This window comes from Nocardia amikacinitolerans (genome assembly GCF_900215415.1).
GTDB lineage: Bacteria > Actinomycetota > Actinomycetes > Mycobacteriales > Mycobacteriaceae > Nocardia > Nocardia amikacinitolerans.
This window is the reverse complement of record NZ_OBEG01000005.1, coordinates 57060-287745: the sequence shown is the minus strand read 5'-3', so window position 1 is coordinate 287745 and position 230686 is coordinate 57060. Positions and strand designations below refer to the sequence as shown.

The 230686-nt window shown below is 69.0% G+C and carries 152 protein-coding genes and 2 tRNA genes (2 of these 154 only partly in view); 58 read left to right on the top strand and 96 right to left on the bottom strand.

The features are described from left to right. The 4 genes from CRP45_RS23065 to CRP45_RS23050 form a co-directional block, all read right to left on the bottom strand. Positions 1 to 6027, bottom strand: the start of a protein-coding gene (locus CRP45_RS23065) for a LuxR C-terminal-related transcriptional regulator (RefSeq protein WP_097246904.1). It extends 27429 nt beyond the left edge of the window; 6027 of the gene's 33456 nt are visible here — the first part of the coding sequence; the start codon lies at positions 6025 to 6027; the stop codon falls past the left edge of the window. A gap of 16 nt (positions 6028 to 6043) precedes the next feature. Beyond that, entirely contained in the window at positions 6044 to 6538 is a 495-nt protein-coding gene (locus CRP45_RS23060; RefSeq protein WP_097246902.1) for a YbaB/EbfC family nucleoid-associated protein, read from the bottom strand. 76 nt (positions 6539 to 6614) lie between these two features. After that, a complete protein-coding gene (locus CRP45_RS23055; RefSeq protein WP_143861526.1) occupies positions 6615 to 6932 on the bottom strand; it encodes a hypothetical protein in 318 nt (105 codons plus the stop codon). Between the two features lie 186 nt (positions 6933 to 7118). Then, positions 7119 to 8717 carry a hypothetical protein gene (locus CRP45_RS23050; RefSeq protein ID WP_245910356.1) on the bottom strand — a complete coding sequence of 533 codons (1599 nt, stop codon included), beginning with the start codon at positions 8715 to 8717 and terminating at the stop codon, positions 7119 to 7121. A gap of 403 nt (positions 8718 to 9120) precedes the next feature. Here CRP45_RS23050 and CRP45_RS23045 point away from each other — a divergent pair, with 403 nt between their 5' ends. Then, complete coding sequence (locus CRP45_RS23045; protein ID WP_097246901.1) at positions 9121 to 9795, top strand: response regulator transcription factor; 675 nt, start codon at positions 9121 to 9123, stop codon at positions 9793 to 9795. A 27-nt stretch (positions 9796 to 9822) separates the two neighbouring features. Here the strand turns inward: CRP45_RS23045 and CRP45_RS23040 are convergent, their stop codons facing one another. Genes CRP45_RS23040 through CRP45_RS23030 form a run of 3 tightly spaced genes read right to left on the bottom strand, consistent with a single transcriptional unit; the run spans position 9823 to position 47286 of the window. Further along, entirely contained in the window at positions 9823 to 46377 is a 36555-nt protein-coding gene (locus CRP45_RS23040) for an alpha/beta hydrolase (RefSeq protein WP_097246900.1), read from the bottom strand. Between the two features lie 17 nt (positions 46378 to 46394). Next, positions 46395 to 46907 (bottom strand): YbaB/EbfC family nucleoid-associated protein, encoded by a 513-nt coding sequence (locus CRP45_RS23035; RefSeq protein ID WP_179830977.1) that lies wholly within the window; start codon positions 46905 to 46907, stop codon positions 46395 to 46397. A 58-nt stretch (positions 46908 to 46965) separates the two neighbouring features. Then, entirely contained in the window at positions 46966 to 47286 is a 321-nt protein-coding gene (locus CRP45_RS23030) for a hypothetical protein (RefSeq protein WP_067785176.1), read from the bottom strand. A 320-nt stretch (positions 47287 to 47606) separates the two neighbouring features. Between CRP45_RS23030 and dtd the strand changes: the two genes are divergently transcribed. Both dtd and CRP45_RS23020 read left to right on the top strand, forming a co-directional pair. Further along, entirely contained in the window at positions 47607 to 48038 is a 432-nt protein-coding gene (dtd, locus tag CRP45_RS23025) for a D-aminoacyl-tRNA deacylase (RefSeq protein WP_067785181.1), read from the top strand. 151 nt (positions 48039 to 48189) lie between these two features. Continuing rightward, the gene (locus tag CRP45_RS23020; RefSeq protein WP_067785184.1) at positions 48190 to 49695 is read left to right on the top strand and encodes a hypothetical protein; all 1506 of its coding nucleotides are present in this window, start codon (positions 48190 to 48192) and stop codon (positions 49693 to 49695) included. A gap of 819 nt (positions 49696 to 50514) precedes the next feature. Here CRP45_RS23020 and map read toward each other — a convergent pair. From map to CRP45_RS22960, 13 genes are all read right to left on the bottom strand, one after another. Then, a complete protein-coding gene (gene map, locus CRP45_RS23015; RefSeq protein WP_067785192.1) occupies positions 50515 to 51318 on the bottom strand; it encodes a type I methionyl aminopeptidase in 804 nt (267 codons plus the stop codon). 29 nt (positions 51319 to 51347) lie between these two features. After that, positions 51348 to 51893: an adenylate kinase gene (locus CRP45_RS23010; RefSeq protein ID WP_097246897.1), complete on the bottom strand. Its 546-nt coding sequence runs from the start codon at positions 51891 to 51893 to the stop codon at positions 51348 to 51350. Beyond that, positions 51890 to 53212, bottom strand: a complete 1323-nt coding sequence (gene secY / locus CRP45_RS23005; RefSeq protein ID WP_097246895.1) for a preprotein translocase subunit SecY — start codon at positions 53210 to 53212, stop codon at positions 51890 to 51892. Before secY ends, CRP45_RS23010 begins: the two co-directional genes overlap by 4 nt. Positions 53213 to 53390: 178 nt before the next feature. Further along, entirely contained in the window at positions 53391 to 53834 is a 444-nt protein-coding gene (gene rplO, locus CRP45_RS23000; RefSeq protein WP_067785201.1) for a 50S ribosomal protein L15, read from the bottom strand. 1 nt (position 53835) lies between these two features. Next, positions 53836 to 54015 (bottom strand): 50S ribosomal protein L30, encoded by a 180-nt coding sequence (gene rpmD, locus CRP45_RS22995; protein ID WP_014349110.1) that lies wholly within the window; start codon positions 54013 to 54015, stop codon positions 53836 to 53838. A gap of 2 nt (positions 54016 to 54017) precedes the next feature. Beyond that, the gene (rpsE, locus tag CRP45_RS22990; RefSeq protein ID WP_067785204.1) at positions 54018 to 54665 is read right to left on the bottom strand and encodes a 30S ribosomal protein S5; all 648 of its coding nucleotides are present in this window, start codon (positions 54663 to 54665) and stop codon (positions 54018 to 54020) included. A 31-nt stretch (positions 54666 to 54696) separates the two neighbouring features. Continuing rightward, positions 54697 to 55104, bottom strand: a complete 408-nt coding sequence (gene rplR / locus CRP45_RS22985; RefSeq protein WP_067785206.1) for a 50S ribosomal protein L18 — start codon at positions 55102 to 55104, stop codon at positions 54697 to 54699. A gap of 2 nt (positions 55105 to 55106) precedes the next feature. Then, positions 55107 to 55646, bottom strand: a complete 540-nt coding sequence (rplF, locus tag CRP45_RS22980; protein WP_097246894.1) for a 50S ribosomal protein L6 — start codon at positions 55644 to 55646, stop codon at positions 55107 to 55109. Positions 55647 to 55660: 14 nt separating this feature from the next. Beyond that, positions 55661 to 56059, bottom strand: a complete 399-nt coding sequence (gene rpsH / locus CRP45_RS22975; protein ID WP_067785212.1) for a 30S ribosomal protein S8 — start codon at positions 56057 to 56059, stop codon at positions 55661 to 55663. Between the two features lie 271 nt (positions 56060 to 56330). Then, positions 56331 to 56495, bottom strand: a complete 165-nt coding sequence (locus tag CRP45_RS33975) for a hypothetical protein (RefSeq protein WP_179830976.1) — start codon at positions 56493 to 56495, stop codon at positions 56331 to 56333. Between the two features lie 722 nt (positions 56496 to 57217). Next, a complete protein-coding gene (locus CRP45_RS22970; protein WP_097246892.1) occupies positions 57218 to 58126 on the bottom strand; it encodes a hypothetical protein in 909 nt (302 codons plus the stop codon). 25 nt (positions 58127 to 58151) lie between these two features. Further along, positions 58152 to 59234 (bottom strand): DUF3696 domain-containing protein, encoded by a 1083-nt coding sequence (locus CRP45_RS22965; protein ID WP_097246891.1) that lies wholly within the window; start codon positions 59232 to 59234, stop codon positions 58152 to 58154. Continuing rightward, entirely contained in the window at positions 59231 to 60406 is a 1176-nt protein-coding gene (locus CRP45_RS22960; protein WP_097246889.1) for a DUF262 domain-containing protein, read from the bottom strand. Before CRP45_RS22960 ends, CRP45_RS22965 begins: the two co-directional genes overlap by 4 nt. A 227-nt stretch (positions 60407 to 60633) precedes the next feature. On the opposite strand from CRP45_RS22960, the gene CRP45_RS34980 reads away from it, so the two are divergent. Then, positions 60634 to 60756: a hypothetical protein gene (locus CRP45_RS34980; protein WP_281256210.1), complete on the top strand. Its 123-nt coding sequence runs from the start codon at positions 60634 to 60636 to the stop codon at positions 60754 to 60756. 27 nt (positions 60757 to 60783) lie between these two features. After that, positions 60784 to 61437, top strand: a complete 654-nt coding sequence (locus CRP45_RS22955; RefSeq protein ID WP_245910354.1) for a Uma2 family endonuclease — start codon at positions 60784 to 60786, stop codon at positions 61435 to 61437. A 93-nt stretch (positions 61438 to 61530) separates the two neighbouring features. Here CRP45_RS22955 and CRP45_RS22950 read toward each other — a convergent pair whose 3' ends face one another. Genes CRP45_RS22950 through rplN form a run of 4 tightly spaced genes read right to left on the bottom strand, consistent with a single transcriptional unit; the run spans position 61531 to position 62969 of the window. Continuing rightward, positions 61531 to 61716 carry a type Z 30S ribosomal protein S14 gene (locus CRP45_RS22950; RefSeq protein WP_014981705.1) on the bottom strand — a complete coding sequence of 62 codons (186 nt, stop codon included), beginning with the start codon at positions 61714 to 61716 and terminating at the stop codon, positions 61531 to 61533. A gap of 3 nt (positions 61717 to 61719) precedes the next feature. Further along, positions 61720 to 62283: a 50S ribosomal protein L5 gene (gene rplE, locus CRP45_RS22945; RefSeq protein WP_067785237.1), complete on the bottom strand. Its 564-nt coding sequence runs from the start codon at positions 62281 to 62283 to the stop codon at positions 61720 to 61722. A 1-nt stretch (position 62284) separates the two neighbouring features. Next, positions 62285 to 62599 (bottom strand): 50S ribosomal protein L24, encoded by a 315-nt coding sequence (gene rplX / locus CRP45_RS22940; protein WP_097246888.1) that lies wholly within the window; start codon positions 62597 to 62599, stop codon positions 62285 to 62287. A 1-nt stretch (position 62600) separates the two neighbouring features. Further along, positions 62601 to 62969 (bottom strand): 50S ribosomal protein L14, encoded by a 369-nt coding sequence (gene rplN / locus CRP45_RS22935; protein ID WP_014981702.1) that lies wholly within the window; start codon positions 62967 to 62969, stop codon positions 62601 to 62603. Between the two features lie 330 nt (positions 62970 to 63299). Here rplN and CRP45_RS22930 point away from each other — a divergent pair, with 330 nt between their 5' ends. Continuing rightward, the gene (locus CRP45_RS22930; protein ID WP_245910352.1) at positions 63300 to 65345 is read left to right on the top strand and encodes a M13 family metallopeptidase; all 2046 of its coding nucleotides are present in this window, start codon (positions 63300 to 63302) and stop codon (positions 65343 to 65345) included. A 49-nt stretch (positions 65346 to 65394) separates the two neighbouring features. Here the strand turns inward: CRP45_RS22930 and CRP45_RS22925 are convergent, their stop codons facing one another. After that, positions 65395 to 66390: a TetR/AcrR family transcriptional regulator gene (locus tag CRP45_RS22925; protein WP_097247187.1), complete on the bottom strand. Its 996-nt coding sequence runs from the start codon at positions 66388 to 66390 to the stop codon at positions 65395 to 65397. Between the two features lie 138 nt (positions 66391 to 66528). Here CRP45_RS22925 and CRP45_RS22920 point away from each other — a divergent pair, with 138 nt between their 5' ends. Both CRP45_RS22920 and CRP45_RS22915 read left to right on the top strand, forming a co-directional pair. Continuing rightward, complete coding sequence (locus tag CRP45_RS22920; protein WP_097246887.1) at positions 66529 to 67989, top strand: MFS transporter; 1461 nt, start codon at positions 66529 to 66531, stop codon at positions 67987 to 67989. A gap of 48 nt (positions 67990 to 68037) precedes the next feature. After that, positions 68038 to 68418, top strand: a complete 381-nt coding sequence (locus tag CRP45_RS22915) for a cupin domain-containing protein (protein WP_097246885.1) — start codon at positions 68038 to 68040, stop codon at positions 68416 to 68418. On the opposite strand, the gene CRP45_RS22910 is transcribed toward CRP45_RS22915, so the two are convergent. After that, positions 68408 to 69496 carry a DUF6545 domain-containing protein gene (locus tag CRP45_RS22910; protein ID WP_143861524.1) on the bottom strand — a complete coding sequence of 363 codons (1089 nt, stop codon included), beginning with the start codon at positions 69494 to 69496 and terminating at the stop codon, positions 68408 to 68410. The two genes, CRP45_RS22915 and CRP45_RS22910, sit on opposite strands and share 11 nt — an antisense overlap. A 47-nt stretch (positions 69497 to 69543) precedes the next feature. After that, entirely contained in the window at positions 69544 to 69696 is a 153-nt protein-coding gene (locus tag CRP45_RS33970; protein WP_179830975.1) for a hypothetical protein, read from the bottom strand. A 113-nt stretch (positions 69697 to 69809) separates the two neighbouring features. Here CRP45_RS33970 and CRP45_RS22905 point away from each other — a divergent pair, with 113 nt between their 5' ends. Together CRP45_RS22905 and CRP45_RS22900 are read left to right on the top strand one after the other, a co-directional pair. Beyond that, on the top strand, positions 69810 to 70790 hold the full coding sequence (locus CRP45_RS22905; protein WP_097246882.1) for an ABC transporter substrate-binding protein: 981 nt from the start codon (positions 69810 to 69812) through the stop codon (positions 70788 to 70790). Between the two features lie 32 nt (positions 70791 to 70822). Beyond that, on the top strand, positions 70823 to 72205 hold the full coding sequence (locus tag CRP45_RS22900; protein WP_097246881.1) for a SagB family peptide dehydrogenase: 1383 nt from the start codon (positions 70823 to 70825) through the stop codon (positions 72203 to 72205). Here the strand turns inward: CRP45_RS22900 and CRP45_RS22895 are convergent. The 7 genes from CRP45_RS22895 to CRP45_RS22865 form a co-directional block, all read right to left on the bottom strand. Beyond that, a complete protein-coding gene (locus tag CRP45_RS22895) occupies positions 72174 to 73244 on the bottom strand; it encodes an MAB_1171c family putative transporter (protein WP_097246879.1) in 1071 nt (356 codons plus the stop codon). The genes CRP45_RS22900 and CRP45_RS22895 overlap by 32 nt on opposite strands. A gap of 58 nt (positions 73245 to 73302) precedes the next feature. Then, complete coding sequence (locus tag CRP45_RS22890) at positions 73303 to 74358, bottom strand: DUF6545 domain-containing protein (RefSeq protein ID WP_097246878.1); 1056 nt, start codon at positions 74356 to 74358, stop codon at positions 73303 to 73305. A 92-nt stretch (positions 74359 to 74450) separates the two neighbouring features. Next, positions 74451 to 79484, bottom strand: coding sequence for a non-ribosomal peptide synthetase (locus CRP45_RS22885; RefSeq protein ID WP_097246876.1), 5034 nt, complete (start codon positions 79482 to 79484; stop codon positions 74451 to 74453). A 41-nt stretch (positions 79485 to 79525) separates the two neighbouring features. Beyond that, positions 79526 to 84103 (bottom strand): non-ribosomal peptide synthetase, encoded by a 4578-nt coding sequence (locus CRP45_RS22880; RefSeq protein ID WP_097246875.1) that lies wholly within the window; start codon positions 84101 to 84103, stop codon positions 79526 to 79528. A gap of 13 nt (positions 84104 to 84116) precedes the next feature. Next, complete coding sequence (nbtC, locus tag CRP45_RS22875) at positions 84117 to 87212, bottom strand: nocobactin polyketide synthase NbtC (RefSeq protein WP_097246874.1); 3096 nt, start codon at positions 87210 to 87212, stop codon at positions 84117 to 84119. Beyond that, positions 87205 to 88527, bottom strand: a complete 1323-nt coding sequence (locus CRP45_RS22870) for a beta-ketoacyl [acyl carrier protein] synthase domain-containing protein (RefSeq protein ID WP_097246873.1) — start codon at positions 88525 to 88527, stop codon at positions 87205 to 87207. Before CRP45_RS22870 ends, nbtC begins: the two co-directional genes overlap by 8 nt. 27 nt (positions 88528 to 88554) lie before the next feature. Further along, on the bottom strand, positions 88555 to 89310 hold the full coding sequence (locus CRP45_RS22865) for a thioesterase II family protein (RefSeq protein ID WP_097246872.1): 756 nt from the start codon (positions 89308 to 89310) through the stop codon (positions 88555 to 88557). A 172-nt stretch (positions 89311 to 89482) separates the two neighbouring features. On the opposite strand from CRP45_RS22865, the gene CRP45_RS22860 reads away from it, so the two are divergent. Beyond that, positions 89483 to 90148, top strand: a complete 666-nt coding sequence (locus tag CRP45_RS22860) for a GNAT family N-acetyltransferase (RefSeq protein ID WP_097246870.1) — start codon at positions 89483 to 89485, stop codon at positions 90146 to 90148. Positions 90149 to 90151: 3 nt separating this feature from the next. On the opposite strand, the gene CRP45_RS22855 is transcribed toward CRP45_RS22860, so the two are convergent. After that, on the bottom strand, positions 90152 to 91438 hold the full coding sequence (locus tag CRP45_RS22855) for a SidA/IucD/PvdA family monooxygenase (RefSeq protein ID WP_245910350.1): 1287 nt from the start codon (positions 91436 to 91438) through the stop codon (positions 90152 to 90154). Between the two features lie 157 nt (positions 91439 to 91595). Between CRP45_RS22855 and CRP45_RS22850 the strand changes: the two genes are divergently transcribed. From CRP45_RS22850 to CRP45_RS22835, 4 genes are all read left to right on the top strand, one after another. Further along, on the top strand, positions 91596 to 92063 hold the full coding sequence (locus CRP45_RS22850; protein ID WP_097246869.1) for an MTB12 C-terminal domain-containing protein: 468 nt from the start codon (positions 91596 to 91598) through the stop codon (positions 92061 to 92063). Between the two features lie 94 nt (positions 92064 to 92157). After that, positions 92158 to 92865, top strand: a complete 708-nt coding sequence (locus CRP45_RS22845) for a siderophore-interacting protein (protein WP_097246868.1) — start codon at positions 92158 to 92160, stop codon at positions 92863 to 92865. A gap of 918 nt (positions 92866 to 93783) precedes the next feature. After that, complete coding sequence (locus tag CRP45_RS22840) at positions 93784 to 95166, top strand: alpha/beta hydrolase family protein (protein WP_097246866.1); 1383 nt, start codon at positions 93784 to 93786, stop codon at positions 95164 to 95166. Between the two features lie 970 nt (positions 95167 to 96136). Next, positions 96137 to 96844 carry a siderophore-interacting protein gene (locus tag CRP45_RS22835; RefSeq protein WP_097246865.1) on the top strand — a complete coding sequence of 236 codons (708 nt, stop codon included), beginning with the start codon at positions 96137 to 96139 and terminating at the stop codon, positions 96842 to 96844. Between the two features lie 233 nt (positions 96845 to 97077). On the opposite strand, the gene CRP45_RS22830 is transcribed toward CRP45_RS22835, so the two are convergent. Both CRP45_RS22830 and CRP45_RS22825 read right to left on the bottom strand, forming a co-directional pair. Then, a complete protein-coding gene (locus CRP45_RS22830; protein WP_097246864.1) occupies positions 97078 to 98817 on the bottom strand; it encodes an ABC transporter ATP-binding protein in 1740 nt (579 codons plus the stop codon). Further along, positions 98814 to 100664 (bottom strand): ABC transporter ATP-binding protein, encoded by a 1851-nt coding sequence (locus tag CRP45_RS22825; protein ID WP_097246863.1) that lies wholly within the window; start codon positions 100662 to 100664, stop codon positions 98814 to 98816. The genes CRP45_RS22830 and CRP45_RS22825 overlap by 4 nt, the downstream gene beginning before the upstream one ends. A 207-nt stretch (positions 100665 to 100871) precedes the next feature. Between CRP45_RS22825 and CRP45_RS22820 the strand changes: the two genes are divergently transcribed. Together CRP45_RS22820 and CRP45_RS22815 are read left to right on the top strand one after the other, a co-directional pair. Next, positions 100872 to 101315 (top strand): TIGR03667 family PPOX class F420-dependent oxidoreductase, encoded by a 444-nt coding sequence (locus CRP45_RS22820; RefSeq protein ID WP_097246861.1) that lies wholly within the window; start codon positions 100872 to 100874, stop codon positions 101313 to 101315. A 249-nt stretch (positions 101316 to 101564) separates the two neighbouring features. Continuing rightward, a complete protein-coding gene (locus CRP45_RS22815; RefSeq protein WP_067785303.1) occupies positions 101565 to 102494 on the top strand; it encodes an RluA family pseudouridine synthase in 930 nt (309 codons plus the stop codon). 87 nt (positions 102495 to 102581) lie between these two features. Here the strand turns inward: CRP45_RS22815 and CRP45_RS22810 are convergent, their stop codons facing one another. Continuing rightward, complete coding sequence (locus CRP45_RS22810) at positions 102582 to 102989, bottom strand: hypothetical protein (RefSeq protein ID WP_097246859.1); 408 nt, start codon at positions 102987 to 102989, stop codon at positions 102582 to 102584. 215 nt (positions 102990 to 103204) lie between these two features. On the opposite strand from CRP45_RS22810, the gene CRP45_RS22805 reads away from it, so the two are divergent. The 3 genes from CRP45_RS22805 (at position 103205) to CRP45_RS22795 (ending at position 107853) form a co-directional block, all read left to right on the top strand. Continuing rightward, complete coding sequence (locus CRP45_RS22805; RefSeq protein ID WP_097246858.1) at positions 103205 to 103948, top strand: CPBP family intramembrane glutamic endopeptidase; 744 nt, start codon at positions 103205 to 103207, stop codon at positions 103946 to 103948. Positions 103949 to 104071: 123 nt separating this feature from the next. After that, on the top strand, positions 104072 to 105292 hold the full coding sequence (locus CRP45_RS22800) for an NAD(P)/FAD-dependent oxidoreductase (RefSeq protein WP_097246856.1): 1221 nt from the start codon (positions 104072 to 104074) through the stop codon (positions 105290 to 105292). 152 nt (positions 105293 to 105444) lie between these two features. After that, a complete protein-coding gene (locus CRP45_RS22795) occupies positions 105445 to 107853 on the top strand; it encodes a hypothetical protein (RefSeq protein ID WP_097246855.1) in 2409 nt (802 codons plus the stop codon). Between the two features lie 64 nt (positions 107854 to 107917). Here the strand turns inward: CRP45_RS22795 and CRP45_RS22790 are convergent, their stop codons facing one another. Both CRP45_RS22790 and CRP45_RS22785 read right to left on the bottom strand, forming a co-directional pair. After that, entirely contained in the window at positions 107918 to 110107 is a 2190-nt protein-coding gene (locus tag CRP45_RS22790; protein ID WP_097246853.1) for an MMPL family transporter, read from the bottom strand. A 31-nt stretch (positions 110108 to 110138) separates the two neighbouring features. After that, entirely contained in the window at positions 110139 to 110570 is a 432-nt protein-coding gene (locus CRP45_RS22785) for an EXLDI protein (protein ID WP_067785322.1), read from the bottom strand. 271 nt (positions 110571 to 110841) lie between these two features. Between CRP45_RS22785 and CRP45_RS22780 the strand changes: the two genes are divergently transcribed. Continuing rightward, positions 110842 to 111399 carry a YcxB family protein gene (locus CRP45_RS22780; protein WP_143861523.1) on the top strand — a complete coding sequence of 186 codons (558 nt, stop codon included), beginning with the start codon at positions 110842 to 110844 and terminating at the stop codon, positions 111397 to 111399. Here CRP45_RS22780 and CRP45_RS22775 read toward each other — a convergent pair. The 12 genes from CRP45_RS22775 to rpsJ all read right to left on the bottom strand — a co-directional run bounded on the left by CRP45_RS22775 (position 111396) and on the right by rpsJ (position 117656). Next, entirely contained in the window at positions 111396 to 112190 is a 795-nt protein-coding gene (locus CRP45_RS22775) for a phosphatase (RefSeq protein WP_067785328.1), read from the bottom strand. The genes CRP45_RS22780 and CRP45_RS22775 overlap by 4 nt on opposite strands. 216 nt (positions 112191 to 112406) lie before the next feature. Further along, positions 112407 to 112676 (bottom strand): 30S ribosomal protein S17, encoded by a 270-nt coding sequence (gene rpsQ / locus CRP45_RS22770; RefSeq protein ID WP_067785331.1) that lies wholly within the window; start codon positions 112674 to 112676, stop codon positions 112407 to 112409. Continuing rightward, on the bottom strand, positions 112673 to 112912 hold the full coding sequence (gene rpmC, locus CRP45_RS22765) for a 50S ribosomal protein L29 (protein ID WP_011207272.1): 240 nt from the start codon (positions 112910 to 112912) through the stop codon (positions 112673 to 112675). Before rpmC ends, rpsQ begins: the two co-directional genes overlap by 4 nt. Next, the gene (gene rplP, locus CRP45_RS22760; RefSeq protein WP_067785334.1) at positions 112912 to 113328 is read right to left on the bottom strand and encodes a 50S ribosomal protein L16; all 417 of its coding nucleotides are present in this window, start codon (positions 113326 to 113328) and stop codon (positions 112912 to 112914) included. Before rplP ends, rpmC begins: the two co-directional genes overlap by 1 nt. Positions 113329 to 113331: 3 nt before the next feature. Beyond that, on the bottom strand, positions 113332 to 114135 hold the full coding sequence (rpsC, locus tag CRP45_RS22755) for a 30S ribosomal protein S3 (protein WP_067785337.1): 804 nt from the start codon (positions 114133 to 114135) through the stop codon (positions 113332 to 113334). Then, on the bottom strand, positions 114136 to 114534 hold the full coding sequence (rplV, locus tag CRP45_RS22750) for a 50S ribosomal protein L22 (protein WP_062983231.1): 399 nt from the start codon (positions 114532 to 114534) through the stop codon (positions 114136 to 114138). After that, positions 114531 to 114812: a 30S ribosomal protein S19 gene (gene rpsS / locus CRP45_RS22745; protein ID WP_067785343.1), complete on the bottom strand. Its 282-nt coding sequence runs from the start codon at positions 114810 to 114812 to the stop codon at positions 114531 to 114533. Before rpsS ends, rplV begins: the two co-directional genes overlap by 4 nt. Positions 114813 to 114827: 15 nt before the next feature. Then, a complete protein-coding gene (gene rplB, locus CRP45_RS22740) occupies positions 114828 to 115664 on the bottom strand; it encodes a 50S ribosomal protein L2 (protein ID WP_067785345.1) in 837 nt (278 codons plus the stop codon). Positions 115665 to 115697: 33 nt separating this feature from the next. After that, positions 115698 to 116003: a 50S ribosomal protein L23 gene (rplW, locus tag CRP45_RS22735; protein WP_011207266.1), complete on the bottom strand. Its 306-nt coding sequence runs from the start codon at positions 116001 to 116003 to the stop codon at positions 115698 to 115700. Further along, entirely contained in the window at positions 116000 to 116674 is a 675-nt protein-coding gene (gene rplD / locus CRP45_RS22730) for a 50S ribosomal protein L4 (protein WP_067785348.1), read from the bottom strand. Before rplD ends, rplW begins: the two co-directional genes overlap by 4 nt. After that, positions 116671 to 117336 (bottom strand): 50S ribosomal protein L3, encoded by a 666-nt coding sequence (gene rplC, locus CRP45_RS22725; RefSeq protein WP_067785350.1) that lies wholly within the window; start codon positions 117334 to 117336, stop codon positions 116671 to 116673. The genes rplD and rplC overlap by 4 nt, the downstream gene beginning before the upstream one ends. Positions 117337 to 117350: 14 nt before the next feature. Continuing rightward, entirely contained in the window at positions 117351 to 117656 is a 306-nt protein-coding gene (rpsJ, locus tag CRP45_RS22720) for a 30S ribosomal protein S10 (RefSeq protein WP_003938093.1), read from the bottom strand. Positions 117657 to 118191: 535 nt separating this feature from the next. Here rpsJ and CRP45_RS22715 point away from each other — a divergent pair. Continuing rightward, a complete protein-coding gene (locus CRP45_RS22715) occupies positions 118192 to 118668 on the top strand; it encodes a hotdog fold domain-containing protein (RefSeq protein WP_097246849.1) in 477 nt (158 codons plus the stop codon). A 172-nt stretch (positions 118669 to 118840) separates the two neighbouring features. After that, complete coding sequence (locus CRP45_RS22710; protein ID WP_097246847.1) at positions 118841 to 120037, top strand: lycopene cyclase family protein; 1197 nt, start codon at positions 118841 to 118843, stop codon at positions 120035 to 120037. A gap of 168 nt (positions 120038 to 120205) precedes the next feature. Here CRP45_RS22710 and CRP45_RS22705 read toward each other — a convergent pair whose 3' ends face one another. Genes CRP45_RS22705 through CRP45_RS22695 form a run of 3 tightly spaced genes read right to left on the bottom strand, consistent with a single transcriptional unit; the run spans position 120206 to position 122870 of the window. Next, on the bottom strand, positions 120206 to 121054 hold the full coding sequence (locus CRP45_RS22705; RefSeq protein WP_097247185.1) for an ABC transporter permease: 849 nt from the start codon (positions 121052 to 121054) through the stop codon (positions 120206 to 120208). Beyond that, entirely contained in the window at positions 121051 to 121863 is an 813-nt protein-coding gene (locus tag CRP45_RS22700) for an ABC transporter permease (RefSeq protein WP_372509804.1), read from the bottom strand. Before CRP45_RS22700 ends, CRP45_RS22705 begins: the two co-directional genes overlap by 4 nt. Before the next feature lie 2 nt (positions 121864 to 121865). Further along, the gene (locus tag CRP45_RS22695) at positions 121866 to 122870 is read right to left on the bottom strand and encodes an ATP-binding cassette domain-containing protein (RefSeq protein ID WP_097246844.1); all 1005 of its coding nucleotides are present in this window, start codon (positions 122868 to 122870) and stop codon (positions 121866 to 121868) included. Between the two features lie 400 nt (positions 122871 to 123270). On the opposite strand from CRP45_RS22695, the gene CRP45_RS22690 reads away from it, so the two are divergent. Beyond that, on the top strand, positions 123271 to 124797 hold the full coding sequence (locus CRP45_RS22690) for an aldehyde dehydrogenase family protein (protein WP_097246842.1): 1527 nt from the start codon (positions 123271 to 123273) through the stop codon (positions 124795 to 124797). A gap of 141 nt (positions 124798 to 124938) precedes the next feature. Here CRP45_RS22690 and CRP45_RS22685 read toward each other — a convergent pair whose 3' ends face one another. Beyond that, a complete protein-coding gene (locus tag CRP45_RS22685) occupies positions 124939 to 126177 on the bottom strand; it encodes a TetR/AcrR family transcriptional regulator (RefSeq protein WP_067785371.1) in 1239 nt (412 codons plus the stop codon). A gap of 132 nt (positions 126178 to 126309) precedes the next feature. Here CRP45_RS22685 and CRP45_RS22680 point away from each other — a divergent pair, with 132 nt between their 5' ends. Together CRP45_RS22680 and CRP45_RS22675 are read left to right on the top strand one after the other, a co-directional pair. Then, complete coding sequence (locus CRP45_RS22680) at positions 126310 to 127122, top strand: enoyl-CoA hydratase-related protein (RefSeq protein WP_097246840.1); 813 nt, start codon at positions 126310 to 126312, stop codon at positions 127120 to 127122. A 289-nt stretch (positions 127123 to 127411) separates the two neighbouring features. After that, positions 127412 to 128437, top strand: a complete 1026-nt coding sequence (locus tag CRP45_RS22675; RefSeq protein WP_097246839.1) for an SDR family oxidoreductase — start codon at positions 127412 to 127414, stop codon at positions 128435 to 128437. 73 nt (positions 128438 to 128510) lie between these two features. Here the strand turns inward: CRP45_RS22675 and CRP45_RS22670 are convergent, their stop codons facing one another. The 4 genes from CRP45_RS22670 to CRP45_RS22655 form a co-directional block, all read right to left on the bottom strand. Further along, on the bottom strand, positions 128511 to 129533 hold the full coding sequence (locus CRP45_RS22670) for an alpha/beta hydrolase (RefSeq protein ID WP_067785380.1): 1023 nt from the start codon (positions 129531 to 129533) through the stop codon (positions 128511 to 128513). Positions 129534 to 129716: 183 nt separating this feature from the next. After that, on the bottom strand, positions 129717 to 146471 hold the full coding sequence (locus tag CRP45_RS22665; protein ID WP_097246838.1) for an amino acid adenylation domain-containing protein: 16755 nt from the start codon (positions 146469 to 146471) through the stop codon (positions 129717 to 129719). Between the two features lie 229 nt (positions 146472 to 146700). Further along, positions 146701 to 147684 carry a LuxR C-terminal-related transcriptional regulator gene (locus CRP45_RS22660; protein ID WP_097246836.1) on the bottom strand — a complete coding sequence of 328 codons (984 nt, stop codon included), beginning with the start codon at positions 147682 to 147684 and terminating at the stop codon, positions 146701 to 146703. Between the two features lie 222 nt (positions 147685 to 147906). Continuing rightward, complete coding sequence (locus CRP45_RS22655) at positions 147907 to 148710, bottom strand: M23 family metallopeptidase (protein ID WP_245910344.1); 804 nt, start codon at positions 148708 to 148710, stop codon at positions 147907 to 147909. A gap of 281 nt (positions 148711 to 148991) precedes the next feature. On the opposite strand from CRP45_RS22655, the gene CRP45_RS22650 reads away from it, so the two are divergent. Together CRP45_RS22650 and CRP45_RS22645 are read left to right on the top strand one after the other, a co-directional pair. Further along, a complete protein-coding gene (locus tag CRP45_RS22650) occupies positions 148992 to 150056 on the top strand; it encodes a nitronate monooxygenase (protein ID WP_097246833.1) in 1065 nt (354 codons plus the stop codon). A gap of 68 nt (positions 150057 to 150124) precedes the next feature. After that, complete coding sequence (locus tag CRP45_RS22645; RefSeq protein WP_097246832.1) at positions 150125 to 150517, top strand: SCO5389 family protein; 393 nt, start codon at positions 150125 to 150127, stop codon at positions 150515 to 150517. A gap of 167 nt (positions 150518 to 150684) precedes the next feature. Here CRP45_RS22645 and CRP45_RS22640 read toward each other — a convergent pair whose 3' ends face one another. Further along, positions 150685 to 152148 (bottom strand): flavin-containing monooxygenase, encoded by a 1464-nt coding sequence (locus tag CRP45_RS22640; protein ID WP_097246830.1) that lies wholly within the window; start codon positions 152146 to 152148, stop codon positions 150685 to 150687. A gap of 114 nt (positions 152149 to 152262) precedes the next feature. On the opposite strand from CRP45_RS22640, the gene CRP45_RS22635 reads away from it, so the two are divergent. The 3 genes from CRP45_RS22635 (at position 152263) to CRP45_RS22625 (ending at position 155673) form a co-directional block, all read left to right on the top strand. Next, the gene (locus CRP45_RS22635; RefSeq protein ID WP_067785484.1) at positions 152263 to 152655 is read left to right on the top strand and encodes an ArsR/SmtB family transcription factor; all 393 of its coding nucleotides are present in this window, start codon (positions 152263 to 152265) and stop codon (positions 152653 to 152655) included. 287 nt (positions 152656 to 152942) lie between these two features. Further along, the gene (locus CRP45_RS22630; RefSeq protein WP_097247184.1) at positions 152943 to 153878 is read left to right on the top strand and encodes a cation diffusion facilitator family transporter; all 936 of its coding nucleotides are present in this window, start codon (positions 152943 to 152945) and stop codon (positions 153876 to 153878) included. Positions 153879 to 154035: 157 nt separating this feature from the next. Further along, a complete protein-coding gene (locus tag CRP45_RS22625; protein ID WP_097247183.1) occupies positions 154036 to 155673 on the top strand; it encodes a long-chain fatty acid--CoA ligase in 1638 nt (545 codons plus the stop codon). Between the two features lie 338 nt (positions 155674 to 156011). On the opposite strand, the gene CRP45_RS22620 is transcribed toward CRP45_RS22625, so the two are convergent. Then, positions 156012 to 157235, bottom strand: coding sequence for an AI-2E family transporter (locus CRP45_RS22620; protein WP_245910343.1), 1224 nt, complete (start codon positions 157233 to 157235; stop codon positions 156012 to 156014). Between the two features lie 229 nt (positions 157236 to 157464). Then, the gene (locus CRP45_RS22615) at positions 157465 to 158310 is read right to left on the bottom strand and encodes an alpha/beta fold hydrolase (protein WP_097246829.1); all 846 of its coding nucleotides are present in this window, start codon (positions 158308 to 158310) and stop codon (positions 157465 to 157467) included. 53 nt (positions 158311 to 158363) lie between these two features. Between CRP45_RS22615 and CRP45_RS22610 the strand changes: the two genes are divergently transcribed. The 3 genes from CRP45_RS22610 to CRP45_RS22600 all read left to right on the top strand — a co-directional run bounded on the left by CRP45_RS22610 (position 158364) and on the right by CRP45_RS22600 (position 160255). Next, positions 158364 to 158972 (top strand): TetR/AcrR family transcriptional regulator, encoded by a 609-nt coding sequence (locus tag CRP45_RS22610; RefSeq protein WP_245910342.1) that lies wholly within the window; start codon positions 158364 to 158366, stop codon positions 158970 to 158972. 188 nt (positions 158973 to 159160) lie between these two features. Beyond that, positions 159161 to 159544 carry a hypothetical protein gene (locus CRP45_RS22605; RefSeq protein WP_245910340.1) on the top strand — a complete coding sequence of 128 codons (384 nt, stop codon included), beginning with the start codon at positions 159161 to 159163 and terminating at the stop codon, positions 159542 to 159544. 126 nt (positions 159545 to 159670) lie between these two features. After that, positions 159671 to 160255 carry a hypothetical protein gene (locus tag CRP45_RS22600; protein ID WP_097246827.1) on the top strand — a complete coding sequence of 195 codons (585 nt, stop codon included), beginning with the start codon at positions 159671 to 159673 and terminating at the stop codon, positions 160253 to 160255. A gap of 539 nt (positions 160256 to 160794) precedes the next feature. On the opposite strand, the gene CRP45_RS22595 is transcribed toward CRP45_RS22600, so the two are convergent. Next, positions 160795 to 161133, bottom strand: coding sequence for a hypothetical protein (locus tag CRP45_RS22595; RefSeq protein WP_097246826.1), 339 nt, complete (start codon positions 161131 to 161133; stop codon positions 160795 to 160797). 182 nt (positions 161134 to 161315) lie between these two features. Between CRP45_RS22595 and CRP45_RS22590 the strand changes: the two genes are divergently transcribed. After that, entirely contained in the window at positions 161316 to 161504 is a 189-nt protein-coding gene (locus CRP45_RS22590) for a hypothetical protein (RefSeq protein WP_097246825.1), read from the top strand. Between the two features lie 16 nt (positions 161505 to 161520). Further along, positions 161521 to 161694 carry a site-specific integrase gene (locus CRP45_RS22585; RefSeq protein ID WP_218841184.1) on the top strand — a complete coding sequence of 58 codons (174 nt, stop codon included), beginning with the start codon at positions 161521 to 161523 and terminating at the stop codon, positions 161692 to 161694. A gap of 33 nt (positions 161695 to 161727) precedes the next feature. On the opposite strand, the gene CRP45_RS22580 is transcribed toward CRP45_RS22585, so the two are convergent. Beyond that, on the bottom strand, positions 161728 to 162126 hold the full coding sequence (locus CRP45_RS22580; RefSeq protein ID WP_097246823.1) for a VOC family protein: 399 nt from the start codon (positions 162124 to 162126) through the stop codon (positions 161728 to 161730). A gap of 102 nt (positions 162127 to 162228) precedes the next feature. Between CRP45_RS22580 and CRP45_RS22575 the strand changes: the two genes are divergently transcribed. After that, positions 162229 to 163224 (top strand): helix-turn-helix transcriptional regulator, encoded by a 996-nt coding sequence (locus tag CRP45_RS22575; RefSeq protein WP_097246821.1) that lies wholly within the window; start codon positions 162229 to 162231, stop codon positions 163222 to 163224. A 102-nt stretch (positions 163225 to 163326) separates the two neighbouring features. Here the strand turns inward: CRP45_RS22575 and CRP45_RS22570 are convergent, their stop codons facing one another. From CRP45_RS22570 to CRP45_RS22565, 3 genes are all read right to left on the bottom strand, one after another. After that, entirely contained in the window at positions 163327 to 163770 is a 444-nt protein-coding gene (locus tag CRP45_RS22570) for an SRPBCC family protein (protein ID WP_097246820.1), read from the bottom strand. Further along, positions 163767 to 163907: a hypothetical protein gene (locus CRP45_RS33965; protein ID WP_179830974.1), complete on the bottom strand. Its 141-nt coding sequence runs from the start codon at positions 163905 to 163907 to the stop codon at positions 163767 to 163769. The genes CRP45_RS22570 and CRP45_RS33965 overlap by 4 nt, the downstream gene beginning before the upstream one ends. A gap of 227 nt (positions 163908 to 164134) precedes the next feature. Next, positions 164135 to 164860: an SDR family NAD(P)-dependent oxidoreductase gene (locus CRP45_RS22565; protein ID WP_097246818.1), complete on the bottom strand. Its 726-nt coding sequence runs from the start codon at positions 164858 to 164860 to the stop codon at positions 164135 to 164137. A gap of 105 nt (positions 164861 to 164965) precedes the next feature. On the opposite strand from CRP45_RS22565, the gene CRP45_RS22560 reads away from it, so the two are divergent. After that, positions 164966 to 165805 carry a LysR family transcriptional regulator gene (locus CRP45_RS22560; RefSeq protein ID WP_097246817.1) on the top strand — a complete coding sequence of 280 codons (840 nt, stop codon included), beginning with the start codon at positions 164966 to 164968 and terminating at the stop codon, positions 165803 to 165805. A gap of 764 nt (positions 165806 to 166569) precedes the next feature. Here CRP45_RS22560 and CRP45_RS22555 read toward each other — a convergent pair. Then, positions 166570 to 167049 carry a DUF5994 family protein gene (locus CRP45_RS22555; protein ID WP_097246815.1) on the bottom strand — a complete coding sequence of 160 codons (480 nt, stop codon included), beginning with the start codon at positions 167047 to 167049 and terminating at the stop codon, positions 166570 to 166572. Beyond that, a complete protein-coding gene (locus CRP45_RS22550) occupies positions 167046 to 167576 on the bottom strand; it encodes a DUF5994 family protein (protein WP_245910389.1) in 531 nt (176 codons plus the stop codon). The genes CRP45_RS22555 and CRP45_RS22550 overlap by 4 nt, the downstream gene beginning before the upstream one ends. 274 nt (positions 167577 to 167850) lie before the next feature. On the opposite strand from CRP45_RS22550, the gene CRP45_RS34725 reads away from it, so the two are divergent. Both CRP45_RS34725 and CRP45_RS22540 read left to right on the top strand, forming a co-directional pair. After that, entirely contained in the window at positions 167851 to 168222 is a 372-nt protein-coding gene (locus tag CRP45_RS34725) for a hypothetical protein (RefSeq protein ID WP_097246813.1), read from the top strand. A gap of 149 nt (positions 168223 to 168371) precedes the next feature. Then, positions 168372 to 169490 (top strand): alpha/beta hydrolase, encoded by a 1119-nt coding sequence (locus CRP45_RS22540; RefSeq protein ID WP_097246812.1) that lies wholly within the window; start codon positions 168372 to 168374, stop codon positions 169488 to 169490. A 41-nt stretch (positions 169491 to 169531) separates the two neighbouring features. Here the strand turns inward: CRP45_RS22540 and CRP45_RS22535 are convergent, their stop codons facing one another. The 8 genes from CRP45_RS22535 to CRP45_RS22495 all read right to left on the bottom strand — a co-directional run bounded on the left by CRP45_RS22535 (position 169532) and on the right by CRP45_RS22495 (position 190811). Further along, positions 169532 to 170092 carry a TetR/AcrR family transcriptional regulator gene (locus CRP45_RS22535; RefSeq protein WP_097246811.1) on the bottom strand — a complete coding sequence of 187 codons (561 nt, stop codon included), beginning with the start codon at positions 170090 to 170092 and terminating at the stop codon, positions 169532 to 169534. A 477-nt stretch (positions 170093 to 170569) separates the two neighbouring features. Then, positions 170570 to 170645, bottom strand: a tRNA-Arg gene (locus tag CRP45_RS22530). A 266-nt stretch (positions 170646 to 170911) separates the two neighbouring features. After that, positions 170912 to 186337: a non-ribosomal peptide synthetase gene (locus CRP45_RS22525; RefSeq protein WP_097246809.1), complete on the bottom strand. Its 15426-nt coding sequence runs from the start codon at positions 186335 to 186337 to the stop codon at positions 170912 to 170914. Between the two features lie 469 nt (positions 186338 to 186806). Then, positions 186807 to 186879, bottom strand: a tRNA-Arg gene (locus CRP45_RS22520). Between the two features lie 69 nt (positions 186880 to 186948). Continuing rightward, a complete protein-coding gene (locus CRP45_RS22515; protein ID WP_097246807.1) occupies positions 186949 to 187737 on the bottom strand; it encodes a hypothetical protein in 789 nt (262 codons plus the stop codon). 117 nt (positions 187738 to 187854) lie between these two features. Continuing rightward, positions 187855 to 188472: a C40 family peptidase gene (locus CRP45_RS22510; RefSeq protein ID WP_097247179.1), complete on the bottom strand. Its 618-nt coding sequence runs from the start codon at positions 188470 to 188472 to the stop codon at positions 187855 to 187857. Between the two features lie 609 nt (positions 188473 to 189081). Further along, a complete protein-coding gene (locus CRP45_RS22500; RefSeq protein WP_067785414.1) occupies positions 189082 to 190089 on the bottom strand; it encodes a hypothetical protein in 1008 nt (335 codons plus the stop codon). Next, complete coding sequence (locus CRP45_RS22495; protein ID WP_067785417.1) at positions 190089 to 190811, bottom strand: ParA family protein; 723 nt, start codon at positions 190809 to 190811, stop codon at positions 190089 to 190091. Before CRP45_RS22495 ends, CRP45_RS22500 begins: the two co-directional genes overlap by 1 nt. A gap of 267 nt (positions 190812 to 191078) precedes the next feature. On the opposite strand from CRP45_RS22495, the gene CRP45_RS22490 reads away from it, so the two are divergent. From CRP45_RS22490 to CRP45_RS22480, 3 genes are all read left to right on the top strand, one after another. Then, the gene (locus CRP45_RS22490) at positions 191079 to 192539 is read left to right on the top strand and encodes an aminotransferase class I/II-fold pyridoxal phosphate-dependent enzyme (protein ID WP_097246806.1); all 1461 of its coding nucleotides are present in this window, start codon (positions 191079 to 191081) and stop codon (positions 192537 to 192539) included. A 95-nt stretch (positions 192540 to 192634) separates the two neighbouring features. After that, complete coding sequence (locus CRP45_RS22485; protein ID WP_179830999.1) at positions 192635 to 193636, top strand: adenylate/guanylate cyclase domain-containing protein; 1002 nt, start codon at positions 192635 to 192637, stop codon at positions 193634 to 193636. Between the two features lie 153 nt (positions 193637 to 193789). After that, positions 193790 to 194557 carry an RluA family pseudouridine synthase gene (locus CRP45_RS22480; protein WP_097246805.1) on the top strand — a complete coding sequence of 256 codons (768 nt, stop codon included), beginning with the start codon at positions 193790 to 193792 and terminating at the stop codon, positions 194555 to 194557. 202 nt (positions 194558 to 194759) lie between these two features. On the opposite strand, the gene CRP45_RS22475 is transcribed toward CRP45_RS22480, so the two are convergent. Continuing rightward, positions 194760 to 195395, bottom strand: a complete 636-nt coding sequence (locus CRP45_RS22475) for a TIGR03086 family metal-binding protein (protein WP_097246803.1) — start codon at positions 195393 to 195395, stop codon at positions 194760 to 194762. A gap of 51 nt (positions 195396 to 195446) precedes the next feature. Here CRP45_RS22475 and CRP45_RS22470 point away from each other — a divergent pair, with 51 nt between their 5' ends. Together CRP45_RS22470 and CRP45_RS22465 are read left to right on the top strand one after the other, a co-directional pair. Further along, positions 195447 to 195887 carry a MarR family winged helix-turn-helix transcriptional regulator gene (locus CRP45_RS22470; protein ID WP_097246802.1) on the top strand — a complete coding sequence of 147 codons (441 nt, stop codon included), beginning with the start codon at positions 195447 to 195449 and terminating at the stop codon, positions 195885 to 195887. Positions 195888 to 196054: 167 nt separating this feature from the next. Beyond that, on the top strand, positions 196055 to 196834 hold the full coding sequence (locus CRP45_RS22465) for a metallophosphoesterase (RefSeq protein WP_097246801.1): 780 nt from the start codon (positions 196055 to 196057) through the stop codon (positions 196832 to 196834). Here CRP45_RS22465 and CRP45_RS22460 read toward each other — a convergent pair whose 3' ends face one another. Then, positions 196835 to 197890: an AraC family transcriptional regulator gene (locus CRP45_RS22460; RefSeq protein ID WP_253782614.1), complete on the bottom strand. Its 1056-nt coding sequence runs from the start codon at positions 197888 to 197890 to the stop codon at positions 196835 to 196837. Between the two features lie 85 nt (positions 197891 to 197975). Here CRP45_RS22460 and CRP45_RS22455 point away from each other — a divergent pair, with 85 nt between their 5' ends. The 6 genes from CRP45_RS22455 (at position 197976) to CRP45_RS22430 (ending at position 204411) form a co-directional block, all read left to right on the top strand. Then, positions 197976 to 199442 carry a flavin-containing monooxygenase gene (locus CRP45_RS22455; RefSeq protein WP_097246797.1) on the top strand — a complete coding sequence of 489 codons (1467 nt, stop codon included), beginning with the start codon at positions 197976 to 197978 and terminating at the stop codon, positions 199440 to 199442. A gap of 45 nt (positions 199443 to 199487) precedes the next feature. Next, the gene (locus CRP45_RS22450) at positions 199488 to 201626 is read left to right on the top strand and encodes an ABC transporter ATP-binding protein (RefSeq protein ID WP_097246796.1); all 2139 of its coding nucleotides are present in this window, start codon (positions 199488 to 199490) and stop codon (positions 201624 to 201626) included. After that, entirely contained in the window at positions 201623 to 202360 is a 738-nt protein-coding gene (locus CRP45_RS22445) for an energy-coupling factor transporter transmembrane component T family protein (protein WP_067785441.1), read from the top strand. Before CRP45_RS22450 ends, CRP45_RS22445 begins: the two co-directional genes overlap by 4 nt. 270 nt (positions 202361 to 202630) lie before the next feature. Beyond that, positions 202631 to 203143: a YbaB/EbfC family nucleoid-associated protein gene (locus CRP45_RS22440; protein WP_097247177.1), complete on the top strand. Its 513-nt coding sequence runs from the start codon at positions 202631 to 202633 to the stop codon at positions 203141 to 203143. After that, positions 203140 to 203463 (top strand): WXG100 family type VII secretion target, encoded by a 324-nt coding sequence (locus tag CRP45_RS22435; protein WP_097246794.1) that lies wholly within the window; start codon positions 203140 to 203142, stop codon positions 203461 to 203463. The genes CRP45_RS22440 and CRP45_RS22435 overlap by 4 nt, the downstream gene beginning before the upstream one ends. A gap of 312 nt (positions 203464 to 203775) precedes the next feature. Then, positions 203776 to 204411 (top strand): DUF8020 domain-containing protein, encoded by a 636-nt coding sequence (locus CRP45_RS22430; protein WP_067785450.1) that lies wholly within the window; start codon positions 203776 to 203778, stop codon positions 204409 to 204411. 310 nt (positions 204412 to 204721) lie between these two features. Here CRP45_RS22430 and CRP45_RS22425 read toward each other — a convergent pair whose 3' ends face one another. Beyond that, complete coding sequence (locus tag CRP45_RS22425) at positions 204722 to 205966, bottom strand: lipase family protein (RefSeq protein ID WP_179830973.1); 1245 nt, start codon at positions 205964 to 205966, stop codon at positions 204722 to 204724. A gap of 183 nt (positions 205967 to 206149) precedes the next feature. Here CRP45_RS22425 and CRP45_RS22420 point away from each other — a divergent pair, with 183 nt between their 5' ends. Further along, positions 206150 to 206797: a cysteine hydrolase family protein gene (locus CRP45_RS22420; protein WP_097246792.1), complete on the top strand. Its 648-nt coding sequence runs from the start codon at positions 206150 to 206152 to the stop codon at positions 206795 to 206797. Between the two features lie 43 nt (positions 206798 to 206840). On the opposite strand, the gene CRP45_RS22415 is transcribed toward CRP45_RS22420, so the two are convergent. The 5 genes from CRP45_RS22415 to CRP45_RS22395 form a co-directional block, all read right to left on the bottom strand. Further along, complete coding sequence (locus CRP45_RS22415; protein WP_245910338.1) at positions 206841 to 207020, bottom strand: antitoxin; 180 nt, start codon at positions 207018 to 207020, stop codon at positions 206841 to 206843. Between the two features lie 105 nt (positions 207021 to 207125). Continuing rightward, positions 207126 to 209492, bottom strand: coding sequence for an ATP-dependent DNA ligase (locus CRP45_RS22410; RefSeq protein ID WP_097246790.1), 2367 nt, complete (start codon positions 209490 to 209492; stop codon positions 207126 to 207128). Between the two features lie 54 nt (positions 209493 to 209546). Next, on the bottom strand, positions 209547 to 209792 hold the full coding sequence (locus CRP45_RS22405; RefSeq protein WP_067785460.1) for an antitoxin: 246 nt from the start codon (positions 209790 to 209792) through the stop codon (positions 209547 to 209549). Positions 209793 to 209843: 51 nt separating this feature from the next. Then, complete coding sequence (locus CRP45_RS22400; RefSeq protein WP_097247175.1) at positions 209844 to 210986, bottom strand: MBL fold metallo-hydrolase; 1143 nt, start codon at positions 210984 to 210986, stop codon at positions 209844 to 209846. Further along, on the bottom strand, positions 210986 to 211714 hold the full coding sequence (locus CRP45_RS22395; protein ID WP_067785463.1) for an enoyl-CoA hydratase: 729 nt from the start codon (positions 211712 to 211714) through the stop codon (positions 210986 to 210988). The genes CRP45_RS22400 and CRP45_RS22395 overlap by 1 nt, the downstream gene beginning before the upstream one ends. 90 nt (positions 211715 to 211804) lie before the next feature. Between CRP45_RS22395 and CRP45_RS22390 the strand changes: the two genes are divergently transcribed. Next, positions 211805 to 212920, top strand: coding sequence for an NAD(P)-binding domain-containing protein (locus CRP45_RS22390; protein ID WP_097246789.1), 1116 nt, complete (start codon positions 211805 to 211807; stop codon positions 212918 to 212920). 156 nt (positions 212921 to 213076) lie between these two features. Here CRP45_RS22390 and CRP45_RS22385 read toward each other — a convergent pair whose 3' ends face one another. The 6 genes from CRP45_RS22385 to CRP45_RS22360 form a co-directional block, all read right to left on the bottom strand. Continuing rightward, complete coding sequence (locus CRP45_RS22385; RefSeq protein ID WP_097246787.1) at positions 213077 to 213928, bottom strand: aldo/keto reductase; 852 nt, start codon at positions 213926 to 213928, stop codon at positions 213077 to 213079. 137 nt (positions 213929 to 214065) lie between these two features. Continuing rightward, on the bottom strand, positions 214066 to 215715 hold the full coding sequence (locus CRP45_RS22380) for an acetyl-coenzyme A carboxylase carboxyl transferase subunits beta/alpha (protein ID WP_097246786.1): 1650 nt from the start codon (positions 215713 to 215715) through the stop codon (positions 214066 to 214068). Positions 215716 to 215803: 88 nt separating this feature from the next. Further along, positions 215804 to 216406 carry a GTP-binding protein gene (locus CRP45_RS22375; protein ID WP_174414979.1) on the bottom strand — a complete coding sequence of 201 codons (603 nt, stop codon included), beginning with the start codon at positions 216404 to 216406 and terminating at the stop codon, positions 215804 to 215806. Then, a complete protein-coding gene (locus CRP45_RS22370) occupies positions 216387 to 216761 on the bottom strand; it encodes a DUF742 domain-containing protein (RefSeq protein ID WP_067785475.1) in 375 nt (124 codons plus the stop codon). Before CRP45_RS22370 ends, CRP45_RS22375 begins: the two co-directional genes overlap by 20 nt. Before the next feature lie 7 nt (positions 216762 to 216768). Next, a complete protein-coding gene (locus CRP45_RS22365; protein WP_011207200.1) occupies positions 216769 to 217182 on the bottom strand; it encodes a roadblock/LC7 domain-containing protein in 414 nt (137 codons plus the stop codon). Next, positions 217179 to 221003: a sensor histidine kinase gene (locus CRP45_RS22360; RefSeq protein ID WP_097246784.1), complete on the bottom strand. Its 3825-nt coding sequence runs from the start codon at positions 221001 to 221003 to the stop codon at positions 217179 to 217181. The genes CRP45_RS22365 and CRP45_RS22360 overlap by 4 nt, the downstream gene beginning before the upstream one ends. A gap of 344 nt (positions 221004 to 221347) precedes the next feature. On the opposite strand from CRP45_RS22360, the gene CRP45_RS22355 reads away from it, so the two are divergent. The 5 genes from CRP45_RS22355 to CRP45_RS22335 all read left to right on the top strand — a co-directional run bounded on the left by CRP45_RS22355 (position 221348) and on the right by CRP45_RS22335 (position 227362). Next, a complete protein-coding gene (locus tag CRP45_RS22355; RefSeq protein ID WP_097246783.1) occupies positions 221348 to 223423 on the top strand; it encodes an AMP-binding protein in 2076 nt (691 codons plus the stop codon). A 122-nt stretch (positions 223424 to 223545) separates the two neighbouring features. Further along, positions 223546 to 223932, top strand: coding sequence for a hemophore-related protein (locus tag CRP45_RS22350; RefSeq protein WP_067785520.1), 387 nt, complete (start codon positions 223546 to 223548; stop codon positions 223930 to 223932). Positions 223933 to 223970: 38 nt separating this feature from the next. Next, positions 223971 to 224681, top strand: coding sequence for a response regulator transcription factor (locus CRP45_RS22345; RefSeq protein WP_067785523.1), 711 nt, complete (start codon positions 223971 to 223973; stop codon positions 224679 to 224681). A 13-nt stretch (positions 224682 to 224694) separates the two neighbouring features. Beyond that, complete coding sequence (locus CRP45_RS22340) at positions 224695 to 226083, top strand: sensor histidine kinase (protein ID WP_245910336.1); 1389 nt, start codon at positions 224695 to 224697, stop codon at positions 226081 to 226083. A gap of 106 nt (positions 226084 to 226189) precedes the next feature. Continuing rightward, positions 226190 to 227362 (top strand): YhgE/Pip domain-containing protein, encoded by a 1173-nt coding sequence (locus tag CRP45_RS22335; protein ID WP_097247174.1) that lies wholly within the window; start codon positions 226190 to 226192, stop codon positions 227360 to 227362. A 65-nt stretch (positions 227363 to 227427) separates the two neighbouring features. On the opposite strand, the gene CRP45_RS22330 is transcribed toward CRP45_RS22335, so the two are convergent. From CRP45_RS22330 to pdxH, 4 genes are all read right to left on the bottom strand, one after another. After that, positions 227428 to 227787, bottom strand: coding sequence for an FKBP-type peptidyl-prolyl cis-trans isomerase (locus tag CRP45_RS22330; RefSeq protein WP_097246780.1), 360 nt, complete (start codon positions 227785 to 227787; stop codon positions 227428 to 227430). A 33-nt stretch (positions 227788 to 227820) separates the two neighbouring features. Continuing rightward, positions 227821 to 229122 (bottom strand): citrate synthase, encoded by a 1302-nt coding sequence (locus CRP45_RS22325; RefSeq protein WP_084482962.1) that lies wholly within the window; start codon positions 229120 to 229122, stop codon positions 227821 to 227823. 157 nt (positions 229123 to 229279) lie between these two features. Further along, entirely contained in the window at positions 229280 to 230563 is a 1284-nt protein-coding gene (locus CRP45_RS22320; protein WP_097246778.1) for an MFS transporter, read from the bottom strand. Between the two features lie 65 nt (positions 230564 to 230628). Next, a protein-coding gene (pdxH, locus tag CRP45_RS22315) for a pyridoxamine 5'-phosphate oxidase (RefSeq protein WP_425436956.1) crosses the window boundary here: on the bottom strand, positions 230629 to 230686 show its 3' portion. 698 nt of this gene lie beyond the right edge of the window; the window shows 58 of its 756 coding nt (coding positions 699-756); its start codon lies beyond the right edge, outside the window; its stop codon occupies positions 230629 to 230631.

Genomic DNA, 230686 nt, shown 5'->3' with positions numbered 1-230686 from the left:
GGTGTCGACGGTGTCGGCCTCGAGCTGCGCGATTCCGGCACGCAGCTTGTGCCGCAACGCTTTACCGCGTTCGATCTGCTCTTCCAGCGTCCGCTGGACCCGCTCGGCGGTCTCGATGCGGTCCCGCAGCTGGAACGCGGCCTCGAGGTTGTCGACGAGGTCGATATCGGAGCGGAATCGCGCAATCTCGGCGTCGCCGCCCAGCTGAGCGGCCAGCTGGGCCTCGAGTGCGTCGATCCGGGCTTGCAGATCGCTGCCCTGCTGCGTGATCGAGCTCTGCCACACCTCGACCGCCGCGGCGCGCGCGGCCTCCGCCGCACCGGTTTCCGCGACGCGCTGCTCGATCTCGGCCGCCAAGCTCCGCGCCAGATCGAGATCTCCGGCAGCCTGCGCCGCCTGGGCCTGCACCCGCAACTCCAGGATCTCGGAGCGCAAGTCCGCTTCCCGCGCCACGGCCGCGGCCATCTCGGCCCGCAACCGGGCCACCTCGGCGGCCGGGGTGGGCGGCGTGTTGGCCGGAGGCCGGGCCGCCGGCGAGTTCTGATCCGGGGTCTGGCCGATGGCGGGATCGGCGGGGGCCGGAGCCGCCTTGGCCGCATCGGCCAGATCGTTCAGCGCGACGGCGCGGGCGAGCACGTTGTCGCGCAGCCGCTCCAGCGTCGTGTCGACCTGCCCCTCAACCAGGTCGCTTTCCGAGAGCTGGAGCAGATTCGCCCACCGGTCGACGATCTTGGTGAGATCCGCCCGCTGGTCCGGATCGACGGCGGTATCCAGCCGGGCCTTGGCGTACGCGAGCGACTCGACAGCGCCCGCCAGCAACATGGTCCGATACCGCTGCTCCGCAATGGTTTCCGCGAGATTCGCCTGGGTCACCTGATCGGCGTTCAGGCCGAGCCGACGCAGCAGCTGCGCCTGCGCCGACTCCGGCGCGGCCGGATGCGGGGCCCGGGAATCGGGCTGGGCCGGCGCAGGCCCCAGCGCGGGTGCGATCGCCTCCGGCACCGCGATCGGCATGGTGGGAGCCGGGGAGTTGGGATCGACAACCGGCACGCTCAGTGGAGCGAAATCGGCCGAGCCCATGAGCTCGTTCATGCGCCCGATGACCGGGGTCGGATCGAGGAATCCTCGGGCCCAAGCCATTTGGACCAGATTCGCGAGGACCCGACGCGGGTCCGCGAAGCTCGACAGCGAGTCGCCGAGGCCGAGTGCCTGCGACAGGCGAGTCAGGCGGTCGCGGTCGGCGTCGGTCAGCGGGGGCAGGTCGCCGGTGGGCGCCGGGCTGGTCGCGCGGGCCGGGACGGTCTGCGGGTCGGGCGCCGGTTCGGAGGTCTGCTGCGCCTCGGGGTCGGGCTGCGCACCCGGGTCGGGAGCCTGCTGCGCCTCCGGGTCCGGGGTGGGCTGCGCCTCGGGGTCCGGAGTCTGCTGCGAATCCGGCTCCGGCGCAGGCTGGTTGGCGCCGCGCTCTTCGTCGCGCCTGCGCTGCTCCTCCTGCTGCCGCTGTTCGTCCAGGAAGCGCCGGAGGTCGCGCATCGGATCCCGTCGACCCTGGCCGTCGCCGACCCGCGGCAGGTTCCGATCGTCGTCGTCGTGGTCCTGGGTGGCGGCGCCCAACGCGTGCGGGCGCACCGCCAGCGGGCGCACGGAGTCGCCGTTCGCGTCGTAGACCATGACCCAGGTCTTCTTCGCGTCGGGCAGGTTGTCGGGGTCGAACTCGACCGGGCCGTCCGGATACTTGTACGGGTCGTCGACCATGATCTTGCCGGTCGCGGCGTCGTAGTACATGACGTACGCGTGCGCCCCGACACCGTGCTCATCGACCGTGTGGTTCTGGTCGATGACGATGGCCGTCGCCTTGCCCTCCATGAAGCCGAGTGCCTCGGCGATCGCCTTGTGCGGCGACTTACGCTTGCCGACCTTGACCTCGGTCACCTGGGAATCGGCGTGCTCTTCGAGCCGGCGCATGGACACACCGTCCAAGCCGACATCGGTCGGCACGGTGATGTCCGGGTTACCGGTACGCTGGCGCGCCCGGTACAGCGCCTGCTCGGAGCACCCGTTCTCGCGCAGCGGGGGCCGATCGGTGTCCAGGAACGACTCGTTGTCGGGCGCTTGGAATTCGGTGCTGCCCGCCGCGATGTTCTCCAGCCGGTACATGCGGTCGACCGGCACGCCGTTGTTCGGCGGCTTCGGACCGTCCGGGCCGTTGAACTGGTGGAACAGGCCGTTGGCGCGATCCTGGATGTGCACTCGGACGCCGTCGCCGAAGTGCTTCTTCCGGATCATCGGGTCTTCTGCTTGGCCGGAGAAGCCGATCAGCACGACATCGTCGACCAAACGAGCCAAACGCCCCTTGTGGCCGGACGATTCGACGACGTCGACGCCGTAGCCGCGCGCGATGATCTTGTTCGAGACCGCGATCTCGTGTTGCCCCTGCGCCACCCGCCCCGCGTTGAGCGCTGCTCGAGTCGCGCTGAAGGCGGCCAGATCCTGGGCGAGCAGCTTGCCACCCTGGCGGGCATGCCAGGTGGTCATGGACTGGGCCTTGTTCGGTGTGCCATAACCGACCCACGCGATCGACGCCGCCGACTCGCCCGGGCTCAGTCGACCGGCGGTCGCCCGGTACTGGGCGGCCATCTCGTTCACGGTGCCGCCGATGTTGGCCAGCGACGCGTCACGGCCGGGGACGTGCCAGGACAACCGGGTCGCGGTGTCGACGTCGCCCATGGCGATGGCCGCCCGGCCGCTGCCGTTGAACGCGGTGGAGTCGAAGGCCATGACGTAGACCGGCGTATTCGGCGCGACGGTTCGGGCCACCGCCTGTGCCACGGCGATCGCCTCTCGGGTGCGCAGCAGGTTCACCAGCTGCTTGTGCGAGGCGGAGTCCAGCTTGCTCTGCCGAACCAGACTGTCGAGCTCGTTCTGGACGCGTTTGACGGTCTTCGCGGCCTCGGTGCGCGCCTGGTCGATCCGCTGTCTGGCTTCGGCCCGTTCTCGCGCGGCCTGACGGCGTGCCGCCGCCCTCTCCGCCCAGCGGCTGTCCGGATCCACCTGGGTACGGGCCCGCGGCTGCTCGGCTTTCGCCTTCGCCAAGGCAGCCGCGGCCTGCTCTTGCTCGGCGAGCAGACTCGCCAACCGCGCCTGTTGGATTTCGGTCAACCCGCTGCGGGCGATCAGTTCCTGCGTCTCCCGGGCGATCTGTATCCGGTTGGCGATGTCGACATCCGGGGCGGGAATGCCCGGCACGTTGTTGCCGAAGCCGGCCGGATGCACCCGGAGCAGGACCAGCTGCTGCTCCGGCGTGATCGAGTTCCACCGCTCGGAGTTCTTGCGTGCCAACGCATCCGCCTCGGCACGGGTGGCCTTGGGGTCGAGCTGGAAATCGGCGAGCTTCGGCTTGCCCGCCATGCTGTCGAGGATGTCGGCGGCCTGCTGCTTCTCCGCGTCCGTCGCTGGACTGGCGTCGGCCACCCGGCGCGGGCGAGCGTTCTCGTCGGTGTCGGGGTTCGGCTCGGACGAATCGTCCGGCTGGTTCTGGGTTTCCGGATCGGTATCGGTGTCGGGGTCCGTGCTGGCGTCCGGATCGGTGCTGGGGCGTGCCGGAGCCGGGGCCGCGGGGGTCGGCGGCGGAGGCGGCAGGACCAGCGCGGAATCGTCGTCGACATCCGGGCGTGCCGCCGGATCCTCGTCGCTGTCCGGCCGCGCGGGCGCATCCTCGTCACTGTCGGGACGCGCCGCGGCGTCCTCGTCGCTGTCCGGTCGCGCCGCCGGGTCCTGATCGCCGTCGGGACGCGCCGGGGCATCCTCGTCGCTGTCGTCTTGTGTCGTCGGATCCAGGGTGCTGTCGGTCCGCGCTTGGACCTGCGGGTCGCTCTCCGGTGTGACCTGCACCTGGCTGTCGGCGTCGCTGTCCGAGTCCGCGGTGGTGTTCCGTTGCGGCGCTTCGGTATCCGAGATCTGCGTCTGCACCGGACTGGCCGGGGCGGCGCCGGGGGTCGCGGCCTGAGCGGACGAGCCCGCGCGCGCCGCGGGTGTCGGCTGGGCGTCGGTGCTCGGGGCGACGCTGGACGTGCCGTCGTTGAAACCGGCAACGGAGGTGTCCCCGGCGCGCGGCACACCGGGCAGGTTGGGCGTCGACGGCCGACCGGCGCCCGGCGTGCCGGTCGCGGTGTTCGATTGGCCGGTGGCGGTGCTCGACTGGCCCGTTGCGGTGCTCGACTGGCCCGTTGTCGGAGACGTGGAGGTGGACCCCGGCGCGGACGACGAGCTGCCCGGCGCCGCACTGGACGCACCCGTGCTCATGCTCGCACCCGGCGCCGTCGACCCCGGCGCGGCCGCTCCCGGCGCCGTCGATCCCGGCGCGGCCGCCCCCGGCGCCGTCGTTCCTGCCCCGTTGGTGGCGGCGTTCGTGTTCAGGCTCGAGTTGGGATCGCCCGAAATGCCCGCGCCGGCACCGAAAGAGTCGCCCAGCGGCGAACCGGTGAGGTTGTCGACCGCGCCGGGATCGGTGACCGGGCTGACCTGCGCGGCCCCCGCACCGGGATCCGTAGCACCCGCACCTGGGTCAGAAGCGCCTGCTCCAGCACCGGGATCCGACACCGCCGAGTTGGGATTGCTTGCCGCCGAGCTCGAGTCGCCCGCCTGCGGAGCCGCATTGCTCTGGCTTCCGCCAGCATTCGACGAATTGCCGTCGCCCGCACCGGTTCCCGCGCTCTGCTGACCCGTCTGCTGACCCGCCTGCGGTGCGGCGCCGGCCTGCTGCTGGTTGCCCGCGCCCGAGTCGGCGGCCCCGGCCTGCGGCGCGTTCGCGCCTTGCCCGGCCGGCGGTGCGGAGGTATTGCCCGCACTGGCGGCGTTCGTGCCGGGGCTGTTGTCCCCGGCACCGTTCTGGTTCCCGGTGCCATTCTGATTCCCGGCGCCATTCTGATTCCCGGCGCCATTCTGGTTTCCCGCACCCGAATTGCCGTTGGCACCAGTGGAATTGGCGGGATCTGTCCCGTTGGTGGGTTCCCCCGGCGGCGCGGTACCGTCCGGCATGGTCACGTTGAAGTTTCCGCCGCCGATGTTGGGCCCACCCGCGTACTGCCGGTTTCCACGGAAACTCGACGCACCGGAGGGAATCGCGCCCGACAGGCCGCCACCGACGAACGCCTCCGGAGTCCACTGGCCGGTCAGCAGGCCTGCGGTCGTCGCACCGACAACACCCGCGCCGATACCGACCAGCCCGCCGCCCATGGCCCGGGCCCACCGGTTGTCGCTCGACATCATCCGGTTGAGCGCCGGAATATGGCCCAGGCCATAACCGGCGCCGCCGCCCGCCGCACCCGCCGCGAACGAGACACCCACGTTCTTCAGGTAGCCGCCCCAGTCGAAGGGCTGCGACTTCAGGCCCTCTGCCTTGAGGATGTTGTGGATAGCGGCTTCCTCGATGGTCGTCTGGACGACCTCGACCAAGCCCTCCTGAATCATCTCGTAGACGACTTTGGCGATGACGGTCCGCGCCGCCTCGGAGAGGAAGCGCTGACCGATGATTCGGGCGATCGCGCTCTCCAGAATCCGGCCGATCACCCCGAAGGCGGCACGGGTGGCCGCGATCGCACCGGCCTGGAGGCCGGGCGCGGCCGGGCCCGCGGCCAGCGACCAGGCCAGCTCGATGACCAGCCAGCCGAGCGCGAAGATCGCGCTCAAATGGTTGGCGTGAACCTCACCGGTGAAGTCGTCGACCGCGGTGGCCAACTGGTCGAAGGACTCGCCCATCAGCTCGATGGAGCCGTGCTTCGGGTCTTGGCCGTGGATTACGCTCTGGAGCGAATCGAAGATCTTCTCGCCGCCGCTGCCCTGCGGGTAGGACACGCGGACGGATCGGCTGGCGGTATCAGCCTCGGCGATGGCCTGCTCGAGGATCTCCCGCCCGATCTCGCGCAGCACATCCGAGATCCCGTCCAGGTCATTGGGATCGATGTGGGTGATCTCCGCACCCGCCACCCACCCGACCCAGGCGAACTCCTCGGGAATATGCCAGTAACCCATCTAAACCGCGCGCACGTCACCAAACCGAGTCGGTGACGCCCTTTCCGGTTTCGGGCTTGTCCTCGATGGTCTCCACATCGGTGAACACCAGTTCCGCGTCCGCGCGCTCGGCGGCGCCCGGCGGCGCGACGGAAACCGGTGGCTCCATGGGGATCTCGCTCTGGAAGTCGGGCATACCCGGGATCACGTCGGAGAGCTTGGGCAGCCGCGCCCGCTCTTCCGCCACGGGCGCCATGACTTGCTTGCTCTGATCGAACACGTCCTGGGCAGCCTGCTGGGCAAGCCGCGTGATGGCTTTGGCGATGTCCTCGTAGCTGTATTCGTCGATGCCGCTGCCGAATTTGGTTTGGATGACCACCCCGTTGGCGTTCACCGTCACCGAGATCTGCCGGTCCCTTGTGCTCGCGGTGGCGGTGAGCTTGACCCGCCGCTGCTGCATCTCGGCGATCTCGCGGATACGGCTGCGGAATTCGTCCATCACATCGGCGATCTCGGCATCGCGTCTGGCCATCTAGTTCTCACCAACTCCACAAACTCTCACGGCGGTCCGTGTGGACCGCCCGCCAACCATCAGCAACCGTTCCGGCTCAGATGTTCTCGAACTGCTCTCGACGCTTCTGCTCCTCGCGTTCGGCATTCGTCGCGTTCTGGAACTGGCCGTCGGAGAGCTTGCCCCAGGACTTGGCCATGGTCCGTGTGCCCTCGACAGCGCCCTCGAGCTGGTACTTGAGGCCCTTCGGGTCATCCATGAACTTCTTGCCGAAGACCGGGTCGGAGCTGACGATCGAGATCAGCGAATCCAACTGCGCCTGCACGCGATCGGCGAGGGCGTCCATGCGGTCGCGCACCTTGCCGGTGTCGGTGCCCGCGATGCGCTGCTTTTCCACAAAACTCTCGACGTCCACGGGGCACCTCTCTTCTCACAAGGCCCGTACCAGCCACAAAGCGGCTGGTACGCAGATCTTTCCGACCATTCTGGCACCTCGGCCGACACGGCGGGCCGATTCACCGGGGTGAGAAGCTAAAGAACCCGTTAGGAATTCGCCATCGATCCGTTCCCTGCTGTTAACCCGCAAAGGGCAGGCAACAGGTCAGGCGTCGACCATCCCGTTGCGCTCCTGGAAGCGCTGCTCGAACTCCGCGATGTAGCGCGAGGGTGCGATCGAGGACGAGGACTGCTCCAGCACACCGTCATCGGCGATGTAGAACAGCGCACGGCCGATGGCGATCTCCCCCGGCGCGGTCGGCACGTAGACCATCCAGCCGCAGCTGATGCGGTCGGCGCGCAGCTGGTCCAGCGGATAGCCGGTGGTGTCGAGATCGCGCTCGAGAATGTAGCGGCGGACCTGATCGATGGCCTCGTCCTCGGGCATCGGATCCGGCAGCGTTGTGGCCACGCCTGCCATGGTGAGCTGGTAGAAGGCGCTGTCGATATCGAAGTCGCCCTCGTCACCGAAGACGCTGATCAGCGTATCCCTGGTCACCACACCGGCTTCCGCGGCCGAGACCAGCGTGGCGACGGCGGCGACCTGGCCGTCGGTGGGCTCGGCGGCGACCAGGCCCGCGATCACGTTGGTCACCGTCTGCGCGGTCCAGATACCGGGCACGGCCTCGGCGAGCTGATCGGCCGTCGGCGACTCGCCGCGGTACCAGCGACCGCCCTCCCACCAGTAGCAGAACGACAGCAAACCGCTGGCGGCCCGGGGATTCAGTACCGGGTTCGCCACCCAGGACGGAGCACCGGCGTAGTACGCGGGCAGCTGCGCGCCCTGGTTGTACGCCGCGTCCAAGGCGGGCGCGTTCCAGACACCACCGGAGAGCACGGCCCGGCCACCGGGCAGCATGTACAGCGTCGAGCCGCCCCGCTTGGCGCCTTCGAACCAGCCGAGCGCGGGCAGAATACGCGGCCCCCACTCGGAACCGACGGCGACGAACGCGGCCGCCAGCACCGCCCAGCGGGCCCACAGCGTGGGCAGCGCCGGGAAATCGCGCTCCGAGATCGTCCCGCGCACACCGGCTTCCCGATCCGCGCGCGCCAAGGCGGCGGCCTGCGCCGGGGTACGGGACTGGCGGTCGCCGTGACTCACATACGCGGCCAGCCACACCGGCAGCCGCTCCCGCGGATTGGCTTCCAGGTCGGCCTGATACACCGCGGCCGGGAACAGGTGATCGTCCGGGAACGGCTCGTCACCGTAGTCGTAGTCGATATCCAGCCGGCCCGCGGGCGTCAGCTGCAACAGCAGCCGCCACCACGGGCCGTCGCCCATGGCGGCGGAAACCTCGCGGTGCCTGCGCACCAGCTCCAGCACCGCCTCCGACGGCTGGATACGGACCGAACGCTCCTGATCGTCGCTGAACACGATCTGCGCGACCTCGGCGACCGCGGTGAAAGCGAACACCGCGTCCAGCTTGGACCAGCCCTGCGGGCCGCTCGTGGCCAGTTCGCGAGCCAGATTGTGGCCGATCTCGCGGGCCTGCTCGGCCGGGTCCACAGTTTCGGGCTCCGGCTCCGGCGCGGGATCACCCAGCGAGAACTCCACATCGGGTTCGTCGCTGCTCTCCTCGAACGCCCGCTGGAACTCCTGGCCGAACTCTTCGTCGGCGCGCTGCTCGGGTGTGCGATTCGGCTGCTGATCGCCGGGGACCTGGTTGTCGCCGACCTCGTCGTTCGGGCCTTCTTGGCTGGTCACGGTGCAGCTATCTCCTCATCCACGCACCCGTAACCGGAATCCCGACGAGCGTCCGGTCACAGGCTAGAGCCGAATTGCTGTCCTTCATCCTGGCACAGGATGCCGAAGGGCGACCCGGCAAGCCGAAACCCTCACCCCTCGACAGGATTCGCGGACCCGCCGTGGCGGACCTCGGCCGACCTTCGTAGGGCAGGACGAGGCCGCGGGGCTGCCTGGGGACCGGGGTGCCGGTCATCGGTTCCTTCGAAGGAAGCAGCTGGGAATGAATTTTCGCGCACCTGGCGGTCGTTCGTCTCGCTCATGAGCGGTGACTTCCCTAAGAATCTGTCAAGGTCTCGGGTGTGCCAGTCCCCCACACCCGATACCCCTGCGGACGGAACCTCCGATTTGCGAGGATCTGGACGTGAGACTTGCGATAGTCGAAGACGACCCCGGAGTCGGCGACGCCCTCGTCGCGGCGCTGCGTGCCAAGGACTATCAGGCCGATCACCTCCGGCGCGGCGCCGATCTCCTGCTCACCCACGACCGCTACGACGCCGTCATCCTCGATCTCGGCCTCCCCGACATGGACGGCCTGGAGGTGCTGCGCAAACTCCGCGAGGTCAGCTCGGTGCCGGTGCTGATCCTCACCGCGCGCAGCGGCGAACGCGCCGTCATCCGCGGTCTGCGCGCCGGAGCCGACGACTACCTGACGAAGCCGCCGCGCGTCGGCGAGCTGGTGGCGCGCCTGGAAACCGTCACCCGCCGCGCCGGTACCCCCACCGCCCCCGCCCCGCTGGTGGTGGTGACCGGCGACGTCCGCGTCGACTTGCAAGCACGCACCGTCGAGGTCGCGGGCGCCCCGATCACGCTCACCCACAAGGAATTCGAACTGGTACGCGTTCTCTTGGAGCGTCCGGGGTCCGCCGTCAGCCGTCAGCAACTCATGGACCGCATCTGGGGCGACGCCTTCGCCGCCATCTCCCGCGCCCTCGACGTCCACATGGCCGCGCTGCGCGCCAAACTCCAGCGCCCCCACCTCATCACCACCATTCGCGGCTACGGGTACCGATGGGAAACGGAGCCCCCTGATCCCTGACGGCTCGTTCTCGGCGGAACGTGCGGGTCAGGCGGCGAAGATGCGGGAACGCCGGTCGGGATCGCCGAGGACATCCCGGATCAGCAGCCCGAAGTCGAGGTCAGGAACGACCGCGCGGTAGTGCACGTCGCAGGCGACGACACCGGAGTCGACGAGGACGAAGCGGTTCGTCCGGTCGTCGACCCGCTGCCAATAGACGGCGATCGGCTGGGCGTCCAGATCGATCACGCGGTCGCCGGCCCGCAGCAGTAGCCGACCGGCTTCCCGGTAGAAGACCACCGACAGGTCACCGACAAAGCCGTACAGTCCGGACACCGAACCGCCTCCCGACGCCCCACCGCGCAGCGCGCCGCTCCGCGGATCGAAGTCCGCGAACTCACCGACACCCGCATGCGAGCGCACCACAAGACCTGTCGCCGCACGCTGACCGCCCTCGGCAGGCCCACGGCCGTTGCCGAAACCGGCTCGCGGAAACGCCCGCGAGGACCGTGACCGGCCCCCCGACGCGGGCGGGACCGCAGGCGGCATCATCGGCGCCGCAGGCGAATACCCGTTCGCCCCACCCGACAGCCCATTCCCACCCGGTTCCCCGACCGATGGTGGATCGGGCAACGTCGGCACACCGGGTTCGCCAGACGGCGGCACCCAGCCCGGCGACGGATCAGGCAACGTCGGCATACCGGGCACCGAGGGATCGTTAGGCGACGACACCCCACCCTGCGACGGATCAGGCAACGTCGGCATACCCGGTATGCCAGGACCACCAGGCGGCCGCATCCAACCCTGCGACGGATCGGGCGATATCGGCATACCCGGCACCGGCGGATCACCGGGCCTCGTCGGCGGCTCGGGCAACGCCGGATCACCCGGCGGCGTCGGCCAACCCGACGCAGGCGGGAACTGCGGAGCTGTCGGCAAATCCGGCAACTCCGGCGGGTTCGGAAGCCTTGGCGGTTGCGGCGACACCGGAGACTCCGGCGGCACAGGCGGTACCGACGGCGTGCCCGGTACCGGCGGACCACCGGGCCTGGTAGGCGGCTCAGGCAACCCCGGATCACCCGGCGGCGTCGGCCAACCCGACGCAGGCGGGAACCGCGGAGCTGTCGGCAAATCCGGCCCCTCCGGCCGGTCCGGAAGCCTCGGCGGTTGCGGCGACACCGGAGACTCCGGCGGCACCGGCGACTGTGGCGGACCCGGCGGCTGCGGCGGCGCAGACGGCATGCCCGGCACCGACGGATCGGCGGGCATGGTCGGCGGCGCGGGCAACCCCGGATCACCCGGCGGCGTCGGCCAACCGGGCGCAGGCGGGAACTGCGGAGCTGTCGGCAAATCCGGCAATTCCGGCCGGTCCGGGAGCCTCGGCGGTTGCGGCGACACCGGAGACTCCGGCGGCACCGGCACCGGCACCTGCGGCGGCACCGGCGACTGTGGCGGACCCGGCGGCTGCGGCGGCGCAGACGGCATTCCCGGCACCGACGGACCACCGGGCCCGGGCGGCGGCGCGGGCAACGCCGGACCATCCGGGGGCGTCGGCCAACCCGGCGCAGGCGGGAACTCAGGAGCCCTCGGCCAATCCGGCGCAGGCGGAAGTTGCGGAGGCTTTGGCGGTTGCGGCGAAGCCGGAGGCTCCGGCGGAACCGGTGGGACCGGAGGCTGCGGCGCAGGAGGCACCGGTGGCCGCGGCGGCACCGGCGGCTGCGGCCGAGCAGGCGGCTCTGGCGGCTTCGGAGGAACCGATGGCTGCGGTGGCACAGGAGGTGCCGGCGGCTTCGGCGGCACCGGTGGTTGCGGCGGCACAGGAGGCACCGGAGGCTGCGGCGCCGGTGGTTGCGGCAACGGCGGTACGGGTGGGAACGGCGCTACGGGCGTTGGCTTCCGGGGGTCGCGCTCCTCCTCCGCGCCACTTCCTGCCGCGAGACCGGCTGCCGCACCACCGTCGAGCCGCGGACGCCGCTCGTCTCCCGTCGACCGCCGCTCCCCCTCAACCCGCCGACCTTCGCCGCTCTCCGAACGAACGTCGCCCGGAGCCTGCGCCCCACCCTCGGACCGCGACTGCCCCTCATCGACCCCCGAATTCGCTCCTTCGTCCGGCCGCGGCTGGTCTTCGCCGACTCCCGAATCGGTCCCTTCCTCGGGCCGCGCCTGGTCTTCGCCACCCTCCGGCCGCTCGCCATCTTCGGCCCGCGCCCCAGCCTCAGGCCGCGACTGCTCGCCCTCGCTTTCCGGTCGAACCAATCCCGCCGACCGCGACAGGCCGCTCTCGCTCTCCGGCCGGGCCGAACCCTCCGAACGCGACTGCCCCTCGCCGACTTCCGGCCGCTCGCCACCTTCGGTCATCGCATCACCGTCGAGCCGCGAACGACCCTCGTCTTCCTTCGAACGCCGCTCCCCCTCGACCCGCCGATCTTCACCGATTTCCGACGACGCCACGTCGCCCGGAGCCTGCGCCCCGCCCTCGGACCGCGACTGCTCCCCGCCGACTTCCGAATCGACCCGCTCCTCGGGCCGCGACTGGACTTCGCTACTCCCCGATCGCTCGCCACCTTCGGCCCGCGCCACACCCTCCGGCCGCGACTGTCCGCGCTCGCTATTCGGCCGAGCCGAACCCTCAGGCCGCGACAGGTCTTCACCGGCGTCCGCCTCGGCCCTGGCCTCCGGCTGCGCTTGGCCCTCGCTGCCCTCCGGCCGCACCAAGCCATCGCCGCCCTCGGGTCCAGCGCTCCGCTCACCATCCATAGACGGCGGCGCACCCGCATCCGCCGATTCGGCATCTGGTGCTGTAGGCGGCTGTCCGCCGACGCGGTTGTGGTCGCGCACCTCCGAATGCGCCTGGCCCTCACCGGCTTCCGAGTCGGACCGACTCTCAGGTCGCGACTTTGCCCGTGGATCGGTCGGCCCGACCTCCGACGACGCAACGTCTTTCGGCATCGACCCGCCGCTGCCCTGATCGGACTCCGGCGCGCGACCACCGGGCCAATGCGCCGTCCGCGGATCAACCGGTCGGACCTCCGACGCTTCCGGTGACCGCTCGTCGACAACCACGTCCGCGTTCGTATCCGGCCCGCCCGGCCAGTGGACGGTCCGGGAATCGACAGCGCCACGGGAGTTTTCGCCGTCGCCTTGCGAACGCGTAGTTCCGGGATCGACCGGCCCAGAATTCGGCGACGCCTCCGGTGAATGCTCGCCTGTGCCGAGTTCGGAACCCGACGCCGACTCCGGTGCGGTCCCACCGGGCCAGTGCACGGTGCGCGGGTCGACGGCGTGCGGCTGCTCTCCACCGGGCTGGTTCGACGGTGCGGCCTCGGTCGGCTGGGCGGGTGCCGAGTCGCCGCCGTCGGTGCGGCGCGGTGGGAGGGCGTACCGGGAATATTCCGGTTCGCGGGATGGCGGAGCGTACTTGGCGCCTTTCGCCCACTCGGTGAACGGTGGACGGTTCGAGTTCCAGTCGAAGCCGATGCGGACGGCGTGTTCGTTGGCCAGGTTCCAGAACGCGGTCGGGTTTCGGATCAGGAAGTTCGATTCCGCCAGCGCGTCCTGCAACATCAGGATGTCGGCGTCGTTCGGGTCGCCGTCGATCAGGCGCTGCCACGCCAGCGCCACGTCGACGACCGCGTCGAGCCGCTGTCGCACGACCACGCCGGTGCGCCAATCGGTGCGCAGGTACTCGGCGTTCATCAGGTGATGCTTGATCTGCGCGATCTCCGCACGCGTGAACGCGGGCGCCGAATCGTCAAGGCGGTCGGCGACCTTGCCCGCCAGCTCCTTTCGGTCCACATCGGTGCCGCGTGTCAGCTCTTCGTAGACGAAATGCACCAGTCGCTCTGCGTCACCGGCCTTTTCGTCGCGAAGGTGCCCGGTGATCTCGTCGACCGCCGCGCTGAGGTCCGGCCCTGGATCTCGCGGACGACGCGTGGTCGGCAGGCCCTCGATGTGGTCCTCGATGAGTCCGTCGACCAGCGCGACGAGTTCGGCCGCCCGCACCGCGCGCCCGGCCCCTTCGGCGGCGGGGTTGCGCGCGAGCCGGTCGGTGATCCTGTCGATATCGCTGTCGTCGCCGCGGAACCGCTCGTATTCCAGTTCGGCGCGTCGCTGCACCAGCGCCCACGCCCGCTGCTCGGCGGTCTGGCTCGCCTGATACCAGCGCTCGTTCTCCGGTAGCGCGAACAGGTCCCGGACGTTCCACTCCCGCGCCATCGGCTGCACTTCGGCGGACTTCTTCCGGAAGAACGGGTGTCCCTTGAAGCCTGGGCGGATCCGACCTAGGTTGTTCTTGTCGGCGTACCAGGTGAATCCGGACAGCTTCGCCGTCTCCAGGATCAACCGCATCGTGTGATAGAAGAGGCCGGAGAACGGCACCTCGTACGTCGGCCCGGTCTCGATCGGCTGGCCACCGGGAATCGCGGGCAGCAGGTCCTTGTTGACGCCGGGTCCGTTGTCGGTGAACGGGTCTTCCAGCGCCGCCTGGAACGGATTCACCGCCCAACCGCTGACCCCCTCGGGGAGGTCGCGCGGGTGGAAGGTCTTGGGCACGGTGCCGCCGTCGCGGTTGGTCCGCCAGGTCGGACGGTCGGGGCGCACCTCGTGCGGCCTGCCCGCGGCGTCGAACCAGCGGACCAGCAGCACACCGGCGTCGAGCGGCCGGGGCCCGGTGATCTCGAGGAACTCGCGTCGCGGTCCGGCCATGCGTCGATACCGGACCGGTTCGCCGCGGTCGGCGATGATCTCGTGGAACTCGACCGTCGCGTCGCGGCGTGTCATCGCGTGCGCGACCGACGCGTTCTCCCGCAGCGCGCGGGCCAGCGCCGCGTCGTGCAGTGCGCGCGGATTGTCGAGTCCGCCGCGGGGGGCGACGACGATGATCCGCGGTTGGTCACCCTCGACGAGACCGACGCGGGGCACGATCGGCCTTGCACCGGCCGCATCGAGGAATTCCCGTCCCGCACCGGCCAATTCGGCGATCCTGGCCTGGATGCGATCGATCGCGTCTTCTGCGGCATTGACCCGTTCCGCGGCCTCCCGCAGCAGATTCAGGTTGCGCGCCTGTTCGGGAACCCGGCTCGCCTCGATCGTCCTGCCCGCGGCTTCCGCGAGGGTCTCGTCGAGTTGCCCATGGCCGAGCTCGTTCTCGTTCACCCGCAACCTGCGCGCCAGATCGTCGCGCATCCCGCGCCACGGTTCGACCGCGAGCACCTGGCGCGCGCGTTCACGGGCCAGCCGATCGATCTCGGTGCGCGCCTCGTGCGACAGCGTCGGCTCGACGTCGGTGCCGGATCTGCCGAGTTCGCCGAGGCGACGATCGATCTCGGCGACCCGCGCCGCCGCGCGTTCGTATTCCTCGGCCGCGCGCTGCAACTTGAACACCTGTGCGCGGCGGCGGGACAGTTCGGCTTCGCCCACCAATTCCGGTGTCTGCGTGGACAAGTCCTCGCCGACGCCAGGGATGGTGCGCTCGCCGACCAGGGCGTTGCGCAGATGCTCCAGGGTTGGCGCCAGGTCGGCGCCGAGCGAATCGTCCGCTCCGCGCAGGGTCGGCAGGATGTCGGCGAACCGCGAGGCGCGGTCATTGCGCTTGGCGCGCCAGAACTCTCGCTCGGCGACGGCGGCGGCGCGTTCACGGACCAGGGCTTCGTATTCGTCCTGCGACGTTCCGTCGCGCAGGGCGGCGATCGCGTCGTCGAGTCTGGCGATGTCGCTCTCGGCGTCGGCGAACTGCTCGGCGGCCCGTTCCAGCGCGTCGATGGCGGCAAGCCGGGCGTGCATCTCGTCGACGCGCATGGTTTTGCCGCGCAGCTCGTCCATCGTCGAGACCAGCGCGTCTCGCGTGAGATCGACGTCGACGTCCACCGGCATGTTCTGCGCCCGCATCCGCCGGATGTCGCGCCACTCCTCCCGCCGCGAGACCGCCTCGGCACGCTCGGCCAGCAGTCGGTCGAGCTCGGCCTGTTCCCTGGCGGTCAACGACCGAGGGGCCGTCGGCGCCGAATCCGGCTGCGACGACTCATTTTCCGCGTCGTCACCACTGGGTTCGTCCGGACCGGGCGAGGTGGTGGGCGGTTCCTGCGGCGGCTTCGTCCCGCCGCCACCGCCCGCGGCGGCCTCCGGCTCGCGCGCCTCGCCGGAATCCGACTCACCCTCGGGCGCGACCCTGGCGCGGTTGGATTCGGCCGTCGCCTCGGCGGGTCCTTCGCTATTCGCACCTGGCTCGGACCGCCGCGATTCCCGCGGCACCGAACGCGCCGAACCCGCGGGGCCGGTACCGGGCCGAGGACCCGGCCGCGACGGCGCACCCGCCGCCCCGGAGTCGTCTCCGTCGTCAGGTCCCGGCGCGGATCCACCGGGCCAGTGGACCGTTCGCGGGTCGATACGGGTTGTGCCGGGTGTCTGCCGCTCGGCGGTCGGGTCGTAGCGGACCTCGTGCAGACCGGCGCGGGCGAGTTCCAGTCGGCGCTTGGCCGCGGCGAATTCGGTCTGCGCAGCGATCAATTCGGCGCGGCGCTGCTCGACATCGTTTGCGGCCGCGTGCAGCCGGTCGACGCTCTGCTGGGGCACGCCCTCGGCGAGCAGTCGGCGCAGCATCGCCCGCAGCGTCTGGCTGGTCAGCTCGCCAGGGGCGATCGGCAGCTGTGCGACCTCGTTTCTGAGGTTCATCACGGCGTCGAAGTGCGCGTCGCCTGCCGCGTCGCGGCGGGTCCTCGCACGGTCGAGCTCCGCGCGAGCCCGGCTGACCGGAGTGTCGCCGTCGATCGCCGAGCCGATCGAGACCGAGCCGACGGCGGCCGATACTTCGGTACGGAAGTCGGTGCGGTGCAGAATGATTCCACCGTCGGCGCCGTCCGCGATCCGGATGTGCCGGACGATCACGTCCGCCCGGGCGAGCGGCAATCGCAGGTGCGGATAGTCGGTGGCGAGCCGGGCACGCACGTCGGTCGGCGCGTCCCTGCCGACGACCACGATCACCGACGGATCCGAGGCGACGATGCCAACGTGGTCGTCGAGCCGGCGCGCCCCCTCTTCGGCGAGCACCCGACGTTGCACGGCGCGGTCGAGCGCCCGATCCACCGCGGTCAACCGCTGCTCGGCCGCGTGGAAGCGCTCCGCAGCCTCCCGCAGCGCCCGGGTCCGCGCCGACTGTTCCGCGAGTTCGGAGACCGGCAGGGTCCGGCTTTCCAGCCGTTCGACCGTGGCGTCCAGGGCGGCCTCGTCGATCAGATCCGTCTCGGCCACCGGCAGCCCGCGCATGGCTTCGGCCCGCCCCGCTCGGGCGTCGTCCAAGTCCCGCCGCGCGATATCCCGTTGCGCCTCGATTCGCGCCACCACGCGACGCGACCGCTCGGCCTGCGTCATCGCCGACCTGCCCGCACCGTCGCCGTCCTCCTCGGGGCCCGAGTCGTCGCCGGTGCTCGAATCGGACTGCTGTGCAGACTTTTCCGATCCCTCGTCGTTCGGCTCACCCGGATCTGGCATTCCCACCGGAGGCTGCTGCGGCGGTTCCTTCCCGCCGCCACCGGCATCGGGCTCGGACGGGAGCTGGGAGGGCGGCTGCGGGATGGCTCCCTCGGCGAGGGCGCGGCGCGCGTTCACCACCAGGGTCTCGTGGATGACACGCGCCGGTTCGCTCGCGGCGTCGCCGTTCAGCTCGACCTCGGCGAAGCCCTCCGGGATCGCCTCACCCGGGTTGAACGCACCGTCGTCGTGGAAGCTGTAGCCGCTGAGCTGGCGAATCCAGGTGTGGTAGCCCTCGCCACCCGCGGCGAGGTGCGCGGCCGCGAACTCCTCTTCGTAGCGGCGACGCAGCACATCCTCGATCGTCGGGCGGGTCTCTTCGGACGACAGATAGTCGAGCACATGGCCGAACTCGTGGACGACCGCGCCGTACACCGGTCGGCGTTCCATGCTCGGATGCTTGAACCCGGCGGCCACATCCATGCTCATCACAGACCAGAACAGTGGGGCGCTGGTGGCGAGTTGATAGTCGAGAACGACTCGGGCGCCGCCGTTCTCGTGCTCCCACTGCGTCGCCGCGAAGGCGCTGCGGTGGTTTTGCACCGTGAGGATGTCGAGGATCGCCACCGGCGTCCCCGGGTACTTCGTGAGCAGGTCGTCGATCGCCCTGGCGTACTCCCGGAGCACCTCGGGATCGAGGTGGGGCAGATCGAACCGGAGCACCCGCATGGCACGTCGCTCGCCCAACAGATCGACGTCGTGCCGTTCGCTCAGTACCCGGACGATCTCAGCGACATCGCGCTGCGACCACTCGTCCCGTGGCGGCTGGTCCGGCGGCTGGATCGCGCGAGGCGCAGGCTCGGAGTAGGGGTCGGGGTCCTGATCAGGGGGTGTCAGCCGCAGTGGAGGTACGCCCGGGTCCTCGCCCACCGGCTCCGGCGGGCTCAATCGCAGCGGCTGGGACTCCGAATCATCCGCGGGATCATTCGGCTCGGGCGCCGTCAGCGGCGGCACCTGTGGCGGCTTCTTCCCGCCGCCACCCGCGCCGGGCTCGGGCGGCGAGACGGCCGCGGCCTCGTCGGCGGTCCGGGAATCGGGTTGGTGTACAGCGGATTCGGGTGCGCTGCCGGACACCGGTGCGTTGCCCGGAGAGCGATCACCGGCGGCCTCGGCCGGTGCGTCCGCTTCCGGGACGACGGTGGCGCGGATCAACCAGTGGCCGTCGTTGCCGAGGCTGCGGACGGTGTCGACGCGCATGTGCAGGCCGCGGCCGAGCATCATGACCGGGACCGGCATGCCCGACGGCAGGAAGCGATTCATGAACATGGCAGGTGTGCCCGCGGGGACGGTCAGTTCGAGGTGGAAGCGGCCGCCGTAGATCGGGGGTGTCTCGCCAAGAGCTAGCTGCGGGAACTCCGTGAGCTGGTGCAGGGAGCCGATCACGTCGCCGGACATGTCCAGCGGGTTCTCGGGACGGACGTAGGTCATCACCGCGGTGTCAGGTAGGCGGAAGCGGGTGAGGACGTCATCGAGAATGTCCACGGCCTCGGCCAATTCGGGCGTGAGCTCCGCGTCGCCGCGCAACGCGGCATCGATCGCGGCGCGGAACCCGCTGCCGTCGGCGTTCAGCGACGCGATGCGCTCCAGCACGGCGCGCTCGTGTGGGGCGAGCGCGTCGACCACCGCGTCCCAGTTCTCGAACCCGTACCGCAGGCGCGCGCCGAACTGCGGGTTGTCGATCTCGTAGCGGTCCCGCGCGGTTTCAGGCCGACCGTCCTGCTCGGAGCCCTCGGCGCCACGCCGCAGATCGATGGTCGGGTCGTCGCCGATGGAGGTGGCCGGATCCTGGTTCGTGCCGCGCTCTTCGGCACTTTCCGGGTTCGGTAGCGGGACCGTCGGATCGTCGGCACCAATCGCACCCGACAACGAAACCGTCGGATCATCCGCACCGTCCGGACCGGCCAACGGAACGGTCGGATCGTCGGCACCAATCGCACCCGACAACGGCACCGTCGGATCGTCGGCACCGTCCGGACCCGGCAACGGAATCGTCGAATCATCGGCGCCGATCGCACCCGACAACGAAACCGTCGGATCATCGACATCATCCGGACCCGGCAACGGAATCGTGGGGCCGTCCGCACCGATCGGACTGCCGAGCGGCACCGTCGCCACGTCGTCCGGTGACGGTGCCTGCGGTAGCTGTCCGGGCGACTGGCCCGGTGGCAGCGAGGGCGGGCTGCTCGGACCGGGGCCGGGCGGCAGCGGGTCGGGGCCGTCGTCGTCGGTGTCCGGGCGTGGCGGCAGCGGCGCGTCGGTGGGCAACGGGGCGGGCGCGTACCTGATGCCCTTGCGCCAGCCGGTCAGCGGCGGACGCACCGAATCCCAGTCGAAGCCGATCCGGATGGCGTACTGGTTGGCGTCGCGCCAGGACGCATAGTCGTTGGCGCGCAAGAAGTTCGACTCGGCCAAGGCGTCCTGCAACATCAGCACGTCTTCCGGCCGTGCCTCGTCACCGATCAACCGCAGCCAGGCCTCCGCGACATCCGCGACCTCGTCGAGCCGCACGTGCGCTGGCGACCCGTCGACGGGCAGCGCCCGCCGATACACGGCCTCCATGTAGTGATGCTTGATCTGCGCGATCTGCTCGCGGCTGAACGCCTTGACGGAGTTGTCCAGCCGCACCGCGACCTCGGCCGAGATCGCGGCCCTGTCCGGCTTCAGGCCGAGCAGCGCCTCGCGGATGTCGTCGACCAATCGGGCCGCGTCGCCGGGCTGTTCGCTGCGCAGGGTGCCGGTCAGGTCCGCGACTACGGCGCTGAGATCCGGGCCGGGATCGTCGGAGGTGCGCGTCGTCACCTCGATGCGCGCCGACATGTAGTCCTCGACGACGCTCGCGATCCGATCCACGATCTCCGCCGCGCGCACCTCGCGCGCGGCGCCCTCGAACTCGGGCCGGGCGGCGAGATTGGCGGTGATGCGGTCGATATCACCATCGGACTTACGGAACAGGCGGTACTGCTCGCTGGCCCAGTCCTGCACCCGCTGCCACGCGCGCTGCTCGTCCGCCTGCTTCCGCTCGTACCCCACCAGCTCACCGGGGGCGTGCTCCCGCTCGGCGCGCTCGGGTTCGCGCGCCATCGGCTGGACGTCAGCGCCCTTCTTCCGGAACCAGGGGTGCCCCTTGAACCCGGGCGAGATCCGGCCGGGATGCGCGGAGTCGTTGTACCAGGTGAAACCGAACAACTTCGCCGGCTCCAAGGTCAACCGCATGAAGTGGTAGAAGACGTCCGCGAAGGGCAGCTCGTAGGTCGGGCCGGGGTAGGTCGGTGCTCCGCCGGGGATGGCGGGCAGCAGGCCCTTGTTGATGCCGGAGCCGTTGTCCACGAACGGATCCACCACCGCCGCCTGAAACGGATTCGTCGCCCAGCCGCTCACGCCCTCGGGCAGATCGCGCTCCTTGAACTCCTTCGGCGTCGTCGGACCCTTGCGGTTCGTCGTCCATTCCGGCCGCTCCGGGTTCACCTCGTGCCACGTCGACGAATCGCGCTCACCGGACTGCCAGCGCACCCGGCGCAGGACCGGGGCGTCCTCGGGGCCGAGTGTCATGTACTCGCGCGAGGGCGAACGCAGTCGCCTGGTCGTCACCGGCTGATCGAGTTCGGCGACGAGTTCGCGGTACTCGATCGTCGTCTCCCGCGACAGCATCGCCCGCGCCACCCGCGAATCGCGCTGGATGGCGTCGAGCAGCGCGGCATCGTGATCGGCCCGTGGCGCGTCGAGCGTTCCGCGCGGCGCGATCACGATGATCCGCTGCGGGTCGCCGTCGACGAAGCCGACCCGATCGGTGACCTGGCGCGCGCCCTCGGCGGCGAGGAAATCCCGTCCGGCACCGGCCAATTCGGCGATTCTGCCCTGGATGCGGGCGATGCGGTGGTCCGCCTCGTTCACGCGCGTCGCGGCTTCGCGCAGCAGATCGAGATTGCGGACGCGCTCGGCCAGCTGGTCTGCCCGGACCGTCCGGCCCGCCACTTCCTCCAGCGCGCTGTCCAGTGCGGCGGCGTCCGGGCCGAGGTCGGATTCGTTCACCCGCAGGCGCGCGGCGATATCGGCGCGCATCTGCCGCCACGGCTTGGACTCGAGCACCTCACGGGCGCGTTCCCCGGCCAGGCGGTCGACCTCGGCGCGCACCTGCCGCGACAGCGGTTGCGGCTCCCCGATGCCGACCCGGCCGAGCGCGGCGATCCGGCGATCCACTTCCGCGAGCGCCGCCTGTACCCGGTTGTACCGCAACGCGGCATCGTGCAGCTTGAAGATCTGCTCGCGGCGACGCGCGATTTCGCCGGGGTCGAGTTCCTCGCGGGCCACATACCCGGCCTCGTCGCCGGTGCCCGCGATGTTCCTTGTCCCGGCGACGCTCGCTTCCAGATGTTCCAGGGTGCGAGCCAGATTGGACTGGTTCAGCGCCTGCGCGGCATCGCCGAACGGCAGCGGAAGGTCGCTGAAACGCGAATACCTGTCGTCGCGCTTGGCGCGCCAGAATTCGCGTTCCCTTGCCAGCACGGCGCGTTCGCGCATCAGCTGCCGGTACACGCCCTCCGGTGTGTTCGCCAGCTCGAGCTCGGCGATCTCCGCGTCGAGCTCCGCCACCGCCGAATCCGCGTCATCGAACTGTCGCGCCGCCCGCGCGAGAGCATCGACGGTCGACGCGTCCGCGGGGTCGAGCGCCTCCGCGCGCATCCGCCGAATGTCGTCCCACTCCGCCCGCCGAGCCACGGCCTCGGCCCGCTCCGCCCGCAGCCGATCCAGAGCCTCCCGCGCCTCCGCAGGCATCGGATCCGTCTCGGGCTCCCCGGCAGGCAACTGCCCACCGGTCTCGGGCTGTGAGTGCTCCCCCTGCTGAGCCTGTGGCTGCCCGCTCGGTTGCCCGGTCTGCGGCTGCTCGCCTGGGTGTCCACCCTGCGCCTGCCCGTTCGCGGGCGCAGCCTGCGCCTGCCCGCTCGGGTCCGCAGCCTGCGGCTGCCCGCCTGGCTGTTCCGCCTGCGATTGCTCACCCAGCCGAGCCTCTGGCTGCCCACCAGGTTGCGTGGCCTGCGGCTGCCCACCGGGACGCCCACCTTCTCGCTGCCCACCGGGCTGCGCACCCTGCGGGGGCCCGCCCGCCTGTTCCGCCTGCGATTGCTCACCCAGCCGAGCCTCTTGTTGCCCACCAGGTTGCGTGGCCTTCGGCTGCCCACCGGGACGCCCACCCTGCGGCTGCCCGCCAGGCTGCGCACCCTGCGGGGGCCCGCCCGCCTGTTCTTCCAGCGATTGCTCACCGAGCTCGGCCTGTGGCTGCTCGCTCGGCGGACCACCCTGCGGCTGCTTGCCTGACACTTCAGCATTCGATTGCGCATCGGACTGCTCCGACTCGGGAACCGACGTGTCGAGGAGCGCCGACTCTCCCTCGGCCTGCCGCGACTGTTCCGCAGAATCCCCGCGGTGTCTCGCTCGGTAATCGGGCTGCACACCCGACTCGTCCGCAGGCGCACCACGATGCCGCCCTGAACCGTCGCTCGACTCCGAGGTCCGAGACTGCGCGCCTTCGAATTCCGCCGCATCAGGCTGCGCCACCCGATGCTTCGGCTCGTACCCACCGGGCTCTGCGCCGGACTCGTCGGCCGGCTGACCGCGATGCTTCCCCGTGCCCTCGCTCGACTCCGGCATCCCAGGCTGCGCACCTTCGGACTCCGCCACACCAGGCTGCGCCACCCGATGCTTCGGCTCGTACGTCTGCTCCTGCGGCCCCGACTCATCCGCAGGCTCACCACGATGCCGCCCCGTGCCCTCGCTCGGATCCAGCCCAGACTGCGCCTCTTCGGACTGCGGCGCGCGATGTCTGGGCTCGTAAGGCTGCGGCTGCGGCTGAGACTCGTCCGCAGGCACGCCGCGATGCTTCGGCTGGTGGGGGTCGGGTTCGGCAGCGGACTCGTCCGCCGGACGGCCGCGGTGCTTCGGCTCGTAGGTTTCCGCTTGGTGCTGTGCCTCGTCCGCTGGGCGACCCCGGTGCTTCGGCCGGTAGGGCTCGGGCTGCGACCCAGCGCCGTCGGAACCGCCGGAGGGGTCGTTGCCCGAACTACCGGAGGGGTCGTGACCCGGCTCCCCACCGCCAGGCCACACCCGCGTCCGTGGATCCTCGCGCTGTCCGAGATCGACCGTCGGATCCTCGCTTTCGGCGACAGGATCAGACGACGCCTCCGGCTGCGCACCACCCGGCCACACCGTGGTCCGCGGGTCCTCCCGACCGAGATCGACTGTCGGATCATCATTTCCGGCTACAGGATCAGACGACGCCTCCGGCTGCGCACCACCCGGCCACACCGCGCTCCGCGGGTCGCCCTGCGGGGGGTGGCCGATCTGGCGATGGGCGTCGCGGAGGGCGCGCTGGTAGCGCTCCTCGGCGCGTTGGCGCGGCGACTGGCGTTCGCCGGCGTCGCGCGGTTCAGGGGCGGGCGGGCGGTCGGGGGTGAAGTCGGTGCGCCGGTGGGTGATTCGGCCGTCGTCGAGGACGGCGATCTCGATGTGGGTGACCACCACTCCCGGCCGCGCGAGCAGCGGGCGCAGCAGCGGACGCTCGGTCTCGAGCTGGGCGCGCACGTCCCCGGGCGACTGCCAGCCAACCACGACGATGCGCGGCGGCTCACCGGCCACGACACCGACCGTGTCATCGATGCGTCCCGCACCCTCCTCGGCCAGCGCTTCGCGCTGCATGGCGCGGGCAAGCGCCTCGTCGAGCACCGCGACCTCGGACTCGGCGGCGAGGTAGCGCAGCGCGGCTTCGCGCAGGTCCGCGATGCGCGCGGCCTGCTCGGGATGCGCCCTCGTCAACCGGTCGACGGTGTTCGCGACCTGCTCCGGGGCCGGACCCAGCTGGTCCGGCGTGACCGGCAGGCCTACCATCGCCGCGTTCCTTGCGGCGTCCGCCGCAGCCAATTCCCGGACGGCAGCGGCATTCTCGGCCGCGAGCCGCTGGGTCACGCGACGGGCGATCTCGAGATCGGGCCTGCGCCCCGGTTCCTCGGGATCGGGCGTCGGCGGCGCGAGCGGCCCCCGCGGTGGTTTCCGGCCGCCACCGTCGGCGGCTGGTTCCGGCCGGGTTGGCGCGCTCGAGCCCTCGCCCTGGTTCGCGACCGCACCGTGCGCGGCGGGCGGCAGCGCGGGCGGTTCGGTGGGACGGGTCGCGGCCAGCGCCGCGTCCACCCGCGCCAGCTCGGCGGCGGCGGCCTGCTGCCTGCGCGCGGCCGCGGCCAGATCGTCGAGCGCGGCGGCGCGCTCCTGCGGTTCGGCGGTGCGGGAGTGAGCCGTGGCCGCCTCGACTTCGGCACGCGCCGTGTCGAGCTGAGCGACCGCGGCGCCGCGCTCGCCGAGCAGCCGCGCGATCTCCAGCGGCCGACGCGCCTGCCGATCCAGTTCCGCCGCCCTATCGTTGAGCGCGGCCAGCATGTCGAGATCGACTGCCCGCCCGTGCACCTCGGCGCGCAGTTCGGCCTGCACCTTCGCCAGTTGCCGCGGGGTGAGCCGTTCCTTCTGGTCGATCTTGCCGTCGCGATAGATCTCGTAGACCTTTTCGAAACGCTTGGCCTTGGCCGCCTTTTCGGCATCGGTATCGGTCGGCTGAATCGGTTCGGGCAGATCGACGCCGACGGTCCTGGTGAAGTCCGGGTTCGGGGTCGGCCGGGGATCGGGCGCGGAGTTGTTCGCGCCGAGCATGCCGAATCCGTCGAGCACCCGAGCGCCGCGCAGCGCCTCGGCCAGCGATTCGAGATCGCCGATCATGTCCAGCAGATGCGCGACGGCCTTGGGGTGCACCGGGAATTCGACATCGGCCAGGCGGGGGTCCACCGCGTCCGCGCCGCGCGACACCGGGTCGAACGGGTCGAGCCGATTGATGGTGCGGTAGTACTCGGCGAGGGCATCGATCAGGTTCTCGCGCTCCGCGGGCCTGCGGGCGAGCTTGGCGATCGCCTTGTTCAGCCGCTTCGGATCGGTGCCGGTGCGGTCGGGGCGGTACTTCTTCTCGTCGTTGTTGTAATTGCGCGGGAAGAGGTCCCTCGGGAAACGCCCGCGCCGCCTGCCGACCCCGAGCCGATCGGCGAGCCGATCCCGCGCGGCGTCGACCACATCGGCATCGATGCCGCGCATGAGCGCCGCGTACTCGACGAGGTCCTCGACGGCCTGATGCCTACGGGCCGAGCCGATCTTGTCCAGCACGAAGGCCTTGGCGAGCCGCTCCGGTGTCAACTCACCAGGCTCGAGCTTCAGCCGATCGGCCAGCTGCGCGCGAGCGTCGCCGATGGTGTGGAAGTCATCGATATCCCATGCGGTGCGGCCGTAGTCGATGAGCGCTTCGATCTGGCTGGCCCTGATCTTGTTCTCCGCGCGGATCTGTTCCATCCGATCGGACAGGCGCCGCGGGTCGTCGAGATCGGACTCGGGCACACCGAGCCGGTGCGCGAGTTCCTTGCGCGCGGCCTCGATCTCGTTGCGGGACAACCTCTCCAAGTCAGGTTTCGGCCTCGGGCTTTCGCTTTCGGTCGTCGGCGCGATCTCGGCGACCGGGCGCCACTGTCCGTCCTCGTCGAGCAGGAAGGTCATGTCGAGTCTGCGACCGTCCACCAGCTCGTCTACGTGCCGCACCCGCATGGGCTCGCTGTCGCTGACCAGAATGGTGCCGTCGGTGGCGATCTCGGCCACCCGGAACACCACGTCGACCTGGCCGTCGTTGACGACCTCGGCGATATTCGGGTGTGCGCGCAGCGCCGAGGCGAGCACATGGGCGTGGTCGAGGTGGCCGTCGACCACCATCAGCCGCAGCGGTCCGCCGTCGATGCCGGGCAGCAGCCCGAGGCCGTCGGCATCCGGAATCAGGAAACCGCCGTCGGAGACGATCGAGGAGCGCAGCGCCAGATCGGTCACGAGCCTGGTTAGTTCGTCGGCGTTGCCGTCGACGCGCACGAATTCGTTTGCCAGTTCGGCGAATCGGGCGATTTCGGCGGTGCGCGCGTGCACATTGGCGAGCGCGTCGGCGAGCGCGCCGCGCGGATGCGAGTCGAGATAGTGGAGGTCGACCTGCAGGAGCTGGGCCCAGACGGCGCGCTCGTCCTTGATCTGATCGCGGCGCAGCGCGTTGACGAAGTAGCCCGGTTTGCCCTGGTCGATGCCGGGCTGATCGGTGTAGCTGAGATCGCCCCAGTCGCGACCGGGCTCACCACCGTTGTTGACCCCCTGCCAGTCCAGCATCGTGGTCGGCCGGTCGTCGGCGTGCACGATCTCGCGCAGGAACCGCGTCATCGGGTCGTTGTCGAAGAAGCTGACTTCCTGACTGAACGGGATGTGCCGGTTCTCCGCGTCGTAGCGCACGGCGGACTCGGCGAGTCCGGCGAGCGCACCGATCCGCCTGGCCTGCTGGTATTGCAGTACCCGCACAGCTTGCAGCGCGGCCTCGCCGTCCAGGCCGGGATCGAGGCGAAGGCCCATGGCGCGGGCTGCGGCGTCGAGGCGGTCCGCCAGTTCGCGACGCTGATCGACGGCCCCGGCCAGCTCGTTCAGCAGGTCGGCGAAGGCGCCGGTGGCTTCGGCGCCCGCGGTGGGAAGCTGCGGCTCGGGCTGCGGAAGTTCGTTGCGAACCTCCTGCGACTCAGGCGAATTCGTCGGCTGCGCCGCGTCGTCGCGACGACGCATCTCGTCGATGTCGACGCCGTGTTCCTTACGCACCGCCTCCGGACTGGCATCGTCGACCCAGGGCCGGTATTCGGTGCCGTCCATATTGCGGATCGGCTGGAATTCGGCGGCGCGGTCGGGAACGCGGCTGGTCAGACGGTTGAGGATCGGGACGTACTCGCGCGCCTTCCACATCGTCACGCCCTCTTTGAGGATGCGCGCCGGGTTGAACTTGATCTGGAGGACCTCGCCCTGCGGGCTGTCCTTGGTGAGCGGCAGGCCCGCCGAGTATCCGAGCACCGACTGACCGGCGCCGTCCACGCTGGAGCCGGAGGGGTACTTCGGGTTGTAGCCCTGAAAGCCCCTGCGGTAGGCGGTGTTCGCGAGGAACTTCGACTTGGGCTTGTCGATGGAGCCGGGCGGCTTCTGCGCCGCGTGCGGAGCCTCGACCTCCTTCGGGTTCGTCGCCTGCGGCGCGGTCTCCGATTCCTGCGCTGGCGAATTCTCCTGGCGCAGCACTGGATTCCAGGCGCCCGCGCCATCGGCGGTCAGGTCGAGGCGGAAGGTCAGTCCCTCGAATTCGAACAGATGCTCGCGCCGGGCCGCCGGACGTCGCTCGCCCTCGTTCGGCTCATCCGGCGACGGCGCGGGTACGGGCGGCTTGTTCGGCGGCTTCCCCTGTCCGCCAGCGGCATTCGGTTCCATCGGGAACTCGGGCGCCTCGAATCCCGCGGGTCCACGGCGGTCGGGCCTGCCGTCGGGTCCGAGCTCGATGTCGGCGGCCTCGGTGCCGTCCCGCTCGGCCCGGTTCAGTGCCGATTCGACTCCGGCGCTCGCCTTGCGACCGAACGGCAGCCAGCGCTTCACGCGGCCGAGCATGCCCTTGGGCGGCGAAGTCTCGCCGGGAGCGATCGGATTCGGATCCGCGCCCGACTGGGCGTCGGCATCCGCCCGGGCGATCCGGTTCGAGTCGGTATCCGGCTGAGTATCGGCGACGGACTGCGCGGGCGGGATCGGATCCGCATCCGGCTGGGTATCGGCGGGACGCGCGATCGGACCCGAAACCCCATCCGCCTCGGCATCGGCCGGCTGCGCGATCGGACTCGAAACCCCATCCGGCTCGGCATCGGCGACGGACTGCGCGCCCGGACTCGGATCCGCATCCGGCTGGGTATCGGCGGGACGCGCAACCGGACCCGAAACCCCATCCGCCTCGGCATCGGCCGGCTGCACAACCGGACCCGAAACCCCATCCGCCTCGGCATCGGCCGGCTGCGCGATCGGACTCGAAACCGAATTCGACTGGGCGTCGGCCGCGGTGTCGGACCTGAAAACCGGCGATCCCCAATGGAGTCTGCCTCGTTCGCTGCGATCGGCCGAGCGCGCGATGTCGAAGGTGACCTCGGCGTGCTCCGCGCCCACCTTGTCGACGTATTTGCGGACGGCGGCGAGCCCGGCTTCCTCGGCGACCCGCGCGGGCGGGCGGGCCTCGGGATCGCGTGACCGCCTGCGCTCGGCTTTGCGATACGCCTTGTCGTAGGCGTCGGTGTAGGCGGTTTCGGCTGCGCCGCGCGGGATGAATCGGCCTTCGGCTCGCAGCGCGGGGAACCGCCGGATCTCGTCGGCGAGAGTGCGGCTGAGTCGGTCCCGCGCCTCCGGGCTTTCCGGATCGGCCGGAGCCACACCGTCTTCGGCGGAGGCGAGGTCGGCGTTCAGACCGTGGGCGCGATCCCACTCCGCACCGGCGTACTGGCTCGGCGACAGACCGTCGATGCGGCCGCCCAGCGCATCGAGATTCGCACGGACCGCCCGCAACCCGGCACGATACGAGGCCGCCCACAGCATGTCGTAGGTGATCGCGTCGTCCTTGTAGAGGATCGGCGCGACGATCTTCGCCGCGGCCGAGTACGCCTCCTCGAACGCCCATTCCAGATCGTCGACCAATCGCCCGCCCTCGCGCGATTGCTTCGCACCCGGACGGATAGGCCGCGTGCCATCGTCGAGATCCTTGAAGCCGCGATAGTTGTATTCCACCGCGTACGCTTCGGCCAGCCGGTCCAGGGTCGCGGCGATGTACTCGTCGCGATTCATTGTCAGCAGTTCCTGTCGCACGGCGACACCGAGCGCGCGCTGTTCGGCCGCGACCGCCGCGCGGATCAGCGCACCGATCTGCGTGTGCTGCGAATCGCCGACCTGGATCACCGCGGTGTTGGTGAGCGGCTCGTAACCGAGCGACAACGGTGCGTCGTCGTTGTTCGGGCGACGAACCGAAAGCGCCGGATCGTCGGTGAATCGAATGCCCACACCGTGGCGCACCAGCGTCCGATGGACCCAAGGCCCGATTCGATTCCTGTGGCCGACAAGCTTTTCGATGAGCGAATCGAGGCGGCTGCGCGTCAACTGATCGAGACCGGATCCGTCGGAGTCGACGGGATCCGATGACGTGGCGGGTCGATGCGCGTCGACCTCCGACTCGGGAGCATCCGCGCGCTCGGACAGCACGAACACCGAACCCGAGTCGTCGACCCGAATGCTCGGCGTCGTCGTGCCGTCGACGGTCTCCGGCCGCGAGAGATCGCGGCCGACCGCAGCGGCGATCTCGTTTTCGAGCCGTGCCAGCTCCTCGTCCAACCGCGCGTGCCACCGCGACAGGTCGACGAGCACGGCTTCGGCGAGTTCTCGGTCGCCGAGGCCGAGTCGTCGGCTCCCGACGCGGCGCAATTCGGCGACGATCGCTTCCAGATCGGACCCGAGATCGACGGTGTCGGGAATCCGCAACCTCTGCCGAAGCCGCCCGGCGGCTCGATCGAAATCGAACCGAATCCGTGCCTGTTCCCGCCGAATGTCCGCGTGCTCGCGGAGCAGGCCCTCGACCCGACGCGCCGCGTCCGGAGTGGACGGCACATACTCGTCCATACCGTCTGGAATGACGTTGCGCTGCAAATCATCCCATTCCAGACCGGCGCTGTCCCGGATACTCGTGCCGCCGGGCGCGAAGTCCGGCGAGTCGAACAGATCGGTCGCCAGCAATCTCGCGATGCCCGCCTCGCGGCCGATCTCACGCAGCCGATCCTCGCTCAGGCCGCCGTCACCGCGCCGGGCCGCGTCGATGGCGGCATCGTGCGCGGAAAGATACTGCTGCTCCAGCGCCATCCGATAGTCGTGGGCGGGCAACGACTCGGACGGATCCGCTTCCGGGGTACCGAGATCCTGGTGGAAGAGGGCCTGCCTGCCGAGCGCGTCCGCCTCGGCGCGCAGCCGAGCCTGGACATGGGCCTCGCGGTCGATTCCCCGGATACGCGACGGCAGCACCTCGAGCCGACCCGCACGCACCGCATCCGCCAACGCCGCCGCCCGCACCACCGCGGCCGCCTGCGCTTGCAGACCACGATCGCGCGCGCCGACGACGACATCCATCGTCAGTCCGTCGAAGGCGTCGATACCGCCCGACTCACTACTGTCGAAACGCACGCCCGCACGCATGTCCGCCAACAGTTCGATTGCCGCACGGCCGGTTTCGCTCCCGCCGAGCACACTCCACACCTCGGCGAACCCACGATCCGGCGACCCGACGAGCCACCGGCTCAGCCCGTCGGGTGCGGGGCGCGTGGCGACCGAAACCGGGGGCTGGGAATCAGCGGCACTCGCGGATGCGTCGTCTTCGATTCCGGGCGGGCCGTCGATTTCGCTGCCGAGCGCGTCCGCAGGCAGCGAGCCGTCGCCGATCTCGGCGGTTCCATCGGCGAGCTTCTTGGCGATCCTTTCCGCCAACCGGTCCGGATCGGTATCGGTCATGGCGTGGAAGTACCTGGCCAACGCGTCGATGGCGGCGTCGCGCCCGGTCGGCGCCGGCAACCGCCAGGTGCCCTTGCCGTCGTTCTCCAGATAGATGTTCACCCGGACCGGGCCGACCTTCACCTGGGCGTTGGTGTACTGCGGGCTCGGCCACGGTTCGCGCACCCCATCGAGCGGCTGCGGAATCTGCCGCGTGTGCAGGCGGTAGGCCACTGCGGCGGGATCGGTCTCCGACAATCGCGGATTGTTCCGCGCCGCACGGAATCCCACCGCGACCGCATCGGGTTGCAGGTCGACCGGCTTGGATACCCACCGATTCTCCATCCGGAAGGCGAACCTGGCCTCGTCCCTGAGGTAGAACGCCTCATCCCCGAGCCGGGTGATCCAGTCGTCGAATCCCTCGCGGACTTTGCCCTCGGCCCGGAACCGCAGGTACTCCGACAGGAAGGTGGCGACGGCGTCGGACAGCGAAGGCTTGCGGCGCGGCCCCTCGGCCACATCGCGGGAGAGTTCGACCGTGGACGGGTTGCCGCCGGGTCCCGGCTCGACCGCCACGTAACGAATGCGATGCCCGTCCCACAGGGCGTCGCGCAGCGCGGGATCGTTGCGTGCCACCTGGTCCAGCGCGTCGAGGTGCTCGCCCTTCGGCGCGATCACCAGCAACTCGGGCGTGCTCGACTCCGGCTGGAACCGCAGCACATTCGGGCTCAGCCGCTCACCGTCGGGACGCGCTCGCAGTTCGTCGTCGACGACGCGGCGCACCAACTCGTGACTCACCGATTCGGTGGACGGCGCCGAATCCATCTCGGGGACAGCGACATTGCGTGGCGAACCCCAGTGCACACCGTCCTGTTCGGTCGAGTCGGCGAAACGGAGGACGTCGAAGGCGATCTCGGCGCGCTGGGCGCCCACCTTCTCCACGTACTTGCGAACGGCGGCGCGCCCCGCCTCTTCGGCGACCTTCTGCGGCGACGGCGCCGCGGGATCGCCGGCGAGCGCCCGCTCGGCCTTGCGGTACGCCTCGTCGTAAGCCGCGGTGTACGCCGCCTCGGCCGGACCGAACGGAATGTAGCGGCCCTCGGCCCGCTTCTCCGGGAACCGCCGGATCTCGTCGGTGTAGGTGCGGGCCTGCCGGTCGAGCGCCTGCGGGCTGTCGTCGGAGACCGGCGCGCGCTCGGCCGCACCCTCCGGCGCGAGATCGGGTCGAAGGCCGTGCGCGCGGTCCCACTCCGCCCCGGCGTACTGCGCCGGAGTAAGCCCGTCGATGCGCGCTCCCGAGGCGTCGATGATCGCGCGGACTGCCCGCAGACCAGCGCGGTAGGCGCCGGCGTTCCGCATGTCCCGACCCACCCCGCTGTTCTTGCCGTACACCTGCTCGACGGTCTTCGTCGCCTCGGTGTACGCGTCGAGAAAGGCCCGTTCCAGCGGGTCGTCGATGCGCCGCTTGCCCTTGACCCGCCCCGAGCCGAAGTGGTACCCCTCGATTCCGGCATTGGTCGCCGCGATGCGGCGGTACTGGAAGTCAATCGCGTACGCTTCGGCCCTGCGGTCCAGCCGGTCCGCGATATAGGCGTCTCGGTGCAGCGACAGCCTGTCCGGAACCCGGTCCGCGCCAAGGGCATCCAATTCGGCCACGACCGCGGCGCGAACCAGCGCAGCCACTTGGGTCTGCGCGCCCCCGTAGTACGGGAGCACGACGGTGTTCGTCGCCCGGTCGTAGCCCGGCGTCCGCCCGACGCCTTCCTGCCGTTCGATGACGGCGGCCGGGTCATCGGTGAAGCGGATCCGCACACCGTGACGGTCGAGGGCGGCGGCCGCCCACTCACCGATCTGCCTGGCCCCCTTCGTCAGATCCGCGAGGAGCCTTTGGTTGCGGGAGGCGGCGAGGTTCGCCAGCCTGCCCGTCTCGGCGGCGTCGGGACCGACCGGCGCGGTGCGCTGTCCGGACTCGGCGGTTTCCGGTGTGCTCGCGTCCGGTCGGCGCACGAACACCGCACCCGATTCGCCGAGCTGGATACCGGGACGTCGCATTTCATGGCCGCCGTCCCGGGTGGGTTGCGGCAGGTCGCGACCGACGGCGTCGGCGATCTCGCCCTCGAGCCGGGCCCGCTCCCCGTCCAGTCGGGCATGCCAGTCGGACAGCTCGGTGAGCAACGCGTCGGCGAGGGAACCGTCATCGACGACCGCTCGCTTGCGCGTGATGCTCCGCAGTTCGGCGATGATCGACGCCGGATCGGATCCGAGATCGAAGTCGTCGGGAATCCGCATGCGCCGCCTGCGCTGCTCGACCGTCTGATCGAAGGCGAACTGGACGAGTGCCTGCGCCCGCCGGACGTCCGCGTGCTCGCGGAGCAGGCTCTCGACCCGGCGCGCCGCCTCCGGGGTGGACGGCACATACTCGTCCGTCCCTTCGGGAACGACCTTGCGCTGCACGGCATCCCACTCGCCACCGGCGATGTCACCGAGACTCGCGCCGCCGTCGGTGAAGAACGGCGAGTCGAACAGGTCGGTCGCCAACAGCGCCGCGACGCCCGCCTCGCGAGCGATCGCCCGGAGTCGCTCCGCGTCCGTATCTCCGCCGGTCCGCCGGGCGGCGGCGAGAGCGGATTCGTACGCGGCCAGGTATCGCTGCTCCAACGCCTTCCGGTAGTCGCGGTCCGTCAGCGATTCGGACGGCGCGACTTCCGGAGTGCCGAAATCCCGGTGGAACAGGGCTTGTTCGCCGAATGCGTCGGCCTCGGCGCGCAGCCGGGAGGCGATATAGGCGTCACGGTCCATCGCCCGGATACGCGACGGCGTCACCTCGAGCCGCCCGGTGCGCACCGCGTCCGCCAACGCCGCCGCGCGCACGATCGCGGCGGCCTGCACCTGCTGGTCGCGATCGCGCGCACCGACGACGATGTCCATCGTCGCCCCGTCGAAGCTGTCGGCATCGGCCGACCGTCCGCCGTCGAAGCGCACGCCCGCACGCACGTCGGCGAGCACTTCCATTGCCGCACGGCCGGTTTCGCTGCTGCGGAGCACTTCCAAGACCTCGGCATACCGAGGATCCGGCGCGGCGGCGCGCCACGAGCTCAGTCCATCCGGCTCGGAGTGCGCGGCGACGGGGACCGAGGGAGAAGCGTCGGCAGCATCGTCCGCGTCGGGGTCGGCGGGGTTCGCGCCGTCCTGGACGGGCTCGTTGCCGAGCGGCTCGGGTGTCCTGCTCGCACGCGCGTCACCCCAGTAGGCGCCGTCGGACTCGTCCGCGCGAGCCGCCCGCACCACGTCGACGATCAGTTCGGCGTTGTCGATTCCCACCTTGTCGACGTGGCGGCGGACCGCGAGTTCTCCGGCCTCCCTGGCGACCAACTCCGGTGGCCGCGAAGACTTCTCGCGTGCCAGTGCCCGTTCCGCCTTGCGGTACGCGCGGTCGTAGGCGTCGGAGTACGCCTCTTCCACCGGGCTGCGCGGTATGCCCGAGCCCTCGCCGTCGGCGCGCAATTCACGCACCAGTTCGACCTCTGCCACCAAGGCGTGGACGCGCCGCACCGACGAGGCGGATGCCTCCGTGTCGGCGAGCGGCACGGCCGCACCCGGGGTGATGCCGTGCGCGCGATACCACTGGTCGGAGAACCGCTGGGTGAAGTTCCGCCCGTCGACCTCGGGCACCAGCTCGTCGAGGTTGTCGCGCACCGCCAGGACGGCGGCCCGATGGGAGGCGGCGTCGAGCAGCCGGTCCGTGATCGCCGGGTCGTCGCGGTAGGCCCTGGCGAGAACATCGCCTGCCCGATCGAACGCCCGGAGGTAGGTCTTCGCCAACGATCCGGCCATGGACCCGATCATGTTGTCATCGGTGAACTGGTGGTTCGCCGCGAATCCCAGCGCCGCGGCATCGGCCTGGTGATCCAGCATCAGGTCGATGTACTCCGTGCGCGACATGCCGAGCTGCGGTAGCGGTCCGTGCGGCGACGTGGCATGCAGCTCGGCGAGGCGGGCGGCGCGGATCAGCGCGATGGCCCGCTGGCGCGGATTGTCGCCTTCGCGCAGAACCACCGTGTTCGTCGACGGGTCGTAGGACTCCTCCAGCCCCACCTCCACGTGGTCGCGGCTGGCTTGGTACGAACGCGGTTCGGAGGTGTAGAGCACCCGCACACCGTGGCGCCGCAGCGTCTGGGCCGCCCATCGACCGATGTCGTGGCGGTGATCACCGAGCAGCTCGGCGACCCGACCCGAGGCCTTCGCCACCAGATCCGCCAATTCCGTTCGCGCGGAGTCGTCTTCGGGACGAACCGCGGGCGCATCCGAATCGGCAGGTCGCGGCGGCAGACCCACGTCCGTGTGATCATCGCCGACGAACACGACGCCGTCCGCCGCGACGTGGACCGTGATCGGCTCCCTGGCACCGAGATCGCGCCGCACCGCCGCGGCGAGCTCGTCGCCGAGCGCGCGACGCCGCTCGGTCAGTTCGCCGTGGCGTGCGGTCAGTTCGGCGAGGACGGCCGAGTCGGCCCTGGCGCCGAGCCCACGCGGACCGTCGGGGCCGCGCAGCCGCGCCGACACGTCCTTCCGATCGAGCGGGCCTGAATTATCTCGCAGTCGAGCGACATCGCCCAGTCGCGCGGCCACGCGGTCCCAATCCGCCTCGACCCGTGCGAGTTCGCGTTCGACGGCCGAGCGCTTCCTGCCGATGTCCTCCAGTGTCCGCGCCGCGTCCCGCGTGGTCGGAGCGTATTCGCGCAGCCCGTCTGGCGCGGTGATGCGGTGCTGGGCGTCCCAGAACTCGGCCGCGGCCCTCCGGTGCGCGTGCGCGGGTCCGTCCGGTGCGTCGAATTCGCCACCCGCCAGCAGTGCGTCGACGCCCGCCTGCCGCGCTCGCTCGAGCAGTGCGGGATCGACCTCCGAATCCGGCTGTCGCGCGGCGATTTCGGCATCGAAGGCGGCCAGGTAGGTCGCCTCCAGCCGCTGCCGCGCGGCGGGGTCGGCGACCGGATTCGCTGCGGTGTCGTATCCGGCCGACTCGAGTTCGCGATGGAACTCGGCCTGCCTGCCCAGTGCCAGCGCCTCGGCGCGGACGCGCGCGGCGATGAAATCGGGCCGGTCCTGGGCGCGGACGCGCGAGGGCGTTACCTCCACCAGACCGGTCCGCACGGCCTCGGCGAGCGTCGCTGCGCGAACGAGGGCGGCGGCCTGGGCGGGATGGCTGCGTTCCCGCGTCCCGACCGACACCTCCATCGTTCTGCCGTCGAACACATCGACGGATCCGTTCGCGTCGAAACTCACATCGACGTTCAGGTCGCGCAGCACTGCCGCCGCCGCACGACCGACGGCACTGAACTCGAGCACCCCTTGTACGTCGTTCGCTCCGGGGAGGCTTGGCCGCATCGTCCACGACTCCCCCAGTGTCCCAGTGGTTTCGGTCCGCGCATCGGAGTCGTGGCGGAATTCCGGGCTGCCCGAGGCCGGGGTGGCAGGCTGGTCGGCGGCGGCGATCTCGCCGTGCGATTCCCGCCACGCCCGCTCGTAGAACTCGGCGTTGGTCGTATCGGAGCCCGTTGGGCGGTGCGCCGCCACGTGCGGACGCAGCGCGTCGAAACCGGCCTGGTTCGCGATCCGGTCCAATTCGGCTGCGGGGCCACCGATCTCGTTCGCGGCTGCCTCGCGCGCCGCACGGTAGGCATCGAGGTAGACGCGATCGACGGCGGTGAGCTCCGCCGCGCCGCCCAACTGCACGGCCGCGACGATCTCCCAGATGCGGGCCGAGGTCTCCTCGTCGATCTTGCGGTCGACGTAATCCGTCAGCTCCGAACGCATCCGGTCACGGGCATCGACCGCGGCATCCTGGCGGCCCGCGAACTCGGCGTGTATCGCGCCGCTCACGATGGCGCGCATATGCTCGCCGTCGGTGGCGCCCGCGTCGATGACCAGCACCTGCCGCGCGGGATAGAACCGCGTCGCGCCGCTGGAACTGTGCTCGATCGTGACACCGTGCCGCCGAAGGGTTTCCAGCGCCCACGCGCCGACCGCGCTGTCCGGCAATGCCGCCAGGATGGGCTCGAGCCGCTCTCTGGTCGCATCACCTGCCAGATCCGACTCGGCGACGACGGGGCCGGAGGACTCGAACACCCGCGGATCGATCGCATCGACCCGGCGCGCTCGGACCTGGCCGAAGTCGTCGATGCCGAGCGACAGGTGCTCGAATTCGACGGGACCGCCGCGCAAGAGTTCACGCACGCGCGGATCAGCCGCCGCGGCATCGCGCAGGGCCTGATGCTGGTAGGGCTCCCCGGCTATGACGATCCGGTTCGGACTGCCCGGAAGGTGGACGTAGTGGTCGCCGAGCGGACGCGCGTCTGGAGCGTAGGTGGCGAGCACCTCGCGGGCGGCCAAGGCGGTCAGCATGTCGACCTGCCGGTCGTAGGCCGCCTGCGCGTTCTCGCGCCGCGGGGCCAGATCGGCCAGGGACAGCAGATCGTGTTCGGTGCGGCGCAGGTCCGCCAGCCGCTCGGGGGTCGTCGCCGGATCGGCCATCTCGTCACGAACCGGACCGAGGCGATCGGCGATCTCCCGTGCCAACGAGTTCGCTGTCAGATGCGGGCGGATGCCGTATCTTGCTGTACCGCTGTTGATTTCGTCGGTCACCTCGACCAGATCGCGGTGCGCGCGGGCACGATCGGCCGCGGCGGTCCGCAGTGCCGCGGCCGCGGGCTGTGCCGGTTGCGGTGCGATCTCGGCGTCGTAGAACTGACCGTGGTCGGTACGGGAACGATCCCACTCGGCCCCGTAGTAGTCGGAGTAGTTCCTGCCGTTCGGCCAGACGTGGGTCTCGATTTCCGCGATCAGGGCCTCGGTCGCCCGTTCGTGGGCCCGGCGCGCGAACTCGGCCTCGCTCAGCGGCGTTCCGTCTTCCCCGAGCTGCGGCTGCGCGGCGTACGCGGCGTCGTAGGTGTCCTCGAGGTAGTGCCGGTCACCGAAATAGTCGCCAAGCCGCGGGTCGGCGCGGAACTGTCCGGCAAGCCTGATCCACTGCGCGACCGCCGCCGCCTCCTCGGCGATCATGGTGCGGATGAACGTCGCACGGTCCATACCGAGATGGCCCGACTCCCCGCGGATGTACCGCTCGGCGTGGACCGACTCGTGCGCCAGCGACAACGCTTGGCGCACATGGTCGTTGCGGCCGGTGTACACGGTGGCCGTCAACGACTCGGCGGCGAACCCACCGCTGCGCCGGTCCGCTGCCGCCCGTTCGTATCGCACCCGTACCGACGCGTCGTCCAGCACCCGCAGCACATCGGCGCCCGTCTCGGTGCCCAGCAGCAACGCGCGCACCTGATCGGAATGCGAATCGAGCGAACGGCCGATGCGGACAGCCAAGTCGGCGGCGGGGCTCGCGTCGGAGTCGGATCCGATGGGGTGCACCGGGTTTCCCTGCGGATCGAGCAGGATCGCATAGGTGCCGCGCACTTCCCGCGACGCGATGGGCGGGAACCGCTTCGTATAGTCCGCGCCAGGGTCCCGGACCATGACGATGCCGTCCGCGCCGTCCGGGTCGCTCTCGTGTCTGAGGACGTAGGCGTGCGCGCCCACGCCGTACTCGTCGACCGGGGCCGCGTACTCGTCGACCACCAGTGCGATCGAGCCCTCCGGCATGTCGAGGAGCTGCCGTTGGATCGCCTCGTGGTCGGCGAACTGGCGCAGCTGCCCGCCTGTCGCCTCCTGTACCTGGGCGGGCGACATGCCGGCGAGTCCGACCGGACCGTTCGGCGGCTTGATCGTCGTGCTGCCGGTCAGCCGCTTGATCAGGCGCAGCGCGAGTTCGGCGCAGCGGCCGCGGTTCGCCTCGTGCGCGGTGACAGCGTCGGGAGTCTGCGCGTCATCGGCGTCCTGAGGTCCGTCGATGGCATCCGGCGAGTCGTCGTCGGAGTGCTCGACGAACTCCGCGTCGTCGACATGCTGGTGGACATCGGCATCGGGAAGGGCGCCGTCGACGGGAGCCGTGCCGTCGGCCACCACGCCGTTCGCTTCGTTCCAGTCCCTGGTGTAGACGCCGACATAGTCGGTGACTCCACCGTCGGAGGTCTGGAGGTAGGCACGGATGCCCGCCGCACCGAAGTCGAGTGCCGGGTCCCGCATGGGGTCGTCGAGGCGCCGCTGCCGCGAGAACCCGGTCATCCGATTCAGTGCCCGACGCGACATCCCGGGGCGTGCCGCGTCGCTCGCCCCTTCCAGATCGCCGATCGGAACGACGTGTCCGCGGGCCCGCAACTGCTTGACGAACTCGGCTTCCAGCGCGTGCGCGCGGCTCTCCTGCCGGAACATCGCGTCGACGTAGTCGCCGCGTGCCGTCGTCAACGGATGCGGTGACAATCCCTCCGCGGCATCGCGCAGGTGGGCGGCGGCATGCACCATGTCGATGGCCTGCCGCACCTCCGACGTCCGGTAATCGAGAACGAGCGTCCTGCGCTCCGGGTAGTAGCGCGGCTCCGCGTCCAGTTCGTGCAGCACGCGAACGTTGTTGCGTCGCAACATGTCCTCGGCCCATACGCCGATATCGGTGCTCTCCAGCAGCTGCCGGACCCGCGTGATCCGATCCGCCGACTCCTCGCCGGCGGTATCACCCGGCATCCCCACCGGTACGGCGGGCTCGTCCTCGGAAGTCCCATTCAACGCTTCGTCGACGACGTCCGCCACGGCGTCGTGACCGAGCGGTGTCACCTCGACGTTCGCGTCCGGCCCCGCCTCGGTGACCTCGATCAACCGCAGGTCCAGATCGGGACGACCCAGCACGGACGCGAGTTCCTGGCGGCTCGCCATGGCCTCGGCGAGCGCTGCGGCGTGCTCCCGTTCGAGCGCGACGACGACCACCCGCGGCGGCTCTCCGGCGACCAGCGCGACGTGCGGGGTGATCGTCTCGGCCCCGTCGAGTCCGACCTCCTCGAGTTCGGACGCGAGCACATCCGCGGCCACGGCGGCATTCGCGGCGGTGTCGGCACGGTTGATCAACTCGCCTTGCAGGTGATACTGATCGCCGAGATCGGACAACAGCCGCAGCTTCAGTGCCCGCCCGAGCAGGTCGGCGCGCTGTCGCTCCAGCGCCGCGTCGGGCAGCATGTCCCGGCCGACATCGGCCCGATCCACACCGAGCCGTTCGGCAAGGGCGGCCAATTCCCGCTCGTTCGCCTCGCGCAGCCTCGGCAGCGTCTCCGCGCGCAGTTCCTGGTCGATGGCATCGATGGTGTCGATGCCGAGACTGCTTGCGGGATCGTTGATCTGGCCTGCCAAGTCCATCCGGCGTCGTTGGGCGACGACCCGCCGCGTCGCGTTCTCGGAGACCTCCGCCTCGACCTCGAGCGAACTCCACGCGTGGACATCGGAACCGCCGAGCATGACGGTGTCCCACCCGGCGCCGTAGTACTCGAGGTAGTTGTTGCCGTCCGCCCACCGATAGGTGGCGATGTAGTCCGCGATGGCGGCCGCGCCCGCTTCCCGTGCGCGGGTGCGGATCTCCTCGTCGGTGAGGCCGAGGTCGTCGCGCGCCGCCTGCGCGGCTCTGGCGTCGTAGGCCGCGAGGTAGCGCTCGGCGGGCCGGTAGTCCTCGTCGACCGTGTAACCGAGCCCGCGTAGCTCGCGGGCGAACTCGAACTCGCGTCCGGCCGCGAGGGCTTCCTCGCGGACCATCGACGCGACGTACTCCTCCCTGCCCAGCAGACGAATCCGGTTGGTCCGGTTGCTGGTTTCGCCTTCCCACGCCATCTGCGCGTGCACGCCCTCGTGCACCAGCGTCAACGCCTGGCTGATGAGATCCCGTTCAGTGATGCGGATTTCGGCGACGACAGCTTCCGAGTCGTAGGTGCCATCGGCGAATTCGCTGGTCATCTGGTGCATGAAGTCGACAGAGATCTCGCCGTCGCCGAGAATCGCGAGGATCTCCCTGCCCACGCTGGTCAGCTCCAGCAGCGAGGTGACCCGATCGGAGTGTTCGCCGAGCGAAAGACCGATGCGCATCGGCAGATCCACGGTCGGAAGCTGTCCGGAACCGTCGCTCGCGAGCGGGTGCACCGGAACGCCGCGGTCGTCGAACAGGATCATGTGGGTCGAGCCGATATCGGAAGGCAAGCGCGGCGGGAAACCGCGCACGGCGCCCGTCCCCGCGTCGTACACCACGACGCCGTTCCTCTCACGCCTGAGCACGTAGGCATGAGCACCGACACCGTGTTCATCCACCGGACGGGTATAGGCATCGACCACCAAGGCCGAAGACCCCTCCGGCATGTCGAGCAGCGCCCGCTCGATCTCCGCGTGATCGGTCACCGCGCGCAACTGTCCACCGGCCGCGTCCTGCACCTCGGCCGCGGTCATTCCGCCGAGCCCGACGGCCTCGGACGGCAGCCTGATCACCGAACTGCCGGTCAACGCCTTGATCAACCGCAACGACAGCTCCGCGCACCGACCACGATTGCGCTCGGCCGCCGCACGCGACACGGACTCCGGCGAGCGAGCGGCGGCATCCGCGTCATCTCGCTGCGGCGGCGCCTCGGCCAGCTGGGCGATGGTGGCCGCGAGATCACGGGTTTCCGTGCGCAGCCTGGCCAGCGTGTCCGCGACGCCGCGATCGGTGGCGAGATCGACCGCGGGCACCTCGAGCGCACCGGCCCAGTGGGCGAGTTCCGCGGCGCTCAGGTCCAGGTCGGCGGAGTCGATCGGGGATTGGATCGCGCGGGCGAGAGCCTCGATCGCGCCCGCGCGCAACAGTGTTCGGACCCGCTGCTCGGCAATCGCTTCCGTGAGCCGCGCTTCGAGCGATGCGTCGAGAGGCACGTTCATCTGACGGAGCAGCCACGCCTGCGCCATCTCGGGCGACAAAGGTTGCGGGACAAACATATCCGGCGGCGGTGGTGCGAGATCAGGTCGCAGTCCCGGATCCGCATCCATTTGCGGCGACGGCGCGGCCCGCCGAGCCAGATCGGCGAGCGCTCGCAACGGATCCGAGTGGTCCGACAGCGAATCACCCAGTCCGAGACTGCCGGACAGCTCGTCGATGTAGGCGCGCTCGGGGTCGGTCAGCGGATCCGGGCTCGGTCGCTCGGGTGTCCGCGATTCGTCGAGGTGGCGTCGCAGTGCGGCCATCGGATCGGCCGGATCGCTCGTGCCCGCTCGCGGCGGCATCCGCCGGTCGAGATCGTCGTTCCGCGCGCCGCTTCCGGCCGCGAGTCCAGGCCCGCGCCCGTCGCCGAGCGGACGCGTGGCGATGCCGTTCTTGTCGTAGAAGATGCCCCAGGTGGCCTTCGCGTTCGGAACGTCAGCGGGATCGAACTCGAACGGATCCGGTTGCCGCAGCGGGTCGTAAACCATGACCTTCTCGGCGTCGGCGTCCCAGTACATGGTGAACGCGTGCGCGCCCGGTGCGCCGTTGGGGACGCTGCCCCGCTGCTGATTGATGACGATCACAGCGGACCTGCCGCGCATGTAGCGCAGCGCATCGGCGATCGCGTGCTGCCCCGTCCGCCTGCGTCCGGTCCCCAGCAGGTTCAACGAGGCGAGACGCCCGCGCCGCCACAACGGCGTCAGCTGAGCATCGGCATTGCGCTCGATGTCGCGCCAGTCCATGCCTTCCGGGCCGACGCTGTCCGGCGCAGGAACGGTGATGGCGGGGTTGCCGGTGACCTCGGCCGCCTTCCACAGCGCCTGCACACCACAGCCGCCCTCGGTCAGCTCGGGGCGCGGTGAATCCGGTTGGGACGGACCGATATCCGGCTGATGCGGAGCGGTTCCGGCCTGACCGGCCTCGATGTCGGACACCCGGTACATGGCGTCGACCGGCACTCCCGCAGGCGGCCGCGCCCCCTCCGGATCAGGCGCGTTCCACCGCTGGTGGAGCCCGTTGGTCTCATGGGGCACGAACACCCGCACGCCGTCGCCGAAGTGCTTCGACGGAAGAATCGGACCGCCAGGCGTGCCGACCAGCGCGATATCGCCGACCAGCCCCGACAACCCGCCCTTGCGGCCCGCGGCCGCCGCGACGTCGACGCCGTAGCCTTCCGCGATGATCCGGACGGCCGGCTTGTTCCCGGTCACCGCCCTTGTCGCGTCGAAGATCGCGAGATCGCGCCGCAGCAGCTCCGCCGCCTTCTTCGCCCGCCAGTTCACCATGGCCGATGCCCGACCCGGTGTGTTGTAACCGAGCCAGGCGATGGATGCCAGCGAGTCGCCCGCGCGCAGGCGGCCCGCGGCCGCGGCGTGGCTGGCGGCCGTCTCCTCGAGGACCGCGCCGAGATCCGCCACGCTCGCGTCCCTGCCCGGCACATGCACCGACACCTGCGTCGCCGCGTCCGGATTGCCGAACGCGACCAGCGCCCTGCCCTTTCCACCGAAAGCATCCGGATCGTAGGCGAGCACGCGCACCGGCAGGTTCGGATCGATTCGAGCGGCTCGCACCTGCGCCCGCCGCAAGTCCGCGACCGTGCGCCGCAACTCGCGCAGCCGCTGACGTTCCTGGCGGTCGAGGGTGTCGCGTGCGCTGAGATCCGCGAGGTCCCTGGCGATTCGCAACCGGTTGGCGGTGTCGGCCGAATGCGAATCGATGCCGGGCGCGTTGCCGATCACGTCCGGGTACGCACGGATCAGCGCGGCCCGTTCGGCGTCGGTCAGCGCGTTCCACCGCCGGGCGTTCTCGTCCGCCCGTGCCGCGGCAACGTCGTCGGCGGCGGGATTGGCGTCGGAATCGCCGAGCAGCAGATCCTGAGCGCGCAGACCCGGCTCCATCCGGTTCAGGATGGCGTCGGCCTCGTCGATCTCGGCGCGGGTCGCCTCGCTGCTGTCCTCGGGGAGGACACGGCGTGGGTCGCGGGTGCCGGGATCCGCGTCGGAGTCGGGGGCTGCGGCGGGATCCGCGTCGGCGTCGGGATTCGCGGCGGGGCCCGTGTCGGCGTCGGGGTTCGCGGCGGGGCCCGTGTCGGCGTCGGGGTTCGCGGCGGGACCCGCGTCCGCATCGGGATTCGCGGCGGGACCCGCGTCCGCATCGGGGTCGGAGGTCCTGGCGTCGGGGTCGAGATCCGGATCCAGGTCCGGATCGGGGTCGCGGTCGGGGTCCGGTCGAGAAGCCGGGTCGGTATTCGAACTCGTGTCGGGCGCGAGCGCCGCCCGATCACCGTCGGCGGCCGGGCGTGAACTGCTCGAGGCGGGTCGGCTAGGCGGCGCCGGTGGCGGCGGGGACAGCGCGAGAGCTGCCGCGGCCGGGTCCACCGCGAGAGCGCCGTCCTGATCGGATCGGTCGTCCGTATCCGGCTGTCGGGCAGTCGAATCCGTTCCGGCGCGGGAATCCGCCCCGGCGTCCGAATCCGACCTGCCGCCCGAATCCGCCGCGCTATCCGAATCCGCCCCGCGGTTCGAATCCGCTTCGCCGTCCGGCCGCGTCGTCACCGGGTCGGGCGAAGCCAGGTCGGCAGGGTCCACCTGCACCTGCCGCTGATCGCTCGCTTCGGCGTCGTCCTCGGCCCGCGAGCGGGCTTGCGGCGCTTCGGACTCCGCGATTCGCGCCTGAACCGGTCCGGCTTGGTCCGACAAGCCGCCGGGGACATCGACCGCACGTGCGGAGCCAGCGTTCGCCCTCGACGAGCTGTCGCCGGTCGACACGGCACCGGCCCCGTCGGGCGGGACAGCGCGCGTCGTACCGTCCAGCACGGCGGAACTCCCCTGCGCACCGACGGGACGGGAAGCACTCGACCCGGCGGCGCTACCGGCCTGCTGCGCCGAAGCAGCGGACGAGGTGGGCGACGAGGACGCGGGCGACGACGCACCGGGGGCGACGCCCGAGGCCGCGGCGCCTGCGACCGCGGGCGTCGAACCGGAAACGGCCGCACCGGGGGCGGCGGCACCCGTCGGCGCGCCGGGCATGCCCGCCCCGACCGGTCCGGCGTTCACCGCAGCGGCGCCAGGCGCCTGCGCCGCGGGCGACGCTCCGCCGACAGCGGCCCCGGTCGTACCGGTACCGGACAGGGGTGTCCCCGAATCGGTGACTCCGGCGGCCGACGTTCCCGGCGTCGAGCCGTCGGCGACGCGGTGGTCGCTCGCAGCGGAACTGCCCTCCGGCGCAGCCGAATCCGAAGCAGACGTCGCGGAATGACCAGCATGTGCGCTGGAATCCGCACCCGTTTGCGCCGAGCCCCCGCCCGCTTGCGCGGAATCGGCGCCAACTTGACCCGAATCTCCGGTCGGCGCAACGGAATGCGCGCCCGTGGCGGGCGCGCCGCCGTTCTGTGCGGCGGAATCACCGGCCGGGGAGTTCGAAGAGCCCTCGTCGGCATCGGAATTCGTAGCGGTTTGACCGGCAGGGGCCGCACTCTGCTGGCTTGCCGAGTCACCGCCGGTGTCGTTCGAGTTCGCCGCACCGGTATCGGAAGTACCTGCTGTTCCGCCGTATTGGCCGGTGTCCGCCGCCCCGGATGGCCCCGAGGACGCTGCTGTGGTGCTCGGCGAACCAGCGTCACTACCGCCGTTGGCATTCGCTCCGGCACCATTCGTTCCGGCACCGGTGGTCCCCGCTCCGTTGGTCCCGCCGCCGTTGGCTCCACCATCGTTGGTGCCCGTACCGTCGGCAGCGTTCGGTGCGGGAACCGGGGACGTGCCGTCGGCGGCCGGTCCGGATCCAGGCAGCGTGCCGACCCGGACGGGTTCCCTGTTGAAGTTCATCGGCCCGTTGTGCTGGGTCTGGCCCCGTGCCCCGTAGACACCGCTCGGCCCCGCGCCGGAGATCGCGCCACCGACGAAGGAACGCGGATCCCAGTTCCCTGTCGCCCATGCCGCGACGAAAGCACCGGCCAAACCGGCACCCGCACCAACGATCGCCCCGCCTGTGAAGCCGCGGACACCGCGGTTGTTCATCAGACTGGGCGCGATCCGGCCCATCGCCCGGTTCAATCCGAAGCCCGCACCACCACCGGCGCCACCCGCAAGCGCGGAGACCCAAGCGTTCTCCCAGATCGCTCCCGTATCCCAGCCCTGGCTGTTCAGGCCCTCGGCGATGACGATGCCCTGCACCGCCACTTCTTGTGCCGTGCCCTGGAAGACTTCGACGATCGCTTCCTGGACGATCTCGTAGACGAGCTTCGAGACCACCTGCTTCGCCGCGTCCGACAGGAAGGTTCTGGCGAGCATGGCGGCGATCCGGCCCTCCAACCACCGCGCCATGGCTCGAAACACGGCTCGCGTCGCCGCGATGGCGCCGGCCTGCACGGCGCCCGCCCCCGGCCCCGCGAAGAAGGACAGGGCAAGCTCCGCCGCCAACCAGCTCAGCGAGAAGATCGCGTTCAGGTGATTCGCGTGAACCGCACCCGCGAAATCATCGACCGAGACGGCCAGATCGTTGAACGAGTTGCCCATCAACTCGATCGAACCGTGCTGCGGCGTCCCGCCTTTGGGCGTGTCGTCGTGAATCATCGACCGCAGCGAATCGACGATCTGCTGCCCGCCCTCACCCTGCGGATACGCGTGGACCACCGCAGCGGCGGCGACGTCCGCCTCCGCTATCGCCTCGGACAGGATCTCTTCGGCGATCTCCCGCAGCACAGCGGAAACCTTGACCACATCGTCGGGATCGATGCGCGTGATCTCCGCGCCCGCCACCCATTCGAGCCACGCGAGCTCCGGCGGAATCGCCCAATAACCCATCGAGAGGCCGATTCACGTCACCAGGCTTGGCCTGCGACGCTCTCCGTTGGCCCCCTGCCACCGCCGTGGTCGTAGCTCTCGACATCGGTGAACGTCATCACCTCGTCGCTCTCGGCGCGTTCCGACGAACCGGGGGGCGACAGCGAAACCGGCGGCTCCAGGGGAATTTCGGCCTCGATATCCGGCATTCCTGGGATCACATCGGACAGTTTCGGCAGCCGTGCGCGCTCGTCGAACAGCGGCGCCGCGAGCGCCTTGCTCTTGGCGAACACCTCGTCGGCCGCCTGCTGCGCCATCCGGGTGACCGCCTTGGCGATCTGGTCGTAGCTCAGTTCATCGACGCGGTCGGAGAAGCGAGTCTCGATGACAACACCGTTGGCGTTCACCGTCACCGACACCGTCTTGTCGCGCGTGGTCGCGGTCGCCGTCAGCTTGACGCGCTCCCGCTGCGCTTCCGCGATATCCCGCATGCGGCCGCGGAAGTCCTCCAGCAGCCCGGCGATCTCCCCCTCCATACGCCCAGATGTCATTTCGCCCACTCCGAACTCCATGGCGGCGCCCAGAAGGCCCGCCTGCCACCACCGCCGCTCAGACCTGCTCGATTGCCTGCCGAGCTGCCTCCTCGTTCCGGTCGGCGGCGACCGCCGCCTCGTACTGGCCCTTCGACAGGTTCGCCCAAGACTCCGCCATGGTGCTGGTGCCGTCCACCGCACCTTGCAGCCGCTCCGTCAGGCCGGGACTACCGTTGCCCTTGACGTATTGGCTGCCGAAGTTGTCGCTGCCGATCACGGAAAGCAAGGTGCTCAGCTGGTCCTGAACCCGCCCGGAGATGTTCTCCAACCGAGCCCGGACCTTGTCGGTCTCGTACCCGGCGGTCCTCAGCTTCTCGGAGTAAGTCTCAGTCGTCATCTCGCACCTCTACCCCCGGGGTGGCAGGCCCACCGCTCGACTACGGTTCGAACTCCTGCGACGATGGCAGTCCAGTGCAACTCGTCAGTAACCTTTACATGAACTTAGGACAGCGTGGGAGTGACGCACAGATGCGCGACCACGTGCGGGCCGATAGCCTGACGAACGCCTGATGACCTGCGGCACAATCACATTGGCAGGTGCCCGAATGCCCCGACGCAACCGTTCACACCCTGTTCACCCGAGGCACGGGAACGTCCTCGCAACCACCGTGAGCGCGCGTGCTCGAGTGTGCGTGCCGCGGGTGCGATGATCACCCGATGCGAGTTCTTGTACAGCGAGTGACCGCCGCGCAGGTGACCGTCGACGGCGAACTCGTCGGACGGATCGATCCCGACCCCCAGGGCTTGGTCGCGCTCGTCGGCGTGACCCACGACGACACCGAGGCGACCGCGAAAGCGTTGGCGGACAAGCTGTGGCGGCTGCGCATCCTGGACGGCGAGCGTTCCGCCGCGGACCTGAACGCGCCCGTGCTCGTCGTCAGCCAGTTCACCCTCTACGCCGACACCGCGAAGGGCCGCCGCCCGTCCTGGTCGGCGGCCGCGCCGGGCTCGGTCGCCGAACCGCTCGTCGACACCTTCGCCGAGGCGCTGCGTGCCCTCGGGGCGACCGTCGCGACGGGTCGTTTCGGCGCGCACATGCACATCGATCTCACCAACGACGGCCCCGTCACGCTCCTACTGGAGGCCTGAGCACGCGGTTCGCGCCGAGTTAGCTGACAGCTAGCAGCAAGCCCTGTCGTTCCCGGGCGACGGCACCCGATTTGTGGCAGACTTTTCGCGAGAACAGGTGCGGCCGAAGGAACGACCGTCTGTGGAAGGTGATGCGGGAGTTGGGTTCGCGATGGATCTGAGTGCTGTCGAACGACAGGTTGCGGTCGATCGCAGTGCGGCCCGAGACCGAACGGTCGATTCCGAACTCCGCCTGGCCACTTCGCTCGTCGAACTGGCCAAGGCGCTGGTCGCCACGAAGAACGATCCCACCGCGCGCCGGGACCGCACCCTGGAGGCGCCCGCGCCCGCGCAGGAAGCGGTCGGCATCCGGTTGCACTGGCTGGCCGCCGGAATGGTCGAGGCGCGGTTCGCCGGTGAATTGCAAGAGTCCCTACGGGTCTTCGAACAGGTGACAAGGGCGGCCGGTCGCCGCGACCTGGCCACGACCACCATCCGTGGCGCCTGCGCCACGTATCGCCAAGTGGCACAAACCCATCCGCACGTGGCGGGTATGTGTGCAGACGGCCTCGGCAAGTGCGGCGTGTGGCTCGGCAGGCTGGACCAGGACGCGGCCGTCGCCGCCGTCGAGGACGCCGCCCGCATCCGCGCCGAGCTGGCCGCCGCCAACCCCGAACTGGCGGGCAAGTACCTGGCCAGCTTGAGCACGCTGCTGCGCACCCTGATGGTCGGCCGCTCTCGCAAGCAGGCGATAGCGATGTATCGCGAACGGTACGCCGCGTTCACCTCGACGAGCATGTCGATCCGTTTGCGCGCGTGCGGGATTCGTGATCTGGACCTCACGCCGAAGTCCTACAACGCGCTCGTCGAACTGGAGTGCCGCACCCTGGAGCAGGCCGGGCGGCTGACCCAGCAGCAGATCGTGCGCAAGTCCTCCGGCGACCTGTCCACGGTGGAGGAGATCAACTGGCGGCTCGCGCTGGTCGGGCTGCGGCCGCTCGCGCCGGGCGAGGATCCCGAACCGCCGTCGACGCCGGTCGAGATCGGCCCCACCTTCGGCGCGCTCGGCGTGCGCTGCCCGGATCGTGACGCGATGACGCAACTGCGCGCCGCCATCATCGAGGCCTACGCCCAAGACGACATCCAGCTCGTGGACAGCGCCACCTATCACAACTCCGACGACGAGGACTGGGTGCTCGGCGAGGCCGAACTCAACACGGCGAGCACGCTCGGCGACGACGTGGTGCTGATCGAGATGTCCTACGGCGGTTGGGTGACCGTGATGAGCCTGAACTGGGAGCTGGCTCCCGTCGGCAAACACCCGCTGGCCCTGCGGCTTTCCCAGCGCTGGCCGGTGGTCGGCGTGACGGCCACCGCGAACATGTCCTACGAGCTGTGCCGCTACGAGCACGGCAAGGCGACGCAATACGCGGCGCTCGGCCGCCCGGCCGGACCCGCCACGCTCGACGAGCCGCTCGCGCCGTTGGACTTCGGTGTGCTCGCCGCCTACGGCGCCAGCCACGCCACCGAGAACAAACTCCGCTCGGCGTTCGGCAACACGCAATCCTTCGCGAACCTGACCTACCTGCCCGGCGCGGGCATCCGGCAGTTGCGCAAGTCGATGACGCTCATCGACCATGATCACGTGCTGTTCTTCCGCAAAACCGGCCAGAGCTGAAACCGTCTCGGCGGCAGGTCATTCCGGGTAGCATGCCGCACCGCGCGCGTTGCTCGGACGTCAACTGCGGTCCGCTCCAGCGAGATTCGAGTAGTTCGCTACTCGGGAGCCGACCCCCGCGCGGAACCTAATCTGACTGCATCGTCAGAGTCCACCGCGGAACAAGGTCACCGCGGGGTTCACCGCGGAGCGAACGTCACCGCGGAACAAGATCCACCGCGGAGCGAAAGTAGCCGCGGGACAAGGTCCACCGCGGAGCGAAAGTAACCGCGGGGTTCGCCGCGGAACAAACGTCACCGCGGGGTTCACCGCGGAACAAACGTCACCGCGGCACCAGATCCACCGCGGAACAAACGTCACCGCGGGGTTCACCGCGGAGCAAACGTCACCGCGGGGCCCACCGCGGAACAGAAGTCACCGCGGGACAGAGTCGTCCGCGGAGCGAAAGTCACGCGGAGCGAGGGAGGTACAGAAACGCGAAACCGCCGAATCCGCAGCACCGCCGAACGAAGGTTTCGGTCAGGCGCGCAAGGCGCGGGTGCAAGGAACGACGTCACCGATCCAGCGGCGAGCTGGGTATCGTCGGGCGACCGAGGACGGTCACCGCGGCGAGATCGACCGAGACGGGCCCGGCCCGCGGCGTCGGTGCGAATCGAGTCCTCGCCGCGCGAGCGTACGTCCGAACCGGGGAGCGTCGGTAATCGTTCCGACCAGTCGTGCCATGCGGGCGATGTCCGCTGGGAAACGTCCGGCGTCGACGCCGGTAACCGAAACAGCGACCCCCGATCCGATCGGGAGCCGCCGTGCCAAACCTTCGCCCTACTCCGGGCGGGGGGTGAGGATGCGCGGTCCGTCCTCGGTGACCGCGACGGTGTGTTCCCAGTGCGCGGCGCGGCTGCCGTCGAGGGTGACGACTGTCCAGTCGTCGTCGAGCACCTTGGTCTGGGTGGTGCCGAGCGTGAGCATGGGTTCGATGGCAAGCACCGAGCCGACCACGAGCTTCGGGCCCTTGCCCGGCGCGCCCTCGTTCGCGAGGAACGGGTCCATGTGCATCTCGCGGCCGATCGCGTGGCCGCCGTATCCGTCGACGATGCCGTAGGCGCGGCCGTGCAGTTCCTCGACGGCGCGGGTGCCCATCTCGATCGCGTGCGACACATCGGTCAGCCGATTGCCAGGCACCATGGCGGCGATTCCCGCCTCCATGGACAGGCGGGTCGCCTCGCTCAACAGTCGATCGGCCTCGATGATCTCGCCGACACCGAAGGTCCACGCGGAGTCGCCGTGCCAGCCGTCCAGGATTGCGCCGCAGTCGATCGAGATCAGGTCGCCCTCGACCAGGATCTCTTCCGCGGTCGGAATCCCGTGCACCACACGGTCGTTCACCGACGCGCAGATCGAGGCGGGGAAACCGTGGTAGCCCTTGAAGGACGGCACGGCGCCCGCGTCGCGGATCGTCTGCTCGGCGACCTCGTCCAGTTCCAGGGTCGAGACCCCTGGCTTGGCGGCCGCACGCACGGCGACGAGAGTGCGGCCGACCACCGCGCCCGCCGCCGCCATGGCGTCCAGCTCACCGGCGGTGCGGAACGGCACCACCTTCTTGCTCTTCTTGCGGCCGAAGACCATGACGGCTCAGCGCTCCCGAGACAGGGACATCAGTGACCCAGTGCGCGCAGCGCGCGGGCGTTGACCTCGTCCACCTCGCCGACGCCGTCCACCGTGACGACCAGACCGTCGTAGTGCTGGAGCAGCGGCTCGGTCTCCTCGCGGTACACCCGGAGCCGGTTGCGGATCACGTCCTCGTTGTCGTCGGCGCGGCCACGCGCCAGCATCCGCTCGACCACGGTGTCCTCGGCAACGACGAAGCACAGGACGGCGTCCAGCTTCTTGTCCATGTCGCCGAGGATCTTCTCCAGGGCCTCGGCCTGGTCGATGGTGCGCGGGTAGCCGTCGAGCACGAAGCCGTTGGCGGCGTCGGGCTCGTTGACCCGCTGCTCGACCATGCGGTTGGTCACGTCGCTGGGCACCAGATCGCCGGCGTCCATGTACTTCTGCGCCTCGCGCCCAAGCGGCGTCTGCTGGCCGATGTTCGCGCGGAAGAGATCCCCGGTCGAGATGTGCGGGACGCCCAGCTTCTCCGACAGCAGGACGGCCTGGGTGCCTTTGCCGGCACCCGGCGGACCGAGCAATACAACTCTCACTTGAGGAACCCTTCGTAATTTCGATTCATCAGCTGGCTTTCGATCTGCTTCACGGTGTCCAGGCCGACGCTCACCATGATCAGCACCGCGGTACCGCCGAACGGGAGGTTCTGGACGCCACCGGTGTTGCCGATATCGAGGAAGAGGTTCGGCAGGACTGCCACCAGACCGAGGTAGATGGAGCCGGGCAGGGTGATGCGGCTCAGGACGAAGTTCAGATAGTCGGCCGTCGGCTTACCGGGACGATACCCCGGGATGAAGCCACCGAACTTCTTCATCTCGTCGGCGCGTTCCTCCGGGTTGAAGGTGATCGCGACATAGAAGTAGGTGAAGAACACGATCAGGCCGAAGTAGATGGCGATGTACACCGGGTTGCTCGGGTTCACCAGGTACTTCTGAATGATCTCCTGCCACCAACTGGGGTCAGGGTTGTTCTGCGACGAGGTCAGCTGCGCGATCAGGTTGGGCAGATACAGCAGCGACGAAGCGAAGATGACCGGGATGACACCGGCCTGGTTGACCTTCAGCGGCAGGTAGGTCGAGGAGCCACCGTACATCTTGCGGCCGACCACCCGCTTGGCGTACTGCACCGGGATGCGGCGCTGGCCCTGCTCGACGAAGATCACCGCGACGATGATGGCGAAGGCGGCGGCGCACACCAGGCCGAAGACGAGACCGCCACGGCTGTCCAGAATGGCCTTGCCCTCGGCGGGGATGCGCGCGGCGATGCCCGCGAAGATCAGCAGGGACATACCGTTGCCGACGCCGCGCTCGGTGATCTGCTCACCGAACCACATGACGAGCGCCGCACCGGCGGTCATCACGAGCACGATGATGATCATGCCGAAGATGCTTGTGTCGGCGAGGATGTCCTGCTGGCAGCCCTGGAGCAGCTGGCCACGCGCGGCGAGGGCGACCAGACCGGTCGCTTGCAGCACGGCCAACGCGATCGACAGGTACCGCGTGTACTGCGTCATCTTCGTCTGGCCGGCTTGGCCTTCCTTGCGCAGTTCTTCGAACCGCGGGATGACGACGGTGAGCAGCTGAATGATGATGCTGGCGGTGATGTACGGCATGATGCCGATCGCGAAGACCGACAACTGCAGCAGCGCACCACCGGAGAACAGATTGATGAGCTGGTAGATGCCTGCGTTCTCACCGCCGGAGACCAGGTCGACACATTCCTGGACGGCCTTGTAGTCCACGCCGGGCGACGGCAACGCGGCACCGGCACGGTACAGCGCGACCAACCCCAGCGTGAAGAGAATCTTCCGCCGTAAGTCCGGAGTCCGGAAGGCCGATACGAAGGCGGAAAGCACAGATCCTCCTGGCGCGAACGACATGGTCATGACATGGATGTTTCAGCTTGTCCGAGTTCCACGCGGAACAGGAGGACGCCGAAAACCATGACGAGGCTTGGCAGACAACAATTGAACTCTAACAGTGGCACCGGACGAGCTCGTCACTCGTCCGGTGCCACTGCTTGTCAGAGTACCGTCAGCCCAGCTCGGTGACAGTGCCACCGGCGGCGGTGATCTTCTCCTTGGCGGCGCCGGTCACCTTGTCGACGGTCACCTGGACCGCGACGCCGATCTCGCCGTCACCGAGAACCTTGACCAGCTGGTTCTTGCGGACCGCGCCCGCGGCGACCAGCTCGGCCTTGCCGATCTGCCCGCCCTCGGGGAACAGCTCGGCGATCTTGCCGACGTTCACGACCTGGTACTCGGTACGGAACCGGTTCGTGAAGCCCTTGAGCTTGGGCAGCCGCATGTGCAGCGGCATCTGCCCACCCTCGAAGGCGGCGGGGACGTTCTTGCGAGCCTTGGTGCCCTTGGTACCGCGGCCCGCGGTCTTGCCCTTGGAGCCCTCACCGCGACCCACACGGGTCTTCTCGGTCTTGGCGCCGGGAGCCGGACGCAGGTGGTGCAACTTGATGGTCATGTCAGACCTCCTCAACTGTCACGAGGTGGCGCACGACGTTGATCAGCCCGCGGTTCTGGGCGTTGTCCTCACGCACGACGGACTTGCGGATGCCGCGCAGACCGAGGGTCCGCAGGCTGTCGCGCTGATTCTGCTTGGCGCCGATCGAACTCTTGATCTGGGTCACCTTGAGATCTGCCATGGTCAGGCTCCCTGTCCCGCACGCGCACGCAGCATGCCCGCCGGAGCGACGTCCTCGAGGGGCAGGCCACGACGGGCCGCGACCTCTTCCGGACGCTGCAGCTGCTTGAGCGCGGCCACCGTCGCGTGCACGACGTTGATCGCGTTGTCGCTACCGAGCGACTTGGCCAGAATGTCGTGAATGCCAGCGCATTCCAGCACGGCACGAGCCGCGCCACCGGCGATCACACCGGTACCGGGGGAAGCCGGGCGCAGCATGACCACGCCGGCCGCCGCCTCACCCTGAACCGGGTGGGTGATGGTCGAGCCGATCATCGGGACGCGGAAGAAGCCCTTGCGAGCCTCCTCGACGCCCTTCTGGATGGCCGCGGGAACTTCCTTGGCCTTGCCGTAGCCGACGCCGACCAGACCGTTGCCGTCGCCGACGATCACGAGGGCGGTGAAGCTGAAGCGACGACCACCCTTCACGACCTTGGAGACGCGGTTGATCGCGACGACGCGCTCGAGCTGGTTCTTCTCGGCCGCGTTGTCCCGACGGTCGCCGCCACCGCGACGATCGCCACCGCGACGATCGCCGCGGCCGCCCTCGGGGTTGCTGCCATTCTGTCCGGCGGGTCCGTTTCCGCCGTCACGCCGCTGACGTCCCGGCATCAGACGTTCCTTCCGTTCGCAATCTTCATCATCAGAACTTCAACCCGCCTTCGCGAGCGGCATCGGCCAGAGCGGCGATGCGGCCGTGGTAGTCGTGGCCACCACGGTCGAACACGACGGCCTCGACACCGGCAGCCTTGGCGCGGGCGGCGATCAGCTCGCCGACCTTCTTGCCCTTGGCGGTCTTGTCGCCCTCCACCGCGCGCACGTCGGCCTCGATCGAGGACGCGGCGGCGATGGTCTTGCCGAGCGAGTCGTCGACCAGCTGCGCGTGCAGGTGCCGCGAGGAGCGGTTGACCACCAGGCGCGGACGCTCGGTGGTACCGGCGACCTTCTTGCGCAGGCGGAAGTGACGACGCGTCTTGGACAGACGACGCTGGGTCGAGGAGTCCTTGCCCAGCGGGATGCGCTTGGCCTTCTGGTTTTCGGTTTGCGCCATGATCACTTACCCGTCTTTCCGACCTTGCGGCGAACGACCTCGCCTGCGTAGCGGATGCCCTTGCCCTTGTACGGGTCGGGCTTGCGCAGGCCGTGGATGACCGCCGAAATCTGGCCGACCTTCTGCTTGTCGATTCCGGACACGGAGAACTTGGTGGGCGATTCCACCGCGAAGGTGATGCCCTCGGGAGCCTCGACGGGCACCGGGTGGCTGTAGCCGAGCGCGAACTCGAGGTTCGAGCCCTTGGCCTGCACGCGGTAACCGACGCCGAAGATTTCCATCTTCTTCTCGTAGCCCTTGGTCACGCCCTCGATCATGTTCGAGATCAGCGTGCGGGTCAGGCCGTGCAGCGAGCGGTTGCGGCGCTCGTCGTTCGGGCGGACGACCTCGAGCTGGCCGTCTTCGCCGCGGGCGACGGTGATCGGCTCGGCGACCACGTGCGACAGGGTGCCCTTGGGACCCTTCACCGACACGCTCTGGCCGTCGATGGTCACCTCGACACCGGACGGAACTGCGATGGGCTTCTTACCAATACGCGACATTGTCCTGACCTCCCTTACCAGACGTAAGCGAGGACTTCGCCGCCCACGCCGCTCTGTGCCGCCTGCTTGTCGGTCAGCAGACCCTGCGACGTGGAGATGATGGCCACGCCGAGGCCGCCCAGGACCTTGGGCAGGTTGGTGGATTTCGCGTACACACGCAGACCGGGCTTGGAGACGCGGCGCACGCCTGCGAGGCTGCGCTCACGGCTCGGGCCGTACTTGAGGTCGACGATGAGCGTCTTGCCCACCTGCGCGTCCTCGGTCCGGTAGTCGGCGATGTAGCCCTCGCGCTTGAGGATCTCGGCGATGTTCGCCTTGAGCTTCGAGTGCGGAGCCTTCACCTGATCGTGGTACGCCGAGTTGGCGTTGCGCAGACGGGTCAGGAAGTCTGCGATCGGATCAGTCATGGTCATAGTTCGACCTCGACACCTTTCTCGCTGCGGTTCCCATACAGCACCCGCGCGCCCGGGAGCGCGCCGATGGTGGGCCTACAACAATTCGGCTGGTCCGGTCGGCAACTGCCGACCGGCGGGGTACGTATCGCCCGGATCGGTACACATGCGGACATGGAGGTGCCCAGGCAACCGCTCTAGTGTAGGCAATGGGCTGACCAGGACAAAATCGGGGTCGGAGGGTCGGGTCACAGCAGTAGCCGTACCGCCCTTCGTGCGCCGGGGTTACAGGTCAGCCGAGCAGCTGCCCGATGGCCGTGATCCTCCAGGGCCGCCGCATCCAAGTGTCCGGGGTGTGCCGGTCGCGGCACGCGGCAATCCGCGCGGCGACGTCGGCCGGTACGCGGACACCGCAGTAGCGCAGGATGAACAGCACGTCATTCGCGCACGTCCTCATGCCCCTCCTCCCGGAGCGCCTGCGCGAGCGGCCACTGGAAGGAAGTACGACAGATCGGTACCCATCGGTTCCTTCCCGCAGTTTGCCCGCCTTCGTCCGAACGGGGTAATGCTTCCTGATGCGACGTCCCGACTTGTGACCGAAGGAAAGTTTCTGCAACTCTGCGCGCCATCTGCGTCAACTCGGACACCGGCCGAAGCACATCATCGAGCAGATTTGCACCACGGCGCCCTCCTCGACAGCCGTATTGGGAATTTCAGAACTCCAGTTCTCAATAGCCTGATCGAGGCCCCTACGCCACGGACACGATTCGCCGGGCATGCCTCGCCGCCCTGTTCGCCGCCGCCGACGCCGTCGAGCGCTCGCCGCGTTGCCCCGCGGACAGCCGAGTCGCCTGCCTGGTGAACACGCCGTACTTGTTTCAGTCCCGAGGTAGCGATCGTCCTGTCGGACGACTACTTCCCACGGTTCCTTCCGGCATCGACCGTGCAGCGCACCAGTCAGCCGGGCGGATGGATAGAGTCCGCACCCGCCGATCGGCGCTGCTCCGACCGTGTCGCTCACCGGAACCGAGCGATCTGAGGTCCTGGGTGGAACCCGAATCGTCGACTTCAACGAGGAACGGCCGGAGCACCCGATCTACCTCATCCATTGGATCTGGACGTTTCCCTGTATATGAGGGCGGCCACGCCGACCGTCGTACGTTACAACCGCCGCACGAACTACACAGGGAGGTGTTCGTCGAAGATACCGACGAACAGCTGACCCTCACGCACCGCGAAGTGGATGCGATTACACGTGGGTGAAAGCTTCGCGTGCCATTCGCAGCTGATCTGCTCGCCGTCGAAATCGACGAGGCGCTGGCGCATCGCTTTCGCATTCTTGTGGGTGTTCGGACTTTCCGGCGAACAGATCACATCGGCCTCGATCTGCATGAGCTTCACTCGCTGCACCGATTGCTTTTCTGTCGACCAGATCCGCGGCGCATGGTCATTTAGGCCTGCCAAGTTCGCGATGACCTGCCGCCGCACCACCAGCGGAGGACCGCTGAACCTACCCAGCTGATCCCAGATCTCCTCGGCAAAAACGATGTCGGGAAAGGGCAGGTGTTGATGCTCGGCCAGGTTGTCCAGCAAATCGGGATCCGAATCCAGAATGGACCGCCAGAACGGTGGCGCGTCGGTCTCGTCGGCGAGAAAATGCACTTGCGCGCCCGGGCCGCCAGTCCTCGACACAACTCGCTCAGCGCCACGCCGCCCTGCGGTTGACGTTGTCAGACAAGCGATCAGAACTTGCTTCGCCGCCATCATGACGCAGATTCCGATGCTGGGCGCTATTGGAAGCACCTTCGCACCTATCGCGAACTCCCACTCACCGGGATCTTCTTCATACCGCGCGATCTTGTCCAAACGGCCATGCAGTTCCTGACGGATGTCACGGTCGATGCGTGAGTCGAGTAGATGATCGACCAACGTGCGACCAGACCCCGATTCGATATCGAACAGTTCGTCTGACCGCTTCACCGTGCCTGGCGTCGACCGCGCATAGTCGAGCAATTCCAGGAAGACGGCAAACGCCTCTTCCAGTTCGGCAGGCTCCTCTGATTCGAACGCGAACCCTGCTTCGTCCACAACGAACCGCCACCCCCGCATGCCGTTACCTCCGCCGTGCCCGGTTGATGAACCCCAAGTCTGTGTCCATTTGATCGAAAAAGCCTGCTGGCCAATCACTCATCGATCCAGTCGGCCCGATGGTCAGTTCGTAGGGGTCGGGATCCACGCCGAAGTAGTGCACCACCGCGTCCGAATGGTCCAACGACTCGTTGGCCGCCACCGCTCGCCGCATTCCGTTGAGTACGTGGTCGCTGTGTGTCTCGACCACCACCTGAACTCCAGCGGCCGCGATTTGGGCGAAGAACCGCCCCATCATCGACTGTGCCGCCGGGTGCAGATGCGCCTCCGGGCTGTCGACGATCAACATCCCACCGGTCGGGACGACGAGCCCGGCCACGATGATCGGCAGGCTGTAGCTGATTCCGAAGCCCGTGTTAGTCAACAAGATCCACTCGTCTTGCGAGCCAGCCCGAACATTCAGGGTCGCGACCCCGGTGCGCGGTACCACCTGGGCCTCTATTTGTAGTGGGCCGACAAGGCGGCTCATCCAGGCCTCGACTTGCGGGCGCAGCAGTGGAGACGCCGAGTCCACATGCTGCCGGGGGGAATCCACCTCCGCCCGGTCAGCGAGCGCCAGGACATGCGCGGCAAATCGGCCGTCTTCACCTAGCACACGGCCATCTTCGGTCGGCGAGGTAGGCAGCGCGATCCGGGGTCCGATGCGCTCGGCAGCCAGATAGGTGAACGCCCCGGCACGGTCCCCGAAGGGATAGACCGGGCGCCCGGGCCGGTCGATGATCGACAATCGGGACGATTCCGGGTTCTGCGCACCCGAGAACTCCCAGTTCGCCGTGCCACCGTCTGCACATGTCACTGAGATCGCGATCGCGTCCGAGGTGGCTTCCGCGGAAAGTACATCCGCAGCCTGGCCGAGATCGAGGCCTGGGTAGCCGTTGAGAGCGACGAAGCCATCGGTGTCCAGCTGGCCTTGGTGCACTAGATGCAGCGCCTGCACTACCGTGCTCTTGCCCGCACCGTTGAGGCCCGTCAGCACCGTAAGCACGTTGAGGCGCAACGAGAGCTGTTGAAATCGTTTGAAGTTGGCGATCTCAAGGGCTTCGATCACAAACCGACATCCTTCATGATGTTGCGCGGCTTAGCAAAACGCGTTCTGACGCGTTGCGGGTCGGAGGTCGAGGCGCTGATCGATGCGATGTAAGCCTGGTCTTCAGTCATCGCCGAGCGCGCCCGTTTGACGATTTTGGTTCGAACACTTTCGAGCTGCGCTGGCTCGTAGTCCGCAAGGACCACTGCCCAGCTTTCGAACAATGCCCGGTTGATCGGCGAGAGCCGGTCGCTCGAGCGTGGCCACTTGCGGAAGGCGTGCGGACCGAAGACAAGGCGGGCGTTGTCCATAGCGCGCACGAACTCTTCGAACCATTCTCCGACCTGAGCATCGGAAACTTCGCCCTTCGTGTCGATCAGCTCAACGGTCCTGTCGAGCAGATTCTCCAGGCTGCCGTAGCGGTCGTAGTCGCCGATGTCGGTCAGCCGACGAAACGCGATGAATCGGAGGACCGCCTCGCGGTCGTTCATGCGTACGTGGTCGCGAAGCACGCCGCCGGTCGCCGCATGAAAGGACGGGTTCGATGCACACAATTTGAGCAGTTTCCGGCTGCGATCGCGGCTCATGCAGTGCCGGATCTCCATCGCGTTCAGTGGTTCGCCACCGGTGTTGATGCGCTTGAAGATGTTGTACTTCACGTCATTGGGCGTCGACGGATCGATGACATGGACAACGATCTGGGTGTTGAGCAGGCGACGACGCAGCGGCGGCGTCAGACTGTCGAACTTCTTCCCGTCCTCGTCGAGGTACTCCAGATCATCGAGGGCGAAGGAAAGCTTCCGAACGAAGTCGTGGATCGTCGAAAGACGTTGCAAGCCATCGACGACGCGCAGAAGCCCCGCCTCATCCTCGGCGAAGTAGAAAGCGGGTAGCGGAATCTGCAGCAGCAGGCTTTCGATCAACCTGGACTTCTGCCTGGGCTTCCAAACCCGATTGCGCTGAAAGTCCGGTGCGAGCTCCAAGTCCTCGTCGTCGATCATGTCCAGAACATTGCGCAGCGCGAACTGACGGGTCGTCACCCGTATCTTCTCCGGATCCCAGGGTCTGATCTCGCCCTCGTGCGGAGGGGGCTGATCAGGTTCTACCTCGACGCCGGTAGCCTCACCCTCGAAAACTTCCTCGACGATGTGCTCGGGTTCGAACGAAGCATCGGGCGCATCTACTGCCGACATATGTCGAATCCTAGATGAAGCCTGCCCCACTCCGGGAAAATCAGGTCGGGGTCGTCGGACCAAGCGCGCCGACACCTGACAGCGATAGGACGGACAAATGACCGCCATGACCACGTCCAAACCGGCGGCACGGTCCTCCGCTCCGCCGACTTGCATCGCCGCGGATCCAACCGCAGTGGTCGTCGACAAGGCGGCATATCCCCACACACGGCCAGCTTCCCTCGGGGGTGCGACCGCTGTATCCGTCCAACAATCTGCTCGCGGGCAAGTGGCAGCCGACAGACTCCGAAGCCATCGTCTCGGACTTCCCCTCCCTGATACGCATTCCGGCGGCCGTGCTCGAGTTCTGAACTAAGGCTCGACAGTACGATGATGGCATGTCGAGTGCGCGGATGAACCGCCCCGATCTCCCCGAGTACATGACATGGGAAGAGCTCGAACAACTTCCAGAGGAGATCGCCGACCAGATCGAGCTATGGGAGGGTCGTGCCGTCTGGTCGCATCGCGAGCCCGCAGAGCACCAGGAGTTCACGAATCTCCTGTGGAGCGGACTGCGTCGTTGCGCTCGCGAAGATGCGACCGGCGGGCCGCGGCGTTGCTGGCATGTCTACGCCCGGACCGACGTATTCCTCTGCCGCACAGGCAAATCCGACTTCGTGACACCTGACTTCCTGGTTCACCGTTGTCTGCCGAAGCCCTACCGGGATGTCCGTGCCCACGACGTTCTGTTGGCCGGAGAAGTCCTCTCACCGTCGAACACGCAGACCGATATGGAAGCCAAAAAGGCCCGCTACGCGCGGGCCGGGATTCCTTGGTACTGGGAAGTCACCCTGGAGCGTGAGAAGAGCGCGATCTCGGTGGTGCACGCGTATGCGCTCGAGACCGCGCACGGCGAACTCCCCGCCGGTGTGCATCCGCTCCACCCGGCCAACTACCTGCTGACCGGCTCGTGGACCCCGAAGGATTCCGACGCGATCACGACGGAGTTCCCGTTCCCTATCCACATCCCCTGGTCCGAACTCGAATTCTGAATCAGCGCAGGGCGATCGAACGCACGAGGGCACGGACTCTCGGAGTCCGTGCCCTCGTGGGGTATTCGTCAGGCGCTCACGAGGAGCGCGAGCTCACCAGGAGCTCTTGTGCACGCCCGGCAGCTCACCGCGGTGCGCCATTTCGCGCAGGCACACGCGGCACAGGCCGAACTTGCGGTAGACAGCGTGCGGGCGGCCGCAGCGCTGGCAGCGGGTGTAGGCGCGCACCGCGAACTTCGGCTTGGCGTTGGCCTTGTTGACCAGTGCTTTCTTAGCCATGGCTCAGTTCTCCTTGAACGGGAAGCCGAGGTGCTTCAGCAGGGCACGGCCTTCTTCGTTGTTGGTCGCCGTGGTGACCACGGTGATGTCCATACCGCGCGGGCGGTCGATCTTGTCCACGTCGATCTCGTGGAACATCGACTGCTCGCTCAGACCGAACGTGTAGTTGCCGTTGCCGTCGAACTGCTTCGGCGACAGGCCGCGGAAGTCGCGGATACGGGGCAGCGCGATGGAGACCAGGCGGTCAAGGAACTCCCACATGCGGTCGCCACGCAGGGTGACCTTCGCGCCGATCGGCATGCCCTCACGCAGCTTGAACTGCGCGATGGACTTGGTCGCCTTGCGGATCTGCGGCTTCTGACCGGTGATCAGGGCCAGGTCCTCGACGGCGCCGTTGATCAGCTTGGCGTCGCGAGCGGCGTCGCCGACACCCATGTTCACGACGACCTTCACCACGCCGGGGATCTGCATCACGTTGGCGTAGTTGAACTCGCTGTTCAGCGCGTCCTTGATCTCGGCGCGGTAGCGCTGCTTGAGGCGCGGCTGGGTCTTCTCAGAGGTGGTCATGTCAGATGTCCTTCCCGTTCTTACGGGAGATCCGGACCCGCTTGCCGTTCTCGTCGGTCCGGTAGCCGACACGGGTCGGCTTGCCGTCGGAGTCGACGACCATCACGTTCGACACGTGGATGGGGGCTTCCTGGGTCACGATGCCGCCCGAGGAGGCGCCGCGCTGGGTGGCGGAGTTCGCGACGTGCTTCTTGATCCGGTTCACGCCCTCGACGAGGACCTTGTTGGTCGCCGGGTAGGCCTGGATGACCTTGCCCTTGGCGCCCTTGTCCTTACCCGAGACGACGAGCACGGTGTCGCCCTTGTGCACCTTCATGTCAGAGCACCTCCGGAGCCAGCGAGACGATCTTCATGAACTTCTTGTCGCGCAGCTCGCGGCCGACCGGGCCGAAGATACGGGTGCCGCGCGGATCGTTGTCCGCCTTGATGAGCACGGCGGCGTTCTCGTCGAACTTGATGTAGGAACCGTCCGGACGACGACGCTCCTTGACGGTGCGCACGACGACGGCCTTCACCACGTCACCACGCTTGACGTTGCCGCCGGGGATGGCGTCCTTCACGGTGGCGACGATGATGTCGCCGATACCGGCATAGCGACGCGACGAACCACCGAGAACGCGGATGCAGAGGATTTCCTTCGCACCCGTGTTGTCGGCGACGCGCAGTCGCGACTCCTGCTGAATCACTTCAGCCTCCTTGACCTGGACGTATACGCACGCCGGATTGCCGACCCGACGGGCATGGTCGTGTTACCACCCGAACGCGCGCCTACCAGCGGTTTCGTACGGTCTGAGCAAGAACTCGAGAGCCGACCACTGGGGGTTCGCGGCCAGGATGCGGGCACAGCTCCCGCAGGCAACCGGTCTAGTGTATGGGAATCCCCAGGTCGTTCCCAAATCGGGGGCGCGGGGCGAGGAATCCGTGCCCGCGACCCGCCGCGCCGGTAGCCTCGGCCGAACGAACGTCGCCATCGATCACAACGTGCGGGCGTGGACCGCATCGGGGAGAGGATTCACGTGACATCAACCGGTCGTCGGGTCCAGCTGGACCGTCGCGCCTTCCTGGTCGCGCTCGGCGTCGCCGCTCCCGCCACGGCGCTGCTGGCGTCCTGCTCGAACGACGGCAACGCGAACACCGTACAGCTGACCGGCGTCGACATGGGCGGCGCCGACCAACTGATCCGTCCGCAGGACGACCTGTACCGGCACGTCAACGGCGCGTGGTTGCGCGACTACCAGCTGCCGCCGGACAAGTCCGAGGTCGGCGCGATCAGCGAGGCGATCGACCGCACCAACGAACAGCTGCGCGCCATCATCGAGGGCATCGAGAACCCGGAGCCCGGTTCCGAGGCTCAGCAGATCCGGGATCTGTACGACGCGCGACTCGACCTGGAGGAGATCGAGCGGCTCGGCATGAGCCCGCTGGCTGACCTGTTCGCGAAGATCGACGGCGCGACCACCAAGGCCGACTTGGCCAAGGTGATGGCCGAACTGCCGATCGGCGGCCTGATCGGCCTCGGCATCAATATCGACCGCAAGAACTCCAACGCCTACATCCCCTCCATCAGCCAGTCCGGCCTCATCCTCGGCGAGCAGTACTACCGCAAGCCGGAGTACGCCACCCAGCTCGCGGGCTACAAGGTCTACCTGGAGAAGATGGCCGCTGGGGCGGGCTTCCCCGATCCGGTGGGACTGGCGCAGCGGGTGCTCGACCTGGAGACGAGGATCGCCGCCGCGCACTGGGACAACGTGCGCGTACGCGACACCGACGCCACCTACAACCTGATGAGCTGGACCGAGATGACGGCTCTGGCACCGCAATTCGACTGGGACCAGTGGATGGCGGGCAACACCGACCGGCCGAGGTCGCTGTTCGACAAGATGGTGGTCGGACAGCCGTCGTTCGTCACCGCGGCCGGTCAGCTGTGGGCCGAGGTGGACATCGCGCAGTGGCGGGAGTACCTGCGCGTGCACGTCACCAACGCATACGCCCGCTTCCTGCCCAAGGCCATCGCCGACGCGCGGTTCGACTTCGTCGGCAAGGTGCTCGGCGGGCTCGAGGAGCGGCCGGAGCTGTGGAAGTCGGCGGTCGGCGTTGTCGACGACAACCTCGGCGAACAGCTCGGGAAGTTGTATGTCGCCGAGCACTTCCCGCCGGAGGCGAAGAAGCGCGCGCAGGAGATGATCGACGACCTGATGGCCGCGTACCGGGACAACTTCACCAATTCGTCCTGGATGTCGCAGCCGACCAGGGAGGCCTCCCTCGCCAAGCTGGCCAAGATCAACACCAAGATCGGCTACCCGGACAAGTGGGTCGACTACTCGGAGCTGAAGATCACCAGGGGCAGGCTGATCGAGTCGCTGCGCGCGGTCAACGCCTTCGAGGTGAAGCGGGCGTTCAACCGGCTCGGCACTCCGGTCGACAAGGAAGAATGGGCGATGTCGCCGCAGACGGTGAACGCCTACTACTCCCCCACCAACAACGAGATCGCCTTCCCCGCAGCGTATTTGCAGCCGCCGTTCTTCGACAAGGACGCGACCACCGCGGTCAACTACGGCGCGGTCGGCGCCACCATCGGCCACGAGATCGGCCACGGTTTCGACGACCAGGGTTCCAAGTACGACGGTGACGGCAACCGCCGCGACTGGTGGACGCCCGAGGATCTGGCCGCGTTCAAGGCGAAGACCGATCAGGTGATCGCGCAGTTCGACGGGCTGGTGCCCGAGGGTCTCGATCCCAAGTACAAGGTGGACGGCAAGCTGACCGTCGGCGAGAACCTGGCCGACCTGCGCGGCCTGCAGATCGCGCTGGCGGCCTACCGGATCGCCGCCGAACGCGAGGGCATCGAGCCCGACTACCGCGAGATGTTCTTCTCGCACGCGCGCACCTGGCGGGAGAAGCAGACCGAGGAGTCCACCATCTCCCGACTGCAGGACACCCACTCCCCCAACGAGTTCCGCTGCAACCAGGTGGTGCGCAATATCGCCGAGTTCTACACGACGTTCGAGGTGAAGGAAGGCGACGAGCTGTTCCTGCCGCCGGAGCAGCGGGTCAGCCTGTAAACGGACAACCGACCGAAGGTGACCGTCACGTGCCCTGGCGCGGTGACGGTCACCTTCGGTCGATCAAGCCGTCGACGAGGGCGCGCAGACCGTCCGCGTAGGTGTCGGCGGCGCTGAGGTCGGCCCACCGCGGGCCGAGTTCGGCTAGACGCGGCAGCGTTTCGGGGTCGAGGTCGGCGAAGACTTGGTCGCGGAAGGTGGGCCGCTCCACGTCGGCGCGCCGAACGGCGTTGCCGCGGATGAGGATTTCGCCCGCGGTGTAGTGCCAGATGGCGCGGTAGGCGTGCGCCGCGCGGTCGAGGGACAGGCCCGCGTCGACGGCGGCGTCGATGATGTTCTCGCTGACCCACAGCGCGGACAGACCGAACAGATCGCCCTCGGTGAGCACCTCGACGATCCACGGCCGCGCGGCTAGCACGTCGTGCATCGCGGTGGCGGCGACCAGGATTCGCTGTTTCGGATCGTCCGGAAGGTCGGGCCAGGTGACCTGGTCGGCGTAGTCATTCAGCAGCACGCGCAGCAGGTCGTCCTTGTCGCGCACGTGGTGGTAGAGCGCCATCGGCGTGCAGCCGAGTTCGGTCGCGAGCCTGCGCATCGTCAGCTTCTCGACGCCCTCCGCGTCGAGCACCTTGTGCGCGGCGGCCACGATTTCCGCACGGGAGATGCGTGGGGGTCGGCCGGTTCGGCGGTCCGAGGGGGCACGCTCGCCGGAGCGCGGACGCTCGCCCGACGGTTCGATATCGCCCGCCTGCCTCCGCCTGCCCGACGGCTCGTTGCCGGTCGCCCGCGCACGCTCACCCGACGACTCGCTTCCGGTCGCCCGCGCACGCTCACCCGACGACTCGCTTCCGGTCGCCCGCACACGCTCACCCGACGACTCGCTTCCGGTCGCCCGCACACGCTCACCCGACGACTCGCTTCCGGTCGCCCGCACACGCTCACCCGAGGGCTCGTTATCGGTCGCCCGCGCACGCTCACCGGACGGCTTGCGTCGGGCTGCGGCGCGCTCACCGGACGGTTCGCGCTGCGAAGGCGAAGGGGGCATGGGTTCCATCTTCGCCGACCGTGGCAGAACTCGGGGCTCGGGTGCGCCGGGGCGACGAAGGCGTCGGCACGGTGCGCCGTTCGCTCACGACATCACGAAGGTGTGGACAGCGACGTGCCGTGCGGTTAGTTTTTATACATGTATAAAAACTCGACTCAGCGGCCGGGCGTGGTGTTGACGGCGGTGGCTGTCGCGCAGTTCATGGTCGCGTTGGACATGGCGGTGGTGAATGTGGCCCTGCCCGCGATCCGGGCCGATCTCGGGTTCGCGCCGCTCGATCTGGCGTGGGTGGTGCACGTCTACGCGCTGACGTTCGGCGGCTTCCTGCTGCTGGGCGGCAAGTCCGCCGATGTGTTCGGGCGGCGCAGGCTCTTCCTCGGCGGGCTCGTCGTCTTCGGAATCGCCTCGCTGGCAGGCGGTTTCGCGCAGGCACCGTGGGAACTGGTCGCGGCGCGGGCGATTCAGGGCGTCGCGGCAGCGGCCGTCGCACCCGCCGCACTCGCGACACTCACCACCACCTTCGCCGAAGGGCCCGCCAGGGTTCGGGCGCTCGGCGTGTGGGGTGCGGTGAACGCGGCGGGCGGCGCGATGGGTGTGCTGGTCGGCGGGCTGCTCACCGAGTACCTGAGCTGGCGCTGGGTGATGTTGATCAACGTGCCGATCGTGGCGGTCGCGGTGGGCGCGGTGCTGGCGAGCGTCGCGGCCGACGCGGCAGGTGGTGCGGCGAAACGCCTGGACATGGTCGGTGCCGTGCTGGCCACCGGCGGTGTCGGTCTGCTGGTGCTCGGCGTGATCGGCACCGAGCGCCACAGCTGGCTCTCGGCGACCACCGGTGTGACGCTGGTGGCAGCGGCGGTGGCGCTCGCCGCTTTCCTCGGCTGGGAGGCACGGGCCGCGGACCCGCTGCTGCGCGTCGGGTTGTTCGCCAACCGCTGGGTGACCGGCGCGAATCTGTTCGTATTCCTCGCCGCGGCAGGGCAATTCGCGTCCTTCTACCTGATGTCGCTGTACCTCCAGCAGGTGCTCGGGATGAGCGCGGGCGTGGCGGGCGCGTCGTTCGTGCCGTTCTCGCTGGCGGTGATCGCGGGCACCGTCACGGCGACCAGGCTCGGGAGGAATCGTTCCCCGCGCGGCGCGCTCATCGCGGGTGGCGCGACCGCGGCGGTCGGCATCGGGTGGTTCGCGCTGATCAGTCCGGACGGCAGTTTCCTCGCCGACGTGCTCGGCCCGTCGCTGATCGGCGGCTTCGGGCTCGGCTTGTGCCTCGCGCCGGTGGCCGCCGCCGCCACGATGGGGGTCGCGGGGACCGAGGCCGGGATGGCCTCCGGCGCGTTCAACAGTGCGCGACAGCTCGGCGGCAGCATCGGCGTCGCCGCGCTGGCGACTCTTGCCGCCACCCACACCGGCGAGCGGGTGGACCCGGTCGGCCTCAACGACGGCTACGCGCTCGCCCTGAGCGTCGCGGCACTCCTGTTCGTCGCGGCGGCGGTCGTCGCCGCCTTCGTGCTACCCGCGGGCCGCGCCACGAACAGCTTGGTGGTGCGCGCCACCCCGGCCGATGCCGCTCGCGCATCGCATGTGAAAAGCGGCATCGAATAGCTCGCTCTCAGAAGAGTTTTCCGCAACGAACCGAGGAAAGGAAACACCATGACACCGATCGACCTCTTCTCCCGCGCCCTCCAGTTCCGCCCCGACGGCAACGTCGGCGTCGGCCCCCGCCGGATGGCCGACGACTCCGGCGGCTGGCAACTGGCCGCCTTCCACGTGGAAACCGATGCCGACGTGCACGCCGACCATTGGGAGATGCACCCGTCCAGCGAGGAAGCCGTCTGCTGCCTCTCCGGTGGATTCCGCCTCTACCTGCGCCCCGAGCATCCGGGCGATCCCGAAACCGTGGTTCCCTTGCGCGCGGGTGCCGTCTTCGTCGTTCCTCGAAACCGTTGGCACCGTATCGAACTCGACGAACCCTCGCGCATCATGTCCATCGGCCTACGTGGCGGAACCCGTCAGGAGCGGGTCACCCCGTGACGCCGACACCCCGCTTCGGCCACTCCTTCGCGAGCCGGAGCAGATCGCGCAGACCCGTGGAGCGGTCGTCGGTCCTGATCAATTCCGCGGCAGCGGTGTGCATGCCGCCGCGCGGGCGTGGCGGCAGGCCGGAAGCCTTCGCCCGGACGGCGTGCGCGATCCGCCTGGCGTAGTCCTCCATGCCCGGATCCGCCGACGGTTCCGGCTCGTACGGCCGCAGGTGCATCAGCGCGTCCTGGATCTCGACCGTCATCCGATACAACCGCGACATCGGCTCGTCGCGATGCGAATCATCGGGCAGCAAAACGATTTCCGGGACGGCCGCGGTGAGATCGCGCCACAGCGGACGCAACCGCCTGCACGCGCGGCCGTCGGGATCGAGCCCGCTGCGCACCAGGACCGCGCTGAGCAGCGGGATCGCGATCAGCGCGGTCACCACAGCCAGCATTACGAAAGTTGCTACAGCCCACGGCAACCCGGGTTCGATGGTTCGCATGCCCGCGATGATGCGGAGAGCCCCGACGGCCGAGGCGAAGCAGCAGTACAGGCCGAAGAAAAGCAATGCGAAGTACGCCCAACGCTCCCGCGTCGTCGGATCCGGCGTGCGCAGTTCCCGTACGCACGCCCTGGCGATCAGCGCTCCGCAACTGATCGCGACGAAGCTTCCCGCCGTCCAGATCACCCTGTTCTGGGCGGCGGGTGTGCCGATCGGCCAGCCGAGCAGGTCGACCAGCGCCGGACCCAACAGGATGACCGCTCCCGTCGCCACGCCGACCCTGTTGTACTGGCGCTGCCTGGATCGCAGCGTCTCGGCGTCCATACCGTCGAGCAGCCTGGCGAACCCGTACGCGTAGGCCAGCGTCATGGCGCCGATGCCGAGGAACAACCGCTCCCCCAGATCGCGCATGCCGAGCATGCTCGCGATCTCGTACAGCACGATCGCCGCCAGGTCCCAGCTCAACGTCGCGTTGATCAACCGGTCGATCAGCAACTCGTTCACCAACAACCATCGCCCCACGACAATCGCGGCGAGAAAGACGGTCACCGCCCCCACGACCGCGAGCGGCACAGTACTCACGCCAGCACCCTACGCCGCCACCGACCAGCAACAACCCCGCCGGTCTGCTATCGAACCAGGTCCGCGAAACCGATCTCCCCGACCACGACGTGCTCCAACTCGAGGAATCCTTCCCGGTGCAGCCGGTGCAGGCGGTACTCCCCCGCGTGCGCGTCCAGACGGAATTCGCGCACCTCTTCGATCTCGTACTTTCGGCACATCGCTATCCAACCTGGGGCGGAGGTGAGATATGGATAGGTTAGGCTTGGCTGACTTATTCTGGTGGCTCGGTAGAGCCGGTCGAGGGAGTTCCTCGATGAAGGAGGGTTCAACGATGAGGTCTGTTCGGGCGTCCCGCGGGTGGGCGCGGGCGGCGGTGGCCGTGTTGGCCGGCGCCATGGCCCTCGGCGTCACCGCGTGTGGATCGTCGGGCGACGCGGCGGGCGGCGACGGCGAGTCGATCACCGTCAGCCACGTCAGGGGCGAGACCACCATCACCGGCGTCCCGGAGAAGATCGTGGTGCTTGGCAACCAGTGGCTCGACACCAGCCTCGCGCTCGGCGTGACGCCCGCCGCCTACATCGACAACGTCGCCGTGCTGGGCAAGGCAGCCCCGCCGTGGCAGCCGAAGATGGCCGAGTCCGCGAAGCCGCTGAACACCACCGGCAACCTGGCCGAACAGGTCGCGGCGCTGGAACCGGACTTGATCTTGGCCGACTCCTTCATCGCCGATCAGAAGAACTACGACGAGTTCTCCAAGGTCGCCCCGACTTTGCCCGGCCTGAGCAAGGAAATCATCACGCCCTGGCAGGATCTGGTGACCACGCTCGGCAAGGTGCTGCACAAGCAGGACGAGGCGACCAAGCTGGTCGCGGGCGTCAACGACAAGATCGCGGGCATCACCACCGCCAACCCGGGCCTGAAGGGCAAGACCTTCGCCAGCACCTGGCTGGCCAGCATGACCCAGCTGATGGTGCTCAACGATCCGAACGACGGATCGGCCAAGGTGTTCGCCCAGCTCGGCCTCGGCATCCCGAAGAACCTCGCCGACCTGCCCGCCAACCAGGGCCGCGTCGCGCTGTCGCCGGAGCGCATCAACGAACTGACCGCCGACCTGCTGCTCGCGGGCTACTCGGCCGGTATGGACGAAAAGTGGCGCCAGCTGCCCGGTTACGCGGAGTTGCCCGCGGTGAAAAAGGACTCGGTCGTCTTCCTGACCACGCAGGAGATCACCGCGGTCAACCAGCCGACCGTGCTGTCCATCCCGTTCATCCTGGACAAGCTGTCGCCCGCGCTGGCCAACGCCGCGAAGTAAGCGAAATCGCGAGAAGTAAGAGGAGTTACCCGGTGTCCGCCGTCACCTATCCCGACCAGACCCGGTTCGCCCTGCGCGACGGCGTCACCTGCGTCACCGTGCCGACGGGCGCGGTGCTACTGAACCCGCCCAACAACCAGAAGCTCACCAACCTCGGCGCGGCCCAGGTGCAGGCGCTGAAGACGCTGAACCAGGGCCCGTCAACGCTCGGTGAGATGGCGGGTAACGGCGGCGGCGCCGATGTCGGCGAGCTGGTCGAGCGGCTGACCGACGGCGGCTGGCTGTCGGTCACGGTGCGCGACGGCGGCCGGGATCTCTACACGATCCGGCCGTTCGCCAACCCGCCCGCCCGGCCGAAGACGGCGCTGCCGTGGTCGGCGACCCTGTCGAAATTCGCGGTGCTGCACCGCGATTCGGAAGGCTTCGTGCTCGAGCATCCGCTGGCCTGGTGCGATCTGCGCATCCACGACCCGCGTCTGCTCGCCCTGCTGGACGGTCCCGGCGCGGCCGATTCCACGCTGCCCGTCGCGATCAAGTCCCAGCTCGCCGACGACCTGCACTGGTGCGGTTTCCTGGTGGCCGATCCGATGGCCGAAGAGCGCGAGTTCACCACCCGCAGCTGGAGCGCGCCGGACCTGTGGTTCCACCGCCGCAGCACGCTCGGCCCGCGCACCATCACCTGGGAGCACTTCGGTCCGACCAAGTGGGGCAAGCCGTCCTTCCCGCAGCCGCCCGCACGCAAGCCGAACTACCCCGGTGAGCCGGTCCAGCTCGCGAAGCCCGACCTGGACAAGCTGCGCATCGCCGACCCCAGCCTCACCGACGTGCTCGAAGACCGGGTCTCCTGCCGCGATTTCGACGACACAGCGCCGATGACGATCGACCAGCTGGCCGAACTGCTCTACCGCACCGCACGCACCCGCTCGGTCCGCCAGGTCGCCGAGGGCGAGGAGCTCACCTCGCGCCCGTACCCGTCGGGCGGCAGCGTGTACGAGCTGGAGCTGTACCCGATCGTGCGCAACGTCGCGGGCCTGGAACCCGGGATGTACCACTACGATTCGTTCGACCACGTGCTGCGTCCCGTGGCTCCCGCCGACTCGCCCGCCGTGCAGAAGCTGATCCGCTCCACCTCGGCCACGCTGGTCGACGGCGGCGAACCGCAGCTGGTGCTGGCGATGGCCGCGCGATCCGGGCGGGTCATGTGGACCTACGAGCAGGTCGCCTACGCCAGCATCCTCAAGCACGTCGGCGTGCTCATGCAGACGGTGTATCTCGCGGCCACCGCGATGGGACTCGGCGCGTGCGCACAGGGCTTCAGCGACACCGCCGCGTTCGTGTCCGCCGCGGGCGTGAACGAGCTGGAGGAATGCAACGTCGGCAGCATCATCGTCGGTTCGCCCGCGCGGGCTCGCTGACCACGCCGGGCCAGGCCCTGGCCAGTTCGAGCAGGTGGCCGAGTTCGGCGGCCAAATCCTGGCCCGCGTAGGGATTCTCCCGCGCCGCCCGTTCCACGGACGGCACGGCCCCGGCCGCCTTGGCGTCGACGGCTTGCGCGATCCGGCGCGCGTAGGCCGCGATGCCGAGCTCACTGGAATCGCTGCCCGGCATGTACATCCGCAGATGTTGGAGCGCGTCCCTGGTCTCGACGACCATGCGATAGAGCCGTGAGTCCGGTTCGGCGCTCTGTCCGGCCGCAGGGCGCAGCACGACTTCCGGGACGGCGGTCGTGAGGTCCCGCCAGAGCGGGTGCAAGGTGCGTAGTTCCCGCCCGGTGCGGTCCAGTCCGCTGCGCGCACCGAAGGCCCGGACCAGCGGAATGGCCGTGAGCATGGCGACGAACAGATAGACAAGACACGAGGTCACGGTCCACCTGGTCGGGTAGGCGACACCATCGAGCACCGACGTCGCGGCGGCGAAAAGTGCTGCGGCGCACCAGTAGGCGGCGGTCACCAGCAGCGCCGAGTAGGCGATCCGCTCCAGACGCGAACGGGTGCGCGGCATTTCGCGTAGACACGCCCGCACGGTGCGCACCCCGGCCGCGGCCATCGGCAGTTGGAAGATCGCGATCCAGAGCAAGGTCCGCCACCACGTCACGGGCGCGGCCAGGCCGTCGCCGAGCAACAGCGGCACCGCACCGCTCACCGCGAGCCCGTCGTAGGCCCACTGCCTGCGGCGCACCGCCGCCGGATCGGCGCCATCGAACAGCTCGGCCAAGCCGTACACACTGGACAAGGCCAACGCGCCGCAGACCAGGAAGACCTTGCTCGGGTAGCCGTCGGCGTCGAGATCGGTGTCGACCAGCGCCGAGAACACGCACACCGCACTGAAACTCAACGCCCGATTGATGAGTTCGTCCGCGCGCGTGTCGTTCACCAGCAGCCAGCGGCCGATGGTGACCGTTGCCTGTATCAGGAACACCGGCACCATCAGCCACATCGGCGCCGCACCGCTCACGCCGGGAGCCCCGTGGTACGGGGCATCGGCGGGACGCCCCTGTCGAGCCGACGCCCGTTCACCGTGCGGACGACCGGACGATATCCGCGCGGAGGACAGGCCATTCGCGGGCCAGCTCGAGCAGCATCCGGAGTTCCCCGGCACGCTGCCCTTCGCCCATACCGGTATCGGAGAACGCCCGCGTCATCGCGGCGGTGTTTCGGGCGGGCGCCCCGTGCTCGTCGGTGGCGTTCGGCGGCGACTCGCGGTCCAGCTTTCTGAGGTGCAGCAGCGCGTCCGAGATCTCGACCATCATGCGGTAACGCCGCGCGATCGAATCCGCCTGCGGGAGTTCGCGATCCAGGACCACGCCCGGCACCGCGGTCGTGAGGTCGAGCCACATCGGACGCAACCGGCGGCAGTCGCGACCGGCCCTGTCCAACCCCAGTCGTTCGAGGACCACGATGACCAGCGGCACGGCCAGGAGTACGGCGTAGAGGAGCAGACAGACGAAAGCCCCGACACCGCCTCCCGCACGCGGCTCGGCGGGCGGCCTGCCCGCGACGATGTCGATCACCGCGACGACGGTCAGTACACCGGAGGTACAGGCGAGCAGCAGCAGACTGGTGTAAGTCAGTCTTTCCCGCACGGTGCCGACGAATCCGCGCAGCTCGCGCAGGCACGCCTTGGCGATCAACACCACGGATATCGCGATCATGACGTCGGATCCAACCCAGAGCACCGCGGACCAATCGACGATCCGATCGATGGACAGCGCGCTGCCGATCGGCGACACCGCGACGAACGCGGCGCTGGATACCGCCACGGCGACCACGTGGTAAGTCCGCAGCCGACGCGGCGCGTTCTCGGTGTCGCCGCTGTCGAGCAGCCGGGCCAGCGCGTAGACGTTGGCCATCGCGAGCAACCCGCTGGTGATGAACATCAGCGGCGCGAAGTCGGCGAACCCCAGCCATACCGCACCGCCGTACGCGAAGACTCCGCCGACGCTCCAGGTCAACGCGCGGTTGAGCAGCCGATCGATCATGCTGTCGCGGAGCAGAACCCACCGTGCGCCGATGATCACGGTCGTGACCACGAGGATCGGAACGAGGATCGAGGTGGAGGTCGAGGTCATCGCCACCGACCGTACAGCCCGGTCCGAGGCGCGCCAACCGGCGATCGCGGGCGCACGGTCGGCCGATCGAAGACCGGCCGACCGGTGGCGCGTCAGTTCTGCGCCGCCCAGGAGCTCTGGAGCGCGGCGAGGGCGTCCTGATCGAGGCCGGAGACCGACATCGCCTCGTGCCGGTGCTCGTCCTCGTTCTCGGCGGGCGGGTTCGCCGCGGCCTCGTCCACCGCGGCGGCCAGTTCGGCGATGGTGAAGTACTCGAACACCAGCTGCGGGGTCAGCGGCAAGCCCGCCTCGCCCGCGCGGGCCGCCCACTGGATGGCGATGACGCTGTCGCCGCCGAGGCCGAAGAAGCCGTCGTCGCGGCCGACATCGGTGATCTCCAGCAGTTCCTCCAGGATGGCGATCAGGGTGCGCTCGGTATCGGTCTGCGGCGCTTCGCTTTCGCCGCCGGTGGAGCGGGCGGACGCGGGCGTCATGTGCACGACCGACCGGGCCTTGTCCCATTCGGCGGGCAGCACGTCCAGCTCGGTGAGCGCCCGGTCCGGCTGCTCGGCGAAGGCCTCGAACACCTTGGCCAGCACATCGGCGAAGATCTCGCCGGTCGCGGCCTCGTACAGGTCGGGGTTGACCACGACGCGCGCGATCAGGTCGCCGGTGGTGTCCACGGTGTAGTCGAAATGGAAGTCCATGAACGACACGTCGTAGAACTTGGCGATGCCCTTCAGCGTCGTCGCGCCGTCCTCGCTGAATGCGACCGGCGCCTGCCGGTGCCGGAAGTGCATCATCACCTGGAACAGCGGGTTGCGGGCCAGCGAGCGCGCCGGGTTGATGGTCTCGACGAGTCGCTCGAAGGGCACACCCTGCTTGCTGATCGCGTCCAGCGCCGAATCGCGCACCCGGTCGAGGACGACCCGAGGGGTCGGGTCACCCGAGACGTCGTTGCGCAGCACGACGACGTTGGCGAACAGGCCGATCAGGTCGTCGGTCGCCTCGCCGATGCGGTTGGCGACCGCGGCGCCGATGGCCAGATCGTCGCCCGCGCCGAGCGCGTTCAGTACCACCGCGCTGACGGCCTGGCACAGCATGAACTCGGTGGCACCGGCCTCCTCGGCTCGTGCCCTCGCCTTCTCCCAGATCGCGGCGGGTACGGTGCGCGCGGTGCCGATACCGTTGCGGCCCAGCGCTTGTGGACGCGGGCGGTCGTGTCCTACAGCTATCTCGTCCGGCAGCCCGGCCAGCGCCTCTCGCCAGTAGTCCAGCTGCGCCTGGCCGACAGCGCTGACCTCACGATCCGGTCCTCGGTCGAACATCTCCCGCTGCCACATCGCGAAATCCGCGAATTGAATGGGCAATTCGGACCACTCGGGGGCGGCGCCGCGCACGCGGGCGCGGTAGGCCGCAGTGAGATCGTCGACGAAGATCTGGCAGGACCTGCGGTCGGCGATGATGTGGTGCATCAGGATCGACAGCACGGTGGTCCGCTCGTCCAGCACGAGCAGCCGCAGTCGCAGCAGCGGCTCGGCTTGGAGGTCGAACACGTAGTCGGCGTCGGTGGTGAGTTCCTCGTCGAGCTTCGCCTCGTCACCGTTCAGGTCCAGGACAGGGACCTCGACGTGCGCGATGGGATGCACGAGCTGGTACGGCGTGCCCTCGTGCTCGGGGAACGTGGTGCGCAGCGACTCGTGCCTGGCCACCACGTCGTCGATCGCGGCGAACAGCGCGGCGCGGTCGATCGGTCCGTCGAACCGGATCGGATAGGTGACGTTCTCGCCGTCGATCGAACCCTCCATGCGCCGCTGCAACCAGTACGCGCGCTGCGAGTACGACAGCGGGATGTGCTCGGGCCGCTCCCTGCGCACCAGTTCCGGCCGCGAGCCGCGCGCCTCGGCGACGGCCTGGTCGGCGTCCGACGCCTCGGTCTCGCCGAGTTCGTCCAGGTCGATACCGAATTCGTCGAGGAACGAGGCGACCAGGTGCGCCGCGAGCCCGGCGACGGTCGGCTTGTCGAACGGCACGCGCATGTCGATCTCGATGCCGAACTCGGCGCGGATCATGGTGATCAGGCGGGCCGCGAGCAGCGAGTGGCCGCCGAGTTCGAAGAACGAGTCGTCGGCGCCGATGCGGTCCCGGTCGAACAGGGTGGCGTACAGCGCGGCGACGCGAATCTCGGTGGGCGTCTTCGGTTCCCGGTAACTGCGCGCCACCGCGAGCTCGGGCTTCGGCAGCGCGCGCTTGTCCAGCTTGCCGTGCGCGGTCAGCGGCACCTCGTCGATGACGGTGAGCGCCGCGGGCACCATGTACTCCGGCAGGCGGGCGCCGACGAACGCGCGCACCACGTTCAGGTCCAGCTCGACGCCCGGCTTGGGCACCACGTATCCGGCCAGGATCGGGCCGAGCGACTCGTGCTCGGTGACGATCACGACGCAGTGCGCGACACCCGGGTGATCGGTGACGGTGGCCTCGACCTCGCCGAGCTCGATGCGGTGTCCGCGCACCTTGACCTGCTCGTCGGCACGGCCGACGAACTCGATCTCGCCGTGCGCGTTGCGCCGCGCGAGATCGCCGGTGCGGTAGAGCCTTTCGCCGGGCAGGAAGGGATCCGCGACGAAACGCTCGGCGCTCAGGCCGGGTCGGTGCAGGTAACCGCGCGCCAGCTGGCGGCCGCCGAGGTAGATCTCGCCGACGACGCCGTTGGGCACCAGTTGCAGCGCCTCGTCCAGCAGGTAGAGGTACACGTTCTGGTTGGGAACGCCGATCGGCACGATGCCGGTGCCCTGCGGGCCTTCGACCGGCATGTGGGTCGAGCAGACCACGGCCTCGGTCGGGCCGTAGTGGTTGCGCAGCTCCGCGTCGAATTGGGTGGCGAACCGGTCGGCGACCTCGCCGGGCAGCGCCTCGCCGCCGACGGGCACGTGGCGCAGCGTGCGCCAGTCGTTGACCTCGGGAAGCACGAGGAAGGTCGCCAGCATCGACGGCACCATGTGCAGCACCGAAATGCCATGTCGGGTAACGAGATCCGCGACGTACGGAATGTCGCGGTAGGCGTTGGGCTTGGGCACCACGACTCGCGCGCCCGCCGCGAGCGTGACGAAGATGTCCATCAGCGAGGCGTCGAAGCTCACCGAGGTGGACTGCAACACCCGGTCCTGCGGTGTCAGGTCCCATTCGGCGTTGAAGCAGGCCAGGTGCTCGGCGATGGCGTCGTGCGGCACCGGCACGCCCTTGGGCTTGCCCGTGGAGCCCGAGGTGTAGATGACGTAGGCGGTGTTCGACGGGCGCAGCGGCGCGCGGCGTTCGGCGTCGGACGGGTCGGTCTCGGGGCGATCGGCGGCCTTGGCCTCGGCGGCGGCGAGCGCGTCGGCGTCGAGCACGAGCGCGGGCTCGGCATCCGAGAGCAGGTACTCGATGCGCTCGGCGGGGTAGGCCGGGTCGATCGGCAGGTAGGCCGCACCCGCCTTGAGCACCGCGATGGACGCGACGATGAACTCGACGGAGGTCGCCATGCGCAGCGCGACGATGTCCTCGGGCCCGACTCCGAAGCCGATCAGCCAGTGCGCCAAGCGGTTCGCGCGCCGGTTCAGCGCGTCGAAGGTCAGCTCGACGTCGTCGGACGCCACCGCGACGTGCTCGGGCGCCGCCGCGACGCGCTCCTCGAGCACGGCGACCAGGGTCGTCGCGGGCGTCTCGACGAGCGGGCCGTGCGAGGCGGCGAGCAGTTCGGCGCGGTCGGTGTCGCCGAGAATATCGATGTCGCGCAGGCGAAGCCGGGGGTCGCGCAGCGCGCTGTCGAGCAATTGCACGTAGTGGTCGAGGAATTGGGTGACCAGGTGCTCGTCCAGCGCGTCGACCAGGTAGGTCGCCTCGACCCGCGCACCGGCGCTGTCGAGCACCACCATTAGGCCCAGTTCCTCTTGGGCCACGCCGCTGCCCAGCGGCAGTTCGGCGGATTCGACGCCCGCGAGGTCGAAGCCGTTGGCCTCGCCGCGCACACTGAAGCTGAGCTGCACCAGCTGCGCCATCGCGTCGCGACCGGCGACGCGCTCCGGGCCGACCTCGCGGACCACGCGGTCGATGCCGACGCCCTGGTGGCCGAACGCGCCGACGCACGCGGTGCGGGTCTGCTCGAGCAGGGCGGCGAAATCGGCGGAGCTGTCCAGGTCCGCGCGGACGAGCACCGCGTTGCCGAAGTAGCCGATGAGGCCTTCCGCGCCCGCGCGCCGGTTGACGACCGGAACCGAGACGAGGAAATCCGTTGCGGCGGTGTACCGGTGGATCAGCGCTTCGAACGCGGCGAGCAGCACCGTGAACGGCGTCGCCGAGTGCTCGCGGGCGAGATCGGTGACGCGGGCCATCAGCTCCGCCGACAGCGGCCGCGTCCGCTTGTCGGCATTCTTCGACGGGGTGCCGACCGCCGCCTTGCTCGGCAGCTCGAGGCGTTCGGGCAGCGGCGTCAGGTTCTCGCGCCACCAGGCCAGATCCGCGTCCGAGCCGCTGTCCGCGCCGACCTCCACGTCGACGTACTGGGCGCGCAGTTCCGGCAGGTCCTCCCCGCGGTAGGCGGCGTTGACCTCGGCGAAGAACACCGGCCACGAGTCGTCGTCCCAGCCCACGTGGTGCACGACCAGGATCAGCACGTGCTCGTCGGAGGCGGTGCGGGCCAGGGTCGCTCGCAGCGGCAGGTCGGTGGTCAGATCGAAGGGGCGCGCGAACTCGCGGCGGGCGAGCACCTCGACCCGCAGGTTCCTGCTCGCCTCCGGGAGCGCGCTGAGATCGTGCTCCTGCCAAGGCAATTCGACGTCGTCGCGGGACACCTGGAACGGCTCGCCATCCGCGTCCACGCCGTAGGTGGTGCGCAGCACCTCGTGCCGGGCCAGAACGGTGGCGCAGGCCGCGCGCAGCCGCTCGGCGTCCAGCGCCCCGGTCAGCCGGTAGGCGACGCAGACGTTCAGTGTGGTGTCGGCCGGATCGAGACGCTGCACGAACCACATGCGCCGCTGAGCCTCCGACAGCGGGCTCGGCTCGCCGCTGATGCGGGTGCGCACCGGCTCCGGCGCGGCCGCCTTCACGGCGTTTTCGCGCAATCGGCTCTGTAGCAACTGCTTACGACGCTCGAGAATGTCGTCTGACATGGTGGTCCTTCGATTCGGCTTACGGTCTTGGGGTTCCGGGTTCACGCGGGCGTCGCGGGCGGCCCGCCGACGGCGACGGGCGCGATGGCGCGGGCCAGCGCCGCGACGGCGGCGTGCCAGATCTCGGCGAGCCGCGCCACCTCGGCGGCGGTGAACAGGGCGTCGCTCCACCGCAGAAGGGTGACCAGCTGCGGCCCGGCGTCGGTGGGCTGCACGCCCGCGATGACGTCCATGGCGTACCGGAGCGGGAAATCGGGTTCGGGTGCGGTCGGCAACTGGGTGAACAGCTCGACCTCGTGGACCGGCGACCACGGCTTGCGGGTGACGGCCAGATCCATCCGACCGAGGTAGTCGAACAGCACCTGCGGCTCGGGTGCCGCGGCGAGTTCGGCGTCTGCCTGGAGATAGCGCAGCACGCCGTAGTCGACGCCGTTGTTCGGCACCGCGGCGAGCGTCGCGGCGACCGAGGCGAGCAGCGCCCGCGCCGCGGCCGGATCCTGCTCGGCGGCAGCCACATCCACCGCGTCCGCGCCCGCGCCGAAGCGCGCGGGGAAGACGCTGGTGAACCAGCCGACCGTCTGCGCGGTGTCGATATCGTCGCCGAGCACCTGATCCTCGCGGCCGTGGCCCTCCATCGCGAGGTACGCGCCGCCGCTGGCGTCTTCGCCGCGTTCCCGGCGCCAAGTGACCAAGGTTGCGGTCAACGCGGCGAGCAGGAATTCGCGCACGCCGAGCTCGCCGGTGAGTCCGTCGAGAACCGCGGCGGTCGTCTCGGGCGCGGTGAACAGTGGCTGCACATGGTAGGAGGACCAGGTGTCAGTGCTCGGGTCCGGCCGGCGGGCCGCCAGCACCGGGTCCGGCGCGGTCGTCTGCGCGACCCAGTAGTCGCGCTGCGCCGCGACCTCCGCGCTGCCCGCGCGGGCGCGGGTCCGCTCGGCCCAGGTGCGGTAGGACGTGTACTCCACCGGCGGATCGAGTTCCGGCGTGCCGGCCGACACCTGTTCCCAGGCCGCCGCCAGGTCCGCGCAGATGATGTGCCAGGAGACCGGGTCCACCGCGAGGTGGTGGATGTTGAGCAGCAGCAGGCCGGGGCCGTCGGCGCGGGTGAACCAGACCGCGCGCACCAGATCGCCGGTGAGCGGGTCGATCTCGTCGGCGACCGCTTGGGCATGGGCGCCGAGTTCCGTCGGGAAGTTCTGGCCCGCTTCGATTTTCGTCAAGATGTCCGCAGCGCGCACGACGCCCGGCTCGCGGGTGACGACGTCGTAGCCCGCCGCGGTCTCGACGAAGCGGGCACGGAGCATGTCGTGACCGTCCAGCAGGGACTGGAGGACCGCTTCCAGGCGCGGGCCGTCCACGTCGGCGGGCAGCTCCAGCAGGGTGTTCAGCGCTAGCCTGCGGTAGTTGCCGTGCTCGTGCATCCACGACAGGATCGGCACCTGACCCACCGAGCCGTATTCGGCCACAGCACCGGCCCTTTCGGAGCCCGCGCCCGCGTCGATGGCCGCCGCGAGTTCGCGGATCGATCCCGCGGTCAGCACCGCGCGCGGGCTCGTCGCGATGCCCTTGCGGCGCAACGCGTTCACCAGCGAGATGGCGACAATGCTGTCCAGACCGAGCTCGACCAGATGCTCGTCGATACCGGGCTCCGCGCCGCCGGTGAGTTCGGCGACGGTCGCGCACAGCGTGCGTTCGGTATCGGTGGTCGGCGCGGTGCTCACCGCCGCGCTGTCCAGCGCCGCCGTCGCCAGCGCCTCTAGCTGCCGCGCGTCGAGCTTGCCGTTGCTGGTCACCGGCAGGCCGTCGACTGTCAGGATGCGGTGCGGCACCATGTAGCCGGGCAGCCGCTCGGCGAGTTCGGCTCGGAGCCGCGCGGATTCGAGTTCCGCGCCCACCGCGAAGCCGAGGAGCACCGGTCCGCTCGGGCGGCGCAGTACCAAGACCGCGGCCTCACGGACGCCGGGCAGCGCGTGCAGCGCGGCCTCGATGTCGCCGATCTCGATGCGGTAGCCGCGGATCTTCACCTGGTCGTCGGCGCGGCCCAGGTAGGCGAAATCACCGGAGGGCAAGCGCCGCACCAGGTCTCCGGTGCGGTACATGCGCTGACCCGGCCGGAACGGGTCCGCGACGAAGCGCTCGGCGGTGATGCCCGGCTTGCCCGCATAACCGCGCGCCAGCTGCGCGCCGGAGAGGTAGAGCTCGCCGATGACACCGTGCGGCGTCGGACGCAACCGCGAATCGAAGACGTAGCCCGTCATTCCGGTGGTGGGCGAGCCGATGGTCGGCGTCGCCTTCGGGTCGGAGACGGACGCGACCACCGCTTCGACCGTGGTCTCCGTGGGTCCGTAGCAGTTGTGCACGGCGGTATTCGGCAAGGCGCACAGCTGTTTCCACAGCGGTACGCCGATGGCCTCGCCGCCGAGGGCGAGGACCGCGAGGTCCGAACCGCGTTCGTGCACCAGGCCCGCGGCGGCCAGCTGGGCGAACATCGACGGCGTTGTGTCGATCATGTCGATGCCGTGCCTGCCGATTCCGTCGACCAGACGCTGCGCGTCGCGCATCTCCTCGGCGTCGAACAGGTGGATCGACTGGCCGTCGAGCAGGCCGATCATCGGCTGCCAGGACGCGTCGAAGCTCAACGACCAGGCGTGTGCGATACGCAGCGGCCTGCCGAGCCGAGCCGTCGCGGGCCGGTACACCCGGTCGCGGTGGTCGGCGAAGTAGGAGGCCAGTGCGGCGTGGGTGCCCATGACGCCCTTGGGTTCTCCGGTCGATCCGGAGGTGAATATGAGGTACGCGCACTGTTCCGAATGCCCGGCAACGGGGGCCGTGAGCGCCGCGGAGTCGGTCACGACCGCGCCGAACGCCTCGACCGGCGGCAGCGACTCGATCTCGTCGAGCGCGGGCACACCCGCGCCGTCCACCAGGATCAGACGCGGATTCGACTGACGCACAATCGATTCGATCCGCGCCGCGGGCAGCGTGATGTCGACCGGCACGTACGCCGCGCCCGCGGCGAGCACACCGAGAATCGCCACGATGGACTCGGCCGAACGCGGCATCGCCAGAGCGACAACATCTTCCGAACCGATACCGCGCGCCGCCAGACCACCGGCCAGACGCAGCGCGGCGTCGGAGAGCTCCCGATAGGTGTAGCGCTCGCCCTCGGTGCTCAACGCCAACGCGTCCGGCGTCGCGGCCACCTGGCGGGCGAACAGCTCCGGCACCGTCACGCCAAGCACGTCGGTGGCGGGCGACGCGGGCGGTTGCGGCCGCTCCCCCGGCAGCAGCACGTCGAGCGAATCCTGTCCCGCCTCACCGATATCGGGCAGCTGGCGCAGCACCTCCACCAGGCGCGCGCCCAGGTCGGCGGGCGAGATCTCGCCGAGCACCGCTTCGACGGCCTCCACCACCACGGCCAGTTCGCCGTTGAGCAGATACGACACGACCGCGAGCGGGTAGTGGGTCAGGCTCTCCGACGCGGTCGGCCGGAACGTGGTGCCGTCCGCGGTGGTTATCGCCTGGAGCACGTCGGCGACCGGCGCGTTCTCGTACACGAAGAGCGTGTCGAACAGCGCGCCGCGCCCGGTGGCCCGCTGAATCGCGGACAGGCTCAGATATCCGTTGTCGCGCATGGTCGCCGACGCGCGCTGCAACTGGGCGCAGCCTTGCGCAACCCCGCCCGCGGCGGCCAGCTCGTCGAGCCGGATGCGCACCGGGATGGTGTTGATGAACAGGCCGATCATGGTCTCGACACCGGCCAGCTCGTCCGGCCTGCCGGAGACGGTGGTGCCGAAGACGACGTCGCCGCGGTCGGTCAGCCTGCCGAGCAGGATCGCCCACGCGAACTGGACGACCGTGTTCATGGTCAGCCCGTTCGCGCGGGCCCAGCGCTGCACCCGGTCGGTATCGGCGCCGTCGAGGACCACCTTGTGAATGGTCGGCACGATCGTGTTCACCGCCGCGTCGGCGCGGTCGGCGAGAATCAGCGGGTCGACGTCGGCGAGGTAGTCGGCCCATTCGCGCAGGGTGGCGTCGTTGTCGCGGGCGGCCAGCCAGCCGATGTAGTCGCGGTAGGGGCGCGGCGCGGGCAGCGCGGCCGCCGAGCCGCCCGCCTGGTAGACCGCGAACAGCTCGCGGAAGAACACGCCGAGCGACCAGCCGTCCATCAGGATGTGGTGGGCGGTCACGATCATCCGGTGCGACCCGTCGGGGAGGGCGACCATCGCGACGCGCAGCGCCGGACCGCGCGACAGGTCGAAGCCGTGGCGCGCCTCGGAGGCCACGATCGCTTCGAGTTCCCGTTCGTCGGCGGCCCTTTCGAACCACGGCAGCTCCACCGAGCTGGGCACGATCTGCACCGGCTTGGGCACGTCGCGGTCCCAGAACGCGGCGCGCAGGTTGGCGTGCCTGCGCAGGATCGCCTCGACGCTGCGGCGCAGCAGCGCCACGTCGACCGGGCCCGCGACCTCGATCACGAACTGCATGTTGTACAGGTCGTCGTCACCGGCCAGCTTGGCGAGCGAGAACAGGCCCTCCTGCAACGGGCTGAGGGCGAGCACGTCCTCGATCTGCGGCGGCGCCGCCTTGCGCTCGGGCGCCTGCGTGGTCTCCGACATTCCAGCGGACTCCTCAGCCTTTGTTCTCGGACATCAGCGACACGACGTCATCCAGGGACGCGCCGCCGAGAATGGCGGCGACGGGGAGGTCGCGGTTCAGTTCGGCCTTGAGCCGTTTGCGCAGATCCAGCGCCTGCAACGAGTCCATGCCGAGCGAGACGAGCGGGACCGAGCCGTCGATGGTCTCGCTGCCGTCGGAGAGCATGACGCGGTCCAGCTCCCTGCGGATGCGTTCGGCGAAGCCCGCTTCGGGGACCGACGGCACGGAAATCACCGGGGCAGCGGTCGTCTCGGCGCGCACCGGCTCGGCGGCCGGTGCGGGCGTCGGCGCGGGAGCCTGTTCGGCGAGCGCGTCGAGTGCGGGGGCGAAAACCGGTTCGAGCCCGACGGTTTCGGTGACGTCGCGCAGCTTCGACCAGTCGGCCGCGAGCACCAGGCTGTTGGCGGAGGTGTCGGCCAGCCCGGCCGCCACCGCCTCGGCGGCCGCCATCGGCAGCAGACCGGAGCCCTCGATCCTGGCCTCGACCGCCGCGTCGGCCTCGGCGGGCAGCACCCACAGACCCCACTGCACCGACGCGCACGCGCGACCCTCGGCGCGCAGCCGCAAGGCCATGGCGTCGAGCATGCGGTTGGCGCCCGCGTAGAGCGCCTGGCCCCAGCCGCCGAGGGTGGCGGCGAAGGACGAGCACAGCAGCACGGTGGCTGCTGGCGTCGTCGGCAGGGCGCGCAGCACCTCGCCGAAGCCGACCACCTTGGCGGCGCCCGCCTGTGCCACGGCCGCGGCGTCGGCGTCCGTCGCGGCGGAGTAGACGTAGTCGACGGCCGCGTGCGCGAGCAGGCTCACCGGGCGTTCCGCGTACCGGGCGGCCAGTCCGGCGACCGCGGCGGGATCGCTGATGTCGCAAGCCAATACATCGATCTCGGCGTTGCCGAGTGCGCGGACGGCGCGGAGTTTTTCGGTCAGCGCGGCGGTCTCCCCGCTGCGGTTCACCAGGGTGATCCGGCGCGCGCCGTCGCGGACGAACTGCGCGCAGAACTCCAGGCCGACGTGCCCGGTGCCGCCGAGGATCAGCACCTCGGCGAGATCGGGAGCGGCGGTAGTCGGGGCCTGCTCGGCCACGACGAGTCGCTTGGCGTGCAGCTTGCCGTCACGCATCGCGAGTTCGGGCTCACCCGCGAGTTGCACGGCTTCCAGAATTTTGTCGGCGGGCAGCTTCTGCCCCAGCGCCGGGTAGTCCGCGGGCAGGTCGAGGCGGCGGAAGGTGACGCCGATGCGTTCCAGCGCGACGCAGCGGAAGGCCGCACCGGCCGCCGCAGCGGCGAGCGCGGGAATCTCGTTCTCGCCCACCGCTTCCGCACCCGCCGTCACCAGCCAGCACTCGGTGACACGAGGGCCGAGCGCCGCGAGCCAGCCCTGATCGGTCGCGAAATCGGCGAACTCGGCGACCGCCGCCGCTTCGTCGGCGGCGCTGCTGGGCGGCAGCAGCACCACGACGGTGTCGGCCTGTTCGACGGGCGAACCGTCGAACATCGTCACCGAGGCGACGTGCCGTTCGGCACGCTCGCGCAGCGCGGCGGACAGTTCGGCGCAGCGACCATCGCGGTCCACGACGACCACCGAGCGCGGCGGCGACATCGTGCGGCGCGAGAGCCGAGTCCAGTTCTCCACCAATCGAACCGGCGCGACTTCGGTCGTCGCCACCGTCTCGGCGGCGGACCCGTAGTGCGCCCACAACCGCTTCGGCGACATCTGAGTGTGCGGGAAGTTCGGCAGCGGAAGGCGGACCGCGGAGCCTGCCACTTTCAGGCTCTGCCAGTCGTAGTTCAGGTCGTGCACGGCGAGAGTCGCGAGGTTGCGCGTGAAATCCTCCAGCCCGACCGCGGTGCGCCGCGAGGTGCCGAGCACCTGGAAGTCGCGCGGTCCGGTGGCCGGGTCCTCCGGCACCGTCGCCAGGTTCTCCTGCAACGCCAGTTGCAGCGTGGGGTGTTCGGCGACCTCGATGAAGGTGTCGACCTCGGCGGTGGAGGCAACGACAGCGCGATCGAAGCGGACGCGGTTGCGCAGGTTCCAGTACCAGTACTGCCGGTGCGTGATGTCCGGGGTGATCGGCCCGCCGAGAGTGCCGCCGTAGCAGGTGATCTCGGTGGGCGAGAAGGTCGGCGCGCTCATCTCGTCGCCGAGCACCCCCTCCATCTCCTTGCGAATCCTGATCAGGAACGTGGTGTGCGCCGGATAGGCGACCTTGATCTCCTTGGCGAACTTCCCGTCGGCGTTGGCCATCGCCACCATGTCGGCGACGGTGTCCTGGTCGCCGGAAATGGCGAGGATGTGCGGCGCGTTCACGACGGCGAGCTCGGCCCAGCCGGAATGCCTGGCCAGCAACGCCTCGCACGCCTCGCGGTCCATGCCGAGCACGGCCATCGAGTACTGCTCGGGGTAGACGATCTCGTCGACGAAGCGCGCGCGGTGGGTTACGGCCAGCACCGCGTCGCGCCGGGTCATGATGCCCGACACCCAGCCCGCGGCGAGTTCGCCTTGGCTGTGGCCGATCGTCGCGACCGGGCGCACCCCGTACGCCTGCCACATGGCGGCCAAGCCGGACATGTGGAACATCAAGGCGGGCTGCACTTCCCAGACCGTGTCCTGGTACTCGCCCTCGTTTCCGAGCAAGTAGTGGAACGGCGCGATGTGGCCGTAGCGCTGTTGATGGATCTCGACGCAGGCGTCGACCTCGGCGCGGTACTCCGGTGAGTTCTCGTAGAAGGAGCGGCCCATGCCAGGCCGCTGGCTGCCCTGGCCGGGGAACACGAAGCCGACGCGACGTGGCGCGGCGAGGCCGACAGTGCTCACCACCGCGGAATGCGGCGCGTCCGCGACGACGGCGCGCAGCGCGTCGATCAGGTCGTCGCGGGTGCGCACCATCGCGAGTGCTCGGCGGCGACGCGCGATCCTGGTGCGGAACAGCATGTCCGCCACGGCATCCGGCGTCACACGCTCGTGGCGCTCCAGGTAGGAGAGCACGGCGGCGGCTTCGGCGCGCAGCCCGTCGGCGGTGTCGGAGGACAGCAGCACCGGAACGGCGCCGTCCGGGAGACGGTAATCAGGCATCGATATCCTCCAGAACCGGCATGGCCAGGATGGCGTGCGCGTTCGTGCCCGCGACGCCGAACGACGAGACCGCGCCGTAGCGGAAGCCCTCGTGCGCGTCCCACGGCTCGAGCTCGGTGGCCAAGCGCAGGCCGGTCGCGCTCCAGTCGACCGCGGTGGCGGGGTCGTCCGCGTGCAGTGTCGGCGCGATCTGGCCGTTGGCGCCGCACAGCAGCACCTTGATCAGCCCGAGCATGCCCGCGGCGGCTTGGGCGTGGCCGACATTGGTCTTCACCGAGCCGAGCCGGGGCCCGCGCTCGACGTCGGCGCCGTAGGTGTTGCACAGGGCGGTGAGTTCGAGCGGGTCGCCCACCGGTGTTCCGGTGCCGTGCCCCTCGACGAGGCCGATCAGGCTCGGGTCGATGCCCGCCGCGTCGATCGTCTTGCGCACCAGCGCTTCCTGCGCCTGCGCGCTGGGCACGGTGATCGGCGCGCCCTTGCCGTTGTGGTTGACCCTGGTGGCGAGCACCCTGGCGTACACGCGGTGGCCGAGCTCGCGCGCCCGCGACTCGCGTTCCAGCACGACGACGCCCGCACCCTCGCCCCACACGGTCCCCGTGGCGTTCGCGGAGTAGGCGCGCAGGTGACCGTCCACGGCCAGCGCGTTATTGATGGCGAATTCGTAGAACGCGGCGGGCGAACCCATCACGCACACGCCGCCGGCCAGCGCCCAGTCGCATTCGCCGTTCCGGATCGCGGCGGCGGCCTGGTGCACCGCGGTCAGCGATGACGCGCACGCGGTGTCCACGGTGACCGACGGCCCGACCAGACCGAGCCCGTGCGAGATGCGCCCGGCCACCGCGCCGAGCGCGGTGCCGACGACTCGGTACCCCGTGTACTCGTTGACTTCCGCTGCGCGCGGACCATATTCGATGAACGAGGCGCCCATGAAACAGCCCACCTCGTCACCTGCCAGCGCGCCGGGGTTGATGCCCGCGTGCTCGAGTGCGCGCCAGGCCACGCGCAGCGCGACCCGCTGCTGCGGATCCATGGCGACCGCTTCGCGCGGCGTGATGCCGAAGAATTGCGGATCGAATTCCGTCGCCCCGGTAAGGAACCCACCGGCGTCGGGAACCGCGCCCCACCCTTCGTTGCGTTGCAGGGAGAAAACTTCCCGCAGCGGCCATTCCCGGTCGCGCGGAAAAGGTCCGATCAATTCTCGTGATTCGGCGAGCGCCGACCAGAAATCGTCCAGATTGTCGACGCCCCCCGGCGCCTCCACCGCCATACCGGCGATGACAATGTGATCTTCTTCCCCCGAAACAGCGCGTGCCATGCCAAACCTAACGTGCGAATTCGCGAACTATCTCGCGGAAAGAACTTCGGACGTCAGCAATTCCGCGATGCCGTCCACGTGGTCGTTCAGGTAGAAATGTCCGCCGTCGAAAAGGGTGACGGTGATGTCCTGCTCGCTGTGCGTCGCCCACTCCTGCAGGTGCCGCGCGGTGACGTGCTCGTCGTCGGAGCCGCCCATGACGTGCAGCCTGGCGCGCAGCTTGACCTCGGGCCCGCACACGTAGCGGTCGAAGGCGGCGTAGTCGGCCTTGAGCGCGGGCAGCGTCATGCGCATGATCTCGCGGCTGCCGAGCACATCCGCGCCGGTGCCGTTGAGCGCGGCGAGGTGATCGAGCAGCTCTTCATCCTCGGTCGGGTGTTGCGGCATATCGACGACGCGGTACGGAGCCACTGCGCCCGAGGCGCCGAACAGGTTCACCTCGACGCCGGCGGCCTCGGCCTGGCGGACGAATTCGAACCCGACCATCGAACCCATGCTGTGCCCGAAGACGGTAACCGGCTCGCCGCGGTGGTATTCCGACTCGAGGAACGCGCTCAGCGCTCCCGCCGCCACCTCGGGCAGGGTCGCCGGCATCGGCTCGGCGGCCCGGTCTTGGCGGCCCGGGTATTGGAAGATCACGACGTCGAAATTCTCGCTGAGCGCCTTGGAGAAGGTGCGGTAGGCGGAGGCGCCGCTGCCCGCGTGCGGGAAAATCAGCAACGTCGGGCTCGAGTCCGAGCTCGGCTTGTGGAATTTGCGAATCCACCCAAGGGTTTTCGGCATAACGGCTCCTGCATCACGGTTTCGCTGCGCTAGCCGCTCGACGCCGCCGTCGAACTGGCGACGGGCCGGGCAACGCTAACTCAGCGACGTTAGCATAGGGTAACCTTACCGATGTAAGCCTAGGGTAACCTTACGGCGACTGTGCAGCCGAGCGAACGGGAGCCCTAGCACGATGAACCAGACCGGGACGCCGTACGTCCTCAAGCGCGAATTGACCGATGTCGCAGAGGAGGTCCGCAGCGCACCGGCCCCGGTGGTTCCCGAGTTCGACGAACCGTTCGGCCTACGACTGGCCGATCCGGAGGGCGGCGATCCGGACATGCTCGCCGAGTGGATGGCGCTGCCGCACCTGCTGGAGACCTGGGAACAGGACTGGCCAGCGGACCGCCGCAGGCTCGACTTCCTCGCGCAGTTGGCCGGAACCTATTCGCGGCCGTGCATTCTCAGCTACGACTTCGCCGCGATCGATCGCCCCGAGCTCGGCCGTCGCGATATCGCCTACGTCGAGATCTACCGTGCGGCCAAGGACGAGAACGGCCGACTCTACGACGCCGACCCACTCGACATGGGATTCCACATCGCCACCGCGGATTCGAACCTGATCGGCCGCGGCGTCATGTCGGGATGGATGGACCGGCTGGCCGCCGCGCTGTTCGCTGCCGAGCCGGCGTGCAGGCGTCTGATCTGCGATCCGGACTACCGCAACGCACCGATGCGCAAGGCGCTGCTGAAGAACGGCTGGGTCGAACTCGGCGAGTTCGACGTGCGGCCGGACCGCCGGATCGCGCTGCACATCATGCCGCGCACGGCGGCGGACATGCCCGCGATCCGGCTCTGAACCTCAGCCGAAGGCCCTGTCCCGGTTTCTCGTCGCCGCGGACCGGGCCTTCGCCGATTCGGTGCGCAGCACGCGATCCGAAAGCTCGCCAAGGCAGCTGAGATTCGGGAAACCGGGTCCCTGCGCCAGCGCGGCGAGGTTCGGCAGATACAGCTTCGCGTCCAGACCCTGCACGGCGAGGTCGTAACCGATCGACGCTTCGATCCTGGCCTGCGTCAGCTGCCCGCCGACCGCGAGCTCCAACAGGTCGGCGGCGTTGGCGTCGAACATCTCCAGGAACCACAGCGGCTGTCCGCCGGTCGCGTCGATCACCAGATCGAAGTTGTGGATCTGGTCGGGGCGCATCTCGTTGCGCAGCGTCAGCGCGACGCCGTCGCCATTGTCGGCGACCCGCACGACCCGGCCCTGCATGTGGTGCACGCGGTTGTCGGCGAGCAGGCTTTCCTGCACCCGCACGGAGAACACGCCGCGGTCGGTGCGCCGGATGACGTCTCTGCGCTCCTCGGTGCTCAGCGATCCCCACTTGATCGGATCGCTGAACAGCGAGTTCTCGAAATAGCTTTCGCCGCGCGTGTAGATGGTGGCCATCGGGGAGATCACCGAGATGGAAAGCATGCCGTGGCGGACCAGCTCGTCCAGCGCCGAACCGGCCGTCTCGCCGCCGCCGATCACGGCCGCGCGCGAGGAGACCGGCAGCTTGCGCTTGCCCGCGAGGTCCCAGAATTCCGCGACACTGAGCACCCTGGGGTGCTTGGCGAGGGCCTTCTCGCTGCGGCCCGGACCGGTGATCATCAGTGCGTCGGCGTCGATTTCGGTCGGAATGCCGTCGGCGTCGACCGCGGTGATCAGCCAGCCGTCGGCCGCGGCGGCGATGGTACGCACGGTGCCGAGCACGAGCTCGAAATCGGTTCGCGCGGCGACCCACTGGAGGTACTTGGCCCAGACGTGGTGCTGCGGACTGGGACGTCCACGGTCGATCCACTCGGCGTAGGTGCCCTGGTCCACCAGGAAGGAGGTCCAGCTGAACGCCGTCATGGCCTCGTTGATCGCGCGGTTGTGGCCGCGCGCCCAGGTGGAGTGGTAGGGGAAGCCCACGTCCTTCTCCGGGCTGGTACCGAGCCGGTGCTGGCCGTCGGTCCAGCCGCCGCTCGGCAGCCAATTGCCGCCCACCGTCTGCGCTTCCACCACGACGACCCGCGGCGCGGGCAGCCCCAGTTCGCGCAGTACGTGCGCCTTGGCGGCGACGGCCATCGCCTTCGGACCCGCGCCGATCACCACAAGTGTTTCCACCGGTTCTCCCACTCTCACATCGCGCGTATCCGTGTTCGCGCCCACATCGACGAGCCCCCGCCTTCATGTTTGCATAGGCTTACCTTACAGTGAACCGCAGTGTCGATCCCCACAGCGGGGAAAGCACTCCGGCACGAGAACGATGGGAAGTACTTTCATGATCAGCACCCGAAAGAAGCTGGGCGCGGCGGCCTTTGCCGCCGCCACCCTGGTCGGCGCGTTCGGCACCGTCACCACCGCCGCGATCGCCGAGGCCGCGCCGATCACCGCTCCGCTGCAGACCAAGGCGCCGAGCACCGGCGAACTGCGGGCGAAGATGGCGCTGCTGTTCAACGCGGGTGCGCCGCGCACCGCGCGCGCCGCCGAGCTGGAGACCGGCGCCGCGGGCCTCGGTGTCTTCGACACCGCGGCCACGCTGATCGCCATCGCCCCGCCGAGCTGGCGCTGGGACATCACCGGCCCGGTGACCGTCAACGGCGACACCCTTTCGGCCGTGCTGTACACCGCCACCGAGGGCTACGAGCCGTGGACCTTCGACCTGACCTGGAAGCAGATCGACGGCACCTGGAAGCTGAGCCGCGAATCCGTCTGCACCATCGGCAACTTCGTCGGCCAGGGTTGCTGAGCGGCCTCCGCGCGATCGGCCCCCGCTTCGGCGGGGGCCGATGTCGTTTCGCCGGAGCCGTGACATTAAACTCAGCTTAGGCTAACCTCACCTCATGGGCAGAGGTTTCAACGGCGTCATTGTGAAAGCGTGGGGCGGTCAGGACTACCGGCTCACCGTCACCGCGACGGAATACGTCACCGACAAGTACATTCGACTGGGCTTCGACGCGGGCGGCCTGCTCGCCGACCACCCGGTGCACCCGACCCAGTGGATCCGCCTGTGGATCCCCGACCTCGAGACCGAGAAGCGGCACCACCGCGGCTACACGCTGGTCGACCCCGATCCCGAGGGTGACAAGTTCGCCATCGAGTTCGCCGTGCACGACGGCCCCGCAGCGCGCTGGGCCATCAACGCGGCGGTCGGCGACGTGCTGGACGCGACGGTGCTCGGCTCCAATTTCGAACTCCCAGAAACAGCGCCGAGCGAATATCTGATGTTCGGCGACACCGCCTCGCTGCCCGCGATCAACTCGCTGCTCGACGCGATCGGCGACGTTCCGGCCCGGGTGTGGCTGGAATGGCAGTACGAATCCGACCAGACGCTGCCCGTGCGCAACAAGCCGCACCACCAGGTCACCTGGTTGCAGCGCGTCGATGACGGTCGGCTGCTGCGCGAGCAGTCGCAGGAGATCTCCTGCCCGGCGGACGCTTTCGCGTGGGTGGCGTGCGATGGCCACACCACGCGATCGATCGTCAAGACGCTGAAGCAAACCCACAACCTGCCGAAGACCGCGATCAAGTCGCAGGCGTACTGGAAGTAGATCTCCGCGTTCGCTCCGGCCGCGCGCTGTGCGCACACTCCACATTCGCTCCGGCCATGCGGGCCGGGCGCACACTCCGCGTTCACTCCGGCCATGCGGGCCGGGCGCACACTCCGCGTTCACTCCGGCCATGCGGGCGGGCGCACCTCCGCATCCGCGGCGGCCATACGGGCCGGGCGCACCTCCGCGTTCGCTGCGGCCGCGCCGGCTGTAGCGGCAGATTTGATCTGCGGCTTGGTTTTTGGGCTGGCCCCGGCTCGGGTGCTGTGTTGGGGTGGCTGTTTCCAAGGTTGCGGGTGCCCAGAGGTTGGGCCTGCGGCTGGGGCGCTCGGTTTGGTTCGGACGTTGCGGTTGGGTTGACGGTTCCCGGTGTCGCGGGTTCCCAAGGGGGTGCGCCTACCGATGTTCCATCCCAATGTTTCGGGTGCCCAGTCGGTCTGCCTACCCGGTTTTCCTCTGAGCGGTGCTGGGCGCGTCGGGTGCCGTACCCGGCTTACCTCTCGCAGTCGGGTGCGCGGGGTTCGGCTTCCGGTGTGGTCGACCGGCTGTGGTTGCGTCCAGAGAGCGGGCAGTCGGGGGGCAGTCCCTGAGAAGTGCTCTGCCTGTCAAGGCCCCAACCACCATTTGACTACCGTCGATAGAGAAATGGATCCGACGGTAGGCAAATGGCGGCTTTCGAAGATCAAATAGCAACCATTTGACTACCGTCGATTCTCGGCGCTCCTGTTGTTCCCACATATTGGACGGGTAGGCCCGCTACCAGTAGCGCCACAACACTTGTCGTCCCGGGCGTAATACTCGGAGCTTCCGCGCATCATCCCTCCGGACGACCACGTCGCGACCTGCCGCCGACGCGCGATGCCCGGATTCCGCGTCAGGCTTGACTGCGAATCCGTTGCCGAGTGGAAGCGAGCAGGTATGTCGCTCATCGATGCGCTGATCGCGATTGTGGCGATCGGGTGCGCGGTTGCCGTGTTGTGCACCAGTCGGATCGGGCGCGCGCCCGCGTTCGCCGTGTTGGGTGCGCTGGCGATCGGGGCGGCGATCCAGTGGTTGCTCGAAGGGTTCTATTGGCAGTTCGTTCCGACCTATCTGCTGGTGGGCGCGACCGCGTGGTTCGTCGCGGCGCGGCCGAGCGGGCGGGGCGGCCGAATCGCGGCTCGCACTGGGATCGGATTGCTCGTGGTCGCAGCGGCATTCGCGTGGGTTCCGGTGCCGGTGCCGACACTGCCCGCGCCGAGCGGGCCGTATCCCGTTGGCACCGAGACCTTTCGCTGGGTCGATCCGGATCGGCCGGAAACAGCGACCGACGACCCGGTCGATCGCCGCAACGTCATCGCGCAGGCCTGGTATCCGGCGGCCGAGCCGACCGGGAACGGCTCGCAGTATCTCGATGGGCTCGGCAGGCTGCCGCGGCGGGTCAGCCTGATCCCCAGTTTCCTCATGCGCGGCTACGACCGCATCGACACGCACGGCGATCACCGCGCGTCGCTCGGGCGGGACCGCGATCGCTGGCCGGTGGTGCTGTTCTCGCCGGGATACGGTGCGCCGCGCGCGTTCTACACCGGGCTGGTCACCGAACTGGCCAGCCGAGGGTTCGTGGTGCTCGCCGTCGATCATCCGTACGAGGCGGACGTGACCGAGCTCGCCGACGGACGGATCGCGACGCCTCTTCAAGACTTCCCTGTCGATGAGGCCGAGGGCGAACGGGTCATGATCGAGCAGCAGGCTTTACGGGCTGCCGACCTGCGGTTCGTCATCGATCAACTCGACCGGCCCGGCGCGCTCGGCCCTCGCCTCTCCGGTCATCTCGACACCGAACACATCGCGGCCATCGGACATTCGTTCGGCGGCGCCGCCGCGGCCGCAGCAGCCGCCGACGACGAGCGCATCCGCGCCGCCGCGAACGTCGACGGCACCCTGTACGGCGACCTGCCCGAACGCCCGCTGCGCCAACCGTTCCTGCTGGTGCAGAGCGAGTACGCCGAGACAGACCACTCCCCGAAGTTCCTGGATCGCAATGCCGCGCTGCTCGGCGGGTTGCGTTCTGGCGGCTTTCGTTTCGAGATCGGCGACGCCAATCACTACAGCTTCACCGACGTGCCACTGTTCCTCTCCGGACCAGGTCGGTTCGCTTTGGCGCAGATGATCGGCGGATCGCGGGGACCGGTGGCGACGCAGCGGGCGACCGTGGACATCTTGGTCGCGTTTCTGAGCGGACCGCTCGGCGGACCGAGCGAGGAGGTCGCCGCGGCGGCCGCAGCACACCGCGACATTCGCGGCGGGCCCGTCGGGCGGTGATCGACGGATCGCGGCGGGCCTGTCGGGACGCAGCGGGTGGCGGCCGCAATCGTGGTCGCGACTCCGAGCAGCCGCTAGGTGGATCAGGCATGACGTTGTGGCGGACCTCGCCAGCTGCAATCCGCGGATCGAACGAGGACATCGTCGCGGCGGCCACGACGCACCGGGACATTCAGGCGGCCCGTTGGGCGGTGATCGCTGGATCGCGGGCCCGCGGGGGACGCAGCGGGTGGCGGTCGACATCGTGGTCGCGTTTCCGAGCGGGCCACTCGGTGGATCACGCCAAGAGGACGCCGCAGCGGCCGCGGCGCACCGCGACACTCGCGGCGGGCCGGTCGGGCGGAGATCACCCGGGATGGCGACGCAGCGGATGTGCATCGCGGCGCCCCGTCTGAGCGGGGCGCTCGGTGGATCGGACGCGGACTCGCGGCGGTACGTCGAGATTCACGGCGGGAGGCGCCGACCGGGGTCGCTGTTGAAGTGGCGATCCGGCGCGCCCCGCGTTCCGCACCGGACTGGGCGCCGACCTGGCCAGCTGCAATCCGCAGATCGAACAAGCACATCGCTGCGGCGGCGCGGCGCACCGGGACATTCGCGGCGGACCGTCGGGCGGTGATCGATAGATCACCCGGACTGATGACGACTACAGCGGATGTCCGTGGCCATCACGGCGCCCCGTGGGAGCGGGCGTTCGGTGGATCAGCCGCGGACTCGCGGCGGCACGTCGAGATTCACGGCGGGAGGCGCCGACCGGGGGCGCTGTTCAGGTGGCGATTCGGCGGGCCGCGCGTTCCGCACCGGACTGGTCGCCGACCTGGCCGACTGGGCCGGCGGATCGTGCCAGTCGGTGGCGAGGCAGCTGGCGACTGCGCCCGTCGCGGCGACGTCTCTACCCGGGAGTTCGGCCGGCGTGGGCAATTCCGCAACCAGCGGGCGACAACCGAGTTTCGTTAGGCTAACCTCATGTCTCATGGGAAGAGGGGCGAACGGCGTCATCCTGAAGGTTTGGCGTGCCGATGACTACCGACTGCGTGTGACGTCGACCGAGGCGATCACCGACAAATACCAGCGGATCGGGTTCACTGCGGGCGGGCTGCTGGCCGACCACCCGGTGCATCCGACGCAGTTCATCCGGCTGTGGATCCCGGACGCCGAGACCGACAAGCTGCATCACCGCGGCTACACGATCGTCGACCAGGATCCCGAGGGCGACCACTTCTACATCGAGTTCGCCGTGCACAGCGGCCCGGCCAGCGCGTGGGCGCAGCGGGCGAAGGTCGGCGACGAGATCGAGGCGTCGGTGCTCGGGTCGAAGTTCGAGCTGCCCGAGACCGCGCCGAGCGAATACCTGATGTTCGGCGACACCGCCTCGCTGCCCGCGATCAACTCGCTGCTCGACGCGATCGGCGATGCGCCCGCACGCGTTTGGCTGGAATGGCAGTACGAGTCCGACCAGTCGTTGCCCGTGCGCAACAAGCCGCACCACCAAGTCAACTGGTTGCAGCGCGTCGACGACGGTCGCCTGCTGCGCGAACAAGCCCAGCAGATCTCCTGCCCCGCCGACGCTTTCGCGTGGGTGGCGTGCGACGGCCACACCACCCGCTCGATCGTCAAGACCCTCAAGCAGACTCATGATCTGCCGAAGTCCCAGCTGAAGTACCAGGCGTACTGGAAGTAGGCGTACCTCCGCCTTCGCTCCGGCCATGCGCGCTGTGCGTACCTCCGCCTTCGCTCCGGCCATGCGCGCTGTGCGTACCTCCGCCTTCGCTCCGGCCATGCGCTCCCTGCGTATCTCCGCCTTCGCTCCGGCATGCGCGCGCAAGGTCGGACTCCGGTCGAACCCTGCCTGAGGATGGAATCTGAACGGGCCGCCGCGGAACACTTCGCGGCGGCCCGTTCGTTGTCGCAGGGTTAGCGGGCGGCGGCCGGCTCCAACCGCCAACCCGACGCGCGACTCCGCTCGTTCCAGAAGTCGGCGTAGCGACCGCCCTGCGCGAGCAGTTCGTCGTGCGTGCCGCGTTCGACGATGCGGCCACCGTCGACGAACAGGATCTGGTCGGCGTGGGCGATGGTCGCCAGGCGGTGCGCCACCACGATCACCGTCTTGCCCCTGGTGAGCTCGTGCACGCCGCGCACCACGACCGCCTCGCTGTGCGGGTCGAGCGCGCTGGTCGCCTCGTCGAGCAGCACGATCGGCGCGTCCTTGAGCAGGGCGCGGGCGATCGAGACCCGTTGCCGCTCACCGCCGGACAGCGCCGCGCCGCCCTCGCCGACCGCGGTGTCGTACCCGTCGGGCAGACGCTGGGCGATCTCGTCCACCCGCGCGGCCTCGGCCGCCCGCAGCACCTCGGCGTCGGTGGCGTCGGGGCGGCCGATCCGGATGTTGTCCGACACCGACCGGTCGAACAGGTAGACGTTCTGGAAGACCAGTGACAGCTGGTTCAGCAGCGTCTCCGAAGGCTGTTCCCGCACATCGTGTTCGCCGACGGCCACCCGCCCGGAGTCCACGTCGTAGAACCGCGCGGCCAGCCGCAGCAGCGTCGTCTTGCCCGCGCCGCTCGGGCCGACGATCGCGGTGGTCGTCCCGGCCGGAACGCTGAAGGTGATGTCGGAGAGCACCGGCTCGCCGGGCCGATAGCCGAAACTCACGTTGTCGAAGACCACGGTCGGCACGCCAGGAGTCACAGGCGAATTCGCCTCGGGCAGCGTCTTTTCCGCGAGCAATCCGGTGACGCGGTCGACGGCGGCGGCTGCCGAACGCAGACCGTTGCCCAGTTGCGCCGCCTGATTCAGCGGCTCGATGAACCGTGAGCCCACGGCGATCAGCGCGATCGCGACGGCCGTCGAGACGGCGCCGTCGGTCACCCTCGCGATCACCACGTAGACCAGGACCAGGAACACCGCCTGCACGAACAGCGCGAAGACGATCAGGCTCGGCACCGAGGTGAAGACCATCCTGGTGTTCGCCGAACGCTGCTGCCGCAGCGCACCTTCCAGCGCCTTGTTACCCGCGCCGACCGCGCCGAACGCGCGCAGCACCGGCTGGGCCTGCGCGAATTCCACTACGCGCGAATCTGCTTCGGTAGCGGCCGCGTGCATGCCCTCATCGGCGCGCTGGTACGCGCGGTGGGCCAGACCGTTGACGAGGAAGAGCACCGGAGCCGCGAGCAGCATGGCCAGCGCGATCCGCCAGTCGATGAACAGCATGCCGACCGCGACGCCGAGCGGGACCACGATGCCGGTGACCACCTTGGCGAGCAGATAGGCGACGGCGCCCTGGATCTCGCGCACGTTCTCCACCGTGATCCGCGAGAGCGGTCCGGCGCTCCGTGTCTCGAACCAGCCGAGCGGCAACGCGTTCAGATGGTCGCCGAGCCGGGTTTGCAGACCGCGCTGCATGCCCACCGCGATGCGCAGCCCCAGCGCGACCTGGAGATATCCGAACACCGCGACACCGCCGACGGCCACGAGCATCAGCAGCGCCCAGAACCAGGCGCGCCCGAGGTCGTCGTCGAAGAGCGCCTCGAGCACCGGAACCAACAGCAGATACGCGACCGCCTGGCTGATCGCCTGGCCGAGGATGGCGACGAGCAATCGCGGTGTCAGCGGGGCGAATTCGGTGGGCACCAGGCCGAGCAGTTTGCGAATCATCGGGCCGCCTCACTTTCCACGAGCGAGACCGCGCCGAGGGCCGCCTCGTTGATCTCCCAGAGCCGCTGGTAGGTGCCGCCCGCCGTGTGCAGGCTGCGGTGATCGCCCTGCTCGACCAGGGTTCCGTTCTCCAGCACCAGAATCCGGTCCACGCCGGTGATGGTGTGCAGCCGGTGCGCGATGACCAGCACGGTGCGTCCGGCCACCAGTGCGGCCAGCGCGTCCTGCACCGCCGCCTCCGACTCCGGGTCGGCGAAGGCCGTCGCCTCGTCGAGCACCAGAACGGGTGTGTCGGCGAGCAACGCGCGCGCCACCGAAAGGCGTTGCGCCTCACCGCCGGACAGTGTCGCGTCGACGCCGATCTCGGAGTCGTAGCCGCGTGGCAACGCGAGGATGCGGTCGTGGATCTGCGCGGCGCGGGCGGCCCGCTCCAGCGCGGCGTCGTCCGCGTCCGGTGCGGCAAGCAGCAGGTTCTCGCGGATGCTGCCGCGAATCAGCCGGACGTCCTGGAAGACGAAACCGACGGTGCGATAGAGCTCGTCGCTCGGGAAATCGCGAATATCGCGGCCGCCGATCATGATTCGGCCCGACCCGACGTCGTAGAAGCGCGGCAGCAGCTTGGCCAGCGTCGACTTGCCGGAACCGCTCGGCCCGACGAGCGCGGTGATCGTGCCCGGCCGCAGCTCCAGATCGATGTCGCGCAGCACATCGTGCCCCTCGCGGTAACCGAACCCGACGGATTCGAAGCGAACGAGCCCCGGCTCGGCTTCGCCGCCGTCTCCGGAATTCGGTGCGCCGGAGGCGAGTTCGGGAGTCTGCTGCACCTCGTACAGTCGCTCGGCCGCCGCAGCCGCGGCACGCAAGGCCTGGCCACCGTAGCCGAGACCCATCAGCGCACTGCCCAAGCCGAGACCGACCAGCAGGAACGGCAGCACGTCGAGCGGGGCCAGCCAGCCCCAGCCGACGCCTGCCAAACCGGCGGCCACGATCACCAGCATGACGCAGACCGGCGAGATCACGATGTCGGCGACCGCCTGGAGCCGGATCATCGGCGTCTTCCAGCGCCCGAAACTGGAAGCTTGGCCGTCCACCGCGTCCTGGAACTCGCGGTGCGCCTTGCCCGCCTGGCCGAAGGCCCGTACCACCTGGATGCCGTCGACGAACTCGATGGTCGCCTGTTGGACCCGCCGTTCCCAGCGGGTGTAGACCACGAGGCGGTCCATGTTCTCGCGATCCATCATCTTGCGAAATGCCAAGGCGTAGGCGATGAGCGGCAGCAGCAGGACCAGCGTCAGCCGCCAGTCCACGGTGAACAGGTAGCCGAGCGAGACCAGCGGCACCAGCAGCGCGCCGACGAACTCCAGCCGCGCGTGTGCCACCAGGTAGTGCAGCGCCTCGACGTCGTCCTGGAGGTACTTCTTCACCTCGCCGGAGCCGTGCTCGCCGAACCAGCCGAGCGGCACCCTGGTGAGTTTGGCCGCCAGCGCGCTGCGCACGGTGAGCTGGTAGCCGCCGTCCACCAGGTGCGTCCAGGTCAAGGCCGCCGCCTGCAACAGCGCGCGCACCAGCAGCACCAGCATCGCGAGGCCGAACAGCCGCCACACCCGATCGGTGTCCACCGGATCGTCGAGCAGTTCCCGACACGCCTCGACGATCAGCACGAACGGCACGACGGTGCAGACCGAGGCGATCGCCATCACCACGGTGGCGAGCGTCAGCGCGCCTTGCACGGGCGCGAGAATCTCCTTGCGCGCCTTGGCCTGTTGTTGCTTGCGCTGTTTCGCCACTGCCCGCGGCGGCCGGTTCCCCGTCTCCGCCGCTGCGTGCGGCGTGACCTCCACCGTCATATGTCCTCGCCTTTCGACATCCCTGGCGCATCTCGCCGGAAATCCGCCCCATCATCACACAGGAAGATAGGTAAGGCTAACTTTCCCCGCCTTCGGATGGCCGGACTCCAGGCACGGCGCATGGTGCTCGGCGAACGTGCCGAGGCCTGATGGTGGCCGGATCCCGCCGACCGGAATCGTGCCCGGTTCGGCGGCGTTGTGCAGGGCATGACCGCACAGACTTCCGATCATTCCGTCGTCGACACCGGCACCGAGTTCGGCGCAAAGGTCGCCGAACGCCTCGGCCGCGAATCCGTCATCTGGCTCACCACCGTCGGCCCGTCCGGCACGCCGCAGCCCAACCCCGTCTGGTTCCAGTGGCGCGACGGCGAGTTCCTGCTGTTCAGCCAGCGGGACAAGGCGAAGGTGCGCAATATCGCCCGCAATCCGCGCGTCTCGCTGAACCTCAACAGCACCGAGTCCGGCGGCGACGTCGTGGTGCTCACCGGGACCGCGCGGATCGTCGAGGAGTGGCCGTCCGACGACGAGATCGCCGCGTACAACGAGAAGTACGCCGGGGGATACGTCGAAATCGGAATGACGGCCGAGGAGTTCTACGCGGAATACTCGGTGCCCGTCCGGATTACGCCGGATCGGCTGCGCGGGTTCTGAGTGGCGCCCGGCCCGCCATCGCAGGCCGGGCCGGGACGCACTCCCGTCGACCGGGGAATCGACCGGGAGTCAAATGGCGGCATCACAAGATCGACTTGCCGCCATATCACTACCGTCGAATCCATTCGACTATCGACGGGAGAGAAATGGCGGTAGCCGGGTTGACGGGCGAGCGGGCGTGCCACGGACCGAATATCCCGACCAGGGCGCGCGAGGCCCGCTGAGCAGCGGCGATTAGAGTGGTCGCCGATGAGACGAAGGCAGCAGCCGCCGCTGCCCAAGCGGTACGGCTTGGATCCGGCCCGGCTGCGACTGCCGGAGACGGGCGAGTGGGCGACGATCCGCGACCACCTGGTCGAGCGACTGCCCCGCGTCGCGCCGGAACGCATCGATGAGCTGCTGCACGCGGGCGGCATCGTTGACCTCGAAGGCCCCATCGCGCCGGACGCGCCTTACGTTCCCGGCGGCGCCGTGTGGTTCCACCGCGACCTCCCCGACGAGACCGACGTCCCGTTCGACATCACCGTCGTGCACCGCGACGAGGACCTGCTCGTGGTGGACAAGCCGCACTTCCTCGCCACCATTCCGCGCGGACAGCACATTCGGCAGACGGCGCTCGTCCGGCTGCGCGAGGAGTTGGGCCTGCCCGATCTCGTGCCCGCGCATCGGCTCGATCGGGTGACCGCGGGGCTGCTGCTGTTCGTCGTCAACCCGGCGCGACGCGGGGCGTACCAGACCATGTTCCACCGGCGCGCGGTGCGCAAGGAGTACGAGGCGATCGCCCCCTACCGGCCCGACCTCGAGCTGCCGCGCACGGTGCGCAGCCGCATCGTCAAGGAGAAGCAGGTGCTCGCGGCGCAGGAGGTCGAGGGCGAGCCCAATGCGGAGACCCGCGTCGACCTGCTCGAACACCGCGCCGGACTCGGCCGCTACCGGCTGCGGCCGCTGACCGGGCGAACCCACCAGCTGCGCCTGCACATGAACGGCCTCGGCGTGCCGATTCTCGGCGACGATTTCTATCCGGTCCTCACCGACAAGCCGGTGCACGATTTCACCAGGCCGCTGCAACTGCTCGCCGCGTCGCTCGAGTTCACCGATCCGGTCAGCGGGAAGCCGCGGCGGTTCGAGACGACCCGAAGCCTGCAAGCGTGGACCGACCACGCCGGATGGGCGGGCTGAGAAAGAAAGGGGGCCGGTCGACGGAACAGGGGATGTCGACCGGCCCGAGCGCCCGCGATGGTGGCTACGTCATCGCGAGCGCGGCTCTCATGACCCCATCCAGGCCAGCGGTCCGGCGCCGCAGGTGGCGCTGCCGGTGAGGGTCGGCTCGGCCACGTTCACCTTGATCTCGTAGGCGAGGCCCTGGAGCGCGGCGAGGGTGTGGGTGCCCGACTTCTTCGGCTTCCACTGGATGGTCGCCTCGCCGTTCACCGGCTTGACCGGGCTGCCCGCGATGACCAGCGCGTTGTCGTAGAACCAGACCTCGAACCAGTGGTTCACCTTGGCGGTGACCTGGTAGGTGCATCCCGCCTGGAGGTTGTTGGACGAGACGGTGAGGTTGTCGACCGTCGCGGACGCGTAGGGCGCGGTCAGTACCGCCGCGCAGCCCGCCGCGGCCAGCGTCGTGAGGCCGACGCCCAGCCGGCGACCGGCCCGCTTCTGGGTTCTAGTCATTCGGATAACTCCTCTTCGAAACGCACAACGGGTGCGAATGAGCGGACTGTATCGACCGTCCAGTTCCCTACGGGCCAGTTTCCGGAAAAAACTGAAACATGTGTCATTCAGATGCAGGATAGCGCCGCCGAGTCGATCTCCGACGGAGATTCGGCGGCTGTGATCAGGCGCTCAACCGGCGGCGAGCCGCATGACCCGCCCCTACACTGGGCCGGGTGTTTCGAACGGACCTCGAGGAAGCGGCCAAGGCCCGCGGCAAACTGCATGCCTATATCGATGTCGCGGTCGTCATCGTCGTCCTGGCGGGCACCAACCTGATCGCGCACTTCACCACCGCATGGGCCAACCTCGTCAGCGTTCCGATCGCCGCGATCGCGCTGCTCGTCCTGGTCCGCAGGCGCGGGCTCGGGTGGGCCGAACTCGGGCTCTCGCCCAGGCATTGGCGACGCGGATCGCTGTACGCGCTGGCCGCCGTCGGGATCGTCCTCACGGCCGTGGCCATCGGTGCGCTGCTGCCGGTGACGCGCCCGTTCTTCCTCGCCGATCGGTACGCCACCATCTCCGGCGCGCTCATCGCGTCGATGATCGTCATCCCGCTCCAGACCGTCATCCCCGAGGAACTGGCCTTCCGCGGCGTGTTGCACGGCACCCTCGATCGCGTCTACGGGGCGCGCGGAGTGTTCGCGGCGGGTTCGCTGCTCTTCGGCCTCTGGCACATCGCCTCGTCCTTCGGCCTCACCACCAGCAACCGCGGACTCACCGGATTCCTCGGCGGCGGCCTCATCGGCCAGATCGCGGGCATCCTGCTCGCCGTCGCGGCCACCGCCGCAGCGGGCGTCGTCTTCACCTGGCTGCGCCGCCGCAGCGGCAGCCTCCTCGCCCCCATCGCCCTGCACTGGTCCGTCAACGGCGCGGGCGCCCTCGCCGCCGCCCTCGTCTGGCACACGACCCTGGCCTGACCGGGCCCGTCGGCCAGGAGTGGGATTTCCCAACCCTTGGGTGGGTATCGGCGCTTTCGGCGAGCGCACAGTATCGACGCAGCGGATCAGGAACGAGCGCCACGGCACGAGAGCGAGGCGATCATGGCTCACCACCGCTACGACGTGATCGTCGTCGGCGCCAGGTGCGCCGGATCTCCGACCGCGATGCTGCTGGCCCGCAAGGGATATCGGGTATTGCTGGTCGATCGGGCGAGGTTCCCCAGCGATACGATCTCGACGCACCTGGTGCATCCGCCCGGCGTTGCGGCACTGCGCAACTGGGGCCTGCTCGATCGGCTGATCGGGACCGGGTGCCCGCCGATCGACGAATACACCTTCGATTTCGGTGTCTTGACCATCACGGGGGCGCCGGGGACGGCCGACTCCCCGGTCTCCTACGCGCCGCGGCGGACCGTGCTCGACGGGCTTCTTGTCGAAGCCGCCGCCGAGTCCGGCGCGGAGATCCGGGAAGCATTCACCGTCACCGAGCTGGTCTTCGAGGGCGAACACGTGGCAGGTATCCGTGGCCACACCCGCGAGGGCAGTACGGTGACCGAGCGGGCGCCGGTTGTTGTCGGCGCCGACGGTCTGCGCTCGCTGGTAGCGAGTACTGTGCGGCCCGACCGATACCGCGACAAGCCCCGGCTGCTGTGCGGGTACTACTCGTACTGGAGCGGACTCCCGATGGACGGGGGCTTCGAGACCTACGTTCGGCCGGACCGGGCATTTGCGGCCTGGCCCACGAATGACGATCTGACCCTCGTGGTCGGCGGTTGGCCGTTCGCGGAGTTCGAGACGAACAAACGAGATCTGGAAGCCAACTTCCTGGCCATGTTCGACTTGGCCCCACCTTTCGCGGAGCGAATTCGTGCGGCCACGAGAGTGGAGCGGATCTTCGGCGCCGCCGTGCCGAACTACTTCCGCAAACCGTACGGGCCGGGCTGGGCATTGGTCGGAGACGCCGGCTACAACAAGGATTTCATCACCGCCCAGGGCATCCAGGACGCGTTTCGCGACGCCGAACGATGCAGCGCGGCACTGGACGAATCGTTGTCCGGCACCCGTTCTTTCGACGACGCGATGGCGGATTACCAGGCCGCCCGCGACGGCGAGGCTCTACCGATGTACGAGTTCACTACGCAGCTGGCAACCCTCGAGCCCCCGCCGCCGGACCTGGAACGCCTCCTCGGCGCGATTCACGGCGACCAGGAGGCGATGAATTGGTTTGCGCGAATCAATTCCGGAGTCGATTCGGCGGCCGAGCTCTTCGCGGAGGCGAACGCGCTCGCCGCCGCCGAAGGAGCATCGGGCAGGTGCGACTGACACATTCGCGCGGCCGGTCGACCTCGGCGGGTGACGGTTCGCGTTGACCGCGCGCGGTCGTCGGTTTAGTCTCATCGCGTTCACACATATGTTCGAGCACACTTGTCGACGCCGAGTGATCGGCCCGATATCGGCTCCAGGGAAGGCTCGCGATGCCCGACGAACCGTCGACCGGCAATTCCGAGATAGCGGCACTGGCACAACGAGTCGCGACGGCGCGCGGGAAATTGCCGTTACAGCACGACACCGCATTGGTCGAGGTGCTTTCCGATGCCGAGATCGCGGCGGAACGCGAACTCGCCGAATGGATCCGGGCCCAGCGGCGCGCACAGCGACGCCGCGCCGTGGAGGACGAGCTCGCCGCCGAGAAGCTCGACCGGCGCACCGCGGCCGCCATCCGTCGCGCCGACGAGGACGACGCGCGCTGGCACCGCCGCGCACTGGCGGCCCGCCGCCGCGTCGCCAACCAGGACGCGCGACTCGCCCAGCTCTACCGCCGCGCCGAATGGTCCTCCCGGGCGTTGATCGGCGTCGTCATCCTCGGCATGGTGTGGGCGGGCGTCAATGTGCAGCACAACCTGGTGCCGAGCGGCGACATGTCGGATCCGCTGTACTGGCTCAGCTACGGCATCGAGGCGATGATCTCGATTCCGATCATCACCATCATGGTGGTCGCGACGACCGCCGCTCGCTGGGGACGGGAACTGCCGCGCGGCAAGGTGATCGTCTTCGAGGCGGCACTGCTCGGCACCACCATCGCGCTGAACACTGGGCCACACTTGGCTTCCGGCGATCTCGGCCGGGCCGCGGAGTACGCGATCGCGCCCGCGATGGTGGGCGTGGTGATCTGGTTGCACGCGTGGGTCGCGGCCCGATACGCGCAGCTCATCGACAGCGTGCCGATCGTCGACGACACCGCGGTGCCGAAGTTGCGCGGGTCTTATCAGGCCGAGGAGCATCGGCGAGCTGTCGCGGAGCGGGATGGGTTTGCGCTCGGCTCCAATGGGTTCGGTGCGGGTGCCCTTTTCGAGGCGGGTGACTCTTTCGGGTCAGCCGAAACTCGTACGGCGCGAGGTGTAACCGATCCGCTCCGGGTCGGCGGTGAGGCCCGGCCGGAATCAGCGAGCGGTGATACCGCACCGTCCGCGGGCAGCGCATCCGTACGCGGTCGAACCGATCGGCCTGCGGATGGCGAGGAGATCGCACCGGCCTCGCCGGACAGCAACGGATGGTCGAGCCACCGAACCCGTCAACCGGCCGAAAACGACGCGACTGCACCGACCTCGGCGGACCGCAACGCCGAACTCCCCAGCCGCCGAACCGGCCAGTCTGCCGAGAGCGACGAGACCGTACGATCCTCGGTGGACAGCGACATGAATCTGCCGAGCCGCCGAAGGGGCCGACCCGCAGAGGTCGACGCGACCATACCGACCCCGGCGGACGGTCACACAGATCTGCCGAGCCGCCGAACCGACGCAGCGATACCGACCTCGCCGGACAGCAACGTCGAGCTGCCGCACGGGACCCGCCGAGCCGATTCCGCGAGCAACGCAACCGATCCGATGCCCGAGGCCGACCGCGAGTCCGTGAACAACACTCCCCGATCTTCCGCAGCCGATGCCGAGTCGGATGCCGACGAGGACGAGATCCCCACCGGGAGCGAAGAATCCGACACTCGGATGCGGAGCATCTCGTACGCCGTCCCGCTGTCCCTGCTGACCGGCGGACTCACCGACGAGGACTCCGACGCCGCCCCACCGTCCCCCCGCCGGAACGGTTCGGGCAACGGACGCGCCAATCACGCTGCCGCCCACGCGGTCCCGCACCCGCAACCACGGCTGCGACCGATCAATGGCACCGCGAACGGGAACGGCAGGGCCAGCGGCAGCGGTCAAACGATGCCCTCGATGTGGGCCGGGTCGCACGCCCTCCAAGCCATTTCGTATCCCGACGCGGACGCTACGGAAGCAATGGACTCCGTGAGCACCACGGACACTGTCGATCTCGCCGAATTTCAGGCCACCCGCAGTGGCCGCCCGACAACCGAGCTCGACGAGTACCGAGCGATGGCGGACGACACACCCGCCCTCACCGCCTCGACCGACACCGACGAATCGGGATACACCGAACCCGAGGAGCGCCGCACTCCGCGGGCGCGCAACGGTTCCGGCACGAAGGCGAACAACACCGACGCGCCACGACGAGAAATGGCCTCTCCCGCCGAACAACTCACTTTGGAACCCGAGCCGGAACCCCTGCGCCCCCGCAGCACCGAGATCATCCTCGCCACCCAACGCGCCATCGCCGAGGAGGACGCCGAGGACGACTTCGACCAGGAACCGGACAGCGCCGAAGACGAGGTCCGCATGGTCGCCCGCAGCATCGCCGAGCAGGGACTGTCCAAGCTGCCGATCGAGCAGATCGCCGACATCCTCACCCTCGCCGACCAATCCTGGTCCGGCACCGGCATCGCCAAAGAGGTGGGCGTCTCCAGCTCCGCGGTGGCCCGCGTCATCGACTCCGCCCACAAGGTCCGCCGCCCCTACGCCACCAACAGCTAGCCAACGCTGAAGGGCTGTTCGCCGAATACTTTCGACGAACAGCCCTCGGGGTCACGGATCGGGACTACCGATCGAAGACCGCTTCCACCCGCGTGGCATCGGCGGATGTCGTGTAGTACGAGCCGCTTCCGCGATCCACGCTCTCCGAGCCGCCTGACTTCCCGTTGCGGTCACCGTGTCCCGGCCACCAGGCGCGGTGTCCGAGCAGGGCGGTGACCGCGGGCGTGAAGAACATCGCCATGACGAACGCGGCGATGGCGATGCCGACCGAGATCGCGAAGCCCATCTGCGAGAGCGTGCTGTTGCCCGCCAACATCATCGCGGCGAAAGTGCCCGCCAGGATGACGCCCGCCGCCGCGACCGTCGGACCCGTATGCCGCAGGCTCAGCGCCGCTGCCTCGCGCGGATCGCGACCCTCGCGGGTCTCCTCGCGGAGCCGCGCGATCATCAGGATGTTGTAGTCGGTGCCGAGCGCGACGACGAACAGGTACATGATCACCGGCAGCGTGAAGATCAACCCCGAATCGCCCTGGATGTTCTGGAAGACCAGCACCGTGGCGCCGAGCGTCGCGGCGAAACCGAGGAAGACCGAGGCCATCAGGTACCACGGCGCGACCAGGCTGCGCAGCAAGAGCGCGAGCACGATCATGATCAGGATCGCCGCCACGGGGAACACGATCGCGTAGTCGCGGTTCATCGCGTCCTGGAAGTCCACGAACACCGCGGAGATTCCACCGACCGCTGCCGTCGTGCCCGCGGGTGCCGCGTCGTGCGCCGCCGTGCGCAACGGTCCGCGGACAGTGTCGAGCGCGGCATCGGATTCCGGCGCGTCCGCCAGGGTCACCTGGAAGTTCGCGATGGTGCCGTCGGCCGACAGCAGCGGCTCACCTACCGCTCCGACGCCGGGCACCTGCGCCAGCGCCGACCGATAACCCAGTAGCTCATCCTGATTCAGCTGCCCGTCCGGCGCGTGCAGCAGCACATCCGACGGCTGGGTCGCGCCGGCGGGCATGCCCTTCAGCAATTCCTTGTTGTAGACGACGGATTCGGACGCGTCCGAGGTCGAGCCCGAGCCGAGGTCGAAGGTCGGGTTGAACCCGATGGCGAAGACGCTCAGCGCCACCAGCACGCCGCCGGAGACGACGGCGAACACGCCGGGCCGCCGCCCCATGGCCGCGCCGATCGCGGTGAACCGCGCGCCCTTCGGCTCGACCTGCCACGCCTTCGACGGCCAGAACACCTTCGTCCCGAGCAGCGACACGATCGCGGGCACCAGGGTGAGTCCGGCAACCAGCGCCACCGCGACCGCGATCGCCAGCGCGGGCCCGAGCGAACGGAACATGCCGAGGGTGGAGAGCGTCAGCGCCATGAAGGCGATGATCACCGCACCCGCCGCCGAGGTGATGGCCTCGCCGACCCTGGCCACCGCGCTGACCATCGCGGTCTTGGGATCCTCGCCGGCGCGCAGCCGCTCCCGGTACCGGAACATCAGGAAGAGGATGTAGTCGGTGCCGACGCCGAACAGGACGACCACGAGCATGGAGTTGACCGAGGTGTCCATCTCCAGGTCGAATGCCTTGCTCACCATGGCGATCAGGCTGCCGACCATGCTGGAGACGCCGCCGATCACGATCACCGGAAGCAGCGCGATCACCGGGCTGCGGAAGATGATCAGCAGCAACACCAGGATCAGCACGATCGTCGCCACGCCGATGATGGCCATGCCCTTTTCACCGGACTCGGTCTGATCGAGTGTCTGCGCCGCGGCGCCGGTGATGCCCGCCTTCAGATCGGTGTCACGCACCTGCTCCTTCAGGCTGTCGCGCAGGCTCTTCACCGCGTCGCCCTGGGTCTTGTCGGAGGGGTTGGTGACCTTCGTCATCTGCACGGCGATGACCTGGATCAGCCGATTCTCCGAGGGCGGCGTCGCCTGAATCCCGGTGACGCCCTTGATGTTCGCGCCGCTGAGCTCGGTCGCCGCAGCCGCCACCGCCGCCGAGTTCTCCTCGGTGAGGGGCGCGCCGTCCTCGCGGGCGAAGACGATCAGCGCCGCGGGCGCCGCGTTCTGCGGAAATGCTCTCTCCTGCAATTCCATCGCCTTGATGGACTCGTAATGCGAAGGAAGAAAGCTGGATTGGTCGGTGGTCGAGGTGAATTCGGGAGCGGAAGCCACCACCGCGATGGCGGCGATCAGCCACAAGCCGATCACCTTCCACGGGTGATGGACGACGAGTCGCCCGAGACGGCCGAACATTAGGTGTTCCTTTCGTAGGCCGGGATCCGGCTCAGATGTCGAGATCTTGGAGACGGCCGTGCTGGGCGATATCGGTGACGGTGCGATAGACCTTGTCGGGCACCAGTTCTCGCAATTCCGCCACCGAATCCACCACGGTGACGGTGAAATCGCCCCAGTCCTGGCTACCGATGCCGAACATGGAGCGCCACTTCTTCCAGTCCCTGGTCCAGTCGGTGAACATCGCGAAGGCCGACCAGTCCGTGAACTGGCGCTGCACAACGTATTTGCCCTTGCGGCTGCGATAGACCCGCACCACCTCGGCGCCGTCCTTGGTGATCTGCCGCGCCTCGGCGAGCCGCCGGCCGTGGAAGCGCTGGAGGCGCCCGCCACCCGGCCCGACCTTCAGCACGATCTCCTCCAGATCATCGGACTTGTCCATGTCGATGGGGGCAGGCTCGGCGGATTGCTGATCGTTGGTCATGATGTCCCCGTTCTCATTCGTGAATGCGCATACAGGCATGGCTCAACTAGCGACGGACCCCTCACTCGCTCCGTCGTAGTCCCATGCTGTGCGGTTGTGGATGATGTCGTGCGCGTTCCTCGGCACTCGGTACCGACACACTATAAGTAGATGTATACGTATAACGCAAGTGGTCCGCGACGCTCGAAGCCGGTCTTAACCACTCCACAAGCCCGCCGGTCGATGGTGATGGCCGATGGATGTCGCGGCGGCGAGAAATACGGAGGACCAGATGATTTCGACACACCACCCCTACGCGACTTCGACCGGCAGTCCCTGTCTGGTCGCCGCCGACCACGTCGCGGACGTGACGACCGCGCAACGACTCGGCCGCGCCAACACCCTCACGGTGTGGCGCACCAAGCTCTGGATCGTCCTCGTCTCCGGCCTATCGATCGGCACGTACGTCATCGGCAGGTACGCCGACACCTTCTGGTCCGACCCCGGCACCTACCCGATCGGCTGGTTCGGCGTGCTCCTCGCCTGCACCGTGCCCACTCTCATCGTCGCGGCCTGCACCCTCGGTCTGCGCACGACCATCCCGTCCTCCATGGAAAAGCGCTACAGCTTCCCCGGCGCCTATCTCGTTGCCCACTACCACGGCGAGTTCCTCGAGCTGTGGACCCCGATCGAACACAGCACTGTGCCCTACACCCGAATCAAGAAGGTCATCGTCTTCAGCGACGCCATCGTGCTCTACTTCGGCCTCGGTATGCGCTACGCGATGCCGCGCCAACTCGTCCCCGACCCCGCCCTGACGATCCTCCTTGCCGCGACGAAACGAGACTAAGCGAGGCGAGCGCGCTGCAAGAGATACGCCGTAAGCGGCTGGTAGACAAGGGGATCGAGACCGTCGTCGAGCGGGACGGTGACCGCGATCTTGCCTTCGTCGTGACCGGCGAAGAGCGCCGGATCGTTGCAGTCCGCGAAGCCGACGGTCTCGATGCCCGCCTCCCCCGCGGCTCCCGCCCAGCCGTGATCGGCGACGACCAGCCGCGGCAGTTCGCCGTCGAGTTCGGCGAGCGCCGCGCGCATCGGGTCGGGATCGTGCGTGTGCCGCCATCGGCCGTCCGCGCCGACCAGTGCGGCGACGCCCGAAGCGTAGGCGATTTCGCGATACCGGGAGGGCTCCCAGAGCGGCGGCTCGTACGACCATCCGGCCGCGGGTGTGAGCACGGTGCATCCGGCGGCGCGCAGCGCATCCTCGATCGCTCGGTACACGCCGAGCAGTGTGTCTGGATGACCGGTCGCCAGCAGCACGGTCGCGCGCTCGGCGGCCGCGGCGCCGATGCGCTCCCCCATCGCGTCCAACGCGTCGAGCGTGAGATCAGGATCGATGGTGTCGACGCCCCAGGTGTATCCGGGGTTCGGATTCACCCCGCACAGCCGCGCCATCATGGCCAACGTCTCGTCGAACGACCAATCCCGCAACCGCAACCCGAACTGAAACCCCGGATCCTTGGCCACCATCCGCCCGTAATGCCGCAGGTTCCCCTCCCGCGGCGTCGCCACCTCCCCCGCAATCCCACTGCGCACCACATGCTCCCGCAGCTCCCCCCGAGACACCCGCTCGAATCCCATTACACCCCTTCGAACCAGCGCAGCCCACGAAAGCACCACCGCCCTGAACGGCCCGGCACCCATCTCGGCCGACCACGAAATCTCCGCCCCCGACGCTACCGCCCCACCCCCGCCACCGCACGACCCCAGCATTTCGCGCCGCACCCCGAATACGGCGAAGGCCCGCTTCCCTGGTGGGAAGCGGGCCTTCGAGACTCGAGCCGCGGGAGGGGCGAATTACTTCGCCTTCTCCAGGACCTCGACCAGACGCCAGCGCTTGGTGGCCGACAGCGGGCGGGTCTCCATCAGCTGAACGCGGTCGCCGATGCCGGCGATCTCGTTCTCGTCGTGGGCCTTGACCTTCGACGTGGTGCGGATGATCTTGCCGTAGAGCGGGTGCTTCACCCGGTCCTCGAGCTCCACCACGATGGTCTTGTTCATCTTGTCCGAAACGACGTAGCCGATCCGAACCTTACGACGGTTGCGCTGCACAGTGTTTTCGCTCATGCCGCATCTCCCTTACCTGCGGGTCCGGTGGCCAGACCGAGCTCGCGCTCACGCATGACCGTGTAGATGCGCGCGATCTCGTGACGGACGACGCGCAGACGACGGTTGTTGTCCAGCTGACCCGTCGCCATCTGGAAGCGCAGGTTGAACAGCTCTTCCTTCGACTCACGCAGGCGGGAGACGAGTTCCTCTTCGGTGAGCTCGCGGAGCTCTGCGGCCGGTGTACCGGTAGCCATCAGAACTGCTCCTCCCTTGTCACGATCCTGCACTTCATCGGGAGCTTGTGCATCGCGCGGCGCAGCGCCTCGCGAGCGATCTCCTCGTTCGGGTAAGACATTTCGAACATCACGCGGCCGGGCTTGACGTTCGCGACCCACCACTCCGGCGAACCCTTACCGGAACCCATGCGGGTCTCGGCCGGCTTCTTGGTCAGCGGGCGATCCGGGTAGATGTTGATCCAGATCTTGCCGCCACGGCGGATGTGGCGAGTCATCGCGATACGCGCCGACTCGATCTGCCGGTTGGTGACGTAGGCAGGCTCGAGCGCCTGAATACCGAAGTCACCGAAGGCCACCGACGTGCCGCCCTTGGCCATGCCCGAACGGCTCGGGTGGTGCTGCTTGCGGTGCTTGACCTTGCGAGGCATCAGCATGCGTCAGCCCTCCTGATTCTCTGCCGGGGCGTCCGCCACCGCGGTGGCGGCGCGCCCGACCTCAGTGCTGGTCGCGGTGGTGCCGGTGGAACCGGAACGACGCGGGCGGCTCGGCCGCTCCCGGCGCGGACGATCGCGATCGCCTGCCGGAGCACTCGCGGCGGTCAGCTCACGCTTGCCACCGACGATGTCGCCCTTGTAGATCCAGACCTTCACGCCGATGCGACCGAAGGTGGTCTTGGCCTCGTAGAGGCCGTAGTCGATGTCGGCGCGCAGCGTGTGCAGCGGCACCCGACCCTCACGGTAGAACTCCGAGCGCGACATTTCGGCGCCGCCGAGGCGGCCCGAGCACTGCACACGGATGCCCTTGACGTTCGGCGAACGCATGGCCGACTGGATGGCCTTGCGCATCGCGCGACGGAACGCCACACGGTTGGACAGCTGCTCGGCCACACCCTGGGCAACCAGCTGCGCGTCCGACTCGGGGTTCTTGACCTCGAGGATGTTCAGCTGAACCTGCTTCTTGGTGAGCTTCTCCAGCTCGGCGCGGATGCGATCGGCTTCCGCACCGCGGCGGCCGATCACGATGCCGGGACGCGCGGTGTGAATGTCCACCCGCACGCGGTCACGGGTGCGCTCGATCTCGACCTTCGAGATGCCCGCCCGCTCCATGCCGTTGGCCAGCAGCCGACGGATGGCGACGTCTTCCTTCACGTAGTCCGCGTACTGCTTGTCCGCGTACCAACGCGACTTCCAGTCGGTGGTGATACCGAGGCGGAAGCCATGGGGGTTGATCTTCTGTCCCATTTACTTTGCCCCTCCCTTCCGGCGGCTGCGAGCAGCACCGGCGGTGGGCACGCTCTCGACCTCGATGGTGATGTGGCTGGTGCGCTTGCGGATCCGGAACGCGCGGCCCTGGGCCCGCGGCTGGAAACGCTTCATGGTGGCGCCCTCGTCGACGTAGGCCGTCGAGATCACCAGCGTGGCCGGGTTCAGACCGAGGTTGTTCTCGGCGTTGGCCGCGGCGCTGGCGACGACCTTGGCGACCGGCTCGCTCGCGGCCTGCGGCGCGAACTTCAGAATCGCGAGAGCGTCCTCGACCCGCTTGCCGCGGACCAGGTCCACGACGCGGCGAGCCTTCATCGGGGTGACGCGCACGTGCTTGGCGGTCGCCCGGGCAGTGGGGTTCTGAGTCTCAGTCGTCATCGCCGCTTGCTCTTCCGGTCTTCCTTGACGTGGCTCTTGAACGTCCTGGTCGGCGCGAACTCACCGAGCTTGTGTCCGACCATGGACTCCGAGACGAACACCGGGACGTGCTTGCGGCCGTCGTGCACCGCGAAGGTGTGTCCGATGAAATCCGGGATGATGGTCGAACGACGCGACCAGGTCTTGATGACCTGCTTCGTGCCCTTCTCGTTCTGCACGTCCACCTTCGCGAGGAGGTGGTCGTCGACGAACGGGCCCTTCTTGAGGCTGCGTGGCATTTCTTACCTCCTCCTTCAGCGCTTCTTGCCGGTCTTGCGACGGCGGACGATGAGCTTGTCGCTCGGACGGTTGGGCTTACGGGTGCGGCCTTCCGGCTGACCCCACGGCGAGACCGGGTGGCGACCACCGGAGGTCTTGCCCTCACCACCACCGTGCGGGTGGTCGACGGGGTTCATGACGACACCACGGACCGTGGGACGACGACCCTTCCAGCGCATGCGGCCGGCCTTGCCCCAGTTGATGTTCGACTGCTCGGCGTTGCCGACCTCGCCGACGGTGGCGCGGCAGCGCACGTCGACGCGACGGATTTCACCGGAGGGCATACGCAGCGTGGCGTAGGGGCCTTCCTTACCGAGCAGCTGGATGCTCATGCCCGCGGAACGGGCCAGCTTGGCGCCGCCGCCAGGACGCAGCTCCACCGCGTGGATGGTGGTACCGGTCGGGATGTTGCGCAGCGGCAGGTTGTTGCCCGGCTTGATGTCGGCCGTCGGGCCGGACTCGATCGGGGTGCCCTGCTGGATACCCTTCGGCGCGATGATGTAGCGCTTCTCGCCGTCCACGTAGTGGAGCAGCGCGATGTTGGCGGTCCGGTTCGGGTCGTACTCGATGTGCGCGACCTTGGCGGGGATGCCGTCCTTGTCCAGGCGACGGAAGTCGATCAGACGGTAGGCACGCTTGTGACCGCCACCGCGGTGGCGAGTCGTGATGCGGCCGTGCGCGTTACGACCACCGGTCTTGGTCAGCGGACGAAGCAGCGACTTCTCCGGGGTGGACCGGGTGATCTCGGCGAAGTCCGAGACGCTGGAGCCACGACGGCCCGGCGTTGTCGGCTTGTACTTGCGAATTGCCATGAGTTCTTCTCTGCTTTCTGGATTCCCGCTCGCTTACGCGACCGGGCCTCCGAAGATCTCGATGGGCTTGCTGTCGGCCGAGATGGTCACGAGCGCGCGCTTGGTGTTCTTGCGCTTGCCGTAACCGAAGCGGGTCCGCTTGCGCTTGCCCTGACGGTTGGCGGTGTTGACGCTGGTGACCTTCACACCGAAGACCTTCTCGACGGCGATCTTGATCTGCGTCTTGTTGGAGTCCGGGTGCACCAGGAAGGTGTAGGTGCCTTCCTCGATCAGTCCGTAGGACTTCTCCGAGATGACCGGCGCCAGCAGGATGTCGCGGGGGTCGGCGATGGTGGTCACTTGCTCTCCTCCTGTGCCGCCTCGGCGGGACCGTGAACGAAGGCGTTCAGGGCCTCGACGCTGAACACCACGTCGTCGCTGTTGAGGACGTCGTAGGTGTTGAGCTGATCCGGGGCGATCGGCTGCACGTTCTGCAGGTTCGCCACGCTCTTCCACGCGGCGATGTCCTCGCGGCCGACGACGACCAGGAACTTCTTGCGGTCCGACAGCTCGGCCAGGAAGGTCTTGGCGGTCTTGGTCGACGGGGTCTGACCCGCGACCAGTTCGGTGATCACGTGGATGCGCTCGTTGCGAGCCCGGTCCGACAGGGCGCCACGCAGGGCGGCGGCCTTCATCTTCTTCGGGGTGCGCTGGCTGTAGTCGCGCGGCTGCGGGCCGTGCACGGTGCCACCGCCCGCGAACTGCGGCGCGCGGGTCGAACCCTGGCGGGCGCGACCGGTGCCCTTCTGGCGGTACGGCTTCTTGCCACCACCGGAGACCTCGCCGCGAGTCTTGGTCGCGTGGGTGCCCTGGCGGGCCGCGGCCAGCTGCGCGACGACGACCTGGTGCATCAGCGCGATGTTGGCGGTCACGTCGAAGATCTCCGCGGGGAGGTCGACGGTGCCGTTGGTCTTGCCACCGATCTCCTTGACCGGCAGCGTCAGGTTGGCCTTCTTTTCGAGGCTGGTCATGCGTGCGCACCACCCTTCACGGCGCTCTTGACGATCACGACGCCGCCCTTGCGACCCGGGATCGCACCCTTGATCAGGAGCAGGCCGTTCTCGGCGTCCACCTTGTGAACCGAGAGGTTCTGGGTGGTGACGCGGTCGTTACCCATCCGACCCGACATGCGCATGCCCTTGAACACGCGGCCGGGGGTGGCGCAGCCACCGATGGAACCCGGGCGGCGGTGCACGGCCTGCGCACCGTGCGAGGCACCCTGACCACGGAAACCGTGGCGCTTCATGGTGCCCGCGAAGCCCTTGCCCTTGCTGGTGCCGGTGACGTCGACGTAGGCGCCCTCTTCGAACACGTCGGCGTTGATCTCCTGGCCGACCTCGAAGGTGGAGGCGTCCGCGACCCGGATCTCGGCGACGTGGCGGCGCGGGGTGACGCCGGCCTTGGCGAACTGGCCGGAGGTCGGCTTGTTCACCTTGCGCGGGTCGATCGCGCCGAAGGCGACCTGGACGGCGCTGTAGCCGTCGCGCTCCACCGTGCGGATCTGGGTGACCACGTTCGGGCCCGCCTTGACGACGGTGACCGGAACGACGCGGTTCTTCTCGTCGAAGACCTGGGTCATGCCGAGCTTGGTGCCCAGGATGCCGGCCGCGGGCCGGTTCTTGTTGTCAGTCATGTCTCGAGTCCCCGTCACTGAATGTTGACGTCGACGCTGGCCGGCAGGTCGATGCGCATGAGCGCGTCGACCGTCTTCGGCGTCGGGTCGAGGATGTCGATGAGGCGCTTGTGCGTACGCATCTCGAAGTGTTCGCGCGAGTCCTTGTACTTGTGCGGCGAACGGATGACGCAGTACACGTTCTTCTCGGTCGGCAACGGCACCGGGCCGACCACGCGGGCCCCAGTGCGGGTCACCGTCTCCACGATCTTGCGCGCAGACGCATCGATCGCCTCGTGGTCATAGGCCTTGAGCCTGATGCGGATCTTTTGTCCCGCCACGCTAAGTGTCCTTTTCTCCGCTTTCCTTCGTGATCCGGAAGCCGGGCTTCCGCACCACCCTCAATTTGCACAGCCCGAACACACGAAGACGTCTCAGTGGAGACCACGACCGGGCACGCCCGATCCTCGCCGCTGTTCATCTGTCATGGTTCTCCGGTCCACGCGGTCGGGCGTGTCGCCTTCCCGCTTATTCCTCGGCCCGGATCGAAAACTTCATCTCAGGCTCGGAACAACGTCCCGGACGTACTCACACCGGGAACCGGTGAAGCACACGATTGGGTACTGCTCGCCTCGCCGATCACGCCCCATTTCAACCGAAACAGGCACGACCCCGTGCAAGGCAACCCGAACAGTATGCCCGAGACCCCCAACCCACTTCAAATCGCCCCCACTGTCACCCCGATCACCCCCGCGCGGCCCCCGACTTCGCAGGTCTTTCGCACGCTTCGCAGAGCGTTACAGGGCCTGCGAGGCGTGTGGAGACTCTGCGAAGAACGCCTGTGACGGGAACTTACTTTTGAGTAAGGTAGCGGGCATGAGTAAAGAGACCGCGACGCTGCGCGGGTGGAAGAAGCTGCCGGACAACCGGCTGGGGCACGCGCTGTTCTCGCTGGGGATGGTGGCCAGGGTGCCGTACTTCGGCACGGTGCTGCCCAGCGTGGTGCGGCTGGAGCCTGGGCTGTGCGAGGTGACCTCGCCGAAGTGGTTCGGCATCCACAATCACCTGGGCACCTTCCACGCCATCGCGGCGTGCAACCTGGCCGAGGTGGCGATGGGCATGCTGAGCGAGGCCACGGTGCCGACCACGCACCGCTGGATTCCCAAGGCGATGAACGTGCAGTACCTGGCCAAGGCCGAGACAGGACTGCGCGCGGTGGCGAAGCTGCCCGAGATCCCGGACTTCGCGGCGATCACCGAGGGGCGGGACCTGGTGGTGCCGGTGTCGATCTACGACAAGCACGGGCGCGAGGTCGTGCACGCCGACATCACGACCTGGGTCACGCCGTGTTGATCGGCGCGCTGGCGCGCGCGTGTTCGCGGCGCTCGTAAGACTCGCCCCGAGGTGGTCGGCAGTGCGGGCCGGGCGGTTCGCATCAATGCTCGCGGCGCCCACTGGACAGTGCCGGGCGGCGCGTAACCCGGGCGTGTTGCACTGCGGCGGCGGCAGCGGATTGAATGCGGATATGAGTGGCGGTGCGGTCCGAGCGGCCGATCTGTGCGTAGTCGGGCTCGGTCCGACCGGACGGGCGCTTGCCCACCGGGCGATGCGGGCCGGGCTGCGGGTGATCGCGATCGACCCGCGGCCGGAACGCCTCTGGCCGCCCACCTACTCCTGCTGGGTCGACGAACTCCCGGAGTGGTTGCCGCCCAGTGCGATCGGGGCCCGCATCGAAGCGCCGACGGTGTGGACCAAGACCGAGCACCGCATCCCGCGGCCGTACTGCGTGCTGTCCAAGCAGGGTCTGTACGACGCGCTTTCGCTCGACGACGCGGAGGTGATCGCCGCCCGCGCCACTCGCGTCGACGCGCACGAAGTGGAACTGGCCGACGGCAGGGTGCTGCGGGCCGACACGGTGTTCGACACCCGCGGCCTGCCCGCGCTCGGGCAGCGCAGGGCGGCCAGCGCGCACGGCATCTTCGTCGACGCGGAGACGGCGGCGCCGATGGTCGGCGAGGGCGAGGGGCTGCTGCTGGACTGGCGTCCGGAGAACGGCGCGGGCCAGGACGCGCCGCCGTCGTTCCTCTACGCGGTGCCGATCGGCGACGGCACGGTGATCTTCGAGGAGACCAGCCTCGGCCTGCGCGGCGGCATGCCGCAGCACGTGCTCCGCGAGCGGACGCTGAACCGGCTTGCCGCCCACGGCATTCGGCTCACCGGGACGGAACCGAGCGAGGCCGCGCACTACCCGCTCGATCAGCCGCCGCCGAAAAAGGGCGTCGCGCGGGCGATTCCGTTCGGATCGCGCGGCGGCATGATGCATCCGTGCACCGGCTACAGCGTCGCCGATTCGCTCGCCCTGGTCGACACCGCGGTCACGGCGCTGACCGAGGGCCGCGACCCTGTCGAGGCGCTGTGGCCGTGGCGGGCGCGACTGGTCTACTGGATGCGCATGCGCGGACTGTGGGGGCTCGGCAGGCTGACCACCGACCAGTCGATCGCCATGTTCGAGGCGTTCTTCACCGAGTCCGCACGCGGCCAGCGCGCGCTGCTCACCGCGCACGACGACTACGCCGCGCTCGGCGCGGTGCTGTTCAACACCGTCGCGCACACCTGGCCGTTCCGCTGGCGCTACGACCTGGTCGGCTGGACGAACCGCAACCGCTGGGTGGGTTACGACTTCACAAGGCCGCGCGAGCCGATGATCACCGAAGTCGACTAGCGGCGGGATCGGACCCGAGTTCCGTGCGCCGCTTGTCCTCGCGCCCGCCCCGGACCCAGTGCAGCGCGCCGATCACCGCTCGCTCTCGCCGCACGCCGCACGCCGCACGCCGGGTGCCCGCGCACCACGGGCACGCCGCATCGATCGGTCGAACGAACCCGTTCTCCGTCAAGCGGTCTCGGCTGCCCGCCGGTAACCGCGAATCGCGGGCAGCGCGAACACGACGACCATCCCGACCGTCCACGCGATCGTCTTCAACAGCGGCTCCGCGACCGGCCCGCCGGCCGACAGCCCGCGCATGGCATCGATGGCGGTGCTCATCGGCTGATTGCCGACCACGTCCTGCAACCAGGTCGGGTAGGCGAACACCGGGACGAAACCGGTGTTGAAGAACATCAGCAGCGTGTTGACGATCGTGATCAGGCTGACCAGCAGCACGCCCTCGGTGAGCGTCGCGAGCGCCGTGCACAGCACCGCGAAGCCGATGCCGAACAGCACCGGGATGCAGATCAGCGCCACCGCGGCGAGCGGCCCCTGGCCGAAACGGAAGCCGAGCGTCATGCCCACCGCGATCACGAACAGCGTGGTGATCAGGACGCGCACCGCCTCGGCGAGCAGCCGTCCGGTCAGGCTCGCCGCCCGGTTCATCGGCATGGTCCAGAACCGGCTCAGTAGTCCGGTTGCTTTTTCCACCTTGAAACCGAGCGCGCTCACCACCGCGCCGGACATGGCCGCCACCAGGGTGATCAGCGGGACCTGGCCGTAGATGGCGTCCATTCCGGTGTTCCTGGTGATGGTCCCGCCGAGCACGACGTCGAACATCAGCAGGGTGAGCGCCGGGTAGATCAGCGTCTGAATGGTGGTCGCTGGATCGCGCATCCACCCCATCAGCAGTCGCTTGCACTGCAACAGGCTGTGCTGCGCCCAGGTGCCGATCGCCCGCTCCGAGCGTGGCGTCACCGTCGGCAGCGGCGCGAACTCCGTGCCCTTCTCGTCGGACTCCGTCGTCACCGTCATGACCGCCTCACACTCGCCCACACCGCGAACGGGGTGAACACCACCGTCAACCCGATCAGCCACAGCAGCGGCACCCACAGCACGCCCCAGCTCACCCCGTCGCCCGCCATGTCGCGCAGCGCGAAGGAGAACTGCGAGATGGGCTGGTTGCGCACGAACGGCTGGATCCACTCAGGGAAGCTGTTCTCCGGCACGAAGCCGCAGGACAGCATGCCGAAGATCAGCGTCGGCAGGGTCAGCGCCTGACTGAGTTGCTCCGGACTCTTGGTGAGGCTGCCGAGACCGTCGGCGCCGATGGCGAGCACGGTCCCGATGGCCAGGGAGAACGCGCAGAACAGCACGGCCTGGCCGAATCCGGCGCTGAATTCGAAGCCGATCAGGTACCCGAACAGAATGGCGCCGGTCAGCGAGGTGACCGAGCGGACGAGGCCCGCGCAGATCCGTGAGGTGAACGGAACGAGGGTGCCGATCGGCATGGTCTGTAGGCGGCTGCTGAGGCCGGTCCTCGCCTCGAACGCGGCGAGCTGCGCGTTGGAGAGCATGGTGAACGCCATGGTCTGCAACACGATAATCGGCATCACGAACTGCGCGTAGTCGATGCCCTGGAGCTTCATCACGAAGCGCAGCGGCAGGTAGAAGCCGAGGGTGAACACCAGCGGCGTCACGAAGGCGACGATCAGCTCGCCCTTGGTAGCCATGGTCTTCACCACGCGACCGGTCAGCGCCCGCCACTGCGCGAAGGACGACGGCCGGGCAACGGGTAGCTCGGCGAAGAGTTCGGCCTCGGCGGCCGGGTCGGTGGCGCTCACGGTCACGAGTGACCGCCCGAATGGCCGGTGAGGGAGAGGAAGACGTCATCGAGCGAGGGCCTGCGCAACGCGATGTCGGCCAGCGTGACCCCCGCGCTGTCGAGCCTGCGCAGCGCCTCCGACAGGGTGGTCGCGCCGTGCGGGGCCGGGAACGAGAGCCGGTCGCTGCCGTCGAGTTCGGCCATGACGGCGGGGGGCACCAGGTCGCCGAGCGCGTACGCGGCGGTCAGCACCTGCTTCGGGTCGAGCGGGACCACCTCGCAGTAGCTTCCGCCGGTCTTCTCCTTGAGTTCCTCGGCGGTGCCCTCGGCGATCACCGTGCCCTTGTCGATGACGATGATGTTGTCGCTGAGCACGTCGGCTTCCTCGAGGTACTGCGTGGTCAGCAGCACCGTGATGCCCTGGTCCTTGAGCACGTTCACCAGGTCCCAGACGCCTTGGCGGCTGCGCGGATCCAGGCCGGTGGTCGGCTCGTCGAGGAACACCACCTCCGGACGCACGACGAGACCGCAGGCGATGTCCACCCGGCGCCGCATGCCGCCGGAGTACTGGCGCACCGCGCGCTTGCCCGCGCTCACCAGGTCGAACTCCTCGAGCAGGGTGTCGGCGCGCTTGCGGGCGGCGGACCTGCCCAGGCCCATCAGCCTGCCGAACAGTTCGAGGTTCTCGCGGCCGGAGAGGTTCTCGTCCAGCGCGGCGTACTGCCCGGTCATCATGATCGAGCGCCGCACGGCCGCCGGGTCCTCGCGCACATCGTGGCCCGCGACGACGGCGGTGCCCGAGTCGGGACGCAGCAGCGTGGAGAGGATCTTGACCGTGGTGGTCTTGCCCGCGCCGTTGGGGCCGAGGATGCCGAGCACACTCGCCTTCTCGGCGGTGAAGCTGATGCCTTGCAGTGCGTGCACGTCGCCGAACGACTTGCGGACGTCCTCGACGCGAACGGAAGGCTCCTGCTCCGTCGCTTTCGATGGACGTGCCGGCGATTCTGCTTGGTTCAAGCTCGGCATCAACTCTCCACTATCGGCCGGGGGCGGCGATCCGATCGCCGGACGCACACGAATGCGTCGGGGTGGTGATCCCTGCCGCCTGGCGTGATGTTACCGGCATCGCGCATCCCGGAACGACTACCGCGCAGTACCCACTCGCGGACCCGGATAAGTGTGTCCTTCATCACATTTGACGCCTCGCGCGCACGCCACGCCGGATCGACGCTGGTCGAGGCGTGGCAAGGGCAGCGAAGGGGCGGTGCCGCAGCCTTGTCGGCCGGGGCCGCCCGACCATAGTCTGCTGAACGGGGGCATACACGCACTCACTCGTCTGTGGCGGGACCGCGCTGGGAGCCGGTCCGTCAGGGGTCGGCTCGATTCGGGTGGGAGCAACGCGGGTCGAGACTGCGAAGAGGTGACCATGGCCGAGTCCGCGCAGCCACGTTTGGCAGCGCATCCGGGAGGAACGGGCCGATCGAACGTGCTGATTTCCCATGATCCGCGCACCGGGGAGGTAGTCGGGAACTACGCGGTGATGGGCGGCGGCGAGCTCCATCGCACCGTGCGCGCCGCACGCGCCGCCGAAAAATGGTGGGCCGATTTGGGTTTCAGTGGCCGCAAACGCTGGCTGCTCGACTGGAAACGCAGCATCGCAAGGCGGGCAAGCGAATTGGTGGAACTGGTCTCCCAGGAGACCGGAAAACCCGAGGCGGACGCCGCGATCGAGGTGATGCTGGCGATCGAGAATCTGGATTGGGCCGCGCGCAACGCTTCTCGCGCGCTGCGGCGGCGCAGGATCGGTTCGAGTTGGCTCAGCCGCAATCAACAGGGTTCGGTGGGTTATCTGCCGCTCGGCGTCGTCGGGGTGCTCGGACCGTGGAACAACCCGGTCTTCACGCCGATGAGCTCGATCGCCTACGCCATGGCGGCGGGCAACGCGGTGGTGTTCAAGCCGCACGAGCTGACCACCGGCGTCGGGGTGTGGCTGGCCGAGAGCTGGGCCGACCTGGCCCCGAGCCAGCCGGTGCTCCAGGTGGTGACCGGGGACGGCGGCACGTCGGCCGCGCTGTGCCGGGCCAAGCTGGACAAGATCGCCTACGCGGGCTCGGAAGCGGGTGCGCGGGAAGTGATCTCGCTGTGCGCCCAGACCATGACGCCGGTCGTGGTCGAGCGCGGCGGCAAGGGCGCGATGGTGGTGCACGTCGACGCCAAGCTCGACGAGGCCGCCGAGGCCGCGGTGTTCGGGGCGATGGCCAACGCTGGTCAGAATCCCTCCGGCTTGCAGCGGGCCTACGTGGCCGATTCGGTGTACGACAACTTCCTCGAGCTGGTGGTCGAGCAGGCCCGGCGGCTGCGCCCTGGCGCGGACAAGCGCGCGTCCTACGGTCCGATGATCCTGGAAGCCCAGGTCGACGTGGTGCGCAAGCAGGTGCGCGACGCGCTCGCCAGGGGTGGTCGCGCGGTGGTCGGCGGACTGGATTCGATCCGCGAGCCGTACGTCGAGCCGATCGTGCTCGCCGAGGTGCCGGAGGAGAGCATCGCGGTCACCGGTGAGGCGATCGGACCGGTGCTCATCGTGAACCGGGTGCCGAACATCGAGGAGGCAGCCAAGCGGATCAACGCCACCGGCAACGGTGTCGCGGTCTCGATGTTCACCAGGGACGTGCACAGCGTGGAGTCCTTCGCGGAGACGCTGCGCGTCGGCGTGGTGACGATCAATTCGACCACCGCCCACCTCGGCATCCCCGCGCTGCCCGTCGGCGGCGTCGGCGAATACGGCCAGGGCCACAGCCACGGCGACCACGGGCTGCGCGAGTTCAGCAGAACGCTGGCCGTCGCGCGCAAGCGCTACCGCGCGCCGATGAACCTGGCCACCTTCGACCGGCACCCACGCCACCTACGGATGGCCAAGGCGATGTTCCGGCTACGCCACGGCCACCGGGTCTAGCGCCGACTGGACGGTCCCGCCGCCGATCGGTGGCGGGACACCGGTGTCGCGACGGCGGCCAGCCTCAGCCGAGTGGAACCGCTTCCATCAGCGCCGCCACGACGCCGCGGTCGTTCCGGGTCTACCCCGAGCGCCGCGGCCTCAGCCGAGCAGGACCGCTTCCATCAGCGCCGTCACCCTGGCCAGCTGGGCCGGGCGGGCGTCGAAGCGGATGAGCCTGCCGATGTCGATGACCTGGCCGATGGCGGCGTGCACGCGGAAGCGGGCCTCGACCGGGTCGCCGTCGAGCAGATTCGCCCACTCGAGGACGTTCTGGCGTTGGATGGCGCGCAGCTTGTGCTGCTCGGCCTGCGGCAGGTTGCTGAACTCCGCGTAGTAGACCGGCATGATCTCCGGGGTGGAGAAGGTCAGCTTGGCGTAGCGGGCGGCGATCAGGCGCACCGCTTCCGGCCTGCTTGTCGCCTCGGCCAGCGCCTCGGTCATGGCGACCGAGACACGGTCGCCGGTCCGGTGGAACGCGGCGGCCAGCAGGTCGGACTTGCTGCTGAAGTACCGATAGACGCTGGACGCGTTGATCCCGACCGCGGCGCCGATCTCCTCGATGCTCGCCTCGTGATAGCCCTGGCGACCGAAGATCCGGATGGCCTCGGCGAGCAGCTGTTCGCGCTTGGAGGTGACCGGCAGGCCGCGCGCGACGGGTCCCTGATCCGGTTGCGTCGGTGCGGGCGGCAGCTCGGCGCGCAGGACCGACCAGCACATGTCGCGCAACAGCGGAAGCAGCCGCGCGCCGGACAGCGCAGAGCGGTGCGCGGAGATGCTCGCCACCACGCTGAGCACCGAGGCGGCGAGCATCCGCAGGTCGGCCTCGGGAGCGTCCGGCCGGAGCTCGGCGATGGGCGCGGCGATGGTGTCGTTCAGATCGTCGTAGATCTTGCGGATCCTGATCCGATCTTCACGCTCCAGGTAGCGGCGCTCCCACCGGTACAGGCCTGCCTCGCGCCGGATGTCGATGGTGTGCTCGGCGATCGCCTTGATCAGGCCGTCGAGCCGCGGTTCCGGGTCCAGCTCGGGATCGTCGGCGTTGCGCGCGACGGTGAGCAGATGCCGCGCGCCCTCCTCGGCGGCGGCGACGAGCAGCGCGTACTTGTTCGCGAAATGCCGGTACAGGGCGGGGCCGGAAATGCCCACGTCGGCGGCGATCTCGTCGACGCCGACCGGGTAGTACCCGCGCTCGCTGAAGGCGCGCGCGGCGGCCCTGATGATCTGCGCCTTGCGGTCCTTGGGGCGGCGGCGAACACCGGCGTTCTCCGCTCCGGCCCTTCCCCCGTTTGGTTCGGGCCGCGCGGGCGCGAGGTCTACCTCGCCGTGTTCCGCGACCATGCACCTCTCCGTTCTGGGACGGCGCCGCCTGGTTGACAGCGCCGGACAAGTCCACATAAGTTAACCACAATTCGCAAAGTTAACCACCATTCACTGCCCGGCGTCCGCCGAATCGCAGACCAGGAGCGAAAAATGAGCAATACCGATTCCGCACCCGCCGCGACGGCTCCCGCCGGCTTCACGGCGGTGCAGGACGGCAAGGTACTGCGTATCACCATCACCAAGCCCAAGCGCAAGAACGCCATCGACTACGACACGATGGTCGCGCTCGGCGACACCTTCCTGGCCGCGTCCGAGAACCGATCGGTGCGCGCGATCGTGCTGACCGGCGCGGGCGACGACTTCTGCACCGGCGCGGATCTGGCCGCCAGCCCCGGCGAGGCGCAGCGCGGCATCACCGCCGACATGGTGATGGACGCGGCCAACCGGCTGGTGCGGGCCATCGTGGACGCGCCGGTTCCGGTGGTCGCGCGGATCAAGGGCGCTGCCGCCGGTGTCGGCGTCGGCATCGCGCTGGCCGCCGACCTGGTCTACGCGAGCGAGGACTCCTACCTGCTGCTCGCGTTCATCAACATCGGCCTGATGCCCGACGGCGGCGCGGCCGCGCTGGTCGCGGCGGCCGCGGGACGCCCGCTTGCCGCGGAGATGGCGCTGCTCGGCGAGCGCTTGCCCGCGCCCGCCGCGAAGCGAGCCGGACTGTTCACCGCCGTGCTGCCCGGCGACGAGCTCGACGCCGCGGTGGAGGCCGCAGTCGCCAAGCTCGCCACGGGCCCGCGCCGCGCGCTCGAACTCACCAAGAAGGCGCTCAACCAGGCCACGCTGACCGCGCTCGACGCGGCGCTCGCGGCCGAGAAGACCGGCCAGAGCGAGCTGCTCGCCTCCCCCGACTTCCGCGAGGGCGCCACCGCGATGCTGACCAAGCGCAAGCCGGTCTTCGCCGACTGAGCGTCGCGCATCACCTCGAGCGCGAGCCCTTCCTCGCAGATCGAAGAACGCGCACCAGCGCCTTCGCTCCGGCCAACGTGCGGGCCGACGTACGACGTACAGCTGCGCCCACCACCTCGGCGCGGCAGACAGCACGCCGCGCCGCCACAGTCCCGCGCACCAAGGGGTGCGCCGGATCGGTCGTTCGCGGGTCGCCACCCGGTAGCTCGGGACCCGCGAACACCTCCGGTCCACAGGAGTGTGATCCCGGACACTTCGCACGTACGCCGGGCGACTATGTTGATTCGCTATGGCTTACCTGGTTACCGGAGCAACTGGGTTCATCGGTCGTTTCTTGATCCCACAGCTGCTCGAGCGCGATGCGGACATCCACGTGCTGGTCCGGCCCGGTCAGCAATCGGCCGACCGGTTCGCCTGCTGCGCCAGGGAATGGGACGCGGGCGACCGGGTGCGTCCGGTTCGCGGTGACCTCGGCGCGCCGAGTCTCGGCATCGACAGCGACTGGCTGGCACAACATCGCGGCGCCATCGACCACGTCTTCCACCTGGCGGCGAGCTACGACCTGACCGAGCACGGCGCGGGCACCCGCAACGTGGTCGACGCCGCCGAGGAACTGGGAGCCGGTCTGCTGCACCATGTTTCGACCGTCGAGGTGGCCGGCTCCTACGAGGGCCTGTTCACCGAGGACATGTTCGACAAGGGCCAGGCGCTGACAACGCCGTTGCAGCAGGCCAAGTTCGAGGCCGAACGCATCGTGCGGGACTCGGGTCTCGCCTGGCGGATCTACCGGCCCTCGATCGTCATCGGCCACTCCAGAACCGGCGAGATCGACCGCATCGACGGTCCCTACTACTTCTTCCGCCTGCTGCGAATGGCGGCCCAGCTGCCGCGCATTCTCCCGGTGCTGGTGCCCAAACTCGGCGAAACCAACATGGTCCCGGTGGATTTCGTGGCGCGGGCGCTCGACCACATCGCGCACCAGCCTGGCCCGGCGTCGAGCACCTACCATCTCGTCGACCCGCGCCGGATGAGCGCGGTCGAGGCGCTGAACCTGTTCGCCGACGAGGCGGGGGCGCCGCATCTGGTCGAGGTGATGCCCAAGCGCGCGATGAACATGATGCTGCGCGTGCCGGGCGCCAACTGGATGCTGCCGCGCGTCGGCGTCCCGCTCGACGTGCTCGAGCACAGCGAGTTCACCTGCTGGTTCGACGCCAAACGCGCCACCGACACGCTCGCGGGCACCGACATCAAGGTGCCGCCGCTGGCCGCGTACGCTCCGCTCATCTGGAAGTACTGGATCGAGAACTGGGTCTGATCGGCTCGCGAAAGCCGACCGCCCTGGTCACACGCGGGGTGTGACCAGGGCGGTCGGTGCGAATCGGCTGGTCTCAGAGACCGAGGCCCTTGGCCAGCACCGGCCAGGAGCGCGGGAACTCGTCGTTCCAGTAGCCCCACGAGTGGGTGCCGGTCGGGCGGAAGTTGAAGGTCGCCGGGATACCCAGCTCGTTCAGCTTGGTCTGCAGGTTGCGCGTGCAGTAGTTGGTGCCCGCCTCGATCACGCCGCCGATCAGGACCTGGTTGGCCAGACCGTAGGCGCCGGGCAGGGCGTACTCACCGTTCAGAACGTCGTGCTCGCCGGGGATACCGGTACCGGTGGAGATGTAGAGCTCCAGACCGCGCAGGCCCTCGGCGTTCACGTACGGGTCGTTCTTGACCCACTCCTCCGAGCCCTGCGGGCCCCACATGTTCTCGGTGTTGCCGCCGCCCCAGGTCTCGACGGTGAGCTTCACGAACTCGGAGCCGACCGGGTCACTGGTCTGCGCGCAGCCGCTGTAGGCGGCGGCCGCCTTGTACAGACCCGGCTTGGCGATCGGCAGCGCGAGCACGGTGGTGCCCGAGGTGGACAAACCCGCGATGGCGTTCACGCCGTTGGTGCCGAGCGCGCCGTCGACCAGCGGCGGCAGCTCCTCGGTGAAGAAGGTCGTCCACTTGTTGCGGCCGAGCGTCGGGTCGTCCTTGATCCAGTCGGTGTAGTAGCTCCACTTGCCACCGATCGGCTGAATCACGTTGACGTTCTTGTCCTTCAAGAAGTCCAACGCTTCGGAACGGGCCACCCAGGACGCGTCGTCCTCGCCGCCGCCCGCGCCGTTGAGCAGGTACAGGGTCGGCCGCGGCTCCGAGGCGTCGGCCGGACGCTGCACGTCGATGATGACGTTCTCGTCCATCGCGGCCGAGTACACGTGCAGCCGGATGTTGCGGGAGTCCTTGATCTCCGCCTTGACGATCTTCGAGCCGTCGGGCGAGACCGGGTTGGCCAGCAGCGCCTTCGACTCGACGATCGGGTCAGCCGTTGCCGTGGATGCGCCGAGTCCGGACATGAGTCCCGCGAACACCGCAGCAGTCGCGATCATCGCCGCGGCACGCGTGCCACGACGCCGGTTCTGTCGACGTATCAATTTCGCACCTTCACTTCGTATCGGGATCACGGATGGGCTTCCCCTGGCCGCCGGACGTCCACGCGTTGGCGCCACGCCCGACCATACGGCCTATGTAGTCGTCGGAACAGGGGGCATTGTTACCTACCCGTTGCCCCATCATGCCTGACCAGCCGGATTGTGATCGTCTCCGGCCCCTGGGAGCAATGACGAAAGTCTCGGTCCGATCTCGGCGAGCGCCGCCTGCGAGGTCATCTCGTCGTGCGTCGCCCGGATCGGGTGATCGGCGACGACCCCGTCGACGAACGGTTGCCACTTGCTCGCCGAGGTCTCCGGGTCGATGCCGTGCACCAGGTTCGCGCCGAGGATCCGCGCGCTGAAGTACTCCAGCCTGCCGCGGAACACGCCTGGCCGGTGCTGGGCGATGAGCTCCGCCGAACGGACCGCGCTGCGGTAGATGCGGCGCAGCCGGTCCGGCGTCAGCACGGCAAGCTCCGGCGGGATGGTGGCGTGCAGCGCGGCGAGCGAGGCATCGCTGAGGTCGTGGACGTCACCGCCGCCGAGCAGGTCCTCGGCGCCGATGCCGATCTCGGCCAGCGCACCGCGCAGCGCGTCGCGGAAGTCGGCGGCGCCGATGTCGTGGTGGCTGTCCAGCATGGCGAGCAGCGCGACCCGCTCCCCCGCCGCCTGCAACCGCACCGCGACCGCGTGCGCGAGGATGCCGCCGAGCGACCAGCCGAGCAGGTGGTACGGGCCCTGCGGCTGGACCGAGCGGATCTCGGCCAGGCAGCGCGCCGCCATCGCGTCGAGCGACTCGGGCAGGTAGTCGTCCTCGGAGAGCGCGGGCGACTGGAGTCCGATGATCGGGCGCGACCGATCCACGTACGGCACAAGGCCCGCGTAGCTCCACGACAATCCGGCCATCGGATAGAAGCAGAACAGCGGCTCCGCGGTACCGGTGCCGCGGATCGGCAGCAGCGGCCCGAGGGCGGCGGCCGAATCGGCCGCGTAGTCGACGCCGTTCTCCTGCGCGGTGCTGATCTTCGCGGCGAGCGCGGCGACCGTGGCGTCGGTGAAGAACCACTGCACCCGCACCTCGGCGCCGGTCAGCCCGCGCAGCCTGCCGACCGCGCGGGTAGCGACCAGCGAGTTGCCGCCGAGGTCGAAGAAGTCGTCGTCGGCGCCCACCGTGTCCACGCCGAGCACCTCGGCGAAGACCGCGGCGACGGCCTGCTCCATCGGTGTCGCCGGTGCGCGGTAGTCGCGGGAGGCCAGCTGCGGCTCGGGCAGCGCCCGGCGATCCAGCTTGCCGCTCGCGTTCAGCGGCATGGCCGTGAGCGGCACGATCGCCGACGGGACCATGTACGCGGGCAGCGCGGCGCGCGCGTGCGCGAGCAGGTCGTCGGTGTCCACGGCCGAACCGGGCACCGGGACCACGTAGGCGACGAGCCGGTCGCCGGTGGCGAGCCGGACCAGCGAGACCGCGACGTGGCGCACCTCGTCGTGATCGGCGAGGACGGCCTCGATCTCGCCGAGCTCGACGCGCTGACCGCGCAGCTTGACCTGGAAGTCGCTGCGGCCCAGGTATTCCAGCGCCGCACCGTCGCCGGTCTGGCGCCAGCGCACCACGTCGCCGGTCCGGTAGAGCCGTTCGCCGTCCTCGTGCGCGACGAAGCGCTCCGCGGTGAGGCCGGGCGCGCCGTGGTAGCCGCGGGCCAATTGCACACCGGCGACGTACAGTTCGCCCGCCGCGCCGAGCGGCACCGGGCGCAGCTGGCGGTCGAGCACGTGCACCGTGGTGTTGGCCACCGGCGTACCGATCGGCACGGCGGAACCGCCGTCCGGGTGACCGGGATGCGCGGTGACGACCGTCGCCTCGGCGGGTCCGTACCAGTTCACCAGCTCGGCGGCGGGCAGTGCGGCGGCGAAGGCCTCGGCCGTCTCCGCCGAGAGCGCCTCACCGGCCGCGAAGACCCGGCGCAGGGCGGGGAAGTCGGCGTGCTCGTCGGCGCCGTCGAGGAACGCGTCGAGCATGGACGGCACGAAATGCACCGTGCTGACCCGATGTTCGGCGATGACCCGTGCCAGGTAGGCCGGGTCGCGGTGCCCGTCGGGCTCGGCGATCAGCACCGCGGCGCCGGTCTGCAAGGGCCAGAACAACTCCCACGTCGAGATGTCGAAGGTGATCGGTGTCTTGTGCAGCACCACGTCGGAGCCGTCGTGCGGGTAGGTGCGCTGTGCCCAGCGGAACTGGTTGGCCATCTGCCGGTGCGTGATCGCCACGCCCTTCGGGCGACCGGTCGAACCGGAGGTGTAGATGACGTAGGCGACGTTGTCGGCCCGCACCGGCGCGTCCGGCATCGCGACGCTGCTCGCGGAGTACTCGAGCGCGTCGACGGCGACCACCGGCACACCGGTGGCCGTGCCGAAACCGGTACGCGCCGTGGTCAATACGCACACCGGTGACGCGCCCGCCAGCACGTACTCGCTGCGCTCCACCGGATGGTCCGGGTCGACCGGCACGTACGCGCCGCCCGCGCGCAGCACGGCGTAGATGGCGACGACAAGGTCGATGCCGCGCCGCATGGCCACGGCGACAAGCGATTCCGGGCCGACGCCGCGCGCGGACAGCTCCCGCGCCAGCCGCCGCGACCTGGCGTCGAGCTCGGCGTAGCTGACCCTGGTGTTGCCGAAGATCAGCGCCGTCGCGTTCGGCGTCTTGGCGAGCTGGGCGTCGAAGAGCGAGAGCAGCGTCGAATCGTCCAGCAGCTCGGGCACTTCGGTGGCGTTGCGGGCGGTCAGCGCGGCGCGCTCCTGCCCGAGCAGCGCGTCGATCTCGGCGACCCGTGCGCGCGGCTCGGCGACGAACGCGCCGATCAGCGCGGCGAGCCGGTCGGCGAGGGTCCGCGCGGCGGCCTCGTCGAACAGGTCGCGCAGGTACTTGATCTCGACGTGCAGCTGCTCACCCAGCGCGACGATCACCGACACCGGGTAGTGCGTGCCGTCGGCGACGTGCACGCCGCTGACGCTCATGCCGTCGATCGCGCTGGCGCGGCGCAGGCCCTCCCGGTCCACCGGATAGGACTCGAACACCACCAGCGAATCGAAGAGGCCGTCCACACCGATGGTGTTCTGGATCTCGCTCAGGCCGAGGTAGTGGTAGTCGAGCAGCGCCGCCTGCTCGTCCTGCAGCGTGCGAAGCAGCTCGGCGAGCGCCTGTGTGGCACCGAGGCGCACCCGCACCGGGATGGCGTTGAGGAACAGGCCGACCATGGTCTCGACGCCGTCCAGCTCGGCGGGCCTGCCGGAGACGGTCGCGCCGAAGACCACGTCGTCGCGGTCGGTGACGCGGCCGATGAGCAGTGCCCACGCGGCCTGCACCACGGTGTTCACCGTGACGCCCGCGCGCGCGGCCGCGCCGGTCAGCGCCGCGGTCTGCTCGGGCGAGAAGACGAAGTCGACCTCGCCGATGCCCGCGGAGATCTCGCGGTTCGCCGCGCCGACCAGCGGGGTCGGCTCGGTGATGCCGGCCAGCGCCGAGCGCCACGCCTTGCGCGCCGCGTCCTGATCCTGCGCGACAAGCCATTCCAGGTAGTCGCGGTACGGCCGGATCTTCGGCAGATGACGGGAGCGGACGCCGAGCGCGTAGATGGTCAGCAGCTCACGCATCAGCAGTGGCACCGACCAGCCGTCGAGCAGGATGTGGTGACTGGTCACGATCAGGTGGAACCGCTCGGTGGCGGTGCGCAGCAGCGTGAAGCGCAGCAGCGGCGCGGTGCGCATGTCGAAGTGCTGCGCCATGTCGGCGGCCTTGATCCGCTCGGCCTCGCTGACGGCGACGGCCGGATCGAGGTGGTCCAGCGCGATCTGGCGCCACGGCACCTCCACCGAATCCGGCACCACCTGCACCGAGCGGCCGTCGCCGGTGTCGGCGAACGCGACACGCAGGTTCGCGTGCCGGTCCACCAGCGCCTTGGCGGCGGAGCGCAACCGCTCCGCGTTCACCCTGCCGTCGAGATCCAGGACGAACTGCAGCATGTACGCGTCGATGGAGGCGTCGGCGAACTGCGCGTGGAACAGCATGCCCGACTGCAACGGCGTCATCGGCCAGACGTCGCCCATTTCGGGGTACGCGCCGCCGAACCGGTCCAGATCGGACTGGGTGAGTCGCACCAGCGGGAAGTCCGACGGCGTGTAGCCGCCCGCACCGGGGCGCAGAGCGTGCTCGGCGAGACCGCCGAGGGCTCGGACCCAATGCTCGGCAAAGAGTTTCACGTCGTCACCGGCGAAAACGGCTGCGGCGAAGTCGAACCTGGCGCGCAGGCCTTCGCGGGTCGCCTCCACGACGATGTCGAGCAGCAGATCCTCGGCCCCTGCGTCGGTGTGCATCTTCGCCGGGCGCACGTCTCGGTAGCGCAGCCGGACGAGGCCGGCGGCGGGCAGTTCCGCCGCGCCGTTGAGGTGGCGCAGCAGGCCGTAGCCGACGCCGCCGGACGGCACCGAGCGGCGCAGCTCCTTGATCTGCCCGAGCGCGACGCCGGCGGCCGGACCGCCGACCAGCGCGTCGGCGATGTCGACGCCGGACAGCTCCAGCGGCAGCGGGTAGTCGGTGGTGAAGCCGCCGACCAGGTCCGAATGCGCCCGGTCGCGTGCGTCCGCGGTGAGCCGGACCACCGGACCCGCGGCGCGCGCGAGGGTTTCCTTGCCCGCCGTGCGCAGGGCGATGGCCAGCGCGGTGAGCAGCACCTCGTAGACGGTGGCGTGGTAGGCCTGCGCCATCGTCGTCACCGCCGCCGCGCCTTCGGACGTGATGGTGAGCGAGACACGCGAGCGGACCGAGAGATCGGCTCCCGCAGGCGGTTCCGTCGTCACACCGGTCAAGGTCTGCTGCCACCACGGCAATTCGGCGACGATCGCCGGATCCTCGGCCTTCGCGGCGAGGGCGCGCAACACCGTGCCGAGACCGGATTCGGTCGCCTCGGGCGCGGCGTGGCGGTGCCGCGACCAGCCCGCCGTGAGCTGATCGATGACGGTGCGCCACGAGTGGTCGTCCACCACGAGCCCGTTGGCGACGACGACCAGCTGCGCGGCCGTGTCCGGACCCATCCGGACGAACCGGATGTTGCGTCCCTGCGTCGGGTCGAGCGCCGCGGCGGCGGCCTGCACCACGTCGTCCAGCGGGACGGCGGCGGCCGCGGTGTCCTCCAGCAGGTAGAACGGCTGGTCGTCCGGCGTCGGCGCGGCGGGCAGGTCGAACGCGGCGGGGACGCCGTCGGCGGCCGGGCGCAGCCGCACCCAGAGCATCGGGTTCTGTTGCAGCACAGCGTCGATCGCGGCGCGCACCATGGGCACCGGGCGGTCCGCGGGCACGTCGAGCACGATCGCGCGCACCTCGATACCGTCCGGACGCGCCGCGAGCAGGCGGGCGGCCTCCGGCGTCAGCGGCAGCTCACCGGTCTGCTCCGCCGCGGCCGTGACGGCCGGGGTGGCGACCGCGGCGAGCGCCGCGACGGTACGCGCCTCGAAGACGTGGCGCGGGGTGAACAGCACGCCCTTGGCCCGCGCCCGCGCCACCACCTGGATGGAGACGACGCTGTCGCCGCCGAGGGCGAAGAAGTCGTCGTCGACGCCGACGCGCTCGATGCCGAGCACCTCGCCGATGACCGACGCGATGACCTCTTCCTCGGCCGTGCGCGGCGCGCGGTATTCGCGGGTCGGCAGCACCGGTTCGGGCAGCGCCGACCGGTCCACCTTGCCGACCGAGGTGAGCGGCAGTTCGTCGAGCACGACGACGGCCGCGGGAACCATGTAGTCCGGCAGCTGGTGGCCCAGCTGGGCGACGAGCGCGTCGGGGTCCAGCCGCGCGCCCTTGACCGGCAGCACGTAGGAGACGAGAGTCGTCGCGCGTCCGCCGGTTTCGCGGCCGATGGTGATCGCGAAGTCGACGCCCGGCTGCGCGGTGAGCGCGGCATCGATTTCGCCGAGCTCGATGCGGAAACCGCGGACCTTCACCTGGAAGTCGGTGCGGCCCCGGTATTCCAGCTCGCCGTCGGCGTTCCAGACGACCAAATCACCCGTGCGGTACATCCGCGCGCCCGCGTCGCCGGTGACCGCCGCGGCGATCGGATCGGCGACGAAGCGGTCGGCGGTGAGGCCGGGGCGGGCGAAGTAGCCGCGCGCCAATTGCGCACCGGCCAAGTACAACTCGCCCGGCACACCGGCGGGTACCGGGCGCAGCATGGCATCGAGCACGTAGACGCGGCTGTTCCACTCCGGCACGCCGATCGGGACGGAGCCCGCGTCGGCATCGGTGACCGGGTGGTTGGTGATGGACACCGCCGCCTCGGTCGGACCGTACAGGTTGAACAGCTCGGTGCCGCCCGCGCGGACCCGCTGGGCCAGCGCGGCGGGCAGCGCCTCGCCGATCGCCAGCACCCGCCGCAGCGACTCGGGCAGCCGCCCTTCGGATTCGGTGAGCAGCGCGTCGAGCATCGACGGAACCACATGCAACGTGGTCACACCCGTCGAACGCATCAACGCGTTCAAGTACGCCGGATCGCGATGTCCATCGGCGGTGGCGACGACGAGGCGACCACCGCTGACCGCCGCCGACCAGAACTCCCACACCGACAGGTCGAACGTCGCCGCCGTCTTGAGCAGCACCACGTTCTCACTGTCGAGACCGAACTCGTCCGACTTCCACAGCAACTGGTTCACGATCGCCGCGTGCGGCACCGCCACACCCTTGGGCTGACCCGTCGAACCCGACGTGAAGATCACATACGCCGTATTCGCCGCAACCAGAACACCATTGCGCTCACCAGCCGCGATCGGCGCGGGCGAATAGGCCGTGAGGTCCAGCGTCTCCAGCGACACCGTCTCCGCGGCGGGGCTGGCGAAGCCGTCGGCCCCGGTGGTCAGCACGCAGCGCGGAGCGGCGGTGTTCAGGATGTAGTCGACGCGCTCTGCGGGCTGCCCCGGATCGATCGGCACGTACGCCGCACCGGCCTTGGCCACCGCGTACATCGCGATCACCAAATCCGCCGACCGACGAATGGCCAACGCCACCCGATCCTCCGGACCCACACCACGACCGATCAGATACCGCGCCAACCGGTTCACCCGAGCGTCCAACTCGGCATAGGTCAGCTCGAGCAGACCCGCGCCGGTGTCGGCGACGAGCGCGGTGGCCTGCGGCGAACCGGCAACGGTCGCGTCGAGCAGCGACACCAGGGTCGCCTCGGCGTCCACCGGGTGCGCGGTGTCGTTCCAGGACCGCAGGATTCGCTCGCTCTCCTCGGCGGAGAGCAGATCGATCTCGCCCACCGACACCGCGGCGTCGGCGATCACGGCGTCCAGCACGCGCTCGAATCGCTCCGCGAAGCCGCGCACGGTGGCCTCGTCGAACAGGTCGGTGGCGTAGCTGAAGTCGGCGACCAGCTCGGCGGGCGTCCCGTCCGCGGCGTAGCGGTCGGTCACCGTCAGCTGGAGATCGGTCTTGGCCAGCCTGGCGTCGAAATCCACCGCGCCGACCGTCAAGCCGGGCAGCTCGAAGGTGGATTCGGCGAGGTTCTGGAACGAAAGACCGATCTGGAACAGCGGATTGCGCGCCGTCGACCGCGTCGGGTTGAGCACCTCGACCAAGCGCTCGAACGGCACGTCGGCGTTGGCGAACGCCTCCAGGTCGCGTTCGCGGACCTCGGTGAGCAGGTCGGCGAACCGCTCGCCGGGGCGCACCTTGGTGCGGAACACCACCGTGTTGACGAACATGCCGATCAGGTCGTCGAGTTCGCGCTCACCGCGACCCGCGAGCGGGGTGCCGACGGCGATGTCGTCGGTGCCGGAGAGCCGCGCGAGCAGTACCGCGAGCGCCGCGTGCACCACCATGAACAGCGAGGCGTGGTTGGCCCGCGCCAGCTCCTGTAGCGCGGCGTGCCGGTCCGCGGGGATCACTGTGCGCAGCGTGGCGCCGCGGAAGGACTGCACCGGAGGGCGCGGCCGGTCGGTGGGCAGCTCCAGCTGATCGGGCAGCCCGGCCAGCGCCGTGCGCCAATAGGAGATCTGCTGGGCGGCAATGGATTCCGGGTCGCTCTCGGAGCCGAGCACCGCATCGTGCCACAGCGCGTAGTCGGCGTATTGCAGTGGCAGCGGCGCGAAGCTCGGCACCGCGCCCGCCGCTCGGGCCGCGTAGGCCGTCATGACGTCGCGGGCCAGCGGGTTCATCGATGCGCCGTCGGCGGCGACGTGGTGCACCACGATCGCGAGCACGTGCTCGGTGGGAGCCAACCGGAACAGCGTCACGGCGAACGGCACTTCGGCCGTCACGTCGAAGGTGGTCAACGCGAAATCGACGACCGCGGACTGGAGATCGCCCTCGGTGATGTCGATCGGGACCAGTTCGGCGGGCTGCTCCGACGCGGGATGGACGAGCTGGCGCGGCGCCTCGTCCGAGCCGGGGTAGGTGGTGCGCAGCACCTCGTGCCGGGCCACCACGTCGGCGATCGCCTGGCCGAGCGCGTCGACGTCGAGTTGGCCGGTCAGCCGGACCGCCAGCGGGATGTTGTCGACGGCCGACGCGGCGGTGTCGAACTGGTTGAGGAACCAGTAGCGCCGCTGCGCGGGCGAGAGCGGAATCCGCTCCGGCCGAGGACCGGCGACCAGCGCGGGTCGCGCGGGCGCGGCTCCCGGGCTCTGCGCCAGGCGCGCGGCCAGACCGGCCACGGTCGAGGCGTTGAACAGTTCACGCACCTCGAGCCGGCCGCCGAGCGCGCTGCCGAGTCGCGCCATCACCTGGGTGGCGATGAGCGAGTTGCCGCCGAGCGCGAAGAAGTCGTCGTCCGCGCCGATCGGCTCCTCGGAACCCAGTGCCTCGCCGAACAATTCGGCGATGAGCTGCTCCAGCGGTCCGCTGGGCGCGCGGAATTCCTTGACCTGCAACTGCGGTGCGGGCAGCGCGCGACGGTCCAGCTTGCCCGCCGGTGTCAGCGGGATCTCGTCGAGGACGGTGATGGCGGTCGGCACCATGTGGCGCGGCAGCGTCTCCTCCGCGAACGCGGTCAGCGCCGCGACGTCCACCAGCGCGCCGGGCGCGGCGTGCACGTAGGAGGCGAGAATCGTGCTGCCGCTGTCGAGTTCGTGCCCGACGGTGACCGCGAAGTCCACGCTGTCGTGCGCCGCGAGCACCGCGTCGATCTCGCCGAGCTCGATGCGGAAGCCGCGCACCTTGACCTGGAAGTCGTTGCGGCCCAAGTACTCCAGGTCGCCACGCGGCGTCCAGCGGACCAGGTCGCCGGTGCGGTACATGCGCGAGCCGCCCTCGGCGAACGGATCCGCGACGAAGCGGCTCGCCGTCAGGCCGGACTGGCCGCCGTAACCGCGCGCCAGCTGCGCGCCCGAGACGTACAGCTCGCCCGCCACGCCGGTCGGCACCGGACGCAGCCGCTCATCGAGCACGTACGCGGCGATGCCGCGGATCGGCGCGCCGATGGTCACCGGCAGGTCCGGCGTCATCGACGACGTCACGTTGGTCATGACCGTCGCCTCGGTCGGACCGTAGGCGTTGAAGAACTGCCGGATGCCGTGCGCGACCGGAAGCACCCAGCGCCGCACCAGTTCCGGCGGGCAGGCCTCGCCGCCGGTGATCAGGACGCGCAGTTCGTCGAGACCGGCCGGGTCCATGGACGCCAGCGCCGCGGGCGTCACGAACGCGTGCGTCACCCGCTCGCGGCGCAACAGCTCAGCGAGACCGGCGCCGCCGTAGACCTCCGGCGCGGCGACCACCATCGTCGCGGCGCCGCCCACCGCGAGCAGCAGCTCGAGCACGGAGGCGTCGAAGGACGGGGACGCGAAGTGCAGCGTGCGCGAACTGGGCGTCACGCGATAGCGTTCGCGCTGCTCGTCGCAGAAGCCGGAGAGACCGGCGTGCGTGACGACGACGCCCTTGGGCGTGCCGGTCGAGCCCGAGGTGTAGATGACGTAGGCCGGATGCTGGGGCCGCAGCGGCCGCACCCGGTCGGCGTCGGCGATCGGCTTTGCCGAGTACACCGCGAGCCCGCTGACGAATTCGATGTCGTCGAGCAGCAGCCATTCGACGAGCCCCGGCAGTGCCCGCTGGGCGTCGGAGACCGTCAGACCGAGCACCGCGCCCGAATCCTTGACCATGTGGCCGATGCGTTCGGCCGGGTAGTTGGTGTCCACCGGCACGAACGCGGCGCCGGTCTTGGCCACCGCCCAGACCGCGAGCACCGACTCCACCGAACGCGGAATGCCAACGGCCACCACGTCGTCCGGGCCGATGCCGCGGTCGATGAGCAGCCTGGCCAGCAGCGTCGAGCGCAGATCCAGGTCGGCGTAACGGAGTTGGGCGTACCGCTCGGCGGCGTCGGCGACCACCACGGCGATGCCGTCCGGGTTGGTCTGCACCGCGGTGCGCAGCAGCTGCGGCAGCGTGATGTCGCGCGACACCGGAATGCGGTTGGGGCGCATCCGATCCCGCTCGACGGGCTCGAGCAGGTCGATCGCGCCGACGCGCTGGTGCGGGTCGGCGGCGACCGCGCTGGCCACCATGGCGAGGCGGCGCGCGAACGAGCGCACGGTCGCCTCGTCGAAGATGTCGATGGCGTAGGTGAAGACGGCGGCGAGCTCGGCGGGCGAACCGTCCTCGCGGTGGCGCGGTTCGACGTTCAGCAGCAGGTCGAACTTCGCCGCGATCGACTCCGAGTCCAGCACACCGACGGTCAGACCGGGCAGCTCGAGGGTCGGCCGCTCCAGGTTCTGGAACGCCAGAACCGCTTGGAACAGTGGGCTGTTCGTGCCGGCGCGGCCGGGCGCGACGGTCTCGACGACGCGCTCGAACGGGATGTCGGCGTTGGCGAACGCCGTCAGATCCGTCTCCCGCGCCGCCTGAACCAGTTCGGCGAAGGTGGCGTCGGGATCGACGGTGGTGCGCAGCGTCAGCGTGTTGACGAACATGCCGACCAGGTCATCGAGTGCGCGGTCGCCGCGACCGGCGATCGGTGTACCGATGGCGACGTCCGAGTCGCCGGTGAGGCGGGCGAGCAGCACGGCGAGCACGGCGTGCAGCACCATGAACAGCGAGGAATTCTGCTCCCGGGCGAGGCGGGCGAGCTCGCCGTGCACCTCCGCGGGCAGCCGGAAGCCGACCGAGGCGCCGCGCATCGACGGCACCGGCGGGTGCGGGCGGTCCTGCGGTAGCGCCGCGGCGCCGGTGAGACCGGCGAGCTGTTCCGACCAGTACGCCAATTGCCGTGCGGCGACGGAGTTCTCGTCCTCCACGACGCCGACGACTTCGCGCTGCCACAGCGCGTAATCGGCGTACTGCACGGTCAGCGGCGCCCAGCCCGGCGCCTCGCCCTCGGTACGGGCGACGTAGGCGGTCATCAGGTCGCGGGCGAGCGGCGCGAGCGAGGCGCCGTCGGCGGCGATGTGGTGCGTGACGAGGACGAGCAGGTGCTTGTCCGGAACGCCGCCGTTGAGCAGCGCGATCCGCACCGGCGGCCGCTCGGTGACGTCGAAGCCGCTGGACATGAGCTCGATGACGCGGCCCATGATGTCGGTCGGCTGCTCCACCGCGAGTCCGCCGGGCAGCGTGTCGGCCACGGTCGAGATCTCCTGGTGCGGCAGATCGCCCGCCGCGGCCGCCGGGTAGCGGGTGCGCAGCGCCTCGTGCCGCTCCAGCACGTCGAGCACGGCCTGTTGCAGCGCGGCCACGTCGAGCCTGCCCGCGAGCGTGATGGCGAACGGGATGTTGTAGGCGGCCGAACCCGGGTCGATCTGGTTGATCACCCACATGCGCTGCTGGGCGAGCGAGAGCGGCACCAGGTCCGGACGGACGGCGGGCACCAGCGGCGGCCGGGCATCGCCTGGCTCGCCGGGTACGACGCGTGCGGCGAGCGCGGCCACCGTCGGCGCCTCGAACAGTTCGCGCACCTCGATGTTGGCGTCCAGCGCCGCGTTCAGCCTGGCCACCACCCTGGTGGCGAGCAGCGAGTTGCCGCCGAGCGCGAAGAAGTCGTCGTCGAGGCCGATCTCGTTCGCGCCGAGCAGCGCGGCGAACACGTCGGCCACGGTCTGCTCGATGGGGGTGCTCGGCGCGCGGAACTCCGAACCGCCGCCGAACACGGGCGCGGGCAACGCCTTGCGGTCCAGCTTGCCGGAGGGGTTCAGCGGGAAGGCGTCCAGCACGACCAGCGCCGCGGGCACCATGTACCCGGGCAGCACGCCAGCGAGCTCCTTGCGCACGGCCTCGGCTTCGAGCGCCGAATCCGGCTCGGCCACAACGTAACCCACCAGCTGATCACCGGCGTGCGGTTCGGTGCGCAGCACAACGACCGACTGCGCGACACCCGGCTGCGCGAGCAGCGCCGCCTCGATCTCGCCCAGCTCGATGCGAAGACCGCGCAACTTCACCTGGAAGTCGGTGCGGCCCAGGTACTCCAGCTCACCGTTCAGGGTCCAGGTCACCAAGTCGCCGGTGCGGTACATGCGTGAGGCGGGCGGGCCGTACGGATTCGCCACGAAGCGGTCGGCGGTCAGGTCGCTGCGGTTCAGGTAGCCAAGCGCCAGCTGATCGCCCGCCAGATACAGCTCACCCGCGACACCGGGCGCGACCGGGTGCAGGCGCGAATCCAGCACGTACAGCTGGGTGTTCCACACCGGACGGCCGATCGGCACCGAGATCTCGTCGGCGTCGATCACCTCGTGGTAGGTGACGTCGACCGCGGCCTCGGTCGGGCCGTACAGGTTGTGCAGGCGCGCACCGGTCAGCTCACGCAGACGCTGCGCGGTCGGCGCGGGCAGCGCCTCGCCGGAGGCGAACACCTGGCGCAGCGGCGGCACCGGCGCACCGTCGGCCAGCGTCGCGACGAACACCGAAAGCATCGAAGGCACGAAATGCGCTGTGGTGACGTGCTGTTCGAGCATCACACCGGCCAGGTACAGCGGATCGCGATGACCGTCCGGCCTCGCGACCACCAGTCGCGCACCGACCTGCAAGGGCCAGAAGAACTCCCACACCGACACGTCGAACGTCGCAGGAGTCTTCTGCAACACCACGTCGTCCGCGCCGAGCGGGTACTCGTGCTGCATCCACAGCAGGCGGTTGACGATCGCGGCGTGCGTGACGGCCACGCCCTTCGGGCGGCCGGTGGAACCCGAGGTGAAGATGACGTACGCGGTGTCGCCGGGCCGAATCGGGCGCGCCCGTTCGAAATCCGAGATCGGCGCGGATTCGTAGCGGCCGAGGTCGACCGCGTCCACCGCGAGCACGGGCGCGGCGGCGGTGTCGAAACCGTCCCGCTGGGTGGTGAGGACCAGGGCCGGACGGGCCGTCTCCAGGACGTAGTCCACGCGGTCGGCGGGCTGGTCCGGGTCGAGCGGAACGTAGCCCGCGCCCGCCTCCAGCACCGCGTACATCGCGACGACAAGTTCGGTCGAACGCCGGATCGCCAGCGCCACAAGCGAACCGGGGCCGACACCTGCGGCGAGCAGCAGCCGGGCCATGCGGTGCACGCGCGCGCCGAACTCCGCGTAGGTCAGGCGCTCGTCCTCGAAGACCAGCGCGGTCGCGTACGACCTCGCGGCGCGCTGGCGCTCGAACAGCGAGACCAGGGTGGCGGAGGGCACCGGACGCGCGGTGTCGTTCCAGCCGGTGAGCACCGCGGCGCGCTCCTGCGGAGCGAGCAGGTCGATGTCGCCGATCACGGCGGTGGGATCGCCCGCGATCGCGGCCAGGATCAGGGTGAAGCGGTCGGCGAACCCGCGCACCGTCGCCGGATCGAAAAGATCTGTGGCGTAAGTGATCTCCGCCGAGATACCGGCGGGCGCGCCGTTCGGATCCAGCCGCTCGGCCATCGCGAGTTGCAGATCGAACTTGGCAAGCGGCACCGTCATGTCCACGCCGGACACGGTCAGGCCGGGCAGTTCCAGTTCGGTGCGCGCCAGGTTCTGGAACGTCAGCATCACCTGGAACAGCGGGTGCCGAGCCGCCGAGCGCACCGGGTCGAGCAGCTCGACGAGCCGCTCGAACGGCAGGTCGGCGTGCCCGAACGCGGCGAGATCGCCCTGTCGGACGGCGGCGAGCAGCTGGTCGACCGTCGCGGCAGGGTCGACATCGCTGCGCAGCACGAGCGTGTTGACGAACATGCCGATCACATCGTCGAGCGCGGCGTCGCCGCGGCCCGCGACCGGCGTGCCGATCGCGATGTCCCTGGTGCCCGACAGCCGGGCCAGCAGCACCGCAAGTGCGCTGTGCACCACCATGAACAGCGTCGCGTGGTGGCGCTGGGCCACCCCGCCGAGCGCGGCGTGCAGGTCGGCATCGATCTCGAAGCGCAGCACATCGCCGCGGTAGGAGGCGACCGACGGACGCGGACGATCCGCGGGCAGCTCCAATTGCTCTGGCAGCCCGGCCAATTCGGCGCGCCAGAACGCGACCTGCTCGGCGAGCACCGATTCCGGGTCGTCTTCCGCTCCGAGCACCTCGCGCTGCCACAGCGTGAAGTCGGCGTACTGCACCGCGAGCGGCGCGAGCTGCGGCGCGCGCCCCGCGACGCGGTCCGCGTAGGCGGTCATCAGGTCACGCGTCAGCGGGCCCATCGAGAAACCGTCGCCCGCGATGTGGTGCACCACGCAGACCAGCACGTGCTCGGTCGCGCTCAACGCGAGCAGGCGCAGCCGGATCGGCGCCGCCGCTGTCACGTCGAAGCCCTCGGTCACGGCCGCCGCGACCAAGTCGAACACCTCGGCCTCGGTGGCGGGTTCGGCGACCAGCTCGGGCAGCGCGCGCGGGTCGTCGGCGGGCAGCACGAGCTGGTATCCGGCGCCGTCGAATTCGGGGTAGACGGTGCGCAGCACCTCGTGCCGCTCAACCAGGTCACGGACCGCCGCGCCGAGCGCGGTGACGTCGAGCGCGCCCGAAAGCCGCACGGCCACAGGGATGTTGTTGACCCCGCTAGCCGGATCGAAGCGGTTCAGGAACCACATGCGCTGCTGGGCGTACGACAGCGGGATCCGCTCCGGACGCGGCTGCGGCTCCAGCGCGCGGCCGAGCGCCGACCCGGCGTGCTGTTCCAGCAGCGCGGCAAGCCCGGCCACGGTGGAGGCATCGAAGAGCAGCTGCATCGGCACCCGCGTACCGAGGGCCGTGCCGATCCGCGCGATGGCCTGGACGGCGAGCAGTGAGTTGCCGCCGAGCTCGAAGAAGTCGTCGTCCGCGCCGACGCGAGCCTCCGGGTCGTCCGTCAGCAGCAGAGCCGCGAACACCTCGGCGACGATCTCCTCGGTCCTCGTCGCGGGCGCGCGGTACTCCTTGACCGCGAAGACGGGCTCCGGCAGCGCGTTTCGATCCAGCTTGCCGACCGGCGTCAGCGGGATCTCGTCGAGCACCATGATCACGGCGGGCACCATGTAGCCGGGCAGCGAGCGGCCGACGAATTCCGTGAGCGCGTCGGTGTCCACGGTCGCGCCTTGCCGGGCGAGCACGTACGACACCAGCGCGGTCGTGCCCGAGGGCAGCGGCCTGCCGAGCGTCGCGGCGAAGTCGACGTCCGGGTGGGCGGTCAGCGCGTTGTCGATCTCGCCGAGCTCGATACGCAGGCCGCGGATCTTCACCTGGAAGTCCGAACGGCCCAGGTACTCGATGGTGCCGTCGATCTCGCTGCGGCGCACCAGGTCACCGGTGCGGTACAGGCGGGAACCGGCCGGATCGGCCTCACCGCCGAACGGGCTTGCCACGAAGCGTTCGGCGGTGAGGCCGGGACGGTTCAGGTAGCCCTGCGCCAGCGCGGGACCGGACAGGTACAACTCACCTACGACACCGGCGGGCACCAAACGCATTCCGCTGTCCAGCACGAACGCGCCCATTCCCGAGATGGCCGAGCCGATGGTGATCGGCTCGTCGGGGTGCATCGGCGCGCTGCTGGTGGCGACGATGGTGGCCTCGGTCGGGCCGTAGGCGTTGTAGACCTCGCGCGTTCCGTCGGCCCAGCGGGCGATCAGTTCCGGGCCGACCTTCTCGCCGCCGACGATCACGACGCGCAGGTCGTCGAGTCCGGTGGGGTCCACCGATTGCAGCGCACCGGGCGTCATCAGCATGTGCGTGACGCCTTCGCGGCGCAGCAGATCCGTGAGCTCGTCGCCGCCGAACACCTTCGGCGGCGCGATCACCAGGGTCGCGCCCGCCGAGAAGGTCAGCAGCATCTCGAACACCGACGCGTCGAAGTTCGGCGAGGCGACGTGCAGCATCCGGGCGTCGCCGTCGAACCCGAAGTGGTCGCGTTCGGTCAACAGACCGGCGAGGCCGGAGTGGGTGACGACCACGCCCTTCGGCTTGCCGGTCGATCCCGAGGTGTAGATGATGTAGGCCGGGTGGCGCTCGTCAAGCGCGCGAACCCGGTCGGCATAGGTGATGGGCCGCTCTTCCCTGTTCAGGATGCGCTCGGCCACCACGGGGTCGTCCAGCTCGATCCAGTAGACGCCGGTGCCGAGCGCCCGCCGATGCGCCGAGGTGGTCAGACCGAGCGCGGCCCCTGAGTCGGAGACGATGTGCGCGATGCGATCCGGCGGGAAGCTCGGATCCACCGGGACGTAGGCCGCGCCGGTCTTGGCGATGGCCCATACCGAGAGCACCGACGCGACGGACCGCGCGATACCGATGGCCACCACGTCGCCGGGGCCGATGCCCCGCTCGATCAGTTCCCTGGCCAGCCGCGAGGAGTCCTCGTCCAGCTGGCGGTAGGTCAACTCGACAGCGGTCTCGGGGTTGTTGGCGGGGTCGAAACGCACCGCCACCTCATCGGCCGCGGACTCCACCGCGGCAGTGAGCAACTGCCCGAACAGTGGACTACCTGGCCTGCGGCGACGACTACCACGCGTAGAGCGACGGGCAGTTTCCATTCGAGCGTATTCACCTCTCGCGTCGAGCTATCACCGCACGACCGAAAGCAGATCAGTCCCCGCCCATCCTGAACTGCCGTGGGTCGGCGCGGTCCGAGCAATCACATCAGTGTAGGCGGGCGGCCGCAACAGGCCGACCGGTCTGATCTACTCGGTTATGACACCAATCGCTGACGCTCGCGCCGCGTTACATTCCTGGTCGAGGCTACCTTCACCCACTTGTGGCGGCTCACAGCCACCCGCGACGGGTAGCTTGTACACCGGCCTGGAATCGGGTACTCGCGCCGAGGCGCTCGAGCAGACGGGCGGTGCGGCGGACGACCGTGCGGCGGGACATACCGAGCCTGCGGGCGATCGTGTCGTCGGTGGCGCCGAGGCCCATGAGGGTGAGGATCGCTTTGTCGCGGTCGTCGAGTTCGTCGGCGCTCGGGTTCACCGAGATCGGCGCGGCCAGCGACCACAGCACGTCGAAGGTGCGAACCAGCAGGCGCAGCGCGGGAGATCCGGTGAAGCGCAGACCCATCGGGTCGGGACGTCGTTCGTCGGCGTGCAGCACCAGGTTCGCTCGCTCGTCGTCGACGATGATCAGTTTGAACGGCGGTTCGGGCAGCGTGCGCGCTTGGGCGCCGCTGGCGTTGGTGGACAGCGCGTGCCGTAGTCGTTCCGCGTCCTGGTAGATCGTGTCCTGGTAGAGGGTCTGGTAGCGGATGCCCTCGCCGATCCTGGCCCGTTTCAACAGGTATTGCTGGTTCTCGCGCTCGATGTCGCTGAGGTAGGGGCCGCGTTCGATGATCTTGACCGAAGTGCGCGCCGAGGTCTGCATCTCCTCGAAATCGGCCAGCATCTCCAGGCGTTCGAAGACCGGGACCACGGATCCGTTGCCGCGCGGCGAACGTCGCACCGAGCGGAACGTCTCGCTGAGACGTGCTGCCGCGGCGTGCATCTGGTTGATCTCGTGCTGGCGGCGCCGAGCCTCGGCCTCGGACAACGATTCCGGGGCGTGCGCGTCCCAGACCGGTTCGCCGTCGGCGTTCTCGAGCCGGACGGCGGCCTGCATCGCGCAGAGGAGTTCGAGGGTCGCGGCGGCCTCTTCCGGCGGCACGTCGAGATAGCGCGCGATATCGGCGAGGCCGGATCGGGGGTGGTGCACCAGCACGGCGTAGGTGCGCCCGTGCGGTGATCCCGGCTCGAAGATATCGCCCAGATCGGTCACAAGGCGAGCCTAACTTGCGCTGCCGGACGGCAGTCCGTCCTCAGTCCGCGCATGGCCGGAGCGAAGGCGGGCGCTGCCGGACGACAGCCCGTCGTCAGCCCGCGCACGGCCGCAGCGATGGCGGGCGTACGCCTGACCGACGCGGCCGACAGCGGGATCAACCCGCGGTTGGTCGCAGCGGAGGCGGAGCTACGCCTGAGTCGCACTGGCGGACAGTGGAAGTCAGTGGGCGGACGGGCCCCAGTGCATCGGGACGCCCTTGGAAGCGAGGTACGGCAGCGGGTCGATCTTGGCGCCGCTCTGGTCCCAGATCTCCAGGTGCAGGTGCGGGCCGGTGGACTGGCCGCGGTTGCCGACGGAGGCGATCACGTCACCCGCGCGGACCCGCTGGCCCTCGGTCACGTACATGTCGTTGACGTGGCCGTAGACGGCGGTGGTGCCGTCGTCCTGCAGCACACGCACCCACAGGCCGAAGCCGGAGGCGGGGCCCGCCTCGATGACGGTGCCGTTGCTGACCGAGTGGATCGGCGCGCCGAGCTGGTCGGCGAAGTCGACGCCGTAGTGGAACTGGCCCCAGCGGGTGCCGTAGCCGGAGCTGATCGCGCCGGCGACCGGGCGAACGGCGGGCGCGGGGGCGACCTGCTGCTGCACGCCCTTGAGGATGTCCTCGACCTGCGCGAGCGGGCCCGCGATCTCGGGCGGGAGGTTGTTGAAGCCGAACGGGGCGGCGATGGGGGCGGCCACCTGGGTCGCCTCCGGCGCGGGGGCAGCGACCTCGGCGACCGGCGCCGCGACCTGCTTGGCCGCCGCGACGTTCTGGATCTCGGCGGTGCCCTTGAAGGTGATCTCGTCGGCGGCCTGGTCGGCGTCGCGCGAAGGCGCCAGCGGCGAGGCGTTGGCGATGGCCGGAGCGATCTGGGCGACACCGCCGATCAGGGCACCGGCGGCGACGGCCGCGCCCGCGGCCGCGCGGACCCGCTCGACCTGCGACGACTCGGCGCGGTGCCGCGTCGGCCGACCCGTCACGCCGTCGCCGATGAGGCTTTCGACGGTAATGGAACTGGGGCCTACCCGGTGCTGCGACAATGCTTCGTCCTAGCGTCCGACGACATTTCCGAACGAAGGCCGCCGCGTTGCGAACGAGATCCCGGTGAACTCGTGAGGCCGCGATTTCCGAGGCTCAGGTTTCCCGGTGACCGACGTTTGTAACGTTTCGGCATCCGTTGTGACGGGAACTCTACCCTGTCGTGACCATTCCGCAACCTTCGATTGCGAAGTCGCAGGTGAGGGCTGGATCACAGGTCTCGATGGGCGAGACTTGGACCGTGATCATCGACGAATTGCGCGTCCCGATCGTGCTCGCTCCGATGGCGGGTGGGCCATCGACTCCGGAGCTGACGGCGGCGGTCGCGGAAGCAGGCGGACTCGGGGTGCTTGCCGCCGGTTATCTCAGCGCGGCAGACACCGCCGCCCGGATCGCCGCGACTCGAACCCTCACCGACGCGCCGATCGGCGTGAACCTCTTCGCGCCGGGACCGCCCACCCCGCCCGCGGACTACGCCGACTATCTCGCCGAACTCGGCGCCCAATACGAACTCGGCGCGGCGAAGCACGACACCGACGACTGGGACGCCAAGCTGGATCTGCTCGTCGAGTCGCCGGTCGCGGTCGTCACCTGCACCTTCGGCTGCCCCACCGCCGCCGAGGTGAACCGGCTGCACGCGGCGGGCTCGGAGGTCTGGGTGACCGTCACCTCCGTCGCCGAGGCCGAGATCGCGGTGGCCGCGGGCGCCGACGTGCTGATCGCCCAGGGCGCCGAGGCGGGCGGGCACCGCGCCACCTTCGTCGACCGGGTGGCCGACGACGCCGCCGATCCGCTCGGCCTGCTCGCCCTGCTGCAACTGCTCACCGCCGCGGTGGACCTGCCGATCGTCGCCGCGGGCGGCATCGCGACCGGCGCGGGCATCGCCGCCGCGCTCGCCGCGGGCGCGCCCGCGGCACAGCTCGGCACCGTCTTCCTGCGCTGCCCCGAGGCTGGCACCAACCCGGTGCATCGCGCCGCGCTGCCGAGCACCGCATCGACCATGCTGACGCGCGCGTTCACCGGACGGCGCGCCCGCGGCCTGCGCAACGAGTTCATGGACGAACACAGCGCGACGGCGCCCGCCGCGTACCCGGAAATCCACTACGCGACAGGGCCGTTGCGGGCCGCGGCGCGGGCCGCGGGCAACCCCGAGGAAGTGAACCTGTGGGCTGGCCAAACCCAAGCGCTGACGCCGGAGCTACCGGCCCGCGAACTGGTCGCCCAGCTGGCCGCCGCGACGAAAACCGCACTGAACTCGGCACTTTCGCGGCGAATCCAGGATTGTTGACAACCACTTTCGATTAGACTTCAGGGGCATCGCACCGCCATCCACCCCTTCCCAAGGAGGAGAGCGCCATGTCCCTCGATGTTCCCGCCGCACTGCTCGAACGCGCCGAGCGTGGCGAAGTCGACGACGCCGAATTCGTCGAATGTGTCCGGAACTCGCTGCCCTACGCCTGGGAGGTCGTGAGCCGGGTGGCCGGTGAATTGAAGTCGGGCACGGCCGAATTCGCCGACAACGTGGTCCCGCCGCCGGACGAGGTGGCCCGGGGTCAGCTGCTGCGCGCCCTGGCCTCGGACGCCATCCGCGGCGGCCTGGAGCGGCACTTCGGCGTGAAGCTCGCCTTCCAGAACTGCCACCGGGTGGCGGCCTTCCCGATCGCGGCGGTCGGCGGCGAGACCTACCGCACCTTCATCGGCCCACGGGCTCAGCTACTCAACCAGAGCCCGGAGCTGCGCAACTGCTGACGGGCTCCGCCGGATGCACTCGCGCACGGCCGCAGCGGTCGTACGTATAGTCGTTCGGCACGCACGGGGGCTGTCGGCGGTTGGGGCCGACAGCGCCCGTGGGGCAAGAAGATTCGCCCCCGTTCGGTCGGTGCAGGAGGACGACCGAACGGGGGCGTTTCGCGCGTTCAGACGCCGACGCGGGCCTCGTCGTAGTCGGACGGGTCGAAAGTCCTTGTCTTCCAGCGATAGAGGACCGTGGCGCCGGGCCAGTTGTTGGTGATGCGTCCCGCCGCGTTGCGGTACCAGCTGGAGCAGAAGTTCCACGGGGTGTCCTTCAGCCGCCGTTGCAGCCAGTCGTCCCACTGCTGTTCGACGTTCGCGCGGGCGGCGAGGAAGCGGCCAGGGTGTTCGGCCAGGTACTCCACCACCTGTCGGATGTAGCGGGCCTGCGATTCCAGCATGTAGATGATCGAGCCCGAGCCGACATTGGTGTTCGGTCCGTACATCATGAACAGATTCGGGAAGTTCGGGACCGAAAGGCCCAGGTAGGCACGGGCTCCCGCGTCTCCCCAGACATCGGCGAGCTTGCGGCCGCCGAGGCCGTAGATGTTCATCGGGGCGAGGAACTCGGTGCCCTTGAAACCGGTGCCGTAGACGATCACGTCGACGGGGTGCTCGACGCCGTCCACGGTGCGGATGCCGGTCGGCGTGACCGCCTCGATCGCCGTCGTCTCCACCGTGACGTTGGGCTGGGCCAGCGCCGGAAAGTACTCGTTGGAGAACAGGCCGCGCTTGCAGCCCGCCGCGTAATCGGGGGTCAGCTTCGCGCGCAATTCCGGGTCGGGGACCTGCTTTTCGCGGTGCCGGTCGGCCAGCGCGATCACCGGGGACTTGATGGCCGGGATGTCGGTCAGCGCGAGCGCGAGCACTTCGAAGAACGACCAGATCGCGAATCGCTCGGCCCACCGGCTCGGCGGAAAGTACTTGAACATGGCGTGGTGCAGCGCGCTGTACTCGACGTCCGGCTTGGGCAGCACCCAGGCCGCCGAACGCTGAAAGAGGGTGAGGTGCTCGACCTTCGGCTGGATGCGCGGAATGTATTGGATCGCACTGGCCCCGGTGCCGATGCAGGCCACCCGCTTGCCGGTCAGGTCGACGTCGTGGTTCCACTCGGCGGAGTGGAAGGCCACGCCGGTGAAGGTGTCGATGCCGGGCAGGTTCGGCAGCGCGGGCCTGGACAGCTGGCCGACCGCCGGGATGAGGATGTCGGCGTCGAGCTGCGCGCCGTCGGCCGTGCTGACCCGCCAGCGGCCGGTGCCCTCGTCGAATTCGGCGTCGGTGACCTCGGTGCCGAAGCGGATGTAGCGGGCGAGGTCGTGCTTGCGCGCGACGCCGCGCATGTAGTCGTGGATGTCGCGCTGCTCGGAAAAGCGCCGCGGCCAATCGGATTTCGGCTCGGCGGACCACGAGTACAGCGGTGAGGGCACATCGCAGGCAGCGCCCGGATAGGTGTTCTCCCGCCAGACCCCACCGAGATCGGCGGCCCGTTCCAGGATGGTGAAATTCTCCAGCCCGGCGCGCCGCAGCTCGAGCGCCATGCCGAGCCCCGCGAAACCGGCCCCGATGATGATGATGGACGGCGTTGACATGGTTCGAGCGTAAAGCGGGCGACGTTCGCCACCGAGGCATCAGCGGTCACCTAATCGACATTTTCGGCCACATTGTCCATGGCTCAGCCGGACACGCTGTTCTATTATCTGCGTATGAATGCAGATAGCGAGCAACCGCGGTTGCCGCTCGCCGAGGACCAGGTCGGGCTGGTCGTCGAGGTGTTCAGGATGCTGGCCGAGCCGACCCGCGTGCAGCTGCTGTGGGCGCTGGTCGATCGCGAGCTGTCGGTGAACGACCTGGCCGGCGCGGTCGGCAAGCCCGCGCCGTCGGTCTCGCAGCACCTTGCGAAGCTGCGGATGGCCCGGCTGGTGCGGCCGAGGCGGGCCGGCACCACGATCTTCTACAGCTTGGAGAACGAGCACGTCCGCCAGTTGGTGGTGGACGCGGTGTACAACGCCGAGCACGCCGGACCCGGCGTCCCGCCGCACCACCGCGGCGACGGCGCGGTGGTGGAACTGCCGAATCGGAATCGAGCGACGCGGTGAGTCATACGAAACGGCATGCGGGACAGGGGTTGTCGTCGCGGACTGACGCGGGCAGCGAGGCAGAGCACCGCCGTGTCCACCCAGCAGGCCCCGACTGCGCGCACGACGACGACCACTGGCGCGGCAACGATCACAGCCACCAACTCGGCGATGAGCACGAACACGGCGACGACCATGAGCACGGCCGCGTCTCCGCGGACGAGCAGAGCCGGGGCAAGGGCGAGGGCCACGGGCACGGGCACGGGCACGGGCACGGGCATAGCCACGACCACGATCACCCCGGCGGTCTGCGCGGCGCGCTCCGCGAGATCTTCGTCCCGCACAGCCACGACGCCGCCGACAGCATCGATGACGCGCTCGAGGCCAGCGCGATCGGCATCCGCGCCGTCAAGCTCAGCCTCGCCGTCCTCGGCATCACCGCCGTCCTTCAAGCGCTCGTCGTCGCGGCCTCCGGGTCGGTGGCGCTGGCCGCCGACACCATCCACAACTTCTCCGACGCGCTCACCGCGGTGCCGCTGTGGATCGCGTTCGCGCTCGGCAGGCGGCCGGCCACCCGCCGATACACCTACGGCTTCGGTCGGGCCGAGGACCTCGCCGGGCTGTTCGTCGTCGCGATGATCGCGCTCTCCGCGCTGGTCGCCGGGTACGAGGCGGTGCGCAGGATCATCCATCCGGTGGCGATCGACCACCTCGGCTGGGTCGCGCTGGCCGGGCTCATCGGGTTCCTCGGCAACGAGACGGTGGCGCTCTACCGCATTCGGGTCGGGCGGCGAATCGGGTCGGCGGCTCTTGTCGCGGACGGATTGCACGCGCGCACAGACGGTTTCACCTCGCTGGCGGTGCTGCTCGGCGCGGGCGGTGTGGCACTTGGCTTCCCGCTCGCCGATCCGATCGTCGGCCTGCTGATCACGCTGGCCATCCTCGCCGTGCTGCGCACCGCGGCGCGCGATGTCTTCCACCGGCTGATGGACGGGGTCGAACCCGGGCTGGTGGCGAGCGCGGAGCGGGCGCTCGCGGCCGAGCCAGGCGTCGAGGGCGTGCGCAGCGTCCGCATGCGCTGGATCGGGCACCGGCTGCACGCGGACGTCGAGCTGGACGTCGCGCCGACCATCACGCTAGCCGACGCGCACCGCCTCGCGCACGAGGCCGAGCACACCCTCACGCACGCTGTGCCGAAGCTCGATACCGCACTTGTCCACGCTTATCCGGCCCATATTCGTTGACAGATCACGTTTTTCGATTGCCGCGCTGACCTGGGAAAACTGAGGGCATATGCCCCTCCTTTTGATTTCCGTCACGGCCGCTCGCGGTGTGACCGCCGTTCGGTAGCATCGCCGATGTGACGTGGCTCATGTCGGCCACGCGGATAAGGAGTACCCGATGTTGAGCACCATGCAGGACGAGCCGCTCTCGCTCGCGACGCTGTTGAAGTACGCCGCTACCTTCCAAGGCGACAGCACCGTGTCCACCTGGACCGGCACCGGCGTGCGCACCATGACCTACCGCGAGATGGGCACCGAGGCGGCTCGGCTGGCGAATGCGCTGCGCGGGTTCGGCATCGGTGTCGGTGATCGGGTCGGCACCTTCATGTGGAACAACAACGAGCACATGGTCGCCTACATCGCGGTGCCCGCGATGGGTGCGGTGCTGCACGCGCTCAACATCCGGCTGTTCCCCGAGCAGCTGGTGTACGTGGCCAATCACGCCGAGGATCAGGTCGTCATCGTGGACGGCACGCTGGTGCCGATGTTCGCCCAGTATCTGCCGAATTTGAAGACGGTGCGCCATGTCATCGTCGCCAATGGTGACGCGTCGGCGTTGCAGGCTCCCGAGGGTGTGCAGGTGCACTCCTACTCCGAGTTGCTCGCCGCCCAGTCCGACACCTTCGACTTCCCGGTGATCGACGAAAAGTCCGCTGCGGCAATGTGTTACACCTCGGGAACCACCGGTGACCCGAAGGGTGTGGTGTACTCGCACCGCTCCAACTGGCTGCACGCCATGCAGGTCTGCTCTCCGATGGGCATGGGCTTCAGCGGCGCCGACAACGTGCTCGCGATCGTTCCGCTGTTCCACGCCAACGCCTGGGGCCTGCCGTACGCGGCGCTGATGTCGGGCGCGAATGTGCTGATGCCCGACCGGTTCCTGCAGCCGGGTCCGCTGCTGGAGATGATGGCCGATCAGAAGCCGACCTTCGCCGCGGCCGTGCCGACCATCTGGGGCGGCGTGCTGGCGGGTCTGGCCGCCAAGCCCCAAGACATCTCGCACCTGCGCACCGCGGTGGTCGGCGGTTCGGCGGTGCCGCCGTCGATGATGCGCGCGTTCCAGGAGCAGCACGGCGTGCGCATCCTGCACGCGTGGGGCATGACCGAGACCTCGCCGCTGGGCAGCGTCGCGCACCCGCCCGCGGGCGTCACCGGCGAGCAGGAGTGGGAATACCGTTACACCCAGGGCCGTTTCCCGGCCAGCGTGCAGGCGCGGCTGGTCGGCGACGACGGCAGCGTGGTGCCCAACGACGGAGAATCCCTCGGCGAGTTGGAGGTTCGCGGTCCGTGGATCACCGGCTCCTACTACTCCCCCGAGGGCGGAGTCATCGACCCGGACAAGTTCGACGACGGGTGGCTGCGCACCGGCGACGTCGGCAAGATCAGCCCGAACGGCTACCTCACGCTGGTGGACCGCTCCAAGGACGTGATCAAGTCCGGCGGCGAGTGGATCTCCTCGGTGGATCTGGAGAACGCCGTCATGGGCCACCCGTCGGTCGCCGAGGCCGCCGTCATCGGCGTGCCGGACGAGAAGTGGGACGAGCGGCCGCTGGTGGCGATCGTGCTGAAGGAAGGCACCGAGGCCAAGGCCGAGGAACTGCGCGACTTCCTCGCCGACAAGTTCGCCAAATGGCAGCTGCCCGAACGGTGGACGTTCATCGCGGAGGTGCCCAAGACCAGCGTCGGCAAGTTCGACAAGAAGCGCCTGCGCGCCCAGTACGCGGATGGCGATCTGACCGTCACCACACTCTCCTGAGCTAGCCCGAAGCCCGGTCCCGTTGTGCGCCAGCGGGATCGGGCTTCGCGCTGTCAGCGACATGTTCCGCCCGCGATCGGATTCCGGCTTCGCCGCGCGCCACCGCAACCAGGCCTCGCGCGGTCAGGCCCCCGGACTCGCTGCGCGCCACCGGGTCGAGCCTTGCGCTGGTGCCGCGTCGAGAATGGTCGGCGCGTAACCGACCGAAGGCACCCTTCATCCCGCCAGACCGACTGGAGGCGACCTTCATTCACCTGAACTGTCCTATGAACCGGCCGAGGGCGGTCTCGACCGTGGTGGGCGGGGGTGTGTGGGTCGCTGGGAGCGGGCGAAGGCTGTCAGGGTGGGGGGTCGGCTGTGGCTCGGCGGGCGCGTTTGGCTTGGGCGCGGTCGATGCGCGGGTCTTCGGCGACCTCGTAGCGTTTCAGGTAGAGGCTGACGAAGGACTGCGCGGTGGCGGTGGCCGGGATGGCGAGTAGTGCACCGACCGCGCCGAGCAGTGCACCGCCCGCGAGCACGGCGAGCAGGGCGACGGCCGGATTGACGTCCACGGTGCGCGCGGTGAGCTTCGGTTGCAGCACGTAGTCCTGGAACTGCTGGTAGACGATGACGAACAGAATCACCCAGACCGCGTCCAGCGGCCGGATCGTGAGCGCGACCAGCACCGGAAGCACGCCGGCGAGATAAGTGCCGACGGTCGGCACGAACGAGGCGACCACGCCGAACCACACGCCCATGGCGATCGCGTTCGGCACGCCGAGCACCGCGAGGAAGACGCCGTGCGCGACCGCGGAGATCACCGCGAGCAGCGCCCGGGAGTAGAGATAGCCGCCCGTCTTCTGGATGGCGAGATCCCAGGCGCGCAGCACGGCGTCTTGCCTGGTCGGCGGCAGCAGCGAGCACAGCGACCGCCGCAGCCTCGGCCCTCCCGCGGTGAGATAGATGCTGAACAGCGCGATCAGCAGCAGTTTGGCCAGCCCGCCGACGATCGTGGCGGACAGTCCCCACGCGTGGTTCGCGGCGCGCTCGGCGTAGCCGGTGAGGGTGTCGGTGTCCTTGGTCAGCTGTTCACGCAGCTGATCGAGGGTGAAGTCCTGGCCGAAGGTGCGGTTCACCCAGTCGACCAGATCGTCCACCAGCCGCGGCAGTTCGATCACCAGGTCGTGCACGGTCTCCACCAACAGGACTCCAAGCGCGACGACGAACCCCGCGACGAACAGGAACACCAGCACGAACACCACCGCCGTGCCCAATCCTCGGGACATCCCGCGCGCGGCCAGGCTGTCCACCGCGGGTTCCATCGCCAGCGAGACGAAGAACGCCACGAACAGCACGACGAACAACCCGATCAAGCGGTGCGCCGCCCAGTCGAGCAGTTGGAAAGCACCTAGTAAAAGGAAGGCGAGTATCAGCGCCCTCGGCAACCAGGCGGGCATCCGGCTCTGCTCGGTCGACCGGCTCTGCTGAGTCCCCTCTTCCGGCTCCCCGCGCGCCGCGACCTCGGAGCCGGTGGGCTCCGATGCCTCGGGACCCGACTCGGCGTCGGGCGGGTAGGCGGCCACTCGCCCAGTGTGGTCGATTCCGCCCCGAATCCCCGGTTGCGACCCGCGCCGGATGCGACCCGCCCTCACTACCGCGCGCTGCGCCGCCAATAACACCACGGCTAGTGCCGCGTCCAGAATGGTCCGATGCGGTAACCGACCGAAGGCCACCTTCATCCCGCCAGGGCCGACTGGACGCGACCTTCATTCACCCGACCTGCGTGCCCCCGGCTGGCCGCACTCAGCCGCCCTACCGTTGCGCCCGGTCGCCGATCAGGAAGTCGGAGATGGCGGCGCCGACCGCGGCGGGTTGGTCGAGCATCGACAGCACGTAGGCGTCCTCGATCTCGACTAGGCGGGCGCGCGGTATCAACTCGGCAAGTTGGCGACCGTGCTCGCGCGGCATCACCTTGTCGGCCGAGGACCACAGGATCAGTGCGTCACCCGAGAAGTCGTGCAGCGCTTCGGTATTCGCGATGAGCTCGGGCTTGGCGAACCCGGACTTGGTGTAGGCGAGCAGATCCCGGCGGATCCGCTTGTCGCGCAAACCGGGCTCGGTCCAGCCGCGCACCAGATCGTCCGGCAGCGGAGTACGCGCCATCCAGCCGAACAGCAGCGGCGAGGACCGCAGCCACCGTACCCGTAATTGCCTCAGCGCCAAGGTGATTCCGCCCGGCAGCGCGGTGGCAAGCGTGGCCATCTTGCCGGGCAGGCCGGGCGGAAAGTTGTCGAACGCCTCGCACGGCAGCACGATCAGCCTGCCGACCCGCTCGTCCAGGCCGTAGGCGGTGAGGAACAGCCCGCCGCCCCAGTCGCTGTGGACGAGGGTCACATCGCGCAAGTCGAGCGCGGCCAGGAAATCCGCGATGAGCTGATTCAATCCGCGCAGACTCAGGTCGACCCCCGCCTTCAGCGGAATCGGATGCGCGCCGAGCGGCAGATCCGGCAGCACGTACCGGAACCCCTCGGGCAGCCGGTCGAGCACCGCGTCCCACACCGTGTGGTTCATCAGCAGCCCGTGCAGCAGCACCACCGGCGGCCCGTCGCCGCGCTCCACATAGTGCAGTTGACCAGCGGGAAGATCGACGGTCGGCATCGGTTTCCTCCATTCGAGCGATCGCTCTAGAGTGTTTGCTCTAGTCTGGAACGGTGACCGAGAAGATGTCAACAGGTACCCGCGAGCGCCTCGTCACGGCCATGGCGGAACTGATGCGCACCCGCGGCTACAGCGCGACCAGCGTCAAACAGATCACCGTGGCGGCGGCCGCACCGATGGGCTCGCTCTACCACCACTTCCCCGCGGGCAAGCCCCAGATCGCCGCCGCGGCCCTACGCACCTCCGGCGCCGCCTACATCCAACTCCTCCCCCTCCTCATGGACCCCTACGACGACCTACGCGAGGCGGTCCCCGCCGCCTTCACCGCCGCCGCCGAACAAATCGAGCAAACCGACTGGATCAACATGTGCCCCGTCGGCACCGTCGCAGGCGAAATCGCCGACAGCGAACCGGAATTGCGCGCAGTCGCGGCCGAGGTCATCGGATTCTGGATCGAGCAAGGAACGGACTACTTCGTCCGCCGCGGCGTCGCCCCCACCCCCGCCCGCGACCTGATCCTGGCGATCCTCAGCGCCCTGGAGGGCGCTTTCGTCCTGAGCCGAACGCTGCGGTCTGCGGAACCGTTGCATTCCGCCGGGCGCGCGATGGCGGCGCGGGTCGATGAGATGCTAGCCGGAGCTTCCACGGAAGTCCGCCGGTAGCCAGGGCGAATCGCTCGTCGCCGAACTCGTCTGTAGGCCAAGCGACATCAACTGAGCCGATAATGTCTGTCAGCGAGGGTGTTAGCTCGGAACGGGGGGAACTGATGGCTGGGAGCGAATCCGCCGTGGTGCGCGGGAACCGCATCTGGGACCGATCCTGGCGGGGGCGTTATCGAGTCGCGGCTTGCTTGGCGATCCTCGGCGCGCTGATCTGGACCATGCAATCGCTCGGCGCTTGCGTGCAGTCGCAGGAAGGCAAGTGGCAGGACCGGGATTACCTGTCTGTCGGCAACTCGATGATCACCGCCGACAACCTGCTGGCGCTACTGTGCTTCGCCTTCCTCGTCGTCGCGGGGATGCTGGGCTGCGGCGCGGTGCTTGTCTTGCGCGGCAACATGTTCGGGCGCCATCTGATAGCGGCCGGAGCGTGGCTGGTGATCTGCGGTCAGTTGTTCGCGGCAGTCCTGGCATCCATCCCCATCGACGCCTTCCACTACTCCACTCCCGCCAACCTCGTCTTCGCGACGCCATTGGTGATCTTCCCTTTGGTGACGATTCTCTGCCTCACGTAGGCAAGCAGTCACGTGGTGCCCTCGGCGGGGCGTGTCGAACATGGGAACGGGGATGACCTGCGGTTTTTGGGTGGGCGGTTGGTGATCGAAGCCGACTGTCAGTTATAGGCGGGTGGTTCTGTCGTCTTGCTGGGCCGCTTGCCATCGTGCGATCTCGAGGAAGACGTTGGCCTGCTGCTGGGCCAGTGCCTCGCCCTCGGCTTCGTCGAGGAAGGTGATGTGGAAGTCTGCTTCCGGTTTGTCGGTTCGTCGTTGCTGCCGGTCGGCGAGGTGCGGGTCGACCGGTTTGCTTGCATCGTCGGCACGCGAGGAGTATCTCGTAGCAGCTGGCTTGCGGGTTCGGGCACGCTGAAACGCTCGGTAATGACGATTTCAGGGAATTCGCTGGATCCGGACATGATGGTCCTCATGACCGATTGGCAACTGCATATATCCCTGACTGAGTTGCGCAGGTCCGTCGAGTTGCTTCTGAACCATCTCGAAGCTGCCACTGACGGCGATACCGTTTGCCTGGACGAGGACTACTTCTGGTCGATTCCGCAGGATGAGTTGTATGACGTCAACCGCACTCCAGCCGAGCTGACCGTGGGGCAACTTTCGTGGTCGTGGCAGCATCTGACGGATCTACTGGCCGATCCAGATCGAGCGATCGGAAGCCACCTGGTGTGGCTGGCGGAGGTGTTACGCGCAATCGGCCAGAGAGTTCGCTGACACGTCGAATACCGTGAGGTTCAGAGTGTCGGCGGCTTCCGAAACGGAGTGCTGTCGAGCAGGTCCGCAGGGCAGCACGATCGCGCGAATTCAGTCATCGGTGTGTTCTCAACGGCCAGCCATCCGGCACTGGCAGGTGAGCACCACGCCGATCGGTCTTCGACTCGCAGGATGAATGAGGCCAGCCCTTCCTGCACGCCGTGCGGAGGGACGAATGCTGTTGCGGCGTAGTCCTGATCGGTAGGCGTGCGTGGTGGTCCCGAGGAACGGCCGCCTTGATCGGAAGTGAGCCAGACGATCCGACCGCGAAACGGAAGGCTGCCACGAAAACGCACGACATCATTCTGGCGCGTGGCCAGCCGGTACTCGAAGGCGGGACCGCGGCGCTCAGCGGACCGACCCGATAGCGGCTACCCGATCATCCGCTCATGCGGCGACCCGTGCGTTCTGGGCGGCGGCGACCGAGACCTGTGCTGGCGCAGATCATCAGGAGCTGCTGGTCGTGTCGATCTCGCCTTCCACTGATCGATGCGGGGCAATTAGGTCTGGTTGTAGAAGGTGCTCTCGAGCAATTGCCGCAGTGGTCGATCCAGCGGCTTTCCACCCGTGTCGAGGCCAGGCGCTGGATTGTCTTCGAACCCCGCGATCTGCTCACATCGCCCATCGGCGGTTGTGGCCCAGACTTGGGTGTCCGCTGGCCGCCAGATGACCACTGCATCCGGGTAGTGGGCCAGTTCGGCCAGCATCGCATCGGGCCCGCGGAACGCAAGGACAACCTTGCTTTCCTTCGGGAACTCGTATTCCATCGCCTCCGGCTCGATCACGATGAAGAATTGGTGACTGCCGGGCGCGGCCGACAATGCCAGCTGGAACTCCATCCGCCAATGATGCCGTAGTCCACGAGAATTCGACCGATCGGTTCGAAATCCAGTGTGCTGCTGGTCACGGTATTCGGCAAAGTCGAGTGGGCTTCGGCATGGGCGCACGACCTGCTCGTCGGTACCGTCGGACGGGCTGACGCGGTACTGACGATGGCAGCTTACGAGCAGAGGAGGATCTGGTGGTGGAGCACGCGCTGTGGGAGCGCATGCCGACTGAACTGCGCTCGCGTTTCGACGAGTTGATCCATAGCGGCCGCAAGATCCATGCGATACAGGCCGTGCGAGAGAGCTTGCCCGACCCGTGCCCGGGGATCCATGAGTGCGTGGATCTGCTGGAGGAACGCTGGATCGATCTGGGTAGACCGTAGCTGCGAACGTCTTTCTATGCTGCGCCACACCTTCGTCACCACCATGCTCGATGCCGGAGTCCTCCGCGACGTCCAGATCGCCGCCCGCCACGCTGACCCTCGCACCACCACGCGCTACGACCGTGCTCGGACCAATCTCGACCGCCACCCGAATTACATCCTCGCCGCCTACATGGCTTCGGGCACATAACAACTCAACACGCGCACATGCCGATGAGTGATGTCAACCGGCGAATTTTGCGACGGCCTGCACGGTGACCGGGGTGAAGAGGTTGATCAGGTTGCCGTCGGGATCGCGAAACAGCAGCGACCGGTTCCCCCACGGCATCGTCGTGGGCTCGTTGACGAAGTCCTCGACCGTATCCCGCAGCCGCCGGTAGTCGGCATCGACGTCGGGGACCAGGAATTCGATGATCGCGGTGTGATTGTCGGCTGGGCGGGCGCTGCCCGCCGCGAACAGCGCCACGGTACGGGCGCTTCCGATCGCGAGTGCACCGGCGGGTGTGGCGATTTCGGCGAAATCCGGTGTAGCCCAGGTTGCTTCGGCGCCGGTCACGTGCTGATAGAAGCTGACCAGCCGTTGGATGTCGTCGGTGATCAGGCGGATCGAGACGAGCTTCATTGTGTGCTCCTGCTGTCGGATGAGGCGGAGGTTCCCCGCCGCATGCCACGTTAGAGTCGATACCGGACAGTTTCCGCCCGGTATAGGTGCGAGAATTTCCCGATGACGCGCCCCACCGCCCGAGTACTGGCCTTGCTCGAGCTGCTGCAGACCGGCGGTACGCATACCGTCGGCGAACTCGCCGGACGGCTCGGCGTCGATGAACGCACCGTCAGGCGATACGTCACCCATCTCACCGACCTGGATATCCCGGTCCGATCGGTGCGAGGCCGCTATGGCGGGTACCGGCTCGCCCCCAGCTACCGGATGCCGCCGCTGATGCTGACCGACGACGAGGCGGTGGCCGTGTTGCTCGGGCTCCTCACCAGCCGCGGCGCACACCGGTCGACAGCTTCTGCCCGCGCAGCCGACAGCGTGACGGCCAAACTTCGCCGCGTCCTGCCCCCACGTCTGACGGCCCGGCTCGACGCACTGATCAACACCGTCGAATTCACCGCCGACACGCGCCCGGAAGTCGCTGTCGAGACCGCCGTCCTCCTCCGGATCGCCGAGGCCACACGCGAGCACCGACCGGTCGCGATCGGTTACACCGACCGAAACGGGCGACCCAGCGAGCGGACCGTGCACCCCTACGGGCTCGTCGACCACTCCGGCCGGTGGTACCTGACAGGGAAGGACAGCAACAGCGACGAACTACGCCAGTTCCGGCTGGACCGCATCACCGCAGTGATCACACTGCCCGGAACCTTCGCTCCGCCCACAGGATTCGAGCCGGCCGCTCATCTGCTGTCCGCACTTGCCACGGCGCCCTATCGGCACGAGGTATCGATCCGAGTTCAGGGCACGCTCACCCAGGTCCGCCCGCTGCTCCCCGAGACGATCGCGACCATACATGAGATCGACTCGCCGCCCCCTGACACCCGCCCGTGGGTCCAGGTCCGAATCCGGGCCGAACAACTCGACTGGATTCCCCCCGTCCTCGCCGGCCTGAACCGCCCATTCGTCATCGAACACCCCGACATACTCAATGACGCCGTACGCGCCCTGGCTCGCCGACTTACCGCGGCCGCCAACGGCCGATTCCAAACCCAGAGGTAGACCCACACCGCCACATGGCGCGAACGCACGGTAATGCCGAGTTGAGTGCATTTCCTGGAACGGTCGTCGGCGGGGTCGGCCAGTCCCATTACCCTGCGCGACTCAGTGGTGGATCACCTCACCGAGCCGCGGCAGAAGGAGCCGTTTCCAGTTGCGCTCGACGGCGTTGCGCATCATGCGTTGTCGGCGATCTACGATGTCGAACCCCGTCTGTGTCAGCAGAAGTCGTGTGCCACGCCCCTGCGGCTGCAACCGCCAGTCGACAACACAGCGGGCGGGATATTGGGCCTGTGGATAGACCCAACTGTAGGTGAGCTGCTCGTATGGCCGGGCCGCCAGCACCTCGCAGCGGATCTGATCGATGGCCGAGTCTGGAACGGTGAACCGGAAGCGAGTCCCGACCGACGCTGCGAAGCCGGTCGGTCGCAGCAACCACCGCTGCAGCAAGTCCGGCTCGGTCAACGCCCGCCATACAGCTTCCGGCGGCTGCCGGAAGAAGTTGCCGAGCTCGACCGCGGCGGGATCCAACTGCGGGTCAGCGATCACCGGCGCACCACCTCCACGAAGCCCCGGACCATCTTCTGGACGTAGATGACCACGACCTGATCAGCCCCACTGGCCTCGCCGACGAACCAGTCAGCCAGGCCGCACTCCCAGGGAAACACCGGTCCGGTTCCGGCCATGAGCCCGAGAACGCTCGCCGTCGAGCCGCCCGCCGAGCTGAACTACTACGGCAACTGCTGTAACACCAGCTCGCCGCGAAGCTGAATCGTTGGTGAACGCACCATAATGCCGCTGGTCGCGCTGACCGAACCGGCCAGCGCGGGGCAGTGGGCGGCGAGAGCGACCGCGGCGCTTGAACATCTGCTACTAGCCGAAAACAGGATGTGTCCGTTCGCCAGTGAGCCTGTCACCAGGGCACTGTTCCGGCGTCGTCGAAGAATCCGCCGGTCGGCCCGTCATCGGGGAGGGTCGCGAGGTGAATCGCGATTGCCGCGCCCTGTTCGGGGGTGCGGTAGCCGCGGAAGCCGTTGAGGTCGGTAGCGGTGAAACCGGGGCAGCCACAGTTGATCAGGATGTTGGTGTCGCTCAGTTCTTTTGCGTATTGGACGGTGACGGCATTGAGGAAGGTCTTCGACGCTGAGTACGCGGCGGAAATCGGGCCGGTCTCGGTGCCGGGCGTGGTCTGTAGGGTGAGAGAGCCGACGCTGCTGGACATGTTCACGATTCGCGGTGATGCCGAGCCGCGCAGCATGGGCAGCATCGCGTTGGTGACACGGATGACGCCGATCACGTTGGTTTCCACGGCAGCTCGTACGGTCGCGGGATCGACCGTGGTGGGCGTCTGTGGCATACCGCCGGTGATCGCGGCGTTGTTGACGAGGACGTCGAGGCCTCCTGCTCGGTCGGCGATGAGATCGGCCGCAGCGGCCACACTCGCGTCGTCGGTCACGTCGAGCGGTACACCGAACGCATCGGTTCCGGCCGCACGTAGCTTCTCCACCGCGGTGTCGCGGCGCTGTTGATCCCGCGCGCCCACACCGATTCGCCAGCCGAGGGCGCCCAGGCCCGCCGCGATCTCGTATCCGATTCCTTTGTTCGCGCCGGTCACCATCGCGATCGTCTGTGCACTCATACCGTCGATCCTGATTCGGCCTCGGGTAGCGCGTCCAAGACCGACCGGGTATGCGGCCATACCGCACGGATATCGGTCGCGGTCAGCGCCGGATACGATGTCACGGTGGAGACGCGGGAGTTGCGATACTTCGTCGCCGTCGCCGAGGAGTTGCACTTCGGGCGGGCGGCACAGCGGCTCGCAATGGCGCAACCACCACTGTCTCGGGCGATCCAGCAGCTTGAACGGCGGCTCGGAGTGGTGCTGCTGCACCGCACCTCTCGCGCAATCACTTTGACCGAGGCCGGGTCGGTGCTGTTGCGGGAGGCCCGGGCCGCACTCGACGCGGTCGAAGCCGCGGAGCGCCGCACCCGACGCGCCGCTGGCGATCGGCCGGGCGTAGTGCTGGCCACGAAGGCCGGAGCGTCCAGCGAACTGTTGTCGAAGCTGCTGGACGCCTACGCCGCCGAACCGGGCGCCGTCGCCGTCGAGGTGATGCTGTGCGGGCCCGGCGAACAGGAAAGGCTCCTGCGTGACGGTCGCGCCGACGTTGCCCTGCTCCACCGGCCCTTCGACATGATGGCCGGATTCGACACCGAGGACCTGCACACCGAACAGCAGGTCGTGGTCCTGCCCGCAGGGCACCCCCTCGCCAACCGGGCTCATATGTCTTTGGCCGAGGTCTCCGCCTTGACGGACCTGCCCTTGCCGCGCTGGCCTCGACAGGATGGGAGCTATCCGGACGGCCCCGGCCCGCAGGTTCGCGACCATACCCAGCTGACGCAGCTGATCGCGCTCGGCCGGACCTGCGCTGTCATGCCCGAGTCCGTTCGAACCCACTTGCGCGACAAGCACGCCATCGTGCCGGTACCGGACGCGCCGACAGTCACAACCGTCATCGCCTGGCCACCGCACAGCAGATCCAAAGCCGTCGCCGACCTCGTCCGCACCGCAATACGCCTCTAGCCGATACCTCTCCGCATGGTTCAGGAATCCACCCTGCAAGCTCGCCGCTACGTATCCTGTAATGGCTCTGGGCGCGTGCGTGGGTTCCGGTCGAGAGCGTCGGATGCGATCGGACCAGCACGAGCTGAATCTGTTGTCTTGCAACAAGTTTTGTGTAGCCGAGCGTGTCAATGGTCGACGGTCGGTGTCTCGGTCGGTCGGCTTGTTCGGCGCGGCCGGATGCATTGCTCGGTGTCCGTTCCCATGTTCGATGTGCCCTGTCGGGCGCGCAGGGGGAACGGCATCCGACCTGGGGTTTCTCGAACCGGGAAACTTGGGATCAACGTAGAAAACGTGCTGACCTGCGAAAACGCTGTCGCAGATTTGTGCCCTCGGCGGGGCGTGTCGTACATGGGACCGCGGACGACCTGCGGTTTTCAGGTGGGCAGTTGGTGGTCGAAGCCGATTACCAGTTGTGAGAAGGCGATGTCGGTGAGCGGTGCAACCACAGCGGAGCTGACTTCGCGCTGTGCGGCGCGGACTGTCAATGGGCGATGCCTGGCATGCGCCACTCTGGATGATTGACCTCTCGTTGTCACCGTCGAGTCATGCTGTTGAACACTCCAGCGCGCCACGGGCGACACCGGCGGTCGGGCCATGATCCTGATGGACCGACTCGCCACCGCATCGGCGCTCATCCGCCACCGCGCGCAAGAGACCGTGTGGGCCGAGGTTGCCCTCGACCAGACCCATCACCCGACGTGACCCCACGGGGGGAGGCCGGTTCATGGTTCGGAGTGGTCGGCGATGGCGCCTGCGGCCTTGCGCATCTGTTCGTCGGCGCGGTCTTCGTCGGTGGCGGGATCGATCACCAGCAATCGTAGGCGTCGACCGTCCGGGTCGAAGACGTACATCACCTGCGGCGGCTGGTCGGGAAGCGGGCCGGTGACCTCGATCCCGTCGGGAGGGTCGATTGCCCGCTGCGACCGGCTCAGCGAATTCCAGTCGAAGGCGATCCGGGCGGTTGCGCCCAGTCGCGTGGTGAGCGCGGCCACCAGATCGTGCAGCTCGGTGGTGAGGTTGTCGGTTCTAGGCCACCAGGCGCCGTCGAGGCCCTCGGATTGCTCGTCACGGTCGCGCAGCAGCAATCGCGGCGTTCGGGTCGGTCTGTCGAATGGTTGCCCACCGCCGGCGGTGGGCCGGAATCGGCCAAGGCCGCGGTCGGCGGCGGCACCGCCTCTGTGCTGCGGCGGGTTCTGTGTCATGTCGAACCTCCTTCGTCGTCCCAGCGGCGCAGCGCGACCGTGTACTGGCTGCGATCGAGGCTGTCCTGGGTGTCGGCCGCTACCAGTTCGTCGGCAGTGAGTTCATTGCCGGGGCGAGATGCCGCGGACAGCAGCGCCGCAGCGGAGGCGGCCTCGGTGTCCGCAGGGATCACCAGCAGGACGAGCCGGGTCCGGTCCAGTCCCAGGACGCAAATCGTGTGGGCGGGCAGATGCCGGTAACCATCCAAACGAATCAGACGCCCGCCGACCGTCGTGCGCCTCGGCGTCGGCTGCCAGGCGTCCATGTCGTACATGATGCGCTCGACAGCGCCCCGCCCGGCGAACAACGCCTCGAGATCGGCCAGTTCGGCGACCAGGTCAGTTGTTCGGGGCCACCAAGCCCCGTCCACCGCCCCAGGGCGGGGCACTCGCGGTTTCGGTGACCGCCTCGACGCCAGCGGCAACCGGTCGCGAAGGGAAAAGCGCGAAGGATGATCCAGCAGGATCGGCTTGCATTGCAGCGTCATCACGACGCTCCTGACCGGGACCGCTCAGCAGCCCCTGCTCATTCGCCGGGTGCCGACGAGACCACCAACGGTCTCATGCGATAAGCCCCCGACACCCCTGATCCTACCCGCCGGAAACATGTCGGCATTGCTCTTCGCATTGGGCGAGTGTGCGTGGATCGGCTTGGGGGAGTGGCTGGGTGAGCAGGTTCGGGTCGAACGCCACGAGGTTCTCGGGCCGGTCGAAGATCGGTAGCTGGTGGAACACTTCCTCGAAGGGTGTGGGTGAGGCTGGTTGTGGGCGGCGGATCTCGACGCGCGCTGCGGCCCCAACACCAACCTCGGCACCGGCTCGATCATCTACATGCTGGAACGGCAAGCCCGCTACATCCGGCAAGCCGTCGAGGTGCTGGCGCGAAACCCGCGTGCGGTTGTCGAGATCCGCCCGGAGGTCGAACAGCGCTACGACGACGAGATACAGCGGCGTCTCTCCGGCTCGGCATGGGCGGGTTGTGTGAGCTGGTACAAATCCGCTTCCGGTCGTATCTCGAGCAACTGGCCGGGTTTGGTCTCGGAATATGCCCGACGGACGGCGACGTTTCCGCTCGCTGATTTCCACGCCACCACGGTCCCGGGCGGAGCCGACATCGCCGAGGCGAACACCTGAGACCGCAGGGCCGTGACCGTGGCAGCCCGGGTTCGATCGAGGCCTGAGCTCACTTCTTGACTGCCGTCCAAGAAGTGCTTATCGTAAGCCGCAACGCTTTCTTGGGCGTCGTTCAAGAACAGTGCGTCCAATGAGGAAGGAATCAAGTCATGGCCGACAACGAGCCGATCGATCGAGGTGAGGCCGCAACGATTCAGCGGCGCGATGTGGAGTTCCTCTCCGACGGGGTCCCGTGCGCGGCGTGGTTGTACACCACACCCGGCGCGGCCGAGCCTCGACCGATGGTGATCATGGGCCACGGGCTGGGAGCGGTGCGCGAGATGCGCCTCGAGGCGTTCGCCGAACGGTTCGCCGCCCACGGCTGGTCGGTGCTGGTCTTCGACTACCGCCACCTCGGGGCCAGCGGCGGACAGCCGCGCCAGCTCCTCGACATCGGTCGCCAACTCACCGACTGGCGCTCCGCCGTCGCCTTCGCGCGCACCCTGCCCGAGGTCGATGTCGAACGGATCGCGTTGTGGGGGACCTCATTCGGTGGTGGACACGTCCTACAGGTCGGCAGCCGCGACCCGCACCTCGCAGCCATCGTCGCGCAGTGTCCTTTCACCGACGGACCGGCCTCGCTGATCTCGCGACTGCGGACCGGGCCGCTGAGCGCTGTCGCGCTGATGGCTGCGGGCATCCTCGACACCGCGTGCTCCTGGCTCGGCATCAGGCCCATCCTCATGCCGATGGCCGGAACCTCGTGGCTGCCCGCCTTCGTGGCTTCGCGCGATGCCATCGCTGGCGCGTCGGCGCTGCTACCACGCGGAACCCTGCTTTCCCGGCGGACCAGCACCCTGCTGCGGCGGTTGCCCTCGGTGCGTGCACGGTTGTCGGAGAACATCGAACTGACTGCCGCTGGTGCGCGCGAGCCCGCAACGAAGGTGGGCCGTGACTCGATGTGGGGCGTGCTGCGCGGCCCGGACAACGACTTCGACGCCGCCAATGCACTGGCCGCCCGCTTGGTGTTGCGGCTACCGCTGTACCGCCCCGGTCGGGCCATGGCCAACTCCAGCATTCCGACATTGCTGTGCGTCTGTGACAACGATGCCGCCGCCCCCGCGAAAACCACCAAGCTCCGCGCACGGGGTCTGGCACACGTCCGCGTGGAGACCTACCCCTGCGACCACTTCGACATCTACCTCGGCACCTACTACGAAGACGCCGTCCGCGACCAGATCGACTTCCTGACCAAGCAATTCGCCAACGCTGCGCACGCCGCGACCTGAATCGCACGACACGCAGCTCGCGTCGCCGTCCGCTGATGACGTCAGTGGGCGGCGACCGCTATTCCGCGGGCGCTCTGGATGAGCGTTCCCATCATCGCACGCTTGCGCTCATCGTCGACCGGATGCATCAGAAGGCCCTCGACCACGAACACCCCGATCGAGGTCATCGCGTCCAACTCGGTTGCGGGAACCCCGATCATGGCGAGATCTGCCCGGAACAAACCCTCGGCCAACGCGTGGAACTGCTCGTGCCAGTCGCGAACAGTCTCCGACTCCTTCGCGCGGGCGTGCACGGTGGTTACCAACCGGCTCACCTGCTCCAACTCCGCGACGACCCATACCAGTCGATCGATGATGTCGGTGTCGAGGACCTCGCCGTACCGGGCCATCGAGTCGGCCAGAACCTCCTCCAGCACCGCGATCAAGACCGCGTCCTTGTCCCGGAAATACCAGTACAGCGTGTTCGAAACCACCCCGGCGTCCTGGGCGATTCTGCTCACCGACACCGCCTCGTAGCCCTGTTCGAGGAACAATCGCCGCGCCGCAGCGACGATCTCGGCGCGCTTCTCCTCCCGGTCCCGGGGGCGTCTGTTTCTCGGCATCACCAGTCCTGACTCATCGCGACCTGCGAATCATCCTATCTTGGACAGCCCTCAAGAAAGCAGTGGGCAGACCTGACAACGCGCCGTTCACGCCAGGCTGCGAAGCAAGTCCTCGTCGTCGTGCCCCACACCGTGTTCGGGCGGGCCGGCGACGCGGGGCCCGGTCACGCCTCGGGCGCCGACGAACGGGCCTCGGCCAGCCGCGTCGGCCTCGGCATACACGGAGGTGTCGAGGCCGACGAGCGGTATTTTCGGTCTCGGTGCCCTGTTGACTGTGCCTGGCGTCGTTCGCCTTGTCGGCTGGCCGGTCCAGCACACTGCGTGGACGTCGCCCGGCCTCGGACGTCCGTATCCGGAGAGCCGGTCGACTGACTATCAGCCCCGTTCGGGGCGTAGCCGAATGGTGGGAAGTGCCCCCGTGGAATCGAACCTGCAACGGCAAATGCGGCTATGGCCCGCGGAAACGCCGTCGCAGGTTGGTGCCCTCGGCAGGATTCGAACCTGCGACACCCGCTTTAGGAGAGCGGTGCTCTATCCCCTGAGCTACGAGGGCTGGCCGGGTGGTTGTGTGCCGAACCGGACGGCGGGGAGTCTACCGGGTGGCGGGAGTGGGGGCGGTATGGGCGGCTGGGGCGGTGGAGGGGTTGCCGCGCCTCCACCGCGGGTCCAGGCCCGCGGTGCGGGAACAGCATGGACGGGTGCGGTGGGAGAGGCGGGTCTCGCCGCTTCTCCCACCGCAGGTCGTGTCCCGCCACCGGTGCGGCCGGGGGTCTCCCCGGTCCGCGCCGGTGGGGTGCCTAGGGTACGAGGCCGAGCGGATCAGTCCAGGAAGTCGGCGAGGCGCGGGCCGATGATGGCCAGTGCTTCCGGGGCCGTCATGCGCCAGTGCGTGACGGGTACCTGTTCGACGTTGACCGGGCCGTGCACCGCGTCGCGCCAGCTGGCGGGGCCGCGGGTGGCGGTCGGGTCGTCCTGGGCGGCGTTGAAGTACAAGACTTCACCGCGATACGGGCGGGGTTGGTAGGCGCTGCTCAGTTCGAGGGATCGGACCGCGGCGTCGATGACTCGCTCGAGGCGTTGCGCGCCGAAGGAGGTGAAGGGTTCGCCGAGTTCGGCCAGCCTTTCGCCGAGTCCGGCCCCACCCAGGTTCGGGTCGAAGTCGAAGTCGGCCGCGTGCTCGCCGAGCAGTCCACCCAGCAATTCGGCAACGGTCGCCGGGGTGTCGCCGACCGCATCGGCGTCTGTCGCGGAGTGCAGGTGGCTGTCCAGCATGACGAGCAGCGCCACCGACTCGCCCTCGTCGCGCAGTTGCACCGCGATGGCGTGGGCGAGTACACCGCCGAGCGACCAGCCGAGCAGGTGGTACGGACCCTCGGGTTGAACCGAACGCATCTCCTTCACGTACAGGCGCGCCCACTCCTCCACCGACGCCGGCATCGGCTCGTCCGCCAAGGCGGGCGACTGCAAACCGAAGATCGGGCGATCCGGGTCGATATGGGCCGCGAGCCCGGCGAACGACCAGGAGATGCCGCCGACCGGGTGGATGCAGAACAGCGGTTCGCGCGTGCCGGTGCCGCGCAGCGGCAGCAGCATGTCGAACGCCGTGGTGGTGTCGATCCCACCGGTGGGGCGCAACCGCTCGGAAAGGGCGGCCGGGGTCGGTGCGAGGAAGATGTCCATCACCGTGACCGGCCGGTCCAGTTCCGCGCGGAGGCGAGCGACGAGGGTCGTCGCGGACAGCGAGTTGCCGCCGGATTCGAAGAAGTTGTCGTCCAAGCCGAGACCGTCCGAAACGCCGAGGACTTCCGCGAAGGCAGCCACCACGGTGTGCTCGACCGGGGTACTGGGGGCACGGTACTCGCGAGCGGCGAACTCCGGCTCCGGCAACGCCTTACGGTCCAGCTTGCCGTTGACGTTCAACGGCAACGCCTCCAAAACCATGAACGCCGACGGCACCATGTACGACGGCAACGCCACCGACAACGCCGACTTCACCTGAGCCACATCGACATCCGCCACAGCAGGAACCAAGTAGGCCACCAGACGATCACCGTTACGATCCGACTTCGCCAACACCGCAGCCTGCGCGACCTCCGGCAACGCCAACAACGCCGCCTCGATCTCACCCAACTCGATACGGAAACCACGAATCTTCACCTGGAAATCGGTGCGACCCCGATACTCCAACTCACCGTCGCCGCGCCAAGCGACCAGATCACCGGTGCGATACATCCGCTCGCCCGGCTTGAACGGGTCGGCAACGAACCGATCCGCGGTCAGCTCCGCGCGACCGAAGTAGCCGCGCGCCAGCTGCGCACCCGCGAGATAGAGCTCACCCGAAACCCCGTCCGGCACCGGCCGCAACCGACCGTCGAGCACATAGACCCGGCTGTTCCATTCGGGCGCACCGATGGACACCGAGCCGGCATCGGCATCGGTCACCAGATGGGACGTGATCGACACCGCAGCCTCGGTCGGCCCGTACAGGTTGAACAGCTCCGCGTCCGGGTTCGACGCACGGAACCGCTGCGCCACCGACGACGGCAACGCCTCACCGATCGCCAACACACGCCGCAACGAACCAGCCAGCACCCCACCGGATTCCACCAACAGCGCGTCCAACATCGACGGCACCACATGCAACGTCGTCACCCGCTCACGAGCCATCAACTCGTTCAAGTAGCCCGGATCACGATGCCCCTCAGCCGAAGCGATCACCAGACGACCACCCGACACAGCCGCCGACCAGAACTCCCACACCGACAGATCGAACGTCGCCGCGGTCTTCAACAACACCGCATCGCCGACGCCGAGATCGAATTCCGCTGTCTTCCAGAGCAACTGGTTGACGATCGCCGAGTGCGGCACCGCCACACCCTTCGGCCGCCCCGTCGAACCCGACGTGAAGATCACATACGCGGTATTCGACGGACGCAGCCGGGCAACCCGTTCGAAGTCGGTGACCGCCCCGCCGTACACACCAGAAAGATCCAGCTCGTCGAGCGAGATCAGCGGCGCCGCGTCGGTGGTGAATTCCGCTGCGGCGTTGGTGAGCACACACACCGGCTCGGCCGTCTCGAGAATGTATCCCGTCCGCTCGGCGGGCTGATCCGGATCCACCGGCACATACGCACCACCCGCGACGGACACCGCGTACATGGCAACCACGAGATCCACCGAACGCCGCAGCGCAAGCGCAACCCGAGACTCCGGACCCACGCCGAGCGAAATCAGGTGCCGCGCCAGGCGATTCACCCGGCGGCCGAGCTCGTCGTAGGTCAGGGACGGGCCATAGGGTCCGACCAGCGCCACCGCGCTCGGCTCGGCCGCGACGGTCGCCGCCAACATCGACGCCAACGTCGCCCCGACATCGGTCCGGTGCGCGGTCGCATTGCGGGCCGTGAGCAGCTCGGCCCGCTCGGCCACGGCCAGCAGTTCGATATCGCCGACCGGTGCGGTCGGCGCGGCGACGATCTCGCCGAGTAGACGCACGAACCGATCCACGAAACCTTGCACCGTCTCGCGCTCGAACAGGGCCGTCGCAAAGGTGACCGAGCCATCGATGCCGCACGGCGCGCCCGACTCGTCGTAGTGATCGGCCACGATCCAGTGCAGATCGAACTGCGAGACATCCGCAAGCGCGTCCACACCGGACACGGTCAGACCGGGCAGCTCCAGGCTGGACCGCACGATGTTCTGGAACGACAACCCCACCTGGAACAGCGGGTGCCGCGCCATCGACCGCGCGGGGTTGAGCACCTCGACCAACCGCTCGAACGACACATCGGCGTGAGTGAACGCCTGGAGGTCGCCTTCCCGCACCCGTGCCACCAGATCGACGAAGCTCTCGGCCGCGTCGACCCGCGTGCGCAGCACCAATGTATTGGCGAACATGCCGATCAGATCATCGAGTTCGCGCTCACCACGCCCGGCGATGGGCGTGCCGACGGCGATGTCGTCGGTGCCCGACAGCCGAGCGAGCAGCACCGACAGCGCGGCGTGCACCACCATGAAGATGGTCGCGTTGTGTCCGCGCGCCAATTCCGTGAGCGCCGCGTGTGTTTCGGCGTCGATCCGCACGTCGACGCGCTCGCCCGCGAAGGACTGCACCGCAGGACGCGGCCGATCCGACGGCAGGTCCAACTGGTCCGGCAGTCCGGCGAGCGCCTGTTTCCAGTACCCGATCTGCTTGGCCGACAACGAGTCCGGATCGCTCTCGTCGCCGAGCAGCTCGCGATGCCAGACGCTGTAGTCGGCGTACTGCACCGGCAACGGCGCCCAGCCCGGCTGCGCACCGGCCGAGCGTGCCGCGTACGCGACCATCAGATCGCGAGTAAGCGGAGCGACCGACGAACCATCGGCGGAGATGTGGTGGACCACCATCGCAAGCACGTATTCGTCTGCGGCGCCGTCGATCTGGAACAGCTCGACCCGCAGTGGCACCTCGACGGTGACGTCGAAGACGGTGGCGCCCAGTTCCCGCACCGCCCGCTCGATCCGATCGGCGGGCACCACGCGCACCGTCAACTCGGGGATGGCGTGCCCGGGAGACAGAATCGACTGCACAGGCCCACGGTCGGTCTGTGGGTACATGGTGCGCAGGATCTCGTGACGTGCGATGAGATCCGCGACAGCGGCGCGCAGGGCGTCGACATCGAGCGCACCCGACAACCGCACCGCCACCGGCACGTTGTAGGCCGCGGAGTGACCATCGAGCCGGTTCAGGAACCACATACGCTGCTGCGCGGGCGACAGCGGAATGGACTCCGGACGAGTGACGGAGGTCAACGCGCGATGTCCGCCCGCACCGGCCAGCTTGCCCACCAGCGCGGCGAGACCGGCCACGGTGGAGGCTTCGAACAGCGCGCGCACCGGCACCCGCGTATCCAGCGCCGCACCGATCCGGGCAGCGACCTGGGTGGCCAGCAGCGAGTTGCCGCCGAGACTGAAGAAATCGTCGTCCGCGCCGACCCGGTCACCGCCGAGGACATCCGCGAACACGCGCGCCACGATCTCCTCGATCGGAGTGGACGGGGCGCGGAAAGCGGTCGACTCGAACTCCGGCTCCGGCAACGCCCTACGGTCCAGCTTGCCGTTGACGTTCAACGGCAACGCCTCCAGCACCATGAACGCCGACGGCACCATGTACGACGGCAACACCGACGACAACGCCGACTTCACCTGAGCCACATCGATATCCGCCACAGCAGGAACCAAGTAGGCCACCAGACGATCTCCGGTACGCTGATCGGACTTCGCCAACACAGCAGTCTGAGCGATCTCCGCCAACGCCAACAACGCCGCCTCGATCTCACCCAACTCGATACGGAAGCCACGAATCTTCACCTGGAAGTCCGTACGCCCCCGGTACTCCAGCTCACCGTCACCGGTCCAGGCCACCAGGTCACCCGTGCGGTACATACGGGAACCATTGCCATCGAAGGGATTCGCGACGAAACGATCCGCGCTCAGATCCGGACGCGCGAAATAACCGCGCGCCAACTGCGCACCCGCGAGGTACAACTCGCCGGATACACCGACCGGCACCGGCCGCAGCCGGGCATCGAGCACGTACACGCGACTGTTCCATTCGGGCGCACCGATGGACACCGAACCCTGATCCGCATCCGAGACAAGGTGCGAAGTGATCGACACCGCAGCCTCGGTCGGCCCGTACAGGTTGAACAGCTGAGCATCCGGATTCGACGCACGGAACCGCTGCGCCACCGACGACGGCAACGCCTCACCGATCGCCAACACACGCCGCACCGAATCCGCGAGGACGCGGCCTGACTCGACCAACAGCGCGTCCAGCATCGACGGCACCACATGCAACGTGGTCACCCGCTCACGAGCCATCAACTCGTTCAAGTACCCGGGATCGCGATGCCCATCGACGGACGCGATCACCAAACGACCACCCGACACGGCGGCCGACCAGAACTCCCACACCGACAAGTCGAACGTCGCCGCGGTCTTCAGCAACACCGCGTCATCCGCACCCAAACCGAATTCGGCGGTCTTCCACAGCAACTGGTTGACGATCGCCGAGTGCGGCACCGCCACACCCTTCGGCCGTCCCGTCGAACCCGACGTGAAGATCACATACGCGGTATTCGTCGGACGCAACGGCGCAACCCGCTCGACATCCGTAACCGGCTCAGCGGCAAAGGTTCCCAGAGACAACTCGTCCAGGCGCACTACCGGCGCGAGATCGGTCACGAAGCCGGACGCGGTGTCGGTGACCACGCACACGGGTGCGGCGGTCTCCAGGATGTATCCGGTCCGCTCGGCGGGCTGATCCGGATCCACAGGCACGTACGCACCGCCGGCGACCGACACCGCGTACATGGCAACCACGAGATCCACCGAACGCCGCAGCGCCAGCGCAACCCGCGTCTCCGGCCCCACACCCACCGAAATCAGGTACCGCGCGAGGCGGTTGACGCGATTACCGAGTTCGCCGTAGCTCAGCGCGAGCGAACCCTCTGGCGTGTCCGCCGCCAACGCCACCGCATGCGGTGTGGCCGCGGTACTCGCCGCCAGCAGCGAAGCCAGAGTCTCTGAGGTGTCCACGGCCCGTGCCGTGTCGTTCCAGTGGTCGAGGATGCGAACACGCTCGTCCGCGGCCAGCAGTTCCAGCTCACCCACCGGCGCGTCGGGCGCCGCGCCAATGGCCTCCAGCAGCCGCGTGAAGCGATCCACGAAGCCCTGCACCGTATCCCGGTCGAACAGCGCGGACGCATAGGTGACCGCGCCGCCGATACCGCGCGGCGCGCCGGACTCGTCGTAGCCGTCCGAGACGACCCAGTGCAGATCGAACTGCGAGATCTCCGGGAAGATATCGAGCCCGGACACCGCGAGTTCCGGCAGTTCCAGGCTGGACGCGGCCAGGTTCTGGAAGGACAGACCCACCTGGAACAACGGATGCCGCGCGGTGGAGCGCACCGGGTTCAGTACCTCCACCAGACGCTCGAACGGCACATCCGCGTTGGCGAAAGCCTCGAGGTCCTGTTCGCGGACCCGCGTCAGCAGATCGGTGAAGCTCGCCGCCGCGTCGACCTGGGTGCGAAAGACGACCGTGTTCACGAACATGCCGATCAGGTCGTCGATTTCGCGTTCCCCGCGTCCCGCGATCGGTGTGCCGACGGCGATGTCGTCGGTGCCCGACAACCGCGCGAGCAGCACCGACAGCGCGGCGTGCACCACCATGAACATGGTGGCGTTGTGCCTGCGCGCCAAGTCCGCAAGCGCACCGTGGGTTTCGGCGGAGATCCGCACGTCCACGCTGCCGCCGTGGAAGGACTGCGCGGCCGGTCGCGGCCGATCGGTGGGCAGTTCGAGCTGATCAGGCAGACCCGCAAGCGCGTGCTTCCAGTAGCCGATCTGCTTGGCCGACAGCGACTCCGGATCGCTCTCGTCACCCAGCAGCTCGCGCTGCCAGATGCTGTAGTCGGCGTACTGCACCGGCAGCGGCTCCCAGGCGGGTTCCATTCCGGCGGCCCGCGCGGAGTAGGCGACCATGAGGTCGCGGGTCATCGGCCCCGAGGACGAGCCGTCGCCCGCGATGTGGTGGATCACCATGGCAAGCACGTATTCGTCTGCGGTGTCGGCGATCCGGAAGATCGCGACGCGCAGCGGCACCTCCGCGGTGACGTCGAAGGTGGTGGAGAACAACTCCAGCACAGCCGATTCCAGTTCCGCGGCGGCAACGTCGCGCAGCGGAAGTTCGACGGTCACTTCGCCGACCGGCAGGATCACCTGCACCGGCCCGTCCTCGGTCTGCGGGTAGACGGTCCGCAGGATCTCGTGCCGGGCGATCAGATCCGCGAGCGCCCCGCGCAAAGCGTCGATATCGAGCGCACCGGTCAGGCGCACCGCGACGGGCACGTTGTAGGCGGCCGAGGTGTCGGTGTCGAACTGGCTCAGGAACCACATGCGCTGCTGCGCCAGCGACAGCGGAATGCGCTCCGGACGCGGACCGGCCACCAGGGCCTTGCGATCACCGGCTCCGGCAAGTTCGCCGAGGCGAGCCGCCAGCTCGGCCACCGTCGCGGCCTCGAACAGCAGGCGCACCGGCACCCTGGCGTCGAATTCCGCGCCGAGTCGCGCCATCACCTGGGTGGCGATGAGCGAGTTGCCGCCGAGCTCGAAGAAGTCGTCGTCCGCGCCGACCGGCTCGGAACGACCGAGCGCCTCGGCGAAGACCGCAGCGACGCGCTCCTCCATCCTTCCGCTGGGAGCACGAAACTCCTTGGCGCGCAGGACAGGAGCGGGAAGCGCGGCGCGGTCCAGCTTGCCGACGGGGGTCAACGGGATCTCGTCGAGCACCGTGACGACAGTCGGCACCATATGGGCGGGCAGGTGACGAGCGGCATGCTCGGTGAGCTCGTCGGCATCGGCCTGCGCACCCGGCGCGGCATGCACGTAGGACACCAGAATGGTCGCGCCGGTGTCCAGGGTGTGCCCGATGGTGACCGCGAAGTCGACGCTGTCGTGTCCGGCGAGCACCGCGTCGATCTCGCCGAGTTCGATACGGAAGCCGCGGATCTTCACCTGGAAGTCGTTGCGCCCCAAGTAGTCGATCTCCCCCGTCGCGAGCCGACGGACCAGATCTCCGGTGCGGTACAGCCGGGAACCGGGCGGTCCGAACGGATCGGCGACGAAGCGCGCGGCGGTCAGGCCCGGCCGCTCGTGATATCCGCGCGCCAGCTGGGCGCCGGAGATGTAGAGCTCACCAGCGATCCGGTCGGGCACCGGATGCAGCCGGTCGTCGAGCACGTATTCGGTGACCGCGCGGATCGGCGCGCCGATGGTCACCGGCTCACCCGGCGTCAGCGGCCCGCCGACATTGGTCATGATGGTGGTCTCGGTGGGCCCGTACCCGTTGAAGAATTCCCGGGTACGGCGACCGGCGGGAATCGCCCAGCGCCGCACCAGTTCCGGCGGGCACGCCTCGCCACCGGCGACCACGACGCGCAGCCGGTCGAGCCCCTCCGGGTCGACCGAGGCCAGCGCGGCAGGGGTGATGAAGGCGTGCGTCACCCGCTCCCTGCGCAGCAGCGCGGCAAGATCCGCGCCGCCGTAGACGGTGGGTGCGACGACGACCATGGTGGCCGCGCCGCCCACGGCGAGCAGCAGCTCCAGCACCGAGGCGTCGAAGGACGGCGACGCGAAATGCAGTGTGCGCGAACCGGTGGTGACCCGATAGCGCTCACGCTGTTCGGCGCAGAAGCCGCTCAGACCGGCGTGGGTGACCACGACGCCCTTGGGCTTCCCGGTGGAACCGGAGGTGTAGATGACGTAGGCCGGATGGGCGGCGCGCAGCGGGCGCACCCGATCGGCGTCGGTCACCGGCGCGGCCGGATAGCCGGCGGTGTCGGCGGCGGCGATATCGATCCAGTCGATCCCCTCGGGCAAGCCTGAGCGCACCGCATCGACGGTGAGCCCCAGTACCGCACCGGAATCGGTGACCATGTGCGCGACGCGGTCGACCGGGTAGTTGGGGTCCACCGGTACGAAAGCCGCACCGGCCTTGGCGACCGCCCACACCGCGAGCACCGATTCGATCGAGCGCGGAATACCCACCGCCACCGTGGTCTCCGGGCCGACACCGCGGTCGATCAGCAGGCGTGCCAGGCGGCTGGACTGCTCATCGAGTTCGACATAGTCGATCTCGGACAGGGTTTCGGTGGCGTCGGCGAAGATCACCGCTACGCCGTCCGGGTTCTCCTCCACGGCCGCGTCGAGCAGGTCCGGCAACAGGCGTACCGGCGCGGAGTCGACCGGGGCGCTCGGCGCGACGGCGGCCAGGGCCGGGCTGCGCTCCTCGGGGTCGAGGATGTCGATGTCGCCCACCGCGATTCGCGGATCGGCGACGACAGCCGTGAGGATGCGTGCGAAGCGGCCGGCGAAGGCGTCGACCGTCGATTCGTCGAAAAGGTCGGTGGCGTAGGCGAAAACGACGGCCAGTTCGCCGGGAGCACCGTCGGCGCCGAGCCGTGGCTCGACATTCACCTGAAGGTCGAACTTGGCCGCGACCTCACCCGTGTCGAGTGCGGCGACGGTCAGACCCGGCAGCTCGAGGCTCGCCTGTTCGGTGTTCTGGAAGGCCAGCATCACCTGCAGCAGCGCGGTCTGGGCGCCCGCACGGTCGGGGGCGACCGCTTCCACGACCTTCTCGAACGGCACATCGGCGTTCGCGAAGGCGTCGAGGTCGATATCGCGAACCCGCTCCACCAGCGCGTCGAAGGAGGCGCCGCGATCCACCTCGGTACGCAGGGCGAGTGTGTTGACGAACATGCCGACGAGCTCGTCCAACGCCCGCTCGCCACGCCCCGCGATCGGGGTTCCGACGGTGATGTCGGAGGTCGCAGAGAGGCGCGCGAGCAGCACCGCCAGCGCGGCGTGCACGACCATGAAGAGGCTCGAATTGTGCTCGCGGGCGATGTCGGCCAGTCCCGAGTGCACCGGCGCGGGCACCGTGAATTCCACTGCGGCGCCGCGCATCGAGGCGACGGCGGGGCGCGGCCGGTCCTGCGGCAGCGGAAGCAGCTCGGGCACGCCGGACAGCTGCTGCCGCCAGTACGCCAATTGCTGTGCGGCGACCGAACTCTCGTCGTCGTAGGAGCCGAGTACCGCGTGCTGCCACAGCGCGAAGTCGGCGTACTGCACCGACAGCGGCTGCCAGGCCGGAGCGGCAGCCGCGGTGCGCGCGACATAGGCGGTCACCAGATCCCGCGCCAGCGGTGCCAGCGACGAACCGTCGGCGACGATGTGGTGCACCACGAGCACCAGCAGGTGCTCGCCAACGGCCGGATCGGTGAACAGCGCGATGCGCAGCGGCGGTGCGGCGGTGACGTCGAAACCGCTCGCCATCATGGCGGCCACGGCTTCCATGACGTTCGCGACGCCGTCGTGCACCAGCAGCCCGCCGGGCAGCGCGTCGGCCGCCGACAGGATCTCCTGGTGCGGCGAACCCGAGTCGGCAGCGGGGAAGCGGGTGCGCAGCGCCTCGTGCCGTTCCAGCACATCGGCGACCGCCGCGCGCATCGCGGCGGCGTCGAGCGCGCCGGTCAGCCGAATGGCGAAAGGCAGGTTGTAGGCGGGCGATTCGGGGTCGATGCGGTTGATCACCCACATGCGCTGCTGGGCAAGCGACAGCGGCAGTCGGTCGGGGCGCGGCGCCGCGACCAGCGGCGGCCGGGCACCGTCACCCGCGCCCGGCACGATACGGGCCGCGAGCGCGGTCACGGTGGACGCTTCGAACAGCTCGCGCACGGCGACCCGCGCGCCGAGCGCCTCACCGATGCGCGCCACCACGCGGGTGGCCAGCAGCGAATTGCCGCCGAGAGCGAAGAAGTCGTCGTCCGCGCCGACTTGGTCCACACCGAGCAACTCGGCGAAGACGGCCGCCACGGCCTCCTCGACCGGCGTCGCGGGAGCACGGAAGGCACGGGCCGCGAAGGTCGGCGCGGGCAGCGCCTTGCGATCCAGTTTGCCGCTCGCGTTCAGCGGGAACGCCGCCAGGGCCACGATGGCCGCCGGAACCATGTACGCGGGAAGGACTTTCGCGATACCGGCGGTCAGCTCGGCCTGATCGACGACCCGTCCCGGCGTCGGCACCGCGTACGCCACCAGCTGCTCACCCAGCGGCGTGGCCACCACAAGGGCGGCGGCCTGGGAGACCGAAGGCTGTGCCAGCAGCGCGGTTTCGATCTCGCCGAGCTCGATGCGCTGGCCGCGGAACTTCACCTGGAAGTCGGTGCGGCCGATGTACTCCAGACGCGGGGGCAAGTCACCGCTCGGCGCCCGCCACACCACCAGGTCGCCGGTTCGGTACATGCGCGCACCGCCGCCGAACGGATTGGCCACGAAGCGATCCGCGGTCAGATCCGGTCGACGCACATAGCCGCGGGCCAACTGGTCACCGGCCAGGTACAGCTCGCCGGGCACTCCGGCGGGAACCGGTCGCAGGCGCGAATCCAGCACGTACACCCGGCTGTTCCACTGCGGCAGGCCGATCGGCACGGTACGGGTGTCGCGGCCGTCGGCGAGCCAGTAGGTGATCGACACCGCGGCCTCGGTGGGGCCGTACAGGTTGTGCACACGGGCCTGGGACATGGCGTGCACCGCGGCGACCGTCTCCGGCGGGAGTGCCTCACCGATGACGAAGATGTCGCGCAGCGTCGGCACGCTGCCCGCCGCGACGTGCGCGGCGAACACCGTCAGCATGGACGGCACAAAGTCGGTGACCGTAACTCCTTGCGCGGCAATGGTTTCGGCAATGTAGGCCGGATCGCGGTGGCCGTCGTGGGTGGCCACGACCAGCTTCGCGCCCGCCCGCAGCGGCATGAAGTAGCCCCACAGCGAGACGTCGAAGGTGGTGGCGGTCTTCTGGAAGTACACGTCCGAAGGACCCAGCGGGTACTGGGCCAGCATCCATTCGGTCTGATTGTGGATGGCGGCGTGCGACACCGCCACACCCTTGGGACGACCGGTGGAACCCGACGTGAAGATCACGTACGCGGGGTGCTCGGGACGTACGGGGCGCAGCAATTCCTCCGCCCGCACCGGAGCGGCGTCGACAATGGCCGTATCGAGGGTGTCCAGGTAGAGCACCGGAATACCGCCCGGCACCGCGACGGCGTCGGCGATCGTGGTCAGCACGCAGGCGGGGCGCGCGGTATCGAGGATGTGCGCGATGCGCTCGGCCGGATGATCGGGGTCGAGCGGTACGTACGCACCGCCGGCCGTGACGATGGCGTACATGCCGACGACCAGGTCGAGCGAACGCCGAATGGCCAGCCCGACCAGCGATTCCGCGCCGACACCCTGATCGATGAGCACCCGGGCCAGGCGGTTGACCCGCTCGTCGAATTCACGGTAGGTGAGTTCGCTGCCCTCGTAGGCCACCGCGATGCGGTCCGGGTGGCTCGCCACCGCCCTGCGGTAGCCGTCCAACAGCAGTTCGGGGGCGACCAGGTGACCGGTGTCGTTCCAGTCCACCAGCATTCGCCGACGTTCGGAGTCGTCGAGGAGTTCCAGGTCGCCGACCGGGCGCTCCGGTGTCGCCGCCACGGCGACGAGCAGGTCACGCAGCCGCCGCGCCAGCAGCGCGACGGTGGCTTCGTCGAAGAGGTCCACCGCGTAGGTGATGGAGGCCGACATGCCCTCGGGCTTGCCGTCGGTTTCGCGCGGCGCCACCGTGAAGTCCAGATCGAACTTCGCCAGCGGCACGTCCATGTCCACACCCGTGACGGTCAGTCCGGGCAGTTCCAGCTCGGTGGGCGTGAGGTTCTGGAAGCTCAGCATCACCTGGAACAGCGGGTGCCGAGCCGCCGAACGGGCGGGCTCGAGCAGTTCCACCAGTCGCTCGAACGGCACGTCGGCATGCGCGAAAGCGGCGATGTCCGCGCGGCGCACCTCGCGCAGCAGTTCGTCGAAAGTGAGCGCCGGATCGACCCGGGTGCGCAGCACGAGGGTATTGACGAACATGCCGATGAGATCGTCCAGTTCGGCTTCGCCGCGACCGGCCACCGGGGTGCCGATGGCGATGTCGTCGGTACCCGACAGCCGGGCGAGCAGCACCGACAGCGCCGCGTGCACCACCATGAACAGCGTCGAATTGTGCTGCTGCGCTACGGCATAGAGCGCGGCGTGCAGATCGGCGTCGATCTCGAAGTCGAAGGACGCCCCGCGCCCGGACGCCGTCGCGGGCCTCACACGGTCCGACGGCAGGTCCAACTGCTCAGGAACACCGGCCAGCTCATCGCGCCAGTAGGCGATCTGGCGGGCAAGCAGCGAGCTCTCGTCGGATTCGGAACCGAGCGCCTCGCGCTGCCACAGCGCGAAATCGGCGTATTGAATACCGAGCGGATTCCATTGCGGTGCAACGCCATTCGTGCGCGAAGCGTAAGCGGTCATGAGATCGCGGGTCAGCGGAACCAGCGAAGCGCCGTCACCGGCGATGTGGTGGATCACGCACACGAGTACGTACTCGGTGTCGTCGAGGCGAAGTACGCGCAGCCGGACGGGCGGCGCGGCCGTCACGTCGAAGCCCGCGACAACGGCGGCGGCGATCCGGGCCGACAGCTCGTTCTCGGAGCAGTCGATCACCGAAATATCCGGCGCCGCAACGGGATCCGAGACAGCAAGCACCTCCTGGAACCCCTCGCCGTCCACCTCGGGGTAGCGGGTGCGCAGCACCTCGTGCCGCTCGACGAGATCCACCGCGGCGGCACGCAGCGCCGCAAGATCGACCGCGCCGGAAAGCCGCACGGCCAGCGGGATGTTGTTGATCGCGCTGGCCGGGTCGAAGCGGTTGAGGAACCACATCCGCTGCTGCGCGAACGACAGCGGAACGCGCTCGGGGCGCGGCATGGGTCGCAGCGCCGGACCCGACGCGGCCTCCTGCGCCTCGGCGTAGCGCGCCAGCGCCGACACCGTTGAGACGTCGAACAGCACATGCACCGGCACCTGGACGCCCAAAGCTGTCCCGATCCTGGACGCGGCCCTGGTGGCCAGCAGCGAGTTGCCGCCCAGTTCGAAGAAGTCGTCGTCGGCGCCGACCCGGAGGGGATCCGCGCCGGGCGGCGTGAGCAGTGTCGCGAAGATCTCCGCGACGACCGTCTCGGCGGGGGTGGACGGCGCACGGAACTCACGTGCCGCGAATACCGGTTCCGGCAGGCGAGCGCGGTCCAGCTTGCCCGCCGGGGACAGCGGGATCTCGTCGAGCACCATGATCGAGGCCGGAACCATGTAGGCGGGCAACGATTCTCCGACGAAGGCGGACAGCGCAGCGGGAGTGACGTCGGCGCCGGAACGCGGCAGCACGTACGCCACCAGTGCGGCGGCGCCGGTCGGCAGGGTGACGCCCAGCGTCACAGCGAAATCCACATCCGGATGCGCGGTCAGCGCGGAGTCGATCTCACCCAGTTCGATGCGCAGGCCGCGAATCTTGACCTGGAAGTCGGTGCGGCCCTGGTATTCGAAGACGCCGTCCTCGGTGCGTCGCACCAGGTCGCCGGTGCGATACAACCGCGAGCCCGGCTGTTCGGTCTCCGCTCCGAAGGGGTTGGCCACGAACCGTTCTGCCGTCAGGTCGGGACGGTTCAGGTAGCCGCGTCCCAGCGCCGCACCCGTCAGATAGAGCTCGCCGACCACACCCGTCGGCACCGGCCGAAGATGCGAATCCAGCACGAACGCGCCGATTCCCGGCAGCGCGGCGCCGATGTGCGTGCCCTCGCCGGGCCGCAGGGCATCGGTTCCGGTGGCGATGACGGTGGCCTCGGAGGGGCCGTACTCGATGTGGAAGGCACGGCCGTGCACCGCCCAGCGGTCCACCAGCGTGGGGCTGACGCGCTCGCCACCGCTCATCACGACCCGCAGATCGTCGAGCCCGGTCGGATCGAGCGATTCCAGCGCGGCCGGGGTGATGCACAGGTGCGTGATCCGCTCCCGCCGCAGCAGTTCGGCGAGCTCCTCGCCGCCGAAGACGGTGGGCGGCACCACGACAAGCGTCGCACCCACCGAGAAGGTGTACAGCAGCTCCACGATGGAGAAGTCGAAGCTCGGCGTGGTCAGGTTGGTCAGCCGCGATTCACCGGTCACCTGGCGGCTCTCGCGCTGCGCCGCCAGTGCGCCGACACCCGCGTGGGTGATCGCCACGCCCTTGGGCTTACCGGTGGAGCCCGACGTGTAGATGACGTAGGCGAGGTGCTGCTCGTGCAGCGGCCGCACCCGGTCGGCGTAGGAGATGGGGTGCGCGGGTCGCGCCGCGATGCTCTCGCGTCGCATGGGGTCGTCCAGTTCGATCCAGTCGATCGAGGAGCCGAGCGAACCGCGGTGCGCGGAGGTGGTCAGGCCGAGGGTCGCGGCAGAATCGGTGAGGATGTGCTCGATACGGTCAGCCGGATAGTTGGGGTCCACCGGCAGGTAGGCCGCGCCGGTCTTGGCGATGGCCCACACCGAGAGCACGAATTCGACGGAGCGCGCGATGCCCATGGCGACCAGGTCACCCGGGCCGATCCCCCGCTCGATCAGCTCGCGCGCCAGCTGCGAGGACCGCTCGTCGAGTTCCCGGTAGGTGAGTTCGCGTTGGTCGGCCGGGTCACCCGTGGGGTTGTACCGGACGGCGATGGAGTCCGCCGCCGAGTCCACCGCCGCGGTGAGCAATTGCCCGAAAGACAGGGTGCCGGAACGGCGACGCCTGGCTCCACGCGCGGAACGGCGAACAGTACTCATCAGGTGTCACTCCTTGATTTCCCCATCCCCCGCCAATGGCGCAAAGCCACGGGGTACCCACAAATCCTATCCAGGACACTTGACGCCACATGCAGTGCGTCCGGACCTGTGCCGGTGAACTCACATACGCTGGCAAAACGATGGAAATATGACTTGCCTCACAGTCATCGGGACCGTTGGCGCGCCCGCCTGGAACCTCGTACCAGCAGGGCGCTTTCGAGCAGGTTCACGATGCGACGCGCCACCGTACCACTGGTCGGGCGGTATCCATCGCAACGGCGCCGTCGGCCGCGCTCGACTGGGCGTTTTCGATCGGCCGAACCGACGAAGATGTGCCGATAGACCCGGATTTGGTGGCGATGCGCACGAGAACGCTTGCGTAGCAATGCATTTCGCGGTACGACAACGCGCGAACCGGATCGCCACCCGGATAGGGGGCAAGGATCGGCCCGCGGGCGCGATCCAAGGGTGCCCTCGGCAGGATTCGAACCTGCGACACCCGCTTTAGGAGAGCGGTGCTCTATCCCCTGAGCTACGAAGGCTGGTTAGGCGGGACGGTCGCAGTCTACCGGGTCGAGCGCCCGGGAACAGCATCGCGCCGATCGCTCCGCTCAGAATCCGCCGTCGAAGCCCCCGCCGTCAAAGCCCCCGCCGTCATAGCCCCCGCCCTCGTATCCGGCGTCGTACCCACCCCCGTCGTACGGCGCGGTATCCGATCCCCACTCGTCACCCGCCGCGACGCCATCCTGATACCCCTCCCCGTAACCGCTCTCGAACCCCTGCGCGCCGTATCCCACGCCCGACATTCCCGCGAACAGCGAGGTGAACAAGAGCGCGGAGCCGATTCCCCACGCGCCGCCGATGAGCGCGGGCTTCCACCAGGGTTCGGAGTACCAACCCGCGGGCACCGGCCGTCCGGCGACGCGGCCGCCGGGATAGTAGTTCGGCGTGGCCGAGGACGGATTGGGCGATGCGGCGATCTCTCTGCCCTCGTAGGCGATGACCCGATCCTCGCTCACCCGCCCGGCCACGGCCTGGCCGTCGAGCTCGGGAATCGACGGGCCCTGGTCCATTCCCATCGCGGAACGGGCGGCCCGTATGTAGTAGAGACCTTCGAGCGCAGTCTGTTTCGCGAGCCTGGCCTGGGCGGGCGTTGCGGCCTGGTCGAGCTGCGAGCCCGCGGCGGCGTATCGCTCCGAAGCGTCCACGAGAGCTTGCTTCGCCGCATCGTTGCTGCCGCTCAGGTTGTAGATCTGACCCGCGAGCCGCTCGTTCACCTGACGGGCGTCGGCGAGCGCGTCGGCCAACTCGGTCGCCGTCCGCTGCTTCCCCTCGCGCCCACGCATGAGCAGCAAGATCGCCACGGCCACGACCACTATCAAAACCAGCAGCCACTCCATCGTTCGCCCGCCTTCCGTACACGGATGGCCCCGAGTCCGAGTTTACTGACGGCTTGCTGATCGGGGGATGGGCGTCCACGCCCCGCACTGCCCACAAGCCGAGCCACCAGGCGACCATCAGTATCGGCGGGCGCCCGCGTAGGGCATCGAGGAGATCGGCGACATCACGACACCCGTGCCGTACGTCGACGCGTGGATCACTTGGCCGTCCCCGGCGTACAGACCCGAGTGGCCGCCGCCGTAGAAGGACACCATGTCACCAGGTTCGAGTTCGTCTTGCGACACCGGCGTGCCCGAGGACAGCTGTTGATAGCTGGTGCGCGGCACGTCCACGCCTGCCTGCTCATAGGACCACTGCACGAGCCCGGAGCAGTCGAAGGCGTCGGGGCCGGTCGCACCCATGCTGTAGTTCGAGCCGATCTTGCTGCGCGCGGCCTCGACGGCGACCTCGCCGGGTGACGGTTCCTCGACGACCTGCGGCACGAAGGGGGCGAGCGGTGCGGGCAGCACCGGTTCGAGCAGTTCGGCCAGGTACGGGAGATGGGTGCGCAACAGATCGACGGGCGTCGTCGGCACGGTCTCCGGCTTCGCCGGCGTCGCCGGGGTCCCCGGGGTGGCCGCGAATTCGATCACCGCGATCGGGGTGGTGTAGACGACCTCGGCGGGTTCGGCGAGCGCGGGCGCCGGTGTCACCGGGAGGGCGGGCGGGTCCGCCACGTAGATGATGTCCGACATATCCACCGCCGGGATATCGGCGGCCGGGATTTCGATCAGCGTCGGAATATCGGTGGAGCGATCCACAACGGCCGGAACGACTTCGGCCGGGTCCACCTGAATATCTGGATAATCGATTTGGGAGAAATTGGGCGGTACCGGAATGACGTCCGGAACTTCGAAAGCGCCGATGCCGGGAATTTCGATCGGTTTGGCCGATGCCTGTCCGGCGCCAAGGAGCAGGGCGCCGAACGCGGCCGCGGCGGCGGCCAGGCTCCAGAAAATCGCGCGTCGCACGAAGCGCGAATATCGACCCTCAGCGGTTGATGCCATGATGCGGTCCTCCGATGCTCATATCGAAGACCTTCGGCTCATATCGTGCGGCGCCGGGTGCTCCGGCGGGGCAGGACATCACCTAGACCTTCGAATTCGATTCGAAAACCATCACGGTGTTCAGTCCAGCGGATCCGAGCGTTCATCTTGCACAGATAAACGGCACCGGTAAACCCCAACACGCAAATTGATGATAACAAAACAATAACCAAAAGAAACTCATTTTTCTCCCGACCGAAATACGACGGCGCCCCGCACGGATCGGATTTCCGTAGCGGGGCGCCGTTTCGCGCGGAATCAGGCGGTGATCTGCTCCTCGATCTGTTCGGCGAGCGTGCGCAATCGGGCCGCGAATTCGCGGGCGGCGGCCGGGTCGCCGCTGGAACCCTTCACGACCCGCCTGCTCAGTGCGACCAGCCGCGATTCCATCGTGGAGAACAGATCCACCGACCGATCGCCGCCCGTTTCGGTCACTTCGCCGCGCAGCCAGGCCTGCAATCGCTCGACCACCTCCGCCTCGTCGAATCGCTCCGGCAGCAACGCGATCGCCTCGCGCAGCTTGCCCGCCGTGACCTTCCCGCCGGGGCCGCCCGCGATCGTCGTGTACACGGTGACCGCCGCGTCCTCGCCGTGCTCCGCGGCCACCGGAAGCAGCTCGCGAACCTGCCCCTCGTTGATCGTCGGCGCGACCGGGTGCAGTCGGGCGGCCAGCGGCCACGCGCGAATCAGCTTGTGCGCGTAGGACCGCTGCATATCCCAGCGCTGCTCGACGTAGTCGTCGAACGTGGCGTACCGAGCGCGGTAGAGACGCCCGTCCCGCACGATCTGCAACGCGCGGCCCGCCGCCCAGAACGCGATGCGCAGCGAGTCGATCGAGGACTCGCACGCGCTGAGCTGCTCCTGTTCGCGCCGGTTCAGCGGACCGTCGCCGGCCGCGGGCAGCGGCATGGTGAGCACGTCGGCCAGCTTCTCCGTCGCCGTCGACGTCGGATTCGCGATCACCGGCGGCCGCACCGGCGGATCCGCATTCGGTTGCGGCGCGGGCCCGTTCGGGATGGGCGCGGCTTGCCGGAGCGATTGCGCCTCGCCGGGCCGCTCCGCCACCGGCTCGCGGGACGGCGAATCCGGCGTAGCCGGCGGGGTTTCCGTGCCGCGCGGTTCCGCGAGCACCTCCGCGACCGGCCGGAGCCGCTCGGAGCGCCATTCGGCGTCGCGCAGCGGCGAGACGGGCGGTGTGTGTTCGGCGTTGTCGGACAGTGGATTCGCGGACCCGCCGATGGAACCCTTCCTACGTTGTGGAGGCATCAGGCCGACACCTCCACCGCGACGCGGTACGGAGCGACCAGTTCGTCTCCGACCTGCCGGTACTCACCGAGGTCCGCGATCGGGTTCTCGGCGCCGTCGCCGACCTCACCGTCGGCGGCCTCGCGGTACCACTTCCACGCGCTCAGATACGACGCGAACACGTCGTAGCCCGCGTCTTCCAGATTGCCGCGCTGCGTTCGGTATTCGGTGGAGACGTTGACGCCGTTCTTCATGGTGACCGGCACCTTCGTCATCAGCACTCGCACCCGGATTTCCCGGTCGGTCCCCGCGGCGGCCTCCGCGGCGGCCCGGTAGGTACTCGGCACGCGCTTCACCTCCGACGGACTCACACTGGTCAGCAATATCAATTCGTCGCTGGCCGGAATCGCCGCCTTGAATATCTCCGCCGATTCACCGCCCGCGTCGACGATGACCACGTCGTATTTGTTCGCGTTGTCGTGTATGCAGTCGTCGACGTGCCGGGACGGAAAGGCGATCAATTCGAACGGCACTTCGACCCGGCCTTTGAGCAGCCTGCGGTACCAGGAATATCCGGTCTGGCTGAGCGGGTCCGCGTCGATGACCAGCACGCGCAGCTCGTGCACCCTGGCGAAATAGCAGGCCAAGAAGAAGGCCGAGGTCGTTTTTCCGACACCGCCCTTGAGATTCCCCAAAGTGATCACCAGGGGTTTGGGCAGGTCGAGCGCAACAGAATTCGTCATGGACAGTCCTCCGAGTGTGAGGAGTGCAAGAAACTCTGGCGGAACGAGTCTTACACAGCACAAGCGAAGTACCGTTGATTGAGACACGTCTTTTTTCGGCGACCGTGTCCAATTGGACACAGCGGCCTATGGTGGTCGGCGCCAGCAAACCCGGATAGGGCTGACATACGGGAGCCGATTTAATTAGCAAAGCTAACAATTCTCCTGGTGGCGCCCTCCCCAGGTCAGCCAGCGATTAGCCCGCAACACAGCGGGTAGCTCCCGACCATGGACCACTCACAAGCTCCCCTGGTGGACGCGCTCGCCGCGTACCACCGCGCGGGCCGGTACGGGTTCACCCCGCCTGCGCACCGGCAGGGACGCGGCGTCGACGAGCGCGTGCTCGACGCCATCGGGCGGGACGCGTTTCGCTCCGATGTGCTGGTCGGGCCTGGTCTCGACGACCGCCTGGCCCGCGGTGGCTTTCTGAGCGAGGCAGAGGCGCTGATGGCCGACGCGGTGGGCGCCGACACCGCCTTCTTCTCCACGTGCGGCAGCTCGCTGTCGGTGAAGGCCGCGATGATGGCCGTGGCGGGCGGCCAGGGCGGGGGTCTGCTGGTGGCCCGCGACAGCCACAAGTCCATCGTCGCCGGCCTGATCTTCGCGGGCGTCCGGCCGCACTGGATCACCCCGCGCTGGGACGCCGAGCGGCACTTCTCGCATCCGCCCTCGCCCCAGCAGGTGCGCGAGGCGTGGGAGCGCAATCCCGACGCGGCGGGCGCGCTGATCGTCAGCCCGAGCCCCTACGGCACCTGCGCCGATATCGGCGGCATCGCCGCGGTCTGCCACGAGCGCGGCAAACCGCTGATCGTCGACGAGGCGTGGGGCGCGCACCTGCCGTTCCATCCGGCGCTGCCCACCTGGGCCATGGATGTCGGCGCGGATCTGTGCGTGGTGAGCGTGCACAAGATGGGCGCTGGCTTCGAGCAGGGTTCGGTGTTCCACCTGCAAGGCAACCTGGTCGATCCGGCGCGGCTCAGCGCCTGCGCCGATCTGCTGATGACCACCAGCCCGAGCGTGCTCGTCTACACCGCGCTCGACGGCTGGCGCAGGCAGATGGTGCAGCACGGGCGTGAATTGCTCGACGCCGCACTGCGCGTGGCCGACCAGGCCCGTATCGAGCTGGACGGTATACCCGGCATCGACGTGATGGAGGACGAACTGCTCGGCATGGAGGCCTCGCACGACCTGGATCGGCTCCAGGTGCTGATGGATGTATCCGCAACGGGCGCAATGGGTTACGACGCCGCCGACTGGCTGCGCGAACACCGGAACCTCGACATGGGGCTCGCCGATCACCGCCGGGTTCTCGCGACTTTGTCGATGGCCGACGACAAGGACACCATCACCTCGCTGGTCGAGGGCATGACCGCGTGGCGCGACCAGCTGAAAGACCCTCGGCCGCCGGACATCAGGCTGCCCTCCCCCGAAGAGTTGCAGCTCGAAACGGTCGAATTGCCGCGCGACGCGTTCTTCGGTGAGGTCGAGGTGGTCCCGATCGGAAAGGCGCCGGGACGGATCGCGGCCGAGCAGCTCACGCCGTATCCGCCGGGCATTCCGGCGGTGGTGCCCGGCGAGCGGCTCAACGAGGCGGTCGTGGACTATCTGAAGTCCGGTCACGAAGCGGGGATGAACGTGCCCGACGCCGCCGATTCCCGCCTCGATACGGTGCGCGTCGTGCGTGACTGAGACGCGGCGAACCCACGCACCCGCGCGCTCCTGTGAGGTCCCCCAACGCTCCGACTACGGACTCCACCCGCGCGCGGCGTGGCCGTAAGGTGGCGATCATGTCGACGACCGAGATTTCCGAGCTCGTCCAGTCCGTCGTTGAGGCGTACCTGCTCGCTGGCGAGCGCAGGTACAACCGCGCCGAGGTTGCCGAGCGGTCCGGGGTGTCGCCGTCGATCTCCAAGCGGCTGTGGACCGCGCTCGGTTTTCCCGAGAATCCCGACGACGCCGTCGATTACACCGATGCCGACGTCGACGCGGTGCGGCACTTCCGCGGTCTGAAGGTGGTCGCCGCCTCCGATGTGCGCCAGCAGGCCGCGGCCGCGCGCACCCTCGGTCAGTCCATGGCCCGGCTCGCGGAATGGCAGGCCGATCTGGTGCTCGCCGAGATCGCGGCCAAGGTCGCCGACGCCTCGCGCGACGGTGCGACCGACCCGGCCGAGATCGCCAGGATCGCCACCGAGGAGACGGTCTCGGTGCTCGAGGAGTTGCAGACCTACGCCTGGCGCAGGCACCTGGCCGCTGCCCTGGCCCGCTCCTTCGACAGCGAGAGCCCCGCCGAGGATTCCACAAGGGAGCTGGCGGTCGGCTTCGCCGACATGGTCGGCTACACCAGGTTGACCAGGCACCTGCACCCCGACGAGCTGTCCACACTGCTGGAGGCGTTCGAGTCGACGACCACCGAGGCCATCAGCGAGAACGGCGGCTGGGTGATCAAGCACGTCGGCGACGAAGTGATGTTCGCGGCGGAGACGGCGCAGGCGGGCGCGCGCATCGCGCTGGCCATCCAGGAGTCGACCATGATGGTCGGCGGCACCCCGGACCTGCGGGTCGCGCTGGCCTACGGCCCGGTGCTGCAACGCTTCGGCGACCTGTACGGGTCGGTGGTGAACATCGCGTCGCGCCTCACCGGCGTCGCCCGTCCCGGCACCGTCCTCATCGATGACAAGGCCGCGGCCGAGCTGGCCGACGACCCCGAGTTCGCCGTGCGCCACCTGCGCAGCGTCCGAGTCCGCGGTTTCAACCGCCTCCGCCCCCACGCCCTCCGCCGCCCCTGAACCCAGCACCGCGCGGCGGGCGCAGGGTGCCACACACTTTCCGTACGCCTCACACAGGCGATGCCTATGTGAGGCGTGTACGGCGTATGTGGCAGCGCGGTACGGACCGGGGATGGCGCGGGCCGTGGGCGGTGCGGACGTAAGGTCGTGCGGGTGGATACCGAGTGGGCGCAGTTGCGGGAGCGCTGCCTGGTCGCCGAGGACGAGGCGATTCTCGCGCTGAACAAGCCCGCGGGGATTTCGGTCACCGGGGAGCGGCACGACACCGACATCGTGGAGCTGGCAGCGGCGACGGGCGAGACGCTGTACCCGGTGCACCGGATCGACAAGGTGACCTCGGGGTTGGTGCTGCTGGCCAAGGATCTGGGCGCGCACGGCCAGCTGACCAGGCAATTCAACAAGCAGACGGCGGAGAAGGCGTACCTGGCGGTCGTCGATTCGACCGGGCTGCCGGAGCGCGGTGTCATCGATCTGCCATTGAGCGTCGGCCGGAAGAACCGGGTGCGGATCGCCGCGCCACGGGAGAGCATCAAGACCGAGGACGATCGCTGGTTCGTCGACGAGGCCGACCTGCTCGACACCAAGAACTATCCGTCGCTGACCCGTTTCGCGACCGTGCTGCGCACCGAGCAGCGCACCGTGCTCGCACTGCGTCCGGTGACCGGCCGCCGCCACCAGATTCGCGTGCACCTGGCCTGGATCGGCCACCCGATCGTCGGCGACCCGCTCTTCGACAAGTCCGGCGCCTATCCGCGCGCCCACCTGCATTCCTGGCGACTCGACCTGGCCGCTTCCTGGCGAACCCCGCCCGAACTGAATTTGGAAGCTCCGCCCGGCGAGGACTTCTGGGCTCCGGTCGCACCGGCCGATCCCGCCCGGGTCCTCGATCGCGCTAACGAACTCCTCCGCGTGGACGGCTGAGCGCGGCCCGTACCCGCGGCGACCAACGGCTCCACATCGAGCCGACTCCGCCACCGCGCCGCACCACCCCGGGAAACCGCCGGCCCCGGAATGCTCGGACCGAGCCCGCTGACTCTGCGCCCAAGCCCAAAGGCGAGCTACCGCCGCGAACTCCGGCGACTGTTCCCGCATATTCCGGGCTGCTCGAGTACGCCCCAACCGTCTACGCGCGCGACGAGGTCGGCGTCCACTCGGGCGAGCGGCCGAGCTGACGCAGCACCCGATCCATGAGCGAACCAGAGTCGGCCCCGGCGACGACCGGCGCGAACGCCGCTCCCGGCTCCGATCGGAACGGCCCGTCCGGAACCGCCTCCGCTATCTCGAGCGCCATCAGCGCCACCTCCCGGTCCGGGTCGATCGTCTCGCCGATCGAACGCGCCACGTCCCACGCGTGCACGACGCTGTCGACCAGGTGGAACCGGATGGCGGTCGCGGCGGGAAACCGGTGCTCGCTCGAGACTTCCGGCAGCAACACGGTGCGCTCGAAGACGTCGGGCTCGGCGAAGGCGGCGGTGACCTCCTCCGCCGCGGCCAGGTAGTCGGCGACCGGATCCGCCGCGACCCGCACCTCCCACGCGCCGGGGTCCTCGGAACCGCGCACCGCCCCCGCGAAACCGCGGTCCTGGGTGGCCATGTGCGCCAGTAGGGCACGCAAATCCCAGCCCGCGCAAGGCGTTTCGGCCGAGAGCCGGTCGGGGTGCACGCGCGAGACGGCGTCCGTGCACAACCGAACGGCGCGGACGTGCAGTCCGCGAAGTCGCTCATTGGCTTGGGTCTTTCCTTCGAATATCGTACTCATGCGCTTATCGTAAGCGTTTGCATATAATCTGCCAAGCAGTATTTTCTAGGCATGCCAGACCCCGACCGACCGGATCTCGCGGCAATGGTCGTGCCACTCGGCCGCGCCCTCGTCGCCGCCGAACTGCCCGTCCTGGAACGCAACGGCCTCACCATGTGGGCCTACGGAGTGCTGCTCGGCCTGGAACCTGAGCCGGTGTACACGCAGGCCGCGCTCGCCAAGGCCATCGGCGCGGACAAGACCCGGATCATCGGCGTCCTCGACGACCTGCAACGCCGCGGCCTCATCGAACGCGCGCCCGACCCCGCCGACCGGCGCGTCAACCTCGTCTCGCTCACCGAGGAAGGCGAGGCGCTGCGCGCCCGCGCCCAGCGCGAGATCCGCGAACAAGAGGACGAGCTGCTGGCAGCACTCCCCCAGGCGGATCGCAAGGCTTTCCTCCGGGCGCTGCACATCCTGTGGTCGAACGCCACCGCGGCGCGCGACTCGTAGGCGTACCACTTGTGACGAGCACCACTCCCGACCGAGGACCTACGGCCCGGTGGCGAGCCTCATGAAGACGGACAATGCGCAGGTCATCTAGCCTGAGAAAGTGCCGAGCACACGATGACGGCACCCTCTGACGCAACGGAGCGATCCCTCAGAGAAAGCGAACGCCGATGATCCTGGTGGCTCAGGTCAGCGATACACACTTCGATCTCGGCACCCGCAACGCCGAACGCGTCGAGCGGGTGATGACCTTCCTGGCCGACCTACGCCGCAAGCCCGACGCCATCCTGGTGACCGGCGACATCACCGACTCCGGCAAGGCCGAGCAGTACGCCGAGGCGCGCGTCGCGCTGGTCTCCGACATCCCGGTCTATCCGCTGCCGGGCAACCACGACGACCGCGCCAACTTCCGCACCGCGCTGCTCGGCGAACCGGCCGCGACCACCCCGATCAACAACGCCCACCGGATCGGCGAATTGACTGTCGCCCTGCTGGATTCGAGCGTTCCTGGCGAGGCGGGCGGCGCGCTGAGCGAGGAGACCTACGACTGGCTTGCCCGCGTGCTCGCCGATGCGCCCGCCGACGGACCAATCCTGCTCGCCATGCACCACCCGCCCGTACACCTGCACAGCCCGATCATCGACGGCATCACCCTCGCCGATCCGGAGCGCCTCGCCGCGCTGGTGGCCGGTGACGAGCGCATCCTCGGCGTGCTCACCGGGCACGCCCACAGCGCGGCGACGACGACGTTCGGCGGCCGCCCGCTGCTGGTCGCGCCGAGCACGGCCTCGGTACTCGGCGGCGAGTGGGAGCTCGAATTGCCGCACCACGTCATGGATTACGCGCCGGACCCGGCGGTCGCGCTGCACGTCATCGACGAGAACCACAACCTGACAACACATTTCCGGCCAGTTCCGATGGGCGGCTATCTCGGCGTTCAGCCCGACTGATCAGCGCACCGAAATCCGCTCGCGCCGATAAGCAGCCGGTGTCACGCCGGTCCAGCGTTTGAAGGCGTAGATGAAGGTCGACGACTCGGCATAGCCGAGGCGGATCGCCACGTCGCTCACTGAAAGCGGTGTGGCGGTGAGCATTTCCTCGGCGAGCGCCCGGCGCACTTCATCGAGCAGGGCGCGGTAGCTGGTGCCCGCGGCGTCGAGGTGCCTGCGCAGCGTCCTGGTGCTCATGTTCAATTCCCGCGCCACCAGATCGATGCCGGGCGGTGCGGCGAAACCGTCGGCCCCGCCGGGGACGAGCAGTTCGCGCACCTCCGCCGCGATGCCGGTGCGGGCGCGGCGGCGGTCGACCAGCTGACGGCACTGCGCGAGGCACATGGCCCAGGTGTGCTCGTTGGCCTGCGGCAGCGGCTGTTCCAGCATCGCCGGGTCGATGGTGAACACGTTGTGCGCGCGGGCGAAGCCGGGGCGGACGCCGAGCACCTCGGTCATCCGATCGGCGTATTCCGGCTCCGCGAAACGGAATTCGGCGCGCAGCAGCGGCACCGGGCGGCCGAGCAGATCGCTCATCACCTGGTACATGGCCGTCACGTCGCGTTCGACGAGGAACTGGCGCACGTCGGCGGGCACCGACTCGTCGTGCACCCGCGCGACGAACTCGCCTGCCTCCCAGTGCGCGACCGGCAGGCAGAAGGTGAAGCTCAGATCCAGGAAGCGCAGCGCGAAGGAGATCGCCTCACCGAGGGTCGGGCTGCTCACGCAGGCGAAGCCGAAGATGCCGAAAGTGGTGATCCGGTACCGCCTGCCCAGCTCGACGCCGAGCGCGGGCGCGTCGACCTCGCGGACCAGATTGCGGATCACCGCGAGCTCGGTGTGCGCGTCGATCTGGGCATCGGGATCGCGGAGCATGGCCTCGGTCAGTCCGGTATCGGCCAGCATCCGTGCCGCGGGCACACCGTGCTCGCCCGCGTACCCCACCATCAGGGCCACGCTGGCGATGCCGCGCGGGAAGTTCCAGTCGCGGATTCCGGTAGCCAGCACCCGCTCCACAGCCCACATTATGGCCGAAAGTCTCGATGCACCCGGCGGCGCCGGTTCTAGAGTGGAGTCAGTTCGACATGGTGAGGAGTGTCACATGACAGCTGGTGGCCGGCCATCGGTTCTCATCATCGGCGCGGGTTTCGGCGGCATCGGAATGGCGATCGAGCTGCGGCGCAACGGGATCCGCGACATCACGATCCTGGAACGGGCCGCCGATCTCGGCGGGGTGTGGCGGGAGAACACCTACCCCGGCGCGGCCTGCGACGTGCCATCACCGCTCTACTCCTTCTCCTTCGAACCGAAGCCGGACTGGCCGCAGCGCTACTCCGGCCGCGACGCCATCCACGACTATCTGCGCGGCGTCGCGCGCAGGCACGAGCTGCTCGACGACATCGTCTTCGGCGCCGAGGTGACCGGCGCCGAATTCGACGAGCAAGCCGGCCGGTGGACGGTCCGCACCGCCGACGGCGCCGCGCGGACCGCCGACGTGCTGATCTCCGCGGTCGGCCAGCTCTCCAGGCCCGCGCTGCCGGACATTCCCGGCATCGACACCTTCGCGGGCGCGTCCTTCCACTCCGCCGAGTGGGACCACGACGTGCGACTGGAAGGCAAGCGGGTCCTCTGCGTCGGCACCGGGGCGAGCGCCATCCAGTACATCCCGGAGATCCAGCCGAAGGTCGAGCACCTGACGCTGTTCCAGCGCACCGCGGCCTGGGTCATCCCCAAATTCGACACCGATTACAGCCCGCTCCAGCACAAATTGTTCGCCAAGCTGCCCGGTGCGCTGCTGGTGGAGCGGTTCGGTTGGTGGTCGACAGGCGAGTTCGTCTCGCTCGGGCTCGTCGAGTTCCCGGCGATCGCGCGCGGCGTCGCCCGGATCGCCGAGCGGCACCTGCGCAAGCAGGTTCCCGATCCGGAGCTGCGGGCCAAGCTGACCCCCGACTACCCCATCGGCTGCAAGCGCGGGCTCTTCTCCAACGACTACTACCCCGCGCTCACCCAGCCCAATGTCGCGGTCGAGACCACCGCGATCACCGAGGTCGTGCCCGAGGGCGTGCGCACCGCGGACGGACGACTGCACGAGGCCGACGTGATCATCTACGGCACCGGCTTCAAGGGCACCGAATTCCTCTGGCCGATGCAGATCTACGGCCGAGGCGGTCACAAACTCGCCGACACGTGGGCCGACGGCGCGCACGCCTACCTCGGCATCGCCGTGCCCGATTTCCCGAACCTCTTCCTGGTCTACGGTCCGAACACCAACCTCGCCGCGGGCTCGATCATCTACATGATCGAATCCCAAGCCCGCTACATCCGCCAGGCCGTGCGGCTGCTCGCCGAGAACCCAGGCCACTGCCTCGAGGTGCGCGGCGAGCAGGAGCGCGAATTCAACGACGCACTCCAGCGGCGGCTGGCCCGCACGCCGTGGAACTTCTGCACCAGCTGGTACCGCACCGCCTCGGGACGCATCACCAACAACTGGCCGGGGACGGTGTCCAGTTATCGCCGCCGCACCCGCCGGCTGAACCGCGACGACTACACCCTCACCAGGGCCGCGTGATCCGGCGGACCGGCCCTGCGCCGCCGCCCCTGGCAGACTTGTCACGTGAGTGATCTGCCCACGGCCGACGGCCGGACCGGTGTCGAGGAGCGCGGGGCGCTGCGCCCGATCGAACTGGCCACCGGTGCGGTGCTGGGTGGCGTGACGGTCGGGCTGGTCACCGTCGGATCCGTGGTTCCGCTGGCAGCCGCCCTGCAAATCGTCGCGGCCGTGCCGATGGGCATGCTCGCGCACCGCTACCGGCCGCGCGCGCTGGTCACGGCGACCGCCTCGGCCACCCTGGTCACCTTCGTCGCGGCGGGCGTCATGCCCGCGCTCGGCGTGGTCGGGTCGGCGACGATCGGCGGCATCATCGGCGGGGTCAAGCGCCGCGGCGGCGGGCTGATCTCGGTCTTCGTGCTCTCGGTGCTGGCAGGAGCGCTGTGGGGCGCGTTCAGCGTCGGGTCGCTGCTGGTGGCCGGGCGGACCCGCGAGCTGCTGTTCGACACCATCCGTAACACCGCGAACGGCGTGCAGCGGATCGCCGCGCGACAGCCGACGCTGGAGCCGCTCGGGCGCGCCGCGGCGGATCTGACCGATGCGGTGCTCACCTGGTGGTGGGTTTATGTCGGCGGTGGCGTCCTGCTCGGCGTCGTGGTGAGCGCGCTGTTCTCCTGGTTCGTGCTCGGCTCGGTGCTGGACCGGCTGGCTTGGCTGCCCACCAGGGACCGGCTCGACGCGCCGGTGGACGATCGACCGATCGCGCCGCTCCCGGTGACGCTGCACGCGGCGGGTTTCCGCTACCCGGGCGCGCACACCGACGCGCTGCGCGACATCGACCTGAGCGTGCGGGTCGGCGAGTTCGTCGCGATCGTCGGCCACAACGGCTCCGGCAAGTCCACCCTCACCCGGCTGCTCGCCGGTCTGCCGCCCACCTCGGGCACGGTGGAACGTCCCGGCTCCGCGGGCTTGGGCCACCTCGGCGGGACGGCCCTGGTGCTGCAACGACCCGAAAGCCAGACCCTGGGCGTTCTGGTCGCCGACGACGTGGTCTGGGGGCTCCCTCCGAATCTGGCCGCCGAAGTCGACACCGAGGCACTGCTCGGCGAGGTCGGCCTTGCGGGCATGGGCGACCGTGAGACCGCGACGCTCTCCGGCGGACAGCAGCAGCGCCTCGCCGTGGCTGCGGCGCTCGCCCGCCGCCCCGCGCTGCTCATCGCCGACGAGGCCACCTCGATGATCGATCCCGATGGCCGCCGCGAACTCGTCGCGCTGCTCGGCGAACTGCCGCGCCGCCACCCGATGGCAGTGGTGCTGGTGACTCACCACGAGGCCGATGCCGCGGCCGCGCACCGCGTGGTGCACTTGGCGGGCGGCCGCACCGTCGAGCGGTTGCCCTTCTGGCCGCAGCCGGTGCGCGACACCCGGCGCAGGCCCGTCGGGCAGACGATCCTCGAACTGCGCGACGTCCGGCACACCTACAACCGCGGCACGCCGTGGGAGGCGCCCGCGCTGCACGGCGTCGACCTGGTCGTGCGCCGCGGCGAGGCGTTGCTCGTCGTCGGCGGCAACGGGTCCGGCAAATCGACGCTGGCCTGGATCATCGCGGGCCTGATCCACCCGACCTCGGGACGCTGCGATCTCGGCGGCCGTCCGGTGACGCGCCAGATCGGCCGGGTGGAGCTGGCCTTCCAGCACTCCAGGCTGCAATTGCAGAAGCAGACGGTCGGCGCGGAGATCTCCGACTGGGGCGGGCGCGCCACCGGGTCCGGCGCGGTCGGCCGGGCTCTGGACGCGGTCGGCCTCGACCGCGCGCTCGCCGCCCGCTCCATCGAGGAACTCAGCGGCGGGCAGGCCAAGCGCGTGGTGCTCGCCGCCATCGTGGCCAGCCACCCGCAGGTCGTCGTGCTCGACGAACCGCTGGCCGGACTGGATCCGGAGGGCCGCGCCGACATCGTGGAACTGCTTGCCCGGCTGCGCGATTCCGGGCTGACGCTGATCGTCATCTCGCACGACGTGGCCGACATGGCGGCCGTGTGCGATCGCACCGTGCACCTGAGCTCGGGTCGCATCCTGGAGACGCAGCCGGTCACGGACGCCGCGCCCGTGGCGCATCGCATCGATCCGCACCGCGACCCGCGATCGGCCGCACCGCCGCGGCCGGGCGACGCGGCGTGGCGCTTCGGACACGGAGGTGCCGAGTGAGCACGGTCTTGCTTCGTCAGGTCCCGGTGTCCAGCCCGGTGCACAACCTCTGGGCGGGCACCAAGATGATCGCCGCGTTCTTGATCAGCGTGCTGCTGATGGTGTGGCCGACCTGGCCGGTGCTCGGCGCGATGGTCGTCTTCCTGCTCGCGATCGGTCTGCTCGCCCGGCTGCCGCTCGGCACGCTGCCGAGGCTGCCGTGGTGGTTCTGGGCGCTGCTCGGCGCGGGCGCGCTGATCAACCTCCCGGTGGGCGGCGCCGCGGTGCTGCGCTACACCCAGGTGCTGATCTTCGGCCTGATCCTGGTGGCCGCCTCGTTCTTGATCGCGTGGACGACGCCCATGGGCGAGATCGCCCCTGCCCTGGCCAAATTGGGCGCGCCGCTGCGCAAACTGAAGATCCCGGTGGACGAGTGGGCCGTGGTGGTGGCGCTGACGCTGCGCGGACTGCCGCTGCTGCTCGAGGAGATCCGGGTGCTGCGCGCGGCGCGCAAACTGCGGCCCAAGGACCGGCTGCTCGACCGGGCGTCCGACAGCCCGATCATCGACATCCTCACCGCGGCCATGGCCGTGGCCACCCGCCGAGCGACCGAGCTCGGCGAGGCCATCACCGCCCGCGGCGGCACCGGGCAGCTCACCGCGCGGCCGAGCGCGCCGGGCCGCCGCGACGCGGTCGCGCTGAGCCTCGTCGTGCTCGTGTGCGCGGGCTCGGTGCTGCTCGACGTACTGCTCTGAGCGGGGCGCCGCGTCGAACTGAGCGGGCGTCGGCGGCCGGGATTCCGAGCGGGTCACGGCCGCCGGGATTCCGAGCAGATCGCGGCGGCCGGGATTCCGAGCAGATCACGGCGGCCGAGGTTCCGAGCGCGCAGCGGCGGCCGAGGTTCCGAGCGAGAGCGGCCGGGACGACGGGGCGAAGCGCGACACGGCAGACTGAGGGGAACCGATCTTCGGCGCGGTGCGTCGAAATCCATGACGGACCGGAACTCGAACGAGCGGGGGTGGCCGATGGCCGACAGTGAACGCGCGGCGCAGCTGGCGCGCAACGAGGCGCTGCGCGGCGAGATCGACGACCTGATGGAAGTTTTCGAGCAGCAGCGCAGGGAGTTGGCCGAGACGAGCGCACGGCTGGCCGCGGCAACGGTCACCGCGTGGTCCTCGGACAACCTGGTCCGGGTCACCAGCAACTCCGCGGGCGTGCCGGTCGAGGTGCACATCGAGCCGGACGCCTTCAAACGCTCGACGCCGCAGAAGCTCGCCGCGGCGATGACCGAGGCGACCCAGGCCGCCGCTCGGTTGGCCAGCGAGGAAGCACAGCGGGCCTTCGGCGCGTTCGAGCAGGTCGGCGCGAACATTCCCGATCTGCCGGATCTGGTGCCCGGCGCGCCGAGCATCAAGGACCTGATGAATTCGCTGTTCCCCGAACCCGCCTCGGTCGAGGCCACGGTCCAGCCCGCGGGGATGGACGACGAAGACGAGGACGAGTACTACCGCAACCGCGGATACCTGGAGGGGCGATGAGTAGCTTGCAGGTCGACCCCGATGCCCTTCGCTCCACCAAGCCCGGCTTCGCCGCGGCCGCGGAAAAGGTGCTCGAGGCGGTCCGGAACGTGCAGACCACGGTCGCGGCCGAGGGCGAGTGCTGGGGCGGCGACGAGATCGGCCAGAACTTCGCCAAGGAGTACACGCCGGGCGCCGAGGACGGCATGAAAGGCATCAAGGGACTCGGCAAGTCGATCGAGGCGCTCAGCGGCGGAGTCGACGCGATCGCGTCGGCCTTCCAGCAGCAGGACGAGCTCAACGCCAAGGCGCTCGAAAAGATCAGGAACTCCGTCGAATAGGGCGCGCCACCCCTCGGCGCGTCGCGTATCAGGTGTTGTAGCAAACCTTCAGCTGCTCGCAGAATGGGCTTTGACGTGCCCATATAACCGAGTGGCATAGCGAATTAGGCGACCGCCGGGCAACCGATCCCGATAAGACCAATGATTACCCCCGATTTCGGGTTCCAAACAAGCAATCGCCCAGTAATGTGACAGTCGGCGCAGCTGTTCTCTAGATCACATCAAGGCTCCGCACGTGTTGAGGGGGAAGGTTTTTCGGCGTGCGGGTTGTTCGTAGGGCATGAAAACCTGATGCAGATTGGAACTTCGGAAATGATTCTCCGCAAGATCACCGCGGCCGTCGTACCGCTCGTCGCCGCCGTCGCCGTCGGCGCGGGCACTGTGCACGCACAACCGGCCGCCGCCCCCGTCCCGAACATCGGGTACGAGGCGAAGCTGGTCGGCGACAAGATCATCACCACACTCACGGATGGCTCCTTCGAGCTGACGGGCAACTCCGTGGACATCAACGACTCCGCCGGAAACGCGGTCCTCACCCTGCCGCTCTCGGTCCGGCAGGACGGACTGGAATTCCCGCTGCCGCACGAGATCCGCGACGGCGGCCGGGTGCTGGAGCTGACGGCGGTCAAGAACGTCGCGCAGGCGCGCCCGGCCCAGGCGATCCCCGTCGCCTCGCCCGCGGAGAACCAGAAGGCGATGGACGCGTTCATCTCCCAGTTCGGAATCGCCACCGCGGTCGGCGGTTTCATCGGCACCGCGCTCGGCGCTCTCATCGGACTGACCGGCATCGTCGCCGGTCCCGGCGTGATCGCCAGCGTGATCGCGGGTGCGGCGGTTGGTGGCATCATCGGCACCATCGTGGTGGGCGGTCCGACGCTGCTGGTCGCCGGTATCGACCTGATCAGCACCTTGGCAGGCCAGCCTGGCACCACCAAGTGGGCGGAGTAGGCCGGACGCCCGGCTGAGCCACCCTTTCCGAACGCGGCGCGCACCGACGACCCCTCGAGTCGGTGCGCGCCGCTCTTCGTGTGCGGCAAAGTTCTCGGCGAGCACCGCGGGCACCACCGAGTCGGCGATCTCGACACCGCGCCGACCTTCGTCCTGCCGAGACCGACCTGGCGCGGACAGTCCTTTTCGCGGCCGCGGGCTATGTGACTGTCGCTCCGGACTATCTCGGGCCGGGCGCCGTTCCGTGTCAGCCGCGCCGATGAAGTTCGCGACCACAACTCGACGCTCGACGACGCCGGGGGCACACGGCTCAGCGCGCGTGGCACCCCGCCGCGACCGGCACACCCGCGAACCGCTCGGCGAGATAGTTCATCGCCCCGAACGCCTCCACGATCGCGGTCGGATTGTGCCCGGGCAGCGTCGAATGCGCGAAGGTGATGTCCGCGCCGAGCGCGCAGTAGCGGTCGAGCAGCGCGGTGAAGCCCGCGACGGGAATCACGTCGTCGGTGATGCTGTGGTAGAGGTAGGCCGGTACCCGCGGCGCGCTCGCGCCCAGCTCCTGCGCGTCCGTCGCCGCGCGGAACGCCGGGTGCGCCAAGAGGTCCGGCTCGATCGCGAAGTCGTCGACGCGCGCGCCGATGTACTTCAGCACCAGGTCCGACCCGCACGCCGAGCCGTCCTCGGCAAGCATCGCGTGGCCGCGCTCGTTGAGCAGCTCCGCGACGCCGAACTCCGGGTGATCGCGGGCGATCGCGAGCACGATCAGCAACGCAAGGCCGGCCTGCACGCCGCCGTCGACGCCGCGCGCGATGGCGGGCCAGTCGGCGGGCACGCCGCCGGAGGTGATGCCCGCGAACCGGACGTCCGGTGCGTAGTCCGGTTGCAGCTGGGCGGCCCACAGCGTCGCGAAGGCGCCGCCCGAATACCCGTACGCGCCAATCGGACTCGCCGGCCCGACGCCGCCCGCGCCGAACGCCCGTGCCGCCCGGATGCCGTCGAGCACACCGCGCCCGGAGTTCACCCCGTCCAGGAAGCGGGACCACGGCCCCTCGTAGTCACTGACCACAACCGCCCAGCCGCGGCGCAGCGCGTCCGCGATGAAAGGCGTGTCGATGTAAGTGGTCACGCCGCTCAGTTCCCAGCCGCCGCGCAGTGCGTAGGAGGGCGCGCAGTGGCTGCCGAGGCTGTCCTCGGGCACCTGATAGGACAGCAGCGGCCGCTCCCCCTGGCCCAACCACGGCAGGTTTGGGACCATCACCGTGGCCATGCCGGGGATGGGCGCGTCGCCCGCGTCGTTGGTCCGGTACTGCACCTGCCAGGCCGAAACCGGTAGCGGCAGACCGAGCAGCGCGATCGGCCGCGATCGGGTGACGGCTCCCGCGGGGTAGTCGGCGAGGTCGGCGGGCGCGGCGTAGAACGGGTCGGCGTCGGGCCGCGGGATCGCCGCGCTCGGTGCGGCATGGGCGAGCAGACTGAGCGAAACCATCGCGGCGACCGCGAATCCCCGGAGAAGCACGCCGAAAGCCGGGAACGGACGACCGTATTTCGTGCTCATCCCAGCTCCAGCGCTCACCGAGGCGCACCCGACCTTGGCCTCGACATACTCGACGGTACTGCCGTGGCGGCCGCCCGGCAACATCCTTGGCGCCCGTGATTACAGTGGTGCGAAAGTTCCCTCAGCGCAACCGAATCGCCGCCAAGCGAGCAGGGCGAAGCGCATTCGAAAAGGAGACTGACCATGCGGTACGGCAACGGACTGGACATTCCCGAGGGGCTCGCCGACGTGTGCGGTCCGGACCGGATGGCGGTGATCGTCTACGACATGCAGGTGGGCGTGCTCTCCCAGTTGCCGGACGGCCCCGAGATCATCCAGCGGGTGGTGCCCGTGGTGGAGGCGGCGCGGCGCGGCGGCTACCCGGTCATCTTCCTGCGGCACTTCTTCCTGCCGCACCGGCTCAGCGGCAAGTTCGCGCTGCGGATGGCGATGTCCTGGCAGGGTGTCGACTCGGTCGACGAGCTGAAATCCATTCTCCAGCGCGACACCCCGGCCTTCGAGCTGGTGCCGGAGCTGCGGCCGCGGCCCGACGAGGTCGTCTTCGACAAGACCTCGATGTCGGCCTTCGAGGGCACGCCGCTGGCGAGCACGCTGCGGGACCTCGGCATCGGGGCGTACGCCATCATGGGCGTCGCGATGGAGATCGGCATCGCGCCGACCATCGCCCACTCCACCGACCTCGGGTTCATCCCGGTGGTGATCAGCGACGCGTGCGGCGGCCGCGATCAGGACGCGATCGCGCGCAACTACGCGGATTTCGAGTTCCAGGGGCATGCGATCGTGACGGACTCCGCGACCATCACGCCGCTGCTGGCGGGCGAGAAGGAGTGACCCGTGCCGTCGTCCCGGCGCGCGCCGGGACGACGGGGATCGGTCAGCCTTCCTTTCGGATGGCCTTTTTCGCGGCGTCCTGGGCCGTGTCGACCTGACCCGCGAACTTGCCACCGGTCTTCTTGTCGACGAGGTCGCCCGCCTTGTCGATCACCGTGTCGACCTTGTCCGCGTTCTGCTTGGCCAGGTCCATCGCCTTGGCGGCAAGGTTCTTGAAGTCCACCGTGTACTCCCCGTTCTCGTGTCGAAACAACCGCGGATTCACGATACCCAGCCAACGCCGGACCGGCCTGGCTAACTCCTGGCGATCGCCGTCACAGCGCGGGCGTCAACCGGATTCGCCGACCCAGCCCGGATGCCAGAGCCGTCCGGTCTCGGTCCAGTTCATGAAGCGCACGGTGCCCGCGATCTTCGGCGACACCCACACCGCTTCCTTGCGCTCCTCGGCGGACAGCGGATTGTCGAACGGGCTCGTCTTGCGTTCCAGCTTGCGCAGCCGTTCGGCCAGGTCCCGCATGCCCGCGTCGTCGAAACCGGTGCCGACCCGGCCCACGTAGATCAGCCGATCCTGGTACGGAATGCCGACGAGCAGCGACTTGAACTCGCGCGCCTCGCTGCGCCGCCAGCCGCCGACAACCACCCGCTGGGTGCGCCAGTTGCGCTGCTTGACCCACGAATGTCCGCGCTTGCCCGGCAGATACACCGAATCCCTGCGCTTGGCGACGACGCCCTCCATACCGTGCTCCTGGCTGTAGCGCAGCGCCGTGGCGCCAGGACCGTCCAGCCGAGGCGGCACGCGCAGCGACGGCGCGTTCGCGGCCAGCGCCTCCAGCACCCGCCGACGGTTTGAATAGCGTTTGCGGACCAGCGAAGTGCCGTCCAGATACAACACATCGAACGCGACGAAGACGGCGCGGGCCGCATCCGCTTGCAGCAGGCCCAGATTCGCGACACCGTGATCGTCGAAGACCACCGCCTCGCCGTCGAGCACGACACGGTGTCCGTCCAACTCCTTCGCCAGCACGCCGATACCCGGGTAGCGGGAGGTCACCACGTTGCCCGCGCGGCTGCGCAAAGTCACCGCGCCGGAATCGATCTCGGCGATGAGCCGGAAGCCGTCCCATTTCGTCTCGAAGCACCATTCGACGTCGTCCAGCTCGGCGACGTCGCCGGAGATCGCGAGCATCGGCGCGAGACCGCGGGGAAAAGGCGCGGAACCGCCCGGCGGTGCGGCCGTCGCGATCGGCGCCTCGGCGGCCGATTCGTCCGCGGCGCCGGGCTTGCCGCGAGAACCGTTCGAGGACGCGGCCGAATCCTGTTCATCCGCAACCTCTTCCGCCTCCTGCTGCTGATCGCGCATGAGGTGCATCAGCCACTGGTTGCCGTTGGTCTGGATGAACGCGTAGCGGCCGGTGAGTCGCTCGCCGTGGAAGCGGACGATCACCTCGTCGTCGCGCCACTTCTCGGTCTCGTAGGTGCCGGTATCCCAGATGGTCATCTCCCCGGCGCCGTACTCCCCCTTCGGGATCTCGCCGTGGAAGTGCAGATACTCCAGCGGATGGTCCTCGGTGTGCACCGCGAGCCGGTTCTGCCGCGACGACGTCGGCGGACCCTTCGGGACGGCCCAGGACACCAGCACGCCGTCGCGCTCGAGCCGGACGTCCCAGTGCAGCCTGCGCGCGTGATGCTCCTGCACCACGAACCGGTCTCCGGCACTCGGGGCGGGCGGCGCGGACGGCACCGGCTCCGGTGTGCGCGCCGGATCGCGCATCGAGCGGTACTTGCTCAGCGCGTCGGTGCCGCCACGGGAGTCCGGCGGGTCCAGCTCGGCGAGCAGGTCACCGTCGTCTCGCCAGCGCGCGAGCACTTCCTCGAAACGTAAGTGCCGCAGCTTCTTTCGATTCTCGATCTCGGCCCAGGTGCGTGGCGCGGCGGCGTTGGGCTCGGCGCGGCCGCGCATCGAATAGGGAGCGATGGTGGTCTTGGCCGGGTTGTTCTGGCTCCAGTCAAGGAAGACCTTGCCGCGCCGCACGGACTTGGCCATCGTCGCCGTGACCAGCTCCGGGTGCAGCTTCGCCAGATTGGTGGCCACCTGTTTGGCCACCGTCGACGCACCACCGGGGCTAAGCACCCGGTCCAGCGGAACGTAGATATGAATGCCCTTGCTGCCGCTGGTGACCGGGAACGCGTGCAGTCCGATCCCCTCGACCATCTCCCGCACGGCGAGCGCGACCGTCGCGCATTCCGGCAGACCGACGCCCGGCCCCGGATCCAGATCGAAGACGATCCGGGTCGCCGGGCCCATCTCGTCGCCGTCGAAACGCCATTGCGGCACATGGACTTCCAGCGAAGCCTGCTGCCCGATCCAGGCCAGGCCCGCCTCGGAATCGATCAGCGGATAGGCCACCCGCCGATCGGAGTGCGCGAGCGTGCGGCGCTCGATCCAGGACGGCGCGTGTTCGGCGAGGTTCTTTTCGAAGAAGGAGGGTTCGTCGACCCCGTTGGGCCAGCGCTTTCTGGTCACCGGGCGCCCGGCGATATGCGGCAGCATCGCCGGGGCGATGGCCGCGTAGTAGGCGATCACCTCGCCTTTGGTGGTCCCGGTCGCCGGATACAGCACCTTGTCGAGATTGCTGAGTTCGACCTCGATACTCGGTCGGCCCGGACCACCACCGAATGCACGGCGGGACACCATTACTCGATAGTACGGCCGGGGACCGACAGGTGGGCGGTCCCCGGCCGTGCGTCCTCAGGGATTGGGCGTCGGCCCCGGACCCGGCTGGCCGGGCTGCCCTGGCTGGCCGGGGTGTTCGGGCGGAACCACCTTCTTGGCGGCCTCCTTGCCCTTCTCGATCTTGTCCGTGTACTTCCCGTGGGTCTTCTGGTCGATGAAGTCACCGGCCTTGTCGACCGCCTGGTTGATCTTGTCGGCGTTCTTGGCCGCCGCGTCCTTTCCCTTACCGACCAGGCCTTTCAAAGTGTCCGCCAGGCTCATCGCCGTCGTTCCTTTCCTGTCGCCAATCGGGATGTCGGAGATACCGACAGGTCAACCTACATTTTCCCACCAGGAATCGCCGGGAGGGAGCGCATGCGGCAACAAGCGTTGTCCCGGCATCGGCACCGCGACCGAGGTACCCGCCTCCTTCGCCGCGGCGACCATCCGGTGCACCGGTTCCGACCACCCGTGGAAGGCCAGGTTGAACGTGGCCCAGTGGATCGGCACGAGCAGGCCGTGGCCGGGATCGCCGACGCACAGGTCTGCGTGCGCGCGCACCGCCTCCTCCGGGTTCATGTGCACGTCGGTCCAGCGCTCGTCGTACGCGCCGATCGGCAGCAGCGTCAGGTCGAAGGGACCGAGCGCCGCGCCCGCCTCGGCGAACGCCTTGGTGTAACCGGTGTCGCCGCCGAAGTAGACCCGCCGAGTCGGGCCGACGATGGACCAGGACGCCCACAGCGTGGTGTTCCTGACCAATCCGCGGCCGGAGAAGTGCCTGGCCTCGGTGCAGGTGAGCACCAGATCGGTACCGTCCCGTTCGCGGCCGAGGGCGGCGAGGGAAACCGAACCGCCCCAATCCAATTCGACGATGCGATGCTCAGGAACACCCCAGTGCCGCAGGTGCGCGCCGATGCCCATCGGCACCAGGAACGGCGTGGACTGGCCGACCACCAGCGCCCGGATGGTCTCCTTGTCGAGGTGGTCGTAGTGATCGTGCGAGATGATCACCGCGTCGACCTGCGGAAGTTCCGCGAGCGGCACCGGAACCGGATGCAGCCGCGCGGGCCCGATCAGCGGGGAAGGCGAAACCCGTTCGCTCCATACGGGATCGGTGAGAATCCGGTATCCGTCCACCTCGATCAGCGCCGACGCGTGGCCGTACCAGGTCACCGCGAGATCGGCGGCCTCGGCGGGCGGCTGCGGCTTTTGCAGCGGAACCACCCCGCGCGGGCGGCCGATATTGCGCTTGGTGAACGCCGAATACAGCAGGGAGGGAACCGAACCCGCGACGATCTGGGTGCTCGGCTCGGTGTTGTGGAATTGGCGATTGCGGTAGCTCGCCGACCCCGTCGCGTACGGATGGATGGCCGACATCGAGGCGCCGATCGACGACGGTATGTCCCACGCGGCCCGCACCACCCAGGTGAGCCCGACCGCGCCCGCCGCGTAACCGAGCAGTCGTTTGATACGCATCATCGCCCCACGAACTTCGCCGCGCGCTTCTCCTGCCGTGCCACACGCCCCTCCTGAGCATCGGCGCTTGTCCACGCGGCCTCCAGAGCGGCGCGCTGTTGCGCGGACTCCGGATCGCGGGTGCCGTCGTCGTTGAACACCAGCTTCAGGTGCCGCAGCGAAAGCGGCGCCAAATCCGCGATCGACTTGGCCCACGCCTGCGCGTCGGCCAGAGTGCCGATCTTGTTGGCGAAACCGAAGGAGTAGCAGTCGGCGGCCTGAATCGGTTCGGCGCCAATGAGAACGGTGCGCGCCGGGCCACCGCCGATCAGCGAGACCAGCCGTCGCACGGTCCAGCGGTCCACGGTGATGCCGAGTTTGGCGGCCGGAATGGCGATGTAGGCCTCCGGCGCGATCACCCGCAGGTCCGAGGCGAGCGCGAGTTGCACGCCCGCGCCGAGCGCGCCGCCGTTGATGGCGGAGATGACCGGCACCGGCACCGACTCGATGGTGTGCAGCATGTCGAGCAGGCCGGAGAGGAAATCGTCGGAGTAGACGCCGGACAGATCGGCGCCCGCGCTGAAGATCGGGCCGCGCCCGGTCAGCACGATCACCCGTGCGCCATCGGCGACGGCGGCTAGGACGGCCTCGCGTAGCCGGGTCACGAGTTCGCTGTTGAGCGCGTTGCGTCGCTCCTCGCGTTGTAATTCGATGGTGACGACATCACCATCTCGGCTAACACCGAGCATGCATCCTCCCCAACTGAACGTGTCGTTTGGTTACTCTCACTCTGCCACAGGCGGTGGCGGGAGACGCCGAAGGCGATACGATCGGCGGCTGTGCCGACCGACTTCGACATCCTGGTGATCGGCGCTGGTCAAGCGGGACTCTCGGCCGGCTACCACCTCCGCCGCCTCGGACTACGCCCCGAACGCGATTTTCTCATCGTCGACCACGCACCGGGACCCGGCGGCGCCTGGCAGTTCCGCTGGCCCTCGCTGACACTCACCACCGTCAACCGGGTGCACGACCTGCCCGGCATGTCGTTCGCCGAGACCTTGCCGCCCGGCTCGGAGAGCGCACCCGCCGCCACGGCCGTTCCGCATTATTACGAGTTGTACGAGAAGCGCTTCGATCTTCGGGTGCGCAGGCAGGTGTCGGTCGACGTGGTCTGCGACCGCACCGAGGACGGGCAGCGCTGCGACGGGCGCGGCACTGTGCTCAACGCGGAGACCGACAGCGCGGGCACGCTCCGGGTCCGCGGGCTCATCAACGGCACCGGGACCTGGGAGCGGCCTTTCATCCCGCGCTACCGCGGGCAGGAGAGCTTCGCGGGCCGTCAGCTGCACACGCGCGACTATCGCACCGCCGAGGAATTCGCCGGGAAGCACATCGTGATCGTCGGCGGCGGCATCTCCGCTGTGCAGTTGCTCGATGAGATCTCGAAGGTGACCGCGACCACCTGGGTCACGCGGACCGAACCGGTGTTCCGCGACGCGGAGTTCACCGACGAGACGGGCCGGGCCGCGGTGGCGATGGTCGAGGACCGCGTGCGCAACGGGCTCCCGCCCGGCTCGGTGGTCTCGGTGACCGGCCTGCGCTGGGACGATCGGCTGCGCGCGGCCGACGCGCGCGGCGTGCTGCGCAGGCGGCCGATGTTCGACCACGTCGAACCCGACGGCGTGCGCTGGGCGGACGGCACTTTCCAGCGGGCCGATGTCATCCTGTGGGCCACCGGGTTTCGCAGCGCGCTGGACCATCTGGCCCCGCTGCGGCTGCGCGGACCCGGCGGCGGGATCACCATGACCGGGCGACTCGCGACGCAGGTCGCCGTCGATCCGCGCATCCATCTGATCGGCTACGGCCCGTCGGCGAGCACCATCGGCGCGAACCGCGCGGGCCGCGCCGCCGCCGTCGAGCTGACGGATTTTCTCGGCATCGGCGACCGCCGCTGAGACCGCGACCCCGAAATCGCCGCCGGGTCGCGACTCAGAAATCCGACTTCACCCTCGGCTCGGCTCGGCTCGGCTCGGCTCGGAAATCCGACACCAGGCCCCGGCTCAGCGATCGACAACTGACCGCGCCTCGGGCAACCGGCACCGCGCTTCGGCTCAGATACCGGCCGTGAAAGTGTCCGGGTTCGGACCGATGCGGCCGCCGCGGTCGAGGGCGTTGATCGCGTCCATCTGCTCGGCCGTGAGCTCGAAGCCGAACACGTCGAAATTGGCGGCGATCCGCGACGGTGTGACCGACTTCGGGATGACGATGTTGCCGAGCTGCAGGTGCCACCGAATGAGCACCTGGGCCGGCATGCGGTCGAGTTCGGCGGCGATGGCGGTGATGGTCCGGTCCTCGAGCAGCGTGCCCTGGCCGAGCGGGCTCCACGCCTCGGTGGCGATCGCGTTCGCGGCGTGGAAATCGCGCAGTTCGCGCTGGGCGAGGCCGGGGTGCAGCTCGATCTGGTTGACGGCCGGGATCTCGCCGGTCTCTTCGATCACCCGGCGCAGGTTCGCCTCGGTGAAGTTGGACACGCCGATCGACCGGACCCTGCCCTGCCGCTTGAGCTCCTGAAACGCACGGAAGGTTTCGACGAACTTGTCGGCGATGGCCACCGGCCAGTGGATCAGGTAGAGATCCAGGTAGTCCAGGCCGAGCTTGTCCATGCTCGCGTCGAAGGCGCGCAGCGTGGCGTCGTAGCCCTGATCGGCGTTCCACAGTTTGGTGGTGACGTAGACCTCGTCGCGCGGCAGCCCGAACGCCCGGATGGCCTGCCCGGTGCCCTGCTCGTTGCCGTAGATCGCGGCGGTATCGATGCTGCGGTAGCCCGCATCGAGCGCGGCGGTCACGACATCGAACACGTCCTCGGGCGGCACCTGGAACACGCCGAATCCGAGTTGCGGGATGACGTTGCCGTCGTTCAGCACGATCGACGGCACGGCGGAGGTCTCGCTTCGGAAGCTCACCCGATCGACCGTAGAAGTGCGGGGGCGAACCGTCAACGACGCTTACGCGCGTGTTGGCACCCGCCAAAACGCGTGAACCAGCCATTTCGCTCGATGGTTCGGGTCGAACGGGTCGCCCCGCTCGGTCCGGATACGGTTCAGCGGCCCGCAGGAAGGCCGAGCCTGCGGTAGCGCTGATGCCGTGCGCGCTCGAGATCGTGCAGGGGCAGGCCACGCAGACGGCTGAGCTCTTCGCCGATGGCGGCGACCATGCGGCGGGCGAAGTCGACGGGTTCGTCGGCGGCGTCGGGTCGCTCCGGAACGATGCGGTCGACGATGCCGTCGGCGAGCAGCGCGGGTGCGCTGATGCGTTGGGCGGCGGCGAGTTCCGGCGCGTGTTCGGTGTCGCGGAAGACGATCGCGCTGGCGCCTTCGGGTGGCAGCGGGGCCAGCCAGCCGTTCGTGGCGGCCAGAACGCGGTCGGCGGGCAGCAGCGCGAGCGCGCCGCCGCCGGTCCCCTGGCCGAGCAGCACCGAGACGGTCGGGGTGTCCAAAGTCACCAGATCACTGATGCAGCGGGCGATTTCGGGGGCCAGACCGCGCTCCTCGGCCTCCTTGGACAGCGCAGCGCCGACGGTGTCGATCACCAGCACCAGCGGCAACCGCAACTCCTCGGCCAACGCCATACTGCGCCGCGCCTCGCGCAACGCGGCCGGTCCCATCGTCTCGCCGAGGCGGCCGGTGCGGTCGTGCCCGAAGACCACGCAGGGCTGTCCGCGGAACCTGGCCAGCGCGTGCACCACGCTGCGATCGGTCTCGCCCTGACCGGTGCCGCTGAGCGGAACGCGTTGCGTGACGTGGCGCAGCAGATCGCGCAGGCCGGGGCGGTCGGGGCGGCGCGAGGCTAGCACCGATCGCCAGGCGGCGTCGGAGGTCGACGCGGACCGGGCGGGCTCCCCACTCGCGACCGCCGACTCGGCGCGGCGCGAGCCGCCGCGCGAACCCGCGGAGTCCGCCGGTTCGGCCGCCACCGGCCCGCCCGGGCGCGAATCCGCCGGGACATCGGCGGCTTCGACTCCCCGATCACGCGACGACGGAGCGGGTGTCGATGCGGCAGAGCTCGTGTCGTCCGCCCGCACTTCTCCGCTGAGCACGCTCAGCGCGCGATGGGCGATCCTGCGGAAGACGTGCACCGGCACCACGCCGTCGATGACGCCGCGGTGGTACAGGTTCTCCGCGACCTGCACGCCCTCCGGGAAGTCCTTGCCGTACAACGCCTTGTAGACGCGCGGACCGAGGAACCCGATCAGCGCGCCAGGCTGGGCGAAGGTCATGTGGCCGAGCGAACCCCACGACGCGAACACACCACCCATGGTGGGGTCGCGCAGGTACACGAGGTACGGGTGTCCGGCGGATTTGTGCGCGGCGACCGCGCCCGCGATCTTCACCATCTGCACGAAGGCGACGGTGCCCTCCTGCATGCGGGTGCCGCCGGAGGTCGGGGACGCGACGAGCGGAAGGCCGAGCTCGGTCGCCCGTTCGACGGCGGCGACGATGCGTTCGGCCGCCGCGACGCCGATCGAACCGGCGAGAAACCCGAACTCGCAGGCGATCACGGCCACCCGGCGACCGCGCAACAGTCCTTCACCGGTGAGCACCGACTCGTCGGTGCCCGCCGCGGCCGTCGCCTTGCGCAGATCCTCGCGGTAACGCGGGGACGCGGCCACCTCGAACGGTGGCCGATCCCAGCTGACGAACGACTCCGCGTCGAGCAGTTGCCCGAGCCACTCCCGCGCCGAAATCCGCATCGCGCGAGCATATCCGCACGGTCGGACGGCAGGAGTCACGGAAGTCGGTGACGAGACAGCCGCGGGCGCGCCGCGGCCGTCCCCGCGATCAGTAGCCCTGCATCACCTTGCGCAGGGCGTATTCGGTGAGCGAGACCAGCGCCTGCTTGGCGGGCTCGCGCCGTCGCGCGTCGATGGACAGGATCGGCACATCCGCGGGCACCGCGAGTGCCTGACGGATGTCCTCGATCGGATAACGCGGTGCGTCGTCGAATTCGTTGAGCGCCACCAGGAACGGCAGGTTGCGCGCCTCGAAGTAGTCGACGGCCGCGAAGCTGTCCTCCAGCCTGCGGGTGTCGACGAGAACCACGGCGCCGATGGCGCCGCGAATCAGGTCGTCCCACATGAACCAGAACCGGTACTGGCCCGGCGTACCGAACAGATACAGCACCAGATCGTCCGCGAGGCTGATCCGGCCGAAGTCCATGGCCACCGTGGTGGTGGACTTCATCGGAATGCCGGTCAGGTTATCGATTCCGGTACTGGCATTGGTCACCAATGCCTCGGTACGCAGCGGAACGATCTCCGAGACAGCACCGACCAACGTGGTCTTACCGACACCGAAGCCACCAGCGACCACGATCTTCGCCGAGGTGGGCTTGCTGGTGCGGGTATCGACCTGCGCCGTCGAATCAAATACGCCGGAGTCCACTGAGAACCCTTTCGATCAGCTCGCGACGTTCATCGTCGCTGGAATCGTCTTTCAAAGTCGCGGAAACGCGCACATGACCGGCCTCGATCAGGTCGGCAACGAGTACCCGTGCCACACCTATCGGAATTCCCAGTCGAGCCGCTACTTCGGCAACGGACGGCGATTCTCTGCACAACTCCACGATTGACGTTTCGATGTTGGTCAGTTCGAACTGCCGCTCCAGGGCGACCGGATGCGATGCGACGAGCGCCTCCAACGCCAACTCGACCGTGGGCCTGGTACGGCCCGCGGTCAACGAGTATGGGCGAACGAGGCTCGGCTCGGCGCTCCCCACGCGGTGATCTTCTATGTCCATCCCACCATCAGGAACCCATCGTGACGCGTGGCGTGGCCTGCACCGTCTGGCCAACACGCTCGACCAACAGAGCCATCTCGTATCCGACCTGTCCGATGTCGCAGGACGTGTTGGTCAGTACCGCGAGATACGAGCCGTCGCCCACCGCCATCAGCAGCAGGTATCCGTGCTCCATCTCGACGACCGACTGCAGCACCGTACCGCCCTCGAACAGGTTCGAGACGCCGACGGAGAGGCTGGCCAGGCCGGCGGTGACCGCCGAGAGCTGTTCAGCGCGGTCGACGGGCAGCTGGGCACTCGCGGCCATGAGTAGGCCGTCAGCCGAGACCAGGACGGCATGAGCTACGCCAGGAACCTCGTTGGCGAAGTTCGAAACCAGCCAATCCAGCTGACGGTTCGTACCACCTAGATCGGGGTTCATCGGTCTCCTTTGTCTCCGGTTAGGTTCATTTCTCTCATCGCACGGCCATCCCGGACGCCCTGCTGGTGACGGCTCAAGCTGGACCTGATCGATTCCGGATCTCGGCGCGGTGCCCGATCCGCGGAGCCGCTGACGGCGCCGGGGACCAGCCTCCCGCCCGGATTGCGTTGAGGCAAGCCCGCGGCGGTCTTTGTTTCGGCTTGCGCCTCGCTGGCCCGGCGTGCGGCCTGCCAACCCTCGTCGCCAGGCGACTCGAAGGAGGCCGCGACCTGGGACCGATCCGGGTTCGGATCGGCCAGCCATGCCGACATCATCTCGGCGAAGATCGGGCTGTCCATCGGCGATCCGGATTCGACCGCGGGCTGCAGGCGAGTCTGGAAGAAGGAGGCCGTCTTCGACGGGTTGGATTTGTAGCTGTGCTTGCCGGGGTCGCGGCCGCCCGTGGGCGTGCTCGACTCGGCTTCTTTCTTGTCCGCGCTGCTCGCGGCAGGCTGCACGGTCCGTTCCCGTTGCGGCAGGCCGACTCCCGGCGGGACCTCGCGCTGCGGCATCACCGTCGCGCCGGGATCGCGCTGCGGCAGACCACCTGGCGCGGCCGACGGACGCTGCGACAGACCGCTCGGCGCCTCGCGCTGCGGTAGGCCGGTCGACGCGGCAGGCCGCTGCGGCAGACCACCGGGCGCTTGCTCCCGGCGCGGAGCGCCGCTGGCGCCCGGTTCGCGCAGGGGCAGTCCGTTGCCGGTCTGCGGACGCTGCGACAGACGGTTCGCGGCGGGATCGCGCTGCGGCAGACCACCGGACGCGAAATCGCGCTGCGGCAGACCGCCCGAAGCGGACTCACGCTGCGGCAAACCACCCGCGGCCGAATCACGCTGCGGCAAACCACCCGACGCCGAATCACGCTGCGGCAGGCCGCCCGAAGCGGACTCACGCTGCGGCAAACCACCCGCGGCCGAATCACGCTGCGGCAAACCACCCGACGCCGAATCACGCTGCGACAGGCCACCGGAAGCGGACTCACGCTGCGACAGACCGGCGAACGGATCCCGCTGCGGCCGGCCCGTGGCCGAATCGCGTGCGGGCGCACCGTTGGCACCGGGCTCCCGCTGCGGTAGGCCGTTCGGCGCCGCGTCGCGCTGCGGCAGACCGTTCGAGGCGCTCTCGCGCTGCGACAGACCCGACGACGACTGACGCGGCGGCATCCCGTTGGCGCCGGGCTGGCGCTGCGGCAGACCACCCGCGGCCTGATCGCGTTGCGGCAGACCACCTGCGGCCTGATCACGCTGCGGCAGACCGCCCGATGCGGACTCACGCTGCGGCAGACCACCGGACGCGGCATCCCGCTGTGGCGGCTTGACGGGAGCCGAATCGCGCGGCGATAGGCCTGCGGCGGCATCCCGTGCGGGCGCACCGTTCGTGCCGGGCTGGCGCTGCGGCAGACCCGTCGTGCTCGGCTTCGGCACGCCGTTGGTACCCGGCTGACGCTGCGGGAGATCGCCGGAGTTCGACGCGTCGCGCTGCGGCAGCGACCCGTTGCCGGTGTTCGTGCCGGTGCCGGTCGGCGGGGTGGGCGGCCGCTGCGGGCCGCCTGGGCTCAGGCTGCGCTTGGGCAGGCTCGCCGCGGCCAGCTTGCCGCGCTGCGGGCCGCTCGACGCCTGGCCGGGCTGCGGCCGCAAGGTCGGGCTCGACTGCGCCGAGTCCTGGCGCAATCCGGTCGCCATCGCGTTGCCCGGCTGCCGCTGCGGAAGGCCGCCCTGGGCGTCTCCGCTCGGCTCGACGGGCTTGGCGACCGGAATCGGTCCGCTCACCCCGGGATCGACGGTGACCATCATGTTGCCGCCGGGCGTGCGGGTGATCGAACGCATCTGCATCGACGACGGCGACGACTGGCGCTGCGGCGCGGCGGGCGACGGCGTCGGCGTCACGGGCTGCGGGCCCGAGATCGGTCCGCCTGCGACGATCAGGCCAACCGGCACGTGCACGGTCACGGTCACGCCGGGATCGCGCGCGGTGTCGAAAGTCGGGCGCAGTCGCACGGTCAGGCCGTGGCGCTCGGCCAGGCGGCCGACCACGAAAAGACCCATGTGTCGCGCGGTGTCGGGACCCGGCTCGGCGGTCTGCTCGAGCTTCCTGTTGATCTCGGCCATCTCCGAGGGCGGCATACCGATGCCTCGGTCGGCGACCTCGATGAGCATGCCCTGGTCGTGCGCCTGCGCGAAGGTGAACTTCACGTCCGTCTCGGGCGGCGAGGCCCGCAGCGCGTTGTCAAGGAGCTCGGCGAACAGGTGCGCGAGGTCGGAGGCGGCCGGTTCCTTCAGCGAACCGCGCGGCGTAGCGCCGAGCTTGACTCGCTCGTAGTCCTCGACCTCGGAGATCGCGGCGCGCAGCACGTCGGCGATCTCGACGGGCGCGGACTTGGCGCGGCGCTGCTTGGTGCCCGCCAGAATCAGCAGGTTGTCACCGTTACGGCGCATACGGGCGGCGAGATGGTCCAGCCGGAAGAGGTTCTCCAACAGGCGGGGGTCCTTCTCGTCGTACTCCATCGCCTCGATGAGGCTGAGCTGGTGGTCGACCAGCGACTTGGAGCGTCTGGCCAGGGTCTCGAACATATCGTTCACCTGGCGACGCATCTGCGCCTGGTCGCTCGCGAGGCGAAGCGCCTGGCCGTGGATGTCGTCGACGGCGCGGGCCAGCTGGCCGATTTCCTCGGTGCTTCGCACCGGCATCGGCTCCAGCGGCACGTCCTCCGGCTTCGCGCCGTTACGCAGCTGGGCGACCTCGTGCGGCAGGTCGCTCTCGGCGACGCGCAGCGCGGCGAGGCGCAGACGGTGCAGCGGCACGATCATCGAGCGCGCGACGAACACCGCGAGCAGCAGCGCCGCGAGGATGGTCGCGATGACGATCGCGGTGTAGCTCCACGCGTCCCGGTTGGCCGTGGCGGCCAGCGAGTCCATCGCGCTGTCGATGTCCTTGGTCGCCTTGGCGACCACGAGTTCGTAGACGTCGACGCTGCCGGTCAGCGAGTTCTTCAGCTCACCGATCGGGATCTTGCCCGCCTGTGCCTCCGGGCTGTTCAGCAGCGAGACGCGGTTGTCGATGCCGGCGCGCAGGTCCGCGATCGAGGCGTCGCCGTCGGGGAAGCGGTGCGCGAGCACGTTGAGCAGCTGTCGCTCGGAGTTCGCCGCGATCAGGAAGGACTGGATGCCCGACTCGGTGCTGTGCAGCACGTCGTTGAACGCGGCCAGCTCGCTGACCAGGGTGGCTCGGGTGTTGAGCGAGTCGACCAGGCGCAGCTTCGCCGCGTCCAGCGCCGGGTCCGAGACCTGCGAGACCGTGCTCTCCACGATGCTCACGCTGTCGTTACGGATCCGGTCGATCCCGCCGAGCGCCTCCGCCGGGTCGGCGGCGGCCTTGCCCCTGGACAGGATGGCCTTGGCCTCGGTGATCATGTTCTGCAGCGCGGACTCGGCCTTCGGCTGACCGGACAGGTTGCCCACCGCGCTCTGCGCAGCACTGATCGCCTTGTCGAGGTCGCTGAGGTTCTGGTCGGTCACCACGCTCTGGCCTGGCAACAGCGAGACCATCTGCGAACCAGCGACCGTGGCCGCGTTCGCACTCAAGCCGGTGACGGCCGGGATCGCCTCGATGTTCTCGGCGACCCCTTCCAAGCGGTTCGCCTCGGTGAACTCCGAGGTAATCCTCGACACGCCGAGCCCCACCGCGACCGCCAGCGGCACGGCAAGAACCGCCGTAACCTTCCAGCGCAGGTCCCAATTGCCGAGCGCCCAGCGCTTCTTGCCGGACCTAGCGGCGTCACGCATCTCCCACTCACTTTCCAAACTGGCCCCATCCACGCGCCATCAGCGAACCTCCACAATCGCATGCTGGCTCGACGGATGGAGCTGGCCGAGAACTGCGGCTGGCCGAGAAATTGCGTCTACGACGGCCCAAATAAGTGACATCAGATTCTAACGGATCAATAACAGCTTGGGTGACATCGAGTGTAGCTACGGGCCTTGACCTGCCCGTTCCAGGCAAAACCAGAGGTCGCGGCACCCACCCGGGCGTCGCGTGAAGTCTGCCACAATCATGCAGATCTATCGAGGCGGGCATCGAGGCAAGCTAGGGAGTCACGGGTTTGAGCACAGCATCACAGGGTGATTCGGTGGGGGGCGGTGACCGGGGACACGCGAAGCGCGACTACCGACCGGTCTATCAGACCAGCCTTGTCGATCCCGCCGAGTTCTGGGCCGAGGCGGCCGAAGCGATCGACTGGGAGGTGCCCCCCGGCCAGATCGTCGACCCCACCGCCCGCCCCGTGGCCAGGTGGTTTCCCGATGCGAGCCTCAATACCTCCTTCAATGCCCTCGACCGCCATGTGCGCGGTGGCACCGCGGACGAGGGAGGTCTGGCCGATCAGCCCGCCCTAATATACGACTCCGCTATGACCGGTGCCAAGGTCGTTTTCAGCTACGCCGAACTGCTCGCCGAGGTGGCCACCTTCGCGGGCGCGATGACAAGGCTCGGCGTCCGCAAGGGCGATCGCGTGGTCATCTACCTGCCGATGATCCCGGAAGCCGTGATCGCGATGCTCGCCTGCGCGCGGATCGGCGCGGTGCACTCGGTGGTGTTCGGCGGCTTCGCCGCGCCGGAGCTCGCCGCGCGCATCGATGACGCCCAGCCTGTGCTCATCATCACCGCCTCCGGCGGCCTCGAGCCGAACCGCAAGATCGAATACCCGCCGATCGTGCTGGAGGCGCTCGACATCGCGAAGACGACCGCGCCGCGGCACGTGATCGTCAAACAGCGCCCCGAGCAGTTCACCCCGATCACCTTCGCCGCGCCGCAGGAGGCCACCGAGTCGCTGCCGAGCTCGGCGGCGACCGTCGCGGCGCAATGGCTGGACTGGGAAGACGCCGTGCGCGACGCGGAGCCCGCCGATCCGGTGCCGGTCGCGGCCACCGATCCGCTCTACATCCTGTACACCTCGGGCACCACCGGGAAGCCGAAGGGCGTGGTGCGCGACAACGGCGGGCACGCGGTCGCGCTGGCCTGGTCGATGCGCAACATCTACGACGTCGGCCCCGGCCAGGTGATGTGGGCCGCATCCGACGTCGGCTGGGTGGTCGGCCACTCCTACATCGTCTACGCCCCGCTGCTCGTCGGCGCGACAACGCTGCTCTACGAGGGCAAGCCGATCGGCACCCCCGACGCGGGCGCCTACTGGCGCGTCATCTCCGAGTACGGCGTGCGCGTGCTGTTCACCGCGCCGACCGCGCTGCGCGCCATCCGCAAGGCCGACGGGACGGCCAAGCTGGCACGCAACTACGACCTGTCCTCGCTGCGCGCGCTGTTCTGCGCGGGCGAGCGGCTCGACCCGGCCACCTTCGAGTGGGCCACCGAGATCCTGCTCGCCGACCGGCCCGACTGCCCGGTCGTCGACCACTGGTGGCAGACCGAGACCGGCTGGCCGATCTGCGCCAACCTGCTCGGCCTACAGGAACTGCCGATCAAACCGGGCTCGGCCTCGGTTCCGGTGCCCGGCTACCGCCTTCGGGTGCTGGACGCCGAGGGCAACCCCGTCCCCGTCGGCACCGAGGGCAACATCGTGATCGGCCTGCCCATGCCGCCCGGCACGCTGACCGGGCTCTGGCAGGACGAGCCGCGGTTCAGCCGGTCCTACATGTCGGCCTTCCCCGGGCACTACCTGACCGGCGACTCCGGCTACTTCGACGAGGACGGCTACCTCTACGTCCTCGGCCGCAGCGACGACGTGATCAACATGGCCGGGCACCGGCTGTCCGCTGGCAGCATCGAAGCCGCCATCTCCGGGCACGAGGCGGTGGCCGAGTGCGCGGTGATCGGCCTGCCCGACGAGCTCAAGGGTCAGCGCCCGATCGCCTACGTGGTGCTCAAGGAGGGCGTCGAGGTCGATCCGGCCCGGTTGCGCGAGGAACTGGTCGAGCGGGTGCGCCAGCAGATCGGCGCGATCGCCACGCTGCACGACGCGGTGATCGTGGCCGGGCTGCCGAAAACCAGGTCGGGCAAGATCCTGCGCAAGACCATCAGGCAGATCACGGCGGGCGATCCCTACGACATGCCCTCCACCATCGAGGACCCTGCCGTGCTCGCGGCGCTCGAGGATCAGATCATCACCACCCGGGCCGACGAGGAAGCGAACGCGGCGTCGGACAACGGCGACGCGAACGTGCCGGACTCCGATCCCGTCGCGCCGTCCTGACGTTAACCCCCGCGGCCAGGCCCTCAGAACTTTCTCAGGGATCGTTCACACGCGTGCCAGCGCTTCGCAATAGCGTCGGATGCGCTTTCGCTCTATCCCTCGAAGAACTGGAGGCATCCCCGATGAACTCTTTCCGTCGCCGCACCGGTCTCGCCGCACTGGCCGCGGGCGGCATGGCCACGGTGGCCGTGCTGCTCTCCCCGGCCGTCGCGTCGGCAGACCCGACGGAACTCGTCGGTCCGCTGCTGAACTCGGACTGCACCTTCGCCCAGGTCGACGCCGCCCTGCACGACCGGGCGCCGCAGCTGGCCGCGATGCTCGACGCGAACCCGACCCAGAAGGCGGAATTGCAGCGCCGTTTCGACCAGCCGGTCGAGCAGCGCCGCGCCGAGTTCCAGCGCCTGCTCGCCGAGAACCCGGAGGCCGCGCGCGAGGCGGAGAACGATCCGCGCGCCGCCGGACTGCGCCAGACGATCGAGGCCGTAGCGGCGACCTGCCACAACTACTGATCGACTCCTGACCGACGACCGCACCCGCGAACGGCAGAATGAACGACGTGACCCCCTCGACGCCGACCGTCCTCGTTGTCGACGACGACGAGGACGTGCTCGCCTCTGTCGAACGCGGGCTGCGGCTGTCCGGCTTCCGGGTGCTGGTCGCCCGGGACGGCGCCGCGGCGCTGCGCAGCGTCGGCGAGCACGCTCCCGACGCCATCGTGCTGGACATGAACATGCCGGTGCTGGACGGCGCCGGTGTGGTGACCGCGCTGCGCGCCATGGGCAACGAAGTGCCGATCTGCGTGCTCAGCGCCCGCGCCTCGGTGGACGACCGGATCTCCGGCCTGGAATCCGGCGCCGACGACTACCTGGTGAAACCGTTCGTGCTCGCCGAACTGGTCGCCCGTATCCGCGCGCTGCTGCGCCGCCGCACCGACGCACCCGCGCCTGCCACGCCCGGCGCGATCACCGTCGGACCGCTCGAGGTCGACGTCGCCGGTTATCGCGCGCTGCTGCACGGTACCGAGATCGAGCTCACCAAGCGGGAATTCGAGCTGCTTTCCACGCTGGCGCGCAACGCGGGCGTTGTGCTGAGCCGGGAACGTCTGCTGGAACTGGTGTGGGGCTACGACTTCGCCGCCGACACCAACGTGGTGGACGTCTTCGTCGGCTACCTGCGCCGCAAGCTGGAGGTCGGCGACACCCCGCGCCTGCTGCACACCATCCGCGGTGTGGGTTTCGTGCTGCGAGCGCCGAAATGAATCCGAACGTACCGTGAAAACGCGTGGGCGCAGGACCTTTTCGCTGCGCACCCGGGTGGCGGGTGCGGCAGCGGCAGGCGCCGTCATCATCGTGACCGTGCTCAGCGCGATCACGGTGCAGGCGATCGAGCGCAACAATCTGCAACAGAGCGATCAGCAGCTCTCGGTCGCGTCTCGCCTCGTCCTGCTCGACCCGGTGATCGCGGTGGGCGTGCTCGGGTTGACCGGGCTCAACGACGACATGGCGATCACGGTGCGCGACAGCGGGTCCGTGGTGGCGAGCAGCCCGGTCCAGCTCCCTGATCTGTCCACCGGATCGCGCACGGTGACGGTGGGCGGCGTCCCGTACCGCGTGCTCACGACGACGGAGAACCAACCGCCGGATCGCACTGTCTCTCTTGGCATTCCGGCCGACGAAGCGGCGCGCGCGACCGCCGAGCAGCAGCGCTGGGTGATGGGCGGCGCGCTGCTCGCGGTGGCCGCGGCGGGCGCCCTCGGCTGGTTGCTCGCGGGCCGCGCGGTGCGTCCCATCGTCAACCTGACCCATCAGGTCGGCACGCGCAGCGCGTTCCCCGACCCCGACAATCCGCATCCCCCGGTCGACGGCAAGGGCATGCGCGAGGCCGAGAAACTCGCCGACGCGGTGAATCGCATGTTGCAGCGGGTCGACCAGGCGCAGGAGGAGACCGCGGCCGCGCTGGAGACCGCGCGCGATTTCGCCGCCGTCTCCGCGCACGAACTGCGCACCCCGCTCACCGCCATGCGCACCGACCTGGAGGTGTTGCGCACCCTCGACCTCGACGAGGCGCAGCGCGCCGAGATCCTCGCCGATCTGCAACGCAGCCAGGGCCGGGTGGAGACCACGCTCGCCGCGCTGGAACGGCTCGCCACCGGCGATCTCACCAACGAACGCGACCACGTGGACACCGATGTCGGCGACCTGTGCGACCAGGCCGCGCACGACGCCATGCGCCACTTCCCCGGACTGGCCGTCCGCATCGAGACGGACGTGGAACTGGTGACCCGCGGTCTGCCCGCGGGTCTGCGCCTCGCGGTGGACAACGCGCTGGCGAACTCGGTGAAGCACGGCGGGGCCACCGAGGCGGTGGTCTCGGCGCACCGAACGCCGCAGGGGCACATCGTGATCGCGGTCGACGACAACGGGCGCGGCATCCCGGTCGACGAGCGTGCCGCGGTCTTCGACCGGTTCTATCGCGGTAGTCAGGCGAGCAAGGGCGGCTCGGGTCTCGGCCTCGCCTTGGTTGCCCAGCAAGCCCAATTGCACGGCGGGCGAGCCTACTTCGAGGACAGCCCACTGGGTGGCGCGCGGTTGGTTCTGGAACTTCCCGAGCGGCACCGTGTCGGCGATCAATTGCCATCGAACGGGTCGAAAGCCCGCTGAGTTCCGCGCCATTGCTGGGCGGCGCAACGAAATCTTCCGCGCCCTTACCGAATTCTCACAGAAACGCCAATGGGGCCGTTAGTCACGGTCTTTAGGGTCGGTGATCGTGATCGGACATCGCGCCCGCTGGGCGCTCCTCGCCATCGGGATCGTCACCGCGGGAGCGATCGGTGGTGGTGTCACCGCCTGCGCGGGCTCGGGATCGGCGCCGTCGGGAATCGCCCTTGTCAACACCGACACCGGACCGACGGGCGCGCGCATCGTGCAGGCGCTAGAGCAGGACGGCGCGGGCTACGAGTGGACGATGGCGAAGCCGGGCGAGGCGAACACCGACGACTACGCGGCCGTGATCACGCTGCCTGCCGACCTCACCGAATCCATGGGCACGCTGGCCGGTCCGGTGCCGCAGCGCGCCATCGTGACCGTCGCCGCCAACGACGACGCCGACGGCGACCTGGTCAACGGGGCGATCCAGGCGGTGACGCACCGCATCGGCGCGACCGGGGTCGACGCGGCGCTGGCCGCCGTCGCCCAGGCCCGCAGCCAGCTCACCGGGGTGCAGTTCACCGCGCAGCTGCTCGGCGCGGGCGTGAACGCCGCGGCCTCGGGCGCGGACCAGTTCAGCGCGGGCGCCGACCAGCTGCTCGGCTTCCTGGATTTCGCGAAACAGGGCTCCGCCCAGCTGACTTCGGCCATCGCCATGCTCAACGAGACCGTCGACGGCGCGGCCGTGCAGGCGAATCAGCTTGCCGAGGCGCTGGATTCGACCGGCATCACGATCGCGCAGGTGCAGCAGACCGCGGGCACCGTCAGGTCCGGCCTCGATCAGATCCTGCCGCTACTGCGCGCGCTGCCCTTCGCCAACGATCCGGCGCTGGCCGACATCATCGGCAAACTCGAAGCGCTGCGCGCCGTTTCGGGCCAGGCGGGCACCCAGCTGGACGGCCTCGACCTGCTGGTCGGCGGCGCCGTCGACCCGAACACCGATCTCGGTGCCCTGCTGCGCACCGTCGTCGGCCGCCTGCAATCCGCGAGCGCTCAGCTGAACGAAGGCGCCAAGCTCGCCGAAGGACTCCCCCAGCTCGCCGAACAAGGCGGCGCGCAACTGGTCGACGCGATCGGCCAGCTCACCGGCGGTGTCACCCAGCTCCAGCAGATCGTGACCAACCTCAACACCCAGACCGCCAAGGCCATGGACGCACTCCCCGTCCGCAGCACCACCCAGCAGTCCGCGATCGCCCTCGCCCTCACCGACCCGGTGGAGATCGTCCGCGAATGAGCCGCCGACCGAACGACTGTGGCCCGCACTCCGGGGAGTGCGGGCCACGATCGGTAGTCAGCTGATCAGTTCGCGTTCAGCAGGTCGATCACGAAGACCAGGGTCTTGCCGGAGAGCGGATGGCCGGAACCGGCCGGGCCGTAGGCGAGCTCCGGCGGGATGGTGAGCTGGCGGCGGCCGCCGACCTTCATACCGGGGATGCCGTCCTGCCAGCCCTGGATCAGGCCGCGCAGCGGGAAGCTGATGGATTCGCCACGGTTCCACGACGAGTCGAATTCCTCGCCGTTGTCGAATCGGACTCCGACGTAGTGCACCTCGACGGTGCCACCGGGCACGGCTTCCTTGCCCTCGCCCACGGTGATGTCCTTGATCACGAGCTCGGTGGGCGCGGGGCCCGCTTGGAATTCGACAACCGGCTTGGTCATTCGGCTATCCCCTTCGATAGGTGGGTTGGATGGTCAGCGGTTGGTGATCTCGCGGTAGTCGCGCGCGCCGTAACCGGTGTAGATCTGGCGCGGGCGACCGATCTTCAGCGGCTCGCTGTGCATTTCGCGCCAGTGCGCGATCCAGCCGGGCAGCCGGCCCATCGCGAACAGCACGGTGAACATGCGGGTCGGGAAGCCCATGGCCTTGTAGATGACGCCGGTGTAGAAGTCGACGTTCGGGTACAGGCGACGGGAGATGAAGTAGTCGTCGGTGAGTGCGGCCTCTTCGAGCGCCTGGGCGATGTCGAAGAGCTCGTCGTCGCCGCCGAGCTTGCGCAGGATCGCGTCGGCGTGCTTCTTGGCGATGGAGGCGCGCGGGTCGTAGTTGCGGTAGACGCGGTGCCCGAAGCCCATGAGCTTCACACCGTCTTCCTTGTCCTTGACCTTGCGGATGAACTCCTTGACATCGCCGCCCTGAGCCTTGATGTCGTCGAGCATCTCCAGCACGGCCTGGTTGGCGCCGCCGTGCAGCGGGCCCCACAGCGCGTTGATGCCGCCGGAGACCGAGGTGAACAGGTTGGCGTCCGAGGAGCCGACCAGGCGCACCGTGGAGGTGGAACAGTTCTGCTCGTGGTCGGCGTGCAGGATCAGCAGCATGTCCAGCGCGGCGGCCACTTCGGGGTCGACCTCGTAGGGCTCGGCAGGGAAGCCGAAGGTCATCCGCAGGAAGTTCTCCACCAGGCTCAGCGAGTTGTCCGGGTAGAGGAACGGCTGGCCGACCGACTTCTTGTAGGAGTAGGCCGCGATAGTGGGCAGCTTGGCGAGCAGCCGGATGGTGGACAGCTCGACCTGCTCGGGGTCGCGCGGGTCGAGCGAGTCCTGGTAGTAGGCCGACAGCGCGTTCACCGCGGAGGAGAGCACCGGCATCGGGTGCGCGTTGCGCGGGAAGCCGTCGAAGAAGCGCTTCAGATCCTCGTGCAGCAGGGTGTGGCGGCGGATCCGGTCGGTGAACTCGTCGAGCTGGGCCTGGGTCGGCAGCTCGCCGTAGATGAGCAGGTAGCTGACCTCGATGAAGGTCGAGGACGCGGCAAGCTGGTCGATCGGGTAGCCGCGGTAGCGCAGGATGCCCGCTTCGCCATCGATGTAGGTGATCGCCGACTTGGTCGGGGCGGTGTTCATGAATCCGGGGTCGTACGTGACGTACCCGGTGCTGGCCAGCATTTTGCCGAGGTCGACACCGTCGTTGCCTTCGGAGGCTTCGGTGATCGTCATGGCGTATTCGCCACCCGGGTAGCTCAGCACCGGTTTGGCGTCGTTGATGTCGTTCTCGGGCACGGAAGGATCCCTCTCAGGCTAGGACCGTCGGCATCGAAGTGCGGTCGGCACGGCGGTGCGATTACCTAGACGCTAGTCGCTGTCCACGCGGCCCGGCCACGAGGGTGCCCACCTGACGACCTCACAAACGCCGTGTCGTCACGTGAGGTTTCGGCGGTCAGGCGGGCAGCGATTCGGTGTGCGCGCGGGCGACCCGGTAGCGAACGAAAGCCGGGAAGGCCAAGGCGGCCAGCAGGACCCCGATCACCACGAGCACTCCGCCGCCCGCGGCGGCCACGGCGGTACCCAAGCTCGCCGCGGCAAAACCGTGGGCAACATCACCGATCCGCGGGCCGCCCGCGACCACCACGATGAACACGCCTTGCAGCCTGCCGCGCATCTCGTCGGTGGCGACGGTCAGCAACATCGTGGTGCGCAGCGCCGCGGAGACCATGTCGACGGCGCCGCCGAAGGCCAGGAACGCCACCGCGATCCACAGCCAGACGCCGAGCCCGAACAGGTGCCCGGCCAAGCCGACCGCGAGTCCGAAGCCGACCATCGCGATGCCCCACAGCGCGATGCAGACGACGACGGCGAGCCCCTGGCGGCGGATGCGCGGAATCCAGCCGGAGAACACGCCGCCGAGCACCGCGCCCGCCGACATGGCCGCGAACAGCAGGCCGAGCGCGACGCCGCCGCTGGCCGGGTCGCCGAAGGTCTCGTGCGCGATCTGCGGGAACAGCGCACGCGGCATGCCGAACACCATCGCGATGACGTCGACGAGGAACGAGGCGAGCAGGATGCGCTGGGTGGCCAGGTAGGCGAAACCGTCCAGGACCGTGCGGAATCCGGCCCGGCGCGCGTCGCCGGTCGGCGGGAACGCGGGCAGCCGCCAGACCGCCCACAGCGTGACGAGCAGTGCGATGGCGTCGACGAGATACAGCGTGGACAGCCCGATCAGCGGGATGAGCGCACCGGCGAGCACCGGTCCCGCGATGGCGCCGACCTGCTGCACGGTCATGCTCAGCGAACTCGCGGCGGCGAGTTGCTCGGGCGGCAGGATGCGGGCGATGGCCGCGCCGCGGGTCGGCTGGTTCACCGCGAAGAACGCCTGTTGCAGCGCGAACAGGATCAGCACCACCCAGACGTTGTCGAGGCCTGCCGCGGCCTGCGCCCAGAACAGCACGGCGGTAAGGCCGGTGCCCGCGGTGGTGATCACCATCAGCTTGCGCCGGTCCATGACGTCGGCGAGCGCGCCGCCCCACAGCCCGAACACGATCAGCGGTATCAGGCCGAAAAGCCCGGCGAGGCCGACATATCCGGAGCTGCCGGTGATCTGGAAGATCTGCTGCGGCACCGCGACCACCGAGAGCTGGGCCCCGACGACGGTGACGATGTTGGTCGTCCACAGCCTGCGGAAGTCGGGGTTGCGCAGCGGGGTGGTGTCGGCGAGCAGCTTCACCGGCCGGACGTTAGCGAGTTCTCGATGACCGCGACGACGCGAGATTCGTCACATGATCATCTTTATCAGGGTTGCAGCCGGTCGACGCGCATGCGTCCCTCGGCGATCCGCACCCGGATCCGG

Bases quoted from the DNA above. Each gene is read 5' to 3' on its own strand.
- CRP45_RS23060 (WP_097246902.1), bottom strand. From the start codon at position 6,538: ATGGCCAGACGCGATGCCGAGATCGCCGATGTGATGGACGAATTCCGC.
- CRP45_RS23040 (WP_097246900.1), bottom strand. From the start codon at position 46,377: ATGGGTTATTGGGCGATTCCGCCGGAGCTCGCGTGGCTCGAATGGGTG.
- CRP45_RS23035 (WP_179830977.1), bottom strand. From the start codon at position 46,907: ATGACATCTGGGCGTATGGAGGGGGAGATCGCCGGGCTGCTGGAGGAC.
- CRP45_RS23030 (WP_067785176.1), bottom strand. From the start codon at position 47,286: ATGACGACTGAGACTTACTCCGAGAAGCTGAGGACCGCCGGGTACGAG.
- dtd (WP_067785181.1), top strand. From the start codon at position 47,607: ATGCGAGTTCTTGTACAGCGAGTGACCGCCGCGCAGGTGACCGTCGAC.
- CRP45_RS23020 (WP_067785184.1), top strand. From the start codon at position 48,190: ATGGATCTGAGTGCTGTCGAACGACAGGTTGCGGTCGATCGCAGTGCG.
- map (WP_067785192.1), bottom strand. From the start codon at position 51,318: ATGGTCTTCGGCCGCAAGAAGAGCAAGAAGGTGGTGCCGTTCCGCACC.
- rplO (WP_067785201.1), bottom strand. From the start codon at position 53,834: ATGACCATCAAGTTGCACCACCTGCGTCCGGCTCCCGGCGCCAAGACC.
- rpmD (WP_014349110.1), bottom strand. From the start codon at position 54,015: ATGGCAGATCTCAAGGTGACCCAGATCAAGAGTTCGATCGGCGCCAAG.
- rpsE (WP_067785204.1), bottom strand. From the start codon at position 54,665: ATGCCGGGACGTCAGCGGCGTGACGGCGGAAACGGACCCGCCGGACAG.
- rplR (WP_067785206.1), bottom strand. From the start codon at position 55,104: ATGGCGCAAACCGAAAACCAGAAGGCCAAGCGCATCCCGCTGGGCAAG.
- rplF (WP_097246894.1), bottom strand. From the start codon at position 55,646: ATGTCGCGTATTGGTAAGAAGCCCATCGCAGTTCCGTCCGGTGTCGAG.
- rpsH (WP_067785212.1), bottom strand. From the start codon at position 56,059: ATGACCATGACTGATCCGATCGCAGACTTCCTGACCCGTCTGCGCAAC.
- CRP45_RS33975 (WP_179830976.1), bottom strand. From the start codon at position 56,495: ATGAGGACGTGCGCGAATGACGTGCTGTTCATCCTGCGCTACTGCGGT.
- CRP45_RS22960 (WP_097246889.1), bottom strand. From the start codon at position 60,406: ATGTCGGCAGTAGATGCGCCCGATGCTTCGTTCGAACCCGAGCACATC.
- CRP45_RS22955 (WP_245910354.1), top strand. From the start codon at position 60,784: ATGTCGAGTGCGCGGATGAACCGCCCCGATCTCCCCGAGTACATGACA.
- CRP45_RS22950 (WP_014981705.1), bottom strand. From the start codon at position 61,716: ATGGCTAAGAAAGCACTGGTCAACAAGGCCAACGCCAAGCCGAAGTTC.
- rplE (WP_067785237.1), bottom strand. From the start codon at position 62,283: ATGACCACCTCTGAGAAGACCCAGCCGCGCCTCAAGCAGCGCTACCGC.
- rplX (WP_097246888.1), bottom strand. From the start codon at position 62,599: ATGAAGGTGCACAAGGGCGACACCGTGCTCGTCGTCTCGGGTAAGGAC.
- CRP45_RS22925 (WP_097247187.1), bottom strand. From the start codon at position 66,390: ATGCCCCCTTCGCCTTCGCAGCGCGAACCGTCCGGTGAGCGCGCCGCA.
- CRP45_RS22920 (WP_097246887.1), top strand. From the start codon at position 66,529: ATGTATAAAAACTCGACTCAGCGGCCGGGCGTGGTGTTGACGGCGGTG.
- CRP45_RS22915 (WP_097246885.1), top strand. From the start codon at position 68,038: ATGACACCGATCGACCTCTTCTCCCGCGCCCTCCAGTTCCGCCCCGAC.
- CRP45_RS33970 (WP_179830975.1), bottom strand. From the start codon at position 69,696: ATGTGCCGAAAGTACGAGATCGAAGAGGTGCGCGAATTCCGTCTGGAC.
- CRP45_RS22905 (WP_097246882.1), top strand. From the start codon at position 69,810: ATGAGGTCTGTTCGGGCGTCCCGCGGGTGGGCGCGGGCGGCGGTGGCC.
- CRP45_RS22890 (WP_097246878.1), bottom strand. From the start codon at position 74,358: ATGACCTCGACCTCCACCTCGATCCTCGTTCCGATCCTCGTGGTCACG.
- CRP45_RS22885 (WP_097246876.1), bottom strand. From the start codon at position 79,484: ATGTCAGACGACATTCTCGAGCGTCGTAAGCAGTTGCTACAGAGCCGA.
- CRP45_RS22880 (WP_097246875.1), bottom strand. From the start codon at position 84,103: ATGTCGGAGACCACGCAGGCGCCCGAGCGCAAGGCGGCGCCGCCGCAG.
- nbtC (WP_097246874.1), bottom strand. From the start codon at position 87,212: ATGCCTGATTACCGTCTCCCGGACGGCGCCGTTCCGGTGCTGCTGTCC.
- CRP45_RS22870 (WP_097246873.1), bottom strand. From the start codon at position 88,527: ATGGCACGCGCTGTTTCGGGGGAAGAAGATCACATTGTCATCGCCGGT.
- CRP45_RS22865 (WP_097246872.1), bottom strand. From the start codon at position 89,310: ATGCCGAAAACCCTTGGGTGGATTCGCAAATTCCACAAGCCGAGCTCG.
- CRP45_RS22860 (WP_097246870.1), top strand. From the start codon at position 89,483: ATGAACCAGACCGGGACGCCGTACGTCCTCAAGCGCGAATTGACCGAT.
- CRP45_RS22850 (WP_097246869.1), top strand. From the start codon at position 91,596: ATGATCAGCACCCGAAAGAAGCTGGGCGCGGCGGCCTTTGCCGCCGCC.
- CRP45_RS22845 (WP_097246868.1), top strand. From the start codon at position 92,158: ATGGGCAGAGGTTTCAACGGCGTCATTGTGAAAGCGTGGGGCGGTCAG.
- CRP45_RS22840 (WP_097246866.1), top strand. From the start codon at position 93,784: ATGTCGCTCATCGATGCGCTGATCGCGATTGTGGCGATCGGGTGCGCG.
- CRP45_RS22835 (WP_097246865.1), top strand. From the start codon at position 96,137: ATGGGAAGAGGGGCGAACGGCGTCATCCTGAAGGTTTGGCGTGCCGAT.
- CRP45_RS22830 (WP_097246864.1), bottom strand. From the start codon at position 98,817: ATGATTCGCAAACTGCTCGGCCTGGTGCCCACCGAATTCGCCCCGCTG.
- CRP45_RS22825 (WP_097246863.1), bottom strand. From the start codon at position 100,664: ATGACGGTGGAGGTCACGCCGCACGCAGCGGCGGAGACGGGGAACCGG.
- CRP45_RS22820 (WP_097246861.1), top strand. From the start codon at position 100,872: ATGACCGCACAGACTTCCGATCATTCCGTCGTCGACACCGGCACCGAG.
- CRP45_RS22815 (WP_067785303.1), top strand. From the start codon at position 101,565: ATGAGACGAAGGCAGCAGCCGCCGCTGCCCAAGCGGTACGGCTTGGAT.
- CRP45_RS22810 (WP_097246859.1), bottom strand. From the start codon at position 102,989: ATGACTAGAACCCAGAAGCGGGCCGGTCGCCGGCTGGGCGTCGGCCTC.
- CRP45_RS22800 (WP_097246856.1), top strand. From the start codon at position 104,072: ATGGCTCACCACCGCTACGACGTGATCGTCGTCGGCGCCAGGTGCGCC.
- CRP45_RS22795 (WP_097246855.1), top strand. From the start codon at position 105,445: ATGCCCGACGAACCGTCGACCGGCAATTCCGAGATAGCGGCACTGGCA.
- CRP45_RS22790 (WP_097246853.1), bottom strand. From the start codon at position 110,107: ATGTTCGGCCGTCTCGGGCGACTCGTCGTCCATCACCCGTGGAAGGTG.
- CRP45_RS22785 (WP_067785322.1), bottom strand. From the start codon at position 110,570: ATGACCAACGATCAGCAATCCGCCGAGCCTGCCCCCATCGACATGGAC.
- CRP45_RS22780 (WP_143861523.1), top strand. From the start codon at position 110,842: ATGATTTCGACACACCACCCCTACGCGACTTCGACCGGCAGTCCCTGT.
- CRP45_RS22775 (WP_067785328.1), bottom strand. From the start codon at position 112,190: ATGGGATTCGAGCGGGTGTCTCGGGGGGAGCTGCGGGAGCATGTGGTG.
- rpsQ (WP_067785331.1), bottom strand. From the start codon at position 112,676: ATGAGCGAAAACACTGTGCAGCGCAACCGTCGTAAGGTTCGGATCGGC.
- rpmC (WP_011207272.1), bottom strand. From the start codon at position 112,912: ATGGCTACCGGTACACCGGCCGCAGAGCTCCGCGAGCTCACCGAAGAG.
- rplP (WP_067785334.1), bottom strand. From the start codon at position 113,328: ATGCTGATGCCTCGCAAGGTCAAGCACCGCAAGCAGCACCACCCGAGC.
- rpsC (WP_067785337.1), bottom strand. From the start codon at position 114,135: ATGGGACAGAAGATCAACCCCCATGGCTTCCGCCTCGGTATCACCACC.
- rplV (WP_062983231.1), bottom strand. From the start codon at position 114,534: ATGACGACTGAGACTCAGAACCCCACTGCCCGGGCGACCGCCAAGCAC.
- rpsS (WP_067785343.1), bottom strand. From the start codon at position 114,812: ATGCCACGCAGCCTCAAGAAGGGCCCGTTCGTCGACGACCACCTCCTC.
- rplB (WP_067785345.1), bottom strand. From the start codon at position 115,664: ATGGCAATTCGCAAGTACAAGCCGACAACGCCGGGCCGTCGTGGCTCC.
- rplD (WP_067785348.1), bottom strand. From the start codon at position 116,674: ATGACCAGCCTCGAAAAGAAGGCCAACCTGACGCTGCCGGTCAAGGAG.
- rplC (WP_067785350.1), bottom strand. From the start codon at position 117,336: ATGACTGACAACAAGAACCGGCCCGCGGCCGGCATCCTGGGCACCAAG.
- CRP45_RS22715 (WP_097246849.1), top strand. From the start codon at position 118,192: ATGAGTAAAGAGACCGCGACGCTGCGCGGGTGGAAGAAGCTGCCGGAC.
- CRP45_RS22710 (WP_097246847.1), top strand. From the start codon at position 118,841: ATGAGTGGCGGTGCGGTCCGAGCGGCCGATCTGTGCGTAGTCGGGCTC.
- CRP45_RS22705 (WP_097247185.1), bottom strand. From the start codon at position 121,054: ATGACGGTGACGACGGAGTCCGACGAGAAGGGCACGGAGTTCGCGCCG.
- CRP45_RS22695 (WP_097246844.1), bottom strand. From the start codon at position 122,870: ATGCCGAGCTTGAACCAAGCAGAATCGCCGGCACGTCCATCGAAAGCG.
- CRP45_RS22690 (WP_097246842.1), top strand. From the start codon at position 123,271: ATGGCCGAGTCCGCGCAGCCACGTTTGGCAGCGCATCCGGGAGGAACG.
- CRP45_RS22685 (WP_067785371.1), bottom strand. From the start codon at position 126,177: ATGGTCGCGGAACACGGCGAGGTAGACCTCGCGCCCGCGCGGCCCGAA.
- CRP45_RS22680 (WP_097246840.1), top strand. From the start codon at position 126,310: ATGAGCAATACCGATTCCGCACCCGCCGCGACGGCTCCCGCCGGCTTC.
- CRP45_RS22675 (WP_097246839.1), top strand. From the start codon at position 127,412: ATGGCTTACCTGGTTACCGGAGCAACTGGGTTCATCGGTCGTTTCTTG.
- CRP45_RS22670 (WP_067785380.1), bottom strand. From the start codon at position 129,533: ATGATCGCGACTGCTGCGGTGTTCGCGGGACTCATGTCCGGACTCGGC.
- CRP45_RS22665 (WP_097246838.1), bottom strand. From the start codon at position 146,471: ATGGAAACTGCCCGTCGCTCTACGCGTGGTAGTCGTCGCCGCAGGCCA.
- CRP45_RS22650 (WP_097246833.1), top strand. From the start codon at position 148,992: ATGGGCGAGACTTGGACCGTGATCATCGACGAATTGCGCGTCCCGATC.
- CRP45_RS22645 (WP_097246832.1), top strand. From the start codon at position 150,125: ATGTCCCTCGATGTTCCCGCCGCACTGCTCGAACGCGCCGAGCGTGGC.
- CRP45_RS22640 (WP_097246830.1), bottom strand. From the start codon at position 152,148: ATGTCAACGCCGTCCATCATCATCATCGGGGCCGGTTTCGCGGGGCTC.
- CRP45_RS22635 (WP_067785484.1), top strand. From the start codon at position 152,263: ATGAATGCAGATAGCGAGCAACCGCGGTTGCCGCTCGCCGAGGACCAG.
- CRP45_RS22625 (WP_097247183.1), top strand. From the start codon at position 154,036: ATGTTGAGCACCATGCAGGACGAGCCGCTCTCGCTCGCGACGCTGTTG.
- CRP45_RS22615 (WP_097246829.1), bottom strand. From the start codon at position 158,310: ATGCCGACCGTCGATCTTCCCGCTGGTCAACTGCACTATGTGGAGCGC.
- CRP45_RS22595 (WP_097246826.1), bottom strand. From the start codon at position 161,133: ATGGAGTTCCAGCTGGCATTGTCGGCCGCGCCCGGCAGTCACCAATTC.
- CRP45_RS22585 (WP_218841184.1), top strand. From the start codon at position 161,521: ATGCTGCGCCACACCTTCGTCACCACCATGCTCGATGCCGGAGTCCTC.
- CRP45_RS22580 (WP_097246823.1), bottom strand. From the start codon at position 162,126: ATGAAGCTCGTCTCGATCCGCCTGATCACCGACGACATCCAACGGCTG.
- CRP45_RS22575 (WP_097246821.1), top strand. From the start codon at position 162,229: ATGACGCGCCCCACCGCCCGAGTACTGGCCTTGCTCGAGCTGCTGCAG.
- CRP45_RS33965 (WP_179830974.1), bottom strand. From the start codon at position 163,907: ATGGCCGGAACCGGACCGGTGTTTCCCTGGGAGTGCGGCCTGGCTGAC.
- CRP45_RS22565 (WP_097246818.1), bottom strand. From the start codon at position 164,860: ATGAGTGCACAGACGATCGCGATGGTGACCGGCGCGAACAAAGGAATC.
- CRP45_RS22555 (WP_097246815.1), bottom strand. From the start codon at position 167,049: ATGACACAGAACCCGCCGCAGCACAGAGGCGGTGCCGCCGCCGACCGC.
- CRP45_RS22550 (WP_245910389.1), bottom strand. From the start codon at position 167,576: ATGACGCTGCAATGCAAGCCGATCCTGCTGGATCATCCTTCGCGCTTT.
- CRP45_RS22540 (WP_097246812.1), top strand. From the start codon at position 168,372: ATGGCCGACAACGAGCCGATCGATCGAGGTGAGGCCGCAACGATTCAG.
- CRP45_RS22535 (WP_097246811.1), bottom strand. From the start codon at position 170,092: ATGCCGAGAAACAGACGCCCCCGGGACCGGGAGGAGAAGCGCGCCGAG.
- CRP45_RS22525 (WP_097246809.1), bottom strand. From the start codon at position 186,337: ATGAGTACTGTTCGCCGTTCCGCGCGTGGAGCCAGGCGTCGCCGTTCC.
- CRP45_RS22515 (WP_097246807.1), bottom strand. From the start codon at position 187,737: ATGGAGTGGCTGCTGGTTTTGATAGTGGTCGTGGCCGTGGCGATCTTG.
- CRP45_RS22510 (WP_097247179.1), bottom strand. From the start codon at position 188,472: ATGTCGGACATCATCTACGTGGCGGACCCGCCCGCCCTCCCGGTGACA.
- CRP45_RS22500 (WP_067785414.1), bottom strand. From the start codon at position 190,089: ATGCCTCCACAACGTAGGAAGGGTTCCATCGGCGGGTCCGCGAATCCA.
- CRP45_RS22495 (WP_067785417.1), bottom strand. From the start codon at position 190,811: ATGACGAATTCTGTTGCGCTCGACCTGCCCAAACCCCTGGTGATCACT.
- CRP45_RS22490 (WP_097246806.1), top strand. From the start codon at position 191,079: ATGGACCACTCACAAGCTCCCCTGGTGGACGCGCTCGCCGCGTACCAC.
- CRP45_RS22475 (WP_097246803.1), bottom strand. From the start codon at position 195,395: ATGAGTACGATATTCGAAGGAAAGACCCAAGCCAATGAGCGACTTCGC.
- CRP45_RS22470 (WP_097246802.1), top strand. From the start codon at position 195,447: ATGCCAGACCCCGACCGACCGGATCTCGCGGCAATGGTCGTGCCACTC.
- CRP45_RS22465 (WP_097246801.1), top strand. From the start codon at position 196,055: ATGATCCTGGTGGCTCAGGTCAGCGATACACACTTCGATCTCGGCACC.
- CRP45_RS22455 (WP_097246797.1), top strand. From the start codon at position 197,976: ATGACAGCTGGTGGCCGGCCATCGGTTCTCATCATCGGCGCGGGTTTC.
- CRP45_RS22440 (WP_097247177.1), top strand. From the start codon at position 202,631: ATGGCCGACAGTGAACGCGCGGCGCAGCTGGCGCGCAACGAGGCGCTG.
- CRP45_RS22435 (WP_097246794.1), top strand. From the start codon at position 203,140: ATGAGTAGCTTGCAGGTCGACCCCGATGCCCTTCGCTCCACCAAGCCC.
- CRP45_RS22430 (WP_067785450.1), top strand. From the start codon at position 203,776: ATGATTCTCCGCAAGATCACCGCGGCCGTCGTACCGCTCGTCGCCGCC.
- CRP45_RS22425 (WP_179830973.1), bottom strand. From the start codon at position 205,966: ATGAGCACGAAATACGGTCGTCCGTTCCCGGCTTTCGGCGTGCTTCTC.
- CRP45_RS22420 (WP_097246792.1), top strand. From the start codon at position 206,150: ATGCGGTACGGCAACGGACTGGACATTCCCGAGGGGCTCGCCGACGTG.
- CRP45_RS22410 (WP_097246790.1), bottom strand. From the start codon at position 209,492: ATGGTGTCCCGCCGTGCATTCGGTGGTGGTCCGGGCCGACCGAGTATC.
- CRP45_RS22405 (WP_067785460.1), bottom strand. From the start codon at position 209,792: ATGAGCCTGGCGGACACTTTGAAAGGCCTGGTCGGTAAGGGAAAGGAC.
- CRP45_RS22400 (WP_097247175.1), bottom strand. From the start codon at position 210,986: ATGCGTATCAAACGACTGCTCGGTTACGCGGCGGGCGCGGTCGGGCTC.
- CRP45_RS22395 (WP_067785463.1), bottom strand. From the start codon at position 211,714: ATGCTCGGTGTTAGCCGAGATGGTGATGTCGTCACCATCGAATTACAA.
- CRP45_RS22380 (WP_097246786.1), bottom strand. From the start codon at position 215,715: ATGCGGATTTCGGCGCGGGAGTGGCTCGGGCAACTGCTCGACGCGGAG.
- CRP45_RS22370 (WP_067785475.1), bottom strand. From the start codon at position 216,761: ATGGACATAGAAGATCACCGCGTGGGGAGCGCCGAGCCGAGCCTCGTT.
- CRP45_RS22365 (WP_011207200.1), bottom strand. From the start codon at position 217,182: ATGAACCCCGATCTAGGTGGTACGAACCGTCAGCTGGATTGGCTGGTT.
- CRP45_RS22360 (WP_097246784.1), bottom strand. From the start codon at position 221,003: ATGCGTGACGCCGCTAGGTCCGGCAAGAAGCGCTGGGCGCTCGGCAAT.
- CRP45_RS22350 (WP_067785520.1), top strand. From the start codon at position 223,546: ATGAACTCTTTCCGTCGCCGCACCGGTCTCGCCGCACTGGCCGCGGGC.
- CRP45_RS22345 (WP_067785523.1), top strand. From the start codon at position 223,971: ATGAACGACGTGACCCCCTCGACGCCGACCGTCCTCGTTGTCGACGAC.
- CRP45_RS22330 (WP_097246780.1), bottom strand. From the start codon at position 227,787: ATGACCAAGCCGGTTGTCGAATTCCAAGCGGGCCCCGCGCCCACCGAG.